General features: G+C 71.8%; 211 protein-coding genes, 9 tRNA genes and 2 pseudogenes (2 of these 222 running past the window's edge). 138 read left to right on the top strand and 84 right to left on the bottom strand.

The window, feature by feature from the left end; all coding sequences use genetic code 11:
* Both ACGFRG_RS21270 and ACGFRG_RS21265 read left to right on the top strand, forming a co-directional pair.
* On the top strand, window positions 1-929 hold the end of the coding sequence (locus ACGFRG_RS21270; protein WP_393265984.1) for a DNA polymerase III subunit alpha. The gene continues 2,575 nt to the left of window position 1, outside the view; 929 of the gene's 3,504 nt are visible here — the last part of the coding sequence; its start codon lies beyond the left edge, outside the window; the stop codon is at window positions 927-929.
* Between the two features lie 137 nt (window positions 930-1,066).
* The gene (locus ACGFRG_RS21265; protein ID WP_361421378.1) at window positions 1,067-2,095 is read left to right on the top strand and encodes a hypothetical protein; all 1,029 of its coding nucleotides are present in this window, start codon (window positions 1,067-1,069) and stop codon (window positions 2,093-2,095) included.
* A gap of 32 nt (window positions 2,096-2,127) precedes the next feature.
* On the opposite strand, the gene ACGFRG_RS21260 is transcribed toward ACGFRG_RS21265, so the two are convergent.
* Window positions 2,128-2,865 (bottom strand): SDR family oxidoreductase, encoded by a 738-nt coding sequence (locus ACGFRG_RS21260; protein ID WP_393265981.1) that lies wholly within the window; start codon window positions 2,863-2,865, stop codon window positions 2,128-2,130.
* Window positions 2,866-2,952: 87 nt separating this feature from the next.
* On the opposite strand from ACGFRG_RS21260, the gene ACGFRG_RS21255 reads away from it, so the two are divergent.
* Together ACGFRG_RS21255 and ACGFRG_RS21250 are read left to right on the top strand one after the other, a co-directional pair.
* Window positions 2,953-3,627 carry a TetR/AcrR family transcriptional regulator gene (locus ACGFRG_RS21255; protein ID WP_393265978.1) on the top strand — a complete coding sequence of 225 codons (675 nt, stop codon included), beginning with the start codon at window positions 2,953-2,955 and terminating at the stop codon, window positions 3,625-3,627.
* Window positions 3,628-3,923: 296 nt separating this feature from the next.
* Window positions 3,924-4,802: an alpha/beta fold hydrolase gene (locus ACGFRG_RS21250; protein WP_361421369.1), complete on the top strand. Its 879-nt coding sequence runs from the start codon at window positions 3,924-3,926 to the stop codon at window positions 4,800-4,802.
* Between the two features lie 94 nt (window positions 4,803-4,896).
* On the opposite strand, the gene ACGFRG_RS21245 is transcribed toward ACGFRG_RS21250, so the two are convergent.
* The gene (locus ACGFRG_RS21245; protein ID WP_393265974.1) at window positions 4,897-5,958 is read right to left on the bottom strand and encodes a lytic polysaccharide monooxygenase; all 1,062 of its coding nucleotides are present in this window, start codon (window positions 5,956-5,958) and stop codon (window positions 4,897-4,899) included.
* A 190-nt stretch (window positions 5,959-6,148) separates the two neighbouring features.
* On the opposite strand from ACGFRG_RS21245, the gene ACGFRG_RS21240 reads away from it, so the two are divergent.
* A complete protein-coding gene (locus ACGFRG_RS21240; RefSeq protein ID WP_393265972.1) occupies window positions 6,149-6,673 on the top strand; it encodes a GNAT family N-acetyltransferase in 525 nt (174 codons plus the stop codon).
* Here ACGFRG_RS21240 and ACGFRG_RS21235 read toward each other — a convergent pair.
* Window positions 6,607-6,969 carry a winged helix-turn-helix transcriptional regulator gene (locus ACGFRG_RS21235; RefSeq protein ID WP_393265969.1) on the bottom strand — a complete coding sequence of 121 codons (363 nt, stop codon included), beginning with the start codon at window positions 6,967-6,969 and terminating at the stop codon, window positions 6,607-6,609. The two genes, ACGFRG_RS21240 and ACGFRG_RS21235, sit on opposite strands and share 67 nt — an antisense overlap.
* A 158-nt stretch (window positions 6,970-7,127) precedes the next feature.
* On the opposite strand from ACGFRG_RS21235, the gene ACGFRG_RS21230 reads away from it, so the two are divergent.
* Window positions 7,128-7,706 (top strand): carboxymuconolactone decarboxylase family protein, encoded by a 579-nt coding sequence (locus tag ACGFRG_RS21230; protein ID WP_393265967.1) that lies wholly within the window; start codon window positions 7,128-7,130, stop codon window positions 7,704-7,706.
* Between the two features lie 29 nt (window positions 7,707-7,735).
* Entirely contained in the window at window positions 7,736-8,440 is a 705-nt protein-coding gene (locus ACGFRG_RS21225; RefSeq protein WP_393265964.1) for a class I SAM-dependent methyltransferase, read from the top strand.
* 99 nt (window positions 8,441-8,539) lie between these two features.
* Here ACGFRG_RS21225 and ACGFRG_RS21220 read toward each other — a convergent pair whose 3' ends face one another.
* Together ACGFRG_RS21220 and ACGFRG_RS21215 are read right to left on the bottom strand one after the other, a co-directional pair.
* Entirely contained in the window at window positions 8,540-9,040 is a 501-nt protein-coding gene (locus tag ACGFRG_RS21220) for a DUF402 domain-containing protein (RefSeq protein ID WP_393265961.1), read from the bottom strand.
* Window positions 9,021-9,959 carry a GNAT family N-acetyltransferase gene (locus ACGFRG_RS21215; protein WP_393265958.1) on the bottom strand — a complete coding sequence of 313 codons (939 nt, stop codon included), beginning with the start codon at window positions 9,957-9,959 and terminating at the stop codon, window positions 9,021-9,023. Before ACGFRG_RS21215 ends, ACGFRG_RS21220 begins: the two co-directional genes overlap by 20 nt.
* Window positions 9,960-10,036: 77 nt before the next feature.
* Here ACGFRG_RS21215 and ACGFRG_RS21210 point away from each other — a divergent pair, with 77 nt between their 5' ends.
* Entirely contained in the window at window positions 10,037-10,411 is a 375-nt protein-coding gene (locus ACGFRG_RS21210; protein WP_361421345.1) for a GntR family transcriptional regulator, read from the top strand.
* Window positions 10,412-10,734: 323 nt separating this feature from the next.
* On the opposite strand, the gene ACGFRG_RS21205 is transcribed toward ACGFRG_RS21210, so the two are convergent.
* Complete coding sequence (locus ACGFRG_RS21205; RefSeq protein ID WP_188275177.1) at window positions 10,735-11,838, bottom strand: DUF5925 domain-containing protein; 1,104 nt, start codon at window positions 11,836-11,838, stop codon at window positions 10,735-10,737.
* A 153-nt stretch (window positions 11,839-11,991) separates the two neighbouring features.
* Between ACGFRG_RS21205 and ACGFRG_RS21200 the strand changes: the two genes are divergently transcribed.
* On the top strand, window positions 11,992-13,395 hold the full coding sequence (locus ACGFRG_RS21200; protein WP_393265953.1) for a xylan 1,4-beta-xylosidase: 1,404 nt from the start codon (window positions 11,992-11,994) through the stop codon (window positions 13,393-13,395).
* A gap of 1 nt (window position 13,396) precedes the next feature.
* On the opposite strand, the pseudogene ACGFRG_RS21195 reads toward ACGFRG_RS21200, so the two are convergent.
* From ACGFRG_RS21195 to ACGFRG_RS21175, 5 genes and pseudogenes are all read right to left on the bottom strand, one after another.
* A pseudogene (locus ACGFRG_RS21195) lies at window positions 13,397-14,629 on the bottom strand (lipopolysaccharide biosynthesis protein); the annotation flags it as partial.
* Between the two features lie 105 nt (window positions 14,630-14,734).
* Window positions 14,735-15,526 (bottom strand): polysaccharide deacetylase family protein, encoded by a 792-nt coding sequence (locus ACGFRG_RS21190; RefSeq protein WP_393265950.1) that lies wholly within the window; start codon window positions 15,524-15,526, stop codon window positions 14,735-14,737.
* Complete coding sequence (locus tag ACGFRG_RS21185) at window positions 15,523-16,656, bottom strand: glycosyltransferase family 2 protein (protein WP_393265948.1); 1,134 nt, start codon at window positions 16,654-16,656, stop codon at window positions 15,523-15,525. Before ACGFRG_RS21185 ends, ACGFRG_RS21190 begins: the two co-directional genes overlap by 4 nt.
* A complete protein-coding gene (locus ACGFRG_RS21180; RefSeq protein ID WP_361421579.1) occupies window positions 16,653-17,432 on the bottom strand; it encodes a glycosyltransferase family 2 protein in 780 nt (259 codons plus the stop codon). Before ACGFRG_RS21180 ends, ACGFRG_RS21185 begins: the two co-directional genes overlap by 4 nt.
* A 437-nt stretch (window positions 17,433-17,869) precedes the next feature.
* Entirely contained in the window at window positions 17,870-18,298 is a 429-nt protein-coding gene (locus ACGFRG_RS21175) for a hypothetical protein (RefSeq protein WP_393265945.1), read from the bottom strand.
* 259 nt (window positions 18,299-18,557) lie between these two features.
* On the opposite strand from ACGFRG_RS21175, the gene ACGFRG_RS21170 reads away from it, so the two are divergent.
* Entirely contained in the window at window positions 18,558-19,367 is an 810-nt protein-coding gene (locus ACGFRG_RS21170; RefSeq protein WP_361421326.1) for an SGNH/GDSL hydrolase family protein, read from the top strand.
* A 114-nt stretch (window positions 19,368-19,481) separates the two neighbouring features.
* Here the strand turns inward: ACGFRG_RS21170 and ACGFRG_RS21165 are convergent, their stop codons facing one another.
* Complete coding sequence (locus ACGFRG_RS21165) at window positions 19,482-21,155, bottom strand: protein kinase (RefSeq protein ID WP_393265942.1); 1,674 nt, start codon at window positions 21,153-21,155, stop codon at window positions 19,482-19,484.
* A 377-nt stretch (window positions 21,156-21,532) separates the two neighbouring features.
* On the opposite strand from ACGFRG_RS21165, the gene ACGFRG_RS21160 reads away from it, so the two are divergent.
* Window positions 21,533-21,796 (top strand): hypothetical protein, encoded by a 264-nt coding sequence (locus tag ACGFRG_RS21160; protein ID WP_361421320.1) that lies wholly within the window; start codon window positions 21,533-21,535, stop codon window positions 21,794-21,796.
* Between the two features lie 158 nt (window positions 21,797-21,954).
* Here the strand turns inward: ACGFRG_RS21160 and ACGFRG_RS21155 are convergent.
* The 3 genes and pseudogenes from ACGFRG_RS21155 to hmgA form a co-directional block, all read right to left on the bottom strand.
* Window positions 21,955-23,119, bottom strand: a pseudogene (locus tag ACGFRG_RS21155) (type ISP restriction/modification enzyme).
* A gap of 87 nt (window positions 23,120-23,206) precedes the next feature.
* A complete protein-coding gene (locus ACGFRG_RS21150; RefSeq protein ID WP_393265939.1) occupies window positions 23,207-23,959 on the bottom strand; it encodes a GntR family transcriptional regulator in 753 nt (250 codons plus the stop codon).
* 116 nt (window positions 23,960-24,075) lie between these two features.
* Entirely contained in the window at window positions 24,076-25,395 is a 1,320-nt protein-coding gene (gene hmgA, locus ACGFRG_RS21145) for a homogentisate 1,2-dioxygenase (protein WP_361421311.1), read from the bottom strand.
* Between the two features lie 98 nt (window positions 25,396-25,493).
* On the opposite strand from hmgA, the gene ACGFRG_RS21140 reads away from it, so the two are divergent.
* The 6 genes from ACGFRG_RS21140 to ACGFRG_RS21115 all read left to right on the top strand — a co-directional run bounded on the left by ACGFRG_RS21140 (window position 25,494) and on the right by ACGFRG_RS21115 (window position 32,815).
* On the top strand, window positions 25,494-26,108 hold the full coding sequence (locus ACGFRG_RS21140) for a TetR/AcrR family transcriptional regulator (protein ID WP_361421576.1): 615 nt from the start codon (window positions 25,494-25,496) through the stop codon (window positions 26,106-26,108).
* A 210-nt stretch (window positions 26,109-26,318) separates the two neighbouring features.
* Window positions 26,319-28,544: a molybdopterin oxidoreductase family protein gene (locus ACGFRG_RS21135; RefSeq protein ID WP_393265935.1), complete on the top strand. Its 2,226-nt coding sequence runs from the start codon at window positions 26,319-26,321 to the stop codon at window positions 28,542-28,544.
* Between the two features lie 176 nt (window positions 28,545-28,720).
* Window positions 28,721-29,338, top strand: a complete 618-nt coding sequence (locus ACGFRG_RS21130; protein WP_393265932.1) for a hypothetical protein — start codon at window positions 28,721-28,723, stop codon at window positions 29,336-29,338.
* A gap of 16 nt (window positions 29,339-29,354) precedes the next feature.
* Entirely contained in the window at window positions 29,355-30,125 is a 771-nt protein-coding gene (locus ACGFRG_RS21125; RefSeq protein ID WP_393265929.1) for a class F sortase, read from the top strand.
* A 127-nt stretch (window positions 30,126-30,252) separates the two neighbouring features.
* Window positions 30,253-31,665 carry an aldehyde dehydrogenase family protein gene (locus tag ACGFRG_RS21120; protein WP_393265926.1) on the top strand — a complete coding sequence of 471 codons (1,413 nt, stop codon included), beginning with the start codon at window positions 30,253-30,255 and terminating at the stop codon, window positions 31,663-31,665.
* A 67-nt stretch (window positions 31,666-31,732) separates the two neighbouring features.
* On the top strand, window positions 31,733-32,815 hold the full coding sequence (locus ACGFRG_RS21115; protein WP_361421573.1) for a zinc-binding dehydrogenase: 1,083 nt from the start codon (window positions 31,733-31,735) through the stop codon (window positions 32,813-32,815).
* Here the strand turns inward: ACGFRG_RS21115 and ACGFRG_RS21110 are convergent.
* From ACGFRG_RS21110 to ACGFRG_RS21100, 3 genes are all read right to left on the bottom strand, one after another.
* Window positions 32,812-33,762: a DMT family transporter gene (locus ACGFRG_RS21110; protein WP_361421296.1), complete on the bottom strand. Its 951-nt coding sequence runs from the start codon at window positions 33,760-33,762 to the stop codon at window positions 32,812-32,814. The two genes, ACGFRG_RS21115 and ACGFRG_RS21110, sit on opposite strands and share 4 nt — an antisense overlap.
* A gap of 130 nt (window positions 33,763-33,892) precedes the next feature.
* On the bottom strand, window positions 33,893-34,618 hold the full coding sequence (locus ACGFRG_RS21105) for a winged helix-turn-helix domain-containing protein (protein ID WP_361421293.1): 726 nt from the start codon (window positions 34,616-34,618) through the stop codon (window positions 33,893-33,895).
* A gap of 18 nt (window positions 34,619-34,636) precedes the next feature.
* On the bottom strand, window positions 34,637-35,323 hold the full coding sequence (locus tag ACGFRG_RS21100; RefSeq protein ID WP_393265922.1) for a TetR/AcrR family transcriptional regulator: 687 nt from the start codon (window positions 35,321-35,323) through the stop codon (window positions 34,637-34,639).
* An 88-nt stretch (window positions 35,324-35,411) separates the two neighbouring features.
* On the opposite strand from ACGFRG_RS21100, the gene ACGFRG_RS21095 reads away from it, so the two are divergent.
* From ACGFRG_RS21095 to ACGFRG_RS21085, 3 genes are all read left to right on the top strand, one after another.
* Complete coding sequence (locus ACGFRG_RS21095) at window positions 35,412-36,563, top strand: acyl-CoA dehydrogenase family protein (RefSeq protein ID WP_393265919.1); 1,152 nt, start codon at window positions 35,412-35,414, stop codon at window positions 36,561-36,563.
* Window positions 36,564-36,662: 99 nt separating this feature from the next.
* A complete protein-coding gene (locus ACGFRG_RS21090) occupies window positions 36,663-36,950 on the top strand; it encodes a YiaA/YiaB family inner membrane protein (protein ID WP_361421284.1) in 288 nt (95 codons plus the stop codon).
* A gap of 99 nt (window positions 36,951-37,049) precedes the next feature.
* Window positions 37,050-37,685: a TetR/AcrR family transcriptional regulator gene (locus ACGFRG_RS21085; RefSeq protein WP_361421281.1), complete on the top strand. Its 636-nt coding sequence runs from the start codon at window positions 37,050-37,052 to the stop codon at window positions 37,683-37,685.
* A gap of 27 nt (window positions 37,686-37,712) precedes the next feature.
* Here the strand turns inward: ACGFRG_RS21085 and ACGFRG_RS21080 are convergent, their stop codons facing one another.
* Window positions 37,713-38,174, bottom strand: a complete 462-nt coding sequence (locus ACGFRG_RS21080) for a MaoC family dehydratase (RefSeq protein ID WP_361421278.1) — start codon at window positions 38,172-38,174, stop codon at window positions 37,713-37,715.
* 128 nt (window positions 38,175-38,302) lie between these two features.
* Here ACGFRG_RS21080 and soxR point away from each other — a divergent pair, with 128 nt between their 5' ends.
* A complete protein-coding gene (gene soxR, locus ACGFRG_RS21075; RefSeq protein ID WP_361421275.1) occupies window positions 38,303-38,803 on the top strand; it encodes a redox-sensitive transcriptional activator SoxR in 501 nt (166 codons plus the stop codon).
* A 51-nt stretch (window positions 38,804-38,854) separates the two neighbouring features.
* On the opposite strand, the gene ACGFRG_RS21070 is transcribed toward soxR, so the two are convergent.
* Window positions 38,855-39,466, bottom strand: a complete 612-nt coding sequence (locus ACGFRG_RS21070; RefSeq protein ID WP_393265915.1) for a hypothetical protein — start codon at window positions 39,464-39,466, stop codon at window positions 38,855-38,857.
* 270 nt (window positions 39,467-39,736) lie between these two features.
* On the opposite strand from ACGFRG_RS21070, the gene ACGFRG_RS21065 reads away from it, so the two are divergent.
* Window positions 39,737-42,514: a penicillin acylase family protein gene (locus ACGFRG_RS21065; RefSeq protein WP_361421269.1), complete on the top strand. Its 2,778-nt coding sequence runs from the start codon at window positions 39,737-39,739 to the stop codon at window positions 42,512-42,514.
* Between the two features lie 52 nt (window positions 42,515-42,566).
* Here ACGFRG_RS21065 and ACGFRG_RS21060 read toward each other — a convergent pair whose 3' ends face one another.
* The 3 genes from ACGFRG_RS21060 to ACGFRG_RS21050 all read right to left on the bottom strand — a co-directional run bounded on the left by ACGFRG_RS21060 (window position 42,567) and on the right by ACGFRG_RS21050 (window position 46,668).
* Window positions 42,567-43,889 carry a serine-threonine protein kinase gene (locus ACGFRG_RS21060; RefSeq protein ID WP_393265911.1) on the bottom strand — a complete coding sequence of 441 codons (1,323 nt, stop codon included), beginning with the start codon at window positions 43,887-43,889 and terminating at the stop codon, window positions 42,567-42,569.
* 117 nt (window positions 43,890-44,006) lie between these two features.
* A complete protein-coding gene (locus tag ACGFRG_RS21055; RefSeq protein ID WP_393265908.1) occupies window positions 44,007-45,329 on the bottom strand; it encodes an erythromycin esterase family protein in 1,323 nt (440 codons plus the stop codon).
* A gap of 85 nt (window positions 45,330-45,414) precedes the next feature.
* Entirely contained in the window at window positions 45,415-46,668 is a 1,254-nt protein-coding gene (locus tag ACGFRG_RS21050) for an exo-beta-N-acetylmuramidase NamZ domain-containing protein (RefSeq protein WP_393265905.1), read from the bottom strand.
* 164 nt (window positions 46,669-46,832) lie between these two features.
* Between ACGFRG_RS21050 and ACGFRG_RS21045 the strand changes: the two genes are divergently transcribed.
* Genes ACGFRG_RS21045 through ACGFRG_RS21035 form a run of 3 tightly spaced genes read left to right on the top strand, consistent with a single transcriptional unit; the run spans window position 46,833 to window position 49,896 of the window.
* Complete coding sequence (locus ACGFRG_RS21045) at window positions 46,833-47,597, top strand: SDR family oxidoreductase (protein ID WP_393265903.1); 765 nt, start codon at window positions 46,833-46,835, stop codon at window positions 47,595-47,597.
* On the top strand, window positions 47,594-49,246 hold the full coding sequence (locus tag ACGFRG_RS21040; RefSeq protein WP_393265900.1) for a class I adenylate-forming enzyme family protein: 1,653 nt from the start codon (window positions 47,594-47,596) through the stop codon (window positions 49,244-49,246). The genes ACGFRG_RS21045 and ACGFRG_RS21040 overlap by 4 nt, the downstream gene beginning before the upstream one ends.
* A gap of 56 nt (window positions 49,247-49,302) precedes the next feature.
* Window positions 49,303-49,896: a TetR/AcrR family transcriptional regulator gene (locus ACGFRG_RS21035; protein ID WP_393265897.1), complete on the top strand. Its 594-nt coding sequence runs from the start codon at window positions 49,303-49,305 to the stop codon at window positions 49,894-49,896.
* 6 nt (window positions 49,897-49,902) lie between these two features.
* On the opposite strand, the gene ACGFRG_RS21030 is transcribed toward ACGFRG_RS21035, so the two are convergent.
* The 3 genes from ACGFRG_RS21030 to ACGFRG_RS21020 form a co-directional block, all read right to left on the bottom strand.
* A complete protein-coding gene (locus ACGFRG_RS21030) occupies window positions 49,903-51,117 on the bottom strand; it encodes an acyl-CoA dehydrogenase family protein (protein WP_361421248.1) in 1,215 nt (404 codons plus the stop codon).
* Between the two features lie 9 nt (window positions 51,118-51,126).
* Entirely contained in the window at window positions 51,127-52,152 is a 1,026-nt protein-coding gene (locus ACGFRG_RS21025; protein ID WP_361421245.1) for a phosphotransferase family protein, read from the bottom strand.
* Window positions 52,153-52,264: 112 nt separating this feature from the next.
* On the bottom strand, window positions 52,265-52,561 hold the full coding sequence (locus ACGFRG_RS21020; protein ID WP_361421242.1) for a hypothetical protein: 297 nt from the start codon (window positions 52,559-52,561) through the stop codon (window positions 52,265-52,267).
* Between the two features lie 94 nt (window positions 52,562-52,655).
* Between ACGFRG_RS21020 and ACGFRG_RS21015 the strand changes: the two genes are divergently transcribed.
* Window positions 52,656-53,588 (top strand): NADP-dependent oxidoreductase, encoded by a 933-nt coding sequence (locus tag ACGFRG_RS21015; RefSeq protein ID WP_361421239.1) that lies wholly within the window; start codon window positions 52,656-52,658, stop codon window positions 53,586-53,588.
* Window positions 53,589-53,615: 27 nt separating this feature from the next.
* Here the strand turns inward: ACGFRG_RS21015 and ACGFRG_RS21010 are convergent, their stop codons facing one another.
* From ACGFRG_RS21010 to ACGFRG_RS20995, 4 genes are read right to left on the bottom strand one after another with little or no spacing between them, the layout of a single operon-like run.
* Window positions 53,616-53,933 carry a DUF202 domain-containing protein gene (locus ACGFRG_RS21010; RefSeq protein ID WP_361421236.1) on the bottom strand — a complete coding sequence of 106 codons (318 nt, stop codon included), beginning with the start codon at window positions 53,931-53,933 and terminating at the stop codon, window positions 53,616-53,618.
* Window positions 53,930-54,322, bottom strand: coding sequence for a DUF202 domain-containing protein (locus ACGFRG_RS21005; RefSeq protein WP_361421230.1), 393 nt, complete (start codon window positions 54,320-54,322; stop codon window positions 53,930-53,932). The genes ACGFRG_RS21010 and ACGFRG_RS21005 overlap by 4 nt, the downstream gene beginning before the upstream one ends.
* A 23-nt stretch (window positions 54,323-54,345) precedes the next feature.
* Complete coding sequence (locus tag ACGFRG_RS21000; protein WP_361421227.1) at window positions 54,346-54,882, bottom strand: NUDIX domain-containing protein; 537 nt, start codon at window positions 54,880-54,882, stop codon at window positions 54,346-54,348.
* Between the two features lie 31 nt (window positions 54,883-54,913).
* The gene (locus ACGFRG_RS20995) at window positions 54,914-55,807 is read right to left on the bottom strand and encodes a DMT family transporter (RefSeq protein ID WP_393265890.1); all 894 of its coding nucleotides are present in this window, start codon (window positions 55,805-55,807) and stop codon (window positions 54,914-54,916) included.
* A gap of 335 nt (window positions 55,808-56,142) precedes the next feature.
* Between ACGFRG_RS20995 and ACGFRG_RS20990 the strand changes: the two genes are divergently transcribed.
* From ACGFRG_RS20990 to ACGFRG_RS20980, 3 genes are all read left to right on the top strand, one after another.
* Window positions 56,143-57,114, top strand: a complete 972-nt coding sequence (locus tag ACGFRG_RS20990; protein ID WP_393265887.1) for a hypothetical protein — start codon at window positions 56,143-56,145, stop codon at window positions 57,112-57,114.
* A gap of 100 nt (window positions 57,115-57,214) precedes the next feature.
* Window positions 57,215-57,949 (top strand): molybdopterin-dependent oxidoreductase, encoded by a 735-nt coding sequence (locus ACGFRG_RS20985; RefSeq protein WP_393265884.1) that lies wholly within the window; start codon window positions 57,215-57,217, stop codon window positions 57,947-57,949.
* On the top strand, window positions 57,891-58,574 hold the full coding sequence (locus ACGFRG_RS20980; RefSeq protein WP_361421219.1) for a cytochrome b/b6 domain-containing protein: 684 nt from the start codon (window positions 57,891-57,893) through the stop codon (window positions 58,572-58,574). Before ACGFRG_RS20985 ends, ACGFRG_RS20980 begins: the two co-directional genes overlap by 59 nt.
* Here ACGFRG_RS20980 and ACGFRG_RS20975 read toward each other — a convergent pair.
* Both ACGFRG_RS20975 and ACGFRG_RS20970 read right to left on the bottom strand, forming a co-directional pair.
* Window positions 58,571-60,007, bottom strand: coding sequence for a gluconate:H+ symporter (locus tag ACGFRG_RS20975; protein ID WP_393265881.1), 1,437 nt, complete (start codon window positions 60,005-60,007; stop codon window positions 58,571-58,573). The genes ACGFRG_RS20980 and ACGFRG_RS20975 overlap by 4 nt on opposite strands.
* A gap of 37 nt (window positions 60,008-60,044) precedes the next feature.
* Complete coding sequence (locus ACGFRG_RS20970) at window positions 60,045-60,554, bottom strand: gluconokinase (protein ID WP_361421213.1); 510 nt, start codon at window positions 60,552-60,554, stop codon at window positions 60,045-60,047.
* 161 nt (window positions 60,555-60,715) lie between these two features.
* Between ACGFRG_RS20970 and ACGFRG_RS20965 the strand changes: the two genes are divergently transcribed.
* From ACGFRG_RS20965 to ACGFRG_RS20950, 4 genes are all read left to right on the top strand, one after another.
* The gene (locus ACGFRG_RS20965; RefSeq protein WP_361421210.1) at window positions 60,716-61,417 is read left to right on the top strand and encodes a FadR/GntR family transcriptional regulator; all 702 of its coding nucleotides are present in this window, start codon (window positions 60,716-60,718) and stop codon (window positions 61,415-61,417) included.
* Between the two features lie 201 nt (window positions 61,418-61,618).
* Window positions 61,619-63,073, top strand: a complete 1,455-nt coding sequence (locus ACGFRG_RS20960; RefSeq protein ID WP_361421207.1) for an amino acid permease — start codon at window positions 61,619-61,621, stop codon at window positions 63,071-63,073.
* Window positions 63,074-63,209: 136 nt separating this feature from the next.
* Window positions 63,210-64,295: an S-(hydroxymethyl)mycothiol dehydrogenase gene (locus ACGFRG_RS20955; protein WP_361421204.1), complete on the top strand. Its 1,086-nt coding sequence runs from the start codon at window positions 63,210-63,212 to the stop codon at window positions 64,293-64,295.
* Window positions 64,295-64,924 carry an MBL fold metallo-hydrolase gene (locus tag ACGFRG_RS20950; RefSeq protein ID WP_361421201.1) on the top strand — a complete coding sequence of 210 codons (630 nt, stop codon included), beginning with the start codon at window positions 64,295-64,297 and terminating at the stop codon, window positions 64,922-64,924. Before ACGFRG_RS20955 ends, ACGFRG_RS20950 begins: the two co-directional genes overlap by 1 nt.
* Here the strand turns inward: ACGFRG_RS20950 and ACGFRG_RS20945 are convergent.
* The 5 genes from ACGFRG_RS20945 to ACGFRG_RS20925 form a co-directional block, all read right to left on the bottom strand.
* The gene (locus tag ACGFRG_RS20945) at window positions 64,908-65,777 is read right to left on the bottom strand and encodes an amidohydrolase family protein (protein ID WP_393265875.1); all 870 of its coding nucleotides are present in this window, start codon (window positions 65,775-65,777) and stop codon (window positions 64,908-64,910) included. The genes ACGFRG_RS20950 and ACGFRG_RS20945 overlap by 17 nt on opposite strands.
* Window positions 65,774-66,721, bottom strand: coding sequence for an aldo/keto reductase (locus ACGFRG_RS20940; protein WP_393265872.1), 948 nt, complete (start codon window positions 66,719-66,721; stop codon window positions 65,774-65,776). Before ACGFRG_RS20940 ends, ACGFRG_RS20945 begins: the two co-directional genes overlap by 4 nt.
* Window positions 66,722-66,791: 70 nt before the next feature.
* A complete protein-coding gene (locus ACGFRG_RS20935) occupies window positions 66,792-67,778 on the bottom strand; it encodes a pseudouridine synthase (protein ID WP_393265870.1) in 987 nt (328 codons plus the stop codon).
* A gap of 67 nt (window positions 67,779-67,845) precedes the next feature.
* On the bottom strand, window positions 67,846-71,583 hold the full coding sequence (locus tag ACGFRG_RS20930; protein WP_393265867.1) for a metallophosphoesterase: 3,738 nt from the start codon (window positions 71,581-71,583) through the stop codon (window positions 67,846-67,848).
* 172 nt (window positions 71,584-71,755) lie between these two features.
* Window positions 71,756-71,843, bottom strand: a tRNA-Leu gene (locus tag ACGFRG_RS20925).
* A gap of 185 nt (window positions 71,844-72,028) precedes the next feature.
* Here ACGFRG_RS20925 and ACGFRG_RS20920 point away from each other — a divergent pair.
* From ACGFRG_RS20920 to ACGFRG_RS20910, 3 genes are all read left to right on the top strand, one after another.
* Window positions 72,029-73,354 carry a M20/M25/M40 family metallo-hydrolase gene (locus ACGFRG_RS20920; protein ID WP_393265865.1) on the top strand — a complete coding sequence of 442 codons (1,326 nt, stop codon included), beginning with the start codon at window positions 72,029-72,031 and terminating at the stop codon, window positions 73,352-73,354.
* 202 nt (window positions 73,355-73,556) lie between these two features.
* Window positions 73,557-73,790 (top strand): chaplin ChpH, encoded by a 234-nt coding sequence (gene chpH, locus ACGFRG_RS20915; RefSeq protein ID WP_361421177.1) that lies wholly within the window; start codon window positions 73,557-73,559, stop codon window positions 73,788-73,790.
* A gap of 138 nt (window positions 73,791-73,928) precedes the next feature.
* Window positions 73,929-74,747 (top strand): chaplin, encoded by an 819-nt coding sequence (locus tag ACGFRG_RS20910; protein WP_361421174.1) that lies wholly within the window; start codon window positions 73,929-73,931, stop codon window positions 74,745-74,747.
* Window positions 74,748-74,915: 168 nt separating this feature from the next.
* Here ACGFRG_RS20910 and ACGFRG_RS20905 read toward each other — a convergent pair whose 3' ends face one another.
* Window positions 74,916-75,104 carry a DUF5703 family protein gene (locus tag ACGFRG_RS20905; protein WP_361421171.1) on the bottom strand — a complete coding sequence of 63 codons (189 nt, stop codon included), beginning with the start codon at window positions 75,102-75,104 and terminating at the stop codon, window positions 74,916-74,918.
* Between the two features lie 47 nt (window positions 75,105-75,151).
* On the opposite strand from ACGFRG_RS20905, the gene ACGFRG_RS20900 reads away from it, so the two are divergent.
* A complete protein-coding gene (locus ACGFRG_RS20900) occupies window positions 75,152-75,823 on the top strand; it encodes a hypothetical protein (RefSeq protein WP_361421168.1) in 672 nt (223 codons plus the stop codon).
* 71 nt (window positions 75,824-75,894) lie between these two features.
* On the opposite strand, the gene ACGFRG_RS20895 is transcribed toward ACGFRG_RS20900, so the two are convergent.
* Both ACGFRG_RS20895 and ACGFRG_RS20890 read right to left on the bottom strand, forming a co-directional pair.
* Entirely contained in the window at window positions 75,895-78,198 is a 2,304-nt protein-coding gene (locus tag ACGFRG_RS20895; protein WP_393265861.1) for a helix-hairpin-helix domain-containing protein, read from the bottom strand.
* Window positions 78,195-79,178, bottom strand: coding sequence for an aldo/keto reductase (locus ACGFRG_RS20890; RefSeq protein ID WP_361421162.1), 984 nt, complete (start codon window positions 79,176-79,178; stop codon window positions 78,195-78,197). Before ACGFRG_RS20890 ends, ACGFRG_RS20895 begins: the two co-directional genes overlap by 4 nt.
* Before the next feature lie 184 nt (window positions 79,179-79,362).
* Between ACGFRG_RS20890 and ACGFRG_RS20885 the strand changes: the two genes are divergently transcribed.
* Together ACGFRG_RS20885 and ACGFRG_RS20880 are read left to right on the top strand one after the other, a co-directional pair.
* Window positions 79,363-80,418 carry an LLM class F420-dependent oxidoreductase gene (locus ACGFRG_RS20885; RefSeq protein WP_361421159.1) on the top strand — a complete coding sequence of 352 codons (1,056 nt, stop codon included), beginning with the start codon at window positions 79,363-79,365 and terminating at the stop codon, window positions 80,416-80,418.
* A gap of 237 nt (window positions 80,419-80,655) precedes the next feature.
* Window positions 80,656-81,444, top strand: coding sequence for a ferritin-like domain-containing protein (locus ACGFRG_RS20880; RefSeq protein ID WP_393265858.1), 789 nt, complete (start codon window positions 80,656-80,658; stop codon window positions 81,442-81,444).
* Between the two features lie 23 nt (window positions 81,445-81,467).
* Here ACGFRG_RS20880 and ACGFRG_RS20875 read toward each other — a convergent pair whose 3' ends face one another.
* The gene (locus tag ACGFRG_RS20875) at window positions 81,468-82,484 is read right to left on the bottom strand and encodes a magnesium and cobalt transport protein CorA (RefSeq protein WP_361421153.1); all 1,017 of its coding nucleotides are present in this window, start codon (window positions 82,482-82,484) and stop codon (window positions 81,468-81,470) included.
* A 59-nt stretch (window positions 82,485-82,543) separates the two neighbouring features.
* Here ACGFRG_RS20875 and ACGFRG_RS20870 point away from each other — a divergent pair, with 59 nt between their 5' ends.
* The 4 genes from ACGFRG_RS20870 (at window position 82,544) to mshC (ending at window position 86,119) form a co-directional block, all read left to right on the top strand.
* Window positions 82,544-83,230: a histidine phosphatase family protein gene (locus tag ACGFRG_RS20870; protein ID WP_393265855.1), complete on the top strand. Its 687-nt coding sequence runs from the start codon at window positions 82,544-82,546 to the stop codon at window positions 83,228-83,230.
* Window positions 83,231-83,322: 92 nt separating this feature from the next.
* Entirely contained in the window at window positions 83,323-83,913 is a 591-nt protein-coding gene (locus ACGFRG_RS20865; RefSeq protein ID WP_188271673.1) for a DUF3090 domain-containing protein, read from the top strand.
* On the top strand, window positions 83,877-84,713 hold the full coding sequence (locus tag ACGFRG_RS20860) for an SCO1664 family protein (RefSeq protein ID WP_393265852.1): 837 nt from the start codon (window positions 83,877-83,879) through the stop codon (window positions 84,711-84,713). Before ACGFRG_RS20865 ends, ACGFRG_RS20860 begins: the two co-directional genes overlap by 37 nt.
* A gap of 176 nt (window positions 84,714-84,889) precedes the next feature.
* Window positions 84,890-86,119, top strand: coding sequence for a cysteine--1-D-myo-inosityl 2-amino-2-deoxy-alpha-D-glucopyranoside ligase (mshC, locus tag ACGFRG_RS20855; protein ID WP_361421143.1), 1,230 nt, complete (start codon window positions 84,890-84,892; stop codon window positions 86,117-86,119).
* 128 nt (window positions 86,120-86,247) lie between these two features.
* Here the strand turns inward: mshC and ACGFRG_RS20850 are convergent, their stop codons facing one another.
* The 3 genes from ACGFRG_RS20850 to ACGFRG_RS20840 form a co-directional block, all read right to left on the bottom strand.
* Window positions 86,248-86,781 (bottom strand): hypothetical protein, encoded by a 534-nt coding sequence (locus ACGFRG_RS20850; protein WP_393265849.1) that lies wholly within the window; start codon window positions 86,779-86,781, stop codon window positions 86,248-86,250.
* A gap of 101 nt (window positions 86,782-86,882) precedes the next feature.
* On the bottom strand, window positions 86,883-88,646 hold the full coding sequence (locus ACGFRG_RS20845; RefSeq protein WP_361421137.1) for a S8 family peptidase: 1,764 nt from the start codon (window positions 88,644-88,646) through the stop codon (window positions 86,883-86,885).
* A gap of 190 nt (window positions 88,647-88,836) precedes the next feature.
* Window positions 88,837-89,847: a PAC2 family protein gene (locus ACGFRG_RS20840; RefSeq protein ID WP_393265847.1), complete on the bottom strand. Its 1,011-nt coding sequence runs from the start codon at window positions 89,845-89,847 to the stop codon at window positions 88,837-88,839.
* 348 nt (window positions 89,848-90,195) lie between these two features.
* Between ACGFRG_RS20840 and ACGFRG_RS20835 the strand changes: the two genes are divergently transcribed.
* Genes ACGFRG_RS20835 through ACGFRG_RS20815 form a run of 5 tightly spaced genes read left to right on the top strand, consistent with a single transcriptional unit; the run spans window position 90,196 to window position 95,905 of the window.
* Window positions 90,196-91,521, top strand: coding sequence for an enolase C-terminal domain-like protein (locus ACGFRG_RS20835; protein ID WP_361421131.1), 1,326 nt, complete (start codon window positions 90,196-90,198; stop codon window positions 91,519-91,521).
* A complete protein-coding gene (locus ACGFRG_RS20830; RefSeq protein ID WP_393265844.1) occupies window positions 91,518-92,318 on the top strand; it encodes an SDR family NAD(P)-dependent oxidoreductase in 801 nt (266 codons plus the stop codon). The genes ACGFRG_RS20835 and ACGFRG_RS20830 overlap by 4 nt, the downstream gene beginning before the upstream one ends.
* Window positions 92,319-92,349: 31 nt before the next feature.
* On the top strand, window positions 92,350-93,384 hold the full coding sequence (locus ACGFRG_RS20825) for a sugar ABC transporter substrate-binding protein (RefSeq protein WP_393265841.1): 1,035 nt from the start codon (window positions 92,350-92,352) through the stop codon (window positions 93,382-93,384).
* A 2-nt stretch (window positions 93,385-93,386) separates the two neighbouring features.
* The gene (locus ACGFRG_RS20820; protein ID WP_393265839.1) at window positions 93,387-94,883 is read left to right on the top strand and encodes a sugar ABC transporter ATP-binding protein; all 1,497 of its coding nucleotides are present in this window, start codon (window positions 93,387-93,389) and stop codon (window positions 94,881-94,883) included.
* Window positions 94,880-95,905 carry an ABC transporter permease gene (locus tag ACGFRG_RS20815; RefSeq protein WP_393265836.1) on the top strand — a complete coding sequence of 342 codons (1,026 nt, stop codon included), beginning with the start codon at window positions 94,880-94,882 and terminating at the stop codon, window positions 95,903-95,905. The genes ACGFRG_RS20820 and ACGFRG_RS20815 overlap by 4 nt, the downstream gene beginning before the upstream one ends.
* A 15-nt stretch (window positions 95,906-95,920) precedes the next feature.
* Here ACGFRG_RS20815 and ACGFRG_RS20810 read toward each other — a convergent pair whose 3' ends face one another.
* From ACGFRG_RS20810 to ACGFRG_RS20790, 5 genes are all read right to left on the bottom strand, one after another.
* On the bottom strand, window positions 95,921-96,592 hold the full coding sequence (locus ACGFRG_RS20810; protein ID WP_393265834.1) for a FadR/GntR family transcriptional regulator: 672 nt from the start codon (window positions 96,590-96,592) through the stop codon (window positions 95,921-95,923).
* A gap of 174 nt (window positions 96,593-96,766) precedes the next feature.
* A complete protein-coding gene (locus ACGFRG_RS20805) occupies window positions 96,767-98,377 on the bottom strand; it encodes an FAD-dependent oxidoreductase (protein WP_393265832.1) in 1,611 nt (536 codons plus the stop codon).
* A 5-nt stretch (window positions 98,378-98,382) separates the two neighbouring features.
* A complete protein-coding gene (gene glpK / locus ACGFRG_RS20800) occupies window positions 98,383-99,930 on the bottom strand; it encodes a glycerol kinase GlpK (protein ID WP_361421110.1) in 1,548 nt (515 codons plus the stop codon).
* A gap of 48 nt (window positions 99,931-99,978) precedes the next feature.
* A complete protein-coding gene (locus ACGFRG_RS20795; RefSeq protein WP_393265829.1) occupies window positions 99,979-100,770 on the bottom strand; it encodes an MIP/aquaporin family protein in 792 nt (263 codons plus the stop codon).
* Between the two features lie 313 nt (window positions 100,771-101,083).
* On the bottom strand, window positions 101,084-101,848 hold the full coding sequence (locus ACGFRG_RS20790; protein ID WP_361421104.1) for an IclR family transcriptional regulator: 765 nt from the start codon (window positions 101,846-101,848) through the stop codon (window positions 101,084-101,086).
* A 256-nt stretch (window positions 101,849-102,104) separates the two neighbouring features.
* Here ACGFRG_RS20790 and metH point away from each other — a divergent pair, with 256 nt between their 5' ends.
* From metH to ACGFRG_RS20770, 4 genes are all read left to right on the top strand, one after another.
* Entirely contained in the window at window positions 102,105-105,635 is a 3,531-nt protein-coding gene (gene metH / locus ACGFRG_RS20785; protein ID WP_393265825.1) for a methionine synthase, read from the top strand.
* 196 nt (window positions 105,636-105,831) lie between these two features.
* Window positions 105,832-106,533, top strand: a complete 702-nt coding sequence (locus ACGFRG_RS20780) for an HAD family phosphatase (RefSeq protein WP_361421098.1) — start codon at window positions 105,832-105,834, stop codon at window positions 106,531-106,533.
* Between the two features lie 501 nt (window positions 106,534-107,034).
* The gene (locus ACGFRG_RS20775; RefSeq protein WP_361421095.1) at window positions 107,035-108,636 is read left to right on the top strand and encodes an ABC transporter substrate-binding protein; all 1,602 of its coding nucleotides are present in this window, start codon (window positions 107,035-107,037) and stop codon (window positions 108,634-108,636) included.
* A gap of 113 nt (window positions 108,637-108,749) precedes the next feature.
* A complete protein-coding gene (locus tag ACGFRG_RS20770) occupies window positions 108,750-110,336 on the top strand; it encodes an ABC transporter substrate-binding protein (RefSeq protein WP_393265822.1) in 1,587 nt (528 codons plus the stop codon).
* An 81-nt stretch (window positions 110,337-110,417) separates the two neighbouring features.
* Here ACGFRG_RS20770 and ACGFRG_RS20765 read toward each other — a convergent pair whose 3' ends face one another.
* Window positions 110,418-111,089, bottom strand: coding sequence for a response regulator transcription factor (locus ACGFRG_RS20765; protein ID WP_053723497.1), 672 nt, complete (start codon window positions 111,087-111,089; stop codon window positions 110,418-110,420).
* 223 nt (window positions 111,090-111,312) lie between these two features.
* Window positions 111,313-112,170: a PD-(D/E)XK nuclease family protein gene (locus tag ACGFRG_RS20760; protein ID WP_361421089.1), complete on the bottom strand. Its 858-nt coding sequence runs from the start codon at window positions 112,168-112,170 to the stop codon at window positions 111,313-111,315.
* A 102-nt stretch (window positions 112,171-112,272) separates the two neighbouring features.
* Between ACGFRG_RS20760 and ACGFRG_RS20755 the strand changes: the two genes are divergently transcribed.
* The 3 genes from ACGFRG_RS20755 to ACGFRG_RS20745 all read left to right on the top strand — a co-directional run bounded on the left by ACGFRG_RS20755 (window position 112,273) and on the right by ACGFRG_RS20745 (window position 115,286).
* Window positions 112,273-113,523: a site-2 protease family protein gene (locus ACGFRG_RS20755; protein WP_361421567.1), complete on the top strand. Its 1,251-nt coding sequence runs from the start codon at window positions 112,273-112,275 to the stop codon at window positions 113,521-113,523.
* Window positions 113,524-113,600: 77 nt separating this feature from the next.
* A complete protein-coding gene (locus ACGFRG_RS20750) occupies window positions 113,601-114,488 on the top strand; it encodes a tRNA (adenine-N1)-methyltransferase (RefSeq protein WP_067156039.1) in 888 nt (295 codons plus the stop codon).
* A 222-nt stretch (window positions 114,489-114,710) separates the two neighbouring features.
* Entirely contained in the window at window positions 114,711-115,286 is a 576-nt protein-coding gene (locus ACGFRG_RS20745) for a hypothetical protein (protein ID WP_361421086.1), read from the top strand.
* A gap of 59 nt (window positions 115,287-115,345) precedes the next feature.
* Here ACGFRG_RS20745 and ACGFRG_RS20740 read toward each other — a convergent pair whose 3' ends face one another.
* Window positions 115,346-115,624, bottom strand: coding sequence for a ferredoxin (locus ACGFRG_RS20740; protein ID WP_361421083.1), 279 nt, complete (start codon window positions 115,622-115,624; stop codon window positions 115,346-115,348).
* A gap of 275 nt (window positions 115,625-115,899) precedes the next feature.
* Here ACGFRG_RS20740 and arc point away from each other — a divergent pair, with 275 nt between their 5' ends.
* The 6 genes from arc to prcA all read left to right on the top strand — a co-directional run bounded on the left by arc (window position 115,900) and on the right by prcA (window position 121,670).
* A complete protein-coding gene (gene arc, locus ACGFRG_RS20735) occupies window positions 115,900-117,666 on the top strand; it encodes a proteasome ATPase (RefSeq protein WP_361421080.1) in 1,767 nt (588 codons plus the stop codon).
* 245 nt (window positions 117,667-117,911) lie between these two features.
* A complete protein-coding gene (dop, locus tag ACGFRG_RS20730; RefSeq protein WP_393265815.1) occupies window positions 117,912-119,423 on the top strand; it encodes a depupylase/deamidase Dop in 1,512 nt (503 codons plus the stop codon).
* A 131-nt stretch (window positions 119,424-119,554) separates the two neighbouring features.
* Complete coding sequence (locus tag ACGFRG_RS20725; protein ID WP_030608326.1) at window positions 119,555-119,773, top strand: ubiquitin-like protein Pup; 219 nt, start codon at window positions 119,555-119,557, stop codon at window positions 119,771-119,773.
* 23 nt (window positions 119,774-119,796) lie between these two features.
* Window positions 119,797-120,054 (top strand): endonuclease domain-containing protein, encoded by a 258-nt coding sequence (locus ACGFRG_RS20720; RefSeq protein WP_393265811.1) that lies wholly within the window; start codon window positions 119,797-119,799, stop codon window positions 120,052-120,054.
* Entirely contained in the window at window positions 120,006-120,851 is an 846-nt protein-coding gene (prcB, locus tag ACGFRG_RS20715; protein WP_361421073.1) for a proteasome subunit beta, read from the top strand. The genes ACGFRG_RS20720 and prcB overlap by 49 nt, the downstream gene beginning before the upstream one ends.
* 63 nt (window positions 120,852-120,914) lie before the next feature.
* Window positions 120,915-121,670, top strand: a complete 756-nt coding sequence (gene prcA / locus ACGFRG_RS20710; RefSeq protein ID WP_361421070.1) for a proteasome subunit alpha — start codon at window positions 120,915-120,917, stop codon at window positions 121,668-121,670.
* A gap of 102 nt (window positions 121,671-121,772) precedes the next feature.
* Here prcA and ACGFRG_RS20705 read toward each other — a convergent pair whose 3' ends face one another.
* Window positions 121,773-122,783, bottom strand: a complete 1,011-nt coding sequence (locus tag ACGFRG_RS20705; RefSeq protein WP_393265807.1) for a LacI family DNA-binding transcriptional regulator — start codon at window positions 122,781-122,783, stop codon at window positions 121,773-121,775.
* Window positions 122,784-122,939: 156 nt separating this feature from the next.
* Between ACGFRG_RS20705 and ACGFRG_RS20700 the strand changes: the two genes are divergently transcribed.
* The 15 genes from ACGFRG_RS20700 (at window position 122,940) to ACGFRG_RS20630 (ending at window position 137,997) form a co-directional block, all read left to right on the top strand.
* Entirely contained in the window at window positions 122,940-124,184 is a 1,245-nt protein-coding gene (locus ACGFRG_RS20700; RefSeq protein ID WP_393265805.1) for an MFS transporter, read from the top strand.
* A 24-nt stretch (window positions 124,185-124,208) separates the two neighbouring features.
* The gene (gene pafA / locus ACGFRG_RS20695) at window positions 124,209-125,570 is read left to right on the top strand and encodes a Pup--protein ligase (protein ID WP_361421061.1); all 1,362 of its coding nucleotides are present in this window, start codon (window positions 124,209-124,211) and stop codon (window positions 125,568-125,570) included.
* A gap of 113 nt (window positions 125,571-125,683) precedes the next feature.
* On the top strand, window positions 125,684-126,634 hold the full coding sequence (locus ACGFRG_RS20690; RefSeq protein WP_361421058.1) for an FKBP-type peptidyl-prolyl cis-trans isomerase: 951 nt from the start codon (window positions 125,684-125,686) through the stop codon (window positions 126,632-126,634).
* An 80-nt stretch (window positions 126,635-126,714) separates the two neighbouring features.
* Complete coding sequence (locus tag ACGFRG_RS20685; protein WP_361421055.1) at window positions 126,715-127,086, top strand: FKBP-type peptidyl-prolyl cis-trans isomerase; 372 nt, start codon at window positions 126,715-126,717, stop codon at window positions 127,084-127,086.
* A 137-nt stretch (window positions 127,087-127,223) separates the two neighbouring features.
* The gene (locus ACGFRG_RS20680; protein ID WP_361421053.1) at window positions 127,224-128,174 is read left to right on the top strand and encodes a WYL domain-containing protein; all 951 of its coding nucleotides are present in this window, start codon (window positions 127,224-127,226) and stop codon (window positions 128,172-128,174) included.
* A gap of 13 nt (window positions 128,175-128,187) precedes the next feature.
* The gene (locus tag ACGFRG_RS20675) at window positions 128,188-129,174 is read left to right on the top strand and encodes a WYL domain-containing protein (RefSeq protein ID WP_361421050.1); all 987 of its coding nucleotides are present in this window, start codon (window positions 128,188-128,190) and stop codon (window positions 129,172-129,174) included.
* A 14-nt stretch (window positions 129,175-129,188) separates the two neighbouring features.
* Window positions 129,189-129,452 carry a hypothetical protein gene (locus ACGFRG_RS20670; RefSeq protein WP_393265800.1) on the top strand — a complete coding sequence of 88 codons (264 nt, stop codon included), beginning with the start codon at window positions 129,189-129,191 and terminating at the stop codon, window positions 129,450-129,452.
* A gap of 11 nt (window positions 129,453-129,463) precedes the next feature.
* A complete protein-coding gene (locus ACGFRG_RS20665) occupies window positions 129,464-129,661 on the top strand; it encodes a hypothetical protein (RefSeq protein WP_361421044.1) in 198 nt (65 codons plus the stop codon).
* A gap of 210 nt (window positions 129,662-129,871) precedes the next feature.
* A complete protein-coding gene (gene tatA / locus ACGFRG_RS20660; protein ID WP_361421041.1) occupies window positions 129,872-130,150 on the top strand; it encodes a Sec-independent protein translocase subunit TatA in 279 nt (92 codons plus the stop codon).
* A 64-nt stretch (window positions 130,151-130,214) separates the two neighbouring features.
* Window positions 130,215-131,171 (top strand): twin-arginine translocase subunit TatC, encoded by a 957-nt coding sequence (tatC, locus tag ACGFRG_RS20655; RefSeq protein ID WP_361421038.1) that lies wholly within the window; start codon window positions 130,215-130,217, stop codon window positions 131,169-131,171.
* A 61-nt stretch (window positions 131,172-131,232) separates the two neighbouring features.
* Complete coding sequence (locus tag ACGFRG_RS20650) at window positions 131,233-132,156, top strand: diacylglycerol kinase (RefSeq protein WP_361421035.1); 924 nt, start codon at window positions 131,233-131,235, stop codon at window positions 132,154-132,156.
* 45 nt (window positions 132,157-132,201) lie between these two features.
* Window positions 132,202-135,036, top strand: coding sequence for a DEAD/DEAH box helicase (locus ACGFRG_RS20645; RefSeq protein WP_361421032.1), 2,835 nt, complete (start codon window positions 132,202-132,204; stop codon window positions 135,034-135,036).
* A 181-nt stretch (window positions 135,037-135,217) separates the two neighbouring features.
* Complete coding sequence (locus ACGFRG_RS20640; protein WP_361421029.1) at window positions 135,218-135,877, top strand: PadR family transcriptional regulator; 660 nt, start codon at window positions 135,218-135,220, stop codon at window positions 135,875-135,877.
* Window positions 135,878-136,111: 234 nt separating this feature from the next.
* The gene (locus ACGFRG_RS20635; RefSeq protein ID WP_393265794.1) at window positions 136,112-137,170 is read left to right on the top strand and encodes an ATP-binding cassette domain-containing protein; all 1,059 of its coding nucleotides are present in this window, start codon (window positions 136,112-136,114) and stop codon (window positions 137,168-137,170) included.
* Window positions 137,171-137,250: 80 nt separating this feature from the next.
* The gene (locus tag ACGFRG_RS20630; protein WP_393266096.1) at window positions 137,251-137,997 is read left to right on the top strand and encodes an ABC transporter permease; all 747 of its coding nucleotides are present in this window, start codon (window positions 137,251-137,253) and stop codon (window positions 137,995-137,997) included.
* A 74-nt stretch (window positions 137,998-138,071) separates the two neighbouring features.
* On the opposite strand, the gene ACGFRG_RS20625 is transcribed toward ACGFRG_RS20630, so the two are convergent.
* Window positions 138,072-138,917, bottom strand: a complete 846-nt coding sequence (locus tag ACGFRG_RS20625) for a siderophore-interacting protein (RefSeq protein WP_393265791.1) — start codon at window positions 138,915-138,917, stop codon at window positions 138,072-138,074.
* 81 nt (window positions 138,918-138,998) lie between these two features.
* Window positions 138,999-139,907 carry a 5'-3' exonuclease H3TH domain-containing protein gene (locus tag ACGFRG_RS20620; RefSeq protein ID WP_393266093.1) on the bottom strand — a complete coding sequence of 303 codons (909 nt, stop codon included), beginning with the start codon at window positions 139,905-139,907 and terminating at the stop codon, window positions 138,999-139,001.
* A 196-nt stretch (window positions 139,908-140,103) separates the two neighbouring features.
* Here ACGFRG_RS20620 and ACGFRG_RS20615 point away from each other — a divergent pair, with 196 nt between their 5' ends.
* From ACGFRG_RS20615 to ACGFRG_RS20600, 4 genes are all read left to right on the top strand, one after another.
* A complete protein-coding gene (locus ACGFRG_RS20615; protein ID WP_361421019.1) occupies window positions 140,104-141,204 on the top strand; it encodes a betaine/proline/choline family ABC transporter ATP-binding protein in 1,101 nt (366 codons plus the stop codon).
* Entirely contained in the window at window positions 141,197-142,993 is a 1,797-nt protein-coding gene (locus tag ACGFRG_RS20610) for an ABC transporter permease/substrate binding protein (protein WP_393265787.1), read from the top strand. The genes ACGFRG_RS20615 and ACGFRG_RS20610 overlap by 8 nt, the downstream gene beginning before the upstream one ends.
* A gap of 251 nt (window positions 142,994-143,244) precedes the next feature.
* A complete protein-coding gene (locus ACGFRG_RS20605; RefSeq protein WP_188271628.1) occupies window positions 143,245-143,796 on the top strand; it encodes a helix-turn-helix domain-containing protein in 552 nt (183 codons plus the stop codon).
* Window positions 143,796-144,539, top strand: coding sequence for a helical backbone metal receptor (locus ACGFRG_RS20600; protein ID WP_393265784.1), 744 nt, complete (start codon window positions 143,796-143,798; stop codon window positions 144,537-144,539). The genes ACGFRG_RS20605 and ACGFRG_RS20600 overlap by 1 nt, the downstream gene beginning before the upstream one ends.
* Here the strand turns inward: ACGFRG_RS20600 and ACGFRG_RS20595 are convergent.
* Window positions 144,508-145,605 carry a TDT family transporter gene (locus ACGFRG_RS20595; protein WP_361421007.1) on the bottom strand — a complete coding sequence of 366 codons (1,098 nt, stop codon included), beginning with the start codon at window positions 145,603-145,605 and terminating at the stop codon, window positions 144,508-144,510. The genes ACGFRG_RS20600 and ACGFRG_RS20595 overlap by 32 nt on opposite strands.
* Before the next feature lie 70 nt (window positions 145,606-145,675).
* Between ACGFRG_RS20595 and ACGFRG_RS20590 the strand changes: the two genes are divergently transcribed.
* Entirely contained in the window at window positions 145,676-146,608 is a 933-nt protein-coding gene (locus ACGFRG_RS20590; protein WP_393265780.1) for a LysR family transcriptional regulator, read from the top strand.
* A gap of 111 nt (window positions 146,609-146,719) precedes the next feature.
* Here ACGFRG_RS20590 and ACGFRG_RS20585 read toward each other — a convergent pair whose 3' ends face one another.
* The 3 genes from ACGFRG_RS20585 to ACGFRG_RS20575 form a co-directional block, all read right to left on the bottom strand.
* Window positions 146,720-147,424: a gamma-glutamyl-gamma-aminobutyrate hydrolase family protein gene (locus tag ACGFRG_RS20585; RefSeq protein WP_361421001.1), complete on the bottom strand. Its 705-nt coding sequence runs from the start codon at window positions 147,422-147,424 to the stop codon at window positions 146,720-146,722.
* A 43-nt stretch (window positions 147,425-147,467) separates the two neighbouring features.
* The gene (eat, locus tag ACGFRG_RS20580) at window positions 147,468-148,922 is read right to left on the bottom strand and encodes an ethanolamine permease (RefSeq protein WP_393265776.1); all 1,455 of its coding nucleotides are present in this window, start codon (window positions 148,920-148,922) and stop codon (window positions 147,468-147,470) included.
* A gap of 109 nt (window positions 148,923-149,031) precedes the next feature.
* Window positions 149,032-149,757 (bottom strand): FadR/GntR family transcriptional regulator, encoded by a 726-nt coding sequence (locus tag ACGFRG_RS20575; protein ID WP_393265774.1) that lies wholly within the window; start codon window positions 149,755-149,757, stop codon window positions 149,032-149,034.
* 78 nt (window positions 149,758-149,835) lie between these two features.
* On the opposite strand from ACGFRG_RS20575, the gene ACGFRG_RS20570 reads away from it, so the two are divergent.
* The 5 genes from ACGFRG_RS20570 to ACGFRG_RS20550 all read left to right on the top strand — a co-directional run bounded on the left by ACGFRG_RS20570 (window position 149,836) and on the right by ACGFRG_RS20550 (window position 155,740).
* Complete coding sequence (locus ACGFRG_RS20570; RefSeq protein ID WP_393265771.1) at window positions 149,836-151,200, top strand: glutamine synthetase family protein; 1,365 nt, start codon at window positions 149,836-149,838, stop codon at window positions 151,198-151,200.
* A 20-nt stretch (window positions 151,201-151,220) separates the two neighbouring features.
* Window positions 151,221-152,600 carry an aldehyde dehydrogenase family protein gene (locus ACGFRG_RS20565; RefSeq protein WP_393266089.1) on the top strand — a complete coding sequence of 460 codons (1,380 nt, stop codon included), beginning with the start codon at window positions 151,221-151,223 and terminating at the stop codon, window positions 152,598-152,600.
* Window positions 152,597-153,379, top strand: coding sequence for a 3-oxoacyl-ACP reductase (locus tag ACGFRG_RS20560; RefSeq protein WP_361420986.1), 783 nt, complete (start codon window positions 152,597-152,599; stop codon window positions 153,377-153,379). Before ACGFRG_RS20565 ends, ACGFRG_RS20560 begins: the two co-directional genes overlap by 4 nt.
* Window positions 153,380-153,480: 101 nt before the next feature.
* Window positions 153,481-154,755 carry a haloacid dehalogenase-like hydrolase gene (locus ACGFRG_RS20555; protein WP_393265768.1) on the top strand — a complete coding sequence of 425 codons (1,275 nt, stop codon included), beginning with the start codon at window positions 153,481-153,483 and terminating at the stop codon, window positions 154,753-154,755.
* A gap of 22 nt (window positions 154,756-154,777) precedes the next feature.
* A complete protein-coding gene (locus ACGFRG_RS20550) occupies window positions 154,778-155,740 on the top strand; it encodes a DUF2510 domain-containing protein (RefSeq protein WP_393265765.1) in 963 nt (320 codons plus the stop codon).
* 29 nt (window positions 155,741-155,769) lie between these two features.
* Here ACGFRG_RS20550 and ACGFRG_RS20545 read toward each other — a convergent pair whose 3' ends face one another.
* Complete coding sequence (locus tag ACGFRG_RS20545; protein WP_393265763.1) at window positions 155,770-156,972, bottom strand: amino acid deaminase/aldolase; 1,203 nt, start codon at window positions 156,970-156,972, stop codon at window positions 155,770-155,772.
* Between the two features lie 193 nt (window positions 156,973-157,165).
* Between ACGFRG_RS20545 and ACGFRG_RS20540 the strand changes: the two genes are divergently transcribed.
* Window positions 157,166-158,410: a hypothetical protein gene (locus ACGFRG_RS20540; protein ID WP_393265760.1), complete on the top strand. Its 1,245-nt coding sequence runs from the start codon at window positions 157,166-157,168 to the stop codon at window positions 158,408-158,410.
* Window positions 158,410-159,594 carry a type VII secretion-associated serine protease mycosin gene (mycP, locus tag ACGFRG_RS20535; RefSeq protein ID WP_393265757.1) on the top strand — a complete coding sequence of 395 codons (1,185 nt, stop codon included), beginning with the start codon at window positions 158,410-158,412 and terminating at the stop codon, window positions 159,592-159,594. Before ACGFRG_RS20540 ends, mycP begins: the two co-directional genes overlap by 1 nt.
* On the opposite strand, the gene ACGFRG_RS20530 is transcribed toward mycP, so the two are convergent.
* Complete coding sequence (locus ACGFRG_RS20530; RefSeq protein WP_393265754.1) at window positions 159,578-160,327, bottom strand: serine hydrolase; 750 nt, start codon at window positions 160,325-160,327, stop codon at window positions 159,578-159,580. The two genes, mycP and ACGFRG_RS20530, sit on opposite strands and share 17 nt — an antisense overlap.
* A gap of 61 nt (window positions 160,328-160,388) precedes the next feature.
* On the opposite strand from ACGFRG_RS20530, the gene ACGFRG_RS20525 reads away from it, so the two are divergent.
* Entirely contained in the window at window positions 160,389-161,126 is a 738-nt protein-coding gene (locus ACGFRG_RS20525) for an SseB family protein (protein WP_361420965.1), read from the top strand.
* A 73-nt stretch (window positions 161,127-161,199) separates the two neighbouring features.
* On the opposite strand, the gene ACGFRG_RS20520 is transcribed toward ACGFRG_RS20525, so the two are convergent.
* The gene (locus ACGFRG_RS20520; RefSeq protein ID WP_361420962.1) at window positions 161,200-161,565 is read right to left on the bottom strand and encodes a DUF1844 domain-containing protein; all 366 of its coding nucleotides are present in this window, start codon (window positions 161,563-161,565) and stop codon (window positions 161,200-161,202) included.
* A 339-nt stretch (window positions 161,566-161,904) separates the two neighbouring features.
* Between ACGFRG_RS20520 and infC the strand changes: the two genes are divergently transcribed.
* From infC to ACGFRG_RS20470, 10 genes are all read left to right on the top strand, one after another.
* Window positions 161,905-162,582, top strand: a complete 678-nt coding sequence (gene infC, locus ACGFRG_RS20515) for a translation initiation factor IF-3 (protein WP_361420959.1) — start codon at window positions 161,905-161,907, stop codon at window positions 162,580-162,582.
* 100 nt (window positions 162,583-162,682) lie between these two features.
* On the top strand, window positions 162,683-162,877 hold the full coding sequence (gene rpmI / locus ACGFRG_RS20510; protein ID WP_030754426.1) for a 50S ribosomal protein L35: 195 nt from the start codon (window positions 162,683-162,685) through the stop codon (window positions 162,875-162,877).
* A 105-nt stretch (window positions 162,878-162,982) separates the two neighbouring features.
* The gene (gene rplT / locus ACGFRG_RS20505; protein WP_003970214.1) at window positions 162,983-163,366 is read left to right on the top strand and encodes a 50S ribosomal protein L20; all 384 of its coding nucleotides are present in this window, start codon (window positions 162,983-162,985) and stop codon (window positions 163,364-163,366) included.
* Between the two features lie 303 nt (window positions 163,367-163,669).
* Window positions 163,670-164,506: an RNA methyltransferase gene (locus ACGFRG_RS20500; RefSeq protein WP_361420956.1), complete on the top strand. Its 837-nt coding sequence runs from the start codon at window positions 163,670-163,672 to the stop codon at window positions 164,504-164,506.
* Window positions 164,507-164,588: 82 nt separating this feature from the next.
* A complete protein-coding gene (locus ACGFRG_RS20495; protein ID WP_361420953.1) occupies window positions 164,589-165,713 on the top strand; it encodes an ATP-binding protein in 1,125 nt (374 codons plus the stop codon).
* Between the two features lie 161 nt (window positions 165,714-165,874).
* Window positions 165,875-166,996 carry a phenylalanine--tRNA ligase subunit alpha gene (pheS, locus tag ACGFRG_RS20490; RefSeq protein WP_361420950.1) on the top strand — a complete coding sequence of 374 codons (1,122 nt, stop codon included), beginning with the start codon at window positions 165,875-165,877 and terminating at the stop codon, window positions 166,994-166,996.
* Window positions 166,996-169,524 carry a phenylalanine--tRNA ligase subunit beta gene (pheT, locus tag ACGFRG_RS20485; RefSeq protein ID WP_393265746.1) on the top strand — a complete coding sequence of 843 codons (2,529 nt, stop codon included), beginning with the start codon at window positions 166,996-166,998 and terminating at the stop codon, window positions 169,522-169,524. Before pheS ends, pheT begins: the two co-directional genes overlap by 1 nt.
* A gap of 243 nt (window positions 169,525-169,767) precedes the next feature.
* Entirely contained in the window at window positions 169,768-170,838 is a 1,071-nt protein-coding gene (locus ACGFRG_RS20480; protein ID WP_393265743.1) for a PP2C family protein-serine/threonine phosphatase, read from the top strand.
* 255 nt (window positions 170,839-171,093) lie between these two features.
* Window positions 171,094-172,434, top strand: a complete 1,341-nt coding sequence (locus ACGFRG_RS20475; protein WP_361420941.1) for a transcriptional regulator — start codon at window positions 171,094-171,096, stop codon at window positions 172,432-172,434.
* A gap of 51 nt (window positions 172,435-172,485) precedes the next feature.
* A complete protein-coding gene (locus ACGFRG_RS20470; protein WP_361420938.1) occupies window positions 172,486-173,022 on the top strand; it encodes an NUDIX hydrolase in 537 nt (178 codons plus the stop codon).
* 16 nt (window positions 173,023-173,038) lie between these two features.
* Here ACGFRG_RS20470 and ACGFRG_RS20465 read toward each other — a convergent pair whose 3' ends face one another.
* Window positions 173,039-173,296, bottom strand: a complete 258-nt coding sequence (locus ACGFRG_RS20465; RefSeq protein WP_188271603.1) for a hypothetical protein — start codon at window positions 173,294-173,296, stop codon at window positions 173,039-173,041.
* A 189-nt stretch (window positions 173,297-173,485) separates the two neighbouring features.
* Window positions 173,486-174,346, bottom strand: coding sequence for a 3-hydroxybutyryl-CoA dehydrogenase (locus ACGFRG_RS20460; RefSeq protein ID WP_361420934.1), 861 nt, complete (start codon window positions 174,344-174,346; stop codon window positions 173,486-173,488).
* Between the two features lie 176 nt (window positions 174,347-174,522).
* Here ACGFRG_RS20460 and ACGFRG_RS20455 point away from each other — a divergent pair, with 176 nt between their 5' ends.
* Window positions 174,523-175,794 (top strand): glycoside hydrolase family 10 protein, encoded by a 1,272-nt coding sequence (locus ACGFRG_RS20455; RefSeq protein WP_393265738.1) that lies wholly within the window; start codon window positions 174,523-174,525, stop codon window positions 175,792-175,794.
* Between the two features lie 35 nt (window positions 175,795-175,829).
* Here the strand turns inward: ACGFRG_RS20455 and ACGFRG_RS20450 are convergent, their stop codons facing one another.
* Together ACGFRG_RS20450 and ACGFRG_RS20445 are read right to left on the bottom strand one after the other, a co-directional pair.
* On the bottom strand, window positions 175,830-176,024 hold the full coding sequence (locus ACGFRG_RS20450; protein ID WP_361420931.1) for a DUF1918 domain-containing protein: 195 nt from the start codon (window positions 176,022-176,024) through the stop codon (window positions 175,830-175,832).
* Between the two features lie 95 nt (window positions 176,025-176,119).
* Window positions 176,120-177,097: a DMT family transporter gene (locus ACGFRG_RS20445; protein WP_361420928.1), complete on the bottom strand. Its 978-nt coding sequence runs from the start codon at window positions 177,095-177,097 to the stop codon at window positions 176,120-176,122.
* On the opposite strand from ACGFRG_RS20445, the gene ACGFRG_RS20440 reads away from it, so the two are divergent.
* Both ACGFRG_RS20440 and ACGFRG_RS20435 read left to right on the top strand, forming a co-directional pair.
* Window positions 177,096-178,544: a PLP-dependent aminotransferase family protein gene (locus ACGFRG_RS20440; protein ID WP_393265734.1), complete on the top strand. Its 1,449-nt coding sequence runs from the start codon at window positions 177,096-177,098 to the stop codon at window positions 178,542-178,544. The genes ACGFRG_RS20445 and ACGFRG_RS20440 overlap by 2 nt on opposite strands.
* 33 nt (window positions 178,545-178,577) lie before the next feature.
* Window positions 178,578-179,153, top strand: coding sequence for a histidine phosphatase family protein (locus ACGFRG_RS20435; RefSeq protein WP_361420922.1), 576 nt, complete (start codon window positions 178,578-178,580; stop codon window positions 179,151-179,153).
* A gap of 94 nt (window positions 179,154-179,247) precedes the next feature.
* Here ACGFRG_RS20435 and ACGFRG_RS20430 read toward each other — a convergent pair whose 3' ends face one another.
* The gene (locus ACGFRG_RS20430; protein ID WP_393265731.1) at window positions 179,248-179,805 is read right to left on the bottom strand and encodes a sugar O-acetyltransferase; all 558 of its coding nucleotides are present in this window, start codon (window positions 179,803-179,805) and stop codon (window positions 179,248-179,250) included.
* A gap of 209 nt (window positions 179,806-180,014) precedes the next feature.
* Here ACGFRG_RS20430 and ACGFRG_RS20425 point away from each other — a divergent pair, with 209 nt between their 5' ends.
* The 4 genes from ACGFRG_RS20425 to ACGFRG_RS20410 are packed head-to-tail and all read left to right on the top strand — an operon-like array spanning window position 180,015 to window position 184,191.
* On the top strand, window positions 180,015-180,989 hold the full coding sequence (locus ACGFRG_RS20425; protein WP_361420916.1) for an alpha/beta hydrolase: 975 nt from the start codon (window positions 180,015-180,017) through the stop codon (window positions 180,987-180,989).
* Window positions 180,982-182,142, top strand: a complete 1,161-nt coding sequence (locus ACGFRG_RS20420) for an acyltransferase (protein ID WP_361420913.1) — start codon at window positions 180,982-180,984, stop codon at window positions 182,140-182,142. The genes ACGFRG_RS20425 and ACGFRG_RS20420 overlap by 8 nt, the downstream gene beginning before the upstream one ends.
* A 10-nt stretch (window positions 182,143-182,152) precedes the next feature.
* A complete protein-coding gene (locus ACGFRG_RS20415) occupies window positions 182,153-183,532 on the top strand; it encodes a sensor histidine kinase (protein WP_393265726.1) in 1,380 nt (459 codons plus the stop codon).
* The gene (locus ACGFRG_RS20410) at window positions 183,529-184,191 is read left to right on the top strand and encodes a response regulator transcription factor (protein WP_361420907.1); all 663 of its coding nucleotides are present in this window, start codon (window positions 183,529-183,531) and stop codon (window positions 184,189-184,191) included. The genes ACGFRG_RS20415 and ACGFRG_RS20410 overlap by 4 nt, the downstream gene beginning before the upstream one ends.
* Before the next feature lie 19 nt (window positions 184,192-184,210).
* On the opposite strand, the gene ACGFRG_RS20405 is transcribed toward ACGFRG_RS20410, so the two are convergent.
* Window positions 184,211-184,993: a LysR family substrate-binding domain-containing protein gene (locus tag ACGFRG_RS20405; RefSeq protein WP_393265723.1), complete on the bottom strand. Its 783-nt coding sequence runs from the start codon at window positions 184,991-184,993 to the stop codon at window positions 184,211-184,213.
* 58 nt (window positions 184,994-185,051) lie between these two features.
* On the opposite strand from ACGFRG_RS20405, the gene ACGFRG_RS20400 reads away from it, so the two are divergent.
* The 6 genes from ACGFRG_RS20400 (at window position 185,052) to ACGFRG_RS20375 (ending at window position 190,492) form a co-directional block, all read left to right on the top strand.
* Window positions 185,052-185,444: a DUF5997 family protein gene (locus ACGFRG_RS20400; RefSeq protein ID WP_361420901.1), complete on the top strand. Its 393-nt coding sequence runs from the start codon at window positions 185,052-185,054 to the stop codon at window positions 185,442-185,444.
* Between the two features lie 134 nt (window positions 185,445-185,578).
* Window positions 185,579-186,610, top strand: a complete 1,032-nt coding sequence (gene argC / locus ACGFRG_RS20395; RefSeq protein WP_361430315.1) for an N-acetyl-gamma-glutamyl-phosphate reductase — start codon at window positions 185,579-185,581, stop codon at window positions 186,608-186,610.
* Between the two features lie 88 nt (window positions 186,611-186,698).
* Window positions 186,699-187,859, top strand: coding sequence for a bifunctional glutamate N-acetyltransferase/amino-acid acetyltransferase ArgJ (gene argJ / locus ACGFRG_RS20390; RefSeq protein WP_393265719.1), 1,161 nt, complete (start codon window positions 186,699-186,701; stop codon window positions 187,857-187,859).
* Window positions 187,856-188,755 (top strand): acetylglutamate kinase, encoded by a 900-nt coding sequence (argB, locus tag ACGFRG_RS20385; RefSeq protein ID WP_361430312.1) that lies wholly within the window; start codon window positions 187,856-187,858, stop codon window positions 188,753-188,755. Before argJ ends, argB begins: the two co-directional genes overlap by 4 nt.
* Entirely contained in the window at window positions 188,752-189,945 is a 1,194-nt protein-coding gene (locus tag ACGFRG_RS20380) for an acetylornithine transaminase (RefSeq protein ID WP_361430311.1), read from the top strand. The genes argB and ACGFRG_RS20380 overlap by 4 nt, the downstream gene beginning before the upstream one ends.
* 7 nt (window positions 189,946-189,952) lie before the next feature.
* Complete coding sequence (locus tag ACGFRG_RS20375) at window positions 189,953-190,492, top strand: arginine repressor (RefSeq protein ID WP_188271588.1); 540 nt, start codon at window positions 189,953-189,955, stop codon at window positions 190,490-190,492.
* A gap of 64 nt (window positions 190,493-190,556) precedes the next feature.
* On the opposite strand, the gene ACGFRG_RS20370 is transcribed toward ACGFRG_RS20375, so the two are convergent.
* Entirely contained in the window at window positions 190,557-191,270 is a 714-nt protein-coding gene (locus ACGFRG_RS20370; RefSeq protein ID WP_361430321.1) for a L,D-transpeptidase family protein, read from the bottom strand.
* 184 nt (window positions 191,271-191,454) lie between these two features.
* Here ACGFRG_RS20370 and ACGFRG_RS20365 point away from each other — a divergent pair, with 184 nt between their 5' ends.
* The 3 genes from ACGFRG_RS20365 (at window position 191,455) to lepB (ending at window position 195,254) form a co-directional block, all read left to right on the top strand.
* Complete coding sequence (locus ACGFRG_RS20365; RefSeq protein WP_361430310.1) at window positions 191,455-192,648, top strand: argininosuccinate synthase; 1,194 nt, start codon at window positions 191,455-191,457, stop codon at window positions 192,646-192,648.
* A 115-nt stretch (window positions 192,649-192,763) separates the two neighbouring features.
* A complete protein-coding gene (gene argH, locus ACGFRG_RS20360) occupies window positions 192,764-194,191 on the top strand; it encodes an argininosuccinate lyase (RefSeq protein ID WP_361430309.1) in 1,428 nt (475 codons plus the stop codon).
* A 130-nt stretch (window positions 194,192-194,321) separates the two neighbouring features.
* Window positions 194,322-195,254, top strand: coding sequence for a signal peptidase I (gene lepB / locus ACGFRG_RS20355; RefSeq protein ID WP_393265714.1), 933 nt, complete (start codon window positions 194,322-194,324; stop codon window positions 195,252-195,254).
* 77 nt (window positions 195,255-195,331) lie between these two features.
* Here lepB and ACGFRG_RS20350 read toward each other — a convergent pair whose 3' ends face one another.
* The gene (locus ACGFRG_RS20350) at window positions 195,332-195,838 is read right to left on the bottom strand and encodes a DinB family protein (protein WP_361430307.1); all 507 of its coding nucleotides are present in this window, start codon (window positions 195,836-195,838) and stop codon (window positions 195,332-195,334) included.
* Between the two features lie 115 nt (window positions 195,839-195,953).
* Here ACGFRG_RS20350 and ACGFRG_RS20345 point away from each other — a divergent pair, with 115 nt between their 5' ends.
* Both ACGFRG_RS20345 and ACGFRG_RS20340 read left to right on the top strand, forming a co-directional pair.
* A complete protein-coding gene (locus ACGFRG_RS20345; RefSeq protein ID WP_361430306.1) occupies window positions 195,954-196,505 on the top strand; it encodes a helix-turn-helix domain-containing protein in 552 nt (183 codons plus the stop codon).
* Entirely contained in the window at window positions 196,502-198,046 is a 1,545-nt protein-coding gene (locus ACGFRG_RS20340; RefSeq protein ID WP_361430304.1) for an MFS transporter, read from the top strand. Before ACGFRG_RS20345 ends, ACGFRG_RS20340 begins: the two co-directional genes overlap by 4 nt.
* A gap of 239 nt (window positions 198,047-198,285) precedes the next feature.
* Here ACGFRG_RS20340 and ACGFRG_RS20335 read toward each other — a convergent pair whose 3' ends face one another.
* A complete protein-coding gene (locus tag ACGFRG_RS20335; RefSeq protein ID WP_361430303.1) occupies window positions 198,286-198,957 on the bottom strand; it encodes a lysophospholipid acyltransferase family protein in 672 nt (223 codons plus the stop codon).
* A 240-nt stretch (window positions 198,958-199,197) separates the two neighbouring features.
* Here ACGFRG_RS20335 and ACGFRG_RS20330 point away from each other — a divergent pair, with 240 nt between their 5' ends.
* The 3 genes from ACGFRG_RS20330 to ACGFRG_RS20320 all read left to right on the top strand — a co-directional run bounded on the left by ACGFRG_RS20330 (window position 199,198) and on the right by ACGFRG_RS20320 (window position 201,501).
* Window positions 199,198-200,364: a glycerophosphodiester phosphodiesterase gene (locus ACGFRG_RS20330; protein ID WP_393265709.1), complete on the top strand. Its 1,167-nt coding sequence runs from the start codon at window positions 199,198-199,200 to the stop codon at window positions 200,362-200,364.
* A gap of 103 nt (window positions 200,365-200,467) precedes the next feature.
* Window positions 200,468-200,962, top strand: a complete 495-nt coding sequence (locus ACGFRG_RS20325) for a sigma-70 family RNA polymerase sigma factor (RefSeq protein ID WP_361430300.1) — start codon at window positions 200,468-200,470, stop codon at window positions 200,960-200,962.
* Window positions 200,963-200,997: 35 nt separating this feature from the next.
* Entirely contained in the window at window positions 200,998-201,501 is a 504-nt protein-coding gene (locus ACGFRG_RS20320; RefSeq protein WP_361430298.1) for a GNAT family N-acetyltransferase, read from the top strand.
* A gap of 9 nt (window positions 201,502-201,510) precedes the next feature.
* Here ACGFRG_RS20320 and ACGFRG_RS20315 read toward each other — a convergent pair whose 3' ends face one another.
* Both ACGFRG_RS20315 and ACGFRG_RS20310 read right to left on the bottom strand, forming a co-directional pair.
* Entirely contained in the window at window positions 201,511-201,972 is a 462-nt protein-coding gene (locus ACGFRG_RS20315) for a hypothetical protein (RefSeq protein WP_361430296.1), read from the bottom strand.
* 2 nt (window positions 201,973-201,974) lie between these two features.
* Window positions 201,975-202,334: a hypothetical protein gene (locus tag ACGFRG_RS20310; RefSeq protein WP_188271577.1), complete on the bottom strand. Its 360-nt coding sequence runs from the start codon at window positions 202,332-202,334 to the stop codon at window positions 201,975-201,977.
* Between the two features lie 559 nt (window positions 202,335-202,893).
* Here ACGFRG_RS20310 and ACGFRG_RS20305 point away from each other — a divergent pair.
* The 8 genes from ACGFRG_RS20305 to ACGFRG_RS20270 all read left to right on the top strand — a co-directional run bounded on the left by ACGFRG_RS20305 (window position 202,894) and on the right by ACGFRG_RS20270 (window position 213,880).
* Entirely contained in the window at window positions 202,894-204,003 is a 1,110-nt protein-coding gene (locus tag ACGFRG_RS20305) for an ATP-binding cassette domain-containing protein (protein WP_361430294.1), read from the top strand.
* Window positions 204,000-204,668, top strand: coding sequence for a methionine ABC transporter permease (locus ACGFRG_RS20300; RefSeq protein ID WP_188271575.1), 669 nt, complete (start codon window positions 204,000-204,002; stop codon window positions 204,666-204,668). Before ACGFRG_RS20305 ends, ACGFRG_RS20300 begins: the two co-directional genes overlap by 4 nt.
* Window positions 204,669-204,736: 68 nt before the next feature.
* The gene (locus tag ACGFRG_RS20295; protein ID WP_361430293.1) at window positions 204,737-205,600 is read left to right on the top strand and encodes a MetQ/NlpA family ABC transporter substrate-binding protein; all 864 of its coding nucleotides are present in this window, start codon (window positions 204,737-204,739) and stop codon (window positions 205,598-205,600) included.
* Between the two features lie 172 nt (window positions 205,601-205,772).
* Window positions 205,773-206,417: a GNAT family N-acetyltransferase gene (locus ACGFRG_RS20290; protein WP_361430291.1), complete on the top strand. Its 645-nt coding sequence runs from the start codon at window positions 205,773-205,775 to the stop codon at window positions 206,415-206,417.
* A 103-nt stretch (window positions 206,418-206,520) separates the two neighbouring features.
* Window positions 206,521-207,735, top strand: coding sequence for a precorrin-6y C5,15-methyltransferase (decarboxylating) subunit CbiE (cbiE, locus tag ACGFRG_RS20285; RefSeq protein ID WP_361430320.1), 1,215 nt, complete (start codon window positions 206,521-206,523; stop codon window positions 207,733-207,735).
* A gap of 337 nt (window positions 207,736-208,072) precedes the next feature.
* Window positions 208,073-211,612, top strand: a complete 3,540-nt coding sequence (gene cobT, locus ACGFRG_RS20280) for a nicotinate-nucleotide--dimethylbenzimidazole phosphoribosyltransferase (protein WP_393265703.1) — start codon at window positions 208,073-208,075, stop codon at window positions 211,610-211,612.
* A 144-nt stretch (window positions 211,613-211,756) separates the two neighbouring features.
* Window positions 211,757-212,977 carry a uroporphyrinogen-III C-methyltransferase gene (gene cobA / locus ACGFRG_RS20275; protein ID WP_393265701.1) on the top strand — a complete coding sequence of 407 codons (1,221 nt, stop codon included), beginning with the start codon at window positions 211,757-211,759 and terminating at the stop codon, window positions 212,975-212,977.
* 87 nt (window positions 212,978-213,064) lie between these two features.
* Entirely contained in the window at window positions 213,065-213,880 is an 816-nt protein-coding gene (locus tag ACGFRG_RS20270; RefSeq protein ID WP_361430286.1) for an RNA methyltransferase, read from the top strand.
* 4 nt (window positions 213,881-213,884) lie between these two features.
* Here the strand turns inward: ACGFRG_RS20270 and ACGFRG_RS20265 are convergent, their stop codons facing one another.
* The gene (locus ACGFRG_RS20265; protein ID WP_361430319.1) at window positions 213,885-215,096 is read right to left on the bottom strand and encodes a serine/threonine-protein kinase; all 1,212 of its coding nucleotides are present in this window, start codon (window positions 215,094-215,096) and stop codon (window positions 213,885-213,887) included.
* 201 nt (window positions 215,097-215,297) lie between these two features.
* Between ACGFRG_RS20265 and ACGFRG_RS20260 the strand changes: the two genes are divergently transcribed.
* Window positions 215,298-215,564, top strand: a complete 267-nt coding sequence (locus ACGFRG_RS20260; protein WP_361430284.1) for a hypothetical protein — start codon at window positions 215,298-215,300, stop codon at window positions 215,562-215,564.
* 398 nt (window positions 215,565-215,962) lie between these two features.
* Window positions 215,963-216,172, top strand: a complete 210-nt coding sequence (locus ACGFRG_RS20255) for a hypothetical protein (protein WP_361430283.1) — start codon at window positions 215,963-215,965, stop codon at window positions 216,170-216,172.
* Window positions 216,173-216,403: 231 nt separating this feature from the next.
* On the opposite strand, the gene ACGFRG_RS20250 is transcribed toward ACGFRG_RS20255, so the two are convergent.
* From ACGFRG_RS20250 to ACGFRG_RS20225, 6 genes are all read right to left on the bottom strand, one after another.
* Window positions 216,404-216,478 (bottom strand) — tRNA-Val (locus ACGFRG_RS20250).
* 48 nt (window positions 216,479-216,526) lie between these two features.
* Window positions 216,527-216,598 (bottom strand) — tRNA-Val (locus ACGFRG_RS20245).
* Between the two features lie 48 nt (window positions 216,599-216,646).
* Window positions 216,647-216,718 (bottom strand) — tRNA-Val (locus ACGFRG_RS20240).
* 48 nt (window positions 216,719-216,766) lie between these two features.
* A tRNA-Val gene (locus ACGFRG_RS20235) sits at window positions 216,767-216,838 on the bottom strand.
* A 1-nt stretch (window position 216,839) separates the two neighbouring features.
* Window positions 216,840-216,913, bottom strand: a tRNA-Cys gene (locus ACGFRG_RS20230).
* A 39-nt stretch (window positions 216,914-216,952) separates the two neighbouring features.
* Window positions 216,953-217,025 (bottom strand) — tRNA-Gly (locus ACGFRG_RS20225).
* 234 nt (window positions 217,026-217,259) lie between these two features.
* Here ACGFRG_RS20225 and ACGFRG_RS20220 point away from each other — a divergent pair.
* The 3 genes from ACGFRG_RS20220 (at window position 217,260) to ACGFRG_RS20210 (ending at window position 220,061) form a co-directional block, all read left to right on the top strand.
* Window positions 217,260-218,321: a chorismate-binding protein gene (locus tag ACGFRG_RS20220; protein WP_393265696.1), complete on the top strand. Its 1,062-nt coding sequence runs from the start codon at window positions 217,260-217,262 to the stop codon at window positions 218,319-218,321.
* Window positions 218,322-219,143, top strand: a complete 822-nt coding sequence (locus ACGFRG_RS20215; RefSeq protein WP_361430280.1) for an aminodeoxychorismate lyase — start codon at window positions 218,322-218,324, stop codon at window positions 219,141-219,143. It begins immediately after the preceding gene.
* Between the two features lie 81 nt (window positions 219,144-219,224).
* Window positions 219,225-220,061, top strand: a complete 837-nt coding sequence (locus tag ACGFRG_RS20210; protein ID WP_393265693.1) for a GNAT family N-acetyltransferase — start codon at window positions 219,225-219,227, stop codon at window positions 220,059-220,061.
* A 31-nt stretch (window positions 220,062-220,092) separates the two neighbouring features.
* Here ACGFRG_RS20210 and ACGFRG_RS20205 read toward each other — a convergent pair whose 3' ends face one another.
* Window positions 220,093-220,611: a DsbA family protein gene (locus tag ACGFRG_RS20205; protein WP_393265691.1), complete on the bottom strand. Its 519-nt coding sequence runs from the start codon at window positions 220,609-220,611 to the stop codon at window positions 220,093-220,095.
* Between the two features lie 155 nt (window positions 220,612-220,766).
* Here ACGFRG_RS20205 and ACGFRG_RS20200 point away from each other — a divergent pair, with 155 nt between their 5' ends.
* Window positions 220,767-221,213, top strand: a complete 447-nt coding sequence (locus ACGFRG_RS20200) for a hypothetical protein (RefSeq protein WP_361430274.1) — start codon at window positions 220,767-220,769, stop codon at window positions 221,211-221,213.
* A gap of 394 nt (window positions 221,214-221,607) precedes the next feature.
* Window positions 221,608-221,787, top strand: a complete 180-nt coding sequence (locus ACGFRG_RS20195) for a hypothetical protein (protein ID WP_361430272.1) — start codon at window positions 221,608-221,610, stop codon at window positions 221,785-221,787.
* A gap of 56 nt (window positions 221,788-221,843) precedes the next feature.
* Here the strand turns inward: ACGFRG_RS20195 and ACGFRG_RS20190 are convergent, their stop codons facing one another.
* On the bottom strand, window positions 221,844-222,401 hold the full coding sequence (locus ACGFRG_RS20190; RefSeq protein ID WP_393265687.1) for a CGNR zinc finger domain-containing protein: 558 nt from the start codon (window positions 222,399-222,401) through the stop codon (window positions 221,844-221,846).
* Window positions 222,402-222,612: 211 nt separating this feature from the next.
* The gene (locus ACGFRG_RS20185) at window positions 222,613-223,026 is read right to left on the bottom strand and encodes an SsgA family sporulation/cell division regulator (RefSeq protein ID WP_003987206.1); all 414 of its coding nucleotides are present in this window, start codon (window positions 223,024-223,026) and stop codon (window positions 222,613-222,615) included.
* Window positions 223,027-223,384: 358 nt separating this feature from the next.
* Between ACGFRG_RS20185 and ACGFRG_RS20180 the strand changes: the two genes are divergently transcribed.
* The 3 genes from ACGFRG_RS20180 to ACGFRG_RS20170 all read left to right on the top strand — a co-directional run bounded on the left by ACGFRG_RS20180 (window position 223,385) and on the right by ACGFRG_RS20170 (window position 224,134).
* Window positions 223,385-223,456, top strand: a tRNA-Val gene (locus ACGFRG_RS20180).
* A gap of 120 nt (window positions 223,457-223,576) precedes the next feature.
* A complete protein-coding gene (locus ACGFRG_RS20175; protein WP_393265685.1) occupies window positions 223,577-224,023 on the top strand; it encodes an SRPBCC family protein in 447 nt (148 codons plus the stop codon).
* 39 nt (window positions 224,024-224,062) lie between these two features.
* Window positions 224,063-224,134: transfer RNA gene (locus ACGFRG_RS20170), tRNA-Val, on the top strand.
* A gap of 75 nt (window positions 224,135-224,209) precedes the next feature.
* On the opposite strand, the gene ACGFRG_RS20165 is transcribed toward ACGFRG_RS20170, so the two are convergent.
* A protein-coding gene (locus ACGFRG_RS20165; protein ID WP_361430269.1) for a 3'-5' exonuclease crosses the window boundary here: on the bottom strand, window positions 224,210-224,457 show its 3' end. The gene runs 478 nt beyond the window's last position; 248 of the gene's 726 nt are visible here — the last part of the coding sequence; its start codon lies off the right edge, out of view; it ends in the stop codon at window positions 224,210-224,212.

Raw genomic sequence — 224,457 nt, 5'->3', positions numbered from 1 at the left:
AGGGAATCAGCGAGGCCGAGGCGGCCCGCGTCCAACAGGGGCAGCCTTACGCCTCGTTGCTCGACTTCTGGCAGCGGGCCAGGCCGAGCCGTCCCGTCGCCGAACGGCTCGCCCAGGTCGGTGCCCTCGACGCGTTCGGCGCCAACCGGCGCGACCTGCTGCTGCACCTGGCCGAACTCCACCGCGCCCAGCGGGCGGTCGGGTCCGGCGGCGGCCAGCTCCCGCTGGCCGACGGGCGGCGGACGGCCCGCGCCGGGCTGCCCGACCTCGACGACGCGGAACGGCTCAGCGCCGAGCTCGGCGTCCTCGGCATGGACACCTCCCGCCATCTGATGGTGGATCACGAGACGTTCCTGAAGGAGCTCGGCGTGGTCTCGGCCAAGCGGCTGCGGGACGCCAGGCACGGTGAGACCGTCCTGGTCGCGGGCGCCAAGGCGGCCACCCAGACCCCGCCGGTCCGGTCCGGCCAGCGGGTCATCTTCACCACGCTCGACGACGGCACCGGCCTGGTCGACCTCGCCTTCTTCGGCGACAGCCACGCCGCCTGTGCTCACACTGTCTTCCATTCCTGGCTCCTGCTGGTACGAGGGGTGGTGCAGCGGCGCGGCCCGCGCAGCCTCAGCGTGGTGGGCGCCGCGGCCTGGAACCTGGCCGAACTGGTCGAACTGCGCCGCGAGGGCGGCCTGGACGCGGTCTCCGCCCGTTTGTCGACCCCGTCCGAGGCGTCGTCCAAGGCGTCGTCCGACGAGGGGAGTGGCGACCGGGAGGACAACAAGGAAGGGGGCCGGACCGATCGGGGCGACGACGGTCGTCGTATCGAGTTGTCCACGGGGTACCGACTGAACCCTTGGGCCGACCTCCAGCCCGCCGGCGAACGATCCGCCACCGGAAGGAAGTTGTGGCATCAGAGCCCGGGGAGCGCGGGATGATCCTCTGCGTGCGATTCCATATGCCTCCTGGTGATAGTGGGTCCACTGGGCGGACCGACGGCGCTGACGGGACCGCGACTGCCGGGGCTGGCAGGGCTGGCGGGGCTGTCAGGCGTACGGGGCCCCGCGCCGCCGCCATGCGTGCGGGCGGCACCGGGGTCGAGGCCGTGCTTCCCGCGCTGTTCGGGCTGCTCGGCGGCCTCACTCCCGCCGTTCAGGCCCTCCCGCCGGACTCCGCGCTCGTCGATGTGCGGGGCGCCGAGCGGTACTTCGGGTGGAACGCGGCCCAGCTCGCCTCCGTCCTGCGGGTCAGGGCGCTCGCGCACTGCGGAGTGGGCTGCACCATCGGCGCCGGACCCAACCCCATGCTGGCCAGGATGGCCGCCCGGGCCGCCCGGCCGGGCACGACCCTGGTGCTGTCCCCGGACGAGGTGACGGAGTTCCTCGCGGAGAAGCCCGTCGTCGCGCTGGACGGGGTCGGCCCCGCGACCGCCCGTACCCTCTGCTCGTACGGGCTCGACTCGGTCGGCAAGGTCGCCGCCGCGCCGCTCGCCACCCTGCAGCGGATCGTCGGCGCGCGCGCCGGGCGCGAGCTCCACGAGCGAGCCCTGGGCATCGACCGTACGACCGTCGTGCCCAGCACCGCCGCGCACCCCTGGCTGTCACCGGGAGGCGCCCCCGCCCTCGGTGCCGAACGCTCCTTCCCCCGCGACGAGGTGGACCCCGAGCGCCGACGCCGTGCGCTGCTCTCCCTCGCCGAGGAACTGGGCGTCCGGATGCGGCGGGACGGGCAGGTGTGCCGCTCCCTGACCCTGACCGTGAGGTACGCCGACCGGTCCACCACCACGCGCGGCCGCACCCTGCGCGAACCCACGGCCCACTCGCCCGTGCTCACCGCGCTGGCGTACGCGATCCACGACTCGCTCGGCCTCCAGCGCGCCCGCGTCCGGGGCATCTCCCTGCGGGCCGAGGGGCTGATGCCCGCCCGACGAGCCTCGCGGCAGCTGACGTTCGACCCGACGGACGACCGTGTACGCCGTATCGAGGCAGTGGCCGACCGGGCCCGAGCCAAGTTCGGTCAGAACGCGGTCGTCCCCGGGGCGTTGGCCGAGCCGAGCGCGACTGTGGTGGCCGGTGGTGCCGGCACCCTGGCTGACGCCGCCTGATCCGCGCTCGGCCTCACCCGCCCCCTCGCGTACTACGCGCCGGACGAGAGCCGCGCGCCGCCGTCCACGGTGAGGACCACACCCGTGGTGAAGCTGTTGCCTATGAGGAACGCGATGGCGTCCGCGATGTCCTCGGGGGCGCCGCAGCGGCCGGCCGGGGTGGACTTGGCGTACGAGGCGAAGGTTTCGGCCTTGGCGTCCGCGTCCATCCAGTCCCACCACGGCGTGTCCACGATGCCGGGCGAGACCGCGTTGACCCGGACCGGGCCCAGCTCGACCGCGAGGACGGGAACCATCGCCGCCACCGAGGCGTTGACCGCGGCGAGGCCCGCCGTGCCGGGCATCGCGGCGCCCGCCGACGCGGCGGTCAGGAAGGTGAGGGACCCGCCGGGGGAGAGGACCTCAAGGGCGGCCCGGGCCGTGAGGGTGTGCGCTATCAGCTTTCCCTCGGACGCCAGGCGCAAGGCCTCCGTCGTCACCGACCGGAACGGTCCCGCCGCGGTCGACCCCGTGGCGGCCACGACCACATGGTCGGCCCGGCCCAGGTCGGTGAAGAACCGCAGGGTGGCCGCCTCGTCCCGGGCGTCCACGACCTCGCCCGTCGCCGTGCCCACCGCGCCCTCCACGGCGCTCAGCTCGGCCAGCGCGGCCTGCAGCCGCTCGGGGGAGCGGCCGGTGACGACCACGTCCCGGCCCTCGATGAGCTGGCGCCGGGCGGTGGCCAGGCCGATGCCGGACGTGCCGCCGATGACCACAACTCGCTCGTTCATGACGTGCCTTCCATGCTTCGAATGATTTCCGGTGCTCCGTGTCTCGTAAAGAGTATTCCGATGCACGGTGTCTTGTAAAGTGGTCCCATGGAGAATCGGGAAAATTCCTCGAAGAAGGCGGGTGAGGGGTCGGCGCCCCGCGGGCGGCCCCGCAGTGAGACCGCCCGGCGTGCCGTGCTGGACGCCGCGTTGGAGCTGTGTCAGCGCGACGGCTACCAGGAGCTGACGATGAAGGGGATCGCCGACGTCGCCGGCGTCGGGCGTCAGACCGTCTACCGCTGGTGGCCGACCAAGCAGGACGTTCTGATGGAAGTTCTGGTCGAGCTCCCGCACCGCGCCCCGGACCGGCTGTTCCCCGACACCGGCAGCGTCCGCCACGACGTCGAGGAACTGCTCCGCTACACCTTCCAGTTGACCCAGGGCGTCACGGGCCGGGCCCTTGTCGGGCTGATGGCGGACGCGCAGGGCGACGCCGAGCTCTCCCGGCGGTTGCAGGAGTCGGTGATCGGCCCGCGCCGGGAGGTGCTGCGCCGGATCCTCGAACGCGGGGTGCGGCGCGGCGAATTGAGCGAGACCGGCGGCGCCTCGCTGGACCTCGCGGTCGACTTCGCGTTCGGGGTGATGTGGTACCGGCTGCTCAGTCGCCATGCTCCGGTCGACGACGCGCTCGCGGCCGAGCTCGGCATGGCGGTGTGCAAGCTGCTCTCGGCCGATGAGGGTGACCGGGGTCGCCGGGAGGTCGCATCGGCTGATCACGGCTGATCGCTGCTGAGTGCGGGCGGCTACGGGCGGCTGTGGGCGGCCAGGGGGGGCGTCGCGAGGTGCGGTGAAGTGTGCGCGGCAGGTGGTCGTGGTGGTCGCGGTGGTTGCCGTGGTGACCAGCGGTCGCCGCTTTGCCGCGCGTAGTGGTCGTGGGTGCCGACACGTCAGTTTTTTACTGACGCGTAACTTCACTCTCAGGCTACTGGTGCGTAATTTGGCGGGCGAACAGCACTTGTGGTCCGGATCACAGGATGCGTGTCATCGCAACTCCCCTTGAGCCGCAAGGAGATCGCCCGATGCTGCCCTGGAAGCCCCGCCATCCCTGGAAACGTGTGCTCAGACCACTGGCCGCGGTGGTGCTCGCCGCCGCGGTCACCACCCTTCCCGCCACCGCCGCGCACGCTCAGTCCGCGCCCACCAGCGGCTGGAACGACTACGCGTGCAAGCCCTCCGCCGCCCACCCCCGCCCCGTCGTCCTGGTGCACGGAACCTTCGGGAACTCCGTCGACAACTGGCTGGCCCTCGCCCCGTACCTGGTCCAGCGCGGGTACTGCGTCTTCTCGCTCGACTACGGACAACTCCCGGGCGTGCCGCTCTTCAACGGGCTCGGCCCGATCGAGAAGTCGGCCGGACAGCTCGACGGTTTCGTAGACAATGTGCTCGCCGCGACCGGCGCCCCCAAGGCCGATCTGGTGGGTCACTCCCAGGGCGGCATGATGCCGCGCTGGTACCTGAAGTTCCTCGGCGGCGCCGCCAAGGTGAACACCCTGGTCGGCATCGCGCCCGACAACCACGGCACCACCCTGCTCGGCCTCACGGCGCTGCTGCCCTACTTCCCCGGCGCCGGCGACCTGCTCAAGGCCACCACCCCCGGCCTCGCCGACCAGATCGCCGGATCGCCCTTCCTGGCCAAGCTCAACGAGGGCGGCGACACCGTCCCCGGGGTGCACTACACCGTCATCTCCAGCCAGTACGACGAGGTCGTCACCCCGTACCGCTCGCAGTTCCTCGACGGGCCGGACGTCAACAACGTCCTCATCCAGGACAAGTGCGTCCTCGATCTCTCCGAGCACGTGGCGATGGGTCTGGCCGACCGCATCACCTACCACGAAGTGGTGAACGCGCTCGATCCCGCGCACGCGACACCCACGACCTGCGCGTCCGTCATCGGCTGAGTTCCCTCTGAACACAACGCGGCCCTCTCACTTCTACGAAGTTAGGAGAGAGGGCCGCGTTGTTGTCGCTGGACCAGCCGCTGGGCCGCCGGGATCAGCCGCTGTGGCGGCTGCCCGTGGCGGCCTTCCGGCGAACAGTGGCGAAGAGGACCACAGCACCGGCGGTCAGGGCGCCCGCGCCGCCGATCGCGAGATACGTGGTGGAGCCGCCCCCGCCCGTCTCGGCAAGGTTCTCGGTCCTGCCCGAGTCCGCCCCGGCGGGAGCGGCGGCCGCGCCGTCCGGCTGCGGTTGGTTGCCGGAGCGGGACGTGCCGCCGGACTTCTCGACGACCGGTCGAGCCGGTGCGCCGGCGCTCGTCCGTGCGTCATCGTCCCCGTGGCCGTGGTGCTCCACGGTCGACTTGGCGGCGCCGTCCTCGACCTGCCGCTCGGTCGGCGCGGAGGCCGTCGGGGCCGGCGCGGATCCGGCACCGGCGCCGCTGTCCTTGCCGAACACCACGTCCGAGCAGGTGTAGAAGGCCTCGGGACTGTCCGAGCGCTGCCAGATCGAGTAGACGAGATGGCGGCCGGACTTGGCGGGGAGGGTGCCGTCGAAGACGTAATCGCCGTTCCGCATCGCCGGGTTCATCGCCTTGGCGAAGGGCGTGGGCTCCAGGTCCGACCACTTCAGCGGCTTGGTGGGGTCGTAGCCGTCCTTGGTGATGTACAGCTCGAACGTGCCCTTGTGGGGTGCCGTGCCCTTGTAGTGGAACGTGTGGCGGCCGGCGGTCAGCTTGGTGGACGGCCAGTCCGCGCGCGCCAGGTCCAGACCCTTGTACTTGTCGTTGCCCGCGCTGCAGAGCTTGCCGTCGGGGATGATCTGCTTCGACTTGCCCGCCGCGTCGGCGATGTTGACCGCGTTCCAGTCGTAGAGGGCCTGGGTGCCGCCGGCGGCGACGGCCGCCTTGCACGCGGCCGAACGCGGGCTCTCCGGCCCCTCGGCGTAGCAGGCGGAGACCCGGCTGACCGGGTCCGTCATCGAGCCGTGGGCGGCCGCCGAACCGGCCGCGAGCCCGGTCAGCGCGAGCGGCGCCACGGCGAGGGCGGCGACGGTGGCGGCCTTGCGACGACGGGGTGCCCCCTGCTCGAACGCGGTGGAGAGCTTGGGGAAGGTCATCGACGTTCTCCTTCGGTGCTGCACGGGGGTGGCGTCATGGGGTCGTGCCACGGGGTGGGCGTGCAGCACGCTAGCCGTCAAAAAACGTGAAATCGCCTGTGGGGGAGGGGTGATGGCGATCTTTATGGCGCTGTTAAGGGGCCGCTGAGAGGCGATTAAGAACGGGCCGCGCCAGCCGTACGGTGGGGGCATGATCCTCATGAACAACGGCATCCATGACGATGCGTTCGATGACATCAGGCCCGCCCTGGCCGCCGACGTCGCGCGCGTGAAGGCCGTCACCGACGCGGCCTACCACCACTACATCGAGCGCATCGGGCTGGTGCCCGCGCCCATGGAGGCCGACCACGCGGCGAATGTGGCGGCGGGGCTGGTGTTCGTGACGGGGGAGCCGGTCGTCGGTGTCCTGGTGCTGGTCCCGGAGGCGGACCATCTCTTCCTGGATTCCATCGCCGTGCACCCGGACGCCAGGGGTTCGGGCCTCGGCAAGAGGCTCCTCCACTTCGTGGAGGAGCACGCCCGCCGACTGGGGCTCGCCGAGGTGCGGCTCTACACCAACGCCAAGATGTGGGAGAACCGGCGGATGTATCCCCGGTACGGATACGAGGTGGTGGAGCGGCGGGTGGACGGGCCCTACGACCGGTTCCACTACCGCAAGGTGCTCTCCCCGCCGTCGAGGCCGTCGAGTTCGGCGGCCCAGCTCTCGGACCACTGACTCAGCCCGGCGAGCGCGGCGCAGGCCTGGCGGCCGAGCGGCGCGAGCCGGTAGTCGGTGCCCGGGGCCTGTTCGACGAGACGGGCCTCCCGCAGCTCGGCGAGCCGCTGGTGCAGCACGCTGGAGGACATCCCGTCGCACCGCTGCTGGAGCGGCCGGAAGCCCAGGGGGCCCGCTTCCTGCAGCTCCCACAGGATGCGCAGGATCCACCGGCGGCCGAAGAGGTCGAGCGCGGCCATCAGCGGCCGCCCGGTGGTCGAGCCGCGCACCTCGCGCCCCGGCATGGGTGTGGTCATGGCTGCCTCCCCGGCATCGGCTGTTCGTCGCTGACTGCTCACCGCTCACCGCCCGCCTCTCTGGCGCTTCGGATTCAGAGACGGTACCGTGAATGTCCCAGCGCTTCTGAATTAGAAGCATCGGATGCCACTGCTGTGCCAGCCCGCCTGGAGGAGCAATGACCGCCCGCATCGTGCCACTTGAACCACCGTACGAGCCCGGGACCGCCGCTCTGCTGCACCGGATGATGCCGGACTCCGAGCCGATCGGTCTCTTCCGCGCCCTCGTACGCAATGTCCCGCTCGCCGAAGCCATGCAGGAGTGGGGCTCGTACATGCTGGGGCGCGGTCTGAGCGTCGGGCGGCGCGAGCGGGAGATCGTGATCCTGCGGACCTGCGCGCGGCGCGGCTGCGCCTACGAATGGGGCGTCCATGTCGCGCACTTCGCGGACCGCGTCGGGCTCGACGAAGGGCAGGTGGCTTCCCTCGCCGGGGGCGGGGCGGGCGACGTCTGCTGGACCGGTGAACGCGACCGGCTGCTCATCGAGCTCGTCGACTCGCTGTGCGACACCGCCGACGTCGACGATGTGCTGTGGGCGCGGCTGACCGGGCACTTCGGTGATGAACAGCTCCTCGACCTGCTGGTGCTCTGCGGTTGGTACCACGCGGTGAGCTTTGTGGCGCGGGCCGGCCGACTGGCACCGGAGCCGGGCGCTCCGGGCTTGGCGGACCACGCGTCCGGTGGCTTGCGGGGGTGACTGTCAGTGGTGGGTGTCACGATCGGTGCATGAACATCGACCGCATCGACGCGACCCTTGCCAGCGACGCCGACGCCGACGACATCAAAGACGCCGACGGCGCCAACGCCAATGACGCCGACGGCGCCAACGACGCCCGTGATCCCATCGATTGGGACGAAGCTGCGGACACCTTCGACGAGGAGCCCGACCACGGGCTGCGCGACCCGGCCGTGCGCGCGGCCTGGGCCGAGCGGCTGGCCGCGTGGCTGCCGGAAAGCCCCGGGGACCTGCTCGATCTCGGGTGCGGTACGGGAAGCCTCGCCCTGCTCGCGGCCGGGCGCGGGCACCGGGTGACCGCCGTCGACCTCTCGCCCAGGATGGTCGAGCGCGCCCGCGCCAAGCTCGCCGGGACCGGCGCCGAGGTGCTGACCGGCGACGCGGTCCGGCCGCCGGTGGACGGGCGGAGCTTCGACGTGGTGCTGGCCCGGCATGTGGTGTGGGCGCTGCCCGACCCGGCCGGGGCGCTGCGGCACTGGTGGTCCATGCTGCGGCCCGGCGGGCGGTTGATCCTGGTCGAGGGGGTCTGGGGATCCGTCGGCATACCCGCCGATCGGCTCACCGAAGCGCTCGCAACGCTGGGTGGACAGGTGCGGTACGAGCGGCTGTCCGGGGACGCCCGGCTGTGGGGGCGCGAGGTGGTCGACGAGCGGTACGTGGTGGTGGCCGTCGCGGGCGAGGCGAGAGCCAGCTGACCCGGAGAGGCAAGAGCCAGCTGACCGGGAAAGGCAAGGGCCAGCTGGCTGGAGAGGCAGGGGGCGGCTGGCCGGGAGCAGTCGGCCGACCGGCGACGGTCAGTCGAGCAATGCCGTGAACTTGCCCAGCCTGGCGAGGAGTTCGAGCTCGTCAAGGGCTTCCTCGGCACGGGACGCCGCGTCCGGGTCGCGGGCGGTCAGGCCGCTCGCGAGGAACTCGTCCTCGTCCAGGCGGAGCACGGTGGCGCCGTCGGCGGAGACCCAGAGGTCCAGGTCCAGGTCCTCGGAGACCACTTCGCCGTCGCGGACCACGGCGGGGCGGGCGATGTCGCAGTACCAGCCCTTGAGCGACGCGTCGGCGGCCCGTACCTCCTTCACCGCGTACCACCGGTCCCGCCAGTAGTGCTCGGTAAAGACGTCGCCCGGCTCGAACCGGACGAAGCCGAAGTCGCGGACGCCGTCTCCTGCCCAAGCGGCGTGCACGGTGAGCCGGGTGCCGTCGTCGGACACCGCCGACGCCGGGTAACTGATCTTCGTACGGCCGGATTTGACCAGTGTGACCGAGAGGAGGGTGCCGGGGTCAAGCGAGTTCGTGGACATGCTGTATCTCCGTGGCGCAGATTTCGTAGCCGAACCATTGGTTGATCGCCAGCATCGGGGCGTTCTCCGCGTCATTGGCGGTGAAGGCGTCGGTGTAGCCGGCGGTGCGGGCGCGGTGCAGGGATTCGTTCTTGGCGAGCTTCGCCAGGCCCCGGCCGCGGAACTCCCGCAGGGTGCCCGTCATGGCGGACAAGTAGCGGGTGTCGCCGTCGGTGTGGGCGGCGGTGAAGGCGGCGACCCTGCCGTCGACCTCCACGACCATGGTGAGGTCGCGGTCCAGGCAGGGGTGGTGCCAGGTGTGGCTGAGCCAGTCGTCGTAGTCCGTCAGGTCGACGTCGACGTCGCCCGGTTCATCGGCGGTGACCTCGGCGTCGGCGGCGAAGACGGGGCGGGGATCGTCGGTGTAGTGGGCGGCGGTGCGCAGTTCGACGCCCGGGGGCAGGTCCTCGGGTGAAAGGCGAGGAGGGAGGGCGCCGCCTGCGAGGTCGACGCGTTGCCAGTGGGCCGCCCGCGAGGGGTGGTAGCCACGGTGTTCGGCGAAGGCGCGGGTGGCCGGTGTGTCGTCCACGGTGCAGTGCACCGAGGTGGCGCCCGCGGTCGCCAGGTGTTCCTCGGCGCTGCGGGCGAGCAGGGTGCCGGCGCCACGGCCCCGGTGGTCGGGGTGGACCTGGAGCGAGAGGAACGCCTGTCCAGGGAGCGGGCTGTCGTAGACGATGCCCATGCGGGCCGTGCCGATGACGGTGGCGTTCTCCTCGGCGACCAGGAGGAGGTAGTGCTGAGCCGGGTTGGCCCGGGCCACGTTGAACGTGACGGCTTGCGGGGTCGTCACCAGATGCGGGGCCACCGCACGGCGTATCCGGACCACGGATTCGGCGTCGAGGGGGTCCTCGGCCCGGAGAGCTCGGACGATGACGGTCATGTGGTCGCACGCTACGCGCGCGGCGAGGTGGGTGCCTCCCATTTTCGCCGGACGCGGGGGAGGGGGAGAATCGGGCTGTGACCCTGAAGATCGTCATTGACCAGGAAGCCGCGAGCGCGCCGTACGAGCAGCTGCGGGCCCAGATCGCCGAGCAGGCTCGGGCGGGGGTGCTGCCCGTGGGATACAAGCTGCCCACGGTGCGCGGTCTCGCCGAGGACCTCGGACTCGCCGCCAACACCGTGGCCAAGGCCTACCGCGCGCTGGAGGCGGACGGGGTGATCGAGACGCGCGGCCGCAACGGAACCTTCGTCGCGGCGGCGGGTGACGCCGCGGAACGCCGTGCCGCGTCAGCCGCTCAGGCTTACACGGAGGAGGTGCGACGGCTGGGACTGAGCCGCGACGCGGCGCTGGCGGCGGTGGAGGACGCGGTGCGGGCGGCGTACGACGACTGAGTCGCCCTCGCCCGGGCGGGGACACGGGGGTGTTCGGCCCCAACTCCGCACGCTTCGGGCCTCGCCGACGGGGCGGCGACATGGGAGTGTTCGATCCCAACCCCGCGCGCCTCGGGCGTCGCGCCCACGCCCCTGCCCTCCTGGCCGGGCCCCGCAGTCTCAGCCCCGCGCGCCTCGGGCGTCGCCGACGTCCCTGCCTTCCTGGCCGGGCTCCGCAGTCTCAGCCCCGCGCGCCTCGGGCCTCGCCCCTCACCCCGGCGACCCGTGCCCGCCTCCCCGACGCGACACCCCGATCCGTCCGCCCCCACCCCGTGCCTCGCGCCCTACAGATACAGCCCCGCGTCCACGTCCTCCCGCGGGTCCGGGACGCTGGGGGGTGTGGATCCTCGGCGCAGGGCGAAGAGTTCGGCCAGGGTCGCCCCCTCGCGGCCGACGCCCTCCTCCGTGCCCAGCCATGTCACGGCCTCGCGGCGGGTCATGGGGCCCACCGAGATACGGGCCAGACAGCGGCCGGGGCGGACGACGGCCGGGTGGAGGCGTTCGAGGTCTTCGTTGGTGGTGACGCCGACCAGGACGTTGCGGCCCTGGCCGAGCAGGCCGTCCGTCAGGTTGAGCAGACGCGAAAGGGCCTGGCCCGCCGTGTGCTTGGCCTCGCCCCGGATCAGCTCGTCGCAGTCCTCCAGCAACAGCAGCCGCCAGCGGCCCTTCGCGGTGCCGTCGTCCTCGCCGATCGCGATGTCCATCAGATAGCCGACGTCGTTGAACAGGCGCTCCGGGTCCAGGACGCAGTCCACCTGGCACCAGTCGCGCCAGGAGCGGGCCAGGGTGCGCAGAGCCGAGGTCTTGCCGGTGCCGGGCGGGCCGTGGAGCAGGAGCAGGCGGCCCGCGATGTCGTCGGGGGTCACCTTCATCAGGCGGTCCATCGCCTCGGCGACCGGTGCCGTGTAGTTGGGCCGCACCTCGTCCCAGGTACCGGCGGCGATCTGACGGGTGGTGCGGTGCGGGCCCCGGCGCGGGGAGACGTACCAGAAGCCCATCGTGACGTTCTCCGGCACCGGTGCCGGTTCGTCCTCCGCGCCTTCCGTTGCCTGTTTCAGGACGCGTTCGGCAAGGTCTTCGCTGGTCGCGGTCACCGTGACGTCCGCGCCCCGGTTCCAGCGCGAGACCAGCAGCGTCCAGCCGTCGCCCTCGGCGAGGGTGGCGCTGCGGTCGTCGTCCCGGGCCGCGCGCAGCACCTTGGCGCCCGGGGGCAGCAGGCTGACACCCTTTTTGACCCGGTCTATGGAGGAGCTGTGCGAGAACGGCTGCTCGCCCGTGGCGAACCGGCCGAGGAACAGCGCGTCGACGACATCGGACGGGGAATCGCTGTCGTCCACATTCAGCCGGATCGGCAGCGTGGCTTCAGGGTTCGCGGACATGGCGCCCATGATCCGGCAACATTCCCCTCCGCGCACGGTGTTTTGTCCCGTTGGACCCGCGTCGCCGACGGAACCGGGAACCGGGGCGGGGCGTGGGACGTTCCATCAGTGTTCGGTTGAAAAAGACGCGAAAGGCAACTCTCGTAGATAGGCTGGATCGTGATGCGTCGTCATGTGGGGGCTTCCATCGTGCTGCTCGGCCTGGTCGCGGCCGTGCTCACGCTGGCCCTCGCCATGAGCGGCGGCACGACCGGCTCGTCCGACGGCAACCCCGCCAACGGCAAAAGCACTGACGGCAAAAGCACTGAGGGCAAGGACGGCGCCGCCTCCGGCGGGCCCACCGGTCCCGCCCGTGGCGACCCCGAGCTCGGCTGGGGCTTCACGCACACGCAGTACAGCGCGGACAGCGGATCGCCCGACGCCGTGGCACGCGCCCGCAAGCTCCTCGCCGGGCAGCCCATGCCACAGGACCAGGCCATCATGGGCTGGGGCGCGGGCAACCCGGAGCCGTCGCCGGGCACGTACGACTTCGCGGATCTCGACCGGCGCATCGCCTTCATCCGGTCGACCGGCTCCACACCCGTGATCACGCTCTGCTGCGCGCCGGACTGGATGAAGGGCGGCAAGCCGGGCGAGACGAACACCGACTGGAGCCTCAAGTCCTTCGAGTCCGCGCCCCTCGCGACCCACTACCAGGACTTCGCCGACCTCTCCGCGACCGTCGCCAAGCGTTATCCGGATGTACGGCACTTCGTGGTGTGGAACGAGTTCAAGGGGTTCTTCGACGACAGCAGCCAGCGCTGGAACTACGAGGGATACACCCGGCTCTACAACCTCGTCTACGACGAGGTGAAGAAGGTCAACAAGGACAACCGGGTCGGCGGGCCCTATCTGGTGATGGACAGCTACGGGCCGAAGGACACCCAGTTCGGCTCCGAGCTCAAGGGCTCCTGGGGCTCGGTCGACCAGCGGGTGCTCGACGCCTTCCGGTACTGGAACGCGCACAAGAAGGGCGCCGACTTCGTGGCGGTCGACGGCGCCGGGTTCACCCGCGACAACCAGATGCCGCCCGATCCCTTCACCTCGCTCGACAAGTTCACCGATGTCGGCCGCTGGCTGCGCAAGGAGTCGGGCGGGCTGCCGCTGTGGTGGTCGGAGTACTACGTGGAGCCCGAGAACTCCGGGTGGAGCGAGGGCCGCCGGGTCGCCGCGCAGGCCGCCGTGATGATCGCCATGGTCCGGGGCGGGGCGACCACGGGGTTCTACTGGAGCCCACAGCAGACCACGGCCCAGTGCCCGGGCTGCCTGTGGGACGCCACCCAATTCCCCGACGGGGGCACCCCGTTGCCGATGTACGGGCTGGTCTCCCGGTTCGCCAGGGAGTTCCCGCCCGGCACCCGGTACGCGCCCGTCGGCTCGGCCGCCGAAGACATACCCGACGTACGGGTGCTGGCGAGCGACAGGACCGTCCTCGTCGTCAACACGCTGGACCACGCCGTCCAGGCCCGGGTCGACGGCCGGTCGTTCCCGCTGACCGCCTACGAGGTGCGCTGGCTCAACCGCTGACCGGCTCAACCGCTGCCGGCTCCGCGTCCGGCGCCGAGCCGCGCAGCACCCCGTACAGCTTCGGTGCCGCGATGGTCGCTATCACGGCGAGGCTCGACGCCTCGGCGATGCCGACGCCTGTGAGGCCCATCGGCGGGAGCAGGGCGAGGGTCGAGCCGAGCACCAGGACGCACAACGCGCCCTGGAGGTAGGCGAGTCCGGCGGTACGGCTCTGCGCACGCAGGACCGCGAAGTACAGCTCGATCACCACCCGCAGCAGTGCTCCGGTCACCAGCAGGCGCAGCAGCGGCGTGGCGTAGTCCGCATAGCCCCGGCCGAAGACGCGCAGTACCAGCGGCGCGAGGACGAAGAGCGTGGCGCAGATCGGGACCACGATCTTCGTCATCCGGATCAGCGCGGCGCGCGCGTTGCGGCCGAGGCGGCTCGGGTCGTGGGCGCCCTCGACGGTCAGGGAGGCGCCCATGTTGATGGCGAGGACTTCGACCGTGCCGCCGATGGTGGCGGTGATGTAGAAGTACGCGTTGTCCGACGAGCTCACCTGGGAGGCGACGATCACCGGTACGAGATAGACCACGGCCAGCGCGAAGAGCGAGCCCGTGTAGTCGCCGGCCAGGAACCGGCCCAGCTCACGGTAGCCGGGCGGGCGTGCCGGCCCCGTGGTCAGCTCGACATGGCGCGGGACGAGGCGTCGGAAGACCAGCCATCCCAGCGGCAGTACGGAGACGGCGATGGCCGCGACCCAGGAGACGAAGACGCCCGTGGTGGGCAGAGAGGCGGCGACGGCGACCAGGAGCAGGAGCTTGACCGTGGAGAAGACGGTGTTGCCGATCGGGACCCAGAACGCACGGCGCAGCCCGGTCAGCACCCCGTCCTGAAGGGTGAGGATCGCCCAGGCGACGACGGAGGCGAGGAAGCCGAGGCCGTGCAGCGGTCCGTGCAGGAAGCGGTAGGAGGGGCCCCAGACGTTCAGAGTGAGGAGGAAGACCACGGCGGCGAGAGCGACGACGACCGCGCTGGCCGCGTAGGTACGGAAGACGAGTCGGCCGGTTCCGGCGCCGGAGACGGGGATGAAGCGGGCCAGCGCGCCGGTCAGGGTGAGCGCGGTGATCCCGGCGAGGAACTTCATCGCCGCGATGGCCGCCGAGCCCTGCCCGACCGCGTCCTCCGAGTAGTACCGCGCGGCCACCAACCAGTAGCCGAGGCCGAGGACCGCGCTGATACCGGTGTTGACCATCAGTGCGTAGGCGTTGCGGAAGAGCGGCGTGCCGTCACGTTTCTCCCGGGCGAGCGCTCTGCGCCGACGCGCCGTGGCCGTCTCGGTCACCGTCACCGTCACCGCTCACCTTCCGGCCAGAGCGCGCCCGGCCCGGCGTCCCCCGCGGACCAGGGCGTATCCCTTGGTGAGCGCGCGGTCCCGGGCGAAGGTGCGGGCGATGGCACGGCCCTCGACGACGCGGGCGAACTCGTCGATGCCGGTAGTGCGCCGGACGGTCACCCGCTCCAGGGCGTACGGGCCCTGCCGACGGCGGGCGAGCGCGTTGCCGACCGCCAGTGCCTGGGTGAAGCCGGCCGCCCGGACGGTGCGGCGCACCCGGCGGGTGGAGTAGCCGTACGGGTAGGCGAAGGAGAGCGGGCGGGTGCCCAGCTCCTCGGCGACGATCTCCTTGCAGCGCAGGGTCTCGAACCAGAGCTGTTCGTCGGGGAGCTGGTCCAGCTGGGGATGGGTGTGGCTGTGGCCACCGATCTCCGTGCCGGCGGCGGCCAGTTCCCGTACCTGGTCCCAGTCGAGCATGGTGTCGAGAGCGCCGCTCTCCTCGTGGGCGCCGCGCAGCCAGCCGGTCGAGACGAAGACAGTGGAGGCGAAGCCGTGCTTGGTGAGGACGGGGAGCGCGTGGCGGTGCACGCCCTCGTATCCGTCGTCGAAGGTGATCAGGACCGGTCGCGGCGGAAGCGCTCCCGCCGTGCGCCACGCGTGGGCCAGTTGGGCGGTGGTCAGGGGGGTGAAGCCCCGGTCGGCGAGCAGGGCCATCTGATCGGCGAAGGCGTCCGGCGAGACGGAGAGGCCGTAGGCGGCCCTGGCCGGGCGGTGGCCCATCGCGTGATACATGAGCACCGGCACGGGCGCGCTCATGCGGCCTCCCCCTCCTGCGCACCCGAAGGCGCCCCACCCGGCTGCTGCCCGCGCGAAAGTTCCCCGCCCGACCGTTCTCCACCCGACCGTTCTCCGCCCGACGCATCCCAGCCCGGCCGTTCCTCGCTACCTGCGATCGGAGCCACCTCGAAGACGACCCCGCCCCGGCGTGCCCGGAGCGTGCCGAGCAGGTACCCTCCGGTCGCCGCCGCCACACCCGTCACGATCGCGGCCGCGCGCCCCGCGCCGCCCGGCCGGCCGAGCACCGCGTCCCGTACTCCTCGTACGACACCGGCCGGAAGCACCCGGGTCGTATAGCGGCGTTCCGATTCAAGTCCCTTGGTGGCGCCCACACTTCGGGCCACCAGGGCCTTGGAAAGGCCCTCGGCGTACGTCCGGGTGCGGAAGTAGGCGAAGTGTTCGCGGACGGACGGGACGCGGTGGTGGATCACCGCGCGGTCGTCGATCAACAGCACCGCGTCGGGCAGCGCGCGGGTGAGCCGGATGCAGAGTTCGGTCTCCTCGCCGCCCAGCGGCCGCTTGTCGCCGTCGCGGCCGATGCCGCAGGCGAATCCGCCGACCGCGTCGAAGGCGGTGCGGCGGAAGGAGGCGTTGCCGCCCAGGACGTTGCGGACCCGCACCCGGCCGGGCGGCAGGCCCCGGTACGTACAGCCGACCACCCAGTCGAACTCCTCGGGGAACCACGCGGGTCGGCGGCCCGAGGACCAGGCGGGCACGGTGCGCCCGCCGACCGCCATGACCCGGGGGTCGGCGTAGCCCTCGGCGAAGTGCCGCAGCCAGTCGCGCTCGGCCACGGCGTCGTCGTCGAGGAACGCCACGAACTCGCCCCGGGCGGCGGCGATCCCGGTGTTGCGTCCGGCCGAGAGGCCACGGGGGCCCGCGTTGGCGAGCACCCGCACCTCCCCGTCGGCCGCGTACCGCTCGTACTCCGCTCCGAGCCGTTCGAGCAGTGCCCGGTTGTGGTCCACGACCAGCAGCGTCTCCAGAGCCGGATGTGACTGATGGCGCACGGAGGAGACCGCCGCGAGGATGTCCTCCCAGCGGTCCTCGGTGTACACGCAGACCACCACGGAGAACGCGCGGGTCCGACGGTCGGCCGAGACGGTCAAGACAGTTCTCCCCGGCGGGCGTTGAGGCCGATCATCTGCGGACGGCGGTGCGCCCGGGGCACGGACTTCTCCTGGAGGATCACCTTGAGCACCCGGATGCCGTCGCGCACCGCGCTCAGGTTGGAGACGCCGTGGATCCGGTTGTACTCGTGGCTGGGAACCTCCTGGACCCGCAGCCCGGCCTTGACGATCCTGATGTTGATCAGGGTCTCTATCTCGAAGCCGCTGCAGTCCAGGACGATCTTGTCGAGGCAGTGCGCCCAGAAGGCGTTGTAGCCGTAGCAGAGGTCGGTGTATCTGGCGCCGAACTTGCGGTTGACGATGGAGCACAGGGCCCGGTTGCCGAGCTTGCGGATCGGCGTCATGTCGTCGGTGCCGCCGCCGTTGGCGAAGCGGGAGCCCTTGGCGAAGTCGGCGCCGCCGACCAGCGCGGAGACATAGCTGACGATCTCCTCGCCGTCGGCCGAGCCGTCCGCGTCGACCATCACGATGATGTCCCCGGTGCAGGCGGCGAATCCGCTGATGAGGGCGTCTCCCTTGCCCTTGCCGACCTGCTTGACGACCTTGACCCCGGGCCACAGTTCGCGGGCCACCCGTACCGTGTCGTCCGTGGAATTCCCGTCGACCAGGACGACTTCGTGGATCCAGTCCGGAAGTGTCTTGAAGACGTACGGGAGGTTTTCCGCCTCGTTCATGGCGGGGATCACGACGCTCACCGGCGGCGCGATCGCGAGATTCGGCGAGACCGCGCGGTAACGCGCGGAATCGGCCGGTATTCGAGTGGCTTCGCCGTCGGCGGCCGGGCCGTCCGACGGGCTGTTCGCGGCACCGTCCGGTGGCACGATGAAGAGATCTTGCTCCCGGCTCGCCGGGCGCACAGAAGAGCTCACGAGTCTCTGTCCCTCTCGTCCGGTGGACCGCCCGCCCCCGGGCAGTCCGGATGAGTATCCGGTTACGAAAGGGGGGTTCCCACCCCGGTCATGACGGTCTGGCACTCCGTGCTGAGGTGAGCTGGCTTTGCTGGCCGCGCGGCCCGTGACCGGTCGAGAACGCACGAAGACCGAGCACGGTACCCCCCTAGCGCGTCCCGCCCCGGCCGCCCCTCGCGGCGCTTGAGCCCTCCCCTAGAGCCGCTTTGCATGATGAGCCGATGCGGGTGGATGTAAGACGGTATTGATGATTGGGGCCATATGGCAAGGCCTGGAACGTGGCCTCACGTTTTTGGGTTTTTGACCATTCTCGACCGGTCGGTTGCGGAGCGATTTACTCCCGTTCCCGCAAGGAAAAGAAGAAAGCTGATCACCGCGACCATAATGATCTCGCTGCGCACGGACCGGACTTCGATGATCGCCATTGTTTCGGCGATCACCAGATTGATGAGTACCGCGCCTGAGAAAGACGCCACCGCGCGCGTGAGCGGTTCCAGTCGGCGCAACGCGAAAGCCAATGCCTCGGCGGGCGCGGCGATCAGGAAGAAAAGCGCGAGCGGCGCGCGCAGGGGGGAGTCGAGCGGGATGTAGGCGAGGGCGGCGCCGACCGCCGAGACGGCGAGCGCGGCGCCGCTCAGCGCGGCCGCGAGGTCGTCGCGGGCCGATGCTCCGTCATGCCGTGGGTCCGACGGGGCCGTAGGCGTCCTGGCCACTTCGTTCCTCTGTGTTCCTCCGCGCCGCTTCGCCGTTCCGCGTGCGGCGGGGCTCCAATGTGGCGCAGCCCGTGAGAGCCGTCAAGGCAAGAGTCGTGCAGTGAAGTTTCCTGCGGTGAAGGTCAATTGATGGGAACTCAGGGTCAGGGTTTCCCCCGATGTAGTGGATTTCTGAAAGTTCTTGGCATGTCCACTTCCGGTGATCCCTACTCGCTGGTACCACATCTGTGGCGGATATCCCGCACTAGGAGGCCCCCACATGAAGCTCTCCCGTATGACGGCCTATGTGTCGTCGATCTTCCTGGCCGCCGCTTTCGCCCTTACCGGGGCAGGCGTGGCCAACGCCGCGACCCAGGCCACAGGCACCGACTATGTGGCGCTCGGCGACTCCTACTCCTCGGGAGTGGGAACCGGTGTGTACGACAGCTCCAGTGGTTCCTGCAAGCGCTCGCCCAAGGCATACCCGTCCCTGTGGGCGGCGTCCCACGCCCCCGCCTCGTTCGCCTTCACCGCCTGTTCGGGCGCCACGACCGACGACGTGAAGGCCAGTCAGCTCGGCCCGCTCAGCGACGCCACCGACCTCGTCTCGATCACCATCGGCGGCAATGACGCCGGGTTCTCCGACGTCATGACCACCTGCGTGCTGAACTCGCAGTCCACCTGCATCAACCGCATCAACCAGGCGCGCGACTACGCCGACAACGTACTGCCCGGAAAGCTCGACTCCGTCTACGACTCGATCAGAGCCAAGGCCCCCAACGCGCACGTCGTCGTCATCGGCTACCCGCACTTCTACAAGATCGGCGGCGGCTGCTTCTTCGGTCTGAGCGACACCTCGCGCGCCGCGATCAACAGTGCGGCGGACGAGCTCAACACGGTCACCGCCAAGCGCGCGGCCGACCACGGCTTCACCTTCGCCTCGGTCGTCCCGGCCTTCACCGGCCATGAGATCTGCTCCGGCAGCCCTTGGCTGAACAGCGTGGTCTGGACCAACATCGGCGAGTCCTACCACCCGACCGCCGCCGGGCAGTCGGGCGGCTATCTGCCCACCTTCGCGTCCGTGGCCTGATCCGCACGAGCGCATCCGAGTACTGGCGCATCTGAGTACCACCGCACACCTCAGTACCACCGCACCTCAGTACGAGCACATCTCAGTGCGAGCACATCTCAGTGCGAGCACATCTCAGCCGGCGGGTGAAGCGGAGCCGCCGCCCGCCGGCGCCGTGTACGAGGAGGAGGCCCCGCCCGTCGGGGTCTTCTCCGTACACGTGACGGTGTACGAAACGGAGTCGGAGCTCGCCGTGACCGGGGAGCGGACCTCCAGCTGCACCGCGTTGTGCAGGGTCTTCCCCGCCTGGTATCCCGACTCGATGTGCGACACCTGCTTGGTCCTCGCGTCGCCCGACCCGAAACTCAGCGTCTTCCAGCCCGGGTCCGACGACTCACCGGTCGCCGTCACCCAGCGGTACTGGACGTCCACCGGCGTACGCCCCACGGTGAACACCGCCAGCACGGCCGGAGCCGCCCCGTCCGGCGGCGGGCAGCTGCCCTCGTAACTCCCGCGTACGGACCGGAGGGACACCTTCACGGACTGCGCGGGCGGTGCCGACGTGGTGGGGCTGTGGCTGGCGGGAATGGTGGTGTCGGTGGTGGCCGTGGTGGCGCCCGCGCCGCCGTGGCTCGCCGTGGTCCCGTCGCTGCGGCTCGCGGTGATCGTGACCTGGCCGGTGCCGGGGGGTGTGTTCGAGCCCGAACCGCTCGACCCGTCGCTGCGCGCCAGCGCCCACGCGAGCCCGCCGAGTGCCAGCAGCAGGACCACCACACCCGCCAACAGCACGACTCCCGGGCGCCGTTGACGCTCCGGCGGCTGCTGGGTGGTGGTCGAGGCGTCCGAGCCGTACGGGCCCGACGGCGCCGGGATCGGCAGGGGCGGCGTCCGGGCGGCACCCGGATCCCCGGCCGTGATCGTCGTGCTGCTGTACGGGCCCACGGGCATCGGGGGAGTCCCGTACGCGGAGCCGACGGAGCCGCCCGCGCCCACCACGCGCAGCTGATGCTCGGCCTGCTCGGCGGAGATCCGATCCGCCGGGTCCTTGCGCAGCAGCCCCTCGATCACCGGGGCCAGCGGGCCCGCGCGGCGCGGCGGCGGCATCTCCTCGTCGACCACCGCCCGCAGCGTGGAGAGCGGGGTGTCGTGCCGGAACGGCGAATTCCCCTCGACCGCCGCGTACAACAGGACGCCGAGCGACCACAGGTCCGACGCGGGTCCCGGGGTGCGCCCCAAGGCCCGCTCCGGCGCGAGGAATTCGGGCGAGCCGACGACCTCGCCGGTCATGGTGAGCGTGGACGTCCCCGCCACCGTCGCGATCCCGAAGTCGGTGAGCACCACCCGGCCGTCGTTGGCCAGCAGCACATTGGCGGGCTTCACGTCACGGTGCAGCACTCCCGCCTCGTGCGCGGCGCGCAGGGCGGCGATGACCTCGGCGCCGATGTGTCCGGCCCGCTGCGGCGGCATCGGCCCTTCCGCTTCCAGTACGTCCGAGAGCGCGAGCCCGCGTACCAGCTCCATCACGATCCACGGGCGGCCGTCCTCGGTCGCCACGTCGTAGACCGTCACCACGTTGCGGTGCGAGATGCGGGCCGCCGCCCAGGCCTCGCGCTCCAGACGGCTGTACAGCCGGTGCTCGTCCGTGGAATCGAGCCCGACCGGCGCGCGCACCTCCTTCACCGCTACCTCGCGCCCCAGAATCTCGTCGCGCGCCCGCCACACCTCGCCCATGCCACCACGGCCGAGCGGGGACAGCAGTCGGTAGCGACCCGCGACAACGCGCTGCTCACTGCCCGGCACTTCGCTCACTGGCGAGCCTCCTCCATGACGGTGAGACCACAACGGCGAATCCATTCCAAATTAGCTCAGGTGACCGCCTCCGCAGCCCCCTTCGTGGCGACCTGCGGCGCCGCGCGATCACTCACGGTGAGCATGTGACGGCCCGTGAGATCCGGACGCGGGATCACCGAGCCCGACCCGGCCGCCAGTTGCGGCGGCGCGGGCGCGCTCATCTGCCTCTTGTCCAACTCGCCCTGGAACCATGCGTATTCGGAGAGTAGCCATCGGGGAATCGTCAACGTTCCCCGGGAGAGGTGAATCCCGCAACCGGGATACACGAGTGTGATGCGAGGGCGATAGGGTTACCCTGCCCGGGGCCGGGTGCCCTCGTATGGGTGGGGAGTGACATGGAACAGATAACAATGCGCAGCAGGGCGAGAGTCCCTGCCATCACCTGCGGGAGCAGTGCGACCAGCTCGCGGCTCGACCGCCACCTCTCGGTGCTGGGCGGTCCTGCCGTCCCGCAGCGCGAGGCGGCCGAGGCCACGTTGCTGATGCGCGAACTGACCTCGCGTGATCTTGCGCACAGCCGGAGGAGCAAGAGCGCCCGCGTCTCGCTCTTCGCCCCGCTGCGGCGCCTGCGCCGCTCGCTCTTCGGCAGCCGCGGCTGAATCCCACGACAGCTCACGACCAGTGACTTCCTGAAACGCGCGCAGGCGTTCACGCCGTCCCGGCGCAAGCGCTGCTGTCAGCTCTTCTGTCACCCCAGGGCTCACAGCAGCGCTTCGGTGTGCCCGCCCGCAGCCGCACCCACCTGCCGTGGTGACGTTCAGAGCAGCGCGAACTGACCGCCGGGGCCTTCCTCGGGGTGGTCGAGTACGGATGCGGGGCGGCGGGCCGAGGCCGGGACCGGCAGGACGCGTGCGTCGACCAGGTCCGCGGGCGTGAATCGGTCGCCGTCCCCCGACACCTCCCCGGCTGTGGGGAGTTCGCTCAGCAGGGCCAGCGCGGTGATCAGCTCCAGGAGCTCGGAGGTCCACTCCTGCGGCCAGGACGCGGGCCGGATCGCCTCCAGAGTGCCCGGCTCGCCCGCCTCCGTACGCCGCTCGAACCACAGCTCCAGTACGCGTACGCCGCTCACCCGGTACTCCCAGGCGCCGGGCGGTACCGGCGAGATGCGGCCCTCGCCGAGATGCAGGGCCTCGTCGTTGGGGTCGTAGCGCAGCTCGTCCGGGCGGGCCGGGATCGCGGCCCGGACATACGGCCTGCGTCCGCCGGGGTTTCTCGCCGCCGCGTGTGCCGCGCAGCATCAGGGCGATGGCGCGGTGGCCCGACTCGACGCCGGCGGCCCAGCGCCGGGGGTCGGCGGTGAGGGGCAGCGCGCATCCGGCGGGTGTGGCGCGGGCGGTGGCGACGGTCCAGGCGAGCAGGTCCTCGGGACCGACATCGTGGCCGTACGCCTTGCCGAGGAAGGTGAGCAGGCCGGGGGCGATGTTGGGTTCGGCCGCGCCGGGACGGCGGTAGAGGGGGCGGATGCGGCCGGGTCGGCCGGCGGGGGAGCGGCCGTCGGGGAGCAGGGCCGAGACGGTGAGGGCCTGGCCTGCCGTGCGCGCGGCCCCGGCCGGTTGGGGTACGTGTCCCTGCTCGACCGCGAACAGCTGGCGTTCGTCGGCGACGCGCCACAGCTCGGGGCGGGCGGCGTCGAGGAGGCGATGGTCCGGTATCAGCCACTGGTGGTCGAAGGGGCCGTGGGTGATGCGGCGGGGTGTGGGGCAGGGGCCCGTCTCGCGGCTCAGGGGGCCGGTGTTGGCGGGGGCGCCGGGCAGGGCGGGGGTGGTGGTGCGGAGTGTGCGGGTGCGGGTGGCGTGGAAGAGCCGGTCGCGCTCGTCGCCCTCGGCTCGTACGAGGGCGTCCCAACGGGCCCTGAGCGCACGGTCGTCCGGTCCGACCACCCACGCCCGCCCGGTCCGCAGCGGCGCCACGGACCAGGGCATCAGATCATCGAGCAGATGCAAGTCGTCACTCACGGGGGGCCATGGTAGGCGGTCCTGTGGAAGTCCGATGCGGTTCCGCGCGCCCCCTCACCGCGCCTCCACCGTCACCGAGAACGAGAACCGGTCGCCCCGGTAGCGGATTTGGGCCACGTCGACCACCCGGCCCGTCGCGTCGTACGTCACCCCTGTGTAGTGGAGGATCGGGGACAGGAGGGGGACCTGGAGGAGTTCCGCCGTCGTCGGGTCCGCCAGGCGGGCTTCCACGGTGTCCGTGATGCGGCTGATGCGGACGCCCACCGCGTCCCGCAGCACCTTGGTCATGGGCCAGCGTTCGAGGTCACAGAGCTCGATGGACGCCGCGAGTTCCGGACGGACCGCGTTCTCCGCCCAGTTGGTGGGCTCCCCGGTCTTGCCGTCGCGGCGCAGGCGGCGATAGGTGACGACCGAGGCGCAGTCGGGGAAGTACTCCGCGAGTTCCCCCGGCACCGGCCCGGGGCCGTGCCCCAGGATCGTCGTCGGCTCGCCCGACTGCTGGGCCACGATCGCGTCGATCGAGCCGAGCAGCCGGACGGGCGCCCCGCGCCGGGCGGCCGGCTCGATGAACGTGCCGCGCCGCCGGTGCCGGGTGATCAGCCCCTCCTCCTCCAGCTCCTTGAGCGCCTGCCGCATGGTCAGCACGCTCACCCCGTAGTGCGCGGCCAGCTGCTCCTCGGTGGGCAGCCGCAGCGAGGCGTCCGGGGTGCGGCCGAGTATCGAGGCGCGCAGGGACTGCGAGACCTGGTACCAGAGCGGCAGCTTGCGGTTCAGGACCAGCGAGTCGGGAGCGAAGGATGAGGTCACAGTGGCTCCCTATCAGGCGAACGGCAGAAGCGGAAGACGCTGCTCAGGGGGCGGAAGCCCCGGGCCGGGTGCGCGCAGGCGGCGGCTCGGGGGCCAAGAGCCCGGGGCCGTGGTGCTCAGGGGCGGAAGTGGCGCTCCATGCCCCGCCACACCTCGTCATACCCCCGCTGGAGATGATCCGCCGACGCCGCCTGCTCCGTCGCCGTCACCGGCCAGCGCGTCTCGAACATGAAGGCGAGACCGTCGTCGATCTTCTGCGGCTTCAGCTCGGCGGCGCTGGCCTTGTCGAACGTCTCACGGTCGGGGCCGTGCGCCGACATCATGTTGTGGAGCGAGCCGCCGCCCGGCACGAATCCCTCCGCCTTCGCGTCGTACGCGCCCTCGATCAGGCCCATGTACTCGCTCATCACATTGCGGTGGAAGTACGGCGGCCGGAACGTGTCCTCGCCCACCAGCCAGCGCGGTGCGAACACCACGAAGTCCACGCCCGCCAGGCCCGGCGTGTCCGACGGGGAGGTGAGCACCGTGAAGATCGACGGGTCCGGGTGATCGTAGGAGATGCTGCCGATGACGTTGAACCGGTGCAGGTCGTAGACGTACGGGACGTGGTTGCCGTGCCACGCGACGACGTCCAGCGGGGAGTGGTCGTACGTCGCCGACCAGAGGTTGCCGCAGAACTTGTTGACCACCTCCACCGGACCCTCGCTCTCCTCGTACGCCGCCACCGGCGCCCGGAAGTCGCGCGCGTTGGCGAGGCCGTTGGCGCCGATCGGGCCGAGGTCGGGGAGCTGGAAGGGCTGGCCGTAGTTCTCGCAGACGTAACCACGCGCCGTCTCGTCCAGGAGCTCGACACGGAAGCGCACGCCGCGCGGGATCAGCGCGACCTCGCCGGGGCGGGCGGCGAGCAGGCCCAGCTCGGTGCGGAGCAGCAGCCCGCCGCGCTCGGGGACGATCAGGAGCTCGCCGTCCGCGTCGCTGAACACCCGCTCCATGGGCGCGTTGGCGTGGTAGAGGTGCACCGCCATGCCCGTGCGCTGGGTGGCGTCGCCGTTGCCGCCGAGCGTCCACAGGCCCGCCAGCCAGTCCGTCCCGGCCACCGGCTCCGGCAGCGGGTTCCAGCGCAGCCGGTTGGGGTCGGGGACCGTCTCCGTGAAGGGCGCGCTGCGCAGGTTGCCGTTGTCGGTCCGTACGAACGCGGGGTGCGCCGCCGACGGTGTGATCCGGTAGAGCCAGGAGCGGCGGTTGTGCGCCCTCGGCTCGGTGAAGGCCGAACCGCTCAGCTGTTCCGCGTAGAGGCCGAGCGGGGCGCGCTGCGGCGAGTTCCGGCCGTCGGGCAGAGCGCCGGGAACCGCCTCCGAGCTGTGCTCGTTGCCGAACCCGGAGGAGTACGCGAGCGCCTCCGCCGTCTTCCTGGCCTGCTCGCTGCTGGTCGTCATCGTCCGCTCCCGCCGCCGAAGGAATCCTGGAATCCTATGGGCCACCGTAGGATTCCGATTCGACCACGTCAACGGCAAAATCGGCCGGGCGCGGCATGATGGGCCCCGTGCCCCATGCGAACCTCCGCCGCGCACCGGTGCAGCAGCGCAGTGCCCAGCGCCTCAGCCGCATCCTCGACGCCTGCGCCGAGCTCCTGGACGAGACCGGCTACGACGAGCTGTCCACCCGGGCCGTGGCCCAGCGGGCCGGGGTGCCCATCGGGTCGGTGTACCGGTTCTTCAGCAACAAGCGCGCGATGGCGGAGGCCCTGGCCGCGCGCAACCTGGACCGGTTCGCCGAGATCGTCGGCGCCCGGCTGGGCACGATCGAGGCCGAGGACTGGCGCGGCGCGATCGACGCGGTGCTGGACGAGTACCTGGTCCTGAAGAAGACCGTGCCCGGCTTCAACCTCGTCGACTTCGGCGGGCCGCAGCCGGTCGCCGACCCGGCCTCCGACGCCAACCACCTGCTCGCCGACCGCCTCGCCGAACTGCTTCCGGCCCAGTTCGGCCGCGCCCCCGACGCCGAGCTCCGCCGGACCATCCTGGTCGCCGTGGAAGCCGCCGACGCCCTGCTGAGGCTCGCCTTCCGTACGGATCCGGAAGGCGATCCGGGGATCGTGGCGGAGACCCGGGAGCTGCTGCACGCGTATCTGGCGCGGACGCTGGGCTGAGCGGCACGCCTCCCGTCCCCGGCCCCGTCCTTGGCTCCACTCCTGGCCCCACCCCACCCCTGGCCCCACCCCACCCCTGGCCCCGCTCCACCCTGGCCCCGCGCCGTCCTGCCCCGCGCCCGCATCGGCCGCGCACTTCTCTGGCCTCCATGCCTACCGGTCGGTATGCTCGGGACCGCCCGTGCGCCACCGCCGCCCTGGGGAGGACGAATGTCCCGCACAGCCCTCCGCATCTGCCCGCTCTGCGAAGCCACCTGCGGGCTGACCCTGACCGTCGAGGGGACGCGGGTCACCGGCGCCCGCGGCGACCGGGACGATGTGTTCAGCCAAGGCTTCATCTGCCCCAAGGGCGCCTCCTTCGGCGAGGTCGACGGCGACCCCGACCGGCTCACCGCACCCCTGGTCCGCCGTAACGGCGTGCTGGAGCAGGCGAGTTGGGACGAGGCGTTCGACCTGGTCGCCGCCCGGCTGCGGCCGCTGATCGAGGAGTACGGGGCGAACGCGGTCGGGGTCGTGCTCGGCAACCCCAATGTCCACACCATGGCCGGGGCCCTGTATCCGCCCGTACTGCTCGGCGGGCTGCGGACCAGGAACCTGTTCACCGCGAGCACGCTCGACCAGATGCCCAAGCACGTCTCCAGCGGGCTGCTCTTCGGCGACCCGTTCGCGATCCCGGTGCCGGATCTGGACCGTACGGACCATCTGCTGCTGCTCGGCGCCAACCCGCTGGAGTCCAACGGGAGTCTGTGCACGGCGCCCGACTTCCCGGGCCGGCTCAAGGCGCTGCGCGGGCGCGGCGGCACCCTCACCGTGGTCGACCCGCGCCGCACCCGCACCGCCAAGCTGGCCGACCGGCACGTGGCCCCGCGCCCGGGCACGGACGCGCTGCTGCTCGCCGCGCTCGCGCACGTACTCTTCGAGGAGAAGCTGACCTCGCTCGGGGAGCTCGCGGAGCACGTCGAGGGGCTGGCCGAAGTCCAGGACGCGGTACGGGAGTTCACGCCCGAGGCGGCCGGGGCGGCCTGTGGGCTCGACCCGGACGAGATCCGCGTCCTGGCCCGGGAGCTCGCGGCCGCGCCCACCGCCGCCGTCTACGGCCGTATCGGCAGCTGCACCGTGGAGCACGGCACCCTCGCCAGCTGGCTCGTCGACGTGCTCAACATCCTCACCGGCAACCTCGACCGGCCCGGCGGCGCGCTCTTCCCGCTCTCCGCCACCGACAAGTCGCCCCGCCCGGCAGGCCCCGGCAAGGGGTTCGCCATCGGCCGCTGGCACAGCCGGGTCGGCGGACACGCGGAGGCCAAGTCCGAGCTGCCCATCGCCGCCCTGGCCGAGGAGATCGAGACACCGGGGGACGGGCAGATCCGCGCGCTGATCGTCAGCGCCGCCAACCCCGTGCTCTCGGCCCCCGACGGCGACCGGCTCGACCGGGCGCTGGCCGGGCTCGACTTCATGGTCAGCGTCGACCCGTATCTCAACGAGACCTCGCGCCACGCCGATGTGGTGCTGCCCCCGCCGCCGCCCTCGCAGAGCGCCCACTTCGACTTCGCCTTCAACACCTTCGCCGTGCGCAACCAGGTCCGCTACACCCGGGCCGCCGTCCCGCTCGCCGAGGGCAGGCTCGACGAGTGCGAGATCCACGCCCGGCTGGTGCTCGCCGCGACCGGGATGCACGGCGCCCCGGCGGACGCCGTCGACGCGCTGGTCGTCGAGCGCACGCTCGGCAAGGCCGTCGCCGATCCGCACTCGGCGGTGCACGGACAGGACCCCGAGGAGCTCGCCGCGCGGCTCACCGGCGAGAGCGGTCCCGAGCGGCGGCTGGACATGATGCTGCGGCTCGGGCCGTACGGGGACGGCTTCGGCGCCGACCCGGACGGGCTCACCCTGGAGCGCGTACTGGCCAGTCCGCACGGCATCGACCTGGGGCCGCTGCGGCCGCGCCTGGCGCAGGTGGTCAGGACCCGCAGCGGGCGCGTCGAGCTGCTGCCGGGCCCGATCGCCGACGACCTGCCCCGGCTGCGCGCGGCACTCGGCGAGCGCCCGGCCGGTCTCGTCCTGGTGGGCCGGCGCCATCTGCGCTCCAACAACAGCTGGCTGCACAACATCCCGTCCCTGAACGGCGGTTCCAACCGCTGCACCCTCCATGTGCACCCCGAGGACGCGGCGCGGCTCGGACTCGCCGACGGCGACCCCGTACGCGTCAAGGCCGACGGGGGTGAGGTGGCGGCTCCCGTGGAGATCACCGACGCCGTCCGCGCGGGTGTGGTCAGCCTGCCGCACGGCTGGGGCCACAACCGTCCCGGCACCCGCCTCGGGGTTGCGGCCGTTCGGCCCGGCGTCAACGTCAACCAGCTGCTCGACGGCTCCCGGCTCGACCCGCTGTCGGGGACGGCGGTGCTCAACGGCTTCCCGGTCGAGCTGATCGCACTTCGCTGACCCGGGCTCAGCTGACCTGGGCTCAGTTGACCCGGGGTCAACTGAGCCACGTGTTGCGCCGGACGGGCGAAATCCGGCCGTCCCTTCGGCGCTGCGCCGCCGTTTCCCCGTACAGGTGTGACAGAGAGTCAGAGGAAAGGTCGATTTATATGACAATCTGACACAAAGGAACGCGCATGCCTGACTCACCACCCACCGCCCTGCGCCGCCCGGTCGTCACCGCCGGCGCGGCCGCGGCTCTCGCGGGAGCCTTCCTGGCCGGAGCCCCGGCCGCCCACGCCGCGCCCGGCGACAACGGCGATGTGAAGATCCACAACGTCGGCACCCCGTTCACCGACCAGCGCGACGAACCCAAGGTGTGCAGCTTCTACCTCGACGCCTTCAACTTCGACGTCGCGCAGGGCATCACCTGGTCCATCCAGACCCAGCCGCTCAGGGCGGGCGGCGCCACGCTCAAGGGCTCCATCACGCTCGCCACCGGTGTCGGCCACACCGTGCCGCTGACGCTGCCGGACGGGCAGTACAAGCTGACCTGGAACATCACCGGCGGCAAGGGCGCGGGCAAGCACAAGGTCTTCAAGGTCGACTGCGCCCCGGTCGGCAGTTCCTCCGGCGGCGCCGTCGGCGGCCCCAACGGCGGGGTGCCCGCGGGCGGCGGCGGCCTCGCCGGGACCGGCGGCGGCCTCACCGACGGCATCCCGCCCGTGGGTGGTCTCGCGGCTCTCGGCCTGGTCGGAGCCTCCGGGGTGTTCTTCCTGCGCCGGCTGCGCCGTCGCCCCCATGGCGCCGCGTAGCGGTTCCCCCAGGCCCTTGCACCGTACGCGCGGCTACCGGCTGGCGCGGACGGCGGCGCTCGCCGTGACCCTGGTCGTCGGCGGCGTCTGGTGGTCCCAGGACGACGGGTCGGTCGCACCGGTCGCGATGGGTGCCACGGGGACCGGGGGCGCGGTGGCGTCCTCGGCCCCCACGGGGGCCGACGGGGACAAGCAGGCGCCGGGGGCGGCCGGGCGCGGTGCCAACCCGCCCGGCCACGGCGGCCGTTCGGCCCAGGGGGGCCGGGGGCGGTCCACCGGACCGGCGCCCTCCGCGCGGCCGCCCGCGCCGCTGCCGCCGTCCAGGGCGGTCGCTCTCGCCATCCCGTATCTGAGCCTGAAGGCGCCGGTCGTCGGCCTCGGGCTCGACCCCTCGCATCATCTCGCCACGCCGCCGGTCGACGACCCGAAGCCGGTCGGCTGGTACGCCGGCGGTCCCACACCGGGCGAGAACGGCACCGCCGTCGCCGTCGGCCACCGCGACACCCGGACCGGGCCCGCCGTCTTCGCGGGTCTGTACGCGTTGAAGCCCGGCCGGCTCGTGGAGGCGCGGCGCGCGGACGGCAAGGTCGCGGTGTACACGGTGGACGCGGTCAAGAAGTACGACAAGGCGCACTTCCCCGACGAGGAGGTGTACGGCCGACGGAACCGGCCGGAGCTGCGGCTGATCACCTGCGGCGGCAAGTTCGACCGCAAGGCGGGCTACGAGAGCAACATCGTCGTCTTCGCCCACCTCACCGCCGTCACCGGTCCGGGAGCCGGTCCGTGACCGCGAGCCCATAGGTGAGGATCCACAGGGCAGGCCCTAACCTCCTCCTGACGCCGGGGGCCCCTGGTGCCGGAAAACTACCGGCGCTAGTTTGGGTCCCCGGAAGCCGAGGCTCAGGAGGAGTGCGATGGACGCCCACGGGGTGTACGAGGCCCAGGACGGCATGTACATAGGCGGTCGCTGGCGGCCCGCCGCCAGTGGCGACACGATCGAGGTCGTGAACCCGGCCGACGAGCGGGTCATCGCGCACATCCCGGCCGGCACCGCCGAGGACGTGGACGCGGCGGTGCGCGCGGCCCGCGCGGCGCTGCCGGGCTGGGCCGCGACCGCGCCCGCCGAGCGCGCCGCGCACATCGCGGCGCTGCGCGACCGGCTGGCCGCCCGCAAGGACGAGATCGCCCGGACGGTGACCGCCGAGCTCGGGGCGCCCGAGCAGTTCGCGCAGCAGGTGCACGTGGGTCTGCCGATCGCCGTCGCCGGTTCGTATGCCGAACTCGCCTCCTCGTACGCCTTCGAGGAGCGGATCGGGAACTCCACGGTCTTCCACGAGCCGGTCGGTGTGGTCGGCGCGATCACGCCCTGGAACTACCCGCTGCACCAGATCGTTGCCAAGGTGGCACCCGCTCTCGCGGCGGGCTGCACGGTCGTCCTCAAGCCCGCCGAGGACACCCCGCTGACCGCGCAGCTCTTCGCCGAGGCGGTGCACGACGCCGGTGTGCCCGCCGGTGTGTTCAACCTGGTCACCGGCCTCGGCCCGGTCGCGGGCCAGGCGCTCGCCGCGCACGAGGGAGTCGACCTGGTCTCCTTCACCGGCTCGACGGCCGTGGGCCGGCAGATCGGCGCCACGGCGGGCGGGGCCGTCAAGCGGGTCGCCCTGGAGCTGGGCGGCAAGTCCGCCAACGTCATCCTGCCCGGCGCCGACCTGGCCAAGGCGGTCAACGTCGGCATCGCCAATGTGATGGGCAACTCGGGCCAGACGTGCAGCGCCTGGACCCGGATGCTGGTCCACGCCGACCGCTACGAGGAGGCGGTCGAGCTCGCGAAGGCCGCCGTCGCCAAGTACCCGGCGGGCGACCGGGTGGGCCCGCTGGTCAGCGCCAGGCAGCAGGCACGCGTGCGCGGTTACATCGAGAAGGGAGTGGCGGAGGGTGCCCGCCTCGTCGCGGGCGGCCCCGAGGCGCCGCTGGAGCAGGGCTACTACGTGGCGCCCACCGTCTTCGCGGACGTCACCCCCGAGATGACCATCGCCCAGGAGGAGATCTTCGGCCCGGTCGTCTCGCTCATCGCGTACGCGGACGAACAGGACGCGCTGCGGATCGCCAACGGCACGGTGTACGGGCTGGCGGGCGCGGTCTGGGCCGGGGACGACGCCGAGGCGGTGGCGTTCGCGCGGCGCATGGAGACCGGGCAGGTCGACATCAACGGCGGCCGGTTCAACCCCCTTGCCCCGTTCGGCGGTTACAAGCAGTCGGGCGTGGGCCGCGAGCTCGGCCCGCACGGTCTCACCGAGTACCTCCAGACCAAGTCCCTGCAGTTCTGATCTCCCGCAGTTCCGACTCCGTCCCGTTCTGACGTTCCCGTTCCGTCACTCCCAGCCCAGGAGCATCATCGTGGTCCGCGCCGCAGTCCTTCCCGCCATCGGGTCCCCGCTGGAGGTCACCGAGATAGAGCTCCCCGAGCCCGGCCCCGGTCAGGTGCGGGTCCGTATCGCCGCCGCCGGGGTCTGCCACTCGGACCTCTCGCTCTCCAACGGCACCATGCGGGTCCCGGTCCCGGCCGTCCTCGGCCACGAGGGGGCGGGCACGGTCGTCGCCGTCGGCGAGGGCGTCACCTCGGTGGCGCCCGGCGACGGCGTCGTCCTCAACTGGGCGCCCTCGTGCGGCGGTTGCCACCCCTGCTCGCTCGGCGAGGTCTGGCTCTGCCTCAACGCGCTGAGCGGCGCGACCTCGGTGTACGCGCGCACCGCCGACGGGCGCGAGCTGCACCCCGGTCTGAACGTCGCCGCGTTCGCCGAGGAGACGGTCGTCGCCGAGAACTGTCTGCTGCCGCTGCCCGAGGGCATCCCGCTGGCCGAGGCCGCGCTCCTTGGCTGCGCGGTCCTCACCGGTTACGGGGCCGTCCACCACTCGGCGAAGGTCCGCGAGGGCGAGACGGTCGCGGTGTTCGGCGTCGGCGGTGTCGGTCTGGCCACCCTCCAGGCGGCCCGGATCGCGGGCGCCGCGCGGATCGTGGCGGTCGACGTCTCCCCGGCCAAGGAGGAGCTGGCCCGCCGGGCGGGCGCCACCGATTTCGTGATCGCCTCGGAGACGACGGCCAAGGACATCCGCAAGCTGACCGGCGGCCACGGGGTGGACGTGGCCGTCGAGTGCGTCGGGCGCGCGGTCACCATCCGTACCGCCTGGGAGTCGACCCGGCGCGGCGGCCGCACCACGGTCGTCGGCATCGGCGGCAAGGACCAGCAGGTCTCGTTCAACGCCCTGGAGATCTTCCACTGGGGCCGTACGCTCTCCGGCTGTGTCTACGGCAACAGCGACCCCGCCCGCGACCTCCCGGTCCTGGCCGAGCACATCCGGGCCGGGCGCCTCGATCTGAGCGCGCTGGTCTCGGAGCGGATCGGCCTCGACGGGATCCCGGCGGCGTTCGACACCATGGTGGCGGGCAAGGGGGGCCGGGCGCTGGTGGTGTTCTAACCGGCGGGCTCGGGTTCCGCGGTCAGCTCGACGCTGCCGTCCCCCGGTTCCGTACGGCGCCGGGGGCGGGAGCGGGAGACCGCCACGCCCGCCAGGCACAGGGCGCCGCCGACCAGGGTGAGCCAGCCGGGTACCTCGTCCAGGATCAGCCAGGACATCAGCACGACGAGCGCGGGCACCACATAGGTGGTCGCGCCCATCCGGCCCGCCGTCGTACGGGCCAGGGCGTACGCCCAGGTCGTGAAGGCCAGCGCGGTCGGGAACACCCCCAGGTACACCACGTTCAGCGTGGCCTTGAGCGGCGCGTCCGCCGCGTCGGACACCAGCTGCCCACTGAACGGCAGGCAGGCCACCGCTCCCACCAGGCAGCCGAAGAAGGTGACCTGGAGCGCGCTGCCGTGGCGCAGCGCGGGCTTCTGCGCCACCACGCCGCCCGCGTACGTCACGGCCGCCAGCAGGCACAGCGCCACGCCCAGCACGGACGCGCCGCCGTCGCCGGACATCGAAAGGCCGACGGCCACCGCCCCCGTGAACGAGACGCCCATGCCCGCCACCAGTCGGGGCGGCAGCCGCTCGCCGAGGAACCGGGCGCCGAGCAGCGCGATGAGGATCGGCCCGATGTTGACGACCATGGCGGCCGTGCCCGCGTCGACCTCCTGCTCGCCCCAGTTGAGGACGACCATGTACAGGCCGAACCAGAGCAGCCCCGACAGGGCGATGCCCCGCCAGGCCGCTCGCGGCGGCAGCCCTTCGCGGCGGAGGACGAGGACCGCGCCGAGCACCGCCGTACCGGCGAGCAGCCGACCGAGCGCGAGGGCGCCGGGGGAGTAGGCGGCACCGGCGCTGCGGATCGACACGAACGCCGAGGCCCACAGGACGACGGAGAGCCCGACGGCGCCGAGGGCGAGCCGCTGCGAACCGGGGCCGGGGTGCGAGGAGTTGGTCATGAGCTGAAGGTAAGCGCGAAACGGTTCGGCGTTCACCGAAATATCGGCGGGCGGGGGCCGGAGCGGGTCCCGCCGTCCGGCGCGCCTGCCCGCCCTCGCCGACACGTCACCGCGTCACCGCGTCACCGCGTCACCGCAGGCTCGCCTTCTCGATTCCCAGCGATTCGCGCAGCGCCTCCACGCCCTTCGGCGTCACCCGTACCGCCCGCTCGGATCCGATCCGTACGCACCACTCCTCGTCCAGCGCGTGGGAGCACAGCGCGGCTCCCGCGAGGCCTGCCAGATGGGGGCGGCGCTCGGTCCAGTCCAGGCAGGAGCGCACCAGCGGCCGCCTGCCCCGGGGTTCGAGCGGGATCCCGGACTCCCGGTACCAGGCGATCCCCTGGGCGGTCAGCGCGAATCCGGCGTCCTGGCCGAGCAGCCCCCGTGCGGTCATCGCGTCCGTGATCGCGATGCCGAGCCGGCCGGCGAGATGGTCGTAGCAGGTCCGCCCGCGCGCCATCGCGCTGCTCGCGGACGCGGCCCGCAGGGTGCGGGGCCTGGCGGGCGCGGTGTGCGCCGCCAGCTCCTCCACGAGGTGGGCGACCTCGGCGTCGGCGAGGCGCAGATACCGGTGCCGCCCCTGCCGCTCCTCGGCGAGCAGTCCGCCCGCGACGAGCTTGCCCAGGTGCTCACTGGCCGTCGACGGCGCGACCCCCGCGGACCGCGCGAGCTCCCCGGCCGTCCAGGCCCGCCCGTCGAGCAGCGCCAGGCAGAAGGCGGCCCGGGTCTCGTCGGCGAGCAGCGAGGCGAACGCGGCGAGCCCGGAACCCGACGCGCTCGCACGCGATATGCCGGAACCCGATGTGGTGGTCATGCCTCCAGCATGCCGCGATCACCGTTCGGCCGGTACCGAACCGTGGGCGGCGCCGTGGCGTGCGTCGGCGGGCAGCGCGTCGTACTGCGCCGAAAGCCCGTCGAGCAGCGCCCGCAGCCCCGTCTCGAAGGCGCCCTCGTCGATCTTCTCCTGGCGTTCGGCGAGCAGGTGCGCCTGGCCGAGATGGGGGTAGTCGGCCGGGTCGTACGCGCTCTCGTCGTCGACGAAGCCGCCCGCGAACGAGCCGAGGGCCGAGCCCATGACGAAGTACCGCATCAGCGCCCCGATGTGCGTGGCCTGCGCGGGCGGCCAGCCCGCCGCGACCATCGCGCCGAAGACGGCGTCGGCCAGGCGCAGTCCGGCCGGGCGGCGGCCGGGGCCGTGGGCCAGGACCGGGACGATGTTGGGGTGGCGGGTGAGGACCGCGCGGTAGGCGACGGCCCAGTCGTGCAGCGCGGTGCGCCAGTCGCGGGGGTCGGCCGGCTCGAACATCGACAGGTCGACCTGGGCGGAGGTGGCGTCGGCCACCGCCTCCAGGATCTCGTCCTTGGTCCGGAAGTGGTTGTACAGGGACGGCCCGCTCACCCCCAGCTCGGCGGCCAGGCGCCGGGTCGAGACGGCCGCGAGCCCTTCGGCGTCCACCAGCGCGCTCGCCGCCGTCACGATGCGGTCGGTGCTCAGGAGGGGCTTGCGCGGTCGGGCCATGCGGCACATAGTAGGCCCGCGCACATAAAACTAGCAGTGGTAATTAAAACCGCGATCGCCATGTGATCCGACGGAGCCTGGAGTCCGCGTGAACCTGGAGCTGAGTGAGGAGCAGGCCGCCGTGCGGCGGCTCGCGAAGGACTTCGTGGCCCGCGAGGTCGCCCCGAACGCCGTCGCGTGGGACCGCGCCGAGAGCGTCGACCGGTCGATCGTGAAGAAGCTGGGCGCGCTCGGCTTCCTCGGGCTCACCATCCCCGAGGAGTACGGCGGCTCCGGCGGCGACCACCTCGCGTACTGCCTGGTCACCGAGGAGCTGGGGCGCGGCGACTCCTCGGTGCGCGGCATCGTCTCGGTCTCGCTCGGCCTGGTCGCCAAGACCCTCGCGCACTGGGGGAGCGAGGAGCAGAAGCGGGCGTGGCTGCCCCGGCTCACCTCCGGCGAGGCGCTGGGATGCTTCGGGCTCACCGAGCCCGGGACCGGCTCGGACGCCGGGAACCTCGCGACCCGGGCCGTCCGCGACGGCGGCGACTACGTGCTCAACGGCTCCAAGATGTTCATCACCAACGGCACCTGGGCGGATCTGGTGCTCCTGTTCGCCCGCACCAACGACACCCCGGGCCACCGTGGCGTCTCCGCGTTCCTGGTGCCCACGGACACCCCCGGCCTCACCCGTCGCCCCATTCACGGCAAGCTCGGACTGCGCGGGCAGGCGACCGCCGAACTGGTCCTGGCGGATGTGCGCGTACCGGCGGACGCCATGCTCGGCCCGGAGGGCAAGGGCTTCTCGATCGCGATGTCCGCGCTGGCCAAGGGCCGGATGTCGGTCGCGGCCGGCTGCGTCGGCATCGCGCAGGCCGCGCTGGACGCGGCCGTCGGGTACGCCGGGCAGCGCGAGCAGTTCGGCCGCTCCATCGCCCACTACCAGCTGGTGCAGGAGCTGATCAGCGACATCTCGGTGGACGTGGACGCGGCGCGCCTGCTGACCTGGCGGGTGGCCGATCTGATCGACCGGGGCCGGGAGTTCGCCACCGCCGCCTCCAAGGCGAAGCTCTTCGCCTCCGAGGCAGCCGTGCGCGCGGCGAACAACGCCCTTCAGGTGTACGGGGGTTACGGCTACATCGACGAGTACCCGGTCGGCAAACTGCTGCGCGACGCGCGCGTGATGACGCTGTACGAGGGCACCAGCCAGATCCAGAAGCTGATCATCGGCCGCGCGGAGACGGGCGTCTCGGCCTTCTGAGTACGCCGGGGACCTGCCGAGGACCTGCCGGGAACCTGAGTACGTACTGAGTACGCGAGCGGATGTGGCCCGCACCACGTCCGCCGCATGCTGTCCGGCATGAGTGAGACACCGGTCAAGCAGCAGAACACGGCCGCGTACTACGGACAGGCCGTCGCGTCCTTCGCCGTCGCCCTCGGCGCCACGGCCATCGGCATCACCCGCCTGCACGCCGACGCCTGGGTCCGCGCGTTCCTCGGCATCGCCGTCCTCTACCTCGTCACCTCCGCCTTCACCCTCGCCAAGGTGGTCCGCGACCGCCAGGAGGCCGGGCAGATCGTCAGCCGGGTCGACCAGGCCCGCCTGGAGAAGCTGCTCGCCGAGCACGACCCGTTCCAGAAGCTCTAGCCCACCTGCGAGCCCGGCCACCCACCAGCCCCGGCCACGCCCTCTAAGCGCTTGCTCAGCTTCGGGGTATGGTGTTCGTCCTACGGGAAGGGGCAAGCGATGGGTACGGCTGAGCAGACGGTCGACGGCGATGAGAAGCCGTGGGGCGAGGTCACGCCCGAAGCCGCCCGGAGGCTGCTCGTCGCCGCCGTGGAGGCCTTCGCCGAGCGGGGCTACCACGCGACGACGACCCGTGACATCGCGGGCCGCGCCGGGATGAGCCCCGCCGCGCTCTACATCCACTACAAGACCAAGGAAGAGCTGCTCCACCGGATCAGCCGGATCGGCCACGACAAGGCCCTGGAGATTCTGGAGACGGCGGCGGGCGCCGACGGCACCGCCGCCGAACGCCTCACCGACGCCGTGCGCTCCTTCGTACGGTGGCACGCCGGGCACCACATGACCGCGCGCGTGGTCCAGTACGAACTCGACGCGCTCGGCGAGGCGCACCGCGCCGAGATCGTGGAGCTGCGCCGCCGCAGCGACGCCGCCGTGCGGCGCATCCTCAACGAGGGCGTGGCGGCGGGCGAGTTCGACGTGCCGGACGTACCGGGCACCACGCTCGCCGTGCTCTCGCTCTGCATCGACGTGGCGCGCTGGTTCAACGCCCAGGGGCGCCGCACGCCGGACGAGGTCGGCGCGCTCTACGCCGACCTCGTACTGCGGATGGTCGGGGCCCGGACCCCGGCGAAGTAGCGCGACTGGGAAGCGAAGCGGCGCGGCTCAAAAGAAGTAGCGCGACACCGACTCGGCGACGCACACCGGCTTGTCGCCGCCCTCGCGCTCGACCGTCACCTTCGCCGTCACCTGCACACCGCCGCCGACCTCCTCGACCTCGGTCAGTACGGCGGTGGCGCGCAGCCGTGAGCCGACCGGCACGGGCGCCGGGAAGCGGACCTTGTTGGTGCCGTAGTTGATGCCCATCCGCATGCCCTCGACGCGCAGGATCTGCGGGACGAACGTCGGCAGCAGGGACAGTGTCAGATAGCCGTGCGCGATGGTCGTCCCGAACGGCCCGCTCGCGGCGCGCTCCGGGTCGACGTGGATCCACTGGTGGTCCCCGGTGGCGTCGGCGAACAGATCGATGCGCTTCTGCTCGATCTCCAGCCAGTCGCTGTGCCCGAGCGGCTCGCCCACCCCGGCCCTCAGCTCCTCGGCGGATGTGAAGATCCTCGGCTCTGCCATGCCCGGTTCCTGCCTCTCTCGCATGCTCCCGCTGCTCTGCGGCTCATGGTTTCCAAGCGCTTGCTCAGCATGCTGGGGGCGGTGCCCGCTGTCAACGGTGAGCGGCCCCGAGCAGTAGGGTTCGAGGGGTGCCGCAGATTCCAGAGAAGGTCCATGAACTCACGGTCGGGCAGCTGTCCGCGCGCAGCGGGGCGGCCGTGTCCGCGCTGCACTTCTACGAGTCCAAGGGCCTCATCAGCAGTCGCCGGACCTCGGGCAACCAGCGCCGCTACAGCCGTGACGTGCTGCGTCGCGTCGCGTTCGTACGGGCCGCCCAGCGGGTCGGCATACCGCTCGCCACGATCCGGGACGCGCTCGCCGAGCTGCCCGAGGAGCGCACGCCCACCCGGGAGGACTGGGCCCGGCTGTCCGAGACGTGGCGGTCCGAACTGGACGAGCGGATACGGCAGTTGGACCGGCTGCGGAACCATCTGACGGACTGCATCGGGTGCGGGTGTCTGTCGCTTGAGACGTGCGTGCTGTCCAACCCGGACGACATCTCGGGCGACATCCTCACGGGGTCGCGGCTGCTGCCGGAGCGCAAGAAGAAGCGGGGGGCCGCGAGCGCCGCGCACTGCGCGGATTGCTGACGCGGGCTGCCGGACGTCGCGGGGGCGACTTTCTTGTCGCCCCCGCTCGTCTTATGCCGCTGATGCCAGTGCTGCGTGCCGTAGGGACTTGGAGCGGGCCAGGGCCTCCGTGGTCAGTACCGGCTGCGGGACCAGGATTCCGCAGGCGGTGCAGACCGGGCCGCACCAGGGGTCGTGGGCCAGATCCTGTCGCCAGACGAGCCGCTGCCCGTCGCACACCGGGCAGTCCGTGCCCGGCACGGTCCGCAGGGCCGCGATGAGCCGCCCGAGCACCTCGGCCAGGGGGCGCGCCGGGTGCACCGACGGGTCCTCGCACCAGGCCACCCCGAACCCGCCCCAGGTGCGCCGGTGCCAGTCGTCGAAGGAGCCGGGGATCCGCAGGCCGGCGTGCTTCTCGCGCTTCCTGCGGGCCGCGAACTCCGCTTCGTAGGCGAGCCAGACGGCCCGTGCCGCCTCCAGCTCGTCGAGCGCGGCCACCAGCCGCGCCGGATCGGGTGCCCGGTCCTCGGGCCCGATACCGTGCCTCGCGCACAGATGGTCCCAGGTCGCCCGGTGCCCATAAGGGGCGAACCGCTCAAGGCACTTGCGCAGTGAATACCGGCGCAACGCGAGATCGTTCCCCGGATCGCGTACCTGTCTCGCCAGACTGCGGAAACCGGCCATGGCCCTGCCACCTCCGTCGCTCGTACTTCGGTGAATGCTTCGGCGTCGAGGAATGGACGTACGACTACCCGATCCGGCTCCATCGAAAATCCGATGGCGGCCATCAGATGGCGCTTTCCCGGCCGTGCCGCGCGCCCCCCGCCGCACTCCGGGCGCACGGGCGCAGCGGACCGACTCTGTGATGATTCGGGAAAGGTGACGCATGCTCATCTTCCCTCGTCGGGTACCCCTCAGTAACCTCCGCCGCATCGGTCCTCACTAGGAGCACGCATGCGACGACCCACCGCACGGCTCAGAACCGCCACCGCCGCCACTGTGATCGCCCTGTCCGCCGCCCTGCTGGCCCCCGTGGGCCAGGCGGGCGCGGCGGAGGTCCCCCATGACGACTACTGCCTCGGCCGGTGCGGCGACATCCTCCCGCCCGGCGAGAACGGCAACGCCACCCTCGTCGACATCCTCGGCAACAAGGCGTTCGGCACCCATCCCGCGCACAGCGACGACCAGCTCGGCAAGTACGACGCGCTGGTGGCCGGCCAGTCCTCGCTCACCGACGACAAACTCAACTCGTTCTTCAACGACGCCTCCTTCGGGGTCCCCAGCGGCCAGGTCGCCTCCACCAGCTCGCCGCGCCCCGACGTCACCATCACCCGCGACAAGGCCACCGGCGTCCCCCACATCAAGGGCACCACCCGGTACGGAACGGAGTACGGCGCCGGTTACGCGGCGGGCCAGGACCGGCTCTGGCTGATGGATCTGTTCCGGCACATCGGGCGCGGCGAGCTCACCTCGTTCGCGGGCGGCGCGCTCGCCAACCAGGGCCTGGAGCAGGAGTTCTGGCCGCAGGCCCCGTACACCGAGGCCGACCTCCAGGCGCAGGTCGACCGCATCCGCACCACCAACGGCGCACGCGGCGAGCAGGCCATGGCGGACGCCCAGGCGTACGTCGACGGCATCAACGCCTATGCCAAGCAGTCCAAGGACGGCCGCTACTTCCCCGGTGAGTACGTCCTCACCGGCAAGGTCGACGCCATCACCAACATCGGCGAGATCCAGCCCTTCAAGCTCACCGACCTGATCGCGCTCGCCTCCGTCGTCGGCGGTCTGTTCGGCGGTGGCGGGGGCGGCGAGGTGCAGGCCGCGCTCTCGCTCCAGGCCGCACAGCAGAAGTACGGCGTCGCCGAGGGCACCAAGGTGTGGGAGTCGTTCCGCGAGCGCGACGACCCCGAGGCCGCGCTCACCGTGCACGACGGCACGAGCTTCCCGTACGCCACCAAGCCCGCGAACGCGCAGGGCACCGCGATGCCGGACCCCGGCACGGTCGTCCCCGAACAGCTCGTCTACGACCGCACGGGCTCGGCGCTCACCAAGGCCAGGGCCGACGTGAAGGTGCCCGACCGGCTGAAGTCCCTCAAGGGGATCTTCAACAACGGCGCGCTGCCCGGCTTCGACATCGGCAAGCCGCGCGGCATGTCCAACGCCCTGCTCGTCTCGGGCAGCCGCACGGCCAGCGGCAACCCGGTGGCGGTCTTCGGCCCGCAGACCGGCTACTTCGCGCCGCAGCTGCTGATGCTCCAGGAGATCCAGGGCCCGGGCATCAGCGCCCGGGGCGCCTCCTTCGCCGGGGTCGGGATGTACGTCCAGCTCGGCCGGGGCCAGGACTACGCGTGGTCCGCCACCTCCGCCGGACAGGACATCACGGACACCTACGCCGTCGAGCTCTGCCAGGACGCGGCCCACTACCTCTACCGGGGCGTGTGCACCCCGATGGAGAAACTGGAGAAGACCAACGCCTGGAAGCCGACGACCGCCGACAACACGGCGGCGGGCTCCTACCGGATGCAGGTCTGGCGGACGAACTACGGCATCGTCACCGCCCGCGCCACGGTCGGCGGCAAGCAGATCGCGTACACCTCACTGCGCTCGACCTACCGCCACGAGGCCGACTCGATCATCGGCTTCCAGATGTTCAACGACCCGACGTTCGTCAAGGACGCGGCCACCTTCCAGCAGGCCGCGCAGCACGTCGACTACGCCTTCAACTGGTTCTACGCGGACTCCCGCACGGCCGCGTACTACAACAGCGGCAAGAACCCGGTCCGCAACCCGGACGTCGACCCGGCGCTTCCGGTCCGCGCCGACCGCGCCTACGAGTGGCAGGGCTTCGACCCGGCGTACAACACCGCCGACTACACACCGCCCGCCCAGCACCCGCAGTCGATCGGGCAGGACTACTACATCTCCTGGAACAACAAGCAGGCCAAGGGGTACACGGCAGCCGGGTTCGGCAACGGCTCGGTGCACCGGGCCAACCTTCTCGACGACCGGGTGAAGGCGCTGGTCGCGCAGGGCGGGGTGACGCGTTCCGCGCTCACCCGGGCCATGGCGCAGGCCGCCGTCACCGATCTGCGAGGGGAGGACGTGCTGCCCGAGCTGCTTCAGGTGATCCGGAGTGCGCCGGTCACCGATCCGCAACTGGCCACCGCCGTACAGCAGTTGGAGTCCTGGAAGGCCGACGGTGCCCAGCGGCGGGAGACCGCGCAGGGGTCGCACACCTACACCCATCCCGAGGCCGTGCGGCTGATGGACGCCTGGTGGCCGCTGCTGGTGGAGGCCGAGTTCAAGCCGGGGCTCGGGGACGGGCTGTACTCGGCGCTCACCTCGAACCTGTCCACCGACGAGGCGCCCTCGGCCGGGCACGGGCCCACCGGTTCGCATGCCGGGTCCTCGTTCCAGTACGGGTGGTGGAGTTACGCGGACAAGGATCTGCGGACGGTCCTCGGCAAGCCCGTGCAGGGGCCGCTGGGGCGGGCGTACTGCGGCGACGGGAAGCTGTCCGCGTGCCGTGACGCGCTGCTGGCCTCGCTGGGGCAGGCCGCGGGGAAGAGCGCCGCGCAGGTGTATCCCGGGGACGCGTCGTGCTCCGCCGGGGACCAGTGGTGTGCCGACTCGATCGTGCAGCGGCCGCTTGGCGGGATCAGCCAGAACGCGATCAACTGGCAGAACCGGCCTACGTATCAGCAGGTCGTGGAGTTCGCGTCGCATCGCTAGCGCGCGGCTGGAGAGCCCCGTGCCCCTGAAGAATCAGGGGCGCGGGGTGCTCTCACACGCAGCCGATATGGCCCGCAGCCAGTATCACCCTCGCCAGTTCCGGGTGACAGATGTCGCTGTGGGCGCCCGACGGGGGGCCGCCCGCGCGGACCACCGCTTCCGCGTTCACGCTCACGCAGCCCGAGTCCGGGATGCCGTCGCGCAGTACTTCCGCCAGGGTCAGTTCGGCGCAGGGGGACACCGACTGGATGCCGTCGTGGCCGATCGCCCACCAGCGGCGGTCGAGTTCAAGTAGGCCCTGGTAGTCGCAGGCGAGCTTGGACGCCAGGGGGTAGAGCACCCCCAGCGCGGTGTCGAAGCGTGAGTAGCAGGAGACCACCGGGCCGTCGACCCGCCGCTGGAGCGCCGCGAGCGCGCCCGCGCCGCCGAGTCCGTCCGGCAGCTGCTCGGCGAACGCGTAGTGCGAGAAGGCCCCTTCGAGCAGGGTCACCGACTTGACGTTCCGGGCGCCGTCCGGAAGGCCCTTCAGGGCGAACGCGACCAGCCGGCCGCCCTGGCTGTGCCCGACCAGATGGATCCGCATCGACGGTCTGGTCCGGGCGAGTTCCCCGAGCAGCGGGCCGAGCCCCAGTTGGCCGACCTTGCCGGAGCGGCGCTTCATCTCGTAGTACGTCGTCTGCCGCAGGACCTCCTTGGCGCCGTCCCAGAGGTGCTTGAGGGAGTCACCGATCGAGAACGCCGGTCCGGCCGGGCCGGGTTCGACCGCCATGCCGGTGTCGGACAGGGCGAGGGTGAACTCCCGGTACAGGCCGAGCGTGTCCTGGGTGAGGAGGGCCGCGGCGCCGTCCGGGCCGTCGTCGAGGGTGTCGGCGGCGAAGCTCGCCGACCCGTCGCCGTGTGCCACGAGCTGCCGGGTCAGCTCACCGAAGTGGCGCAACGCGTCCTCGGAGTCCGGCTGTTGGGCGAGGAGTGCCGCCAGCTGGTCGACGCTCTCGTCGTGGCCCGGGAACGTCCGCTTCAGGGCCTGAACCGTCGCCGGGTCCAGGCCCGGGCCCTGGCCCGGGTCGGCGGCCACGGCGTGCGGGAAGTTCGGTATCTGCTCGTCCGTGAACCGGATCGACGGCCAGACGATGCCCGCGTACCCGAGCCGCACCTGCGCGGCCGGCGCCCCCGATGCCGCGAGCAGCCCCGGGAACGGCTGGAAGAAGTGGGCGTACAGGGCCGTCGCCACCGACGGGGTGTTGTTCCAGCCGTGCGAGAACATCACCAGGTCCGTGACGTCCAGGCTGGTGAGGGCGGCGCGCTCGGCGGGATCGGCGTCGCCGTCCGCGTCGAAGGTGATCTCGCGGTACGGCTCGATTCCGATGTCCACCATGGCGGGGGCCTCCGGTCCGTTCGGACGGCAATGAGACACGCTGGCCTCATATCGTCCCGCCGGACCGGAGGGGTGACCAGAGCTCGGACAGAACAGGAACGGGGAGATCCGGGGAGGTCAGAGCCGCCGCGCGGCCGTCACCCGGTGCAGGTGCACCAGTACGTCGAACGAGGCGCCGAGACGCACCTGATCGATGGGCTCCGGCCAGGAGTTGCCGATGAACCGCGTCGGGCGGAACGCGTCCAGCCACTTCTTCGCGGCGGCCGGAACCGTACGCATGTCGAGGTAGTAGTCGCGCGGCGACACCCGTTCCAGGACCTCCTCGTTGCTGCCCGGCGCCATCGGTCCCACCGTGAACCGGCGGATCGGCTCCGCCGGGTCGTTCAGGTCCATGGCGTTGAACGAGCCCTGGCCGAAGGTGAATCCGATGGCCGTGTACGCCGTGCCGACCAGCTCGCGGAGGTAGCCGCCCTGGGTCCTGGGGTACTCGGCGGTGAGCGTCGGCGCGTACCCGACGTGGCCGTTGTGCGCCGAGAGCAGCATCTTGGCGCCGGTGTGACGCTGCCACCACACCGTGTTCCGCGCCATCGTCTCGTCGCGGTAGCGCCGCGACTCGCGCAGCTGGGCGTCGTCGAAGAAGTCGTACGACCACATGGCGCCGGTCTGCGCGATGGTCCGCGCGTACTGGAGAACCCACTCGTGCTCCGCGCGGTCGGGGCCGGGCCGCTCTGCGGCGAGCAGGTCATACGCCCTGCGGACGTCGTCGGCCTGCCGCCGGCGCTCGGCCGGCGGCTGCTTCAACCGGGCCGACATGGTCGCGCCGACGCCTGCCGTGGGCCGGGACTCCCGGTACAGGGCGGTGACGCGGGGGAGCAGCGCGGGGTAGTGGCGGGCCGTGTACGCGGTCACCTTGTCGAACAGGTCCGTGCCCGCGTATCCCATGTCGTCGCCCATGAACTGGAGTTGGCGGGCGTGATGGAGGTTGTACTGCCGCATCCAGCGGATCAGGTCCAGATACTCCCTGGTCGCCCAGATCTCGTACGAGCCCTGGAACTCCTCGCGCACGATCCGCTCGGGGTCGCCCTTGCCGTACCGCACGTAGTCGTTGACGCGCATCCCCGACGACCAGGAGGTCTCCAGGGCGAAGGTGGTGAAGCCCTTGTGCTCGACGAGGTACTGGAAGACGCGGTGCTTGGCCGCGAAGAACTCGTGCGAGTTGTGCGTCGCCTCGCCCAGGCCCACGATGTCCGCCGAGCCGGTCATCCGGCCGAGCGGGGCCAGATCGGTGAACGGCTTCGCCGAGCTCGCCAACTGCCGTTCAAGGGTGGGGGATTGCGCCCGAGCTGTCGGGATCGCGGCGGTGAGGACGCCCAGGGTCAGGCCGAGCAGCAGGAGCAGGGACTGCCGTGAACGGTGGTGGGTGTCGCTGAACAGATGCATGGGACAAGCGTGTCGAACGGGCGGGGGCCGGGCCCATCCCGCCAGCCACCTTCCGGCGCGGGGGTTTACCCCCCGTTCGTTCACTTCACCGGTAGAGCAGGTACTTCTCGCGTGTCGCGCGGAACGCCCGCAGCCCGTCCTGCCAGGCGCCCACCACCTCGTCGGGGTCCGCGCCCGCGTCAATCAGGGTGCGGACCGTCGCCGAGCCGGTGAGCTTGTCGATCCAGTGGTCGGACCGCCAGGCGAAGGCGCTCCACACCCGTTTCGCGGTCACGAGCAGCGCCACGCCGGTGCGCACCGGGTCGTACGACTCGCGGTCGTGCACGTGGAGTTGGACGCCGCCGACCGTCTTGCCCTGGAACTTGGAGAAGGTCGGCGTGAAGTACGCCTCGCGGCAGCGGACGCCGGGCAGGTCCAGGGCGTTCACGGCGGCGGCCCACCGGCCGTCGACGCCCTCGGCGCCGAGGAGTTCGAAGGGCCGGGTGGTGCCGCGCCCCTCGGAGAGGTTGGTCCCCTCGAACAGGCAGGTGCCCGCGTACACCAGGGCGGTGTCGGGGGTCGGCATGTTCGGGCTCGGCGGGACCCAGGGCAGTGCGGTGGCGTCGTGGAAGTCGCCGCGCCGCCAGCCGGTCATGGCCGAGGTCGTCAACTCCACCCGGCCGCGCAGGAATTCGGCGTTGAAGAGCCGGGCCAGCTCGGCCACCGTCATGCCGTGCGCCTGCGCGATCGGCTCGCGTCCCACGAACGTGGCGAACGCCTTGTCGAGGACGGGCCCGGACGCCGTCCGCCCGGTCACCGGATTCGGCCGGTCGAGCACGAGGAACCGCTTCCGGGCGAGGGCGGCGGCCCGCATGCAGTCGTAGAGCGTCCAGATGTACGTGTAGAAGCGCGCGCCCACGTCCTGGATGTCGAAGACGACCGTGTCGACCCCGGAGGCGGTGAAGATGTCGGCGAGCGTCTGGCCGCTCACGCCGTACGTGTCGTACACCGGGAGCCCGGTCGCCGGGTCCGTGGAGCGGCCCTCGGAGCCGCCCGCCTGGGCCGTGCCCCGGAAGCCGTGCTCGGGCCCGAACACCGCGACGAGCCGCACGCGCGCGTCGGCGTGCATGACGTCCACGATGTGGCGCACGTCCCGGGTCACGCCGGTCGGGTTGGTGACCACGCCGACCCGTTGGCCCGCCAGCGCCCGGTAGTCGTCGGCGGCGAGCCGGTCGAAGCCGGTGCGGACCGGTCGGTGCCCGTGGCGCGCGGACGTCGCGGACGCGGGCGACGCCGAGGCGGCGCCCACCATCGCCATCGTCCCCGTTCCGGCCAGCAGACCCCGTCTGGACAGGCTCATCGGCGTACCTCCCGGACCGCTGCGGGTGTCATGGCCACGCACGCTAGCGCGCGCGAGGGGCGCGGGGAACGAGCCGCACGGGACGGTTGCGCACGGCCCCTTCCATCCGTACATACCGACTGGTTAGTCTGCTCGCAGTCGGCATGCGGAGAGGTGGATTCTCGATGGGTACGGTCAAGGGCGCGGCAGTGGTGGTCACCGGGGCGGGCGGCGGTATCGGCGCGGCCCTCGCCCGTAGATTCGCGGCGGAGGGCGCCCGCGTCGTCGTGAACGACCTCGACGCGGCCAAGGCGCGCGCGACGGCCGAGGAGATCGGCGCCATCGCCGTCCCGGGCGACGCGTCCGGCGTCGTCCCCGCGGCCCGCGAGGCGCTGGGCGGCGCCATCGACATCTACTGCGCCAACGCGGGCCTCGCCTCGGCCGGTTCGGAGGCCGCGTCCGAGCAGGTGTGGGCGGCGGCCTGGGACGTCAATGTGATGGCGCACGTCCGCGCGGCCCACGAGCTGCTGCCCGAGTGGCTGGAGCGCGGCAGCGGGCGGTTCGTCTCGACCGTGTCGGCGGCCGGGCTGCTGACCATGATCGGCGCGGCCCCGTACAGCGTCACCAAGCACGGCGCGCTGGCCTTCGCCGAGTGGCTGTCGCTCACCTACCGCCACCGGGGCGTCCAGGTCCACGCGATCTGCCCGCAGGGGGTGCGCACGGACATGCTGGACGCGACCGGCTCGGCCGGGGACCTGGTCCTGGTCCCGACCGCGATCGAGCCGCCTGCCGTGGCCGACGCGCTGTTCGACGCGATGGCCAAGGAGCGCTTCCTGGTGCTGCCGCACCCGGAGGTCGCCGAGTACTACACGGCCCGCGCGTCCGCCCCGGACCGCTGGCTGACCTCGATGAACCACCTTCAGCAGAAGTGGGAGGCAGTCGGCGAATGACCTCCATATACGCGGCGAAGCCGTGGCTCGGGCAGCTGAGCGAGGCCCAGCGGGCTCCCGTCGACCCGCCCGCGAGCGTGGTGCACGCCTTCCGCTCCGCCGTGCTGCGCGCCCCCGACCGCACCGCGCTCGCCTACTTCGACGGGCGGCTCAGCTACCGCGAGACGGACGCGCTCTCCGACTCGGTGGCGGGCCATCTGGCCGCCCGGGGGCTGCGGCGCGGCGACCGGGTCGCGATCATGCTCCAGAACACCCCGCACTTCGTGATCGCGCTGCTCGGCGCGTGGAAGGCGGGCGCGACCGTCGTCCCGCTCAACCCGATGTACAAGTCGGCCGAGGTCGGGCACGTCCTGAAGGACGCCGAGGTCACCGCGCTGATCTGCGCCGACCGGGCGTGGCAGGCGTATCTGCGGGACACCGCCGCCGACTCGCCCGTCGCGATCGCGCTCACCGCCTGCGAGCTGGACCTGCAGAGCCGCGACGACGCGCGCGTGCTCGCGTTCGAGCGGCTGCCGGTGCCCGACGACACCGAGGACCTGCTGGCCGTCGCCCGCCAGGGCCTGGCCGCTCCCGAGGGCCGCGAATCCGCCCCGGACGACACGGCGTTGATCAGCTACACCTCCGGGACCAGCGGCACCCCCAAGGGCGCCATGAACACCCACCGGGGGATCACCTACAACGCCGAGCGCCAGCGCACCGGCCTCCCCGTGCCCGAGGGCGCGGGCTACTTCGCGCTGGCCCCGCTCTTCCACATCACCGGCATGGTCTGCCAGTTGGCCGCGTGCGTGGCCAACGCGGGCACGCTGGTCCTCGCCTACCGCTTCCACCCCGGCGTCGTCCTGGACGCCTTCACCGAGCACCGCCCCGCGTACACCGTCGGGCCGTCCACCGCGTTCATGGCGCTTGCGGGCACCCCCGGTGTCAGCCGCGACCACTTCGACTCCTTCCGGGTGATCTCCTCGGGCGGCGCACCGGTGCCGCCCGCGCTCGTCGAGCGGTTCCGCACGGCGTTCGGCCCGTACATCCGCAACGGCTACGGACTCACCGAGTGCACCGCCCCCTGCGCCGCCGTGCCGCCCGAGCGGGAGGCCCCGGTCGACCCGGTCTCGGGCACCCTGTCGGTCGGCCTGCCGGGGCCCGAGACGGTCGTACGGATCGTCGACGAGGAGGGCGAGGAGGTGGACTTCGGCGAGCAGGGCGAGATCCTGGTGCGCGGTCCGCAGGTCGTGCCCGGCTACTGGCGCCGCCCGGAGGCCACCGCCGAGACCTTCCCGGACGGCGAACTGCGCACCGGCGACATCGGGTTCATGGACCGCGACGGCTGGCTCTATGTGGTCGACCGCAAGAAGGACATGATCAACGCGTCGGGCTTCAAGGTCTGGCCGCGCGAGGTGGAGGACGTCCTCTACACCCACCCGGCGGTGCGCGAGGCGGCCGTCGTCGGCGTCCCGGACGCCTACCGGGGCGAGAACGTCAAGGCGTACGTGAGTCTGCGCCCGGGCCTCGAAGCCGCGCCCGAGGAGCTCTCCGCGTACTGCGAGGAGCGTCTTGCGGCGTACAAATATCCCAGGGTGGTCGAGATCCTGCCGGAGCTGCCCAAGACGGCGAGTGGGAAGATCCTGAGACGGGAACTGCGTTCCCGCCACTAGAGCGGGGAAAACGGCGCGAAAAGAGCGTCGGCAACGACAAGAGAGGTGGCGACGGCATGGCCAGGACGACGGACGGGAGCGGCATCCCCGTCCCCCAGAGGCTGCTGGCCGCCGCCACCCGCCTCTTCGCCGAGAACGGCTACGACCGGACCTCGGTCCAGGAGATCGTCGAGGCGGCGGGCGTCACCAAGGGCGCGCTCTACCACTACTTCGGCTCCAAGGAGGACCTGCTCCAGGAGGTGTACGCGCGCGTGCTGCGCCTCCAGCAGGAGCGTCTTGACGCCTTCGCGGACGCGGATGCGCCCGTCGAGCGGCGGCTGCGCGACGCGGCCGCCGACGTCGTCGTCACCACCATCGAGAACCTGGACGACGCGGCCATCTTCTTCCGCTCGATGCACCATCTGAGCCCCGAGAAGAACAAGCAGGTACGGGTCGAACGGCGGCGCTACCACGAGCGGTTCCGGGCCTTGATCGAGGAGGGCCAGACCGCGGGCGTGTTCTCCACGGCCACCCCGGCGGACCTGGTGGTGGACTACCACTTCGGCTCGGTCCACCACCTGTCCACCTGGTACCGGCCGGACGGCCCGCTCACCCCGCAGCAGGTCGCCGACCACCTCGCCGACCTGCTGCTCAGAGCGCTGCGCCCCTGATCGCGGTCACAGGTACTTCTTCAGCTCCCGCCGCGCCAGCGAGCGCTGGTGCACCTCGTCCGGGCCGTCCGCGATGCGCAGGGTGCGGGCGGCCGCCCACAGCTCGGCCAGCGGGAAGTCCTGGCCGACACCGCCGGCGCCGTGCAGCTGTACGGCCTTGTCGATGATGTCGACGACCGTACGAGGCGTCGCGATCTTGATGGCCTGGATCTCGGTGTGGGCGCCGCGGTTGCCGACGGTGTCCATCAGCCACGCCGTCTTCAGCACCAGCAGGCGCAGCTGCTCGACGGCCACGCGCGCGTCCGCGATCCACTCTTGGACCACGCCCTGCTGGGCGATCGCCTTGCCGAACGCGGTCCGCCCAACCGCCCGTCGGCACATCAGCTCGATGGCCCGCTCGGCCATGCCGATCAGCCGCATGCAGTGGTGGATCCGGCCGGGCCCGAGCCGCGCCTGGGCGATGGCGAAGCCGCCGCCCTCCTCGCCGATCAGGTTGGCGGCGGGCACGCGCGCGCCGTGGAAGACGACCTCGGCGTGGCCGCCGTGCGCGTGGTCCTCGTAGCCGTACACCTGCATGGCGCGCCGGACCTCGACGCCGTCGGTGTCGCGCGGCACCAGGACCATCGACTGCTGGCGGCGCACGTCCGCGTTGTCCGGGTCGGTCTTGCCCATCACGATGAAGACCTTGCAGTCGGGGTTCATCGCGCCGGAGATGTACCACTTGCGCCCGGTGAGGACGTACTCGTCGCCCTCGCGCCGGATGCGGGTCTCGATGTTCGTGGCGTCCGAGGAGGCGACCTCCGGCTCGGTCATCGCGAACGCCGAGCGGATCTCCCCGGCCAGCAGCGGCTCCAGCCACTGCTTCTTCTGCTCGTCGGTGCCGAACTGGGCCAGCACCTCCATGTTGCCGGTGTCCGGCGCCGCGCAGTTGAGGGCGGTGGGCGCCAGGTGCGGCGAGCGGCCGGTGATCTCGGCGAGCGGCGCGTACTGGAGGTTGGTGAGCCCGGCGCCGAACTCGGCGTCCGGCAGGAACAGGTTCCACAGCCCCTGGCTGCGGGCCTCGGCCTTCAGCTCCTCCACCACCGCGGGCGTGTCCCACGGCGACTTCAGCAGCGCGCGCTGCTCGTGCGCGGTCGTCTCGGCCGGGTAGACGTACTGCTCCATGAAGGTGAGGAGCCTGGCGCGGAGTTCTTCGGTACGCGCGTCGAATGCGAAGTCCATGGCGGGGGTTCAGCCTTCCTGCGACTGGAGGGTGGTGAGGCCGTGGTCGATGAAGACGGGCACGAGGTCGCCGATGCGGTCGAAGCCCGCGCCGACGGTCTGGCCCAGCGTGTAGCGGTAGTGGATGCCCTCCAGGATCACGGCGAGCTTGAACCAGGCGAAGGCCGTGTACCAGGAGATGGCCGAGGTGTCCCGCCCGGACCGGGCCGCGTACCGCTCGATCAGCTCGGCGGGGGTGGGGTGTCCGGCGGCCCCGGCCGTGGTGGAGACCGGCGAGTCCTGCACCCTCAGCTCGGCGCTGTACATCACCAGGAGCCCGAGGTCGGTGAGCGGGTCGCCGAGCGTCGACATCTCCCAGTCGAGCACCGCCTTGATCTCGTCGTCGTCCCCGACCAGGACGTTGTCGAGCCGGTAGTCGCCGTGGATCACGGTCGGCGCGGGGGAGTCGGGCAGCGCCCGGCCGAGCGCCGCGTGCAGCTCGTCGATGCCGGGCAGGTCACGGTTGCGCGAGGCGTCGAGCTGCTTGCCCCAGCGGCGCAACTGCCGGTCCAGGAAGCCCTCCGGGCGCCCGAAGTCGCCGAGCCCGACGGCCTCCGGGTCGACGGCGTGCAGCTCGACCAGCGTGTCCACGAGGCCCAGGATCGCGGCCCGGGTCCGCTCCGGGCCCAGCGGAGCCAGCTGCTCCGCCGTCCGGTACGGGGTCCCGGCCACGTACTCCATGACGTAGAACGGCGATCCGAGCACCGACTCGTCCTCGCACAGCAGCAGCGGCTCCGGGACCGGTACGGCCGTCGGGTGCAGCGCGCTGATCACCCGGTGCTCGCGCTTCATGTCGTGCGCGGTGGCCAGCACATGGCCGAGCGGCGGCCGCCGGACCACCCACTGGCCGGTCCCGTCCGTCACGATGTACGTGAGGTTCGACCGGCCTCCCTCGACCAGACGGGCACTGAGCGGTCCGTTCACGAGGCCGGGCCGCACACGGTCGAGATGGGCGCGCAGCCGCTCCGGGTCGAGGCCTGGCGGGACTGAGCTCATGGCGGGGTACCTCCGGGAAACGACGATGGTCGGTAGGGTGTCACAGACACGCTACCGACCAGTCGGTATGTCGTCCAGATCCTGTCGGAGATACGTCGCGGAGCGGAGCGGGCTAATGGTCGTCCCAGTGACCGTCGTGCGCCGCGTGCCGATGCCCGTCATGGACGTAGTCCATATGGTCCCCGTGCGCCACGGACTGATGACCGCAACCGACGCCGTGCTCGTGCGCGTGCCCGTCGTGCGCGACATGCCCCGCGGGCTCGCACTCGTCCCAGTGCCCCGAGTGCTCCCGGTGCATGTGCCCGTCGTGCGCGTAGTCCGTGTGGTCGCCGTGCGGCACCGCGCGGTGCCCGCAGGTGGGCCCGTGCACATGCTCGTGCGTGGGGTGCTCCTCATGACCGACGGTCATGGCGCTCACCTCCCGGTACGACGTCACTTCCACCGTAATCCGCCGCACACGGCTCCGCTTGCGCAGACGCGCCGCAGGTCAGAGGCTCTTTGCCATGAAGGCGATCAGCTACAGCCGGTACGGCGGTGCCGAGGTCCTGGAATACGGCGACCGGCCGGACCCGAAGGTCGGACCCGACTCGGTCCTGGTCAAGGTGCGGGCCGCCGCCGTGAACCCGGTCGACTGGAAGGTCCGCCAGGGGTACATGGACCCGGTGCTCGAAGCGGTCTTCCCGGTCGTTCCGGGCTGGGACGTGTCCGGGGTCGTGGTCCAGCCGGGCGTGTCCGTGCCGGAGTTCGCGGTCGGGGACGAGGTGATGGGGTACGCGCGCGAGGACTTCCTGTCCCGGGGCACCTTCGCGGAGTACGTCGCCGCACCCGTGCGCACCCTCGCCCGCAAGCCGCGCAACCTGAGCTTCGAGGAGGCGGCGGGGCTGCCGCTGTGCGGGCTCACCGCGTACCAGACGCTGGTGCGGGCCCTTCAGGTGCGCGCGGGCGACACGGTCCTGGTGCACGCGGCGGCCGGCGGCGTCGGCTCGCTGGCGGTGCAGCTCGCCAAGCATCTGGGCGCCCGCGTCATCGGCACCGCCAGCGAGCGCAACCACGACTTCCTGCGGGAGCTGGGCGCGGAGCCCGTGGAGTACGGGGACGGGCTCGTCGACCGGGTCCGCGCGCTGGCGCCCGACGGTGTCACGGCCGCGTTCGACACGGTGGGCGGCGACGCGCTCAGGGCCTCGGCGGAGCTCCTGGCCCCCGAGGGCCGACTGGCGTCCATCGCGTCGGGCGAGGTCATCGGGCTCGGCGGGCACTACCTGTTCGTCCGCCCGGACGCGGCGGACCTGCGCGAACTGGCCGACCTGGCGGAGCAGGGCGTCCTCTCGGTGCACGTCGACGCCACGTTCCCGCTGGAACGGGCCGCAGACGCACACCGGCTGAGCGAGGAGGGCCGCACCCGGGGCAAGATCGTGGTGACGGTGGACTGGGAGTAGCCGCTCACACCAGTGGGGAGCAGCCGCTCAGACCAGTATCGCCACCGCGAACCCCGCCAGCGCCGTCACGCACGCCATCGCCGTGACCGCCTCGCGCGCCCGCAGCGCCCGCGGACGCGCCACACCGGACAGGGACTGGATACGGCCGTGGGCCACCACCAGGAAGCCCACCCAGACCAGGACGCTCAGGGCCACCGCGATCAGGCTGACCGCGCTGAGCCCGCCGCGCAGGGCCTGCCGGGCCGCGAGCACCGCCGCGACCGTGCAGGACAGGGTGGTGCGCCGCCAGGCGAGGCGGGTCCGCTCGGGCTGGAGCCCGGGGTCGCGGGCGGGCGCCCCGGTCACCCGGCCCAGCCGAAGACCACGGCCACCACCATGACCACGGCGACCACCGCGACCGCGACGCTCAGCACCGTCGGGAACCGCGACACCGGCAGATCCTCGCCGCGCCGCATCGCCCGCTCGCAGCGCACCCAGTGGTTCACGGCCCGCAGCGCGCACAGCACCCCGGAGCCGAGCAGCGCGAGCGCGAGCCCGACCCGGACGCCCCAGCGCAGGTCGGGCAGGAACTGGTCGACCGCGAAGCCGCCGCCGACCAGGGCGAGCGAGGTGCGGATCCAGGCCAGGAAGGTGCGCTCGTTGGCGAGCGAGAACCGGTAGTCCGGCGTCTCGCCCTCCTCGCCGATGCGCTGCGGCGCGAACCACAGCCGCAGGGTCTGCGCAATGCTGATCACATTTGCACACTACCCGCAGCGGATCACCCAGCCCGGTGCGCGCGCAGCCGCCGGTACGCGTCCAGCCCGTCCGGCACCCACTCCCAGCTCTCCAGCCGCCGCTCCAGCTCGGCCTCGGGCAGGAAGTCGTGCCAGGCGACCTCCTCGGCCTGCGGATCCACCGGCAGCGTGCAGCGCACCTCGTACACGGCCGACCACCAGGTCTGCCGCCCGTCGGCCCCGCCCTCGTACAGGAATCTGAACAGCGGTACGGGCCGGGGCAGTCCGCTCACCCCCAGCTCCTCCTCGGCCTCGCGCAGCGCCGCGTCGTCGTACGTCTCGCCCGCGCCGACCACGCCGCCCACGAACATGTCGTACAGCGACGGGAAGACCAGCTTCGTCGGGGTGCGGCGGTGCACGAAGATCCGGTCCTCGGCGTCCCGGGCGAGGATGAAGACGCACCGGTGGCGCAGGCCCCGGGCGTACGCCTCGCCGCGCGGCGCCCGGCCCACGACCTGGTCGTGCTCGTCGACGATGTCGAGGATCTCTTCGGCGGGGTCCGGGGGAGTCTGGCTCGTCATGACCCCCATCCAAGCACCGCCGCGTCGCGCGTCAGTGGGACTGGAGGTCCTTCGTACGCTCCTCGGGCGCCGTCCCGGACGGCATCGCCGGGTGCATGCCGAGCAGCACGATGCCGCCCACGATGGCCGCCAGACCGATCGCCTCCCAGGTCAGCGCGGCCACGTCGGTACGCACGCGGTCGCCCAGGAAGCCGACGCCGCAGGCGATCCCGGCGAGCGGCTGGGCGGCCGTCAGGGCGGGCAGCGACATCCGCAGCGGGGCGGTCTCGAAGGCGCTCTGCACCAGGATCAGCCCGCTCACCCCCAGCGCCACCACGGCGTACGGCTGCCAGCCGGTGAGCGCTTGCGACCAGCCGCCGGCCGACAGGCGCTCGCCGGTGACCCGGGTGAGCGCGTCCTGGAGGCCGTAGAGCATCCCGGCCGCCAGGGCGAGCAGGGTGGGCCCGGCGCTGAGGCGGGAGCGCTGCGCGGCCACCGTGAGGAGCATCGCGATGCCGACGACGAGGCCGATGATCAGCCAGTGCCGCAGCGGTCCGGCCACCTCGTTCCCGCCCTGCGGCTGCCCGGCCACCATGAACGCGGTCACCCCGCCCGCCAGCAGGGTGAGCCCCGCCCAGCCCTGGCGGCCCAGGGACTGCTTGGTCTGCCAGCGCGAGAGCGCCATCGCGAAGAAGAGGTTGGTGGCGAGCAGCGGCTCCACCTGGGAGACCTCGCCGTGGCCCAGGGCCAGCGCCCCCAGCACCATGCCCGCGACCATCAGCCCTATCCCGGCCAGCCAGCGCGGCACCCGGATGAGGTCGAGCAGCAGGCGCGGCGAGAGGAAGTCGCTCAGCGGGGCGTGCTGGGCGGCGTTTTGCTGGAGGACAAACCCGAAGCCCAGACAGCAGGCCGCGCCCACGGCGAGAGCGAGGACCAGAACCGACACGTCGTACACCTCAAGTACGGCCGGGGGGTGCGAACTTGCTTGACCATAGCGCTCCGGGGCGGCAGGCGCCTCCCGAGTACCCACCCGGGCTGCGCGCCGCACCACTTTCGGCCCTGTCCCGGTCGTCGGGCCGGCCCTGGCCGGTCCCGGTGCAGGTCAGCGCCAACTTCCGCCCCGGTAGAGCTAGTTGAAGCAACAAGGAGCCCGGCCCGACCTTGACGCGGAGCGTTGGGTACCGCTTTGCTGTGCGCGATCACCCTGTGACTCGTCCCGGCAGCCCCATACACCACATGCACCCCACCCGCATTTCATACGACTCCACGGGAAGTACGCGGATGTCCCCGCCCCCGCTCGGCCGCCCCCTGGGGGTTCCCTCCGGACGCAGTTCCTGGGGGCGGGGCGGCAGATCCTTGGACCCGGCGCTCGACGACGCCGAACTCGTCACCGTACGCGCCCAGTTGGCGCAAGGGCGGTGGACCAGGGTCCGCGCGCTGCTCGCCGCCACCGGCGACGACTGGGACCGGCGCGGCCACCGCCTCACCGTCCTGGGCGAGCCGGACACCTCCGCGGGCTGGGCCCACGAATGGCTGCTCAGCGAGCCCGACAGCGCGGACGCGGCCGCCCTGTACGCCTGCGCCCTGGTCCCGCGCGCCCTGCGCGGCAAGGCGAGTCAGGACCGCGCCCGCGACGCCTGTCTGGAGGCGGCCCGGCTCGCCCCCGCCGACCCCACCCCGTGGCTGGCCCTGCTCGCCCTCTCCTGCCGCCTGGGCTCGGACAACGAGACCGAGCAGATCTTCGCCGAGGTGTGCGCGCGGCACCCGGACCACCACCACGCCCACCACCTCATGGCAGCCCGGCTCGCCGAGCGCCGCCCCGGCGACGGCGCCGACCCGGCGCACGAGGTGTACGCCTTCGCGGCCGCCTCGGTCGCCCGCGCCCCCGCCGACTCCCCGCTCGCGCTGCTCCCGCTGGTCGCCCACGCCGAGCGCTACCGCGTCCTCGCCGGCCGGGGCGCGGCGCCCGAGGACCCGGCCGACTCCGGGCACTGGACCGGCCGACGCGCCCGGCAGGTGATCAGGTCGGCGTTCGACTGGTGGCTGGAGTGGGAGCGCGAGGACCATCCCCGGGCCGGGGTCGATCTCAACTTCCTCGCCCACGCCAAGCACTGCGAGGGCCGGTCCGCCGAGGCCGCCGCCCTCTTCCAGCGCATCGGCCGGCACGTCACGCCCGCGCCCTGGTCGTACCCGGACCGCGACCCCTACCGCGCCTTCCAGGCCGCCCGCAGCGCGGCGCTCGGCACCGGCTGAGCCCGTACCGCACCGCAGCCGGACGTCCTGGATCTGACGGAATCATGACGGCGGGCCGCGGCCCCTGGTGTCCCGGGGCCGCGGGTGCTCGAATCGGGGTGTGAAACCGGAACCACCTGAACCACCCGCCGACGAGAGCGCGCCGGTAGGGCGCCGGATCGTGCTCGGCATGCTCGGCCTCGGCGTCGCCGGGGTCGCCGCCGCCCCGGTCCTGCAGCGCGGCCTCGAAGCGTTCCTGGGCGCCGCGGCCGGGAAGGACCCCACCGGCCTGACCGGGCTGCTGCCCAACGGCGGCGGCTTCCGCTACTACTCGGTCGCCGACTCCGTACCGCACAAGAGCGCCGCCGACTACCGGCTGAGCGTCGACGGTCTGGTCGAGCGCCCGGGCACGTACACGCTCGACGCCCTGCGCGCGCTGCCGCAGACGCGCCTGGTGCGGGACGTGCAGTGCGTGACGGGGTGGCGGGTGCCCGGCACACCGTTCGCGGGGGTGCGGCTGTCCCGGCTCCTCGACGCCGCAGGGGTGCGCCCAGGAGCCGGAGCGGTCCGCTTCACCTGCTTCGACGGCACGTACACCGAGAGTCTTACGCTCGAACAGGCCCGGCGCGACGACGTCCTGGTCGCCCTGAGCATGCAGGACAAACCGGTCTCCCACGCGCACGGCGGCCCGGTCCGCCTCTATGTGGCGCCCATGTATTTCTACAAGTCGGCGAAATGGCTCTCCGGGATCACCGTGACGGGCAAGGTTCAGCGGGGATTCTGGGAGGAGCGGGGCTATGACACGGACGCCTGGGTCGGCCGGTCCAACGGACGCGAGGACCACCCCACGAGCTGAACCGGCGCCGCGCGTACGGAGGTTCGGCCGCGCCGAGCGCTGGGTGCACCGGTCCAACTACCTGGTGATGGGGGTGTGCGTCGCGTCGGCGGCGGTGCTGTATCTGCCGCAGCTCGCCGAGGCGGTGGGGCGGCGCGAGCTGGTGGTGCGGGTGCACGAGATCTCCGGGGTGCTGCTGCCGGTCCCGGTGCTGCTCGGTCTCGCCTCCCGCGCGTTCCGGGCCGATCTGCGCCGGCTCAACCGGTTCGGGCCGCACGACCGCGCCTGGCTGCGCTCGGCGCTCACCCGGGACGAGCGCCCGCGGACGGCGGGCAAGTTCAACGCCGGGCAGAAGGTCTACGCGGGCTGGATCACCGGGGCCACCCTGGTCATGCTCGGCACCGGCCTGTTCATGTGGTTCACGCATCTGGCGCCGCTGCCCGTACGGGTGGGCTCCACCTTCGTCCACGACTGGCTGGCGCTGGCCGTCGGCATCGTGCTCATCGGCCATGTGACCATGGCGCTCCTCGACCCGGAGGCACGCCGTGGCATGCGCACCGGGTCGGTGGAGCGCCCCTGGGCCCGGCGGGAGCACCGCCTGTGGCTGGAGGAGCTGGAGCGGGAGGAGCCCGAGGTCCGTCGCTAGATCACCAGCGACAGCAGCAGGACGAAGCCCAGCGCCACCACCGAGATGATCGTCTCCATCACCGACCAGGTCTTGAGCGTCTGGCCGACGTCCATCCCGAAGTACTCCTTCACCAGCCAGAACCCGGCGTCGTTGACATGGCTGAAGAAGAGCGAGCCCGCGCCGACCGCGAGGACCAGCAGGGCCGTGTGCGCGGTCGACATGTCGGCCGCGAGCGGCGCCACCAGACCGGCCGCCGAGATGGTGGCCACGGTCGCCGAGCCGGTCGCGAGCCGGATCGCGACCGCGATCAGCCAGGCGAGCAGCAGCGCCGGGATCGACCAGTTCTTGGAGAGGTCGAGGATCATCTGGCCCACGCCGACGTCGATGAGGGTCTGCTTGAAGCCGCCGCCCGCGCCGACGATCATCAGGATGCCCGCGATCGGGGCGAGCGACTTCTCGACGGTCGAGGAGATCCGCTCCTTGGAGAACCCGGCGGCCCGGCCCAGCGTGAAGATGGCGACGAGCACGGCCGCGAGCAGCGCGATCAGCGGCGAGCCGATCACATCGGTGACCCGCTGGACGTGGTTCTTCGGGTCGTCGACCACGATGTCGACCAGCGCCTTCGCCAGCATCAGCACGACCGGCAGGAGCACGGTCGACACGGTCGCGGCGAAGCTCGGGCGGGTTTCCAGGTCCTCGGAGGGGCGCGACGCGGGGGTCCGGGGGGAACCCCCGGTTGAGAACAGCATCCGGTCCGGCGCCGGGATGTCCACCCAGCGGGCCGCGTACTTGGAGAACACCGGCCCGGCGATGATCACGGTCGGGATCGCGACCAGCACGCCGAGGGCGAGCGTGACGCCCAGGTTGGCGCCGACCGCGTCGATGGCGACCAGCGGCCCGGGGTGCGGCGGGATCAGCCCGTGCATCACCGAGAGTCCGGCAAGGGCCGGGATGCCGATCCGCATCAGCGAGTAGTTGCCGCGCTTGGCGACGAGCAGCACCACCGGGATCAGCAGCACGATGCCGACCTCGAAGAACAGCGGCAGCCCGATGAGCGAGGCGATGACGACCATCGCCCACGGCATCGCGCGCCCGCCGGACTTCCCGGCCTTCGCCAGGATCGTGTCGACGATCTGGTCGGCGCCGCCTGAGTCGGCGAGCAGCTTGCCGAGGATGGCGCCCAGGGCGATGAGGACGCCCACTCCGGCGACGGTGTTGCCCAGGCCCGTGGTGAAGCTGGTGATCGCCTTGTCCAGGGGCGCGCCCGCGAAGGCGCCGAGCGCCAGCGAGCCGAGGGTCAGGGCGAGGAACGCGTGGAGCTTGTACCGGGTGATGAGCAGGACGATGACGGCGATGCCGGCGAGTACGGCGATCCCCAGCCGGGCGTTGCCCGCCGAGGTGATCGGAGCGGTCGCGCCCGCTGCCAGGATCTCGACGCTGAGACTGGTCACGGTGGTGTTCCTTAGCTGGCGAGTGGTGGCTGTCGGGTCAGCCGGCGATCCGGCGCAGCGCGGCGACGGCCCGGTCGGTGATCTCTTCGGGGGTGCCGGACACATCGACGGCGACGCCCGCCTCGTCCGCGGCGAGCTGCTGGAGCGCGGCGAACTGCGAGTCGAGCAGCGCGGCCGGCATGAAGTGCCCCTTGCGCTCGCGCATCCGGCGCTCGATGAGCTCGCGCTCACCGGTCAGATGCAGGAAGACGAGCCCGGGGGCGGCCGCCCGCAGCCGGTCGCGGTAGACGCGCTTGAGCGCGGAGCTGCTGACCACTCCGCCCAGGCCCGCCCGGCCGTGCGCCCACTGCCCGATCGCGTCGAGCCAGGGCCACCGGTCGGCGTCGTCCAGCGGGGTGCCGGCCGACATCTTGGCGACGTTGGCCGCCGGGTGGAAGTCGTCGCCCTCGGCGTACGGAACGCCCAGGGCCCGGGCGACGAGGGGGCCGATCGTGGTCTTGCCGGTGCCGGCGACGCCCATCACCACGACGACGTGGGGGGTGCTCATAGGTGGTGCCTCGCTGTCTTCGTCGACATCGATGTGTCGCGCTACTGAAACCCAAAAGGTGCGACGTATTCAAGACCCTGTGATGAATAAGTAATACTTTTCAAGAGGCGCCCCCGCGCGCTCGTCCCGGCCCGCGTCCACCGCCCCGTACGCTTACGCCCATGACCACACAGGCCCAGGGACTGCACGCACAGGTGCTCGACACCCTCGGCCGCGCGATCACCGCAGGCGAGTACCCGCCCGGCAGCGTGCTGCGCGGCGACGAGCTCGCCCAGCGCTTCGACGTCTCGCGCACCGTGATCCGCGAGGCGATCCGGGTCCTGGAATCCATGCAGCTGGTCGAGTCCCGGCGCCGGGTCGGCGTGACGGTACGGGCGAGCGAGCAGTGGAACGTGTACGACCCGCAGGTCATCCGGTGGCGCTTGGCCGGGGCCGACCGGCCGCGCCAGCTGCGCTCGCTGACCGTGCTCAGATCGGCCGTGGAACCGGTCGCCGCCGGACTCGCCGCCCACCACGCGACCCCCGAGCAGTGCGCCGCCCTCACCGAGCAGGCCCTGGGAATGGTCGCCACCTCGCGGGGCAGACAGCTGGAGGGATATCTGGTGCACGACGTCGCGTTCCACCGGATCGTCCTGAACGCCTCCGGCAACGAGATGTTCGCCCGGCTCGGCGACGTGGTCGCCGAGGTCCTGACCGGCCGCACCCACCATCACGTGATGTTCGAGGACCCCGACCCGGCGGCCGTCACCCTGCATGTCCGGGTGGCCGAGGCGGTCCGGGAACGGGACGCGGAACGGGCCGAAAGCCTCACCCGCGAGATCGCTGTCGGGGCACTGAGAGAACTGGACGTACTCGCCCCGTAAAGCTCAGATTTACCTCAGATTCATCACAGTTCTGCCCGTACGTGACATTGGCCACTGCCAAAATGCCCATCGAGCCGCGAGCATGTCCGGAATCAGCCACGCCGCGGTGACCCTCGATCGAGCTCACCGGAACGGGACGCATCACCGGCACCGCCCGGTATCGCACGACCGCATGACCCCTCACGAAGGCGATACAGCTACATGAGTGACCGCACCGCCATGCCTGCGGCCGAGACGACGGCGGCGACGCCGACGCAGGGCACCCCCCACATCGATGCCGGTGACGCCGGTTACAGCAAGGACCTCAAGTCCCGCCACATCAACATGATCGCCATCGGCGGCGCGATAGGCACCGGCCTGTTCCTCGGCGCCGGCGGCCGCATGGCGGGCGCGGGCCCGTCGCTCGCGATCGCGTACGCGGTCTGCGGCGTCTTCGCCTTCTTCGTGGTCCGGGCGCTCGGCGAGCTCGTGCTCTACCGCCCCTCCTCCGGCGCGTTCGTCTCCTACGCCCGTGAGTTCATGGGCGAGAAGGGCGCGTACTCGGCCGGCTGGCTGTACTTCCTGAACTGGTCGACCACCGCCGTCGCCGACATCACGGCCGCCGCGACCTACGCCCACTTCTGGGCCATGTTCAGCGACATCCCGCAGTGGGTCCTCGCCCTGATCGCGCTCGCGGTGGTGCTCACCGCCAACCTGATCTCGGTGAAGTACTTCGGCGAGATGGAGTTCTGGTTCGCGATCATCAAGGTCGCGGCCCTGGTCGCCTTCATGCTGGTCGGCATCTACCTCGTCGTCACCCAGCACAGCGTCGACGGCAACACCCCGGGCCTGGCCAACATCACCGACCACGGCGGCATCTTCCCGATGGGCATGCTGCCGATGCTCCTGGTCATCCAGGGCGTCGTCTTCGCGTACGCCTCGGTCGAGCTCTGCGGTGTCGCCGCGGGCGAGACCGAGAACCCGCAGAAGATCCTGCCCAAGGCCATCAACTCGATCATGTGGCGCGTCGGCATCTTCTACGTCGGCTCGGTCGTCCTGCTCGCGCTGCTGCTCCCGTACACCCAGTACTCCGGCGACGAGAGCCCTTTCGTCACCGTCTTCGAGAAGCTCGGCGTGCCGGGCGCGGCCGGTGTGATGAACCTGGTCGTGCTGACCGCCGCGCTCTCCAGCCTGAACTCGGGCCTGTACTCCACCGGCCGCATCCTGCGCTCGATGGCGATGTCGGGCTCCGCGCCCAAGTTCACCGGCCTGATGAACAAGGGCCAGGTGCCCTACGGCGGCATCCTGCTCACCGCCGGCTTCGGCGTCCTGGGCGTCGGGCTGAACTACGTCGTGCCCGGCAAGGCCTTCGAGATCGTGCTGAACTTCGCCTCCATCGGCATCCTCGGCACCTGGGCGATGATCATGATCTGCTCGCTGCTGTTCTGGCGCCGCGCCCAGGAGGGCAAGCTCACCCGTCCGTCCTACCGGCTGCCCTGGGCCCCCTACACCCAGATCGTGACGCTGTTCTTCCTCGCCTCGGTCGTCTTCCTCATGTGGTACGGCGGCGGCGTCGGCCGCACCACCACCTACTGCCTGCCCGTGATCGCGGCCATGCTGGTCGGTGGCTGGTTCCTGGTCCGCAAGCGGGTCACGGAGCTCGCGGCCAAGAAGTAACGGCGGCGGCACACGGTTCACCAGGGCGGCACCCCGGCGCGGGGTGCCGCCCTTCGCCATGAGCCGGGTAACGTGCCAAGGCCGGGCCCGTACACATTTCCGTACGTACGGGCGGTGCGAGAAAGGAAGTTCACGCATGCCGCAGCAGGTCCGAGGGGTCATCGCGCCGGGGAAGAACCAGCCCGTGCGGGTGGAGACGATCGTGGTGCCGGACCCGGGGCCCGGCGAGGCCGTGGTGAGGATCCAGGCCTGCGGGGTCTGCCACACCGATCTGCACTACAAGCAGGGCGGGATCAACGACGACTTCCCCTTCCTGCTCGGCCATGAGGCGGCCGGTGTGGTGGAGTCGGTCGGCGCGGGCGTCACGGACGTCGCCCCCGGCGACTTCGTGATCCTCAACTGGCGCGCGGTGTGCGGCCAGTGCCGGTCCTGTCTGCGCGGCCGCCCCCAGTACTGCTTCGACACCCACAACGCGAAGCAGAAGATGACGCTCACCGACGGCACCGAGCTCTCGCCCGCGCTCGGCATCGGGGCGTTCGCCGAGAAGACCCTGGTCGCGGCCGGGCAGTGCACCAAGGTCGACCCGTCGGTCTCGCCCGCCGTCGCCGGACTGCTCGGCTGCGGTGTGATGGCGGGCATCGGCGCCGCGATCAACACCGGCAACGTGGGTCGCGGGGACTCGGTCGCCGTCATCGGCTGCGGCGGCGTCGGCGACGCGGCGATCGTGGGCGCGCGGCTCGCGGGCGCGGCCCGGATCATCGCCGTCGACATCGACGACCGCAAGCTGGCCACCGCCAAGGCCATGGGCGCCACCCACACGGTCAACTCCCGCACGGACGACGCCGTCGAGGCGATCCGCTCCCTCACCGGCGGCTTCGGCGCCGACGTCGTCATCGAGGCGGTCGGCCGCCCCGAGACCTACCGGCAGGCGTTCTACGCCCGCGACCTGGCCGGGACCGTCGTCCTCGTCGGGGTGCCGACGCCGGACATGAAGCTGGAGCTGCCGCTGATCGACGTCTTCGGGCGCGGCGGCGCGCTGAAGTCGTCCTGGTACGGCGACTGCCTGCCCTCGCGCGACTTCCCGATGCTGATCGATCTGCACCGGCAGGGCCGCATCGACCTGGCCGCCTTCGTCACCGAGACGATCGCTCTCGACGACGTGGAGAAGGCCTTCGAGCGCATGCACGAGGGCGACGTCCTGCGCTCGGTGGTGGAGTTCTGATGACCGCCCGTATCGAGCAGCTGGTCACCTCGGGCACGTTCGCGCTGGACGGCGGGGTCTGGGACGTCGACAACAACGTCTGGATCGTCGGCGACGACGAGGAGGCCGTGGTCGTCGACGCGGCCCACGACGCGCAGGCGATCCTGGCCGCCCTCGGCGGCCGCACCCTGCGGGCGATCCTGTGCACCCACGCCCACAACGACCACATCGACGCGGCCCCCGCGCTCGCCGAGGCCACCGGCGCACCGGTGCTGCTGCACCCGGACGACCTTCCGCTGTGGAAGCTCACCCACCGGGACCGGGCCCCGGACGGCGAACTGACCGACGGGCAGCACCTGTCGATCGCCGGTACCCGCCTCGACGTGCTGCACACCCCGGGCCACGCCCCGGGCGCGGTGTGTCTGCACGCGCCCGACCTGGGCACGGTCTTCACCGGCGACACGCTCTTCGCCGGCGGCCCGGGCGCGACCGGCCGCTCCTTCTCCCACTTCCCGACCATCGTCGACTCGATCCGCGACCGGCTCCTGACGCTGCCGCCGGAGACGGTCGTACGGACGGGCCACGGCGACTCGACCACCATCGGCGCCGAGGCACCCCACCTGGACGAGTGGATCAGGCGCGGCCACTGAGCCGGTAGACCCGATCGGCCGTACCGCCGAGGACCTGGGCCCGCTCGTGCGGGCTCAGGTCCCCGATCAACTCCCTCGCGGTGTCCAGGACCTGGCCGTACGAGGAGGCCAGCAGGCACACCGGCCAGTCGGAGCCGTACATCAGCCGCGCGGGGCCGAAGGCCTCCAGGGCCGTGTCCGCGTACGGCCGCAGATCGTCGACGTGCCACCGCGCCCAGTCGGCCTCGGTGACCAGGCCCGACAGCTTGCAGACGGTGTTGGGGAGCGCGGCGAGCGCGCGGACGGCCGACGCCCAGGGCTCTGTGGCGCCGGAGGCGATCGGGGGTTTGCCCAGGTGGTCGAGGACGAAGGTCAGCCGCGGGTGCCGCTCGGCGGCCCGTACGCAGGCCGGGAGCTGATGGGGGAGCACCACCAGGTCGTACGCGAGCCCGGCCGCCGCGACCGCCGCCAGCCCCGCGCCCACGTCCGGCCGCAGCAGCCACCCGGGGTCGCGCTCGCCCTGCACCTGGTGCCGGATCGCCACCAGCCTGGTGCCGCCGGGGAGTTCGCCGAGCCGGGCCAGCTCGTCGGCCACCCCGGGCGCGGTGAGATCGGTCCAGCCGACGACCCCGCGCACCAGCTCGCTGCCCGCCGCGAGCGCCAGGAGCTCGGGGGTCTCCTCGGCCACGGTCACGGTCTGGACGAGCACGGTGGCGGACACACCGGCGGCGGCGGTCCCGGCCCGCAGCTCGTCGAGGAGGAAGTCCCGGCGCAGGGGCGCGAGGTCAGGAGTGCTGATCCAGTCCTGGTCGCGGACGGCGAGGTCCCAGAGGTGGTGGTGCGCGTCGACCACCCGGCCCGGCTCCCCGGTCATCCGCCCAGCTCCTCCCAGAGCGCGTCCGGCACCGGGCGCGCGAACAGCGCGGCGGCGTCCCGCACTTCGGCCGCCGACCGGGCCCCCACCAGGACGCTCGCCACCGCCGGGTGGCGCAGCGGGAAGGCGAGGGCGGCGGCCCGCAGCGGTACGCCGTGCCGCTCGCACACCGCCTTCAGCCGCAGCGCCCGGTCCAGCAGGCCGGGCGGCGCGGCCGTGTAGTCGAAGGTGGCACCCGGCCGGGGGTCGGCGAGCAGCCCCGAGTTGAAGACCCCGCCGACCACCACGCTCTTGCCGCGCGCGGCAGCCTCGGGCAGCAGTTCCTCGGCCGCCCGCCGGTCGAGCAGCGAGTACCGCCCGGCGCACAGCACCGCGTCCACATCCGTGTCCCGGACGAACCGGGCGAGCATGGCGGCCTGGTTCATCCCGGCGCCTATGGCCCGGACGACCCCTTGCGCGCGCAGCCGTTCCAGCGCCGGATACGCCTCGCGCAGTGCCTGTTCGCCGTGGTCGTCCGGGTCGTGCAGATACACGACGTCGACCCGGTCGAGCCCGAGCCGCCAGAGGCTGTCCTCGATGCTCCGCAGCACCCCGTCCGCGCTGAAGTCCCAGCGGCGGCGGTGGGTGGCGGGGACGGCGAACCCCTCCGCGAGATCGTCGCCGTACGGCTGAGGGGCCGGTTCCAGGACGCGGCCGACCTTGGTGGACACGCTGTACGCGTCCCGGGGGCGGCCGCGCAGGGCCTCGCCGAGTCGGCGCTCGGAGAGGCCGAGGCCGTAGTGCGGGGCGGTGTCGAAGTAGCGCACCCCCACGTCCCAGGCGGCGTCGACCGCGCCCCGGGCATCGGCGTCGGACACCTCGCCCAGGAGGTTTCCCAGCCCGGCCGTCCCCAAGGCCAGCACGCTGACAAGGCAGCCACTGCCACCGAGCTTCGTGACCCGCATGTCTGCATATTTATCAGACCTCTGCGGCCTTCAGGCACCCCTGGGACGGCGAATTCGGGGTGCGGGGCGTTCATTGACCCGATGTATCCCGCCGCGGTGTATCTCGTGCAACGCGCTCGTCGACGGGAGCGGGCCAGCTCTCCAGGCTCAGCCCGCTCTCGAACCTCCGCACCCGCCCGTCGACCGGATCGGTGAACTCCAGGACCTTGGCGAGCAGTTGCAGCGGATGTGTGAAGTCGTCCGGAGCGGGTTCCTCGGCCACCACCGGGTACACCGGGTCGTTGAGGATCGGCAGCCCCAATGCGTTCATATGGACCCGCAGCTGATGGGTGCGCCCGGTGGCGGGCAGCAGGCGGTAGCGGCCGAGGGCGCCCCGGCGCCCGGCCGGCTCGATCCGGCTCTCGGCGTTGGGCTCGCCCGGCTCCTCGTGCGCGGCGATCACCCCGCGCTCCTTGACGATCCGGCTGCGCACGGTCACCGGCAGCGCCACCTTCTCGTCGTACGGGGCCACCGCCTCGTACTCCTTGCGCACCAGGCGCGACGCGAACAGGTTCTGGTACGCGCCCCGGTCCTCGGGACGCACGACGAACAGCGCGAGCCCGGCGGTCAGCCGGTCCAGGCGGTGCGCGGGCTGGAGCGCGGGGAGACCGAGGTCGCGCCGCAGCCGGGCGAGGGCGGTCTCGGTGATGTGCCGTCCCCGGGGCGTGGTGGCCAGGAAGTGCGGTTTGTCGGCGATCACGATCCGCTCGTCGCGATGGACGATCCCGATGGGGAACGGCACCGGCACCTCGGGCGCGAAGTCCCGGTGGAACCAGACGTCCATCCCCGGCCGGTACGGCAGCTCGGCGTCCACCGGCCGCTCGGCGGTCACGAACCGGCCCTCGCGCAGCATCCGCGCCACGCCCTCGGCCCCGATCGCGCCCTGGAACCGCTCGACCAGATGCTCCCCGACCGTGCCCCACACCCCGTCCGGATCGGCGGGCAGCCGCACCCGGACCGGGTCGATGCCGTCGCGCTGGGGGAGCGGGGCGGCGGGCGTCCTGGATCTGCGTGTCACCGGGCAACGGTAGCGGCCACCACGCCACGGCCCGGCCGGACCCGCGTCGGGCCGCGTCAGGTCCGTGTCAGGCGAACTCGGTGCCGAGCCGTGGCTCGCGCCGCGACCGCCAGGTCGGGGACAGGGCCTCGACCGAGAAGTGGTCGAGGGAGACCCCGGTGAGGTCGGTCAGCCGCTCCCGTAGCTGCTTCCAGCGCTCCCGGCTCACCGTCACCCGGTCCTCGTCCAGCACCTGGTCGCAGAAGAGATCGAGCCAGTCGGTGAGTTCACGGGTGACCCGGGGCACGTCGGCGCCGGGCGTGCGCTGCGCGACGCCCGTCAGATGGGTCTCTATCGCCGTGATCACCGGATGCCTGCGGTTGAGCAGTCTGCGCGGGCGTTCGGCCGGGGCCGTCTGGGAGCGCCGCCGGGTCACGCCGTCCGCGCGGCCGACGGTCCCGTACCGCTTCGGCAGTGGCACATACAGCGAGTCGCCGAACACCTCGCTCTCCGCCAGCGCGTGATCGGCCCGCAACAGCTGCCACACATGCCCCTCGCGCACCTCCGGCAGCACGCGCTGGAAGTCCTCGGTGAGCTCGGTGGCCTGGTCGACGACGCGCAGCGACTTCTCGTGCGGCCAGGCGTCCTGGATGAGCCCGAGCTCGCGCTTGTCGGCGGCGACGATCCACTGGGTGAGGCCGTTGGCGCGCGAGAACGCCGGGAAGACGGCGTGCCGGGTCAGCCCGTCGAGAGTGGCGACCGAGCACGTCTGCGGGTCGATGTCGGCGAGGCAGACATACGCCGTCTTGCCGGCCGCCGAGCGCACCCGGGTCAGGCAGTGCTCCAGATACGTATGGGTGGCGGCCTCGGTGAGCTCCTGCGACTTGTGGAACTTGCCCCATTGGTTGCGGTCCTGGAGCACATCCGTGAGCGCCAGATAGCCGGCCCTGCGCCGCGCCGAATCGTTGAGGCAGGTCACCTGCGCGGCCCGCACCAGCTCCGGGAGGAGCGCGGCGACTTCGCGGAAGACCAGCCGTTCGACCTCGTCGTGCAGCTCCTCGTGGGTGTCCAGCTCGTTGCGCGAGGCGGTCACCGGGGCGCTGTCGCGCCGGAAGTCCACGGTGAGATGGCAGCCGGAGAGATTGGCGTCCCGGCTTTCGGTGTACGCGTACGCCCCCTCCTCCTTGGGGCGCAGCCCGCGCTGCTCGGTGATACGGATCCCGTCGACGCAGAACGTCACCGAGGTGTGGCCCATGTTGCTGTACGTGGGCGTCTTGTCCTTGTAATTCCCCTTGCGCTGGCTCGGCTTGGGGTCGTGCAGCACCTGGAGCTTGAAGTCGGCCGCGTACGGGCCGAACTGCGCGGAGCCGTAGCGGTCGCGGGTCCGCCAGCCGTTCAGATCCTCCTGGAACCGCGCCAGCGGCGAGAAGTCGCGCAGCGACGTCGGCAGCCGCAGATCCGGTACGACGTGCAGGCACGGCGGCAGATAGGCGAAGAAGTCGACCATGGCGTCCCGGAAGTCGGCCGTGCTCAGCGTGTCCGAGAGCTGGATGCGGATCTCGGTGCCCGGCTCGCAGGTGGTGTGGTCGGTGTAGAACGGCCGGTCGGGGCTGGAGAACTGGACCAGGATGCCATCGACGGGACGGCCGTCCGGGACCCGGGTGCGCACCTCGACCGAGGCCGCGGCGCTGAAGACCGAGGCGAAGCCGATGCCGAAGCGGCCGAAGAGCGCCGGGCCGTCCTCGGCCGCCTCCTCCTGCTCGGCCTCCCGCCACCCGGAGCGCCCGAGGACCGACAGCTGCGTCACCACCTGCTGGTAGGTCATGCCGACGCCGTTGTCCCGGATCACCACATGGTGGGCGTCCTGGAGCTCCACCTCGACACGCGGCACATAGTCCTGCTCGCCGCCCTTGACGCGCATCTCGGTGGCGTCCACCGCGTTCTGGATCAGCTCCCGCAGCCAGACGTGCGGCCGGTCGCCGTAGAGCGCCGAGCCCATCAGGAGCCGGGTGATCGGCCGTGCGTCCACCCGCAGCTCATGGCTCTGCAGGCTGCGCTCGGTCCAGTTGGGGGTGCGCAGCTCGAACCGTACCGGCGGCCGGATCAGCTGCCACTTGCGCCAGGCGTCCTCCAGCTCCGTGAAGTACAGATGCATGGTGTGCAGCGCCTCGGCGGCCAGGTGGAACGCCTGGCGCCCGCGCGTCGCCAGGTCGAAGACCAGACAGCTGTCGGAGGCGTCCCGCTCGTGCACGCCCAGCACATGGCGGCGGAACTCGCCGGTGCGGACCGCGTCGGCGTCCATCAGGCCGGGGTTGTCGAGGAGCTGCGCGAGATGGGCGAGCCCCCACAGGAAGGCGAACGAGGCGGCCGTCGGATGGCGGCGGAAGTCACCGGCGCGCTTGATCCGCGCCGGTTCGCTCAGGCTCAGGTGCTTGAGCAGCCGGCGCAGCTCGCCCGCGTCCTCGGCGGACACGTCCTTGGCGGCCACGGCGAGCCGGTCGAGCACCCCGGCCGTCGCGGCCGCGCCCGCCGCCTCGGCTCCCGGCACCACGCTCCGGGCGCTGTGCCGTGCGATGGCGGCCTCGGCCAGGACGTACGCGAACGCCACCTGCTCGGCGCTGCCGTACGCGGTCAGCGGCGAGCGCGCGTTGACCAGCTCCACGACCTGCTGGAAGACCCCGAGGGTGTGCTCCAGCTCCCGGTCCTCGTTGAGCAGTTCGGGCACCAGGGCGCGCAGCCGGTCGATCTCGGGCTGGAGCGCGGCGAACGAGGCACTGCCGGAGCCGGAGCCGGAGCCGGAGCCGGATGGCAGGGCGGCGGCGCTGCTGCGCCGAAGCGGCTGCAACCCCTCCAACGGCGCCCCTCTGCCCTCCTCATAGACATCCAGATGCTCCCGAAACTGCCCACTGTGCACGTTCTCGTACTTGAAGTACCGCACCCGGCAGGCGTTCTCGGCGAACAGGATCTCGCCGGTGGCGTATCCCCGTACGAACTCGGCCGAGTTGTCCCCGTGCGGGCGGCCGAAGAACAGCATTGAGGGCACGCGCAGCAGCTTGGAGTGCGGGGTGGTGAGCAGCCCCAGCTCGCGCGGGCTGTGCAGATGCCCGAAGAGACCGATCTGGTAGCGCAGCCCGAGACCTCGGACGGCCGGGGCGCTGATGTCCTGCTCCAGCCAGTCGAAGGGGTGGTGCTGGGCGAAGAGCGCGAAGTCGACGGTGTCGTCAGGGGCGGGCGTCTGCGCGATGGAGAGCAGCAGCCGCCCCCGGTCGTCGCCGGTCCCCGCCTCCTGGCCGTGGTAGAAGCCGGCCCAGGCCGAGTTGATCCCGAGGATCCGCAGCCGCTTGCCGCCCACCTCGACGTCGTACGTCCACTGATACGCGTCGTCCGTACCGGCGGGCGCCCACTTCGCCACGCACTCCTGGTAGTTGCGGAACGGGTCGGCGAAGTTGGCCCGCTGCCGGTCCTGGGCGAGGAAGGTGTCCACGGCGGCCGCGTCCGTGAGCCCGGTGATCAGATGCGGCGCCTTCATCCGCGCCTCGGCCCGGTCCATGTCGTGATTGCCGGGCACGAACAGCATCGGGGTGTCGTCGCCGACGATGTCCCGCAGCGGCGCGAGCAGCAGCTCGGAGGCGGACGCGTACTCGGCCCGGCCCCCGGAGAAGGCGATGTCCCCGGTGAACAGCACGAAGTCGGGCACTCCGGACGCCTCGGCGACGTCCCGCAGATGCGCGAGCAGCAGGGCGACGTACTGCGTCTGCTCCTGCGAGGGCTTCCCCGGCCAGTGCAGATCGGAAAGCTGCCACCACCGAATCCCGTTACGCCCCACACGTACCCCACTCCAACAGACCGACGGGCACGGTGCCCTGCCGGGCAATGAGGCAATGCAGCGTAGCGGCGGGGCAGGGGCGTGGGGGGCGGGTTGGCGGAAACGGGGGTGGGCGTCCCCGGCCGACCGGTCGACAAAACAGAAGAACCCCAGCTCAGCTGGGGTTCCTCAGTGGTGTCCGAGGGGGGACTTGAACCCCCACGCCCGATAAAGGGCACTAGCACCTCAAGCTAGCGCGTCTGCCATTCCGCCACCCGGACAAGGTGTCTGTCTCGCGGGCCGTGCCCGTTCCGACGTGGAAAACAATAGCAAACATCTGGGGGTGCTCGATCACCCCCCTGGCCTGCGTGAACGTCGTATGTCGACCGGGAGCCGCCCTTGGGTCGGGCGGGGGCGCGAGGGAGGATGAGGGGGACAGCACAAGCGGCAGCGGGAGGAAGCTAGCGTGAGCGAGTCGACGGCGACGCGGGGTCCGAGCGGCGAGGACGAGGTCGTCGACCTCTGTCGCGAGCTGATCCGGATCGACACCAGTAATTACGGGGACCACTCCGGGCCGGGCGAGCGCGCGGCCGCCGAGTACGTGGCCGAGAAGCTGGCCGAGGTGGGCCTGGAACCGAAGATCTTCGAGTCCCACACGGGACGTGCCTCCACCGTGGCCCGGATCCAGGGCGAGGACCCGTCGCGGCCCGCGCTCCTCATCCACGGCCACACCGACGTCGTCCCGGCCAACGCCGGCGACTGGACGCACCACCCGTTCTCGGGCGAGATCGCGGACGACTGCGTCTGGGGGCGGGGCGCGGTCGACATGAAGGACATGGACGCCATGACCCTCGCCGTCGTACGGGACCGGCTGAGGAGTGGGCGCAAGCCGCCCCGCGACATCGTCCTCGCCTTCCTCGCGGACGAGGAGGCGGGTGGTACGTACGGGGCGCGCTTCCTCGTCGACAAGCATCCCGAGCTTTTCGAGGGGGTCACGGAAGCGATCAGCGAGGTCGGCGGTTTCTCCTTCACCGTCAACGAGCAGCTGCGGCTCTACCTCGTCGAGACGGCCCAGAAGGGCATGCACTGGATGAAGCTGACCGTGGACGGCAGCGCCGGGCACGGCTCGATGATCCACAAGGACAACGCCATCACCGAGCTGTCCGAGGCCGTGGGGCGGCTGGGGCGGCACAAGTTCCCGGTGCGGGTGACCAAGACCCTGCGGCACTTCCTGGACGAGCTCGGCGACGCGCTCGGGACCGAGCTCGACCCCGAGAACATGGACGAGACGCTGGCCAAGCTCGGCGGCATCGCCAAGCTCATCGGCGCCTCGCTCCAGAACACCGCCAACCCGACCCAGCTCGGCGCTGGCTACAAGGTCAACGTGATCCCGGGGCAGGCGACCGCGCACGTCGACGGACGCTTCCTGCCGGGGTACGAGGAGGAGTTCCTCGCCGATCTGGACCGGATCCTCGGGCCCCGGGTGAAGCGCGAGGACGTGCATGCCGACAAGGCGCTGGAGACCACCTTCGACGGGGCGCTGGTCGACGCCATGCAGACCGCCCTGGTCGCCGAGGACCCGATCGCGCGCGCCGTGCCGTACATGCTCTCGGCGGGCACCGACGCCAAGTCCTTCGCCGACCTCGGCATCCGCTGCTTCGGCTTCGCGCCGCTGAAGCTGCCGCCGGAGCTGGACTTCGCCGGGATGTTCCACGGCGTCGACGAGCGGGTGCCGCTGGACGGTCTGAAGTTCGGCGTGCGTGTCCTCGACCGGTTCATCGACGCGTCCTGACCAGCGGGTGCCGTGTCCGCGCGGCACCCGTACGCCCGCTTACGCGGGTTTTGGCGAAACGAAACGCCAATAATCGGCCGTCCGTGCGTAATTGACTGAAAAGAGTGAATGCGTTCATAAGCTCGTAGCCCCATAACTTTCGCCTCGTTACAGGGTGTGCGGTCCGCGGCTGGGATCGCACATTGCCAACAAGGAGGAAGTAATGATCAAGAAGGTCGTCGCTGCTGCGGCTGCCACTGGTGGTCTGGTTCTCGCGGGTGCGGGCCTGGCCGTCGCCGACGCGGGTGCCCAGGGTGCCGCGGTGAACTCCCCCGGTGTCGTGTCGGGCAACGTCATCCAGGTTCCGGTCCACGTGCCGGTGAACGTCTGCGGCAACACGATCTCCGTGGTCGGGCTGCTGAACCCCGCCTTCGGCAACACCTGCGTCAACAAGTGACGTTGTGCCCGAACCCGTGAGGGTTTGAGGCGGGCGGCCCCGGAGCGCGCGCCATGCGCTCCGGGGCCGCCCGGCATCCACTCCCGGGCGCAACGGTGCACGGGAGCATCCGTAAGGTAGAAGGCAGGGATTCGACCTATGCGACAGGTCACCAGAAAAGGCCTGATCACCATGGCGGCCGCCACCGGCGTCATCGCCATGACCGGCGGCTACGCGCACGCCGACTCGGCGGCCAACGGCTCGGCGTCCGGCTCCCCGGGCGTGCTGTCGGGGAACACCATCCAGGCGCCGGTGCACGTGCCGGTCAACGCCTGCGGCAACACCGTCAACGTCATCGGGGTGCTCAACCCGGCCGTGGGCAACAGGTGTGTGAACAGCGGCGGTTCGCACCACGGCAGCGGCGGCGCCACCGCCCACGGTCACGCCAGCGACTCGCCGGGTGTCGGCTCCGGCAACACCGTCCAGGCGCCGATCGACGTGCCGGTCAACGCCTGCGGCAACAGCGCGACCGTCATCGGGGGCCTCAACCCCGTGTTCGGCAACGACTGCGCCAACGTGTCCGACACCGGCCACCACCAGCCCCCGCACCACCCGGGCCACCCGGGACAGCCGGGTCACCCCGGCCACCCCGGACAGCCGGGCCACCCCGGCAAGCCCGGTGAGCCGTGCGGGCCGGAGCACCCGGGCACCCCGCACCAGCCGGGCAAGCCCGGTGGCGTGGTCAGCCCGATCCACGGGACCAAGCCGGGCCAGCACCCGCACGCGCCGGGCACTCCGGGCAAGCCCGGCACCCCGGGCACGACCGCCCCTGCCACGCACACCACGACGCCCGCCACGGGCTCGGCCGCCGCGCTGGCGCACACCGGGTCGGACGCGGTCGGCGTGGCGCTGCCGGCCGGTGCGGGCCTGGTGATCGCCGGCACCGCCCTGTACCGCCGCGCCCGCGCCGGGGCGTAACCGTACGGGCACGGCGCGTTCTCGGACGGTACGGGTACCGGTCGTTCTCGTACCGCCCGGACACAGCCGGAAACAGTCGGTCAGCAGGACGCTCGCAGAACGGATCGGGCCCCGCTTTCGCGGGGCCCGATCCGTTTCCGTGACACGATCTTCGTCACACGAGTCCTGTCACCACGTGGCGCGCAGCTGGCGGATGATCCGCCTGCGCAGCCGCACCCGGCGGCTGCCGTCACGCAGCAGACTCAGTCGCTCCAACTCCCAGTGTCCGTACTCGGCGTGGTCGGTCAGCAGGCGTGTAGCTTCCTTGCGGGAGACCCCGCGAGGCACGTACACGTCGACAAATTCGTATTCCGGCATCGCATCTATTGTGCGGGCAGAGGCCCGGTACGGATAGCGTCTGCACTATGTCTGATGCTGCGCAGCCCTCCGCTGCCGAGGTACGTGCCGCCGCCGACGCGGTGAAAGCCGCGCTGGACCGCCACCTGGAGGCGGTGGAACGCCGCACCGGGGACGACGATCCGGCCGTGTACGACGCGTTCAACGCCCTGGCCGCCGCTGCCGAGGCGTACGACGAGCGGCTCTACGACCGGTACGACGAGGTCACCCCCTTCGAGATCCCGGGCGCCGACGACTCCCTGCCGCCCTACACGGGCCCGGAGGAGCCGAACGCGCTGAGCGTGCTGATCCGCCGCGACTACGCCGTGGTGGAGCCACAGCGCCTGCTCGCCCAGGCCCAGCGCATCGCGGACCTCGATCCGGAGGCCGACGGCGTCGAGGGCGCGGCCGGCGGCCCCACGGCGGCCCTGGTCGGCACGAGCGTGCACGCGGCGCTCGGGGTGCTCTTCGGGGAGTACGAACCGGATGAAATCGCCTCCCGGCACAAGGAGTTCGGCCTGGAGGAGGGCGACTCCACGCTGTGGGTGTCGGCGGCCGACGAGCTGCCGGAGGCGGGGGAGTGGCTGAGCACCCCGTTCGACCACGCGGACCCGCAGCGGGTGGTGTGCCGGTTCGATGTGAGCGCGGTCTTCGACGAGGAGGAGCTGGAGGACGAGGACGACCTCGCCGGGCCCTCCTGATCCGGTTCGACCCGAGAGCGGCGGCGGGCCGCCCCGGCCTTCGTGGCCGGGGCGGCCCGCCGTTCGTTCGACTACTCCGACTCCGGCGTCCGCAGCAGGCCCTTCAGGAGGGGCGTCAGACGGGTCGTACGCGCCGGGGCGACCCCCTCGGCGACCGCGCGCGGCAGCGCCTGGTCCACCCCGTGGACCACGGACAGATGGCGCTCGGCCCGGCCGAACGCCGTGTAGACCCAGGCTCGGTCGAGCCCCTGCGCCGCGTCCCCGGGCAGCACGACCACGGCCGCCGGCCAGCGTGTCCCGGCCGCCTGGTGGGCGGTCACGGCCCAGCCGTGCCGCAGCGAGGCGCCGACCCGCTCCTTCGGTACGACGACCTCCTCGCCGCCGCAGTCCAGGTGCAGCCCGTCCGGGCCCGCCGACACCACGACGCCCACAGCGGTACGCCCGGGAGCCTCCGCGTACGCCACCCGGTCGCCCGCGTCGAAGCCCGCGAACCGGCCGGGGCCGGGGTTGAGCCGCTGCTTCAGGGCGGTGTTCAGCGCGCGCGTGCCCGCCGAGCCACCGTGGCCGACGGTGATCACCTGGGTCTGCTCGGTCGGCACGCCGATCGCGCGCGGCACCGAGTCCGCGACGAGCTGCACACAGCGGTGCACCGCCTCGCCCGCGTCCCGCACCACAACGATCACGACCTCCTTGCCCGGCGCGTCCACCTGGCCCAGCTCACCGGCCCCGATCCCGGAGACCAGCTCGCCGATCGGCCCGGGGTCGGGCGTCCGCGACGCGACATGCGGGAAGGCCCGCGCTGCCAGCACATCGGCGAACACCTGCCCGGCGCCCGCCGAGCCCAGCACCTGCGGGTCACCGCCGAGCACCAGACGGCAGCCGTCCGGCAGGGACTCGACGAGCATCGCGGCGCTCTCCACGTCCAGCTGCGGGGCGTCCTGCACGACCAGGACGTCCAGGGCGAGCGCCCCGTCCTCGTCCCGGCCCGGACCCTCGGCCCCGAGCAGCGCGGCCACGGTGAACGCGCGCTCGGGCCCCACCGCCTCGGCCAGCCTGCGCCGCCCGTCCCGGCTGTGCGCGGCGGCGGCCGCCCGCAGGCCCAGCGCCTGCGCGGCGCCGACCACGGCCGCCGACTCGGCGCGGGCGGCCTCGCCGCCGGAGTGGGTGACCAGGCCGCTGCCCGCCACGGCCCGGATCAGCTCGGCGGCGGACGGCGAGGGGGCCGAGGCCGCCGCGTCCGCCCAGTCGGAACCGTCGTCCTTCACCGGGGCGTTGGCCAGCCGGGCCAGGCCGTCGGCCAGGCTCTCCTCCGCGAGCGCGTACCGGTCGAGGCCGAGCAGCACCTCGACGGGGGCGCTCGGCGGCGCGTCCTCGTCGTCCGGCTCCTCGTCCGGGACGCTCTCCTCGCCGTCCAGCGCGGCCACCCCGTCCTGGAAGACCAGCACCACGCCTTCGGTGATCGCGTGCTGTACGGCCTCGTCCGGCTCGGGCACGGAACGCTCGGCCAGCGCCGCCTTCACCGCCTCGATGGTGAGCGCGGTGTGGCCCCGGGCGGAGGCTCGCTCCAGGACCCAGCCGACCAGCGCGGCCGCCCGGCGCGGGTCGTCCGGCCCGCATCCGGCGCCGAGCAGCGCCCGCGCGAAGCCGTCGGCCTGCTCGGGCCGCACCCCGGGCACGCCGAGCAGCTGCCAGGGGTCGGCCCGCAGCGCGTCGGCCGCCTGCTCGCCCAGGGCGTCCGTGACCTGCGGAGCGAGTGAGTCCGGCGCGCCGCCTTCGGTCAGCACGGCCCGGACCGCCGCCAGTGCCTCCGGTCCGGCCGCCGCGCGCGCGGGCTGCGGCACCTGGGTGCGTACGGGCGCGGCCGCCGTCGTCGGAGCGGGGCGGCGGGGGGCGGGGGCGGCGGCGAAGAAGGCCGAGCCCGACTTCTCGCCGCTCTCCACCGCCCGTACGGCCGCGAGCAGGTCGGCGGCCTGGCCGCTGAGCTTGGTCCCGGCCTCGACGGGTCCTTCCTTCTCGGCCTTGCGCTGCTCGATCCGCGCCCGCAGCTCGCGCTGGGCCGCCAACTCGGCCGCTGCCTCGGACAGTTCGGGGCCGCCGTCCTCGGTCCTGGTGGCGCCCTCGGCCGCCGGGCCGCCCGCGCCTTCGTGTGCGGCGCCCTCCTCGACCGGGCCGTCGTCCGGCTGTGCCGGGTCCTCGCCCTCGGCGGCCGGAGCCGAATCCTCCGCGACCTCCCCAGCGCCTTGGGGGGTGTCGGCGGACGCGTCGGCCCCGTCAGCCTTGACGGCTTCCTCGGCCACCTCGGCCACACCGTTCTCGGCGCCGAGGGCGCCATCGGCCGGGGTTCCGGGGGCGGTCCCCGGGGGAAGCGCGGTCACAAGGTGCTCCAGTCCTGGTCGGGATAGCGGTGCACGGGCGCCGACACATCGTCGAGCGCCCGGCAGATCTCGTCTGGAAGACTAAGCGTCTCCACTGACAATGCCGCCGCGAGCTGCCGCGCGTTGCGCGCGCCGACGATCGGCGCGGTCACCCCGGGCCGGTCCCGGACCCAGGCCAGGGCGACCTGGAGCGGCGTCGCCGCGAGGCCGTCCGCGGCTATCGTCACCGCGTCGACGATCCGGCTCGCCGCCTCGTCCAGATACGGCGCGACGAACGGCGCCATGGTCTCGGAGGCCCCGCGCGAGTCGGCCGGCGTGCCGTTGCGGTACTTGCCCGTCAGCACCCCGCGCCCCAGCGGTGAGGACGGCAGCAGCCCGATCCCGAGGTCGAGCGCGGCCGGCAGCACCTCCCGCTCCACACCCCGCTGGAGCAGCGAGTACTCCATCTGCGTACTGGCCAGCCGGGTCCGTACGCCCGGCCCGGCCAGCTGCCAGGTGGCGGCCTTCGCGAGCTGCCAGCCGCAGAAGTTGGACACGCCCGCGTACCGCACGCGGCCGCTGCTCACCGCGATGTCCAGCGCCTGGAGCGTCTCGTCGAGCGGGGTCGCCGTATCGAAGGCGTGCACCTGCCAGATGTCCACATAGTCCGTGCCGAGACGTTCCAGCGACTCGTCGAGCGCGGCGAGCAGATGGCCGCGCGAGCCGTCGAAGCGGCGGTCCGGGTCGGGCACGCTGCCCGCCTTGGTGGCGATCACCAGGTCCCGGCGCGGGACCAGCCGCTCCACCAGCTGCCCGAGCAGATATTCGGCGTCCCCGCCCCCGTACACGTCCGCCGTGTCGACCAGCGTGCCGCCGGCCTCCCAGAACGCCTTCAACAGATCGGCGGCGTCGTGCTCGTCGGTGTCCCGGCCCCAGGTGAGGGTGCCGAGCCCGATCCGGGATACGCGCAGGCCCGTACGGCCCAGGTGCCTCTGCTCCATGGGCGCTGAGAGTACTGGCCCCGGCGCCGACCGGTGAGAGCCTGTGGACAACCGGGGATCACGCGGCGGGACGGGCCCCGCACCGAAGGAGGGCGGACCCGGGCCCCGTGCGGCCTGCCGCAACGTCCGCCCGCGCGCTAGAGTCCCCGGCACAGGGACGTTACTGATCAGTAAGGGGACCGCCATGCGGCTCGGGATCAACCTCGGCTACTGGGGCGCCGGAATGGACGGCGACAACCTCGCCGTCGCCCAGGAGGCCGACCGGCTCGGCTACGACGTCTGCTGGGCCGCCGAGGCCTACGGCTCGGACGCGCCGACCGTACTGGCCTGGGTGGCCGCCAGGACCGAGCGCATCGACGTGGGTTCGGCGATCCTCCAGATCCCGGCCCGCCAGCCCGCGATGACGGCGATGACCGCCGCCACCCTGGACTCGCTCTCGGGCGGGCGCTTCCGTCTGGGCCTGGGCGTCTCGGGCCCGCAGGTCTCGGAGGGCTGGTACGGCGTCAAGTTCGACAAGCCGCTGGCCCGCACCCGTGAGTACGTCGAGATCGTCCGCCGCGCGATGACCCGCGAGCGGCTGTCGTTCGAGGGCGAGCACTGGACGCTTCCGCTGCCCGGCGGCCCCGGCAAGGCCCTCAAGCTCACCGTCCACCCCGAGCGCGAGCACATCCCGCTCTACATCGCCGCGATCGGCCCCAAGAACCTGGAGCAGACCGGCGAGATCGCCGACGGCGCACTGCTGATCTTCCCGTCCGCCGACCACCTGGAGGACACCGCGATCCGCCACATCCGGGCGGGCCGCGAGAAGGCGGGCAAGACCCTGGAGGGCTTCGACGTCTGCCCGACGCTGCCGCTCGCCCTCGGCGCGGACAGCGAGGTCGGCGCGCTGGCCGACATGTTCCGCCCGTACACCGCGCTCTACGTCGGCGGCATGGGCAGCCGCAAGCAGAACTTCTACAACCAGCTCGCCCAGCGCATGGGGTACGAGAAGGAAGCCGCCGAGATCCAGGACAAGTACCTGTCCGGCGACAAGGCGGGCGCGGCCGCCGCCATCCCGCAGCAGCTGATCGACTCCACCACGCTGCTCGGCTCGGTGGAGCGCATCGCCGACCGGATGCGGGCCTACGCCGCCGCCGGGGTCACCACCCTCACCCTCGCCCCGGCGGGCTTCACGCTCGACGAGCGGATCGCGGCCCTGCGCGCGGGCACCGAGGCCCTGGAGCACGCCGGGCTGGCGTAGTCCAGGCGTAGTCGTACGAACGAAGCCTGCGGCCGTGGTGGGGGCTCGGGGGGTCTTCCCCGCCACGGCCGTCATCCCGAACAACGCGCTGTGCGCCGGTGGGGTTACGGGCGGACACACGCCGGTGCGTTCCTTCGTTCGGCCCAGTCGGCACACACCCCTGTTGCCCCGTTCTGTCCCCCGTATTTGACTTGCTCTTTGCAGATGTCTGTGCGGGAGTCATGCGGAGGTACGGCGATGCTTTCGGCCAAGAGCCTGTTCCAGGAGATCCTCGACAACGACGAGTCGTTCCGGCTCTTCTGCTCGATCGCGGCCAGCGGCGAGAGCCAGGGCGGCTGGGAGAACGGCCGTATCTCCGCGCTCGTCCCGCCGGAGCAGCGCGACCTCGCCCCCAAGATCGCCCGGCACGGCGCCGACGAGGACAAGCACGGGCGGATCTTCAACGCGCTCCTGAAGAAGCGCGGTCTGACCCCGGTCCCGGTCCCGGCGGAGACCGACTACACGATGCTCCTGGAGCGCAACGGCATCGGCCTCGCCCATGAGCTGCTGCGCGGCGACAAGCCGCTCACCGAGCAGGACATCGCCACCTACCTCGCGCACAGCCGGGTCACCGAGCAGCGGGCCGCCGACCAGATGGTGATGCTGGTGCGGCACTTCGGGGACCACCCGGAAGTGGGCAGGGCGATCCGGATGATCAGCGCCGACGAGGACAACCACCTCGCGTACTGCCACGAGGAGCTGCTGCGGCTCGCGTACGCCGGACACGGCCGCACCATCCAGCGCGCGCTGCGCGAGTGCGCGCTGGCCGAGATCCGGGTCTACCGGGACGTCAGTCTGGCCGTGATGGACTACATGGGCCGCATCCTGCGCTGGCCCGGGGCCAAGTCCGCGGCGCTGAGCGCCGGGATCCACGGCGTGTACGCCTACGAACGGGCGGCCGGCTGGCGGCGCATGGTCAGCCTGACGATGCCCGAGCGGCGCGACGCGCTCGGCGGACCGGCCACGCGCGCGCCAGAGTTCGCGTAACGCGCCCTCGCCGACCGGAGAGTTCAGAGCCAGCCGCGGCGCTTGAAGGTGCGGTGGAGCACGACCTCAAGGGCCGCCATCAGGGCCAGCACCGCCGGATACGCCCAGACGAACTTGAGCTCCGGCATGTGGTCGAAGTTCATGCCGTAGATGCCCGCGACCATCGTCGGGACGGCCGCCATCGCCGCCCAGGCGGAGATCTTGCGCATGTCGTCGTTCTGCCGCACGCCCATCTGCGCGAGATGGGCGGAGAGGATGTCCGAGACCAGCCGGTCCAGGCCCTCGACGCCTTCGTTGGCCCGGATCAGATGGTCGCTGACATCACGGAAGAACGGCTGCGCCTTGTCGTGCACGAACGGCACCCCCGCGCCCGCCAGCCGCTGCATCGGCTCCGCGAGCGGGACGCTGGCCCGGCGGAATTCGAGGACCTGCCGCTTGAAGGTGTAGATGCGCGAGGCGACCGTGCTCCCGTCGTGGTGCGCGCCGCCCTTCGCGTCACTGCCGGCGGGTGCGAAGACCTGCGTCTCCAGCTCCTCCAGGTCCGTCTGGAGCTCGGCCGCGACCTCCGTGTAGTGGTCGACGACGGCGTCGCTCACCGCGTACAGGACGGTCGTGGGACCGTGCCGCAGCAGCGCCGGCTCCGCCTCCAGGCGCTTGCGTACCGCGTGCAGCGGCGAGCCCTCGCCGTGCCGGACGGTCACCACGAACGAGTCGCCGATGAAGAGCATCAGCTCCCCGGTGGTCACGGTGTCGCTGTGCGGCTCGTACGAGACGGGCTTCAGGACCACGAACAGCGAGTCGTCGTACACCTCAAGCTTGGGCCGCTGATGGGCGAGCAGCGCGTCCTCCACGGCCAGCGCGTGCAGCCCGAACTCGCTGCTGACCAGGTCGAACTCGTCCTCGGTCGGCTCGTACATGCCCAGCCACACGAACGCGTCCCCGGCCGCCCTGGCCTCTTCCAGCGCGTCCGAGTAGTCGGGCGGGCCCTCGGTGCGGCGGCCGTCCCGGTAGATGGCGCAGTCGACGATCACGGCGCGCATTCTTCCGCGAAGCGGCACCGCCCGCACCCCCGCCGTCCGCTCGGCCTACCCTGGCGGACATGGCCACGCTGATCCTCGTACGTCATGGACGCTCCACCGCCAACACCTCGGGCCTGCTGGCCGGGCGCACCCCAGGGGTTCATCTGGACGAGCGCGGCGCCGCGCAGGCCGCCGCCCTGCCGGACCGGCTCGCCGCGCTGCCGCTCGCCGCGGTCGTCTCCAGCCCCCTGGAGCGCTGCCGGGAGACCCTGGGGCCGCTCCTCGACGCGCGGCCCTCGCTCGCGTTCCACACCGACGAGCGGATCAGCGAGTGCGACTACGGCGACTGGTCGGGCCGCAAGCTCGCCGAGCTCACCGACGACCCGCTGATGGAAGTGGTCCAGCAGCACCCGTCGGCCGCCGCGTTCCCCGGCGGCGAGTCGATGCGCGCGATGCAGACACGCGCCGTGGAGGCGGTACGCGAGTGGAACGCGCGCGTGGAGGCGGACCACGGGCCGGACGCCGTGTTCGTGATGTGCTCGCACGGCGACATCATCAAGTCGATCGTCGCCGACGCCCTCGGTATGCATCTCGACCTCTTTCAGCGGATCTCGGTTGAACCGTGTTCCCTCACCGCCATCCGTTACACCCGGCTGCGCCCGTTCCTGGTGCGCCTGGGCGAGACCGGAGATCTCGGTGCGCTCGCCCCGAAGGAGTCCGCTCCGACGAGCGACGCCGAGGTCGGGGGTGGCGCGGGAGCACCGTGATCGTCGGGCGCAGTAGGGTGGACGGGCCGAAAACCCGCGCTCCGTCCGGTGGCCCGGCACCGATCGCACCATCGACCTAGGGAGACCAGGACGTGCCCCGTCAGGTGTTCTTCTACGACCCGCCGGACCGTTTCGTGGCCGGCACGGTCGGGCTGCCCGGACGCCGGACGTTCTTCCTCCAGGCGTCCGCGGGCAGCCGTACCACCAGCGTCGCCCTGGAGAAGACCCAGGTGGCGGCTCTCGCCGAGCGGATCGACGAACTGCTGGACGAGGTCGTGCGCCGCACCGGCGGCAACGCGCCGGTCCCGGCCGTCGCCCCCGCCGACGTCACCGACACCGCCCCCCTCGACTCGCCGGTCGAGGAGGAGTTCCGGGTCGGCACCATGGCGCTGGCCTGGGACGGCGAGGAGCAGCGCATGGTGATCGAGGCGCAGGCCCTGGTCGAGCTCGACGCCGACTCCGAGGAGGACCTCGCGGAGGCCGAGGAGCGGCTGCTCCAGGACGACGAGAACGGTCCGCCGATGCTGCGGGTGCGCCTGACCGGCGCCCAGGCCCGCGCGTTCGCCAAGCGCGCCCTCGACGTGGTCAACGCGGGCCGCCCGCCGTGCCCGCTGTGCAGCCTGCCGCTCGACCCGGAAGGACACGTATGCCCGCGCCAGAACGGATACCGACGGGGAGCCTGACGGCGGTGGACCTGCTCGCCAAGGGCGAGCTCACCGTCCGCGGCCGGATCCGCGAGGCGTCCAACGCGGTGCTCTACTGCTCGGTCTCGTACGAGGGTCACAGCGCCCACTGCGTCTACAAGCCGGTCGCCGGCGAGCGGCCGCTGTGGGACTTCCCCGACGGCACGCTCGCCCAGCGCGAGGTCGCCGCCTACGAGGTCTGCGCGGCGCTCGGCTGGGATCTGGTGCCGCCGACCGTGCTGCGCGACGGGCCGTACGGCGAGGGCATGGTCCAGCTGTGGATCGAGGCCGCGCCGGACGGGGGCGAGGACGGCGAGGGCGGGCTCCTCGCGCTCGTCGACGGCGAGGAGCCGGGCGAGGGCTGGAAGGCGGTCGGGCTCGCGGACGTCGGCGAGGGCCGCACCGCGCTGCTCGTGCACGCCGACGACGAGCGGCTGCGGCGCCTCGCGGTGCTCGACGCCGTGATCAACAACGGCGACCGCAAGGGCGGCCATCTGCTGCCCACCGGTGACGGGCACCTGTACGGCATCGACCACGGGGTCACCTTCAACGTCCAGGACAAGCTGCGGACCCTGCTGTGGGGCTGGGCGGGCGAGCCGCTGCCGCGGGAGTCGGTCGAGGCGCTGACCGGCCTGGCCGCGGCGCTGGCCCCCGGCGAGCCGCTGGCCGCCCGCCTCGCCGAGCTGATCACGGCGGACGAGGTGGCCGCGCTGCGCGAGCGGGTGGCGTCGCTGCTCGCGGACGGAGTGCACCGCAGCCCGTCGGGGGAGTGGCCCCCGATTCCCTGGCCGCCGGTGTAGCGGCCCGTTTCCCGGCCGCCGCTCCCGTGGCAGTCGGTCTCCCGGCCCTGGCGCGCGCCTGTCCGCCCGATATGTGCCAGCCCTGCATGAAACCGGATCGCGCGCAAGAGAGGTCATTCGGCCAAGTGCGCGGATCCGGTTCGAATATGGAGCATGCGTCCGGTTACGCTCAAGACATGCATGCCTGGCCCGCTTCTGAGGTCCCCGCCCTGCCCGGCAAGGGCCGCGACCTCCGGATCCACGACACCGCGACCGGCGGTCTGGTCACCCTCGACCCCGGTCCCGTCGCCCGTATCTACGTCTGCGGCATCACTCCGTACGACGCGACCCACCTGGGTCACGCGGCGACCTACAACGCGTTCGACCTCGTTCAGCGCGTGTGGCTCGACACCAAGCGGCAGGTTCACTACGTCCAGAACGTGACGGACGTGGACGATCCGCTCCTGGAGCGGGCCATCCGCGACGGGCACGACTGGACCGAGCTCGCCGAGCGCGAGACCGCTCTCTTCCGCGAGGACATGACCGCGCTGCGGATGCTTCCCCCGAAGCACTACATCGGCGCGGTCGAGGCGATACCCGGGATCGTCCCGCTCGTCGAACGCCTGCGGGACGCGGGCGCCGCGTACGAGCTCGACGGGGACATCTACTTCTCCGTGGAGAGCGACGCCCACTTCGGCCAGGTCTCCAACCTGGACGCCGAGGCCATGCGGCGGCTGTCCGCCGAGCGAGGCGGCGACCCCGAGCGCCCCGGCAAGAAGAACCCGCTGGACCCGATGCTCTGGATGGCCGCCCGCGAGGGCGAGCCGAGCTGGGACGGCGCGAGCCTGGGCCCCGGCAGGCCCGGCTGGCACATCGAGTGCGTCGCCATCGCCCTTGACCACCTCGGCATGGGCTTCGACGTGCAGGGCGGCGGCTCCGACCTCGCCTTCCCGCACCACGAGATGGGCGCCTCGCACGCCCAGGTGCTCACCGGCGAGTTCCCGATGGCCAAGGCGTACGTCCACGCCGGCATGGTCGCGCTCGACGGCGAGAAGATGTCGAAGTCCAAGGGCAACCTGGTCTTCGTCTCGACACTGCGCCGCGAGGGCGTGGACCCGGCCGCGATCCGGCTCGCGCTGCTCTCGCACCACTACCGGGCCGACTGGGAGTGGACCGACCAGGTCCTCCAGGACGCCGTCGAGCGGCTCGCCCGCTGGCGCGCGGCCGTCTCCCGCCCCGACGGCCCGTCCGCCGAGGCTTTGGTCGAGGAGGTCCGCGAGGCCCTGGCGAACGACCTGGACGCCCCGACGGCGCTCCTGGCCGTGGACCGCTGGGCCGACCGCCAGCACAGCGAGGGCGGTACGGACGAGGGCGCGCCCGGCGTGGTCTCGCGCGCCGTCGACGCGCTGCTCGGCGTGGCCCTGTAACCCGCAACCGTCACCGCATAAACGCTTCACCGCGCAACGCCTCACTGCGCAAACGCTTCATCGCTCGACGCACGGCCGGGCGCCGGGTGGGCCACTGCTCACCCGGCGCCCTGTGCGTGCAGGGGTCCCTACTGCCGGTTCACCACGACGGCCTGGATCGCGCCCGTCTTGGTGTCGTAGAACCCGATGACCTGCTGGCCGAACGCGAACGCCTCCTGGACCGCGTCATGCGTGACCTGGTTCGGGTTCACCAGCGGGTGCCAGTTGCCCGCGACGAAGAGATACAGGATCGACGGCTGGCCGGGCAGCGGGGTCACCACGTCCCAGAACTTGGTGGCGATGCCGCTGGTCACCGAGGCCGCCTCGACCGCGCTCGGCAGCACGAGCGGCTGCTGGGTCTGCTGACCCTGCTGCATGCCGCCCATCTGCTGGAGCAGCTGCTGGAACGGCGGCTGCTGGCCGAGCTGCTGGAGCTGCTGCTGGATCTGCGGCGGCGAGGTGTTCGGACCCTGCTGCTGCCCCTGCGGATACCCCTGCTGCTGGCCGTACGGGTAGCCCTGCTGCGGGATGCCCTGCTGGCCCTGCGAGTAGCCCTGCTGGGTCTGTGGGAAGCCCTGTTGCTGACCGTACTGCTGCTGACTCATCTGCGGGGTGGTGCTCATGGTGGTGTCACCTTCCCTGTGTCGATGCGTGGGTCGGTCATGGGTGGATGGATCGTCGGGTTGGTTGGTTGATTGGCTGGTCGGCCGATGTGCCGCGACGCTCAGCCCGCGACGACCAGGCCGACGACTTCGTCGTCCGAGAACCAGACGCGTACGTCGGGACGGCCCTGCGCGAAGGCGGCGTGCACCGCCTGCCGCAGCTCGGGCGCCGGGTCGTTGAGGTTGCGCCACGCCCCGGCGACGAACAGCCGGAGCCTCGGGGGCAGTTCATGGGGGTACGGGATCAGCTCGTCCCAGTACCGTTCGGCCTGGCCGGTGCCGACCGTGGACGGCATCAGCCGGGTCACGGCCGCCTTGATGTCGGGGCGGCTGCCGATGCGCTGGGAGGCGGGCCGGCCGGGCGCGTCCTGTTGCGGCGAGCCGGTCGAGCGCAGCACCTCACGGGCGCGCTCCGGTGTCATCGGCGCCTGCTGGGCCGCCTTCAGCATGCCCTGCAGGCAGGCGAGGGCGCCGACCACGATCGGGGCCGCCGAGGACGTACCGGAGAAGGTGTCCGTGTACCAGGCGATCTCCTCGGCGCCGCCCTGGAGTTCACCGGCCCGGTCCCAGAACCCGCCGGTCGTGGTGGTCTCCCGGCCCCAGCCCTGGGCGTCGATCCGCGCCCCGTAGTTGGAGAACGCGAGCCGTGAGCGGTCCGGGCCGTGGTCGCGGCCGTGGGTGCCCGGCGGCGGTGCGCCCGCGCCGACCAGGACCGCGCCGGAGGACCGGTTGGACGGGTTGAACGGGTTGCGCCAGGTCGCCGGGAACCGCTCCGGCCGCCGCTCGTACAGCGCGTCGTCGAGGCTCTCCGCGCCGTTGCCCGCGGCCGCCACCACCAGGACGCCCCTGGCGGTCGCCCAGCGGATCGCGGCGAAGTCGTCCGGCCACCACTCGATCGCGATGTACCCGGCCTGGTCGTCGCGCTGCTCATAGGCGAACCGGGGCCCCGGGCGGTGCAGTTCGATCAGCACGAGGTCGCCGGGGGAGAGCCGTTCGGCGGCCGCGTGGATCGCCGCGGCCGTACCGATGGACCGGAACGACGCGGCCGCGGTGACGGACTGGGGCGCGATTCCGGTGATGCCCTTGTCGTCCCGGTCGCCGCCGATGACGCCGAGGACCGCCGTGCCGTGGTTGCGCCACGCCAGGTCCTGCACCGGGGTGCCGACGACGATCCCGGCCAGCTTCTCCGCGAGGTCCTCGTGCCCCAGCTGCCAGGCGCCCTCGACGTCGACGACGGTGACGCCCTCGCCGGAACCGCCCGGCCGCTGCCAGGCCCAGTACGCGTCGACGCCCTCGGGCGCGGCCCGCAGATAGCCCTGGCGGCCGGTGAAGTCGGGGGTGGCGGGCGTGCCTTCCTTCAGCCGCGCGGCCGTCGCCCCGTCCTGACCGGGATACGAGGCCGGGACGGCCCCCGGCTTCACATACGCGGTCTCGATCTCCGGCAGGGCGGCCAGCCGGGCGGCGAACTCCTCGGCCCGGTCGGCTCCGCCGCGTACACGGTAGAACAGCGACAGGTCGGGGAGGGTGCCCTGATCGACGCCCGGCCGGCCGGGCCGCTCCGCCGCGTGCAGCCGCTCCTCGCGAAGCCGCTCCTCACGGCCGAACAGCGGCTCCATGGCGAGCTGTTCGTCGCCGAGGAAGAGGGTGAGCGCCGTGGTGTCCGCTCCGGAGGCCGAGCCGATGCCCTGGGCGTCGACGCGGAGCCTGGCCTCGGCCCGCGCGACGACGATCAGTTCCGGCTCGGCGCCTTGATAGGTGAATCCAGCTCCATCGGGTCCGGGGCCCGCAGTGCCGGGGCCCTGGCCCGGGAGTGCCTGATCGGTCATCGCCGCTGCAGCTCCCTCCGGTGCCGTGTCGCTCCCTACCCGGCACACCCTGCTACCGCGACGCCGACTCGTAAACCCCGTCCGGCGAACTGTGTTTGAAATAAAGGGGGGTTGGGCAACCGGTGCAAATCCGGCTGGAAACGCCGGGTCCCCCCGTACCCCTAGGGGTACGGGGGGACCCGGCGCAGCCTCAGTCGTCCGACGACTCCACCCCGTCGCCCGGATCCTCCGGATCTTCCCGAGGGGGCCTGGGCGGCCGAGTCCGCCCACTGCCCGTATCGCGCAGATACGACGTGGACTCACCCCCGTCCGTGGCGTGGCCACCGGCCACAGACCCGGGTCCGGGCCCAGGCCCCGGACCACCGTCCCGCCGCCGCAGATACCGCTCGAACTCCCGGGCGATCGCCTCCCCCGACGCCTCCGGCAGATCCGCCGTGTCCCGAGCCTCCTCCAGCGTCTGGACGTACTCGGCCACTTCACTGTCCTCCGCGGCCAGTTGGTCCACCCCGAGCTGCCACGCGCGCGCGTCCTCGGCCAGTTCGCCCAGCGGGATGCGCAGGTCGATCAGGTCCTCAAGGCGGTTGAGGAGGGCCAGCGTGGCCTTGGGGTTCGGCGGCTGCGACACATAGTGCGGCACGGCGGCCCAGAGGCTGACGGCCGGCACGCCCGCGTGGGTGCAGGCCTCCTGGAGGACGCCGACGATGCCGGTGGGCCCCTCGTACCGCGTCTCCTCCAGGTCCATCGTGCGCGCCAGGTCCGGGTCCGAGGTGACACCGCTGACCGGCACCGGCCGGGTGTGCGGGGTGTCGCCGAGCAGCGCGCCCAGGATCACCACCATCTCCACGCCCAGCTCGTGCGCGAAGCCCAGGATCTCGTTGCAGAACGAGCGCCAGCGCATCGACGGTTCGATCCCGCGCACCAGCACCAGGTCGCGCGGCTTTTCGCCGCCGACGCGCACGACGGAGAGCCGGGTGGTGGGCCAGGTGATCCGCCGGACCCCGGCCTCCAGGAACACGGTGGGCCGGTTGACCTGGAAGTCGTAGTAGTCCTCGGCGTCGAGCGCGGCGAAGACCTCGCCCTTCCACTCGCGCTCCAGGTGGGCGACCGCTGAGGAGGCGGAGTCGCCCGCGTCGTTCCAGCCCTCGAACGCGGCGATCATGACCGGGTCGACCAGCTCGGGAACTCCCTCCAGCTCGATCACCCAGTGCCTCCCTCCGAAGTTCTCTTGCGTACGCCCCAACCTTACGGCTTCAGCCATACCCCGACGCAGCCCCCGTGCACGGCCCTCTCCCCGCCGGAGTGATCCCCGCATGAACGGGCAGCAGCCGGGGAAACGCGCTCCCTGGCGGCAGATTCATCCGAGCTGTTCCGTGAATCCGGCGAGGAATGTTCCGTCCCGACCCTGGACTCCGGCGGTTCCCCGCCGCTATACATCGGAATACATCGGATGACCGCGAGAGGTCGGATGTCCGAGCACACGTTCGTCGCAAGAGTTCTTCAGCGGGACTCCAGCGGGACCTGAAGCAGGACTCAGCCACAGGGGGCGCGCATGAGGCCGAGTGTCACCGGGTTCGACGTATACGACATCCGCTTCCCCACCTCCGAACAGCTGGACGGCTCGGACGCGATGAACCCGGACCCGGACTACTCGGCCGCCTATCTGGTGCTGCGCACCGACGGCCCCGCGCGGACCGAGGGGCACGGCTTCGTCTTCACCATCGGCCGCGGCAACGATGTCACCGCCGCCGCCGTGGAGGCGCTGCGGCCGTACGTGGTGGGCCGCCCGGCGCCGCGCACCGCCGCCGATCTCGCCGCCCTCCACCACGACCTCACCCATGACTCGCAACTGCGCTGGCTCGGCCCCGACAAGGGCGTCACGCACATGGCGGCCGGAGCCGTCGTCAACGCCGCCTGGGACCTGGCCGCGACCGCCGCCGGAGTGCCCGTCTGGGAATTCCTGGCCGCGATGACCCCCGAGGAGCTGGTCTCGCTCGTCGACTTCCGCTATCTCACCGACGTCCTGACCAGGAGCGACGCCCTCGCCATCCTGCGTGCCGCGGAACCCGGGCGGGCCGCGCGGGCCCGGCTGCTGCGCGCCGAGGGCTATCCCGCGTACACCACCTCGCCGGGCTGGCTCGGCTACGACGACGCCAAGCTGGTCCGGCTCGCCAAACAGGCCGTCGCGGACGGCTTCGGGCAGATCAAACTCAAGGTCGGGGCCGATCTCGACGACGACGTACGCAGACTGCGCCTGGCCCGCGCGGCCGTCGGGCCGGGCGTGCGCATCGCCGTCGACGCCAACCAGCGCTGGGACGTGCCGGACGCGCTGCGCTGGATGGCCGCGCTCGCCCCGTACGCGCCGCACTGGATCGAGGAGCCGACCAGCCCGGACGACATCCTGGGGCACGCGGCGGTGCGGGCCGGGCAGCCGGTGAAGGTCGCCACCGGTGAACACGTCGCCAACCGGGTGGTGTTCAAGCAGCTGCTCCAGGCGGGCGCGGTCGACTTCGTGCAGATCGACGCGGCCCGGGTGGCCGGGGTCAACGAGAACCTGGCGATCCTTCTCCTCGCCGCCAAGTACGGCGTCCCCGTCTGCCCGCACGCGGGCGGGGTCGGGCTGTGCGAACTCGTCCAGCACCTGGCGATGTTCGACTACGTGGCCGTTTCCGGCAGCCGCGAGGACCGGGTCATCGAGTACGTCGACCACCTCCACGAGCACTTCTGCGACCCGGCCGTCATCGAGGGCGGCCGCTACCTGGCGCCCCGCGCCCCCGGTTTCTCGGCCCGGATGCGCCCCGAGTCCCTGGCCGCCTACCGCTATCCGGACGGGCCCGAGTGGCGGGCCCGCCGCACCGACCGGGAGGTCGTGTCATGACGCGCGCGTTCACCCCCGCCGAGGCCGCACCCCAGGACTTCGCGGGGATGGCCGCACTGGTCACCGGCGGCGCCTCCGGCATCGGTGCCGCCACCGCCGGGCTGCTTCTCGCCCGGGGCGCGCGCGTGGCCGTGCTCGACCGCGATGTCACGGGCGCCCCGCACGGCGCCCTCGCCCTGGCGGCGGACGTCACCGACGACGCGGGCGTACGGGACGCGGTGGCCCGGGCCGTACGGGAGTTGGGCGCGCTGCACACGCTCGTCTCCAACGCCGGGATCGGCGCCATCGGCACCGTCGAGGACAACGACGACGCCGAATGGCACCGGGTGCTCGACGTCAACGTCCTCGGGATGGTCCGCGCCGCCCGCCACGCGCTGCCGCACCTGCGCCGAGCGGCCGCCGAGCGGCCAGGCCGCGCCTCGATCACCCACACCTGCTCGATCGCCGCCACGGCCGGGCTGCCCCAACGCGCCCTGTACAGCGCCACCAAGGGCGCGGTGCTCGCCCTCACCCTCGCCATGGCCGCCGACCACGTACCCGACGGGGTGCGCGTGAACTGCGTGAACCCCGGTACGGCGGACACCCCGTGGATCGGCCGGCTGCTCGCCCGGGCGGACGACCCCGAGGCCGAGCGGGCCGCTCTTGAGGCCCGCCAGCCGATGGGCCGCCTGGTCGCAGCCAGCGAGGTGGCCGCCGCGATCGCGTATCTGGCGAGCCCGTCCGCCGCCGCCGTCACCGGCACCGCCCTGGCCGTCGACGGCGGCATGCAGGGCCTGCGCCTTCGCCCCATCACCTGAGCCCGAGCCGCCAGCCACGAAGGACGAAACCATGAGAGTGCGTACGACAACCGCCGCCGTCTGCACCGCGCTTGTGGCGGTCGCGGCACTGACGGGCTGCAACCGCGAGTCCGGTGGCGGCGGGAGCGCCAAGGTGGGCATCGACCTGCCGCGCAGCGACAGCGACTTCTGGAACTCCTACCAGCAGTACCTCTCCAAGGGCACCAAGGCCGCCGGGATCTCGGCCCTGCCGATGACCAACTCCCAGAACGACATCGGCAAGCTCGTCGCCGACGTCACCGCCTTCATGGACCAGGGCGCCAAGGCCGTGGTGATGGCCCCGCAGGACACCGGCGCCGTCGCCTCGACCCTGGACACCCTCCACCAGCGGAAGATCCCCGTGATCAGCGTCGACACCCGCCCCGACAAGGGCGACGTCTACATGGTCGTACGGGCCGACAACAAGGCGTACGGCGAGAAGGCGTGCGCGTTCCTCGGCGAGCGGCTGAAGGGGACCGGGGAGGTCGCCGAGTTCCAGGGCGACCTGTCCTCCATCAACGGCCGCGACCGCTCGGAGGCGTTCAAGGCGTGCATGGCGAAGAAGTACCCCGGCATCACGGTCCATGAGCTGGCCACCGACTGGAAGGGCGACGTGGCCTCCGCCAAGCTCCAGTCGACCCTCGCCGCCCACCCGGGCCTCAACGGCATCTATATGCAGGCGGGCGGTGTCTTCCTGCAGCCCACCCTCGCCCTCCTGGAGCAGAAGCACCTGCTCAAACCGCCGGGCACGCCCGGCCACATCACGATCGTCTCCAACGACGGCATCCCCGAGGAGCTGGACGCCATCAAGGCCGGGAAGATCGACGCCACCGTCTCCCAGCCCGCCGACCTGTACGCCAAGTACGCGCTGTACTACGCCAGGGCGGCTCTGGACGGGAAGACCTTCACGGCGGGGCCGACCGACCACGGCTCCACCATCGTCAAGATCCCCAACGGCTACGAGGACCAGCTCCCGGCGCCGCTGGTCACCAAGGCCAATGTGGACGACCCGGCGCTCTGGGCCAACCAGCTGACCAAGAAGAGCTGACGATGACAGCCGAACCCGCCGTCCACGCCGAGGGCGTCGTCAAGCGCTTCGGACCGACCCTGGCGCTCGACGGGGTCTCGCTGACCGTACGGGCCGGCGAGTCCCACGCCCTGGTGGGCCGCAACGGCGCCGGCAAGTCCACGCTGGTCGGGGTGGTCAGCGGACTGCACCGCCCGGACGCCGGCACGATCGCCTTCGGCGGCGCCCCCGCACCCGCCTTCGGCGACCGGGCGGCCTGGCAGTCCAAGGTGGCGTGCGTCTACCAGAAGTCCATGGTGGTCCCCGACCTCACCGTCGCCGAGAACCTGTTCCTGAACCGCTTCGAGGGGCGGCGGATCCGCTGGGGACGGCTGCGCGGGCGCGCGGCGGACCTGCTCGCGGAGTACGGAGTGCGGGTCGACCCGGACGTACGCGCGCGTGACCTGAGCGTGGAGCAGCGCCAGTTCGTGGAGATCGCCCGGGCGCTGTCGTTCGGCGCCCGGCTGATCGTCCTGGACGAGCCGACCGCCCAGCTGGACGCGCGCGGCATCCAGCGCCTGTTCACCAAGGTGCGCGAACTCCAGTCCCAGGGCGTGGCGTTCCTGTTCATCTCGCACCACCTCCAGGAGGTGTACGAGCTGTGCACGGCCGTCACCGTCTACCGCGACGCCCGCCATGTGCTGACCGCGCCGGTCGCCGAGCTGGCCAAGGACGACCTGGTGGCGGCGATGACGGGCGAGTCGGCCGCCGCCCCGTCCTGGCGGGCCCACGCCCGTACCGCGATCGGGGGCGAGCCGGTCCTGCGGGCCGAAGGGCTCGCCCTGGACGGGGAGTTCGAGCCGCTGGACCTCGATGTACGCCCGGGCGAGGTCCTCGGCGTGGCGGGGGCCGCCGCCAGCGGGAACACCGCCCTCGGCGAGACGCTGGCCGGGATGCGCCGGGCGACGGCGGGCCGGGTGTCCGTGCGCGGCCGGACGGTGCGACCCGGCAGCGTGCCGCACGCGCTGGCGGCCGGTATCGGCTACATCCCCGAGGACCGCCACCGCCAGGGCCTGGTGCCCGGGCGCTCGGTCGCCGAGAACGCCACGCTCACCGTCACCGACCAGCTCGGGCCGTGGGGGACCGTGCTCCCGTCCCGTACCAGGGAGTTCGCGATGTCGATGATCGCCTCGCTCGACATCAGGACGCAGGGGCCCAGGCAGGCGGTCTCGGGTCTGTCGGGCGGCAACCAGCAGAAAGTCGTGGTGGCCCGGGCGCTGGCCCGTGAACCCGTCGTCCTGGTCGCCGTGCGCCCCACGGCCGGGGTCGACGTCAAGTCCAAGGACGCGCTGCTCGCGGTGGTACGGCGGGTCGCCGACGAGGGGAGAGCGGCCGTGATCGTCTCCGACGAACTGGACGACCTGCGGGTGTGCGACCGGGTGCTCGCGCTCTTCCACGGGCGGGTCGTCGCCGCGTACGACAGCGGGTGGAGCGACCGGGAACTGGTCGCCGCCATGGAAGGTGTGGGGGAGCGGCCATGACCGACACGGTGACCACGGCTGCGGCCGACCTCACGGGCCCCGGCCCGCTGCGGCGCCTCGCGCACATCCGCTGGAGCGACTTCTCGCTGGTCCCGGTGATCCTGGTGCTGATGGTGATCGGCTTCATCGTCTCGCCGGTCTTCCTGACCTCGGACAACCTCATCAGCGTCATCCAGCAGTCCTCGGAGCTGAGCCTGCTGGTGCTCGGCGAGGCCCTGATCCTGATCTGCGGCCGGATGGACCTGTCCCTGGAGTCGACGATCGGGATCGCGCCGGTGATCGCGATGTGGCTGGTCCTGCCGTCCGAGGGCGGCCGGTTCGCGGGGCTCGGGCTGCTGCCCACGTGGACGGCGATCCCGCTGTGCCTGCTGGTGGGGCTGCTGATCGGTACGGTCAACGGCTTCCTGATGCTGAAGCTGAACGTCAACGGGTTCATCGCCACGCTCGGCATGCTCACCATGCTGCGCGGGCTCCACGTCGGCATCACCGAGGGCAAGTCGATCACCGATGTGCCCCGGTCGTTCCGCTATCTGGGCATGACGGACTGGCTGGGCGCACCGGCCGCCGTGTGGATCTGTCTGACCCTGTTCGCCGTCGGCGGGGCGGCGCTCGCCTGGCTGCGGCACGGGCGCGCGCTGTACGCGATCGGGGGCAACCCGGAGGCGGCGCGGGCGGCCGGGATCCGGGTGGACCGGATCACCTGGGTGGTGCTCGCGCTCGGCGGTCTGCTCGCCGCGTTCGCCGGGATCCTCTACACCGGCCACTACGGCTCGGTCGCCGCGACCCAGGGCAACGGGTGGATCTTCCAGGTGTTCGCGGCGGCGGTGATCGGGGGGATCAGCCTGAAGGGCGGCCGGGGCACGCTGTTCGGCGCGCTCACCGGCGTACTGACGCTGCAACTGGTCGTCAACGTCATGACCCTGGGCGGGGTCCCGACGCTGTGGAACCAGTTCCTCAATGGGGCGATCATCATCGTCGCGCTGGTGATCTCGCGCTTCGCGAGCGGGGAGAAGCAGGACTGAGCCCCGCCGGCCCGCTCAGAGCGTGGACCTCAGCCACTGTTCCACGCTCGCGATGTGCACCGTCGCCCACGACCTCGCCGCCTCCGCGTCGCGGTCGCGCAGGGCGGCGAGGATGGCGCGGTGTTCGTGGAGGGTGCGGGAGACCGCGTCCTGCTGGGTGAGGCCGCGCCAGACGCGGGCCCGGGTGGTGGGTCCCGAGAGGCCGTCCAGGAGCGAGCAGAGCACCGAGTTCCCGGCGCTCTGCACGATCGTGCGATGGAACTCCAGGTCGCAGGCGACCAGCTCCTCCACCGACGGGTCCGGGCCCAGCGCGTCCAACTGGGCCGTCAGCGCGTCCAGTTCCGCGTCCTCGATCCGCACCGCCGCCATCGCCGTCGCCGCCGGTTCCAGGATCCGCCGTACCGCCAGGAACTCAAGCACCGTGTCGTCCCGGTGGAAGTCGACGACGAAGCTCAGCGCCTCCAGCAGCAACTGGGGGTCCAGGCTGGTCACATACGTACCGTCGCCCTGGCGCACATCCAGGATGCGGATCAGGGACAGCGCGCGGACCGCCTCGCGCAGCGAGTTCCTGGACAGACCGAGTTCGGCGGCGAGTTCGCTCTCCTTGGGCAGCCGGTCGCCGGGGCGCAGCGCACCGGAGACGATCATTTCCTTGATCTTCTCGATGGCCTCGTCGGTGACTGCCATGGGGCGACCTCCATACCGGGCGGACATCACCGGGTATTCATCCGATGAATCGGCCCCCATTATGCGTCCGCGCGTCCCGCATACGCCCCTGAACTGTGCGGGCGCATGCGAAAGGGGCGGCTCCCCCCGTGGGAACCGCCCCTTCCGGCGCTGACTGGCCCGACTAACTATACGTCAGTGCTTCTTGCCGAGCAGGTCGTCGACCTTGCCGCGGATCTCGTCCGTGGCCAGGCCGCGGATCGTGAGCGTGGTGCGGCGGCGCAGCACGTCGTCGGCCGTCTCGGCCCACTCGTGGTCGCGCGCGTAGACGACCTGCGCCCAGATCTCCGGCGCGTCCGGGTGGATGCGCTCGGCGAGCGCCGCGTCCTCGTTGGCCAGGCGCGCGATGTCGAAGGACAGCGAGCCGTAGTGGGTGGCGAGGTGCCGGGCGGTGTCGGCGGCCATGCGCGGGCCGGGCGCCGGGCCGTCCACCATCAGGCGGTGGGCGACGGCGCGCGGGTTGGCTATACCGGGCAGCGGCAGCTTGCCGGGGAGCGAGGAGATCGGCTCGAAGTCGTCACCGAGCGGACGGCCCGGCAGCTGCTCCAGCTTCTGCATCACCGTACGGCCGATGTGGCGGAAGGTCGTCCACTTGCCGCCGGCCACCGACAGCATGCCGCCGCGGCCCTCGGTGACGACCGTCTCGCGCTTGGCCTTCGAGGTGTCGCCGGGACCGCCCGGGAGCACCCGCAGACCGGCGAAGGAGTACGTGATCAGATCGCGGGAGAGCTGCTGGTCGCGGATGGAGAACGCGGCCTCGTCCAGGATCTGGGCGGTGTCCTTCTCGGTGACCGCGACGTCCGCCGGGTCGCCCTCGAACTCCTCGTCCGTGGTGCCGAGCAGGAGCATGTCCTCCCACGGCAGGGCGAAGGTGATGCGGTACTTGTCGATCGGGGTCGCCAGCGCCGCCTTCCAGGGGGAGGTGCGCTTGAGGACCAGGTGCGCGCCCTTGGACAGCCGGATCGAGGGGGCCGCGTCCGGGTCCTCCATCTTGCGCAGGTGGTCGACCCAGGGGCCGGTCGCGTTGAGCACCAGACGGGCGTTGACGCCGAACTCGTCGCCGGAGAGGCGGTCCTTGAGGTCCGCGCCCGTCACCCGGCCCTTGGTGAAGCGCAGACCGCTCACCTCGGCGTGGTTGAGGACGACGGCACCGGCCTCGACGGCGGCGCGCACCGTCATCAGGGCCATCCGCGCGTCGTTCATCTGGTCGTCGCCGTACACGGCCACGGCTTTCAGGTTGTCCGTGCGCAGCTCCGGCACGTCCTGCGCGGCCTTGGACGGCGAGAGCAGGTGGCCGACGCCGTCGCCGAACGCGGACAGCGCCGAGTAGGCGAAGACGCCCGCGCCCAGCTTGGCCGCGCCGTGCGGGCCGCCCTTGTAGACGGGCAGGTAGAAGGTGAGCGGGTTGGCGAGGTGCGGGGCCACCTGACGGGACACCGCACGCCGCTCGAAGTGGTTCTCCGCGACCAGCTTCACCGCGCCGGTCTGCAGGTAGCGCAGACCGCCGTGGAGGAGCTTGGAGGAAGCGGAGGAGGTGGCGCCGGCGAAGTCGCCGGCGTCCACCAGGGCCACCCGCAGCCCGGACTGCGCGGCGTGCCAGGCGGTGGAGATGCCCAGGATGCCGCCGCCGATCACCAGGAGGTCGTACGTCGCCTTGGAAAGCTGCTCCCGAGTTTCGGCGCGGCTCGGGGTCGAGCCGGAGGCCGGGTGCGTCCCAAGGGCAGGGACGCTCTGCAGGGTGGTCATTTCGATTACTCCTCGTCCTCGATCCAGCCCATGGTCCGCTCGACGGCCTTGAGCCAGTTCTTGTACTCGCTGTCACGCTGGTCGGCGTCCATGCGAGGGGTCCATTCGGCCGCCCGGCGCCAGTTGGCGCGCAGCGCGTCCGTGTCCGGCCAGAAGCCGACGGCCAGACCGGCGGCGTAGGCGGCGCCGAGGCAGGTGGTCTCGGCGACCATCGGACGCACGACCGGCGCGTCCAGGAAGTCCGAGAGGGTCTGCATCAGCAGGTTGTTGGAGGTCATGCCGCCGTCGACCTTGAGCGCGGTCAGCTCGACACCGGAGTCCTTCGTCATGGCGTCGGTGATCTCGCGGGTCTGCCAGGCGGTGGCCTCAAGCACGGCGCGCGCGATGTGCGCCTTGGTGACGTACCGGGTGAGGCCGGCGATCACACCACGGGCGTCGGAGCGCCAGTACGGGGCGAACAGACCGGAGAAGGCCGGCACGAAGTACGCGCCGCCGTTGTCCTCGACCGAGAGCGCCAGCGTCTCGATCTCGGCGGCGGTCTTGATCATGCCCATCTGGTCGCGCATCCACTGCACCAGCGAGCCGGTGACGGCGATGGAGCCCTCAAGGGCGTAGACCGGCTTCTGGTCGCCGATCTGGTAGCCGACGGTGGTCAGCAGGCCGTTGTAGGAGTTGACGGGCTTGTCACCGGTGTTCATCAGCATGAAGGTGCCGGTGCCGTAGGTGGACTTGGCCTCGCCCTCCGAGAAGCAGGTCTGGCCGAACAGGGCCGCCTGCTGGTCGCCGAGCGCGGAGGCGACCGGGATGCCGTCCAGGACGCCGCCCTTGGCGTGGCCGTAGACCTCGGCGGAGGAGCGGATCTCGGGCAGCACGGCCGCCGGGATCTCCATGGAGGCGAGGATCTTCTCGTCCCACGCCATCTCGTGCAGGTTCATCAGGAGCGTGCGCGAGGCGTTGGTGACGTCGGTCACGTGGACACCGCCGTCGACACCGCCCGTCAGGTTCCAGATGACCCAGGAGTCCATGGTGCCGAAGAGGATGTCGCCGCGCTCGGCGCGCTCGCGCAGGCCCTCGACGTTGTCGAGCAGCCAGCGGACCTTGGGGCCGGCGAAGTACGACGCGAGCGGGAGGCCCGTCTCGCGGCGGAAGCGGTCCTGGCCGACGTTGCGGCCGAGCTCCTTGCAGAGCGCGTCGGTGCGGGTGTCCTGCCAGACGAGGGCGTTGTGGACGGGCTCACCGGTGTTCTTGTCCCACAGCAGCGTGGTCTCGCGCTGGTTGGTGATGCCGATCGCCTTGACGTCGGCGGCCGTGATGCCCGCCTTGTCGACGGCGCCCGCCACCACTTCCTGGACGTTGGTCCAGATCTCGGCGGCGTCGTGCTCGACCCAGCCCGGCTTCGGGAAGATCTGCTCGTGCTCCTTCTGGTCGACCGAGACGATCCGGCCGTCCTTGTCGAAGACGATGCATCGAGAAGAGGTGGTGCCCTGGTCGATGGCCGCGATGAAGGGGCCGTGGCCGTGCGAAGCGGCCTGGGTGGAGTGGGTGTCGCTCACGGAAATCTCCTGGAGTCTGAAGGTCTCTACGGCTCTGAGCTGTACGGATCAGGCGAACGCGAGGTTGTACAGGCCACCGGCGAGGGCGGCGCCGGCCAGCGGGCCGACGACCGGCACCCAGGCGTAGCCCCAGTCCGAACCGCCCTTGTTGGGCAGCGGCAGCAGGGAGTGCACGATGCGCGGACCGAGGTCGCGGAACGGGTTGATGGCGTAGCCGGTGGGGCCGCCCAGCGAGAGGCCGATGCCGACGACGACCAGCGAGGTGATCAGGACGCCGATGACGCCGAGGCCCTTGCCGTCGCCGTTGAGGCCCTGGGTCAGGATGGCCAGGACCAGCACGGCCGTGCCGATGATCTCGGTGGTGAGGTTCTGTATCGCGTTGCGGATCTCGGGGCCGGTCGAGAAGATCCCGAGCACCGGGCCCGCCTGGGACGCGCCGTTGTGCGGGCCTTCGATCGCCGTGTCGGCGGTGTCGCCGACGATCTCCGGGTCGGTCAGGTGCGCCTGGAACTGGCCGTAGTAGGTCAGCCAGACCAGGGTGGCGCCGATCATCGCGCCGAGCAGCTGTCCCGCGAGGTAGGTGGGCACGTCGCTCCACTCGGTGCCGCCCTCGATGGCGAGGCCGAGCGTCACCGCCGGGTTGAGGTGCGCACCCGAGAGCGGGGCGGAGATGTAGGCGCCCGTGAGCACCGCGAAGCCCCACCCGAAGGTGATGGCGAGCCAGCCCGCGTTGCGTGCCTTGGAGCTCTTCAGCGTGACGGCGGCGCACACGCCACCGCCGAGCAGGATGAGTACGGCGGTACCGATGGTCTCGCCGATGAAGATGTCGGAGCTGGACACCCGCGACTCCTTTGTCCTTCGTCCAGGGGAAGCCGAACCCCGGAAACTCCGGTGGTCCGCGCCCTCACGTCGAGGGCTTGGCGGCCCTTGGCGTTGTCACACTCTAACTCGTATTGCCGTTAGGTGTTCGACAATGCCGACCGATGAACGGCAGTGTTGCGCTGGCGTTAACTCGACGTCAAGGGTTCTGTGGCGGGTATCCCGATCGTTACCACCCGGTATGTTCCGGCCACGTTGATCGTTATGTTTCAGCCATTCGGCGAAGCGGCTGGTCAGGCGCGCCGGGCGGGTTCCCGCGGGGTGCGCGGGCGCCTCAGAAGCGCCCGGCGCCCAGGTCGCGCGAGACCGAGCGGGCGCAGTCGCGCACCGCCGCCACCAGGTCCGAGCGGACCTCGCCCGCCTTGCAGACCCGCTCCACGGCCCCGGTGACGCCGACCGCGCCCACCGGCATCCGCCGCCGGTCGAAGATGGGGGCCGCGACCGAGGCCACGCCGTCCCAGGTCTCCTCCATGTCGTCGGCCCAGCCGCGCGCGCGGATCAGGTCGAGCAGCTCCTCGAAGTCCCCGGGCGCGGTCACGGTGCGGGGCGTGAACGCGGTGCGCTCGCTCTCCACGGCTTCCGTGTGCGCGACCGGGTCGTACGCGGAGAGGACCTTGCCGAGCGCGGTGGAGTGCAGCGGCTGCATGGCCCCGACCTCAAGCACCTGCCGGCTGTCGTCGGGCCGGAAGACGTGGTGCATGATCAGCACGCCCTGCTGGTGCAGGACGCCCACGTACACGCTCTCGCCGCTGGAGCGCGCCAGGTCGTCGGTCCACACCAGGGCGCGCGCCCGCAGCTCGTGGACGTCCAGATAGCTGTTGCCCAGGCGCAGCAGCTCGGCGCCGAGCTGATAGCGGCCGGACGCCGGGTCCTGCTCGACGAACCCCTCCGCCTGGAGGGTCCGCAGGATGCCGTGCGCGGTGCCCTTCGCCAGGCCGAGCGCGGAGGCCACCTCGGACAGGCCGAGCCGCCGCTCGCCGCCCGCGAGCAGCCGCAGCATGGCGGCCGCCCGTTCGAGCGACTGGATGTTCCGCGCCATCGCGCTTCCTCCCCTTCGGAACGTGGAGTTCGACAATGCTGAACAGTATCGGCCGTTGTCGACCCTCTGTCACCGTGAGCGGCAATAGCAGGGCGGTTCCGGCCAGCCACTGGCCGAGGAGCGCGCGGCGGCGACGCGCAGTCCGGCCCGTGGGACACCTGTGCCCTCCCGGACCCCGCCCGGTTACGCTGGCCCGGTGCGGCCTCCCTTCGGATGCCGCAAAGCCGACAGCCGTCGCACTCCAGGGAGCACATCCATGGCCTCGTTGCCGACCCCTTCCGCTGACAGCCGGACCCGCGCCGACGCGCTCCGCGAAGCGCTCGCCACCCGCGTGGTGGTGGCCGACGGAGCGATGGGCACCATGCTCCAGGCCCAGGACCCCACCCTGGAGGACTTCCAGGACCTTGAGGGCTGCAACGAGATCCTGAACGTCACCCGCCCCGACATCGTGCGGTCGGTGCACCAGGAGTACTTCGCGGTCGGCGTCGACTGCGTCGAGACCAACACCTTCGGCGCGAACTTCTCGGCGCTGGGTGAGTACGACATCCCCGAGCGCGTGTACGAGCTGTCCGAGGCGGGCGCCCGGATCGCCCGCGAGGTCGCCGACGAGTTCACCGCCGCCACCGGGCAGCAGCGCTGGGTGCTGGGCTCGATGGGCCCCGGCACCAAGCTGCCGACCCTCGGCCACGCCCCGTACACCACGCTGCGCGACGCCTACCAGCAGAACGCCGAGGGCATGCTCGCCGGCGGCGCCGACGCGCTCCTGGTGGAGACCACCCAGGACCTGCTCCAGACGAAGTCCGCCATCCTCGGTGCCCAGCGCGCCATGGACGTGGCCGGCTACCGCGTCCCGCTGATCTGCTCGGTCACCGTCGAGACCACCGGCACCATGCTGCTCGGCTCCGAGATCGGCGCGGCGCTGACCGCGCTCGAACCGCTGGGCATCGACATGATCGGCCTCAACTGCGCCACGGGACCGGCCGAGATGAGCGAGCACCTGCGCTACCTCGCCCGCAACTCCCGGGTGCCGCTGTCCTGCATGCCCAACGCCGGTCTGCCCGTGCTCGGCAAGGACGGCGCGCACTACCCGCTGTCCGCGCCGGAACTCGCCGACGCCCAGGAGACCTTCGTCCGCGAGTACGGCCTCTCGCTGGTCGGCGGCTGCTGCGGTACGACGCCGGAGCATCTGCGCCAGGTCGTCGAGCGGGTCCGGGGCGTGGCCCCGACCGCGCGCGACCCGCGCCCCGAGCCGGGCGCCGCCTCCCTCTACCAGACGGTCCCGTTCCGCCAGGACACCTCGTACATGGCGATCGGCGAGCGCACCAACGCCAACGGATCGAAGAAGTTCCGCGAGGCCATGCTGGAGGGCCGCTGGGACGACTGTGTGGAGATGGCCCGCGACCAGATCCGCGAGGGCGCCCACATGCTCGACCTCTGCGTCGACTACGTGGGCCGCGACGGCGTCGCCGACATGGAGGAGCTGGCCGGCCGCTTCGCCACCGCCTCCACCCTGCCGATCGTGCTGGACTCCACCGAGGTGAACGTCCTGCAGGCCGGTCTGGAGAAGCTGGGCGGGCGCGCGGTCATCAACTCCGTCAACTACGAGGACGGCGACGGCCCCGAGTCGCGGTTCGCCAAGGTCACCGCCCTCGCCGTCGAGCACGGCGCGGCGCTGATCGCGCTGACCATCGACGAGGAGGGCCAGGCCCGTACCGTCGAGAACAAGGTCGCCATCGCCGAGCGGCTGATCGCCGACCTCACCGGCAACTGGGGCGTGCACGAGTCGGACATCCTCATCGACTGCCTCACCTTCACCATCTGCACCGGCCAGGAGGAGTCGCGCGGCGACGGCATCGCCACCATCGAGGCGATCCGCGAGCTCAAGCGCCGCCACCCGGACGTCCAGACCACGCTCGGCCTGTCCAACATCTCCTTCGGCCTCAACCCGGCCGCCCGTGTCGTCCTCAACTCGGTGTTCCTGGACGAGTGCGTCAAGGCCGGGCTCGACTCGGCGATCGTGCACGCCTCCAAGATCCTGCCGATCGCGCGCCTGGACGAGGAGCAGGTCAAGGTCGCGCTCGACCTCGTCTACGACAGGCGACGCCCCCAGCAGGGGGACGAACCCGCCTACGACCCGCTCCAGCGGCTCATGGAGCTCTTCGAGGGCGTCAGCACCAAGTCGATGAAGGCGGGCAAGGCCGAGGAACTGCTCGCGCTGCCGCTGGACGAGCGTCTGCAGCGCCGGATCATCGACGGCGAGAAGAACGGCCTGGAGGCCGACCTCGACGAGGCGCTTGAGACCCGCCCCGCGCTGGACATCGTCAACGACACCCTCCTGGAGGGCATGAAGGTCGTCGGCGAGCTCTTCGGCTCCGGCCAGATGCAGCTGCCGTTCGTGCTCCAGTCCGCCGAGGTCATGAAGACGGCCGTGGCGCACCTGGAGCCGCACATGGAGAAGTCCGACGCGGAGGGCAAGGGCACCATCGTGCTCGCCACCGTGCGCGGCGACGTCCACGACATCGGCAAGAACCTCGTCGACATCATCCTCTCCAACAACGGCTACAACGTCGTCAACCTGGGCATCAAGCAGCCCGTCTCCGCGATCCTGGATGCCGCCGAGGAGCACCGGGCCGATGTGATCGGCATGTCCGGTCTCCTGGTGAAGTCGACCGTGATCATGAAGGAGAACCTGGAGGAGCTGAACCAGCGCAAGCTGGCCGCCCAGTACCCGGTGATCCTCGGCGGCGCCGCCCTCACGCGCGCGTACGTCGAGCAGGACCTGCACGAGATCTACGAGGGCGAAGTCCGCTACGCCCGCGACGCGTTCGAGGGCCTGCGCCTGATGGACGCCCTCGTCGCGGTCAAGCGCGGCGTCCCCGGCGCGACCCTGCCCGAGCTCAAGCAGCGCCGCGTCGCCAAGCGCTCGGTGGCCCTGCCCGAGGCCGACGAGCCCGAGGGCGCGGTCCGCTCCGACGTCGCCGTCGACAACCGCATCCCCGAGCCGCCGTTCTGGGGCACCCGGGTGATCAAGGGCATCGGCCTCAAGGAGTACGCCTCCTGGCTCGACGAGGACGCGCTGTTCAAGGGCCAGTGGGGCCTCAAGCAGAACCGCGCGGGCGACGGGCCCGGCTACCAGGAGCTGGTCGAGACCGAGGGCCGCCCGCGGCTGCGCGGCTGGCTGGAGCAGCTGCACACCAGGAACCTGCTGGAGGCGGCCGTCGTGCACGGCTACTTCCCGTGCGTCTCCAAGGGCGACGACCTGATCATCCTCAACGAGGACGGCTCCGAGCGCACCCGCTTCACCTTCCCGCGCCAGCGCCGCGGCCGGCGCCTGTGCCTGGCGGACTTCTTCCGCCCGGAGGAGTCCGGCGAGAGGGACGTGGTCGGGCTCCAGGTGGTCACGGTGGGCTCGAAGATCGGCGAGGCCACGGCCGAGCTGTTCGAGGCCAACTCCTACCGCGACTACCTCGAACTGCACGGCCTGTCCGTGCAGTTGGCCGAAGCCCTCGCCGAGTACTGGCACGCGCGCGTACGGAGTGAGCTCGGCTTCGCGGGCGAGGACCCGGCCGAGGTCGAGGACATGTTCGCGCTGAAGTACCGGGGCGCGCGCTTCTCGCTCGGCTACGGCGCCTGCCCGAACCTGGAGGACCGGGCGAAGATCGCCGAACTCCTCCAGCCGGAGCGCATCGGCGTCCACCTCTCCGAGGAGTTCCAGCTCCACCCCGAGCAGTCCACGGACGCCATCGTCATCCACCACCCGGAGGCGAAGTACTTCAACGCGAGGTGAGCGTTCCGCTCGAAGTGCGCGGTCTTCAGCCGCGGATCGTGCTGGGTCGCTCGCGCGGTTCCCCGCGCCCCTGTCGGGGCGTGACCATCACCACGAGCGTTTCCCGTTGCGCGGACGTACACTGGTCGGTCCAGTGCAGGCCGGTTCCCCCCACCCTGGGAACCGGCCTTCTCGTCCCTCCAGGAGGTGTGCCCGGATGACCACCACGGTTCCCGCGCCCGGTTCGCGTACGACCGAGAGCTCCGCTCTTGAGGCCGTCTTCCTCGACATGGACGGCACCCTGGTGGACACCGAGGGCTTCTGGTGGGACGCGGAGGTGGAGGTCTTCGCGGCCCTCGGCCATCCGCTCCAGCAGAGCTGGCGCGACATCGTGGTGGGCGGGCCGATGAGCCGCAGCGCCGGGTTCCTCATCGAGGCGACCGGCGCGGACATCACGGTCCCCGAGCTCAGCGTGCTGCTCAACGACCGGTTCGAGGCCCGCATCAGCCGCGGGGTGCCGCTGATGCCGGGCGCCGCCCGGCTCCTCGGTGAGCTCGCCGAGCACTCCGTGCCGACCGCGCTCGTCTCGGCCTCGCACCGGCGGATCATCGACCGGATCGTCCACTCGCTGGGCCCCGGCAACTTCGCGCTCACCGTCGCCGGTGACGAGGTCGTGCGCACCAAGCCGCACCCCGAGCCGTATCTGTTCGCCGCCGCGGGCCTCGGCGCCGACCCGACGAGATGCGCGGTCGTCGAGGACACCGCGACCGGTGTGGCGGCCGCCGAGGCGGCCGGCTGCCGGGTGGTGGCGGTGCCTTCCGTGGCGGCCATCGAGCCCGCCTCGGGCCGGGTCGTCGTCGAATCCCTGGAACAGGTCGATCTCGCTTTTCTGCGCACACTGATCACCAGGATGAACTGATCCGGACACACAGCGTGCCCCTTGAATCGAACCGAAACTCATCGCATCCGCCCGTGCCTTTTCCGTGACCTGTCACATGCATGGCGGCGATGGAATTCACGAAGGGTACGCGCCTGTCAAGCAGGTGACGTTCATCACCTGATCCGTCGTCAGTGACCCCCCGCAAGGGTGCTTCCGGGCCTGCCGGAGGCGCCCTTGTGTCCCATTTGGTGATCTCCTGTACGAAAGATTCCCCGGCTTCGATATCAGCAGCCGCTTTTTTTGGCCACTGCGTGGCGAGTGAATGGAGCAGGCCCAGTACGGCATTTCCCGGCCCGCCCATTAATCTCGTCGCGAGAACTTCGCCGCACCCTCAACTGCCCCGGCACCCATCAGCCGCCGGGCGCGCAGGTCCGATCGTACGTACCGGCCCGATCGCCCCCGCCCCGACCGGGCGGCCGCGGCGGAGTCTTCCGTACACCGCTGTACCCCAGTGCCGGACACATAGGGAGAACGTCCAGGATGAACCGCAAGACTTTGGTGCTGCCGGCCGTAGTGGGCCTGCTCGCCCCCGTACTCGCCGCTTGTGGCGGGGCAGGCAGTGGGGGTGACGGCGGCAAGACCATCGTCGTGGGCACCACGGACCAATTCGTGATCACCAAGGACGCGCCCGCTCCCTTCGACCCCGCCTACGCGTACGACACCGGCGCCTGGAACGTGCTGCGCCAGACCGTGCAGATGCTGGTCCACGTGCCGCGCGGCGGCGGCGAGCCGGTCCCGGACGCCGCCCAGAGCTGCGCGTTCACCGACAAGGAGAACGAGAGCTACCGCTGCAAGCTGCGCGACGGCCTCAAGTTCGCCGACGGCTCCAAGGTGACCGCCGCCGACGTCCACTACTCCATCCAGCGCGTCCTGAACATCAAGGACGGCAACGGCCCCGTCGCGCTCCTGGAAAACATCGACACGATGGAGACCAAGGGCGAAGACGAGATCGTCTTCCATCTGAAGACCCCGGACGCCACCTTCCCGTACAAGCTGGCCACGCCCGCCGCGGCCATCGTCCAGAAGGACAAGTACGCGGCGAAGAAGCTCCGCGACGGCTTCGAGGTGGACGGCTCCGGCCCGTACACCCTCAAGGCCGAGTACAAGGGCGACCAGGTCGTCAAGGCCGTCTTCACCAAGAACCCCAACTACAAGGGGGACTTGAAGGTCAGCAACAGCAAGGTCGAGCTGCGCTCGTTCCCGGACGCTGACGCGATGGGCGCCGAGCTCGAAGCCGGCAAGATCGACATGATGACCCGCTCCATGTCGCCGGAGCAGATCCAGAAGTACTCGGTCACCCCGCCCAAGAACGTCAACCTGGTCGAGATGCCGGGCCTGGAAATCCGCTACCTGGGCTTCAACACCAACGACCCCTCGGTGAAGAACAAGGCCGTCCGCCAGGCGATGGCCGCCGTCGTCGACCGCGGCGCGCTGGCCTCCAAGGTGTACGGGGCGACCGCCGAGCCGCTGTACTCGCTGATCCCGACCTCGATCGCCGGGCACACCAACTCGTTCTTCAACAAGTACGGCGAGCCCAGCAAGCAGAAGGCCGCGGGCATCCTGAAGAACGCCGGCGTCTCCACCCCGGTCAAGCTGACGCTCAACTACACGAGCGACCACTACGGCCCGGGTACCGCCAAGGAGTTCTCGATCCTGCGGGACCAGCTGAACGCCACCGGCCTGTTCGCGACCACCCTCAAGGCGACCGACTGGCCCAAGTACCGCCCGGCCCAGAAGGCCGGCGACTACGCCGTCTACGGCCTCGGCTGGTTCCCCGACTTCCCGGACCCGGACAACTACGTCGCGCCCTTCCTCGGCCGCGACAACTTCCTCAACTCGCCGTACGCCAACGTCGACGTGCGCAACAACCTGATCCCCGAATCCCGCGTCGCGGCCGACCGCAACCAGGCCGCCAAGCCGTTCGAGAAGATCCAGGACATCGTCGCCAACGACGTCCCGGTGCTGCCGCTGTGGCAGGGCAAGCAGTACGTCGCCGCCCGCAGCGACATCACCGGCACCGAGTGGGCGGTCAACTCCTCGTCCGACCTCCAGCTCTGGGAGCTCGGCCGCGGCGTGAAGTAACCGCAGGACCCGGCCGCGACATTCACGTGCCGGCAAGCGATATCAGTGGGCCCGGGGGCCCGGGGGACCGCCCCCGGGCCCCTGGCCGGACCATGACTGTGAGGCACTTGCACGTGAAGATACGCAACCGATGGCTGACGGCCCCCCTGGCGGCGGGGCTGGCGGCCGGTCTCCTCAGCGGCTGCGGCTCGGACGACGGGTCCTCGTCCGGGAGCGGCCAGTCGGTGGTCATGGGAATGTCGGACGACATCCTGGCCACCGACCCGGCCTCCGGCTACGACCCGGGCTCCTGGCTGCTGTTCAACAACGTCTTCCAGTCGCTGCTCAGCTTCCCGAAGGGAAGCTCCACGCCGCAGCCCGAGGCAGCCGACCGGTGCTCGTTCGACAAGGGCGGCTCCCAGGTCTTCCGCTGCACCCTGCGCGACGGCCTGAAGTTCTCCAACGGCCACGCGCTGACCTCCGAGGACGTCAAGTTCTCGTTCGAGCGGGTGCTGCGCATCAACGACGCCAACGGTCCCGCGCCGCTGCTCTCCACCCTCGGCAAGATCGACACCCCGGACCCGCAGACCGTGGTCTTCCACCTCAAGGTCCCGGACGCCACCTTCCCCAGCAAGATCGCCTCCGGTGCCGGCTCGATCGTCGACCACGCCACCTACCCGGCGGACAGGCTGCGCACCGACGGCAAGGCGATCGGCTCGGGCGTCTACAAGCTCGACGCCTTCGGCGACAACCAGGCCGCGTTCTCGGTCAACTCCGGCTACAAGGGCACCGCCAAGGTCAAGAACTCCGGCATGACGCTGAAGCTCTTCCACGGCAAGCAGAAGGAGCTCGCGGCCGCCCTCAAGAAGGGCGACATCGACCTCGCCTACCGCGGTCTCACCGCCAAGGACATCGCCGATCTGCAGGCGTCCAGCGTGACCGACAAGAAGGGCGTCAAGGTCGTCGAGGGCACCAGCGCCGAGGTCCAGCACCTGGTCTTCAACATGAACGACCCGGTCGCCTCGAAGCCCGCCGTGCGCAAGGCGATGGCCTACCTCGTCGACCGCGAGGCCCTGGTGCGGGACGTCTACAAGGAGACGGCGACGCCGCTCTACTCGATCATCCCGTCCGGCATCACCGGCCACAGCACGTCCCTGTTCGACATGTACGGCGGCAGCCCCCAGCCCGCCAAGGCCAAGCAGGTCCTGCACAAGGCGGGCATCACCGGCAAGGTGAAGCTCACCCTGTGGTCGACGCCCATTCGCTACGGGCCGGGCACCGACGACGAGATGAAGGCCATCGCCAAGCAGCTCAACGACAGCGGCCTGTTCGAGGCAGACGTGAAGTCCGTCGAGTTCAAGCAGTACGAGAGGGACGTCGAGGCGGGCAAGTACGGCGTGTACGTGAAGGGCTGGATCCCCGACTACCCGGATCCGGACAACTTCACCTCGCCGTTCTTCGGCAAGGACAACGTCCTGTCCAACCACTACACGAACAAGACGATCACCGACGAGATCATCCCGTCGACGTCCGCCACCGAGGACCGCGCGGCCACCGTGGCCGACTTCAACCGCCTCCAGGACACGGTCGCCGCGGACCTGCCGATCCTGCCGCTGTGGCAGGGCAAGCAGTACGCGGTCGCCCACGAGGGCGTGGTGGGCCTGGAGTGGACGCTCGACCCGTCGACGGTGTTCCGGTTCTGGGAGATCAGCAAGGGATAGGCGAAAGGGCGCCGGACGGGCGCGGCTCCACCCGTCCGGCGCCCCGAAGCCCGCGGCGGCGCCGCGCGGGGAAGGCCCCGGCTACTGCGCTCCGGGCCGCACGAGCCCGCTCTCGTACGCGTACACCGCCGCCTGCACCCGGTCGCGCAGACCCAGCTTCGTCAGCACATGCCCGACGTGCGTCTTGACCGTCGTCTCGCTGACGAACAGATCCGCCGCGATCTCCGCGTTCGAGAGCCCCCGGGCGACCAGCTTCAGCACCTCGACCTCGCGGTCGGTGAGTGTGTGCAGCGTGTCCGGGACCGGCTCCTCGCCGGACGGCAGATGGTCCGCGTACTTGTCGAGCAGGCGCCGGGTGATCGACGGGGCCAGCATCGCCTCGCCCGCCGCGACCACCCGGATCGCCTGCACCAGCTCGTTGGCCGGCGCGTCCTTCAGCAGAAAGCCGCTCGCGCCCGCCTTCAGCGCCTCCACCACGTACTCGTCGAGGTCGAACGTGGTCAGGACCAGCACCTTCGCCGGGCCGTCCTTGCCCGGGCCGCTGATCTGCCGGGTCGCCTCGACCCCGTCCATCCGGGGCATCCGGATGTCCATCAGCACCACATCGGGCTGCAGCGCCCGCACCTGGTCGAGGGCCTGCAGACCGTCACCGGCCTCGCCCACCACCGCGATGTCCTGCTCGGCCTCCAGGATCATCCGGAAGCCGGTGCGCAGCAGCGGCTGGTCGTCGACCAGTAGGACGCGGATCGCCACGGGTACTCCTCATCAGGATTGCTGGACCGGGTCCATTCTGCCCTGCTCATCCTGCGCCACCCCGGCAGGGAGCAAAGGAAGCGGCGGTGCTCACCCGGGGGCAACCCCCGGACCCCCGGCCGGGCCGTCGCACTTCAGCCTGCAGAATCCCCGGCCGGGACCAAAGGAAGCGACTGTGCTCACCCGGGGGCAACCCCCGGACCCCCGGCCGGGCTGCCGCACTTCAGCCTGCAGAATCCCCGGCCGGGACCAAAGGAAGCGGATAGACCGGGGGAGTCCCGCCGAATTCCGGACAGACCGCCTGGTGGTCGCACCAGCCGCACAGCTTCGTCGGGCGTGGCCGCCAGTCGCCCGTCTCGGTCGCCAGCCGGATGGCCTCCCACAGCGCGTGCAGTTTGCGCTCCACCTGGTGCAGATCCGCCTCGACCGGGTCATACGTCACCACGTCGCCGCTGCCCAGATAGACCAGCTGGAGGCGGCGCGGCAGCACGTTCTTCAGCCGCCACACCACAAGCGCGTAGAACTTCATCTGGAACAGCGCGCCCTCCGCGTACTCCGGACGCGGGGCCTTGCCCGTCTTGTAGTCGACGATCCGGACCTCGCCGGTCGGCGCCACGTCCACCCGGTCGATCACCCCGCGCAGCCGCAGCCCCGACGACAGCTCCGTCTCGACGAAGAACTCCCGCTCCACCGGCTCCAGGCGCGTCGGGTCCTCCAGCGAGAACCACCGCTCCACCAGCCGCTCGGCCTCCGCCAGCCACTTCGACAGACGCTCCCCGTCCGGGTCCTCGGCGAACAGCTCGGTCAGCTCCGGCTTGGACTCCAGGAGCCGGTCCCACTGGCCGGGAATCATCGCCTTCGCGCGCGGAGCCGTCCGCTCCGCCGCCGGATCGTCGAACAGGCGCTCAAGCACCGCGTGCACCAGGGTGCCGCGCGTCGCCGCCTCGCTCGGCTTCTCCGGGAGCTTGTCGATCACCCGGAACCGGTACAGCAAGGGGCACTGCATGAAGTCGTTCGCCCGTGACGGCGACAACGACACGGGCCGGCGGTCCGCCGCGGCCCCCTCGGTGCTCGTAGTCATGACACAGACCCTACGGCCCGCCACTGACAGCGAGCGGAATACCATCGACGACGGACCCCCTCACACTGCATGATCGTGACAGAGCACCGACGAAGGGACACCGTGGACGAGAGCGGCGAGCGCAAGAGGCCGCAGTCCGGCGCTCAGGACGGCAGTCCCGGCTCCGCGCCCGACGGCGGCAAGCCGCCCCGGCGCCCCGAACCGGGCGGCGGGATCCTCATGGGGCGCCCGTTCGGCGTGCCGGTCTACGTGGCGCCCAGCTGGTTCCTGGTCGCCGCCCTCATCACCTGGGTCTTCGGCGGCCAGCTGGACCGCGTGCTGCCCGAACTCGGCGCCGCGCGCTACCTCGTGTCGCTCTTCTTCGCGGTCGCCTTCTACGCCTCCGTACTCGTCCACGAGCTCGCCCACACGGTCGCCGCGCTGCGCTTCAGACTGCCGGTGCGCCGCATCCAGCTCCAGTTCTTCGGCGGCGTCTCCGAGATCGAGAAGGAGACCGAGACCCCGGGCCGCGAGTTCGTGCTCGCCTTCGTCGGCCCGCTGCTCTCGCTGGTCCTCGCCGGGCTGTTCTACCTGGGGATGCTCGCCGTCGAGCCCGGCACCGTCCCCGGTGTGCTGCTGGCCGGACTGATGATCTCCAACCTGATCGTCGCGGGCTTCAACCTGCTGCCCGGGCTGCCGCTGGACGGCGGCCGGATGCTCCGCGCCGTGGTGTGGAAGATCACCGGCAAGCCGATGAGCGGCACCGTCGCCGCCGCCTGGGTCGGCCGCGCGCTCGCCGTCACCGTGCTCATCGGCCTCCCGCTGCTCACCCAGACCGGCGTCCTCGGCAACGCGCCCGAGGAGGTCGATGGCATGGACACCGTCACCGACGCGCTGCTCGCCGCCATCCTCGCCGCGATCATCTGGACCGGCGCGGGCAACAGCCTGCGCATGGCCCGGCTGCGCGAACACCTGCCGGAGCTGCGCGCCCGCAACCTCACCCGCCGGGCCGTCCCCGTCGAGTCCAGCACCCCGCTCTCCGAGGCGCTGCGCCGCGCCAACGAAGCCGGGGCGCGCGCCCTGGTCGTCGTCGACGGCCACGGCGACCCCACCGGTCTGGTCCGCGAGGCCGCCATCGTGGGCGTGCCCGAGCACCGCCGTCCCTGGGTCGCCGTCAGCGGCCTCGCCCAGGACCTCACCGAGGGCATGCGGGTGCCCGCGGAGCTGGCCGGCGAGCCGCTGCTCGACAAGCTGCGCGCCACCCCGGCCACCGAGTACCTGGTGGTCGAGGAGACCGGCGAGATCTACGGCGTGCTGTCCGCCGCCGACGTCGAGAAGGCGTTCGTCGCGGCCATGGCACGGCCCACCGCGTAGGACCCGCGCCGGCGCGGCCGTGCCCGACGGGTACGGCCGTGGCGCACCCCGCCCAACAGGGCCGGTACTCTGGTCGTATGTCCGAACCGACCGGTGCCGCCCGCCGTCGCGGGCCCTTCAAGGTCGGGGACCAGGTCCAGCTCACCGACCCCAAGGGACGCCACTACACGTTCACGCTCGAAGCCGGGAAGAACTTTCACACCCACAAGGGTTCCTTCCCGCACGACGAGCTGATCGGCGCTCCCGAGGGCAGTGTTGTCCGTACCACCGGGAACGTCGCGTACCTCGCGCTGCGCCCGCTGCTCCCCGACTACGTCCTGTCCATGCCCCGCGGCGCCGCCGTGGTCTACCCCAAGGACGCGGGGCAGATCCTGGCCTTCGCCGACATCTTCGCCGGCGCGCGCGTCGTCGAGGCGGGCGTGGGCTCCGGCTCGCTCAGCGCCTTCCTGCTGCGCGCCATCGGCGACCACGGCATGCTCCACTCCTACGAGCGCCGCGCGGACTTCGCCGAGATCGCCCAGCAGAACGTGGAGCGCTACTTCGGCGAGCCGCACCCCGCCTGGCAGCTCACCGTCGGCGACCTCCAGGACAACCTGTCGGACACCGACGTCGACCGTGTGATCCTGGACATGCTCGCCCCCTGGGAGTGCCTGGACGCCGTCTCCAAGGCGCTGGTGCCCGGCGGCATCCTCTGCTGCTACGTGGCCACCACCACCCAGCTCTCGCGCACCGTCGAGGCGATCCGCGAGATCGGCTGCTTCGCCGAGCCGCAGCCGTGGGAGTCGATGATCCGCAACTGGCACGTCGAGGGCCTTGCCGTGCGCCCCGACCACCGGATGATCGGCCACACCGGCTTCCTCGTCACCGCCCGCCGCCTCGCGGACGGCGTCGAGCCCCCGCTGCGCCGCCGCCGCCCGGCCAAGGGCGCTTACGGCGACGACTACGAGGGCCCCAACAAGGACTGACGAGCCCGTCAGCTCAACGCACCGGCGCCGCCGCCGAGTTCCCGCCCACAGCGGGGAACTCGGCGGCGGCGCTTTTCCGTTGGAGGCACCGGAGGGCGTACGGGCACGGCGGCGCCGCGGCCGCGCACAACCTCCGGACCCCGCTGTTCCGCCCGGCTGTGACGTGTGGCACGATGCTGGCCACCCCCACACCCGCGCCGCCCTTCACAGGAGACCTCCCGCGTGCAGACTGCCGCCGTCCCCGAGCTCGCGCACACCCACGCCCGCCCGGTGCACTGGCTGGCCACGGCCGCCGCGATGGCCGGGGTCGTGGCGCTGGCCGGCTGGCTGCAGCCCGACGCCGCCAAGGCGTCCCAGACACCGGCCGCCGGAGCCGTCGCCGAGGCCGCGCCCGCTCCGGACGCCTCGGCGGTCGTCTTCCCGCTCCAGTGCGGCCCGGTGGGCACCAAGATCGCCGCGCAGGCCACCGGGGACCTCGACGGCGACGGCGTCGCGGAGACCGTGGCCGTCGTCCACTGCGACGCGGGCTCGGGCACCCCGCCCAGCGGGGTCTACGTACTGACGCGGCCCGCCGTGAAAGGCGCCCCGCCGCGCCTGGTGGCGACCCTGACCGACCCGCGGGAGAAGCTCACCGTCTCCGGTCTCGCCATCCATGAGGGAGCCGTCACGGCCACCCTGTACGGCTACTCGTCACCGAGCGTGCCGCGCTGCTGCCCCGACCAGGAGCAGCGGGCCAAGTGGCGCTGGCGGGGCGGGAAGTTCGTCCGCACCGTCCAGTCCCAGGCCCTGGGTGCCTGACTCGTCACCCACTGTCCCGGTTCGGTCGCATACGGTCCCGGTGTGCGCGGGCGGCCGTCTCAGTCGGCGTCCGGGCCGTACACCTCGACCCTGTCCGAAACCCGTCGTACGTGAATGCAGTCGCCCGGGCACTCCTTCGCCGAGTCCACGACGTCCTGGAACAGCGGCAGCGGCACCGGCGTCACCGCCCCCGGCTGCTGCAACAGCTCGTCCTCGGGGCTCTTCACATAGGCCAGCCCGTCGATGTCCAGCTCGAAGACCTCGGGCGCGTACTGGACACAGATGCCGTCGCCGGTGCAGAGCTCCTGGTCGATCCAGACCTCAAGAGCGTCGTTCATGTCGCCTGCCGTTCCTGCGCGGTGCTGTGTGTGCTCGGGTGCCCCACCCGACGGACCGCCGAGCAATCGGCACCAGTCCTGACGGGTGTTGACCGACTCGACGATACAACCGCCCGCTTTCCGATGTTGATGGGTGGGTATTCCCCTGGCGTGAGGGAGAGCGCAAGGGTGAAGATCGGACACACCCCGCAGTCTTTGTGATCTAGGGGTTTCAATCACCACCCGCCCAGGTAGGGTCAGGAAGCGTCCAGCTCCCCTTGGAGGAGGTGAGGACCGTGGCAGCCCACGACGACGACATCAACCGCGGCATCCGGCCGGGGCGGGGGTCTGAGGACCCAGCCGGCCAGGTTGCCTATCTAGAGCAGGAAATCGCCGTCCTGCGACGCAAGCTCGCCGACTCTCCGCGTCATACGAGGATTCTCGAAGAGCGGATCGTCGAGCTGCAGACCAACCTGGCGGGCGTGTCCGCGCAGAACGAGCGGCTCGCCAACACCCTCCGCGAGGCCCGGGACCAGATCGTGGCCCTCAAGGAGGAGGTCGACCGGCTCGCACAGCCGCCGGCCGGCTTCGGTGTCTTCCTGCAGTCCAACGAGGACGGCACCGCCGACATCTTCACCGGGGGCCGCAAGCTCCGGGTGAACGTCAGCCCCAGCGTCGAGCTCGACGAGCTCCGGCGCGGCCAGGAAGTCATGCTCAACGAAGCGCTCAACGTGGTCGAGGCCATGGAGTTCGAGCGCGCCGGGGACATCGTCACCCTCAAGGAGATCCTTGAGGACGGCGAGCGCGCCCTGGTGATCGGGCACACCGACGAGGAACGGGTGGTGAGGCTCGCCGAGCCGCTCCTGGACATCACCATCCGCCCCGGCGACGCCCTCCTGCTCGAACCCCGCTCCGGCTACGTCTACGAAGTGGTCCCCAAGAGCGAGGTCGAGGAACTGGTCCTCGAAGAGGTCCCCGACGTCGACTACGACAAGATCGGCGGCCTCGGCGGCCAGATCGAGATGATCCGCGACGCGGTCGAGCTCCCGTACCTCTACCCCGACCTCTTCAAGGAACACGAACTGCGGCCGCCCAAGGGCATCCTGCTCTACGGCCCGCCCGGCTGCGGCAAGACGCTGATCGCGAAGGCCGTCGCCAACTCGCTCGCCAAGAAGGTCGCCGAGGTGACCGGCCAGCCCGCGGGGAAGAGCTACTTCCTCAACATCAAGGGCCCCGAGCTCCTCAACAAGTACGTCGGCGAGACCGAGCGGCACATCCGCCTGGTCTTCCAGCGTGCCCGGGAGAAGGCGAGCGAGGGCACCCCCGTCATCGTCTTCTTCGACGAGATGGAATCGCTCTTCCGCACCCGCGGATCCGGCGTCAGCTCGGACGTGGAGAACACCATCGTCCCCCAGCTGCTCGCCGAGATCGACGGTGTGGAGGGCCTGGAGAACGTCATCGTGATCGGCGCCTCCAACCGCGAGGACATGATCGACCCGGCCATCCTGCGCCCCGGCCGCCTCGATGTGAAGATCAAGATCGAGCGCCCGGACGCGGAGGCGGCGAGGGACATCTTCGCCAAGTACCTCACCGCCTCGCTGCCGCTGCACGCGGACGACCTGTCCGAGCACAGCGGCTCCAAGGACGCCGCGGCCCACGCGATGATCCAGTCCGTCGTCGAGCAGATGTACGCGGAGACGGAAGAGAACCGCTTCCTGGAAGTCACGTACGCCAACGGCGACAAGGAAGTCCTGTACTTCAAGGACTTCAACTCCGGCGCCATGATCCAGAACATCGTGGACCGGGCCAAGAAGATGGCCATCAAGGCCTTCCTCGACCAGAACCAGAAGGGCATCCGCGTCTCCCATCTCCTCCAGGCCTGCGTGGACGAGTTCAAGGAGAACGAGGACCTGCCCAACACCACCAACCCCGACGACTGGGCCCGTATCTCCGGAAAGAAGGGCGAACGGATCGTGTTCATCCGCACCCTTGTCACCGGAAAGCAGGGCGCGGACACCGGACGCTCCATCGACACGGTGGCCAACACCGGTCAGTACCTGTAGAACACAGGGCGGCTGCGGGTGCCCGACCGGGCATCCGCAGCCGACTGCTTTTCCGGCCGAAATCAGGCCACGGACCGACCAAGAGCAATGACGGAATTGATCTCCCCACCAGCGCAAAGGCGTTCTAGGCTCTTCCGTACCGCCGAGTCGCGCAGTGCGGGGACGGGCACCGCACACGCACCGGAGAAACAGCGGTACTTGAGCGCCGCTCCCGGAGGGGAGCGCCGCCGGGCAAGGAGGGCCGCATGACCGTACGGCGAGTAATGGGCATCGAGACGGAGTACGGCATCTCCGTCCCCGGCCACCCCAATGCCAATGCCATGCTCACCTCGTCCCAGATCGTCAACGCCTACGCGGCGGCGATGCACCGGGCGCGCCGCGCCCGCTGGGACTTCGAAGAGGAGAACCCGCTGCGGGACGCCCGCGGCTTCGACCTCGCCCGCGAGGCCGCCGACTCCAGCCAGCTCACCGACGAGGACATCGGCCTCGCCAACGTCATCCTCACCAACGGGGCACGGCTCTACGTCGACCACGCCCACCCCGAGTACAGCTCGCCCGAGGTCACCAACCCGCGCGACGCGGTGCTGTGGGACAAGGCGGGCGAGCGCATCATGGCCGAGGCGGCCGAACGCGCCGCCCAACTGCCCGGCGCCCAGCCGATCCACCTCTACAAGAACAACACCGACAACAAGGGCGCCTCCTACGGCACGCACGAGAACTACCTGATGAAGCGGGAGACCCCGTTCTCGGACATCGTGCGCCACCTCACCCCGTTCTTCGTCTCCCGCCAGGTCATCACCGGCGCCGGACGCGTCGGCATCGGGCAGGACGGACACGAGCACGGCTTCCAGATCAGCCAGCGCGCCGACTACTTCGAGGTCGAGGTGGGCCTGGAGACCACCCTGAAGCGGCCCATCATCAACACCCGCGACGAGCCGCACGCCGACGCCGAGAAGTACCGCCGTCTGCACGTGATCATCGGCGACGCGAACCTCTCGGAGATCTCCACGTACCTCAAGCTGGGCACGACCGCGCTGGTCCTGTCCATGATCGAGGACGGGTTCATCAACGTCGACCTCGCCGTCGACCAGCCCGTACGCACGCTGCACCAGGTCTCCCACGACCCCGATCTCGGCCACCTCGTCACCCTGCGCAGCGGCCGCACCCTCACCGCCGTACAACTCCAGATGGAGTACTTCGAGCTCGCGCGCAAATACGTCGAGGAGCGGTTCGGGGCCGACGCCGACGACCAGACCAAGGACGTCCTGGTCCGCTGGGAGGACGTCCTCGGCCGCCTGGAGACCGATCCGATGAGCCTGGCCGGTGAGCTCGACTGGATCGCCAAGCGGGAGCTGATGGAGGGCTACCGGCGCCGTGACGGCCTCGGCTGGGACGCGGCACGCCTGCACCTGGTCGACCTCCAGTACGCCGACGTACGGGCCGAGAAGGGCCTCTACAACCGGCTGGCGGCGCGCGGCAAGATGAAGCGCCTGCTCGACGAGCCGGCGGTCCTCCAGGCCGGTACGAAGCCCCCGGAGGACACCAGGGCGTACTTCCGCGGCCGCTGCCTGGAGCAGTACGCGGACGACGTGGCCGCCGCCTCCTGGGACTCGGTGATCTTCGACCTGCCGGGCCGCGACTCGCTCCAGCGCGTCCCAACCCTGGAACCGCTTCGCGGAACGCGTAATCACGTGAAGGAGCTGCTCGACCGGTGCCGGACGGCCGAGGATCTGGTCCGGGTGCTGTCGGGCGGCTGACCGGCGGCTGAAATCTCGGCGGTGTGGGAAACACAGAGGTAGGCCCCGCACGTTCCACCAAGTGCGGGGCCGATGTCAGACCCTGCTTGTAGGGTCTGATCAAGGACATCGAACCGAGCGGGGTGAGGTAGATGGCGACCAAGGACACCGGCGGCGGACAGCAGAAGGCCACGCGCTCGACCGAGGAGGTCGAGGAGCAGGCCCAGGACGCACAGGCTTCGGAAGACCTCAAGGAACGGCACGAGAAGCTGTCCGACGACGTCGACTCGGTGCTGGACGAGATCGACGATGTGCTCGAAGAGAACGCCGAGGACTTCGTGAGGTCCTTTGTTCAGAAGGGTGGACAGTAGTCCACGGATGTGAACGGCGGGGGGTGTGCGTGAGGGAGCGACGGTTCCCCGCGGCGGTGCGGCACCGGGTGTGCCCAACCTGCCTTCGTGCCCTCGCCGTTCATGTGGATCACCGTCGCCGGACGGGTAAGGTCCCTGGCGTACGGTGCTTCAACTGCAATTCGGCCATCGGCAAGTTGGGAGACGATCCCGACACAGTTCGTCGGGCTGCCGCCTACCTGGAGGGAAACTCGTGGAAGCCAACACTCGTGGCACAGGGCGTCTACCAGCTGCCTTCCTGACGCCGGGCTCGTCCTCGTTCATGGACTTCCTGTCCGAGCACTCGCCGGAGATGCTGCCCGGCAAGCGGACCCTGCCACCGGTGCAGGGGCACGTGGAGGCGCCGCACGGCACCACCATCGTCGCCGCCACGTTCCCCGGCGGCGTCGTGCTCGCCGGTGACCGCCGGGCGACGATGGGCAACATGATCGCCCAGCGCGACATCGAGAAGGTCTTCCCGGCCGACGAGTACTCGGCGGTCGGCATCGCCGGCACCGCCGGTCTCGCCGTGGAGATGGTCAAGCTCTTCCAGCTGGAGCTGGAGCACTTCGAGAAGGTCGAGGGCGCCACCCTCTCCCTGGAGGGCAAGGCCAACCGGCTCTCCACCATGATCCGCAGCAACCTCGGCATGGCCATGCAGGGCCTGGCCGTGGTCCCGCTCTTCGCGGGGTACGACGTGGACCGCGAGAAGGGCCGGATCTTCTCGTACGACGTCACCGGCGGCCGTTCCGAGGAGCACGGCTTCGCCGCCACCGGCTCCGGGTCGATCTTCGCCCGGGGCTCGATGAAGAAGCTCTACCGCGACGACCTGACCGAGCAGCAGACCACCACCCTGGTGGTCCAGGCGCTCTATGACGCGGCGGACGACGACTCGGCGACCGGTGGTCCCGATGTCGCCCGCCGGATCTATCCGATCGTCACCGTCATCAGCGACGAGGGCTTCCGAAGGCTGACCGACGGGGAGTCCTCCGAGATCGCCCGCTCGATCCTGGAGCGTCGTCTGGAGCAGCCCGACGGCCCGCGCGCCGCGCTGCTCTGAGGCCCCGGAGACCGAGGCCCCGAGATGACGACCCCGCCACTGACAGAAAGGTACGGATAGCCGGTGTCGACGCCGTTCTATGTCTCACCCCAGCAGGCCATGGCCGACCGTGCCGAGTACGCCCGCAAGGGCATCGCGCGCGGCCGCAGCCTGGTCGTGCTGCAGTACGCCGACGGCATTGTCTTCGTCGGTGAGAACCCGTCCCGCGCGCTGCACAAGTTCAGCGAGATCTACGACCGGATCGGCTTCGCGGCCGCCGGCAAGTACAACGAGTACGAGAACCTGCGGATCGGCGGTGTGCGCTACGCGGACCTGCGGGGATACACCTACGACCGTGACGATGTGACGGCCCGTGGCCTGGCCAACGTCTACGCCCAGACGCTGGGCACGATCTTCTCCAGCGTCGGTGAGAAGCCGTACGAGGTGGAGCTGGTCGTCGCCGAGGTCGGGGGCACGCCGGAGGAGGACCAGATCTACCGGCTGCCGCACGACGGCTCCATCGTGGACGAGCACGGCTCGGTCGCGGTGGGCGGCAACGCCGAGCAGATCAGCACGTTCCTGGATCAGCGTCACCACGACGGGATGTCGTTGGCGGAGGCGTTGAAGCTGGCCGTGCAGGCGCTGTCGAACCAGACCAACGGCGCCGAGCGGGAGATCCCGGCGGAGCGCCTTGAGGTCGCGGTCCTCGACCGTACGCGGCCGCAGCAGCGCAAGTTCAAGCGGATCGTGGGCCGTCAGCTGTCCCGGCTGCTGCAGACCGAGGAGGCGAGCGCCGAGCCGACCGAGGTGCCCTCGGACAACGAGGAGAACGACGAGTAGCCGAGCCGTCCGGTTCTCGAACAGGCGCTCTCCGGCGCGCTGTTGACGTAGGGGCCCGTGCCCCCGCCGCTTGTTCGCGGCGGGGGCACGGGCCTTTCGTGTTCAGGGCGCGGGTGCGGGCGGGGCCGTGGAGCCGCGTACGACGAGGGCGACGGGCAGGTCGCCCCGCTCCGGCTCACGGCCCTCCAGGACGGCCAGCAGTGCGGCCATGCCCCGCTCCCCGACCTGTTCGGCGGGGAGCTGGACGGTGGTGAGCTCGGGTTCGAGCGCGGTGGCGAGGGCGAGGTCGTCGAAACCGGCCACCGAGATGTCGTCGGGGATGCGCAGCCCGAGCCGACGCGCGGCCTTGCAGGCTCCGGCGGCCAGGATGTCGTCGTCGCAGATGAGCGCGGTGGGGCGGGGGCCGGGCGCGGTGAGGGCCCCTTCGGCGGCCCGGCGGGCGGCGTCGACGGCGAGCGCGGAGGGCACCGTGCGGACCTCGGCGTCGGGGGAGTGGCGCAGGGCGTCGGCGAGGGCCCGGGCGCGTACGGCGAAGGTCCAGGAGTCGACGGCCGAGGCGAGGTGGACGAAGCGGCGGTGGCCGAGGCCCAGCAGATGGTCCGTCACCTGCCGTATGCCGTCGGCGATGTCGAGGTTGACGCGGGCGGCGGGCCCGGGTTCGGCCGGGTCGCTGTCGAGCATGACCAGGGGCAGTCCGGTGCCCTGGAGGGCGGCGAGCGCGTCGGCCGCCATGGAGGAGGCGATGACGCCGTCGAGGGCGGCCCGGGCGGAGTCGAAGGGTTCGCGGGCGCGGCCGACTCCGTCGGGCGAGGGGTAGAGGACGACGCCGAAGTCGTGTTCGGCGGCGACGCGGGCGGCGCCGGAGTAGACGCGGGCGAAGAACTCGTTGGTGAGGGCGGGCACCACCAGGAGCGCGGTCCTGGTGCGGCCCAGCCGCAGGCTGCGGGCGGCGAGATTGGGCCGGTAGCCGAGTTCGCGGGCGGCCTCGCGGACCAGATCGGCGGTGCGTTCGGAGACGCGGCCGCGCCACTTGTCGCCCAGGACCAGGGAGACGGTGGCCTGCGAGACCCCTGCCGCGCGGGCGACGTCCCGGCTGGTCGGCTGGGTTCTCACGGGTGCCTCCGGGGGCTGTCGCGGGGTGGTCGGACGGACCGGACCCGATTGTTCCGGGCCGGCCCCCGGCACGTTCCGGGGTGGACCCCGGGGATGTCGACATGGTACGTATGACCTCGGACGTTATACGTACAACTAATCAACCGAAGGGCGATCATGGCGGCGGGATATCTGGAGATCCTCCGGACGCGGCACGCCGCCCGGCTGCTCGTGGGGACGCTGACGGGGCGGCTGCCCAACGCCACGGCGGCCATCGCGGTCGTCCTGTTCGTGCGCGCGCAGGGCGGCAGCTACTCGCTCGCGGGCGCCCTGACGGCGGTGTACGGGCTCGCGACGGCGGCCGGGCAGCCGCTGCTCGGGCGGGCCGTCGACCTGTACGGGCAGCCCAGGGTGATGCTTCCGGCGTCGCTGGCGAGCGCGCTCGGCATGGCCGGGCTCGCGCTCGTCGGCATCGAGCCGGTGGCGCCGGCCTACGCCGCGGTGCTCGTCGCGGGCCTGTGCACCCCGCCCCTGGAGGGCGGCCTGCGGGCGCTGTGGCCGAGCGTCCTCACCCGCGAGGAGCAGGTCCACACCGCGTACGCGATGGACGCGATAGCCCAGGAGGCGATGTTCACGGTCGGCCCGCTGCTCGTCACCCTCGGCATCGCCCTGTGGTCGCCCGCGACCGCCCTGCTGGTGATCAACGCGCTCGGCGTGCTCGGCGCGCTCTCGGTGGTCGCCTCGGAGCCGTCCCGCGCCTGGCGCTCGGCGCCGCGCGAGGCGCACTGGCTGGGCGCGCTGCGCTCCAAGGGGCTGCTCGCGCTGCTCGGGTCGTTCTTCTTCGTCGGCCTCGCGCTCGGCGCGATCATCGTGGCCGCGTCCGCCTACGCCGACGACCACGGCCGGGACGCGATCTACGGCTGGCTGATGGCGGCCAACGGTCTGGGCGCGCTGCTCGGCGGTCTGGTGTACGGGGCGCGCCAGTGGTCGGGAACTCCCGAAAAACGGCTGAAATCGCTCGTGGCGCTGCTCGCCGTGGGCTATCTGCCGCTGATGCTGGTGCCGGGCGTCCCGGCGATGGCGGCGCTCGCCACGCTCTCCGGTGTCTTCCTCGCGCCGTGCATCGCCTGCGCGTTCATCGTGGTGGACCGGCACGCTCCGCGCGGCACCGTGACCGAGGCGTTCTCCTGGCTGGTCACCGCCTTCGGCGTCGGCACCGCGCTCGGCACGGCGGTGGCCGGGCCCGCCGTCGAACTCGGCGGCACCGCCGCGAGCTTCGCCGTCGCGGGCGCGGGCGGGGCGGCCGCGCTGCTGGTGCTGCTCGCCACCCAGCGGGTCCTCGCAGCTGACGGGCGTACACAAAGCGTCGTGGGCGTTGCCGAAAATGATCCAACCCGTGCTGTCGAACCCGGTTTCAGCTGAGGGCATCGGGCGTAATGTTCAGTCATGGACCGCCGCATTTTCGGGCTGGAGAACGAGTACGGCGTCACGTGCACGTTCAGGGGACAGCGCCGACTGTCTCCTGACGAAGTGGCGCGCTACCTCTTCCGCCGTGTTGTGTCATGGGGCCGCAGCAGCAACGTCTTCCTGCGGAACGGCGCCCGCCTCTACCTCGACGTGGGTTCGCATCCGGAATACGCAACACCCGAGTGCGACAACGTGACCGAACTGGTCACCCACGACAAGGCGGGCGAGCGCATTCTCGAAGGCCTGCTCGTCGACGCCGAGCGCCGCCTGCACGAGGAGGGAATCGCGGGCGACGTCTATCTCTTCAAGAACAACACCGATTCGGCGGGAAACTCCTACGGTTGCCATGAGAACTATCTCGTGGCACGTCACGGTGAGTTCTCCCGGCTCGCGGACATTCTCATCCCGTTCCTGGTCACCCGTCAGCTGCTGTGCGGCGCGGGCAAAGTCCTGCAGACTCCGCGCGGCGCGGTCTACTGCGTCAGCCAGCGCGCCGAGCACATCTGGGAGGGCGTCAGCTCCGCGACGACCCGCTCCCGCCCGATCATCAACACCCGGGACGAGCCGCACGCGGACGCCGAGCGCTACCGGCGCCTGCATGTGATCGTCGGCGACTCCAACATGTCCGAGACGACCATGCTGCTCAAGGTCGGCGCCACCGATCTGGTGCTCCGCATGATCGAGGCGGGCACGGTGATGCGCGATCTGACCCTGGAGAACCCGATCCGGGCCATTCGCGAGGTCTCGCACGACATCACCGGCCAGCGCAAGGTGCGCCTGGCCAGCGGACGCGAGGCCTCCGCCCTTGAGGTGCAGCGCGAGTACTACGAGAAGGCCGTGGACTTCGTGGAGCGCCGCGGCATCCGCACCGGCACCGTCGAGCAGGTCCTGGAGCTGTGGGGCCGCACGCTCGACGCGATCGAGGCCGAGGACCTCGACCGGATCGGCACCGAGATCGACTGGGTGATGAAGTACAAGCTCATCGAGCGGTACCGGGCGAAGAACAACATGACCATGTCGCATCCGCGGGTCGCCCAGATAGACCTCGCGTACCACGACATCCACCGCCGGCGCGGGCTGTACTACCTCCTGGAGAGGAAGGGCCAGGCCGCCCGGATCTGCAACGACCTGAAGATCTTCGAGGGCAAGTCGGTGCCCCCGCAGACGACTCGGGCCCGGCTGCGCGGCGACTTCATCCGCCGGGCGCAGGAACAGCGCCGGGACTTCACGGTCGACTGGGTGCATCTGAAGCTCAACGACCAGGCGCAGCGCACTGTCCTGTGCAAGGACCCGTTCCGTTCCGTCGACGACCGGGTGGAGAAGCTGATCGCCGGTATGTGACCGGAGACGACCGGGCAACGCGAACACGGGCCCCGTACGTTCCTCGTACGGGGCCCGTCGCACGCTTTAGAGTGGCGGGCAAACTACCGTGCCGTCTGAGATCTGAGGAACACGTGCGCCGACTTGCCGGCCTGCTCGCCGTCCCCCTGCTGTTGCTTGCGACAGCCGCGTGTGGAAGCGACAACAAGGGCTCCGACTCCACCTCCGACTCCGCTTCGATGAAGGACGGGCTGCCCGCCATCACCGCGGGCGCCAAGTTCGGGGAGAAGCCGACCCTCTCCAAGGGCGAGGGCACCCCGCCCAAGTCCCTCAAGGTGAATGTCATCAGCGAGGGCAAGGGCGCGCCGCTCAAGAAGAACGACGCCGTCTCCGTGAATTACCTGGGCCAGGCCTGGGATTCGGACAAGCCGTTCGACAACAGCTTCGACCGGAAGGAGCCGTTCACCCTCACCCTCGGAGCCGGCCAGGTCATCAAGGGCTGGGACCAGGGCCTGGAGGGCCAGAAGGTCGGCAGCCGTGTGGAGCTCGGCATTCCGCCGGAGCTCGGCTACGGCGCGCAGGGACAGGGAGACATCAAGCCCAACGCGACGCTGGTCTTCGTCGTCGACATCGTGAAGTCGACCACGATCCCCACCGCCGCCAAGGGCAAGGAGGTCGCGCAGGACGACACGAGCCTGCCGAAGGTGGGCACCAACACCGACGGCAAGGCGCCCTCGCTGACCATCCCCAAGGGCGACCCGTCGAAGAAGCTCGTCTCCAACTACGTCCTTGAGGGCGACGGGGACGTGGTGAAGGACACGGACAGCCTGGTGCTCGCGTACGAGGGCTTCCTGTGGAAGGACAGCAAGAAGTTCGACAGCACCTACGACCAGGGCAAGACCCAGACCTTCGCGCTGCCGAACCTCACCCTCAAGGGCCTCAAGGCCGGTCTGGTCGGCAAGAAGGTCGGCAGCCGGATCATGCTGGTGATCCCGCCGGACCAGGGCCTGGGCGACAAGGAGCAGTCGGGCATCCCGGCCAACTCGACCATGGTCTTCTCGATCGACATCCTGGCGAAGACCTGATCGAGGCCCTGGCCACGACCTGACAGTGAAGATGCAAGACTGTCCCGGTTGCCCTGTACGTAGTCAAGAGGAGCAGTTCAGTGAGCATCGACAAGCCCGAGATCGATTTCCCCGAGGGCGAGCCGCCGGCGGACCTGGAGATCAAGGAGATCTGGGAGGGTGACGGCGCCGAGGCCAAGGCCGGGGACTATGTGAAGGTCCACTACGTGGGTGTGGCCTTCTCCACCGGCGAGGAGTTCGACGCCTCCTGGAACCGCGGCACCCCGCTGCAGTTCCAGCTCGGTGCCGGCCAGGTCATCCAGGGCTGGGACAAGGGCATCCAGGGCATGAAGGTCGGCGGTCGCCGCCGCCTGACGATTCCCGCCCACCTGGCGTACGGGGACCGTGGCGCCGGCAGCGCGATCGCGCCGGGCGAGACGCTTATCTTCGTCTGCGACCTGGTCGCTGTCTGATCACACCCGATCACACCGAGGGCCCATGCCGCCTGGCATGGGCCCTCGGCTTTTGCCACGACACCCCGGGGCGGTACGGTCAACGGTCGGGAGCAGCGGTGCCGCTCCGCGGAGACGAGAAGAGGCGAAGGGCGTCGATGGCGATTGCCAAGGCCGAGCGGCTGATGAACCTGGCGCTGTGTCTGCTGGGGACGCGCCGTCCGCTCAGCAAGCGCGAACTGCGCGGTTCCATCGAGGCCTATCTGGAAGCCGGGTCCGACGACTCCTTCAACCGGATGTTCGAGCGCGACAAGGACGATCTGCGCGAACTCGGCCTGGTCATCGAGACCGTGGAGAACCTGGACGGCGAGACCGGCTATCTGGCCCGCCGCGACTCCAACCGGCTGCCGCCCGTCCAGCTCGACGCCGAGGAGGCCGCGGCCCTGGGTCTCGCCGCCCGGGTCTGGCAGCAGGCCCGGCTCGCGGGCGCGGCCAGCGGCGCCCTGCAGAAGCTGCGCGCCGCCGGGATGCCGGAGGCCGACAATCCGTATGAGCACAGCGCGATCGAGCCACGCATCCCGGTCCACGAGGCCGCTTTCGAGCCATTGATGCTGGCCTGCCGCGACCGCCGCCCGGTCATCTTCGACTACCGCAAGGCCACCGCCGTACGCCCCGAGGCGCGCCATGTCGAGCCGTGGACCCTGGAGTGCTGGCGGGGCCACTGGTATCTGGCGGGCTGGGACCGCGACCGGGGCGCCGAGCGGGTCTTCCGGCTCTCGCGGATCACCGGCAAGGTGCGCTCGCGGGCCGGGGCCTTCACCGCGCCGGTGCCGGACGTGGTGACCGTGCGCGAGACCGTGGAGAGCTGGGCGGGGGAGACCGCCACCCGCTCGGCGCGGATCAGGCTGCGCGCCGGGGCCGGCTACCCGCTGCGCTCGCGGGCCACCGCCACGCGGGAACTCGGCGACGGCTGGGACGAGTTGGAGATTCCGTACGGGCACGGGCTCGACGCCTGGCTCGTGGAGTTCGGCCCCGATGTGGTCGTGCTGGAGCCCGCAGATCTGCGGGCCGACGTGGTCGAGCGGCTGCGCGCCGTGGCCAAGGGCTGAGGGGGATCCGGACATGGCTGCCAATGCCATCGACCAGACGCGCCGCATGCTGTCGCTCGTCACCTATCTGCGCGAGCGGCCCGGGGCGCACGTCGCCGACGTCGCCCGCGCCTTCGGGATCACCGAGGACGAGCTGATCTCGGACCTCGACGTCCTGCCCATGTGCGGCACCAGTTTCCGCGGCGGGGACCTGCTCGACATCGACACCGACGGCGACCGCATCTGGTGGCGCAATCCCGGCGCTCTGGGCGCGGAGGCGGCCGAGCCGCTGCGGATCGCCGCCGACGAGGCGACCGCGCTCCTGGTCGCCGCCCGCGCGGTCGCGACGCTGCCGGGGCTGCGCGAGGGCGACCGGCAGGCGCTGCTGCGCGCCACCGCCAAGCTGGAGGCGGCGGCCGGGGAGGCGGCGGGCGCGAGCTCCCGGCTCTCGGTGACCTTCGAGTCGGAGGGCGGGGTCTTCGCGGACGTCGACCGGGCGATCTCGGAGCGGCGCCGGCTGTGGCTGCGCTACTACTCGCCCGCGCGCGACGAGCTCACCGAGCGCGAGGTGGACCCGATCCGGCTCTTCGCCGTCGGCCACACCTATATGGAGGCGTGGTGCCGGACCTCGGAGGCGCGGCGCACCTTCCGCCTGGACCGGGTGGCCGAAATCCGACTGCTCGACGAGCCGGCCGCGCCGCCGGAGCTGGAGCTGCGGGATCTCTCGGAGGGGCTGGTGCAGCCGTCGGCCGAGGACCCCGAGGTGATCGTCGAGGTGGGTCCCGGCGGGCGCTGGGTCGCCGAGTACTACCCGCACGACAGCGCCGAGGAGCTGGGCGACGGGGGGCTGCGGATCACGCTGCGCACCCCGGACCCGGCGTCGCTGCGCCGGCTCGCGCTGCGGCTCGGCCCGGACGGCCGGATCGTGGCGCCGGACGAGCTGGCGCACAGTGCGCGAAGCGCGGCCCGGGCGGCGCTCGCGGCGTACGAAGGACCGAGCGCGCACGACGGACTGAGCTGAGGAGAGGAGCGATTATGTCGGTAATGCCCGGTATTTCCCGTCAGGTGTCGGCGGTCCAGTCGGTGCTCTTCAAGGCCGCCTGTCCGAACTGCCGCGCCCGCTTCGAGCTGGCCGCGGGCGCCCTGCGCCTCGCGATCGGCGCCAGCCGCCGCACCACCTTCTACTCCTTCACCTGCCCCGAGTGCGGCTCGGCGGTGCGCAAACCGGCCGGTGAGCGCATCGTCGAACTCCTCACCGGCGGCGGGGTGCGCACCCTCCGCCTCCACTCCACCGTCTAGGGTCTGTGTTCATGTTCTGGCCGATGACCGCCATCGCCCTCGGGTTCGCCGGGATCGCCGTGCTGGGCGTCCTCGCGATCAAAGTCTTCGTCGAGGCGCAGCGGCTCGGCCGCCAAGTGGCCGACACCACACGGAAGATCAACAGCGCCGCCGAGGACCTGGAACGCGCCGCAGTTGAACTCTCGGCGACCGGAGAGACCTTGCGCTGACGGCGCGTACTCCTGTCTGTCCGTGCGGTTGGGTACGCTTCAATGCGCGGGCCACGGAGCGAGGCAGTGGGCCGTGTACGGGAGTACGCACGGGGATTGCCCAGCGTTAACCCCTGCGCGTTACGATCGCTGCACGCAACCGGTCGGACACCAGTCCGGCCGTCACACGCAGCCCCACCCCATGTCGCCTCGGTGAGAAGGTAAAAGGTTATGTTCGGAAGGCTCGGAGCCCCCGAGATCATTCTCATCCTCGTGGTCGTCGTCCTGCTGTTCGGCGCGAAGAAGCTTCCGGACATGGCTCGGTCGCTCGGCAAGTCCGCCCGCATCCTCAAGAGCGAGGCCAAGGCGATGAAGGCGGAAGGCCAGCAGACCGCCCCCGCCGACCCGCCGCACCCGGGCGAGCAGCCGGTCCAGCGCACCATCCAGTCGGCCCCCGGCGACGTCAGCAGCTCGCGTCCCGTCACCGAGCCGACCGACTCCACCCGCTGACACCTGGGCCCAAGCAGGCGCTCTTCACCGAGGGACGACCTGCCGCACGAGATGAGGACGTGGGTTGCTGAAGTCTGCCCGCAAACAGCAGAGGGACCCGGAGGGGCGGATGCCCCTCTCGGACCACCTCCGTGAGCTGCGCAACCGGCTCGCGAAGGCGGTCCTCGCGATCCTTGTCTGCGCCGTGGTGGCGGCGTTCTACTACAAGGACATCGTCGACCTGATCATCAAGCCGGTCAGGGAGTCGGTCGGCTGCAAGGAAGCCTTCGACGCGCTGGCGAAGAAGGACAGCAAGGACCACTGCGGCAACGTCACGATGTCCGGCCTCATGTCGCCGTTCACCCTGATGATCAAGACGTCGCTGGTGGCGGGTGTCGTCGCGGCCAGCCCGATCTGGCTCTACCAGCTCTGGGCGTTCGTCGCCCCGGGCCTGCACCGGAACGAGAAGAAGTACTCGCTCGGCTTCGTCGCGGCGGGCTTCCCGCTCTTCGTCGCCGGTGGCTGGTTCTCGTACCACGTACTGCCCGCCGCGGCGAAGGTCCTCCTGGAGTTCACCCCCGACGGCGCGCTGAACCTGCTCCCGCTGAACGAGCTCATCGACCTCGTCCTGCGGATGATCGTCGTCTTCGGCCTCTCCTTCGAGCTGCCGCTCTTCCTGATCATGCTCAACTTCGGCGGAGTGCTCAGCGGCCGCCGGATGCTGGGCTGGTGGCGCGGCATGATCATGGGCGTCACGATCTTCGCGGCGTTCGCGACCCCGACCGTCGACCCGGTGTCGATGCTGTCGCTCGCGGCCCCGATCGTGCTGCTCTACTTCGTGGCCGTCGGCATCGCGATCCTCAACGACAAGCGACGCCAGGAGCGCCGGGACTCGGGTCCCGCCGACGACGAGGCCTCCGAGCTGGACCTCACGCCCGAGGACGTCGGCGAGATCGAGCCGGTGACCACCCCGGCGCTGCCCGAGCAGGCCGACGGCGGCCGCTCCAACAACAGGGTCAACGGGTACGACGACATCACCTGATCTTGCCCAGGACGGCGTCTTGTAGGGTCCTTCCGTCCGACTCTGTCCGGGGGGACCCTCAGTGACCAGCGAGATCACTCTGTTCGTCAATCCCACCGCGGGACGCGGCCGGGGCGCGCACGCCGCGCAGCCGGCCGCTTCCGCGTTGCGGGCCGCGGGATTCTCCGTGCGCACGGTGCTCGGCGAGGACGCGCACGACGCGCTGCGCCGGGCCCGCGAGGCCGTCGCGGGCGGCACCGGAGCCCTCATAGCCGTCGGTGGCGACGGCATGGTCAACCTCGCCCTGCAAGCCGTCGCGGGCACCCGCACCCCGCTCGGCGTGGTCGCCGTGGGCACCGGCAACGACTTCGCCCGCGCGCTCGGGCTGCCCGTGCGCGACCCGGCGGCGGCGGGCCGGCTCGCCGCCGAAGCGCTCAAGGGCGCCGAGATCCGTGACATCGACCTCGGGCGGGCCGGGGACTCCTGGTTCGGGACCGTCCTCGCCTCCGGCTTCGACTCCCGGGTCAACGACCGGGGCAACCGGATGCGCTGGCCCACCGGCCGCTTCAAGTACGACCTGGCGATGGTCGCCGAACTCGCGGCCTTCCGCCCCATCCCGTACCGCGTCACGCTCGACGGCGGCGAGGTCCGCGAGATCGAGGCGACCCTCGTCGCGGTCGGCAACGGATCGTCGTACGGCGGCGGCATGCGCATCTGCGCGGACGCGGTCATGGACGACGGGCTCTTCGACATCACCGTCGTCGGGGACTGCTCGCGCGCCACCCTGGTCAAGGTCTTCCCCAAGGTCTACAAGGGCACGCACCTGAGCCACCCCAAGGTCACCACCTACCGTGCCGCCGCGATCACGCTGGACGCCCCGCGGGTCACCGGATACGCGGACGGGGAGCCGCTGGGGCCGCTGCCGCTGGCCGCCGAGTGTGTGCGCGGTGCGGTGCGGGTACTGGCTCCCCTAACGCAGCCGCAGGCCGGGACGGGTCCCGGATAAAGATCGAGACCTCTGTCAGAGGGGGCGGGTAGGCTCGAAGACAAGATGACAGAGGACCTCTCACCAGCCGAAGCGTACGCAGCTGCCCGGCTCCGCGCCGCCGAGCAGGCCACCGCGCTCGCACCCTTCCGCGACCTGTACGACTTCGATCTGGACCCCTTCCAGATCGAGGCCTGCCGGGCACTCGAAACAGGAAAGGGTGTGCTCGTAGCCGCCCCGACCGGCTCCGGCAAGACCATCGTCGGCGAGTTCGCCGTGCACCTGGCCCTCCAGCAGGGCCGCAAGTGCTTCTACACCACGCCCATCAAGGCGCTCTCCAACCAGAAGTACGCGGACCTGGTCAAGCGCTACGGCGCGGACAAGGTCGGCCTGCTCACCGGCGACAACAGCGTCAACTCGGAAGCGCCGGTGGTCGTGATGACCACCGAAGTCCTGCGCAACATGCTCTACGCGGGCTCCCAGTCGCTGCTCGGCCTCGGCTATGTGGTCATGGACGAGGTGCACTACCTCTCCGACCGCTTCCGGGGCGCCGTCTGGGAAGAGGTGATCATCCACCTGCCCGAGTCGGTGACCCTGGTCTCGCTGTCGGCGACCGTCTCCAACGCCGAGGAGTTCGGCGACTGGCTGGACACCGTCCGGGGCGACACCGAAGTGATCGTCGCCGAGGAGCGCCCCGTTCCGCTGTGGCAGCACGTGCTGGCCGGGCGCCGGATGTACGACCTCTTCGAGGAGTCCACCGACCACGGCGGCCGCGGCGGCGCCCGGCGCGAGGTCAACCCGGACCTGCTGCGCATGGCCCGGATGGAGAACCAGAAGACGTACAACCCGCGCGACCGCAGGCGCGGCAAGATGGTCCGCGAGGCCGACCGCGAGCGCGAGCGGCGCCAGCGCTCCCGGATCTGGACGCCGGGCCGCCCCGAGGTCATCGAACGGCTGGACGCCGAGGGCCTGTTGCCCGCGATCACCTTCATCTTCAGCCGGGCGGGGTGCGAGGCCGCCGTCCAGCAGTGCATGTACGCGGGGCTGCGGCTCAACGACGAGGAGGCGCGCCACAAGGTGCGCGAGCTCGTCGAGGAGCGCACCGCCTCCATCCCGGGCGAGGACCTGAACGTCCTCGGGTACTACGAGTGGCTGGAGGGCCTGGAGCGCGGCATCGCGGCCCACCACGCGGGCATGCTGCCGACCTTCAAGGAGGTCGTGGAGGAGCTGTTCGTCCGCGGTCTGGTCAAGGCCGTCTTCGCCACCGAGACGCTGGCGCTGGGCATCAACATGCCCGCCAGGACCGTGATCCTGGAAAAGCTCGTCAAGTGGAACGGCGAACAGCACGCCGACATCACCCCCGGCGAGTACACCCAGCTCACCGGCCGCGCCGGGCGGCGCGGCATCGACGTCGAGGGCCACGCCGTGGTGCTGTGGCAGCGCGGCATGGACCCGGGCGCGCTCGCGGGCCTGGCCGGCACCCGGACGTATCCGCTGCGCTCCAGCTTCAAGCCGTCGTACAACATGGCGGTGAACCTGGTCGAGCAGTTCGGCCGGCATCGCTCGCGCGAGCTCCTGGAGACCTCCTTCGCGCAGTTCCAGGCGGACAAGTCCGTCGTCGGCATCTCCCGCCAGGTGCAGCGCAACGAGGAGGGCCTGGAGGGCTACCAGGAGGGCATGAGCTGCCACTTGGGGAACTTCGAGGAGTACGCGCGGCTGCGCCGCGACCTCAAGGACCGCGAGACGGAGCTCGCCAAGCAGGGCGCCAGCCAGCGCCGGGCCGCCGCGGCCGCCTCCCTGGAGAAGCTGAAGCCCGGCGACGTGATCCATGTGCCGACCGGCAAGTTCGCCGGGCTCGCCCTGGTGCTCGACCCGGGCATCCCGGCCGGGCGCTCCAACGGCCACCGCGGCTTCGACCAGCACGACGGGCCGCGCCCGCTGGTGCTGACCTCCGAGCGGCAGGTCAAGCGGCTCGCCGCGATCGACTTCCCGGTGCCGGTCGAGGCGGTCGAGCGGATGCGCATCCCGAAGTCGTTCAACGCGCGCTCCCCGCAGTCCCGTCGCGACCTCGCCTCCGCGCTGCGCACCAAGGCGGGCCACATCGTGCCCGAGCGCCATCGCCGGGGCCGCGCCGAGGCCGCCGACGACCGCGAGATCGCACGGCTGCGCGCCGAGCTGCGCGCACACCCGTGCCACGGCTGCGACGAGCGCGAGGACCACGCGCGCTGGGCCGAGCGCTACTACCGGCTCAAGCGCGACACCCAGCAGCTGGAGCGGCGCATCGAGGGGCGGACGAACACCATCGCCCGCACCTTCGACCGGATCGTGGCGCTGCTGACCGAGCTGGACTATCTGCGCGACGACGAGGTCACCGAGCACGGCCGCCGCCTCGCCCGGCTCTACGGCGAACTGGACCTGCTGGCCAGCGAATGCCTGCGCGCGGGCGTCTGGGAGGGCCTGAGCCCGGCCGAACTGGCCGCGTGCGTCTCGGCGTTGGTGTTCGAGGCCCGCCAGGCCGATGACGCGGTGGCGCCCAAGCTGCCCTCGGGCGCGGCCAAGGCGGCGCTGGGCGAGATGGTCCGCATCTGGGGCCGCCTCGACGCGCTGGAGGAGGACCACAAGATCAACCAGGCGGAGGGTGTCGGCCAGCGCGAGCCCGACCTCGGCTTCGCCTGGGCGGCCTTCCAGTGGGCCTCGGGCCAGGGCCTGGACGAGGTGCTGCGCGAGGCGGAGATGCCCGCGGGCGACTTCGTGCGCTGGTGCAAGCAGGTCATCGACGTACTGGGCCAGATCGCGGCGGCGGCCCCGGGCACCTCGGCGGGCAGCACGGTCGCCAAGAACGCCCGCCGGGCGGTCGACGCGCTGCTCAGGGGAGTGGTGGCGTACAGCTCGGTGGGCTGACGCAGGCTGTTGCGCACAACGGGTGGCCCCCGCCGGATACGTCCGGCGGGGGCCACCCGTTTGTGCTGCCCGCAGGGCATCCCGAGGCGTCTCCCCGACTCACCCAATGACACGACATATCGCGGTTGACGGGCACTCCATCTCGCGATATGTTCGTTGACGAGTATTCGGAGACGAGGTGATGGTCGTGGCGGCGCGAAGGCGCAAGCTCGGCAATCCGCTGGCACTGGCCGTGATGGTGCTGCTCTCGGAGCGCGCGGCGATGCATCCGTACGAGATCGCCCAGACTCTGCGCCGGCGCGGCAAGGAGTACAGCATCAAGATCAATTACGGATCGCTGTACACCGTCGTCCAGAACCTCGAAAAGCACGGCTTCGTCGAGGTCGCCGAGGTGCAGCGGCAGGGCAACCGGCCGGAGCGCACGCTGTACGCGCTCACCGAGGCCGGGCGCGAGGAGATGGCCGACTGGATGGCCGACATCATCTCCGTGCCGGTGCACGAGTTCCCGATCTTCGAGACGGCGCTCTCCCTCATGGGGGTGCTGCCGCCCGACGAGGTCATGGAACTGCTCGATCAGCGTCTGAGCACACTGGAGGTGCGGGTCGCGGCGAGCCGGGCGGTCCTGGCGAAGCTGAAGGAGACGCTGCCCCGGATCTTCCTGGTGGAGACCGAGTACCAGCTCCATATGACCGAGGCCGAGGTGGAGTGGGTCCGCGGGTTCCGCAAGGAGATCGCGGACGGCACCCTCAGCGGCGTCGCGGCCTGGCGCCAGTGGCACGAGACCGGCGAAGTCCCCGCCGAATGGCGGGAATTGGAGGATGAGGACCACTCCCGCGAGTAGGCGGCGCGGGAGGAGACAGGAAACCCGCGCCATGGATCGGCGCGGGAGAGGACAGAAGAGAAAACCCCGGCGAACGCTGTTGCAGCAGCACTCACCGGGGTTCGAACCCCGGACCGGGCCCACTGCGTGGCAGGCCAGGCGATCGAGGTGCGGCACACCAAGGATAGCCCGGCGCTCTCACGTGGATCGGTCCGTCGTACCCGACCCCACGCTCACCACAGGAGAGCCCCAGTCATGAACGCAACTGCGCCTGCGGTCCAGGCGCGCACCAGCACGCGTACGCCCGCGGTCGAGGCGCGCGACCTCGTCAAGACGTATCCCGGCGATGTCACCGCCCTCAGCGGCATGGACATCACCGTCGAGGCGGGCACGGTCTTCGGGCTGCTCGGGCCGAACGGCGCCGGCAAGTCCACCACCGTCAAGATCCTCACCACCCTCGCCCGCCCCGACAGCGGCACGGCCACCGTCGCGGGACACGACGTGCTGCGCCACGCCGACCGGGTGCGGCGCGCGATCGGGGTCGTCGCCCAGCGGTCCGGGGCCGACCCGGTCGCCACCGGACGCGAGAACCTGCGGCTCCAGGGCCGGTTGTACGGTCTCAGGGGCGCGGCCCTGACCCGGCGGGTCGACGAACTGCTCGATCGGTTCGATCTGGCCGACGCCGCCCAGCGCGTCGTGAAGGGCTACTCGGGCGGGATGCAGCGCCGCCTGGACGTGGCGCTGGGGCTCGTCCACCGGCCCGAGGTCCTGTTCCTGGACGAGCCGACGACCGGGCTCGACCCCGAGGCCCGTACCGCCATGTGGGAGGAGATCGCCCGGCTGGCCGGGGACGAGGGGCTGACCATCCTGCTCACCACCCACTACCTCGAAGAGGCCGACCGGCTCGCCGAGCGCATCGCCATCGTCGACCGGGGCCGGGTCGTGGTGGAGGGCACGCCCGACGACCTCAAAGGCGAACTGCGCGGGGACGCCGTGCACTTGGAGCTGCGCGAGGCGGTCGGCGGCGGGGCGGCTTCGCCGCTGCGCCACGCGCTCGGCGGGCTCCCGGGCGTACACGAGATCCTGATCGACGGACGCCGGGTCAGCGCCCGGGCCGACGACGGCGCCGCCGCCGTGCCCGCGCTGCTCGCCGCGCTGGAACGGGCCGGGGCGGCCGTCGCGTCCGCCACCGTCGCCCGGCCCTCCCTCGACGACGTCTATCTGCGCCACGCCGGACGCCGTTTCTCCGAAGCCGAGGCCGCCGCCGACGCGCCCTCCTCCGCCGCCCTCGTCACCGCCGGAGATGCCCGATGAGTACCTTGACCGTTTCCTCGGCCACCGCCCCCGCGCGGACCTCCGCAGGCCCCGCGCGGACCCTCGCCCAGACCTGGTTCATGACGCAGCGTCAGCTCATGGCGATCGTGCGGCAGCCCGCGTATCTCCTGATCACGCTGATCCAGCCGGTGATCTGGCTCTTCCTGTTCGGGAACCTGTTCAAGAAGATCGTCGAACTCGGGGGCTTCGGCACCACGTCCTATCTGGACTACCTCGTCCCCGGCATCGTGGTGATGAGCGCGCTGGGCTCCAGCATGTGGGCGGGCATGGGCACACTGGAGGAGATCGAACGCGGCACGCTCAACCGGTTCCTGACCACACCGGTCAGCCGCAGCGCGCTGATGAACGCGAACGTCGCCCAGAACGGCATCAGCATCGCCGTGCAGTCCGTCATCATCCTGGTGCTCGGGAAGATCGGCGGGGCGCACTATCCCGGCGGGTTCCTGGGGATGTTCGTCCTGACCGTCGGGGCGATCCTCGTCGGCACGGTGTTCGGCGCCTTCTCCAACGCGCTGGGGATGCTGGTGCGTCAGCGGGAGTCGATCATCGGGATCAACACGTTCCTGCTGCTGCCGCTGACGTTCTTGTCCTCGGCGTTCATGGCGCCGGCGCAGATGCCGTCGTGGATGCGGCACGTGGCCGACTTCAATCCGCTCAACTGGGGTATCGCGATCGGCCGTTCGGCCTCGTCGGCGGAGCCGGACTGGGGGCTCGTCCTCGGGCGGGGCGGGGCGCTGCTCGCGCTGGCGGTGGTGGCCGTGTGGCTGTCCACCAGGACGTTCCGGTCGTACCAGAAGTCCGTCTGAGGGCGGGGCTTTCGGCGGCGGACTGTACGTGGCCGGGAGGGGTGCGGGGGCTTGGCCACCGCACCCCGTGCCCGTCAGGCCGCCGCCTGCTCCTGCTCCCGTTCCACCTGCTCGTTCCACTCGCGCTTGACCGCGCGCCAGGCGTCGTCGTCCTGGCCCAGGCGCCAGTAGCCCGAGATGGACAGGCGCTCGCGCGGGATCTGGCGGTCCAGGCGCAGATGGCGGCGCAGGTCCTTGACGAAGCCCGCCTCGCCGTGGACGAACGCGTGCACGTCGCCCTCGGGGAACTCCAACTCCTTGACCGCCGCTATCAGTTGGCCGCCCACCGCGGCCTCGCCGCGGTGCAGCCAGGTGACCGCCACCCCTTCCGGCGTCCGCAGCTCCTGCTCCTCCCGCGGGCCCGCGACCTCCACGAAGGCGTGGACCACGGCTCCGGCCGGAATCCGCTCAAGGGCGGCGGCGATCGCCGGGAGGGCGCTCTCGTCGCCCACCAGGAGATGCCAGTCGGCCGCCGGGTCCGGGGCGTAGCCACCGCCCGGGCCGATGAACCGGATCACGTCGCCGACCTCGGCGCGGGCGGCCCACGGACCGGCCAGGCCCTCGTCGCCGTGGACCACGAAGTCGACGGTGAGCTCGTCGCGCTCGGCGTCCCACGCCCGCACCGTGTACGTGCGCTGGCTGGGCCACTGCTCGCGCGGGAACTCGGCGCGGATCCGCTCCATGTCGAACGGCTCGGGGTAGGTCACACCCTCTGCCGGGAAGAGCAGCTTGACGTAGTGGTCGGTGAGGTCGCCCACGGTGAAACCGCCGGCGCCGGCGCCCCCGAGAACGATGCGGATCATGTGCTCGCTGATCCACTCCGTGCGCACCACGCGTGCCTCATGGGCCCGTGGTGCCTGGCGGGCCGCTCGTTCTGCCACAGTGCTCTCCCCTGTTTCAGCCTGCTGTTCTTATCTTCTTAGGTTTGCCTAAGTTAGCACCTCGCTCAAGCGATATACGTGTCACGGCCGCAGGGTGGTGAGCAGACGGGTCAGCGAGCTGCCCAGGCCCCACCGCTCGGCCAGCTGCTCCAGCGTCTGAGGGTGCAGCGCCTCGTCCGGCAGGGCCGGATCGAAGGCGGGCAGCGGCACGTCCAGGGCCACCCGGACCACCTTCGGCGCCACGTCCAGATAGCCGGCGGCCTCGATGACGCCCTTGCGCTTGGCGGGCGTCAGCTTGGAGGTGCGGTCCCCGGCGGCCCGGCGCACGCCCGCCAGGTCGCCGTACTCCGAGATCAGCTGCGCCGCCGTCTTCTCGCCGATGCCCTTGACGCCCGGCAGGCCGTCGCTGGCGTCGCCGCGCAGGGCCGCGAAGTCCGCGTACTGATCGGCCCGGACTCCGTACTTCGTGCGGATGAGGTCGTCGTCGATCACATCGCAGTCGCCGACGCCCTTGCGGGGGTAGAGGACGCGCACGCCGCGCTTGTCGTCGACCAGCTGAAACAGGTCGCGATCGCCCGTGACGATGTCGACCGGGCCCGGGGCCGCCGCCGACAGGGTGCCGATCACGTCGTCCGCCTCGTACCCCGCGACGCCGACCCGGGCGATGCCCAGCGCGTCCAGGACCGCCTCGATCACCGGGACCTGCGGGGCGAGCGTGTCCGGGACCTCCTCCTCGTCCGGGACGCCCTCGGCCGTCTCGGTGGCCACCCGGTGCGCCTTGTACGAAGGGATCAGCTCGACCCGCCAGTGCGGGCGCCAGTCCGCGTCCATGCAGGCCACCAGGTCGTCCGGGTGGTGGTCCTGGACCAGCCGGGTGATGAAGTCGAGCAGGCCGCGCACGGCGTTGACCGGGGTGCCGTCCGGGGCCCGGACGGTGTCGGGGACCCCGAAATAGGCCCGGAAGTACAGGGAAGCGGTGTCGAGGAGCATCAGGCGTCGCGTCACACCCCGATGATGCCGCACGCCACTGACAGTCACCGCTCGCGGCAGTGAACTGGCTCACTCCTGTGTTTGCCTCCGATAAGCCGGGGCAGGCGCGGCGCTGGAGTGGCCCTCGGTATCAGTTTCAACTAATGCATGAGGAAGCGGACCGATTCCGTACCGCTCCACGGCCCGCGAGCGGGGGATGCGGGCCGTTTTCCGTTCTACCCGTGAGGTGTATGTGTCCAGGCTGCAAGCCGAGCAGCTCTACAAAGTGTTCGGCAGACGACCCGACGAGGCTGTGCGCAAGCTCGCGAGCGGCGCCGACCGCGACGAGCTGCGCGCGGCCGGGACGACGGCGGCGGTGATCGACGCCTCCTTCACGGTGGAGCCCGGCCAGATCTTCGTGGTCATGGGACTCTCGGGATCCGGGAAGTCCACCCTCCTGCGGATGCTCAACGCGCTCATCGAGCCCACCTCGGGCCGTGTCCTCTTCGACGGCCAGGACCTGACCGGCCTGTCCGCGAGCGAGCTGCGCACCGTCCGCTCCACCAAGATCAGCATGGTCTTCCAGCACTTCGCGCTCTTCCCGCACCGCAGTGTCCTGGAGAACGCCGCGTACGGCCTGGAGGTCCAGGGCGTGCCGCGCGCCGAGCGCGAGAAGCGCGCCGCCGAGGCCCTGGAGCTCACCGGGCTCGGCGGCTGGGGCGACTCCTGGCCCGACGAGCTCTCCGGCGGTATGCAGCAGCGCGTGGGCCTGGCCCGCGCGCTCGCCACCGACGCCGATCTGCTCCTGATGGACGAGTCGTTCAGCGCGCTCGACCCGCTGATCCGCCGCGACATGCAGGACCAGCTGCTCGAACTGCAGAAGCGGCTCAAGAAGACCATCGTCTTCATCACCCATGACCTCAACGAGGCCATGCGGCTCGGCGACAACATCGCCGTGATGCGCGACGGGCGGATCGTCCAGCTCGGCACCGCCGAGGACATCCTGCTGACCCCGGCCAACGACTACGTGGCGTCGTTCATCCAGGACGTCGACCGCTCCCGGGTACTCACCGCCGTATCGGTGATGACCGAGCCGGAGCGCGCGGACGCCGGGGAGTGCGACTGCGAGAGCGTCACCCTGGACACCTCGGTGGCCGACCTGTGCGCCGTCGCGGCCCGGGTGCCGCACCCCGTCGCCGTCAAGGGCGCCGACGGGGCGCTGCTCGGCGTCGTACCGCAGGAGCGCCTGATCGCGTTCCTGGGCGACGACGAGCGCGGGCCCATGGCCTGCTCGGCGCAGGAGGTGGCCCGTGCCTAGGCTTCCCCTCGGCCAGTGGGTCGACAGCGCCGTCACGTTCCTGCAGAACCATCTCTCCTGGCTGTTCGACGCCGTCACCAAGGTTGTCAACGGCATGTACGACGGCATCGACGCCGTCCTGTCCGCACCGCAGCCGCTGCTCTTCGCGGGCATCCTCGCCGTCGTCGCCTGGTGGCTGCGCGGTCTGGTCGCCGGTGTGCTCGCCTTCGGCGGGTTCGCCCTCATCGACTCGATCGAGCTGTGGGACGAGGCCATGTCGACGCTGTCGCTGGTGCTCGTGGCGACCGTGGTGACACTGGCCCTCGCCATCCCGCTGGGCATCTGGTCGTCCCGGTCCAAGACCGTGAGCGCGATCAGCCGGCCGGTGCTCGACTTCATGCAGACCATGCCGGCGATGGTCTATCTGATCCCCGGCATCATCTTCTTCGGCGTCGGCGTGGTCCCCGGCATCATCGCCACCATCGTCTTCTCGCTGCCCCCGGGCGTACGGATGACCGAGCTCGGCATCCGCCAGGTCGACCCCGAACTGGTCGAGGCGGCCGAGGCGTTCGGCAGCACCCCGCGCAACACCCTGCTCCGGGTGCAGCTCCCGCTGGCGCTGCCCACCATCATGGCGGGCGTCAACCAGGTGATCATGCTGGGCCTTTCCATGGTCGTCATCGCGGGCATGGTCGGCGGCGGCGGGCTCGGCGGCGCGGTCTACCGCGCCATCGGCAACGTCGACATCGGCCTCGGCTTCGAGGCGGGCGTCTCCATCGTCGTCCTCGCCATGTACCTCGACCGGATGACCGGCGCGCTGGGCCGCGCGGTCTCGCCGGTGGGCCGCCGCGCGCTGGCCAAGGCCAGGACCTCGGGCGCGCAGCTGTGGAACCACCGTCCGCGGCCCGCCGTCGCGGTCGTCGGCGTGGTCGTGCTCGCCCTGGTCGCGGGCGGCATGGGCATGTTCGGCTCGTCCTCCACGGCCACCGCCTCCGGCGCCGAGAACGTCGGCAAGGGCAAGAAGGTCTCCATGGGCTACATCCCGTGGGACGAGGGCATCGCCTCCACCTTCCTCTGGAAGGAGTTGCTGGAGCGGCGCGGCTACAAGGTCGATGCCTTGCAGTACGAGGCGGGCGCGCTGTACACCGGTATGGCGGGCGGCCAGATCGACTTCGAGACCGACTCCTGGCTTCCGGTCACCCATGCCACGTACTGGCAGAAGTACCACGACAAGCTGGAGGACCTGGGCTCCTGGTACGGCCCGACCTCGCTGGAGCTGTCCGTGCCCTCGTACATGAAGGGCATCGACTCGCTCGACGACCTCAAGGGCAAGTCCGGCCAGTTCAAGGGGCGGATCATCGGCATCGAGCCGAGCGCCGGAATGATGGGGCTGCTCAAGGACAAGGTCCTCAAGGAGTACGGCCTGGACGGCGAGTACAAGGTCGTCGACGGCTCCACGCCGTCGATGCTGGCCGAGCTCAAGCGCGCGTACGCCAAGAAGGAGCCGGTCGTCGTCACGCTCTGGTCGCCGCACTGGGCGTACAGCACGTACGACCTCAAGAAGCTCAAGGACCCGAAGGGCAGCTGGGGCAAGGGCGACGGGGTGCACACCCTGGCCCGCAAGGGCTTCGGGGACGACAACCCGAAGGTCGGCGCCTGGCTGAAGAACTTCAAGATGACCGAGAAGCAGCTCACCGGCCTTGAGGCGAAGATCCAGTCGACCGGCAAGGGCAAGGAGCAGGAGGCGGTCCGCGCCTGGCTCAAGGAGAACCCGGGCCTGGCCGACAAGTGGACGCCGGTGAACGGCTAGCCGGCGGCCACGCGCGCGTGGACATCGGTCACGCACGCGCTGACACGCGAAAGGGCGAATGGTTTCAGCCGTCCTCGCCCGTCACGGGGCCCCGCCGTAACAACGGCGGGGCCCCGCTGTCGCAAGGTATGCACGGACTTACCCGAGGGCACTCTTCTTCCACACGATGGTGCCCCCGGGGGCCGAAGCTGCGTAGTGTGCAGGCAGCGCGGCGGCCGAGTGAGCCATGGTGACGGGGAGGAGCCGGAGAGATGGACGACAAGGAAACTCTTCGGGTGGGCGTGGCCGTGCGGCGGCTGCGCCGCAGGCTGGGACTCACCCTCGCCGCGGTCGCGGAGCGCAGCGGCCTCTCGGTGCCGTTCCTGAGCCAGATCGAGAACGAGCGCGCCCGGCCCAGTGCCCGCTCCCTCGCGCGCGTGGCGGACGCGCTCGGCACCACCGTCCCCGAGCTGTACGACGCGGCGGACACCGCCCGTACCGTGGAGGTCGCGCGCGCGGACGGGGACGGCGAGGGCGGGGTGCGCCAGCTGCTGCGCGGGCACCACCAGCTGCACGCGATGGAGTTCACCGGCGAGCACGACACCGCCCGCGAGTTCCAGCACCGCAACGACGAGTTGATGTACGTGGCCGACGGCGCCGCCGAGGTGGAGGCCGAGGGCCGGGCCTACCGCCTTGAGCGCGGCGACACGCTCTGCCTGTCCGGCGGGGTCCGCCACCGCTGGCGAGCGGCGGTGCCCGGCACCCGGATCCTGCTGGTCGCGGTGGCCGACCACATCGAGGCCATCGAGGAGACCCGCCACTGATGGTGCGCCCCGCGGCCGGTCCCCGGGTGGTCTCGCTGGTGCCCTCGCTCACCGAGGCGGTGGCGGTCACCGCCCCGGGGACGGTGGTCGGCGCGACCGACTGGTGTACGCATCCGCCCGGGCTCGACGCCGTACGGATCGGCGGCACCAAGAACCCCGACGTCCCCGCGATCGTCGCGCTCCGCCCCGACCTGGTGATCGCCAACGAGGAGGAGAACCGCGCCCAGGACCTCGCGGCCCTGCGGGCGGCGGGCCTGGAGGTCCTGGTCACCGAAGTGCGCGACCTGGAGCAGGCGTTCACCGAGCTGGCCCGGGTCCTGGTCGAGGGCTGCGGTCTGGCACGCCCGCGCTGGCTCGACGAGGCCCGCCGGGCCTGGGACGCGCTTGCGGACCCCGGCGAGCCGCCGAGAGCAGCCGTCGTGCCGATCTGGCGGCGGCCCTGGATGGTGCTCGGCCGCGACACCTTCGCGGGGGACCTGCTGGCCCGACTCGGCGTCCGCAATGTGTACGCGGACCACGCCGAGCGCTATCCGCGCATCCCGCTCGACGAACTGAACGCCGCCGGGGCCGACTTGGTGGTCCTGCCCGACGAGCCGTACCGCTTCACACCGGACGACGGCCCCGAGGCGTTCTGGGCCCTGCCCGCGGCGCTCGTCGACGGCCGCCTGCTCACCTGGTACGGCCCCTCGCTCGCCGAGGCCCCGGCCGCGCTCAGCGGGGCGCTGCGAGCAGCCTGCCGCTGACCAGGCCGCGGACGGTGTGGAAGCCCGCCACCAGCCACGCCGCCGCCAGCAGTGCGTACAGGGCGACGGTGAGCCAGTCGAAGGCGGCCAGGCCGGTGTGGCGGGACAGGCCCTCGGCGCCGGTGACACAGGTGCCGACCGGGAAGGTGAAGGCCCACCAGGTCATCGCGAAGGGCATTCCGGAGCGGGCCGCGCGGATCACCATGGCGACCGCGAGCGCCAGCCACATCAGGGCGAAGCCGATCACCGGCACGCCGTAGACGACGGCGAACACGCTCAGGCCGTTCGCGTACAGGGTGTCGATCGCGCCCGGGGCCACATCGGCCAGCTTGTTGACGGCGGTGGTGGACTGGCCGAGCGGGCCGAGGACCAGGAACAGGGCGGGGGTGAGGGCGAGGGGCAGCGGGCCCTCGTGGACCAGCCGGGAGAAGACCAGCGGCAGCATCACCATGGTGGCGAGCAGGCTCATGCCGAACATCGCGTACGAGGCGAGCAGCATCGCCTCCCGGGGCTGGCCGGCCGACAGGTGCGGGACCAGGAGCGCGCCGAGGGTCGCCGAGACCATGGGGGCGACCACGGGGAGCAGCCACACCGGCGAGGCGCTGCCGAAGGCGACCTTGTGGCGCACGACCATCAGGTACGGGATGCCCACCGCGACCAGGAGCCCGGTCAGGGTGCCTATGCCGTACAGGATCCAGGCGAGCGTGACGGCCGCGTCCTCGCCGATGACGTCCTTGCCGACGGTCAGGGTGCCGATGCCGACGGCCAGGAACGCCATCGACATACAGCCGTAGAACGGGGCCACGCCCGGATCCATGAGGTGGGCGCGGGCCTGGTCGCGGTGGTGGACCCAGTGGGCGGCGCGGGCGACGGCCAGCACCACCAGCATGGTCAGCGACAGGGCCCAGATCACGGTCAGCCCGGGGAGGTGGAACGGGAGCCCGGCGCCCGCGTTGGCGATGATCGCCGTGCCCATGACGGCGGCGTACCAGTTGGGACCGAGGTGGCGCAGCGCGGACAGCGGGGTCGCCGCTGCCTGTGTGCGCGAGTGGATGAGGGTGACCATGTGTCCACCTTCGCCCTGCTTGCGGGGCCCCGCCAGAGAGGATCTTTCTATGAGGCCATAAGCTGGGTTTATGAGTATGCCGAGCGCCGAGGAGTCCGGTCCCGTGTTCCGGCGGGTGCCCGATCTGGGCGCCCTGGAGCTGCTGCTCGCGGTCGCCCGGCACGGCAGCCTCGGCCGGGCCGCGCGCGACCTCGGCATCACCCAGCCCGCCGCGAGCAGCCGGATCCGCGCGATGGAGCGCCGGCTCGGAGTGGCCCTGGTGGACCGCTCGCCGCGCGGGTCGAGGCTGACCGCCGAGGGCGTGCTGGTGACGGACTGGGCGCGGCGGGTGGTGGAGGCGGCCGAGGCGTTCGACGCGGGCGCCCAGGCGCTGCGCGGGCGCCGCGACTCCCGGCTGCGGGTCGCGGCGAGCATGACCATCGCCGAGTATCTGCTGCCCGGCTGGCTGATCGCGCTGCGCGCCGAGCGGCCCGGCACGGCGGTCTCGCTGCACGCCGGGAACTCGGCGCTGGTGGCCGAGCGGCTGCTGGCGGGCGAGGCGGACCTGGGGTTCGTGGAGGGCCTTTCGGTGCCGACCGGGCTCGACGCGGCGGTGATCGGCCATGACCGCCTGGTCGTGGTCGCGGCGCCCTCCCACCCGTGGGCCCGCCGCCGCACCCCGCTCACCGCGGCCGAACTGGCCGCCACCCCGCTGATCCTGCGCGAGGAGGGCTCCGGCACCCGTCAGGTCCTGGACGCGGCCCTCGCGGCGGCCGGCGGGGTGGCGCCGCCGCTGCTCGAACTCGCCTCCACCACGGCCGTGAAGGCGGCGGTGCTGAGCGGCGCGGGCCCGTCGGTGCTCAGCGAACTCGCCCTCGGCGAGGAGCTGGCGAGCCGGCGCCTGGCCCGGATCCCGCTGGAGGACGTACGGCTGCGCCGCGATCTGCGCGCGGTCTGGCGCACCGGCCACCGCCCCACGGGCCCGGCCCGCGACCTGCTGTCGCTGACCCGGGCCGCCCACTGAGGCGATCCGCCACACGGCGACCCGGCCGCCCGCCGAGGCGATCCGTCACCCGGTGACCCGGCCGCCCACCGAGGCCATCCGTCAGACGGCGACCCGGCCGCCCACTGAGGCTCACACCACGAGGCCGCCCGCTCTCGTCCGCGCCGCCGTCACCAGCGCCTCCATCACCTTGGTGTCCTCGCCCAGCTCCGGATGCCACTGCACCCCGAGCACCCAGGCCGCGCCCGGGAGTTCGACCGCCTCCGCGGTGCCGTCCCCGGCCCGCGCCGACACCACCAGGCCGTCCGCGAGGCGGTCCACCGCCTGGTGGTGGTAGGTCGGCACCGACGTCTCGCCCGGCTCGATCCCTGCGTACCGCGTGCCGGGCACGGGGCGCACGCTGTGGCGGCCGATGACGCCCGTCCCGCCGGTGTGGCCGTCCATGTGCTGGACGAGCGTGCCGCCGAGGGCGACGTTCAGGAGCTGCATCCCCCGGCAGATGCCGAGCAGCGGCGTCCCGGACGTCAACGCGGCCTCGATCAGGGCGAGTTCCCACGCGTCCCGCTCCGGCGCGGGCGGCCCGGTCCGGGCGTCGCGGTCGGCCCCGTACCGTACGGGCTCCACGTCCGGGCCGCCCGCGATCACCACGCCGTCGAGGCGGTCCACCACCTGTGCGGCCGTGTCCGGGTCGTCCGGCGGCAGCATGGCCGTGAGCCCGCCCGCCGCCCGCACCAGGCGCGGGTAGTACGCGGGCAGCAGGGCGGCGGGCCACTCCCACACGCCCCAGCGCACCGAGCTCTCCAGATAGGTGCTGACCCCGATCAGTGGCCGTCCCACCGCGTTCTCCCTCGCCTTGTGCCGTTCCTGCGCCGATGGACCCTCACTCGCGCTCCAGCTCGGCCTCCGCCGCCGCCAGCGCCGCGAACTTCTCCTCGGGTGCCCTGGCCACCAGGTGCTTACGGCTGTAGAGGCCGAAGTAGGCGACGGCGACCGCGTACACCCCGAGGGCGATCAGCGCCGCCGTCACGTCCACCAGGAACGTGGCGACAAGCGCCGCGCACGCGAGGACGAGCGCGACCGACGAGGTCAGCGCTCCTCCCGGCGTACGGTACGGGCGCTCCAGATGCGGTTCACGGCGGCGCAGCACGATGTGCGACAGGGACATGAGTGCGTACGAGACGGTGGCGCCGAAGACCGCGGCGTTCAGCATCCGCGCCCCGTCGCCGGTCGCCGCCGCCAGCGAGAAGGCGATCGCGCCGGGCACCAGCAGACCCAGGTACGGCGCCTTGCGGCGGCTGGTCAGCGACAGGAAGCGGGGCAGATAGCCCGCCCGGGAGAGCGCGAAGAGCTGGCGCGAGCCCGCGTAGATCAGCGAGAAGAACGACGCCACCAGGCCCGCGAGCCCGGCGTAGTTGACGATCCGGCTCAGCGCCGTGGCCCTGCCGTGCGGTTGCAGCGCCTCGACCAGCGGGTTGCCCGCGTCCTGGATCGCGGCCGAGCCGCGCGCGCCCGCCGAGGCGAAGAAGGTGAGCAGGGCGAGCACCACCAGGATGCCCATGGACCAGCGGATCGCCTTCGGGAGCGTACGGGCCGGGTCGCGGGTCTCCTCGGCCGCCAGCGGTACGCCCTCGACGCCGAGGAAGAACCACATGCCGAACGGGAACGCCGCCCAGATCCCCATCACGCCCATGGGGAGCCACGAGCTCGCGCCGACCGCGTCCTTGTGCACCGCGATGTCGTCGAGCCGGGACGCGTCGAAGTCCGTGAACGCGCCGACGGCGAAGACCAGCAGGGCGGCGACCGCCACCCCGGTCACCACGAAGCTGAAGCGCAGCGCCTCGCCGACGCCCCACAGATGGATGCCGATGAAGATCGCGAAGCAGGCGAGGTAGACCGGCCAGCCGGAGGTGAGGCCGAACAGGCCGAGCGATTCGACGTAGTCGCCGATGAAGATGGAGATCGCGGCCGGGGCCAGGACGTACTCGATGAGGATGGCCGTACCGGTGAGGAAGCCGCCCCAGGGGCCGAGCGCGCGCCGGGCGAAGCCGTAGCCGCCGCCCGCCGTGGGCAGTACGGAGGAGAGTTCGGCGAGCGAGAAGACCATGCAGACGTACATCAGGCCCATCAGGGCCATGGCGATCGCCAGGCCGCCGAAACCGCCCTGGGCCAGGCCGAAGTTCCAGCCGGAGTAGTCGCCGGAGACGACGTACGCCACGCCGAGGCCGGTCAGCAGCAGCCAGCCGGCGCTGCCCCGGCGAAGCGTCCTGCGCTCCAGATAGTCGTCGGCCGGTTCGGCGGCGCGGGGTTGGGCGGATTCGGTGGACTCCACGGTCATGACGCGGCTCCCGACGGGGACGGGGTCAATGGACTGGAGCCATACCTTTGCGGGGAAGAGAACCGGAAATCAAGCCCCTTGCGTTACGTCGGGGTAAACGGAGGCGGTCCTACGTAAGAAACCCCCGCAGCAGCGCGGCCGTCCCCGCGCAGTGCTCGCGCATCATCTCCCGCGCCCCGTCCGCGTCCCCGTCGAGCACCGCCTCGACCAGTGCGGTGTGCTGGCGCTGGGAGTGCTCCAGGTTGCGTACAAGCAGCGGGATGCAGTCGAGGAGGTCGTTCACGGTGGCGCGCACGGCGGCGTAGCGCGCGGTGAGCGTGGGCGAGCCGGACAGCTCGGCGAGGGTCAGATGGAGCAGGGTGTCCAGGCGGCGGTAGTCGGTGAGCGGCGCGTCATGGGTGCGGGCCAGCGCGTCCCGCAGCCGGTCGGCCTGCTCGTCGGTGAGTCCGTGTACGGCGCAGAGCCCGGCCGCGCCCACCTCCAGGACCTCGCGGAAGCGCAGCACGTCCTCCACGTCGACCTCCGCGATCCGGCGCCGCAGCTCGTCCTCGCCGGTCGATGAGGTGCGCGCCAGCACGAACGTTCCGCCGTACCGGCCGCGCCGCGCCTCCACCAGGCCCTGGTCGGTGAGGACCTTCAGGACCTCGCGCAGCGTGACCCGGCTGATGCCCAGGCGCTCGGCCAACTCCCGCTCCGACGGCAGCCGTTCACCAGCCGGCACCAGACCGAGCCGGACGACCTGGAGGATCTGCTCCAGCGCCTCCTCGAAGCCGTTGCCGGCCCGCACGGTCCGCAGCACCGGGGCGAGCCGGTCCTCGAAATCCGGCTGCGACATCTGGCCGCACCCCCTTCCCAAGCAATGGTTCTCGGCAATACCTTATGGGTTCTCGGCTGACCGAAGGAGGCATTTCCCGTGGCAGACCGCACACCCCCGCTCGACATCGACGCGCTGCGCGCGCTCGTCGAGAGCGGCGAGATCGACACTGTGGTCCTGGCCTTCCCCGATATGCAAGGGCGGCTCCAGGGCAAGCGGTTCGCCGCACGTTTCTTCCTCGACGAGGTAGTCGCCCATGGCACCGAGGGCTGCAACTACCTCCTCGCCGTCGACACCGAGATGAACACGGTCGGCGGCTATGAGATGTCCTCCTGGGAGCGCGGCTACGGCGACTTCGCCATGCTCCCCGACCTCACCACCCTGCGCCGCGTCCCGTGGAACGAGGGCACGGCCATGCTCGTCGCGGACCTCGGCTGGGAGGACGGCGCGCCCGTCGTCGCCGCCCCGCGCCAGATCCTGCGCCGCCAGCTCGACCGGCTCGCCGAGCTCGGCCTCACCGCACAGGTCGGCACCGAGCTGGAGTTCATCGTCTTCCGGGACACCTATGAGCAGGCCTGGAACGCGGACTACCGGGGGCTGACCCCGGCCAACCAGTACAACATCGACTACTCGGTGCTCGGCACCGGCCGGATCGAGCCGCTGCTGCGCCGCATCCGCAACGAGATGGCGGGCGCGGGCCTGACCGTCGAGTCCGCCAAGGGCGAGTGCAACCCGGGCCAGCACGAGATCGTCTTCCGCTACGACGAGGCCCTGGTCACCTGCGACCAGCACGCCATCTACAAGACCGGCGCCAAGGAGATCGCCTCCCAGGAGGGCGTCTCGCTCACCTTCATGGCGAAGTACAACGAGCGCGAGGGCAACTCCTGTCACATCCACCTCTCGCTCGCCGACGAGGAGGGCCGCAACGTCATGCCGGGCGACGGCCCGGGTGGCATGTCCGCGCTGATGCGCCACTTCCTGGCCGGGCAGCTGGCCGCGCTGCGGGACTTCTCGCTGCTGTACGCGCCGAACATCAACTCGTACAAGCGCTTCCAGCCGGGCTCGTTCGCGCCCACCGCCGTCGCCTGGGGTCACGACAACCGCACCTGTGCGCTGCGGGTGGTCGGCCACGGCCGCTCGCTGCGGTTCGAGAACCGGCTGCCCGGCGGTGACGTCAACCCCCATCTGGCGGTCGCCGGACTGGTCGCGGCGGGTCTGTACGGCGTCGAGCAGCAGCTCGAACTGCCCGACGCCTGCGCCGGCAACGCCTACACCTCGGAGTACGAGCACGTCCCGACCACCCTGCGCGAGGCCGCCGAGCTGTGGGAGAACAGCCCCATCGCCAAGGCCGCCTTCGGGGACGAGGTGGTCGCGCACTACCGCAACATGGCGCGCGTCGAGCTGGACGCCTACGACGCCGCGGTGACCGACTGGGAGCTCCGCCGCTCCTTCGAACGCCTGTGAGGCCCTTCTTGACGCACGAGATGGACGACACGCACGAGCACCAGGTGCTCAATCCGGCGACGGAGGAGGTCATCGCGACCGTCCCGGCCGCCAGTGCAGCGGACGTGGACGCGGCGGTCGTACGGGCCGCGCGGGCGCAGCAGAAGTGGGCGGCGCTGGCCCCGGCCGACCGCGCCCGCCTGCTGCGCCGCTTCGCCGTCGCCGTCGACGAACACCTCGAAGAGCTGGCCCAGCTGGAGGTCAAGGAGGCCGGGCACACGGTCGGCAACGCCCGCTGGGAGGCCGGCAACGTCCGTGATCTGCTCGACTACGCGGCCGGGGGAGTGGAACGCCTGACGGGACGCCAGATCCCGGTTCCGGGCGGCCTCGACATCACGATCCTGGAACCGCTGGGAGTCGTCGGCGTCATCGCGCCCTGGAACTTCCCGATGCCGATCGCCGCCTGGGGCACCGCCCCGGCGCTCGCGGCCGGGAACGCGGTGATCCTCAAGCCCGCCGAGACCACCCCGCTCACCGCCCTGCGCCTCGCCGGGCTCGCGGTGGCGGCGGGCCTGCCCGAGGACCTGTTCCAGGTGCTCCCGGGCGCGGGCGCCGTCGCGGGCGCGGCCCTCGTCGAGCACCCCGGCGTCGCCAAGATCGTCTTCACCGGCTCCACCCGGGTCGGCAAGCAGATCATGGCCACGTGCGCGGAGCGGGTGAAGCGCCTCACCCTCGAACTCGGCGGCAAGAGCGCCAACATCGTCTTCGCGGACGCCGACATCGAGGCGGCCGCCGCGGCCGCGCCCATGTCGTTCCTCGACAACAGCGGCCAGGACTGCTGCGCCCGCACCCGCATCCTGGTCCAGCGCTCCGTCTACGACCGCTTCCTCGAACTGCTCGCCCCCGGCATCGAGTCCGTCGTGGTCGGTGACCCGGCCGACGAGAAGACCCAGATGGGCCCGCTGATCTCCAGGGTCCAGCTGGAGCGCGTACGCGCCTACGTCGACGGCGACATGCAGGGCATCCGGGGCAGCGCGCCCGACGGCCCCGGCTTCTGGTTCCCGCCGACCGTCCTGACGGGGGTCGCGCCGCACGCGCCGGTGGCGGCCGAGGAGGTCTTCGGACCGGTCGCCGTGGTGCTGCCGTTCGAGGACGAGGCGGACGCCGTACGCCTGGCCAACGCCACCGAGTACGGCCTGTCCGGCTCGATCTGGACCCGTGACGTCGGGCGCGCCCTGCGGGTGTCCGGCGCCGTCGCGGCCGGCAACCTCTCCGTCAACTCGCACTCCAGCGTGCGCTACTGGACCCCCTTCGGCGGCTACAAGCAGTCGGGCCTGGGCCGTGAGCTCGGCCCCGACGCGCTGGCCGCCTTCACCGAAACCAAGAACGTCTTCATCAGCACGGAAGGCCCCGCACTGTGACCCAGGAAAGCATCTGCCGCCGGCTCGTCGGCCGCACCGCCGTCATCACCGGAGCCGGCAGCGGCATCGGCCTCGCCACCGCCCGCCGCCTCGCCTCCGAGGGCGCGCATGTGGTGTGCGGCGACATCGACGAGGCCGCCGCCAAGAAGGCCGCGGACGAGGTCGGCGGCCTGGCCGTACGCGTCGACGTCACCGACGCCGAGCAGGTCGACGCCCTCTTCAAGACCGCGTACGACACCTACGGCAGCGTCGACATCGCCTTCAACAACGCGGGCATCTCCCCGCCCGACGACGACTCCATCCTGGAGACCGGTCTGGAGGCCTGGAAGCGCGTCCAGGACGTCAACCTCACCTCGGTCTACCTGTGCTGCAAGGCGGCCATCCCGTACATGCGCGAGCAGCGCCGCGGCTCGATCATCAACACCGCGTCCTTCGTGGCCCGGATGGGCGCCGCGACCTCGCAGATCTCGTACACCGCGTCCAAGGGCGGCGTGCTCGCGATGTCCCGCGAGCTGGGCGTGCAGTTCGCCCGCGAGGGCATCCGGGTCAACGCGCTGTGCCCGGGGCCGGTCAACACCCCGCTGCTCCAGGAGCTGTTCGCGAAGGACCCCGAGCGGGCCGCGCGCCGCCTGGTGCACATCCCGCTCGGCCGCTTCGCGCAGGCCGAGGAGATCGCCGCCGCCGTCGCCTTCCTCGCCAGCGACGACTCGTCGTTCGTCAACGCGACCGACTTCCTGGTGGACGGCGGCATCTCGGGCGCGTATGTGACCCCGCTCTAGTCGTTCACCTCTGCTCCACCCGTCGGACAGCCGGGCGTCGTGCGACGCCCGGCTGTCCGCTCTAGCGTTCCCCCGATCTTCCGTTGGTGACAGGAGTGTTCATGCGCAATGCACGTCGTTGGCAGGCCGCGGCCGCCGCTGTGGCGATCGCGGGGAGTGCCTTCGCCGCCGCCCCCACCGCCCAGGCGCACACGGGCAAGTGCCCCACGCTGACCGTGACGCAGGGCTGGTACGGGCAGAACAAGGCCCGGCTCCAGGAGCTCATCGACAGCTACGGCAAGTGCGGCAAGGGCGTGGGCCCGGCCAAGGGGCACAAGCCGGTCGCGGTCTTCGACTGGGACAACACGGTCGTCAAGAACGACGTCGGCGACGCCACGATGTACTGGATGCTGCGCCACTCCAAGATCCGCCGCCCGCTGCACGGCGACTGGCACACCACCAGCCGCTACCTCACCGACCAGGCGGCCGCCGCGCTCGCCGCCGCCTGCACGGCCGACGGCGCCACCCTGCCCACGGCCACCGACACCCGCTGCGCCGACGAGATACGCACGGTCTACGGGGAGGGCACGACCACCAAGGGCGCCACCGCCTTCACCGGCTTCGACCACCGCCGGATCGAGCCGCAGTACGCCTGGCTCGCCCAGCTGATGAACGGCTGGCGCACCGCCGACATCAAGGCGTTCGCGCGCGCCGCCCGCACCGAGAACCTGGCCGCTCCGATCGGCACCGAGCAGCAGGTCGGCACCGCCAAGGTGACCGGCTGGGTGCGCTACTACGACCAGCAGCGCGATCTCATCCGTACGCTCCAGAAGGCCGGGTTCGACGTCTGGATCACCTCGGCGTCGCCCGAGACGGTCGTGGACGAGTGGGCGGGCGGGGTGGGCGTCGCGAAGGACCACGCCATCGGCATCCGCAGCGTCACCGCGCACGGCCGGATCACCCCGCACCTCAAGGGCTGCGGCACGGTCGCCGACGGCGAGGACGGGATGATCACGTACATCGACGGCAAGCGGTGCTGGATCAACCAGGAGATCTTCGGGGTGCGCGGCGCGGCCGCCGAGCGGGTCCAGCCCGCCGCGCGGCGGCAGGTGTTCGCGGCGGGCGACTCCGACACCGATGTGTCGTTCCTGCGGGACGCCACCGGGCTGCGGCTCGTCCTGAACCGCAACAAGAACGAGCTGATGTGCCGCGCGTACGACAACAACGACGGCCGCTGGATCGTCAACCCGATGTTCATCCAGCCCAAGGGCCGCAAGAGCGCCGACTACCCGTGCTCCACCACCGCGTACACGGACCACGACGGCACCGCGGCCCCCGTCCGCCGGGGCGACGGCACGGTCGTCTCCGACCAGCGGGACACGGTGTACGGGGGCTGAACCGCCCCCATAGGGTGGCCGGATGAGCATGACGACGCCGCCCGGCTGGTACCCGGATCCGGGCAGTCCCGCCATCGAGCGCTGGTGGGACGGGACCGCCTGGACCGGGTACACCAGAGCCGCCGGGCAGCCGGCGGTTCCCGTGGTGCCGCCCCCGCCGCCCGCCGCGGCGACCGTGCCGCTGCCGTCCGCGGGGGAGCGGCCGCAGGGGCGGGGTCGGGGCCCGGTCGCCGCCGTCGTGGGGGCCGCGGTGGTGCTGGTCGCGGCGATCGTCGCCGGGGTGGCCCTGCTCGGTGAGGACGACAGCGGCCCGGCGGCCGTCGCGGCACCGGACCAGCCGACTCAGTCAGCGACTTCGCACACGCGGAGCGCGGCCCCGTCCCCGAGCGCGACGGCCACGGACGACCGGAGCGTCCTGGTCGACCAGCTCAACGGCATCACCCTGCCGGTCCTGCCCGGCTGGGAGAAGCCCGACCACGAATCCACGATGGCGCGCTTCCCCACGATGTGGACCAAGGACACCTTCGACTGCCCCGGAGACAAGGGCGCGTACTGCCACCACGCCGTCGTCACCAGCCGCACCGCCGCCGCCACCGACCTCACGACCGCCGAGGCCATCGCGAAGCACGACATCGCGGACGCGGCCGCCGACGCGTACGACAAGGACGTCCTCGGCAACCGCCACTACGGAGGGATCGCCTCGCACCGCGAGGTGCGCTCCGCCTCCGTGGTGGTCGCGGGGCGCACCGGCTATCTGGTCCGGTGGAGCGTCAGGACCGGTGCCGGGCCCGGGGGTTACGTGGAGTCGCTGGCGTTCCCGTCCAGCGTCGGCAGCGAGTCGATGATCATCGTCCGGTTCGCCTTCGACGCGGGGGCGGGCGCCGTGCCGCTCACCGGGATGGACCGGATCACCGAGGGCATCCGGGTCATCGGCGGAGCGCAGAACGGCGGAGTCGGCAGCAGCCTGGCGCCCCCGACGCCGTGACGGCCGCCTCCGGTGCCGGAGAAAGGCCGTCAGAGGAAGGTGCGGCCCTCGCCCCGGTAGGTGGGCACGGTCGCGGTGACGCGGTCGCCCTCCACCAGGTGCAACTCGTCGAACCGCTCGCACAGTTCACCCGCCTTGGCGTGCCGGAACCACACCTTGTCGCCGATCAGCAGATCGTCGGCGGCCGAGCCCAGCAGCGGGGTCTGCACCTCACCGGCGCCCTCCTGCGGGTCGTAGCGCAGCCCTTCGGGAAGGTAGGGAACCGGCAGCCGGTCCACGCCCGCGGCGCCCGAGGCGGGGTAGCCGCCGCCGAGCACGGTCACCACCCCGACGCCCGGGCGGCGCACCACCGGCTGGGCGAAGAGCGCGGCGGGGCGCCCGGTGAACGACGTGTAGTTGTCGAACAGGCGCGGCACATAGAGACCGGACCCGGCGGCGATCTCGGTGACGGCGTCCTCGGCGGCGGTGTGCTGGACGCTCCCGGTGCCGCCTCCGTTGACGAACTCCAGATCCGGTACGACGGCCCGCACGGCCCGCACCACCTCGGCCCGGCGCGCCGCCAGCTCCTTGCGTGCGGCGCTCTGCATCAGCCGGATCGCCCGGGAGCGCACCGGCCGCCCCGCGATGGCGTCGCCCACCCCGGCCACATGGCCCTCGTACGCCATCAGTCCGACCAGCCGGAAGCCGGGACGGCGGTCGACGGCGCGGGCCAGCTCCGCGAGTTGGGCGGGCTCGCGCAGCGGCGAGCGGCGGGCGCCGACGCGGACGCGCCCGCCGAACAGCCGCAGCGAGGTGTCCAGCTCGACGCAGACGCGGACCACGAGGTCGTGCCGCTCGCGGGCCCGGTCGATGAGGTCGAGCTGGGCCGGGTCGTCGACCATGACGGTGACGGCGGCCGCGAGCTTGGGGTCCCCGGTCAGCTCGGTGAACCGCTCCCGGTCGGCGGACGGATACGCGAGGAGCACGTCCTCGAACCCGGCCCGGGCCAGCCAGATCGACTCGGCGAGGGTGAACGACATGATCCCGGCGAACCCGTCGCGCGCCAGCACCCGTTCGAGCAGGGCCCGGCAGCGTACGGACTTGCTGGCGACCCGGATCGGCTTTCCGCCGGAGCGCCGGACGAGGTCGTCGGCGTTGGCGTCGAACGCTTCCAGGTCCACGAGCGCGAGCGGGGCGTCGAGAGCTTCGGTGGCCCGGTCGTAGCGGGCCCGGTCGGCTGCGCGGGGAGTCATGGGCAGAGCCTGCCAGAACGGCCTACCCGGGGGTAGGGGGACGATCGGGGCAGATCCCCCGTCCGCTCGGGCCTGCTCCGGTCCGGCGCCCTGCCCGGCGCACCCAGCCCGTAAAGTAACGCCCACGCGGCAACGAACGGCCCGGCCGGCCAAGCCGATCCGCAGCGCAGGCACGAGGGTACGAGGGGGGCCATTGACCACGGACGCACAACGGCCCCCGGCGATGCCCGCCTCGGACGAGGGCTCGGGCGCGCCGGCCCGTTCCGGTGGCGGGACGCCCCCTGCGGAGCGGCCGCTTCCGACGTCCGCGCCCGCGTCCCCGACGCCCGGCGCGCGGCCCGCGTCCGCCTCCACGTCTCCGGGTGCCCGGCCCGCGTCCGCCGCCACGCCTCCCGCCGAGCGTCCCCGTTCCGCCATCGATCTGCTGGACGCCGCCCTCGCGGCACCGCCCGCGTCGCGCCCGGCCGTACCGCCGAAGCCGTCGGCTGTGCCGGTGACTCCGGTGACACCGGTGGCCGGTCCGGCCGCGCCCGCCGCGCCTCCGGTGCATGTGCCGGGGCCGCGTCCCATGACGGCGCCCGCCCAGTCGCCCGCCGCCCCCGCGACGCCAGCGCCCATACCCGCGATCCCGCCCTTGATACCCGTGGGCGGGGACCAGAGCGCACCCGGCGTCGAGCCCGCGCGCCCTCGCCGTACCGGGCGGGTCGTCGCGGCCGCCGTCTGCCTCGTACTGGGGGTCGGGCTGCTGGGCGGGGCCGCGGCCGGGAGCTGGATCGGCAGCGGATCCGGTGACGGGGACTCCCGTACCGGATACACCGCCGCCCGCGAGATATGGCACAACGTGCCCGTGGACACGCTCTTCCCGCCGACCATCAGCGGGAACGGGGCCGGGCCCGGCGGCGCCGACCGGGTCTGGACCCGGCTGGGGGTCGCCCCCGACGGCGGCTGCGCGGGCGCGCTGGACCCGCTGCTGCTCAAGGCGCTCCAACCGGTCGGCTGCGTACGGCTGTTGCGAGCCACGTACACCGACGCCACGTCGAGTGCCGTCACCACCGTCGGGCTGGTGTTCACCGAGGCCGACGCCGCCGCGATGGGCGCGCTGCGCACCCGGTTCGGCGACGAGTCGCTGGGCGACCGCAGCGACCTGATGCCGCGCCCGTACCCCGTCAAGGGCACGCCCGCCGCCGGGTTCGGCGACAGGCAGCGGGCGAGCTGGACCGTGCGCGTCCTCACCGACGCCCCCGTCGTCGTCTACTCCGTCACCGGCTTCGCCGACGCCCGTACCGTCACCGACCCGCAGCCCGCCGACCGCGCAGTGGCCGACGGCGCCGCCGACGCCCCCGTCGAGGCCGGGCTCACCCAGGACGCCAAGGGCATCGCCGACCGGGTGGAGCGCGCCCTGCGCAAGACCGCCGCCACCGGAACGAAGAAGCAGTGATGACCACGCCCCGCCGCGCCCGCGCCGCCGTTCTCGGCTGCGCCGCCACCCTCGCGCTGCTGCTCCCCGCCGCCCCCGCGCAGGCGGACACCATCCGGGACCGGCAGTGGGAGCTGGCCGCGATGCACACGCAGGAGGCCTGGCGTACGACCAGGGGCAAGGGCATCACCGTCGCCGTCCTGGACACCGGAGTCGACGCCACCCACCCCGACCTCGCCGGATCGGTCCTGCCCGGCAACGACCTCATCGGCTTCGGAGCCGGGCGGGGCAGCCGTGACTGGGCCCGGCACGGCACCGCCATGGCCGGGATCATCGCGGGCCACGGACACGGCCCCGGCCACCAGGACGGCGTGCTCGGCATCGCCCCCGAGGCCAGGATCCTGCCGGTCCGGGTGATCCTCGAATCGTCCGACCCGGCCCGCAAGAAGGCCCGCGAGAGCCGTGGCACCGCCCTCGCCGACGGCATCCGCTGGGCCACCGACCACGGCGCGGACGTCATCAACCTCTCCCTCGGCGACGACAGCGCCTCCGCGCACCCCGAACCGTCCGAGGACGCCGCGATCCAGTACGCGCTGGCCCGGGGCGCCGTCGTCGTCGCCTCCGCGGGCAACGGCGGCGAGCAGGGCGACCATGTGTCCTACCCCGCCGCCTATCCGGGCGTCATCGCGGTCGCGGCCGTCGACCGCTACGGCACGCACGCCGCGTTCTCCACCCGCCGCTGGTACGCCACCGTCTCCGCGCCCGGCGTCGACGTGGTGATAGCGGACCCGGACCGCAAGTACTACGAGGGCTGGGGCACCAGCGCCGCCTCCGCCTTCGTCTCCGGCGCCGTCGCCCTGATCCGCTCGGCCCACCCCGCCCTCTCCCCGGCGCAGATCAAGACCCTCCTCGCGGACACCGCCCGCAACGCGCCGCAGGGCGGCCACGACGACTCCCGGGGGTACGGCACCGTCGACCCGGCGGCCGCCCTCGCCGCGGGCGCCCGCCTCAAGCCCGAGGTACGGACGAACACGTCGACGGAGCGCGCCTCCCGCAGCACCTACTTCGGCCCGGGCCCCGACAAGCCGAAAGCGCCCGACCACCGGGGCGACTGGCTGGCCGCGCTCGCGGCGGGCGCGGGCGCCGTCCTGCTCGCCGCCTCGGTCACCCTGTGGCGCCGCAGCCGGATCACGGTGTCGAGGTAGCGCCGGGCGCGGCCCGCAGCGCCGCGCCCACCGCCCGTACCGCCGCCCGCGCCGCGTCCTCCACCGCCGCCACCCCCGCCTCCTTGGTCGCGTGCCCGTCGGACAGGACCGCCACCAGACAGACGCGGCCGTCCGGCGCCGTCACCCGGCCGATGCTGTTGACGACCCACAGCCCCGTCGCGGTCCGGGGCAGCCACCCGTTCTTCAGGGCCCACGCGGTGCCCGCCGCCGAGACACCCCAGTCCTGCCCGGCGACCGTACGGCTCATCACGGTCGCAAGGTGCCCCCGCGAGCGCGCGTCCAGCGCCGACTCAGCCCCGAACACCGCCTTCAGCAGCGCCAGCCGGTCCCGGACCGTGGTCCGGGTCAGCCCCCACGCCGCCGCCCCGGACGTCTCGGCGAGGCCCAGCCGCCGGTTCGCCGCGTCCAGACCGGGCGCGCCGCCGATCAGCCGCCACAGTGCGGTCGCCGCGTCGTTGTCGCTCCGCTCGATCATGGCGGCCGCCGACTCCCACTCGCTCGCGGTCGGCTCCCGGCAGGTGTCCTGGGCCCGCAGCAGCAGGGCCGCGAGGATGTCGACCTTGACGACGCTGGCCGTGTCGTACGTACGCCCCTCGTCCCCGCACACCCCGCCCGCGCCGCTCGCGAGGTCGTACACCCCGGCCGACAGCGAACCCCCGGCCCGCTCCGCGACCGGGGACACCGCCGTCGACACCACCGCGTCCTGATCCATCCGGCGAGGTTACGGGCCGGGCCCGGCGGGAGCGGGCGCGCGCCCCGGTTAGGCTCGTGCCGTGGAGCTCAAGAACATCCCGGACCCCGGTTTCTCCGACGACGACGGCACCGCCGACCCCGAACTCACGGCGGCGCTGACCGCCTGGGCCGGGGCGAAGGGCGACGCCGCCGCCGAGTCGCGCGTGCTCGCCGCGCTGAAGGGCGCCCGGCTCCTGGTGCCCATCGTCGCCGTCCTCGGCGAGGTGGAGGAGGACGAGAACGGGCTGCGGCGCGAGAAGACCAGCGACATGGCGGTGCCCACGCTCCAGGCGGGCGACCGCAAGGCGCTGCCCGCCTTCACCTCGACCGCCTCGCTCGCGCTCTGGGACCCGGCGGCCCGGCCCGTCGCCGTACCGCTGCACCAGGCCCTCCAGGCCGCCGCGCACGAGCGGGCCGACACGGTCGTCCTCGACCTCGCGGGCCCCGTCGCGTACGAGCTGAAGGGCTCGGCACTGCTCGCGCTGGCCGAGGGGCGCACCAGCACCGACCCGCTCGACGACCCGGCGGTGACCGAGGCCGTGCGCAAGGCCGTCGCCGCCGAGCCCGCCGTGCTGCGCGCCCACCTCGGCCCGGGCAGCGCCGACGGCACCCTCGCACTCGTGCTCGCCGAGGGCGCGGTGCCGGCCGAGGCCGCGCGCCGGGTCGTCGACCTGCTCGCCGCCGACGAGGTGCTGCGCGCCCGGCTGGTACGGGGTCTCGACCTGGCCCTGCTCCCGGCCCAGGCCCCGCCCCCGAACGAGCCGCTGTTCACGCGCTGACGGCGGCAGGGAAACGCGAAGCGCCCCCGGACCGGAATTCCGGGGGCGCTTCGCGTCGTAAGAAGAGGTCGGACTAGCCGTACACCGGACCCGTGTACTTCTCGCCCGGGCCCTGGCCCGGCTCGTCCGGGACGAGCGAGGCCTCGCGGAAGGCGAGCTGGAGCGACTTCAGGCCGTCGCGCAGCGGGGCGGCGTGGAAGGAGCTGACCTCGGTGGTGCTGGCGTCCAGCAGACCGGCGAGCGCGTGCACGAGCTTGCGGGCCTCGTCCAGGTCCTTGTGCTCGTCGCCCTCCTCCGTGAGACCGAGCTTCACGGCGGCGGCGCTCATCAGGTTCACGGCGACCGTCACGATCACCTCGACGGCCGGGACCTCCGCGATGTCGCGGGTCATGGTGTCGAAGTCGGTGGTCTCGGGGGACTGGGGGGAGGTCTCACTCATGCCCCACACGATAGGCGCTGCGGCCGTGTGCGCACGATTGGCCCCCGTGCCCGGGTCCTGCTAACCTTGTGTAACGACCGGCCAGGTACTCCCATGTGCCCGGCCCACAAGTGGAGGCTCCGATCTCCCACCCGACTGCCTTTACGGGCGGCGGGTCACCCGGTCAGACGGTAGCCATCGTTCCGTACGGACGATGGAGCCGTCCGATGTGCGCCCCGCGGTTGACCGCGGCGGTGCTCCGGTTGTCTTGGAGCCCCGCCTGTGTCCCGTCCGGGGCATTTTTCATGTGCCGCGATGGTTGGTCCCGAGTGAAAGTACGCGTTTGTCTGCCAGACAGGCGTGTGGTGCTACCGAGGAGGATCCATCAGCGCCGAGCCCCGCATCAACGACCGGATTCGCGTTCCCGAAGTGCGACTTGTCGGTCCCAGCGGCGAGCAGGTCGGGATTGTTCCGCTTGCCAAGGCCCTGGAGCTAGCACAGGAGTACGACCTGGACCTGGTCGAGGTCGCGGCGAACGCCCGTCCGCCCGTGTGCAAGCTCATGGACTACGGGAAGTTCAAGTACGAGTCGGCCATGAAGGCCCGTGAGGCGCGCAAGAACCAGGCGCACACGGTCATCAAGGAGATGAAGCTCCGGCCGAAGATCGACCCGCACGACTATGACACCAAGAAGGGTCACGTCGTCCGGTTCCTCAAGCAGGGCGACAAGGTCAAGATCACGATCATGTTCCGTGGTCGCGAGCAGTCCCGGCCGGAACTCGGCTACCGACTGCTGCAGCGTCTCGCGGAGGATGTCCAGGACCTCGGGTTCGTCGAGTCGAACCCGAAGCAGGACGGCCGAAACATGATCATGGTCCTCGGTCCGCACAAGAAGAAGACCGAGGCTATGGCCGAAGCCCGCGAGGCGCAGGCCGCCCGCAAGGCGGAGCGCCAGGGTCTGCCCGCTGACGCCGAGGTCGAAGGCTCCGCCGAGGAGCCCGTCGTCGAAGCGTCGGCCGAGGAACCCGCCGAGGCCTGATTCCCGGGCAGCCAGCCCAGGACAACCGATACATATGACGCTCCCGCGCGCCGGTCCCCGGACCGGCTGGGAGCGCCACTGACGAGGAGATAACGGCGCTATGCCGAAGAACAAGTCGCACAGCGGTGCCAGCAAGCGCTTCAAGATCACCGGCTCCGGCAAGGTGCTCCGTGAGCGTGCCGGCAAGCGCCACCTGCTCGAGCACAAGTCGTCCAAGCTGACGCGTCGCCTCACCGGCAACGCCGAGATGGCCCCGGGCGACGCCAAGAAGATCAAGAAGCTTCTCGGCAAGTGACGTTCCTCCGCCTCCGGTGACCGGGGGCGGAACGTCGAGACCGGGACCTATTCGAATTCGGGCCGTGTGATCACCCACCACGGCCCCGCTACAAGGAGTTAACAAGTGGCACGCGTCAAGCGGGCAGTCAACGCCCACAAGAAGCGCCGGGCGATCCTGGAAGCGGCCTCCGGCTACCGCGGTCAGCGCTCGCGCCTGTACCGCAAGGCCAAGGAGCAGGTCACCCACTCGCTGGTCTACAACTACAACGACCGCAAGAAGCGCAAGGGCGACTTCCGTCAGCTGTGGATCCAGCGCATCAACGCCGCTGCCCGCCAGAACGGCATGACGTACAACCGCCTCATCCAGGGTCTGAAGGCCGCCAACATCGAGGTGGACCGCAAGATCCTGGCCGAGCTCGCGGTCAACGACGCCAACGCGTTCGCCGCGCTCGTCGAGGTCGCCCAGAAGGCGCTCCCGAGCGACGTCAACGCCCCGAAGGCCGCGTAAGCGCCTGACGGCTTGTTGAGCCGGACCCGGACCCGCAGGCCCTTTGGCCTGCGGGTCCGTGCGTTCCGGGCTCCACCCCGGGCTCGCTCGTCTGCGGACCGTGGTGGGTTGCCCGCGCAGTTCCCCGCGCCCGTGAGACGCGCCCCTTCGGGGCGCCCCAGGGGATTGCCGCGCAGCGGCATTCAAGGGGCGCGGGGCTGTGACATCGTGCGGCTCCGCCGCGTGGGCGCGACCAGCCACACGCAGCCCGCAGACGAACACCGGGCCCAAGAAGAGGCCCCCTCGTAGAGAGACCGCGCGTACATGCCCACCCCCGAGCTGATCTCCCCGCGTTCCCCGCGCGTCGCCGCCGCCAAGCGGCTCGCGCGGCGCAATTTCCGGGGCAAGGAGCGGCGGTTCATCGCCGAGGGGCCGCAGGCCGTCCGGGAGGCCGTCGAGCACCGGTCCGGCGGTGAGGCGACGCTGACCGAGCTGTTCACCACCGTCGAGGCCGCCGAGCGGTACGCGGACATCGTGGCCGCCGCCCGCGACGCCGGGGCCCGGGTCCACTACGCGGACGACGAGGTGCTGGCCGAGGTCTCCCAGACCGTCACCCCGCAGGGCCTGGTCGGCGTCTGCCGCTTCCTGGACTCGCCGTTCGAGGACATCCTCAAGGCCCGGCCGAAGCTGGTCGCCGTCCTCGCGCACGTGCGCGACCCCGGCAACGCCGGCACCGTACTGCGCTGCGCGGACGCCGCCGGCGCCGACGCGGTCGTCCTCACCGACGCCTCCGTCGACCTGTACAACCCCAAGTCGGTGCGCGCCTCGGTCGGTTCGCTCTTCCATCTGCCGGTCGCCGTGGGCGTCCCGGTGGAGCAGGCCGTACGGGGGCTGCGGGACGCGGGCGTGCGCATCCTCGCCGCCGACGGAGCGGGCGAGGACGACCTCGACGACGAGCTGGACGCGGGCACCATGGGCGGCCCCACCGCCTGGATCTTCGGCAACGAGGCCTGGGGGCTGCCCGAGGAGACCCGGGCGCTCGCGGACGCCGTGGTGCGGGTGCCGATCCACGGGAAGGCCGAGAGCCTCAACCTGGCGACGGCCGCCGCGGTGTGCCTGTACGCCTCGGCGCGGGCCCAGCGCACCCGTACTCCTCGCTGAGGGGGTCCGCACCGTCACCTGTAGCTAGTAGTGTGACGGGCTCGGGGGCCCACTGTGTGCTTCGGAGAGGTGGGATACGGGGATGGCTGTCGGCGTGAGGACCATCGGCGAGAATGCCCTGGTGTGCCCTTCCGGTAGCCCGGACGCCCTGGGGATAGACCCCGAAGACCTGCCCGACGGACTCGTCGTCGCCGACGAGACGGGCCGCGTCATCTGCTTCAACGCGGCCGCCGCCAGGATCACCGCGGTCCCCAAGCACGACGCGCTCGGCGTACCGCTGGAGCGCGCGCTCCCGCTCGAAGACCTCAAGGGCCGACGCTGGTGGCAGCTGACCGACCCGTACGGCGGTCTCGCCATCCGCTTCGGCCAGCCCGAGCGGAACCTGCTGCTGCCCGGCGGGCGCGAGGTGCTGGTCTCCGCGCGCTACGTGCGCGAGCACCCCACCGGACCGGTGCGGCGCGTGGTGGTCAGCCTGCGCTCCACCGAGGCGCGCCGGCGCACCGAGCGCAGCCACGCGGAGCTCATCGCCACCGTCGCCCATGAGCTGCGCTCGCCGCTGACCTCGGTGAAGGGGTTCACGGCGACGCTGCTCGCCAAGTGGGAGCGGTTCACGGACGACCAGAAGCGGCTGATGCTGGAGACCGTCGACGCCGACGCCAACCGGGTCACCCGGCTGATCGCCGAACTCCTCGACATCTCCCGGATCGACTCCGGCCGCCTTGAGGTGCGCCGCCAGCCCGTGGACGTCGCCGCCGCCGTCGGCCGGCACATCCAGGCCCATGTCGCCTCCGGACAGGCACCCGACCGCTTCCTGGTCCGCATCCAGCGCCCGCTGCCCGATCTGTGGGCGGATCCGGACAAGATCGACCAGGTACTGGGCAACCTGCTGGAAAACGCGGTGCGCCACGGCGAGGGAACCGTCACCATCGAGGTGGCACCCGCACCGGTGCGCATCGAGGAGCACGACGAGAAGGGAACGGCCGTCACCGTGAGCGACGAAGGCCCCGGCATCCCCGAGGAGTCGATGGGCCGTGTCTTCACCCGCTTCTGGCGCGGGAGCAAACGCGGCGGCACGGGCCTGGGCCTCTACATCGTCAAGGGCATCGTCGAGGCGCACGGCGGGACGATCGCGGTCGGCCGCGGCTGCGGCGGCGGCGCCGAGTTCCGATTTATCCTGCCCGTCGGCGCCCCGGCCTACCTCCAGTAGCGGCCACCGGGCAGCCCACGGGCGCATCCGTCTTCCCGCACCCCGTTAGACTCGACCTTTGGCGCGTTCGTGTCCGTGCCGCCGCGCGGCCCCATCGCGCGGCCGAGTCGCTGTCGCGGTGGCGGGACCCCCAGCCAAGCCAATCGGAAGTACGGGAAGAGATGTCGGCACCCAATAAGTCGTACGACCCTGTTGAGGTCGAGGCGCTGAAACCGGAAGAGATCGAGCGCATGCGGGACGAGGCGCTCGCCGCCTTCGCCGCGGCCGGTGACCTCGAAGCGCTCGCACACGCGAAGACCGCGCACGCCGGTGGCACCTCGCCCCTGTCGCTCGCCAACCGCGAGATCGGCGCCCTGCCGCCGCAGGCCAAGGCCGCGGCCGGCAAGCTCGTGGGCATGGCCCGCGGCGCCGTGAACAAGGGCCTGGCCGCCCGCCAGGCCGAGCTGGAGGCCGAGCGCGACGCGCGCGTCCTGGTCGAGGAGGCGGTGGACGTCACGCTGCCGTACGACCGCGTACCGGCCGGCGCCCGCCACCCGCTCACCACGCTCTCCGAGCGCATCGAGGACATCTTCGTGGCCATGGGCTACGAGGTGGCCGAGGGCCCGCAGGTCGAGGCCGAGTGGTTCAACTTCGACGCGCTCAACATCGGCCCGGACCACCCGGCCCGCGGTGAGCAGGACACCTTCTTCGTGGAGGGCTCGGACGGCTCGGCCGACTCCGGTGTCGTGCTGCGCACGCACACCTCGCCCGTGCAGATCCGCTCGCTCATCGACCGCGAGCCGCCGGTCTACGTGATCTGCCCCGGCCGGGTCTACCGCACGGACGAGCTGGACGCCACGCACACCCCCGTCTTCAACCAGGTCGAGCTGCTCGCCGTCGACGAGGGCCTGACCATGGCGGACCTCAAGGGCACCCTGGACCACATGGTCCAGTCGCTCTTCGGGCAGGACATGGTGACCCGGCTGCGGCCGAACTTCTTCCCGTTCACCGAGCCGTCCGCCGAGATGGACATGGTGTGCTACGTCTGCCGCGGCGAGTCGGTGGGCAACCCCGACCGCCCCTGCCGCACCTGCTCCAGCGAGGGCTGGATCGAGCTCGGCGGCTGCGGCATGGTCAACCCGAAGGTGCTCGTCGCCTGCGGTGTCGACCCCGAGAAGTACAGCGGATTCGCCTTCGGCTTCGGCATCGAACGCCTGCTGATGTTCCGCCACAACGTCGAAGACATGCGAGACATGGTCGAGGGTGACGTCCGGTTCACCCGGCCGTTCGGGATGGAGATCTGATGCGGGTCCCGCTTTCTTGGCTGCGGGAGTACGTCGACCTGCCGGCGACGGAGACCGGCCGGGACGTCCAGGCCAAGCTCGTGTCCGCCGGCCTTGAGGTCGAGACCGTCGAGCAGCTCGGCGCCGGGCTCAAGGGCCCCCTGGTCGTCGGCCAGGTGCTGACCATCGAGGAGCTGGAGGGCTTCAAGAAGCCCATCCGCTTCTGCACCGTCGACGTCGGCACGGCCAACGGCACCGGCGAGCCGCAGGAGATCGTCTGCGGCGCGCGCAACTTCCAGGTCGGCGACAAGGTCGTCGTGGTGCTCCCCGGCGCCGTGCTGCCCGGTGACTTCGCGATCGCCGCGCGCCAGACGTACGGCAAGACCTCGCACGGCATGATCTGCTCCGGCGACGAGCTGGGCATGGGCGACGACGGCAGCGGCGGCATCATCGTCCTGCCGCCCGAGCACGAGGTCGGCACCGACGCCATCGCGCTCCTTGAGCTCGTCGACGAGGTCCTGGACATCGCGGTGACCGCCAACCGCGGCGACTGCCTGTCGCTGCGCGGCGTGGCCCGCGAGACCGCCATCGCCTACGGCCTGCCGCTGCGCGACCCGGCGCTGCTCGACGTGCCCGCGCCCAACTCGTACGGCTACCAGGTGAAGATCGCCGACCCGATCGGCTGCGACCGCTTCACCGCGCGCACCGTCGTCGGCCTCGACCCCGAGGCCCGCTCGCCGATCTGGCTCCAGCGCCGGCTGCAGAAGGCCGGCATGCGGCCGATCTCGCTCGCCGTCGACGTCACCAACTACGTGATGATCGAGCTCGGCCAGCCGCTGCACGCCTACGACCGCAGCCTGGTCGACGGCCCCATCGGCGTGCGCCGCGCCGAGCCCGGCGAGGTGATCACCACCCTCGACGGCGTCAAGCGCAAGCTGGACGCCGCCGACCTCGTCATCACCGACAACCGGGGCCCGATCGGCCTCGCCGGTGTGATGGGCGGCGCCAACACGGAAATCGCCGACTCGGTCACCGACCCCGAGACCGGACAGGTCAGGGGCACCACCGAGGTGGTCATCGAGGCCGCGCACTTCGACGCGGTCGCCATCGCCCGCACCGCGCGCCGCCACAAGCTGACCTCCGAGGCGTCCAAGCGCTTCGAGCGCGGCGTCGACCCGCAGGCGGCCTCCGCGGCCGCCCAGCGGACCGTCGACCTGCTGGTGCTGCTCGCGGGCGGCACCGCCGAGGCCGGGGTCACCGAGGTCATCGCGCCCTCCGCGCCGCGCACCGTCTCCATCCCGGCCGACCACCCGGACAAGGTGGCGGGCGTCGACTACGGCCGCGAGACCGTGGTGCGCCGCCTCCAGGAGATCGGCTGCGACGTCTACGGGCAGGACGAGCTCGTCGTCACCGTGCCGTCCTGGCGCCCCGACCTCACCGAGCCGAACGACCTCGCCGAGGAGGTCATCCGGCTGGAGGGGTACGAGAACCTGCCCTCCACCCTGCCGAAGCCGCCCGCCGGGCGCGGGCTCACCGAGCGCCAGCGGCTGCACCGCCGGGCCGGCCGCGCGCTGGCCGGGGCGGGCTACGTCGAGGCGCTGGCCTACCCGTTCGTCTCCGAGCAGGTCTTCGACCAGCTGGGTCTGGACAAGGACGACCCGGCCCGCCGCGTCGTGAAGCTGGCCAACCCGCTCAACGACGAGGAGCCGGCGCTGCGCACCACGCTGCTGCCGGGCCTGCTCGCCACGCTGCGCCGCAACGACGGCCGGGGCAGCCACGACCTGGCGCTCTTCGAGACCGGTCTGGTCTTCCTGCCGGGCGAGCGGCAGGGCGCCGCCGTCCGGCTGCCCGTCGACCGCCGCCCCACCGACGAGGAGATCGCGGCGCTCGACGCGGTGCTGCCCGCGCAGCCCCGGCACGCCGCCGTCGTCCTCGCCGGTGCGCGCGAGCAGGCCGGCTGGTGGGGCAAGGGCCGCCCGGCGGACTGGGCCGACGCGGTCGAGGCCGCCCGGACCCTGGCCCGCGAGGCCGGCGCCGAACTCATCGTCCAGAACGGCCAGTACGGCCCCTGGCACCCGGGCCGCTGCGCCGAGCTCGCCGTCGTCATCGACAGCGAGATCGTCGTCATCGGTCACGCGGGCGAGCTGCACCCGCGCGTGGTCAAGGCGCTGAGCCTGCCGGAGCGCACCTGCGCGATGGAGCTCGACCTGGACGCGCTGGGCAAGGCGGGGGAGGGCGCCCTGGCGGCGCCGCGCATCTCCACCTTCCCGGTGGCCACCCAGGACGTGGCGCTGGTGGTCGACACGGAGGTCCCGGCCGCCGTCGTCGAGTACTTCCTGCGCGGCGGCGCGGGTGAACTCCTTGAGTCCATCCGGCTGTTCGACGTCTACACCGGCGAGCAGGTCGGCGAGGGCAAGAAGTCGCTCGCGTACGCGCTGCGCTTCCGCGCCGCCGACCGCACGCTGACCGTCGAGGAGGCCTCGGCCGCCCGCGACGCGGCGGTGGCCCTCGCGGCCGAGCACACCGGCGCGGTGCTGCGCGGGGCGTGATCCCCAGGGCAGGACGATCGAAGGGCGCATCCGGTTCTCCGGATGCGCCCTTCGCGCTGTCGTCCCGCCCTGTCCGCCCCAGGGGACGAACGGCCTCTTCGGCCAACCGGAACCTTCTCACTCGTTCGGGTGAGAACCGGGGCCGATATGCGCAAAAAGAGGCGGACCGTCGAAAGAATCAACCCGGCCTTGACGGCCAGGCGGAGGGCCATGGGGAGCAGAGGCCTAGGGGGGCCGACGGCAATGATGCGTACCGGGAGTTGGGCGGTGGCCTGGGCCAGAGCCCTGGCCACGGGCCGCGGGCTCGCCCTGACACTGCCGGTCCTGTGGCTGGTCCTGGTCGTCGTCTGGGAGCTCACCTGCCCGCTGGCCACCGACGACTCGATGAGCCTGCGGATCGCCACCTGCGCCGCCTTCCTGATCGCCCTCGTCTTCCTGCTGCACGCGGTACGCGCCGGTGCGGCACGGGAGTTGAGCCTGGTCCAGGAGGTCGCGGACGCCGCCCAGCGGGTACTGCTGCGCCCGCCGCCGCCCCGTATCGACGGGCTGACCGTGGCCGCCGCACAGCTCTGCGCCGGCCGCGCGGGCGCGAGTGTCGGCGGCGACCTCTACGAGGCGATGGCCACCCAGTACGGGGTGCGGGTCGTCATAGGCGATGTGCGCGGCCACGGTCTGGGCGCGCTCGGCGCGGTCGCCGCCGTCCTCGGCAGCTTCCGCGAGGCCGTCCACGACGAGCCCGACCTCGGCGGGGTGCTGCGCCGCCTGGAGCGCGCGCTCCAGCGCCATCTGCGCGAGCGGGCCCGCGCCGAGCACCCCGCGAGCCGCGCCGACGCGCCCGACAGCCCGCTCGCCGAGGAGTTCGTGACCGTACTGCTCCTGGAGATCCGGCCCGACGGTCTGGTGCTCGCGCTCAACTGCGGCCATCCCTGGCCCCATCGGCTGTGCGGCGGCGCCGAACCGCTGCCGCTCGGCGATCCGCTGCCGCCGCTCGGTCTGTTCCCGCTCCCGGCCGAGCTGCCCGCGCGGCGGTGCACCCGGCTGCTGCCCGGCGAGGCGCTGTGTCTGCACACCGACGGCGCCGAGGACGCCAGGGACCGCTCCGGGCGGTTCTTCCGGCTGCAGGAAGTACTCGCCCGGGCGGCCCTGGACACCCCGCTGTCCCCCGCGGCGGTGATCCACTGCGTACAGCGGGAGCTGTTGCGGCACACCGGCGGACAGCTCGCCGACGATGTGGCGCTGATGGTGCTGCGCAACGACCGGGTGCGCGTGCCCGCACAGCCCGGAGCCGTGGCGGCCGCGCGGGCACGGCGCTGAGGCGGAGATGAGGCGCCGTCGGCCCTGCCGCGGAGTGACGGGCAGTTCGGCAGGACCGGCGGCGCCGGGAGCGGGCCGCCGCACTGTACGAGGGGGAGCCGGCGGCCCGACACGCCTCTGTGGAGAGGCAGTTCAGTCAACCGGCAGCCCGCTCGCGGCGGCAGAGTGCGCGGCGCATAAATGCGAGCACTCCCTTCACACCCCGTGTGAACGCGCCTCCTCTACGCTGGGCGCACCGAGCCAACGGAGGGCACGATGCAGCCCAATACCCTGCTCGACGCGCTGGTCGACGAGGCCGGCATCTCCAACGCCGGTCTTGCCGCCCATGTGAACCAGGCAGGCCGCGCCCGAGGGCTCGCGCTGAAGTACGAACACACCGCGGTGGCCCGGTGGTTGAAGGGGCAGCGGCCGCGCGGCCAGGTGCCCGATCTGATCTGCGAGGTGCTCGCGGCCCGGCTGCACCGGCCGGTCACCCTCGACGACATCGGGCTCGGGGTGCCGGGCGAGCCGGTCGCGCCGGTGGGCTCGCCGCTCGCCGGGTTCGTGGAGCGCGCCACCGCCCTGTGGCGCTCCGACGAGCAGCAGCGCCCGCACATACTGGGCGCGCCGGCCGTCACGGGCACCCCGGCCGTGATGCCGGTGTGGGAGTGGGAGAACCCGCCGGAGGACACCGATGTGTCCCGGCACGGCCAGACCGCGGTCGGCGACTCCGACATCGAGATGCTGCGGGCGGCCCGCGCGCACTACGAGCTGATGTACCGCAAGGCCGGAGGCATCGCCACCCGCTCGCGCATCGTCGGCTTCCTCAACTCCGAGACGGCGCCGCTGCTGCGCGGCTGCTACACCGACGCGACCGGCCGCCAGCTGCACCGGGCGACCGGGGGGCTGGTCGCGATCGCCGGGATCTGCGCGTACGACTCCAACGCCCAGGGCCTGGCCCAGCGCTACTTCCACCAGGCGCTGCGGCTGGCGAAGGCCAGTGGGGACCGGGGGCTCGGCGCCTATGTCATCGCCCTGCTCGTCAACCAGTCGCTGTTCATGCGGGACTACCGCCAGGCGGTCGCCTTCGCGGAGGCGGCGCTGCGGGCGGCGGGCCATCAGCTCACCCCGGCGCTCGCCGCCGATCTGCACGCGATGCAGGCCAAGGCGTACGCGCACCTCGGCGACGGGCGCAGCGCGCTCTCCTCGATCAGGGGCGCCGAGCGCGCGGCCGAGCGCATCCGGCCGAAGAACGAGCCCGCCGAGACCGGCTACGTCCAGCCGGGCCTGGTCAACGTCCAGGTGGCGGAGGCCCTGCTGCGGCTCGGCGATCTGCCGGCCGCGCGCGAGCAGGCCGGCCTCGCGGCGCACGCCCCCTCGCACGACCGGGGCAGGGTGCACCGTCTGGCGATGCTCGCGCAGATCGAGCTCAGGCAGGGCGAGGCGGACCGGGCCGTCGCGACGGCGGTCGAAATGGCCGAGCGGGCCCGGGGGATGGAGTCGCAGCGGTTGCGCGACCGGCTGCGCGTCGTACGCGAGCATCTGGTCGAGAGCGGTTGCGCCGGCGCCGATGAAGCCGCCGAGCTGATCGACGGGGCACTGCGCGTTCCCCTGTGAGCGCGCGCCTGCTGCGATATTGCCATCCTCTTGTCGGAAGGTGGCAAAAACGTGCAGTGGACGAACCTGAGTGAACAAACTGTGTATGAGAACCGCTGGTTCCGGGTCAATCTCGCCGACGTCGCCCTTCCGGACGGGCGGCACCTCGACCACTTCCTGATCCGGCTGCGCCCGGTCGCCGTGGCGACCGCGGTCAACGAGGCCAACGAGGTCCTGCTGCTCTGGCGGCACCGGTTCATCACCGACAGCTGGGGCTGGGAGCTGGCCGCCGGCGTCGTCGAGGACGGGGAGGACATCGAGACCGCGGCCGCCCGCGAGATGGAGGAGGAGACCGGGTGGCGGCCGGGCCCCCTGCGCCATCTCCTCACCGTCGAGCCCGCCAACGGGCTCATCGACGCCCGCCACCATCTGTACTGGTCGGAGTCGGCCGAGTACATCGGCTATCCGGAGGACGACTTCGAGTCGTCACGGCGCGAGTGGATACCGCTCAAGCTCGTGCCGGACATGATCGCCCGCGGTGAGGTCCCGGCCGCCAACATGGCGGCCGGACTCCTGCTGCTCCACCACATGCGGCTCGGCGACGGCTAGTCGCCGCGCAGCGCGGTCACCGCCCCAGCGCCTGCCACACCGCCACGGTCAGGGCGCCGAGGGCGGTGAGCGCCGTGATCGCGGGCAGCGGCCACCTCGTGTGCTCCAGGGACGCCACCCGTACGCCCAGTTCGGTCAGTTCACGGTCGCTCTGGTCGTTCCGGTGGGTGAGCAGGGTCAGCTGCCCGTCTATACGGGCCAGACCCACTTCCAGGGAGCGGCGTAACTCGGACAGTTCGTCGACGGCCATCGGACGGCCGGGGTCGCTCGGCACGGCGAGGCTCCTTCGTCGTTGTGGGAGGGTGCCATTGACTTTTCGTCACGGAGTCAACTCGCCCTGTTCCAGGGGCGGGAGAGTGTGCGACCCGCATATGCGGGCTCGCCGCGCACACCCGGTGTGAACGCGACGGGCCCGGCCCTCACACAGAGGAACCGGGCCCGGCAACAGAGGTTACGGACGTACTCAGGCGTAGGAGTAGAAACCGGACCCCGTCTTGCGGCCCAGGCGCCCCGCGTCCACCATGCGCTGCAACAGCGGAGGCGCCGCGTACAGCGGCTCCTTGAACTCGTCGTACATCGAGTCCGCCACCGAGGCGACGGTGTCCAGACCGATCAGATCGGACAGCTTGAGCGGGCCCATCGGGTGGGCGCAGCCCAGCTCCATGCCGTTGTCGATGTCCTCACGGCTGGCGATGCCCGACTCGAACATCCGGATCGCGGAGAGCAGATACGGGATGAGGAGCGCGTTGACCACGAAGCCCGAGCGGTCCTGGGCGCGGATCGCGTGCTTGCCGAGGATCTTCTCCACCACGGCCTGGGCCCGGCTGATGGTGCCCTCGGAGGTGGTGAGCGCGGGGATCAGCTCGACGAGCTTCTGCACCGGCGCCGGGTTGAAGAAGTGGATGCCGATGACCTGGTCGGGCCGCGAGGTGGCGACCGCCAGCTTCACCAGCGGGATGGAGGAGGTGTTGGAGGCGAGGATCGCGTCCGGGCGGGTCACCACCTGGTCGAGGACCTGGAAGATCTCGGTCTTGATCTGCTCGTTCTCGACGACGGCCTCGATGACGAGGTCGCGGTCGGCGAACTCGCCCAGGTCCGTGGTGAAGCTGAGCCGGGCCAGCGCCTCGTCCCGCTCCGCCTCGGTGATCTTGCCGCGCTCGGCGGCCTTCGAAAGGGAGTTGTGCAGCCGGGTACGGCCGATCTCCAGGGCCTCGCCGGTGGTCTCGGCGACCTTCACGTCCAGCCCGCTGCGGGCGCAGACCTCCGCGATGCCGGCCCCCATCTGGCCGCAGCCCACCACTCCGACGCGTTCGATGTCGGTCACATCGTGCCTTTCGCTTCTACAAATCGCTCTACGAAACTTCTCCCGGCGGGTCCCCCGTGTGATTCCGGCGCCCGTCCCAGCGCACGACGTTACTCCGCGCCTGCGTATGGATCACGGGGCGGGGCGGGCATGCTGTGCGCAACACCGGACATTCGTTGCGGCGAGGAGGGCGTGAAGTGGGACGGATCACTCGGCGGGGACTGCTGGCGGGCACCCTGGTGGCCGGGACGGCGGGGGCGGTGAACGGCCTGGTCACGGTGGGTGCGGCCGAGGCACGGGCGCCCCAGGCGGCCCCCGCTTCGGCCCGGCCGTGGAAGGCGCCGCGGGCGCGTGAGCTCCGGGGTGTGTGGCTGGCCACGGTGTCCAACCTCGACTGGCCCTCCAGACCCGGGCTCTCCGCGGTCGAGCAGCGCGGCGAGCTCCTGGCCCACCTCGACCGGGCGGTGGCGGACCGGCTCAATGTGGTGGTCCTCCAGGTCCGCCCGACCGCCGACGCCCTGTGGCCGTCCCCGTACGAGCCCTGGGCCCAGTACCTCACCGGCACCCAGGGCCAGGACCCCGGCTGGGACCCGCTGGGCACCGCCGTCCGTGAGGCGCACCGGCGCGGCCTGGAGCTGCACGCCTGGTTCAACCCGTACCGCGTGGCCAACCACACCGACCCGTCCCGCCTCGTCCCGACCCACCCCGCGCGGGTGCACCCCGACTGGGTCGTGGCGTACGGCGGACGGCTCTACTACAACCCCGGGCTGCCCGAGGTGCGCCGCTTCGTGCAGGACGCGATGCTGGACGCGGTCTCCAAGTACGCGGTGGACGCGGTGCACTGGGACGACTACTTCTATCCGTACCCGGTGGCGGGCCAGCGCTTCGCGGACGACGACGCGTACGCCCGCTACGGCGCGGGCTTCCCGGACCGCGACGCCTGGCGGCGCGACAACATCGACAAGCTGGTACGGGAGACGGCCGCGCGGATCAAGGCGGTCAACAAGCGGGTGCGGTTCGGGATCAGCCCGTTCGCGGTGTGGCGCAACGCGGCGACCGACCCGCTGGGCTCGCCCACCACGGCGGGTGTGCAGACCTATGACGACCTGCACGCCGACACCAGGAAGTGGGTCCGCGAGCACTGGATCGACTACATCTGCCCGCAGGTGTACTGGAACATCGGCTTTCCCGCCGCCGACTACGCCAAGCTGGTCGCCTGGTGGGACGCGGTCGCCCGGGGCAGCGGCACCGATCTCGTCATCGGCGAGGCCCTGTACAAGGCGGGCGATCCGGCGCAGCCCGCGGCCTGGCAGGACCCGGCCGAGCTGTCCCGGCACCTCACGCTCGCGCGCAAGTACCCCTCGGTGCGAGGACACTGCTTCTTCTCGGCGAAGGACGTGGCCCAGGACCGGATCGGCGCGATGGCGCGCGTGGTCGCGGACCACTACCCGGGCAGGGTGCGCCCCTGACACCCCCACCGGGCTCCACTGGGTTGTGGAGGCCGCTAGTCCTCGGCCGTCAGATGGCGTACGACGGTGTCGGGGCCCGGGGACATCAGCGTCTCGTGCCCGTCCTCGAAGCGCACCCGGTAGGGCGGTGTCCCCTCGGGGCCCAGTACCTCGATCACTTCCGCGCTCCGGTCGTGCTGTCCGACGGTCCTGCCGTGGACCAGCAGCCGGTCGCCCACACTCGCTCGCATGCACTCATTCTAAGGGCGCGGGCCCGAGTCGAGCCTGTTGCGCAGAGCCATCCGGGGGCCGTCCGAGGCCCCGGATGGCTGGTTTCAGGCGGGTCTCACGCGGCCGCGCGCTGGGTGACCGCGATGCAGAGCAGGACCCCGGCGGCGGCCAGCGGGGCGGCGGGGGAGAGGTGCTCGCCGAGCAGCAGGACCGCCCAGAGGAGGGTAAGGAGCGGCTGCGCCAGCTGGAGCTGGCTGGCCCGGGGGACACCGATGGCGGCCATGCCCCGGTACCAGACGTACAGCCCGAAGAACTGCGACCCGGCCGCCACCCACAGGACCCCGGCCACGCCGTGCGCGGTGAGGTGGACGGGTTCGGCGGCGAGCGCGAAGGCCGCGCCCACGGCGGCGAGCGGCAGGGTGAGGATCAGCGCCCAGCCGATCACCTGCCACCCCGGCATCAGCCGGGCCAGCCGGCCGCCCTCGGTGTATCCGGCCGCGCAGATCAGCAGCGCGCCGAAGAGGTAGAGATCGCCGGTGGACAGGGCGCCGCCGCTCTGCCCGACGGTGAAGGCGACCACGACCCCGGCACCGGCGAGCGCCGCCGCCCAGAACGCGCGGGACGGGCGCCGCTTCGTCCGCACGGCGGAGAGCGCGGCCGTGGTCAGTGGCAGCAGGCCCACCACGACGGCCGCGTGCGAGGTGGTCGAGGTCCGGAGGGCGAGCGTGGTCAGCAGCGGGAAGCCGACCACCACCCCGGCGGCGACCACGGCGAGTCCGGCCCAGTGCCTGCGCTCCGGCAGGGACACCCGCCCCACCAGCAAGAACGTGCCCGCGAGCAGTCCGGCGAGCAGACAGCGGACGGTCACGAGCGACCACGGCCCGAAGCTCTCCAATCCCCAGGCGGTGGCGGGGAAGGTCAGCGAGAAGGCGATGACACCGAGCCCGGCCAGCAGCGAGCCGTTACGGGAAGTGGCCGCGACGGCAGTGGCGACCGGGGTGTCGGACGCGGCCGGGGTGGCCGGGCCTTCGGTCCGGTCGGGGGTGGCGACTGCTATCGAACTCTGGGCGGTAGCGCTATCCTGTGCTGTCATGCATGAGCGTAGCAGTGTGGCCGAACTGGCGAAATCCCTGAAGGATGAGCTCGACCGATACTCGGTAGGGGGAAAGCTGCCGTCGAGTCGGGCGCTCGTCGAGCGGTACCGGGTCTCCCCGGTGACCGTCTCGCGCGCGCTGGCGCAGCTCGCCGCCGAGGGACTGGTCGTCACCCGGCCCGGCGCCGGTGTCTTCCGCGCCGAGCCCCGCGCGCATACGGCCCGCTCCGGCGACACCTCCTGGCAGGAGGTCGCGCTCAGCGCGGAGGGCGCCACCGAGCTGGTGCCGCGCGCGGTCGACGCCTCCGGTGTCCTGGTGACGCTCGCCGCCCCCTCCACCGGGGTGATCGAGTTCAACGGCGGCTACCTCGCCCCCGGCCTCCAGCCCGAGCGCGCCATGGCCGCCGCACTGGCCAGGGCCGGACGCCGTCCGGGCGCGTGGGGGCGGCCGCCGGTCGACGGCCTCACCGAGCTGCGCGCCTGGTTCGCCCGCGAGATCGGCGGCACGGTCACCGCGGCCGAGGTGCTGATCTGCGCCGGTGGCCAGTCCGCGCTCACCACCGCGCTGCGCGCGCTCGCGCCGCCGGGCGCGCCCGTACTGGTGGAGTCGCCCACCTACCCCGGCATGCTGGCGGTGGCCCGCGCCTCGGGGCTGCGGCCGGTGCCGGTGCCGGCCGACACCGACGGGGTGCGGCCCGAACTGCTCGCGGCGGCGTTCAAGGCCACCGGGGCCCGCGTCCTGGTCTGCCAGCCGCTCTTCCAGAACCCGACGGGTGCGGTGCTCTCCCCGGCCCGGCGGGCCGAAGTGCTCGGCATCGCCCGGGAGTTCGGGGCGTTCGTGGTCGAGGACGACTTCGCGCGCAGGCTCGTCCACGCGGACGCCGGGCCGCTGCCCGCGCCGCTGGCCGCCGACGACCCGGACGGCGTGGTCGTCCATGTCTGCTCGCTCACCAAGGCGACCTCGCCGAGCCTGCGCGTCGGCGCGCTCGCCGCGCGCGGCCCGGTCCTGGAACGCCTGCGGGCGATCCAGGTCGTCGACAGCTTCTTCGTGCCGCGCCCGCTCCAGGAGGCGGCCCTGGAACTGGTCGGCTCCCCGGCCTGGCCCCGCCATCTGCGGTCCGTCGCGGCCGAGCTGGCGGCCCGCCGCCAGACCATGGCGGCGGCACTGGCCGAGCACCTGCCCGAGGTGGACCTGCCGCACCTCCCGTTCGGCGGCTACCACGTCTGGCTGCGCCTGCCCGACGGCACCCCCGAGTCCGCCCTCACCGCCGCGGCCCTGCGCGCGGGCGTGGCCGTGGCCCCCGGCCGCCCCTACTTCAGCGCCGAACCCCCCGCCGCCCACCTGCGCCTGAGCTTCGCGGGAGTGGCGGGCAGGTCGGAGATCACCGAAGGGGTACGAAGGCTGCGCACGGCGTACCGGGAGACGGGCGCGGCCGCGACCTCTTGACCCGTGGGCAGGTCTGGTCGCACGATCTCGGCCATGACTGTCCGGCTCACGCTGGTCACGGCCGCACGCAGCTCGGCGTTGCTGGCCGAGCGCTTCGACGACGACCGCCCGCTCGACGGGCCCGGCTGGGACGAGGTGCGCCTCGCCGCGCCCGCCCTGGTGCCGCTCGGCGCGGCCGAGCTGCGCTACTGCTCGCCGACCGCGCGCAGCCGGGCCACCGGCGAGGCGCTGGGGTACGCCCCGATGGCCCAGCCCGCGCTGCGCGACTGCGACATGGGCCGCTGGCGCGGCTACACGCTCGCCGAGGTCGCGGCCCACGACCCGGCCGCCGTCGACGCCTGGCTCGCCGACCCGCGCTCGGCCCCGCACGGCGGCGAGCCGCTGTTCGGCTTCATCGCGCGGATAGGGAGCTGGCTGGACACCCGGCCCGCCGAGGACGGCGCGATGGTGGCGGTCGCCGAACCGGCGGTCGTACGGGCCGCGCTGGTGTACGCCCTGAAGGCGCCGCCGTCGGCGTACTGGAACGTCGAGGTCCGCCCCTTGTCGACGGTCACCCTGACAGGCGGCGCCCACCGCTGGCACCTGAGCCTGCCGAGCCTGGCGGGGTAGTGGAAGCCGCTACGGTCCCGGTCACCTACAGGGGCGCGGGGAACTGCGCGACCAGCCAAGCACGGTCCGCGGACGAACACGCACAGTAGAGCGCTCAGCTCAACTCCCGCACCAGCCGCGCGGGGTTCCCCACAGCCAGCACCCCGCCCGGTAGATCCCGGGTCACCACAGCCCCCGCCCCCACCACCGTGTCGGCCCCGATCGTCACCCCGGGACACACGATCACCCCGCCACCCAGCCACACGTTGTCCCCGATCGTGACCGGCAGGGCCTTCTCCCACCCCTCCCGCCGCCGCGCCGCGTCCAACTCATGGGTGGGCGTGAGGAGCTGCACGTTCGGTCCGATCTGCACATCCGCGCCGACCGTGATCCGCCCCGTGTCGAGGAACACCGCGCCGAAGTTCACGAACGTCCCCGCGCCGATGCTGATGTTGTACCCGAAGTCGCAGTGGAACGGCGGCCGGACGCGTACGGACTCGTCCACCTCGCCCAGCAGCTCGGCGAGCAGCTTGTAGCGCTCGCCGGGCGCGGCCGTCGCGGCCGCGTTGTACGCGGCGCACAGCCGGACCCGCCGCTCGGTGTCCCGCGCCAGCTCGGGGTCGTCGGGCAGATACCACTCACCGGCCAGCATGCGCCGCTTGTTCTCGCCCACGGGCGTTCCTCCCTCGTCCCACGGTCCAGGTCCGTGGACGCAGCATGTCACCACCCCGGAGCGGCAGTTGGGCCCACCCGGTACTACCCGTAGTACCTGAGAGCTACCCGGCGGATGCCCTCTGAGGCGGGACGCGCACGACGGCACGCGATCCCTAGCTTCGGTACCGGAAAACACACAGGACACCCGGTACGGAAGGACCAGCCACCATGGCGTTCCGCCTCAGCGGCAGCAGCCGCCCGACCCGCACCCTGCTGGCCGCGCTCGTCGTCGCGTCGGTCGCGGTGCCGCTGTCGGGCGTGGCCCGCCCCGCCGCCGTACCGGCCCCGGCCCCGGTCGCCGCCGCCCGCGCCCCGCTGACGGCCGCGACCCCCGCCGCGCTCGACGCGCGGTACGCCGTCAACCGCGCGGGCATCGAGGCGGCCGAGAAGGCGGCGGACGGCCACGGCGACCGCAGGCGCGCCGCCGCGCTGCGCGCCATGGACGCCCCGGACCGGCACTTCCTCGCCTTCGACGGCCGCAACGGCGGCCGTACCGCCGAGGTGTTCGGCGACCTCGCGCACGCCGACCGCGTCGCGGTGCTGGTGCCGGGCTCGGACACCAGCCTCGACACGTACGGGCGGCTGCGCGCGGGTGCCGAGGCGCTTGAGCGGCAGATGGGCGAGCGGGCCGCCGTCGTGGCCTGGCTGGGCTATGCGACCCCGGCCACGTTCAGCCCCGAGGCGGCGACATCCGGCCGCGCCGAGAGCGCTGCCCCTCAACTCGACACATTCATAGGGCAGTTGAACGCCGTGAAACCCTCCGCCCGGATCTCCCTGCTGTGCCACTCGTACGGCTCGGTCGTCTGCGCCCGGGCCGCCCCGGGGCTGCCGGTCGCCGCCCTCGTCCTCTACGGCAGCCCGGGCACCGGCGTCCCCGACGTCGGGCATCTGCACACGCGAGCCGCCGTCTGGGCGGGCCGGGGGAGCGGCGACTGGATCGCCGACGTACCCCATCTGCGGCTCCCGCTCCTTTTCACCACCGTCGGGTTCGGCGCCGACCCGCTGTCGAAGGGGTTCGGGGCCCATGTCTTCGACGCGGGCTCCGGCGGCCACAGCGACTACCTGAGACCCGGCTCCGTGTCCCTGCGCAACATCGCCCGGATCGCCTCCGGACTCCAGCCCACCGAGGAGCGTCATGCGTGAGTTCGTCCGGCGGATCGACGCCGCCACCCCGCCCGACCGGGACCGCGCCGTCGACGCCCTGCGCGCGCTCGCCATCCTCGGTGTGGTCCTCGGCCACTGGCTGGTGACCGCGCTGGTCGCCGACAGCGGCACGGTCCGCGCCGCGAGCCCGCTCCAGCATCTGCCACGGTTCATCCCGGTCTCCTGGGTGTTCCAGACCCTGGCCGTGTTCTTCCTGGTCGGCGGGCAGATGGGCGCGCAAGGTTACGCCTGTGCCCGGGCCCGGGGCGTGACATATCAGCGGTGGCTGGGCGCCCGGCTCGCCCGGTTCTTCCGCCCGGTCGCGGCCGTCCTCGCGGTGTGGTCGGTGGCCGTCGGCGCGCTGCTCGTCGGCGGTGTCGGCTTCGACACCGTGCACACCCTGGTCAAGCTGGTGCTCTCGCCGCTCTGGTTCCTGCTGGTCTTCACCGCCCTGACGGCGGCGACCCCGCTGGTCGCCAAGGTGCATCCGCTGTGGCCGCTGGCGGTCGTCCTCTACGTCGACCTCTACCGCTTCGGCTACGGCGGCGCCGCCTGGACCGGCTGGATCAACGTGGCGGCCGGGTGGCTGGTCCCGTACTGCCTGGGCGCCGCCTGGGCGCGGGGCGGACTGACGGGCCGGGCGACCGGCTGGGTGCTGCTCGTCGGGGGCGCGGCCACCACCGCGCTGCTCGTCCTGTTCGCGGGCTACCCGGCGTCGATGGTGGGCGTCCCGGGCGCCCCGGTCTCCAACCTCAACCCGCCGACGCTCGCCGCCGTCACCTTCGGGCTCGCCCAGTGCGGCCTCGCGCTCCTGGTGCGCGGCCCGCTGCGCGGGCTGCTGCGCCGCCCCGCGCTCTGGGCGGCGGTGGCGCTGGTCAACCTCAACGCCATGACGATCTTCCTCTGGCACCAGACCGCGATGATCGCGGTCACCGCGACCGCCCTGTTCGCGGGCGGTGTGCTGCCCGGTCTGCACACCGTGCCCGACGGCACCGGCTGGGTGCTGGCCCGGCTCGCCTGGCTGCCGGTGTTCGCGGTGGCGCTCACGGTGTGCTGGGCGGCGTTCCGTACGTACGAGCAGGGCAGGCGTGGCCGCAGCGTCGTCGTGCGCGAAGGCCACCCCGCGCGGATCAAGGCGGTGCACAGTGCCTAGGGTTGATCTTGTGGACCTTACGGGGAGGACGGCGGGGCGGCGGATCGCGGCGGCGCTGCGCGGTGTGCCGACGGCCCTGCGCGAGGATCTGTGGCAGGTGAGGTCCGAGCCGGTGCCACGGGTGGGGGAGCCGGGATACCCGGTCTGGCGGCCGGTGTCGCTGATGGTCCTCGTCGTCTTCGCGGCCACGGCGATGGTCGTCGACGTCCACCAGTACCACGTCGGCTACAACCTCGGCACGGGCCTCGCCGTCCTGCTGGCGGGCGTCCAGGCGGTGTCGGTCGTCGTCGCGCTCTACCGTCCGGTGGCGGCCTGGTGGGCGGTGACCGCGGTCATGTTCTTCGCGGCGCGGGCGGCGGACGGGCGGATCATCATGCCCACGCCGGTACCCGGGGGCCCGTGGGACCCCGCCGGGCACACCCGTCCGCCGGTGCCCGTCGGCTCCCTCGGCCCGTTCACCGGCCCCGGCCCCGACTACCCGTGGACGTCGGCCGGTATCGCCATGCAGGCCATGGTGCTCTTCCTGCTCGCCCTGCGGCTGCGGCCCCGGGCCGCCGTGTCGGCGCTGCTGATCAGCTCGGCCACCGGGCTCGTCGCCCTCGCGTTCACCGCGCAGTACAACATCGACTTCGGGTTCGCCGTGGCCGTCCTCGCCACCGCGACCCTGCTCGGCGCGGCCCTGCGCGGCCGCCGGGTGGCCCGCAAGGAGCTCGTCGTACAGGAGGAGGTGACCGCCGAGGAACGGGCCCGGCGGACCCTCCTTGAGGAGCGCAACCGGATCGCCCGCGAGCTCCACGACGTCGTCGCCCACCACATGTCGGTCATCTCCATCCAGGCCCAGGTCGCCCCGCACCTCGTCGAGAACCCCTCCGACGAGCTGAAGGAGAACCTGGCCGGCATCCGTCAGAACGCGGTCGACGCGCTGACCGAACTGCGCCGCGTGCTCGGCGTCCTCCGCTCCGAGGACCCCGGCGCCGAGGGCGCGCCCCACGCGCCGCAGCCCTCCCTCGACCGGCTCGACGAGCTGGTGGACAATGTCCGGGGCGCCGGGCTCACCGTCACCGTCGACCGCACCGGCACGCCCCGGCCGCTCTCGCCCGGCGTCGAGCTGTCGGCGTTCCGTATCGTGCAGGAGGCGCTGAGCAACGCGATGCGGCACGCGCCCGGCTCGACCGTGCGGGTCGAACTGGCCCACCAGAGCGCCGAGTTGGTGGTACGGGTCGCCAACACCGCACCGGACCGGCCGGTCGCGCCCTCGCCGGGCGCCGGGCACGGGCTGCTCGGCATGCGCGAACGCACTGCCATGCTGGGGGGCGAAATGGCCGCCGGCGCCACCCCCGACGGCGGTTACGAAGTCACCGCCGCGCTTCCCCTGAAGGGCCACGCATGACCATCCGCGTCCTGATCGCCGACGACCAGATGATGGTCCGTCAGGGCTTTACGGTACTGCTCAACGCCGAGCCCGGCATCGAGGTCGTCGGCCAGGCCGTCGACGGCCTCGACGCGGTGGCCAAGGTCGCCGAACTCGCCCCGGACGTCGTCCTGATGGACATCCGCATGCCCGGCCTCGGCGGCATCGAGGCGACCCGCCGCGTCACCCCCGACTCCTCGGTCAAGGTGCTCATCCTGACCACGTTCGACCTGGACGAGTACGTGTACGACGCGCTGCGCGCGGGTGCTTCCGGATTCCTCCTCAAGGACGCCTCGGCCGCCGAACTCGCCCATGCGGTACGGGTGGTGGCCGCGGGCGACGCGCTGCTCGCCCCGAACATCACCAAGCGCCTGATAGCCGAGTTCTCCCGGACGGCGTCGGGCCCCCGGGCCCCGCTCAAGGACCGCGTCGCCACCCTGACCGAACGCGAGACGGAAGTCCTGTCCCTGATCGCCCAGGGCCTGTCCAACGCGGAGATCGCGGCGCGGCTGCTGGTGGCGGAGCAGACGGTGAAGACGCACGTGAGCCGGATGCTGGTGAAACTGAACCTGCGGGACCGCACACAGGCGGCGGTGTTCGCGTACGAGACGGGGCTGGTGCGGCCGACGGGGTACTGAGGCGGCTACGGGGGAGGGGTCACGGGCGGCGGCGGGGCTTGTTGCCGGGCTTCGCGCCCTTATTGCCGCTGCCCTTGCTGCCGCCGCTCTTGGCGCCGCCGCGCGGGCTCTTCCCGACCGGCTTGCCACCCGACTTCCCGGGCGCGGGCTTGCGCTTCGCCGGGGCCTTGGCCTTGGACTGCGGGGCGGGCTTGCGCCCCCGGGAGCTGTTGACGGTCCGCCCCCGGACGATCCCGATGAAGTCCTCCACCAGGTCGGTGGTCCTGTCCTCGGGCCACGACAGGGCGACGCGCGACTGGGGGGTGCCCGTGAGCGTCCGGTAGGTGAGGTCCTTGCGGTGGTGCAGCCGGGCCAGCGACTGCGGCACGACGAGGAGCCCGATGCCCGCCGCCACCAGCTCCACGGCGTCCGCCGTGGTGGCCGGGCGCTCGAACGCGGGCTGCCCCGGCGGACGCTCCCAGCCGAGGGTGTCGTCGAGCGGATGCAGCACGATCTCGTCGGCCAGCTCCTCGGCCGGGACCTCCTCCACGGCGGCCATGGCGTGATCCTTGGGGATCACCACGACGGTCGTCTCGGTGTAGAGCGGGATCGCGCTCAGATCCGTACGGTCGACCGGCAGCCGTACGAAACCGGCGTCGGCGCCACCGCCGCGCAGCAGCTCGAACGCGTCGGCCGCGGGCACGGCCACCAAGGTCAGCGGGATGTCGGGCAGCCGCTCGTTCCAGATGCGCACCCACTTCGTCGGCGTCACGCCAGGGACGTATGCGAGCCGGAAAGCGGGGGGAACCTCGGAGCCTGTCACTACGCCAGGTTACCGGTCGTGGTCGGCGGTATCGCACACGCTCGCTACCCTTGACACCATGACGTCGCACAAGACCACCCAGACGATGAAGCCCGCCACCGCGGCGAAGAAGCTGGGTGTGTACCTAGAGGCCACCCCCACGGAGTTCCAGGAGGGTGTCGTCTCGCGCACCGAGCTGAGCGCGCTGCAGGCCGACCCGCCCCAGTGGCTCCAGGAGCTGCGCCGCACCGGCCCGCACCCCCGCCCGGTGGTCGCGGAGAAGCTCGGCGTCTCCATCGCGGGCCTGGCCCGCGGCGGCGTCACCGAGCCCCTGACCACGGACCAGATCGAGGCCCTGAAGCAGGAGAACCCCGACTGGCTCCAGAAGGAGCGCGCCACCCAGTCGGAGGTGCGCGCGGAGACGGTCCGCATCAAGAAGAAGAACGCGGAGCGCGCCGCCAAGAACAACTGAGCGGCCCCGTAGAAGTCCGATACGGCCCCGCGCCCCTTCATGGGGCGCGGGGCCGTGTCATGTCGCGGCTCCGCCAGCCCTTTGCATAAAACTGCATAACCCCGTATAGTCATGCCATCGACGAGGAGGCTTCGATGGCGGTACGAGCGGCAGTGGCCGGGGCGAGCGGGTACGCGGGTGGGGAGCTGTTGCGGCTGCTCGTCGCGCACCCCGGCGTCGAGATCGGCGCCCTGACCGGGCACTCCAACGCCGGGCAGCGGCTCGGTGCGCTGCAGCCGCATCTGCTGCCGCTCGCCGGGCGCGTTCTGGAGCCGACCGACCCCGACCTGCTCGCGCGCGGCCACGACGTCGTCTTCCTGGCCCTGCCCCACGGGCAGTCCGCGGCCGTCGCCGAGCGGCTCGGCGACGATGTGCTCGTCATCGACATGGGCGCCGACTTCCGGCTCAAGGACGCGGGGGAGTGGGAGAGGTTCTACGGGTCCGCGCACGCGGGGACCTGGCCGTACGGGCTGCCCGAGCTGCCCGGCGGGCGGGCCGCTCTCGCGGGGGCCCGGCGCATCGCGGTGCCCGGCTGCTACCCCACCGCCGCCTCGCTCGCCCTGTTCCCCGCGTACGAGAGCGGCCTCGCCGAACCCGAGGCCGTGATCGTCGCCGCCTCCGGCACCTCCGGCGCGGGCAAGGCGCCCAAGGCGCATCTGCTCGGCAGCGAGGTGATGGGGTCGATGTCCCCGTACGGCGTCGGCGGCGGACACCGCCACACGCCCGAGATGATCCAGAACCTGAGCGCCGCCGCCGGCGAGCGCGTCACCGTCTCGTTCACGCCGACCCTCGCCCCCATGCCCCGCGGCATCCTCGCCACCTGCTCCGCGAAGGCGAAGCCGGGCGTCACCGGGGAGGCCGTACGGGCGGCGTACCAGAAGGCGTACGCGGACGAGCCGTTCGTCCATCTGCTCCCCGAGGGGCAGTGGCCCGCCACCGCCTCCGTGTACGGCTCCAACGCCGCACTGATCCAGGTCGCGTACGACGAGAGCGCGCACCGGATCGTCGTGGTGAGCGCCATCGACAACCTCACCAAGGGCACCGCGGGCGCCGCGGTGCAGAGCATGAACATCGCCCTGGGGCTCGACGAGACCATGGGCCTGACCACGATCGGAGTTGCGCCGTGAGCGACGTACGCGCGGCCACCGGTCCGCAGCCGACGACGAGAGCCGCACTGGCGCGCCGCGCGGGCGGAGAAGCGAACGAGGAGACACAGTGAGCGTGACGGCAGCCAAGGGGTTCACGGCGGCGGGCATCGCCGCCGGGATCAAGGAGAACGGCAACCCGGACCTGGCCCTCGTGGTCAACACCGGGCCGCGCCGAGCCGCCGCGGGCGTCTTCACCTCCAACCGCGTCAAGGCCGCCCCCGTCCTGTGGTCCGAGCAGGTCCTCAAGGGCGGCGAGGTGTCCGCCGTCGTCCTCAACTCCGGTGGCGCCAACGCCTGTACGGGCCCCAAGGGCTTCCAGGACACCCACGCCACCGCCGAGAAGGCCGCGGAGGTCCTGGACGGGCACAGCGCGGGCGAGGTCGCCGTCGCGTCGACCGGTCTCATCGGCGTGCTGCTGCCGATGGACAAGCTCCTGCCCGGCATCGAGAAGGCCGCGGCCGAACTCTCCCCCCACGGCGGCGAGAAGGCCGCCATCGCCATCAAGACCACCGACACCGTGCACAAGACGTCCGTCGTCGCCCACGCGGACGGCTGGACCGTCGGCGGCATGGCCAAGGGCGCGGGCATGCTCGCGCCCGGCCTCGCCACCATGCTCGTCGTCCTCACCACCGACGCCGACCTGGACGCGCCGGTCCTGGACCGCGCCCTGCGCGACGCCACCCGGACCACCTTCGACCGGGTCGACTCCGACGGCTGCATGTCCACCAACGACACCGTGCTGCTGCTCGCCTCGGGCGCCGCGCAGGTCGCCCCGGAATACGGGGAGTTCGCCGAAGCCGTACGCACCGTCTGCGACGACCTCGCCCGGCAGCTCATCGGCGACGCCGAGGGCGCCAGCAAGGACATCCGGATCGAGGTCGTCAACGCGGCGAGCGAACAGGACGCGGTCGAGGTCGGGCGCTCCATCGCCCGCAACAACCTCCTCAAGTGCGCCCTGCACGGCGAGGACCCCAACTGGGGCCGCGTCCTGTCCGCCATCGGCACCACCAGGGCCGCCTTCGACCCGGACAAGCTGAACGTCGCCATCAACGGCGTCTGGGTCTGCCGGAACGGCTCGGTCGGCGACGACCGCGACCTCGTCGACATGCGCTACCGGGAGGTCACGATCACCGCCGACCTCGCCGCCGGATCCACCGACCCCGTCGTCATCTGGTCCAACGACCTGACCGCCGACTACGTCCACGAGAACAGCGCGTACAGCTCATGAGCACACGCAAGCACACCGCGCTCCCGAAGGCGCAGATCCTCATCGAGGCGCTGCCGTGGCTGACCCGGCACCACGGCAAGACCGTCGTCATCAAGTTCGGCGGCAATGCCATGGTCGACGAGGACCTGAAGGCGGCCTTCGCCCAGGACGTCGTCTTCCTGCGGCACGCCGGCCTCAAGCCCGTCGTGGTGCACGGCGGCGGCCCCCAGATCAGCGCCCAGCTCGACCGGCACGGCCTGGTCAGCGAGTTCAAGGCCGGGCTGCGGGTGACCACCCCGGAGGCCATGGACGTCGTACGGATGGTGCTCGCCGGGCAGGTCCAGCGCGAGCTCGTCGGACTGCTCAACCAGCACGGTCCGCTCGCCGTCGGCATGACCGGCGAGGACGCCCACACCATCACCGCGACCCGGCACCGGCCCGAGATAGACGGCGAGCTCGTCGACATCGGCCGGGTCGGGCAGATCACCGCGATCGACACCGGAGCCATCGAGGCGCTGCTCGCGGACGGCCGGATCCCGGTCGTCTCCTCGATCGCCCGCTCCCAGGACGACGGACATGTCTACAACGTCAATGCTGATACGGCGGCTGCGGCTCTTGCGGCTGCGCTGGGCGCCGAGACCCTGATGGTCCTGACCGACGTCGAGGGGCTGTACGAGGACTGGCCGCACAGCGACGAGGTCATCAGCAAGCTCACCGCGAGCCAGCTGGAGCGGCTGCTGCCCGACCTCTCCAGCGGGATGGTGCCCAAGATGGAGGGCTGTCTGTTCGCCGTGCGCAACGGCGTCACCACCGCGCGCGTGATCGACGGCCGGGTCCAGCACTCCATCCTGCTGGAGATCTTCACGAACGACGGCATCGGCACGATGGTCGTGCCGGACGGACAGGGGGAGTCATGAGCGGCCTGGCACAGCGCTGGCAGCAGGTGATGGCGGACAACTACGGCACGCCGAAGCTCGCGCTCGTACGCGGCGAGGGCGCCACCGTCTGGGACGCGGACGGCACCGCGTACACCGACTTCGTCGGCGGCATCGCGGTGAACGCGCTCGGCCACGCCCACCCGGCCGTCGTCGAGGCCGTGTCGCGGCAGATCGCCTCGCTCGGCCATGTCTCCAACCTCTTCATCTCCGAGCCGCCGGTGGCGCTCGCCGAGCGGCTGATCCAGCTCTTCGGGCGGCCGGGCCGGGTCTACTTCTGCAACTCGGGCGCCGAGGCCGTCGAGGGCGCCTTCAAGATCGGGCGGCTGACCGGGCGTACCCACATGGTCGCCACCCACGGCGGCTTCCACGGCCGGACCATGGGCGCGCTCGCGCTGACCGGCCAGCCGAAGAAGCAGGAGCCGTTCCGGCCACTGCCCGGTGACGTCACGCATGTGCCGTACGGGGACGCCGAGGCGCTGCGGGCCGCGGTGACCGAGGAGACCGCGCTGGTGATCATCGAGCCCGTCCAGGGCGAGAACGGCGTCGTGGTGCCCCCCGAGGGCTATCTGCGGGCCGCCCGGGAGATCACCGCGGCGACCGGCACGCTGCTCGTCCTCGACGAGGTGCAGACCGGCATCGGGCGGACCGGCGCGTGGTTCGAGTACCAGCGCCACGAGGGCGTCGAGCCCGATCTCGTCACCCTGGCCAAGGGCCTCGGCGGCGGGCTGCCCATCGGCGCGACCGTCGCCTTCGGCCGGGCCGCCGACCTGCTCAAGCCCGGCCAGCACGGCACGACCTTCGGCGGGAACCCGGTGGCGTGCGCGGCCGGACTCGCCGTTCTGGACACGCTGGCGGCCGACGGATTCCTCGACGGCGTCCGCCGCACCGGCGAGCGGCTGAGCGGCGGAATCGAGGCGCTGGCGCACCCGTTGGTCTCCCATGTCCGTGGTGCGGGCCTGCTGCTGGGTATCGTGCTCACCGAGCCCGTGGCTGCCCAGGTGCAGCAGGCGGCTCAGGATGCCGGCTTCCTGGTCAACGCGCCCGCCCCCGATGTCGTACGGCTCATGCCGCCGCTGATCATCGGTGACGCGGAGGTGGACGCGTTCCTCCGGGCGCTGCCCGGTGTCCTCGACGCGGTGACCAACGGGGACGGACGATCCGGAGAATGAGACGACGATGACCGACGAGGCGCAGGACTTCGAGCCGGGCGGCCCCGCCGTACCGCAGACCCGCACCGCCCGCCACCGCCGGATCGTGGACATCCTCAACCGGCAGCCGGTGCGGTCCCAGAGCCAGCTCGCCAAGCTGCTCGCGGACGACGGGCTGAGCGTCACCCAGGCGACGCTCTCCCGCGACCTCGACGAGCTGGGCGCGGTGAAGATCCGCAACACCGGCGGCGAGCTGATCTACGCGGTGCCCAGCGAGGGCGGCTTCCGCACCCCCAAGGCGCCGCTCGGCGAGTCGGCCAAGGAGGAGCGGATGCGCCGGCTCTCCGCGGAGCTGCTGATCTCCGCGGAGGCCTCGGCCAACCTGGTGGTCCTGCGCACGCCCCCGGGCGCCGCCCAGTTCCTCGCCTCGGCCATCGACCAGGCCGAGCTGCACGACATCCTGGGCACGATCGCGGGCGACGACACGTTGATGCTGATCAGCCGCGACCCGAGCGGCGGCCAGGCCCTGGCGGACCACCTGCTGCGGCTGGCGCAGAACGACCGGTAGGGCGGCGAGCGAAGGGGCGGGCGACCGGAATTCCGGTCGCCCGCCCCTTCGCCGTTCCGTACCGCTAGTAACGGGTGATCGACGTCGGCCCGGACATCGTGCCGATCGCGATGTGGGGATGCTTGGCCGGGTCGGCCCAGGCCAGGATGCGGTCCATCGCGTACGCCGGTACCGAGACGCAACCGGCCGTCGAGCCGCGACCGTTGACGTGCAAGAAGATGCCGGCGCCGCGCCCCCGCACCGGCTGGTCGTAGTTGAAGCCGATCACCAGCGCGTGCGCGTACTGGGTCCCGAACGCGGTGATCCGCTCCGACTCGCTCGCGCGGCAGTCCCCGGGCAGCCCCTCCACCCAGCGGTTGTACGCCTTGGAGGCGTTGTCCTCGCACCACCAGGACCTGCCCGTGGCGCGGCGGTAGTCGTAGCGGGTGCCAAAGGGTGCGGCCTCGGTGCCGAACGCGTACGGCAGGTCGTACAGACCGGTCGGGGTCGTGTTGGTGCCCTGCTTGCGGGAACCGCCCTCGACCAGCCCGTTCCCGCCGAACCGCGCCTCGGTCCAGCCGGACAGCGCCCACATCGGGCCGCGCTTGGTCCACCAGCTCAGCCGGCCCGTGGTGGAGCCCGGGGACGGCGCCTCGGCGGTGATCAGCTGGGTGCCACCGCCGGTGTCCGCCATCAGGTGGGGCAGGTGGGTGGCCGGGAACGGGCGGGCGGAGTCCGCGGTGGCGGCCGGGGTCGCGAGCGCGAGCAGGGCAGCGCTCAGCGCGAGAGCGGTACGCATCATGCCGCAGACCGTACGCGGCCCGCCCGCTGACGTCCTCTCAGGGGGCCGAAACGTTACCCCGCACGCGTGGCCGAACGGTCCCCGGAGGTCTTCCGGAACCACTCCTTCCCCCCACATTGACAAAACATACGGTCGACTGCATAGTTATACCCATCACCGAATGCACCGTAAGGAGAAACCCGTGACCGAGCGCGTCGTACTCGCCTACTCGGGCGGTCTGGACACCTCCGTCGCCATCGGCTGGATCGCCGAGGAGACGGGCGCCGAGGTCATCGCCGTTGCCGTGGACGTCGGCCAGGGCGGCGAGGACCTGGACGTCATCCGCAAGCGCGCGCTCGCCTGCGGTGCCGTCGAGGCCGAGGTCGCGGACGCGAAGGACGAGTTCGCCGACGAGTACTGCCTCCCGGCGATCAAGGCCAACGCCCTCTACATGGACCGCTACCCGCTGGTCTCCGCCCTGTCGCGGCCGACCATCGTCAAGCACCTGGTGGCCGCCGCCAAGAAGCACGGCGCCACCACGGTCGCCCACGGCTGCACCGGCAAGGGCAACGACCAGGTGCGCTTCGAGGCCGGTATCGCGGCCCTCGGGCCGGACCTGAAGTGCATCGCCCCCGTCCGTGACTACGCGATGACCCGGGACAAGGCGATCGCCTTCTGCGAGGCCAAAAACCTCCCCATCGCCACCACCAAGAAGTCGCCGTACTCGATCGACCAGAACGTCTTCGGGCGGGCCGTCGAGACCGGCTTCCTGGAGGACATCTGGAACGCGCCGATCGAGGACATCTACGAGTACACCTCGAACCCGGCCGAGCAGCGCGAGGCCGACGAGGTCGTCGTCTCCTTCAAGGAGGGCGTCCCGGTCGCCATCGACGGCAAGCCCGTCACGGTGCTCCAGGCGATCCAGCAGCTCAACGAGCGGGCCGGCGCCCAGGGCATCGGCCGGATCGACATGGTCGAGGACCGGCTCGTCGGCATCAAGTCCCGTGAGGTGTACGAGGCGCCGGGCGCGATCGCGCTGATCACCGCCCACCAGGAGCTGGAGAACGTCACCGTCGAGCGCGAACTGGCCCGCTACAAGCGGCAGGTCGAGCAGCGCTGGGGCGAGATGGTCTACGACGGCCTGTGGTTCTCCCCGCTCAAGCGGGCCCTGGACGGCTTCATCAACGAGGCCAACCAGCACGTCACCGGTGACATCCGGATGACCCTGCACGGCGGCCGCGCCGTCGTCACCGGCCGCAGGTCCGAGCAGTCGCTGTACGACTTCAACCTCGCCACCTACGACTCGGGCGACACCTTCGACCAGTCCAAGGCGCAGGGCTTCATCGAGATCTTCGGCCTCTCGTCCAAGATCGCGGCCAAGCGCGACCTGGCGTAACGACGACTCGTTGTACGTGCCGCCTCCCCGTTCCTCCGCGGCGGGGTGGGGGTACCCCCTGGTCCTCAAGACCTTGGGGGAGGTGGCATACCCACTCTTGTGAGGAGCAGCAGCTGTGAGCAGCAACAACGGTGACGTCCGGCTCTGGGGCGGCCGGTTCGCCGACGGACCCGCCGAGGCGCTGGCGAAGCTGTCCGCGTCGGTCCACTTCGACTGGCGGCTGGCGCCGTACGACATCGCCGGATCGCGCGCCCACGCGCGCGTGCTCCACAAGGCGGGCCTGCTCACGGCCGACGAGCTCCAGCGGATGATCGCGGGCCTCGACCTGCTCGAAGGCGATGTCGCCGACGGCTCCTTCGTCGGCACCATCGCCGACGAGGACGTGCACACCGCCCTGGAGCGCGGTCTGCTCGAACGCCTCGGCCCCGACCTCGGCGGCAAGCTGCGGGCCGGCCGGTCCCGCAACGACCAGGTGGCCACGCTCTTCCGGATGTATCTGCGCGACCACGCCCGGATCATCGGCGGTCTGATCGCCGAGCTCCAGGACGCGCTCGTGGCTCTCGCCAAGGCGCACGCGGACGTCGCCATGCCCGGCCGCACCCATCTCCAGCACGCCCAGCCGGTGCTCTTCGCCCACCATGTGCTCGCCCATGTGCAGTCGCTGTCCCGGGACGCCGAGCGGCTGCGGCAGTGGGACGAGCGTACGGCCGTCTCGCCGTACGGCTCGGGCGCGCTCGCGGGCAGCAGCCTCGGCCTCGACCCGGAGGCCGTCGCCGCCGACCTCGGCTTCGAGCACGGCAGCGCGGCCAACTCCATCGACGGCACGGCCTCGCGCGACTTCGTCGCCGAGTTCGCGTTCATCACCGCGATGATCGGCGTCAACCTCTCGCGGATCGCGGAGGAGATCATCATCTGGAACACGAAGGAGTTCTCCTTCGTGACCCTGCACGACGCCTTCTCCACCGGCTCGTCGATCATGCCGCAGAAGAAGAACCCGGACATCGCGGAGCTGGCGCGCGGCAAGTCGGGCCGTCTGATCGGCAATCTGACGGGCCTGATGGCGACGCTGAAGGCGCTGCCGCTCGCGTACAACCGCGACCTCCAGGAGGACAAGGAGCCGGTCTTCGACTCCTGCGACCAGTTGGAGGTGCTGCTGCCCGCCTTCACCGGCATGATGGCGACCCTCACCGTCAACCGGGAGCGCATGGAGGAGCTGGCCCCGGCGGGCTTCTCGCTCGCCACCGACATCGCGGAGTGGCTGGTCAAGCAGGGTGTGCCGTTCCGGGTCGCGCACGAGGTCGCGGGGGAGTGCGTCAAGGTGTGCGAGGCGCAGGGCATCGAGCTGGACGAGCTGACGGACGAGCAGTTCGCCGAGATCTCGGAGCATCTGACGCCGGACGTCCGGAGTGTCCTGAACGTCCCCGGCGCCCTCGCGTCCCGCAACGGGCGCGGCGGCACGGCCCCGTCGGCCGTCGTCGCGCAACTCATCGAGGTCGAGGCCGACTTGGCCGTCCAGCACGCCTGGGCCATGGCCAAGCGCTGATCCGGCCCCGGTCCGTCCCGTACGGGGTGTGCGAGCCGCGTGTGCCCCGTACGGATGGTGTGCGCCGCCATGTCGATCAGCGGTGCCCGTTTCGTGCGACCATGGTCCCTTCGGCGGTGAGGGAGTGGACGTGGGGGACGTGGCGGTCGGCGCGCAAGAAGGACACGGCGAGGCCGAGCGGCCCCGCCAGGGACCCGAAGGGCTCGACCGGCCCCAGGGTTTCGAGGGGCCCGAGGGCCTTCAGGAACCCAAGGAGCCGACGGGACCCGAGGGATCCCCGGCACCCGCGGCATTCGACGAGGTCAAGGCCAAGAAGCAGCGTTCCTTCTGGAAGGAACTGCCGCTGCTCATCGGTATCGCGCTGGTCCTCGCGCTGCTCATCAAGACGTTTCTGGTGCAGGCGTTCTCGATCCCGTCCGACTCGATGCAGAACACGCTCCAGCGCGGCGACCGGGTGCTGGTCGACAAGCTGACGCCGTGGTTCGGCTCCGAGCCCGAGCGCGGCGAGGTCGTCGTCTTCCACGACCCGGGCAACTGGCTCCAGGGCGAGCCGACCCCGCAGCCCAACGCGGTGCAGAAGGCGCTCAGCTTCGTCGGTCTCATGCCCTCTGCCGAGGAGAAGGACCTGATCAAGCGGGTCGTCGCGGTCGGCGGCGACACGGTGGAGTGCAAGGGCGCGGGCCCCCTGAAGGTCAACGGCAAGGCGCTCGACGAGCCGTACGTCTTCGCCGGGAACACCGCGTGCAGCACGGACCAGCCCGGCCAGTTCAAGATCACCGTGCCCAAGGGCCGCATCTGGGTCATGGGCGACCACCGGCAGAACTCGGCGGACTCCCGCTACCACCAGGACCAGCCGGACGGCGGTTCCGTGCCGGTCGACAAGGTGGTGGGACGCGCGCTGGTGATCGCCTGGCCGCTCGACCGGCTGAACACGCTGAGCGTGCCGGGCACCTTCGGCCAGCCGGGCATCGGCCACGCCGAGGCCGCCGCGCCCGCCGCGCTCGGCCTGCTGGGCGCGCTGCCGATCGTGCTGGTGCGCAGGCGCCGTCGACTCGCGCGCTGAGTCGACGAGTTTCTGTACGAAAGGGGCCCTTCGGGGCCCCTTTTCGCATGCGGTACGGGCAGATCCACCGGACGGGCCTACGCCCCCACCACCCCGTCGATCCCCTCCCGCAGGAAGTCGGCGTGGCCGTTGTGGCGGGCGTACTCCAGGGTCACGTGCACCATGACGAGTCGGAGCGAGACATCCGCGTCCCAGCGGGCCGCGTGGACCACCGTGTCCAGTGAGTCGGCCTCGCGCTCGATCCGGCGCGCGTGCTCGACCTCGGCCTGCCACTTCGCGAAGGCGTCCGCGCGGGTGGCCCCGCTCGCGTCGTACGCCACCTGGTAGTCGTCCACGTCCGAGTAGACCAGCGTGATGTCCTCGCCGGCCACGACCCTGCGGAACCAGGTGCGCTCCACCTCCGCCATGTGCCGCACCAGGCCGAGCAGCGAGAGCGTCGACGGGGGCATCGACCGGCTGCGCAGCTCCTCGTCGGTCAGGCCCTCGCACTTCATGGCGAGCGTGGCGCGGTGGTAGTCGAGGAACGCCCGCAGCGTCTCGCGCTCGGTGCCGGTCAGGGGCCCCGGGGTGCGACTGTCGGTCATTGCTGGTTCCTCTCGTGGGTCCACGTTGGGCCGGACCAGACTAGTGAGCCGTTACTGATGAGTCGACAGGTATTCGAATGAGACGGTGACGTCTCATTCGGTCTATGGTTGTCTCATGACCGTGGACCGCGAGCAGGTGCTGCGTACGGCAGCCGCCCTGCTCTCCCGTAAATCGACCGCCACGATGGACGAGGTGGCCCGGGCCGCCGGCATCGGGCGGGCCACCCTGCACCGCCACTTCGCCGGGCGCGACGCGCTGGTCAGGGCGCTGGAGAACCGTGGCATCGAGCAGTTCGAGGCAGCCCTGGACGCCGCCCGGCTCGACGAGGGGCCCGCCGCCGACGGGCTGCGGCGCCTGGTCGCCGAGGTGGAGCCCGGGGCCGGGCTGCTCGCCTTCCTGGTCACCGAGAACCAGCTCTTCGAGGGCGACACCATGAACGAGGGGTGGGCCCGCCTCGACGCGCGCGTCTCGGCGCTCTTCCGGCGCGGCCAGGAGCAGGGCGAGTTCCGTATCGACCTCACCCCGGCCTGGCTCACCGAGGCCCTGTACGGGCTGATCGGCACCGGAGCCTGGGCCGTCCAGGACGGCCGGGTCGCCGCCAAGGACTTCCAGTACATGATCGTCGAGTTGCTGCTCGGCGGAGCGCGACGGAGCGTGGAGAAATGACCAGCACCGACCGGCGGGCCGAGTCCGCTCACGACACCCGACATCCCGGCCGCTGGCTCGCGCTGGCCGTGCTCGTGCTCGCGGTGCTCCTGGTCGCGGTCGACGCGACCGTCCTCGGCCTCGCCACCCCGTTCCTCAGCGAGGACCTGAAGCCGTCCGGCCCGCAGCTCCTGTGGATCGGCGACGTCTACTCGTTCGTCATCGCGGGTCTGCTCGTCTCCATGGGCAGCCTCGGCGACCGGATCGGGCGCAAGCGGCTGCTGCTCTGCGGCGCCGTGGCGTTCGGCGCGGTCTCGGTGCTCAACGCGTACGCCTCCAGCCCGGAGATGATGATCGCGGCACGGGCGCTGCTCGGCGTCGCGGGCGCGACCCTGATGCCGTCCACCCTGGCGCTGATCCGCAACATCTTCCACGACCCGCGCGAGCGCAGCCTCGCCGTCGGCATCTGGGGCGCGGCCGCCTCGGCCGGCGCGGCGGTCGGGCCCGTGGTCGGCGGCTTCCTCCTGGAGAACTTCTGGTGGGGCTCGGTCTTCCTGATCAACCTGCCGGTGATGGCGGTGCTCGTTCTGGTCGGCGTCAAGCTGCTCCCCGAGTCGCGCGACCCGAACCCCGGCCCGTGGGACCTGGTCAGCGTCCTGCTCTCGCTGGTGGGCATGGTCTCGATCGTGTACGCGGTGAAGGAGGCGGCGGTCAACGGAGTGCGCTGGGACATCCTCGGGGTGGCGGCCGTCGGCGTGCTGGCCCTCGCCTGGTTCGTACGCCGTCAGCTCACCCTGGAGTCGCCGCTGCTCGACATGCGGCTCTTCCACCACCGGGGCTTCTCCGGGGCGGTCCTGGCCGACCTGCTGACCATCCTCGGCCTGTCGGGCCTGGTCTTCTTCCTCTCCCAGTTCCTCCAACTGGTCCAGGTGCGCTCGCCGCTGGAGGCCGGGCTCATCGAACTGCCCGCCGCCGTGGGCGCGGTGGGCGCGGGCCTCGCCGCCGGGTACGTGGCGCGTCGGGCCTCGGTGCGCAGCGCGGTCGCGGGCGGCCTCGTGGCGGTCGGCGCGGCGCTCGCGGCCTGTATGGCGATATCGGCCGACACCGGTGTCGTGGCCCTGGGGCTCGCGCTGTTCGTCGGCGGCCTGGGCGCGGGTCTGGCCTTCACGGTCACCGCCGACGTGATCCTCTCCAGCGTGCCGAAGGAGCAGGCGGGCGCGGCCTCGGCGGTCTCCGAGACGGCGTACGAGCTGGGCGCGGCGCTCGGCATCGCGCTCCTGGGCTCCGTGGTGACGGGGATCTACCGGGGCTTCACGGTCCCGGAGGCGCTTCCGGCAGGTGTCTCCGAGGCGTCCCACGACTCCCTGGGCGGCGCGGTGGAGGCGGCCGCGAAGCTCCCGCCGGAGCAGGCGACCCCGCTGCTGTCCGCCGCCCGGGACGCCTTCACGGACGGCTTCCAGACGGCGGCGGCGGTCGGCAGCGCGGTGCTGTTCGCCACGGCGGTGGTGGCGTGGTTCCTGCTGCGGGGCCAGCGCCTGGAGGAGGGCCTGGAGCACCCCTAGCCCCTTTCCCGGGTGCGCGGAGTGGGCGCTTGGCCACATGCTTTTAGGGGCGCGGGGAACTGCGCGCTCAGCCCGAGACGGCCCGCAGCCGAAGGACTACATGAGTCCCGGCTGCGGGCCGTCTGTGGCTGGTCACTCCCCCAAGTTCTCGACTCCGCTCGAACAGGGGGGACCCCCATCGCGGCGGAGCCGCAAACCGACACAGCCCCGCGCCCCCAAAGACCGGCGGCTACGCCGCCTTACGCCGCCTTCGCCTTCGTGGCGTACATGTCCACGTACTCCTGCCCGGACAGCCGCATGACCTCCGCCATCACCGAGTCGGTGACGGCCCGCAGCACATACCGGTCGCGGTCCATGCCCTCGTACCGCGAGAACTCCATCGGCTCGCCGAAGCGGACCGTCACCCTGCCGGGCCGCGGCACTCCCGCACCGCTCGGCTGGATCTTGTCCGTGCCGATCATCGCGAACGGCACCACCGGGGCGCCGGTCATCAGGGTCAGCCGGGCGATGCCGGTACGGCCCCGGTAGAGGCGGCCGTCGGGGGAGCGGGTGCCCTCGGGGTAGATGCTGAAGACCTTGCCGTCCTCCAGGATCTGACGGCCCGTCATGAGTGCCGCGACCCCGCCGGCGCCGCCGTCGCGGTTCACCGGGATCATGCCGACGCCGGTGAAGAACCACGCCATCAGCCGGCCCTTGAAGCCCTTGCCCGTGACGTACTCGTCCTTGCCGATGAAGAACACCTGACGGTCCAGGCAGATCGGCAGGATCATCGAGTCGATGAAGGTGAGATGGTTGCCCGCGAGGATGACCGGACCCGTCCCGGGGATCTTCTCGGCACCCTCCACCTTCGGGCGGAACATCAGGCGCATGATCGGTCCGAGCACTGCCTTGATGAGCGCGAGTCGGGACAACGCTTCCTCCGGGGTCGTGGGCTGACGGGTCCGAGCGGAACGGGGTCCGCCGCAGGTGAGGACGATACTCGCGGGTCAGCGCTGATCGCACATCGGGTTCATGGAGTGGATACGCGATGTTGACGTGTGTTTCCGCCACGTTCCACCGCCCGTGGCCCTGCGGGCTCCCCTCCTTAAGGCGCGGCCGCCTAGGCTCCGACGGACTGGTGATCACCTGGACACCTATGCGAGGGAGCGTTCATGACACAGGGTGAGCGGATGAGCCCCGGGCGGCGCACGCTGCTCGGCGCGGCGGTTCTGGGCACGGCCGCGGCCGGGTTGCCGGCCGCCGCGGCGAGCGCGCGGCCCCGGGAGGGCCAGGGCGCGACGAGCCGTCACGGCTCCTACCGTGACCTGCCGGTCCCGTACGTCATCGGGCACCGGGGCACCGCCGGCTACCGTCCCGAGCACACGCTCGGCTCGTATCAGCACGCCCTCGACCTCGGCGCGCACGTCATCGAGCAGGACCTCGTGCCCACCAAGGACGGGCATCTGGTGTGCCGTCACGAGAACGACATCTCGGGCACCACCGATGTCGCCGCCCACCCCGAGTTCGCGTCCCGCAAGGCCACCAAGACGATCGACGGCACGGCCGTCACCGGCTGGTTCACCGAGGACTTCACGCTCGCCGAGCTCAAGACCCTGCGGGCCAAGGAGCGGCTGCCCGCCAACCGCCAGCGCAACACGATGTACGACGGCCGCTGGGACGTGCCCACCTTCGAGGAGGTGCTGCGCTGGGCCGAGCGCGAGGGGCGACGCCTGGGCCGCCGGATCTGGCTGCACTCCGAGACCAAGCACCCCACCTACTTCCGCTCGATCGGCCTGCCCCTGGAGGACCGGGTCGCCCGGCTGCTGCGCCGCTACGGGCGCGACCGCCGCGACTCCCCGCAGTTCCTGGAGTCGTTCGAGCCCAGCAGCATCCAGCGGCTGGCGAAGCTGGTCGACACCCCGTCGGTGGTGCTGCTCTCCGGCACCGGCACCCGCCCCTGGGACTTCGTGGCGAGCGGCGACCCGCGCACGGTCGACGACCTGGTCAAGCCCGAGGGCCTGAAGTGGATCGCCTCGTACGCGCAGGGCATCGGCCCCACGCTCGACCTGATCATCCCCAAGGATTCGGCGGGCAGGCTGACCAGGCCGACCACGCTGGTGCGGGACGCCCATGCGCACGGGCTCGTCCTGCACCCGTACACGATGCGCAACGAGAACACCTTCCTGCCCGCCGACTTCCGGCGCGGCACGGACCCCAACGCGTACGGCGACGCCTTCGGGGCCTTCAAGACGTACTACGCCACCGGTATCGACGCGGTCTTCTCCGACAACGCGGACACCGCGCTGCTGGCCGCCGCCGACTTCCGCGCCTCTCGGTAGCCCCTCCGTATCCACCCGCCCCGCCCGTATACGGAACTTCACGTACGGGTGAGATGCGGCCGCCGTCGAAACCGTCCCGGACGGCGGCCGCGTCCCGCCCGGCATGGACCTCGTCAAAGTGCTGAGCCCGCTGCTGGCCGCCGAGGCCGCCGCGGAGGCGCCGGGCGCCGGTGTCGACCCCGCCGACCTCGAACAGGACGTCTGGGTACGTCTGCTGGAGCGCCATCCGGCTGATCCCGTCCCCTGGGTGCGCTGGGCCGTTCGGGCGGAAGTGCGCCGGGCCCGGCGCCGCGCCCGACACGAACAGCCGTTCGTCGCCGAGCCCGCCGCCGACCCCGAAACAGGCCCGGAACGCCGGGTTCTCAGCGAGGAGCTGAGCCGTGCGCTGCGTACGGCCGTGGCCAGAACCCCGGGCAACTGCCCCCGGCTGCTGACCGCACTTCTTTCGCCCAGCGACCTCACATACCGCGAAATCGCAGGGGAGTTGGATATCTCACAGGGGAGTCTAGGGCCGATGCGTTCCCGTTGCCTGGGATGCCTGCGCAGAATGCTGGCGGCGGAGGTTGCGGCTCCTGAACTGCGGGGAAAGGAGCGTTAGACAACCGGCGGACAGGTAGCGGAAGGCATGCACCCATGGGCATGAGCGTGACCATCTCTGCGGCGCGTGAAGGCGACTGCGAGCAGATCCTCAAGCTTCAGTACCTCTGCTACCAGAGCGAGGCGGAGCTGTACGGCGACTACTCGATCGAGCCGCTCACCCAGACCCTCGACGGCCTGCGGGCCGAGCTCGGCAGAGGCTACGCGCTGGTGGCGCGGCTCGGCGACGAGGTGGTCGCCTCGGTGCGCGGCGGCGTGGACGCGACGGGCACCGGCCGGATCGCGAAGCTGATGGTGCACCCCCGGATGCAGGGCCACGGTCTGGGCAGCCGACTGCTCGCCGCCATAGAGGAGCACTTCGCGGGCGAGCTCGCCGCCAAGCGCTTCCAGCTCCTGACCGGCCACCGCAGCGAGTCGAACCTGCGGCTCTACCGCAGGCACGGCTACGCGCCCGTCTCCACCGAGCCGCTGACCGCGAAGCTCTCGCTGGTCACGCTGGAGAAGGAGGCGGCGGCCGGGGAGTTCATGGCCAGCGCCTAGGGTCTGCGCTCAGGCGCTCGCGTCCCCGGGCTCGGGCGCCCGCGTGCCGTTGCGGCGCAGCCACAGCATGCCGAGGACCGGCAGGATGACCGGGATGAAGAGATAGCCCACGCCGTAGTCCGACCAGACCGTGGCATCCGGGAAGGCGGACTTGTCCGCCAGCGTCCAGGTGCCCACGGTCAGGACGAACACCAGCTCGGCGGCGCAGCACACCAGCGCCGCCCGCCGGAACGCCTCGCCGCCGCGCACCAGTGAGTACGTGATGAACGCGTAGACCACGGCGGCCACGGCGGAGAGCACATAGGCCAGCGGCGCCTTGCCGAAGTCCTGGATCATCTGGACGATCGAGCGGGAGGCGGCGGCGACGGTGAACACCCCGTAGAACCAGACCAGTACCCGGCCGGGGCCGCTGCCCAGCTTCTTCGGCGCGGATTCGTCCCGCCCGGTGGACTCGGTGGTGGACTCGGCCACGGTCACCCTCCCCAGATGTCGTAGAGACGCACTTCGAGAACCGCGAGCACCACCGCGCCGGCCGAGACCGTCACCGAGCCCCACTTGGTCCGCTCGCTCAGCGAGAGCATGCCGGCCGCCGGGACCGCCGCGAACGAGCCGACCAGATAGGCGACGAAGATCGCCACGCCCTGGTCGGGCCGCTCGCCCCGGCCGAGCTGCACCAGGCCGATCACCAGCTGGGCGAGGGCCAGCACGGTGACGACGGCCATACCGATGAAGTGCCAGTCCTTGGTGGGCTGGTCCCGGTAGGCGGCGAAGCCGCACCAGGCGGCGAGGGCGAGCGCGGCGGCGGCGACCGCGACCGTCAGGGCGTCAAGCATGAGAACGAGCGTATTACGGGCCGAAGCGCCCGATGCGCGCGCCCCGGGCGGGACCGGGGGCGCGATCGGGCCGTGCGATCCGGCCGCCGTGGCCTTGACCACAGGGCGCCGCCGCCCGCGAGCGCGCCGCGGCATGCGCCGCGAAGCCGCCGCCGGTCGTATCGGCCCAGGCCAGGCGGGGGAGAGGGGCGTTCGGCGGGCGTTTTCGCCGGTCGGGAACCGCCCGCCGGGCGTCCGTATGGCGGGCGAATGCTGTCCGCTATCCGGACAGCCTTGATCCGCTGTTCGCTCCTTCTGCTTTACTTCATGCATGACCACGACGAGCAGCCGCACCCTTGCGACCGAGGCGATGAACACGCCCGGTGCTCGTTGTATGTGTCGAATGTGCGCCTTCTGAGGGCCCCCGCCTGAGCCTCGCGCCCCGAAGCGAGACCCATGAGCCATGCCCGCGCACGCCATGCCTCCCGGTTACCACCGATGTGGCTGTGACGCGTCCCGAACACGAATGCACCGTGCCCGGCGGACACCGCGCCGCGCACTCGACAGTGACGGAAATCCTGTGATCACCACTACGGGCCTCACCAAGGTCTACCAGTCGCGCGGCCGTGAGGTCACCGCCCTGGACGGCGTCGATCTCCACGTCCGCGAGGGCGAGGTCTTCGGCGTCATCGGCCAGAGCGGCGCCGGCAAGTCCTCCCTCATCCGCTGCGTCAACCTCCTGGAGCGGCCGACCTCCGGCACCGTGACCGTCGACGGCGTCGACCTCACCGCGCTCGCCGGACGCGGCCGCCGGGCCGGGAAGGAACTGCGCCAGGCCCGCAGCCGTATCGGCATGGTCTTCCAGCACTTCAACCTGCTCTCCGCGCGCAACGTCCAGGACAACATCGAGCTGCCGCTCGAAATCCTCGGCATCTCCGGCAAGGAGCGCTCGCGCAAGGCCCTGGAACTGCTCGATCTGGTGGGCCTCGCCGACAAGGCGAAGGCGTACCCCGCGCAGCTCTCCGGCGGCCAGAAGCAGCGCGTCGGCATCGCCCGGGCGCTGGCCGGCGACCCCAAGGTGCTGCTCTCCGACGAGGCGACCAGCGCGCTCGACCCGGAGACCACCCGCTCCATCCTCCAGCTGCTGCGCGACCTCAACCAGCAGCTGGGGCTGACCGTGCTGCTCATCACGCACGAGATGGACGTCGTCAAGACGGTCTGCGACTCGGCCGCGCTGATGAAGCGGGGACGGATCGTCGAGACCGGCACCGTCGGCGAACTGCTCGCCACCCCCGGCTCCGAGCTCGCCGCCGAGCTGTTCCCCGTCACGGGAGCGGCCACCGGCCCCGAGCGGACCGTGGTCGACGTCACCTTCCACGGCGAGACGGCCACCCAGCCGGTCATCTCGCAGCTGTCCCGTACGTACAACGTCGACATCTCGATCCTCGGCGCCGCGATGGACACCGTCGGCGGGCGCCAGATCGGCCGGATGCGCATCGAGCTGCCCGGACGGTACGAGGAGAACGTCGTCCCGGTCGGGTTCCTGCGCGAGCAGGGGCTCCAGGTCGACGTGGTCGAAGCCGACGACGCGGTCGAGGCCGAAGTCGCAGCCGAGGCCGAAGAAGCGCTCGAAGCAGACATCCCGGCGCAGGCGCAGGCCGCCGCTCCGGTCAAGGAAGGTGCCAAGTGAGCTGGTCCGAGATGCAGCCACTGCTGTCCCAGGGAACCGTCGACACCCTGTACATGGTGCTGTGGTCCACCCTCGTCACCGTCGCGGGCGGACTGCCCCTCGGTGTGCTGCTCGTCCTCACCGACAAGGGCGGACTGCTGCAGAACCGGCCGGTGAACAAGGTCATCGGCGTGATCGTGAACATCGGCCGCTCGCTGCCGTTCATCATCCTGCTGATCGCGCTCATCCCCTTCACCACCTGGGTGGTCGGCACCTTCATCGGCCCGACCGCGATGATCGTGCCGCTCGCCGTCGGCGCCATCCCGTTCTTCGCGCGGCTCGTCGAGACCGCGATCCGCGAGGTCGACCACGGGCTCGTCGAAGCCGTCCAGTCGATGGGCGGCGGCGTGCCGACCATCGTCGGCAAGGTGCTGCTCCCGCAGGCGCTGCCGTCGCTGATCGCGGGGCTCACCACCACCGTGATCACGCTGGTCAGCTACTCGGCGATGGCCGGCGCGGTCGGCGGCGAAGGCCTCGGCTCCAAGGCCATCACCTATGGCTTCCAGCGCTTCGAGACCCAGTTCATGCTCATCACCGTCGTCCTGCTGATCGCCATCGTCACGGTGATCCAGCTGATCGGCGACGGTGCGGTACGCCTGCTGGCCCGCCGGGGCCGTACCTCCTGAACTTCCCTCACAACGGCCCGCACTCCTTGTCCGGGCGACACCCGCACCACCAGAAAGAGGCACTTTTCGTGCGTAAGAACATCAAGCTCACCGCGGCTGCCGCCGCCACCGCCGCGCTCGCTCTCGGCCTCACCGCCTGCGGCACGTCCTCCGACCCCAAGTCGTCGTCCGCCAAGGGCGCCTCGGCCGACCCGAACCAGACGCTGGTCGTCGCCGCGTCCCCGACGCCGCACGCCGACATCCTCAACTTCGTGAAGAAGAACCTGGCCGAGAAGGCCGGGCTCAAGCTGGAGGTGAAGGAGTTCACGGACTACGTCCTGCCGAACACCGCCACCCAGCAGGGCCAGGTCGACGCCAACTTCTTCCAGCACAAGCCCTACCTCGACGACTTCAACAAGAAGAACGGCACCACCATCGTGCCGGTCGTCAACGTCGAGCTGGAGCCGCTGGGCCTCTACTCCAAGAAGGTGAAGTCCGCCAAGGACCTCACCTCCGGCAAGACGGTCGCGGTCCCCAACGACACCACCAACGAGGGCCGTGCGCTCCAGCTGCTCGCCTCGCAGGGCCTGATCACGCTCAAGGACGGCGTCGGCAACTCCGCCAAGCTCTCCGACGTCAAGGACAGCAAGGGCCTGAAGTTCAAGGAGATCGAGGCCGCCACGCTGCCCCGCGCCCTGAACGACGTCGACGCCGCGGTCATCAACGGCAACTACGCCATCGAGGCCAAGCTCAGCCCGGCCAAGGACGCCCTCGTCCTGGAGAAGGCGGACGGCAACCCGTACGCCAACTTCCTCGCCGTAAAGAAGGGCAACGAGGCCGACCCGCGGATCCAGAAGCTCGCCAAGCTGCTGAACTCCGACGAGGTCAAGAAGTTCATCCAGGACAAGTACCAGGGCTCGGTCATCCCGGCCTTCGGCGCCGTCAAGTCCTGACGCCCCCCTGGCAGTTCCCGTGCCGCGTCCGGGCCCCGCACACCACCAGGTGCGCGGGGCCCCGGCGTTGGCGTCCCGGCACAGGCGTCCCCCGGCCATGCGCGTCCTCGGCCCGATGCTGCATGCTGTGCCTTTACGGCCTGACGACCGTCCCCCCGGCATGGAGCGGAACATGACTAGCCCGACCCCGGTCTTCCCGGACATCTCCATCAGCACCGACCGCCTGGTGCTGCGCCCACTGGACGAGGACGACATCCCCGACCTGGCCGCGATGATGAACGACGACCTCGTCGCCGCCTGGACCACGGTGCCCCAGCCCTACACGGAGGCGGCCGCCCGCACCTGGGTCACCGAGTACGCCCCGGCCCAGCTCGCCGCCGGACGCGGCATCGACTTCGCCGTGACCGAATTCCTCACCCAGCGCCTGGTCGGCATCGTCCAGCTCGACGAGACCGACTGGCGGGTGCGCTCGGCGCAGATCTCGTACGTCATCGCCCCCTGGGCCCGTGGCGAGGGCTACGCCTGCGAGGCCGCGCTCGCCACCGCCCAATGGCTCTTCCGCGACCAGGGGTTCGAGCGCATGGAGCTGCGCACCGCCGCGGACAACACCGCCTCCCAGCAGGTCGCGCAGAAGATCGGCTGCATCAGCGAGGGCGTGCTGCGCAACGCCTGCATAGCGCGGACCCAGACCGCGGACGGCGGCTGGGCGGACATCCGTACCGACATGATCGTGTGGAGCCTGCTCCCGGAGGACCTGGAAGGCGTCGCCGACCAGTTCGCCGACGCGGGATACGCCTCGTTCGCCGACTGGAACTGACCCGGCCGCCGGAGCGCCCGGCCCCGCCACAGCAGGTACTCTCACCGTGGCCCGGCCCATCGAGGCCGCCCCGACCTGCGACGACTCCTGGAGACTGACGACGATGGCCGACCGCGTCACGGTGATCGGCTGGGACGGCTCGCCGCTCACCGCGGCGGCCGGGGCCGCGCTGTCCGCCGCCACCCTGGTGGCCGGTGCCGCCCACCACCTGGCGCTGCCCGAAGTGCCCGCGCGCGCCGAACGGATCCGCCTGGGCAGCGTCGACCTCGCCGCCCGCCGCATCGCCGGCCACCGCGGCAGCGCCGTCGTCCTGGCCGACGGCGACCCCGGGTTCTTCGGTGTCGTGCGCACCCTGCGCGCCCCCGAGCACGGCCTGGAGGTCGAGGTGGTGCCGGCGGTCTCGGCCGTGGCCGCCGCCTTCGCCCGGGCCGGGATGCCGTGGGACGACGCCCAGGTCGTGGTCGCCCACCGCCGTACGCTGCGCCGCGCGGTCAACGTATGCCGGGCGCACCCCAAGGTCGCCGTCCTCACCTCGCCGGGCGCGGGGCCCGCCGAGCTCGCGCTGCTCCTCGACGGCGTCCACCGCACCTTCGTCATCTGCGAGGAGCTGGGCAGCGAGCGCGAACAGGTCACCGTGCTCACCTCCGACAAGGTCGCCGACCACGCCTGGCGCGACCCCAATCTGGTCATCGTGCTCGGCGGCAGCGGCCACGCGGTGCCGGGCCCCGGCTGGATCGCCGGCCGCGACCCGGCCCACCCGCGCTCCGTACGCGGCTGGGCGCTGCCCGCCCAGGAGTACGGCGAGCTCGGCGCGGGCGAGTCGGCCGATCTGCGCGCCGCCCAGCTGGCCCGGCTCGGCCCACGCACCGGCGACCTGGTCTGGGACATCGGCTGCGGCAGCGGCGCGCTCGCCGCCGAGGCCGCCCGGTTCGGCGCGGCCGTCATCGCGGTCGACGCCGACCCGGCCGCCTGCGCCCGCACCGAGACCCTGGCGCGGCGCTTCGGCGTCCAGCTGCATGTGGTCGCGGGCCGCGCCCCGCACGTACTGGAGTCGCTGCCCGAGCCCGACGTCGTACGGATCGGCGGCGGGGGAGCGGCGGTCGTCTCCGCCTGCGCCGACCGGCGGCCCGAGCGGATCGTGGCGCACGCCGCCACCCGCGACGAGGCCGAGGCGATCGGAGCGGCCCTCGCCGAGGGCGGTTACGAGGTGGAGTGCGCGCTCCTGCAGTCCGTGGAACTGGACACGAGCATCTGGTCGGAGCGCGAACGCTCGGTCGCTTTCCTGCTGTCGGGACGGCGTGGAGAAAGGTCCCCGTGATCTCTTCGGCGTGTCGTCCGGGGTAGGCTGGCCGACTGTTGTACCGCACCGGGCCGTTAGGCGCTACGTTCGTCAATGTCCGGAATGGGGAACCCGTTTGGGGCTCTGTCCGCGGTACGTCGGATCCCGGGGAAGCGCAACGTGGCGCACCCCACACGTTCCGTGGCCGAGACAGGGCGCCAGGTCGGCGATCTCCCGCGAGAATGCTGTGTGTTCGCGTGCCGTTCGCACCGCGCGGTGTGCCCGCTCGTTCTTTGTCGACGGGTGCGGACGCGCCGTGCGCGGGCGGTTCCCGGGCGCAGGCCGAGAAAGCACTACAGATGGGCGAGGGGTACGCATGACTGACACCGGCCAGGTCCCGGGCGAGGGACTGCCTCACAGGGACGCGGGCATGGTGGAGCAGCCGGGCGTCCCCGCACCCGGCGCGTACACCTTCCTCGACCCCGCCGACGGTTCGGCGATCGGCGCGGACGACGACGACCTGCTGCTGATGCCGGGCGCCCAGGGCGCCTGGATCGACCCGCAGGCCGCCCCGGCCCCGCTGGCCGCGGCCGTACCGGCGCCCGCGCCCGTGCCCGCGCAGCCCGCCGAGCCGGGCGCGCACGAGGCCGGGGGCCGCGACTCGGGCTCGGTGGATCTGGGCGGCGTACGGCTGCCGCCCGCCGCCGCGAGTGCCGCGCCCGCGCGCCGCCCGCTGCACATGGGCCCGCCGGTGCCGGACGCCACCGGCGGTGTCGTACGGTCCCTGGCCGACCGGGGTCCCGCCGCGGGCGCCCCGGTGAACCCGGCGCCGGCCCGCACGCCGGGCCCGGCGACCACCGGTCCCGAGTACCTGGACGTGCCGCAGGAGGCGGGCGCGTCCGTGCCGCCGCTGGGCGAGCTCGGCCCGCAGGGTGCGACGCCGTGGGAGTCCGTGCCGCCGCAGGAGCCGGTGCGGGAGCAGGTGGCGGCCCAGCCGTTCCCGCCGCAGCACGAGGCCCGGCAGGCGCAGGCCCAGCAGGCACCGCAGGCGCAGGCCCAGCAGCCCGAGCCGCAGCCGGTTGAGGTGCCGCAGCAGGAAGCGCCGTCCCAGGTGTCCCAGCCGCAGCCCGTGCCCCAGCAGGCCCCGAACGCCCCGGTCACCCCTGCAGAAACGGTCGTCCCGGAGGAGCTCGCGGTGGCCGCGGTGCCCGCGCACGCCGCCCCCGCCCCGATCGCCGCCTCCGTGGAACAGCCCTCGCCCGTCGCGCCCGTGCAGCCCGTCGCCCCGGTCGCGCCCCTGCCGTCCGTACCGGCGCCCGCCATCGGTCAGTTCGTGCCCGTCGAGGGTTCGGTCCCGACCGGGCCGCACCTCGCGCCCTCGCCGGTGGAGCCGGTCGCCGGGCCGGTGACCGCCGAGCCCGCGCCGGTGCAGGTGGCCCCGTCGGCTTCCGCACCCGTGGCCGAGCCCGTCGTGGCCGCCGCGTCGGCGGAGCTGCCCGCCGAGGCCGCGCCCGAGCCGGTGGCCGAGGCGGTCGCCGAGCCCGTGCCGCCGGTCGCCGAGGCTCCGGCCGCAGAGGCCCCCGTCGCCGGGGAACCGGCGGCAGTCGAGCCCGTACGTGTCGAGGCCGCCGCCGTCGAGGCCGCTCCCGTCGAGCCCGTCGCCGCGATCGCCGTCGAGCCGGTGGCCGAGGCGGTCGTCGCCCCGGCCGTGGTGCCCGACGCCGCCGAGCCGGTCGCCGAGGCCGCCCCCGCGCAGCCGATCGTGGTGGAGCCCGTGGCCGCCGAGCCGGTCGAGACAGCCGCGCCCGAGGCCGCCGTCGCCGAAGCGGCGGACGCCGCCGTGGCCGAGCCCGTCGTGACCGTCGCCGAGGCCGACGAGCAGGCCGAGCCCGTCGCCGCGACCCCCGTCGTCCCCGTACCCCGGTCGGAGTCCGTGCCGGAGCAGCGGCCCGAGGCGGCCCCGGCCGTCCCGGAGGCCGTGCCCGCTGCCGTACTGGTGACGGACGAGCCCGAGCCCCTGGTGGCCGAGGCCGTGGAACAGGCCGCCCCCGCCCCCGTGTTCATCGACGACGAGGACGAGGACGCCGCCGAGGAGATCACGATCGCCCCGGCCGTCGACGCCTCCGAGCAGCCCGAGCCCCAGCAGGCCGCGCAGGCCGACGGTGACGCGGAGGCCGACGCGGGCGCTCCCGCCCCCGGTTACGCCGACGCCGAGCGCGAGGCCGTGCTGCGCGTGATGCGCGAGCGGCGCGACATCCGCAACGGATTCCGCAGCGACCCCATCCCGCACGAGGTGCTGCTGCGTGTCCTGGAGGCGGCCCACACCGCCCCCAGCGTCGGCCACTCGCAGCCCTGGGACTTCGTGGTCATCCGCTCGGCGGAGACCCGTCGCGCCATGCACGAGCTCGCCCAGCGCCAGCGCGACGCGTACGCGAAGTCGCTGCCCAAGGGCCGGGCCAAGCAGTTCAAGGAACTGAAGATCGAGGCCATCCTCGACACCCCGGTGAACATCGTGGTCACCGCCGACCCCACCCGAGGCGGCCGCCACACCCTGGGCCGCTACACCCAGCCGCAGATGGCCCCGTACTCCTCGGCGCTCGCCGTCGAGAACCTGTGGCTCGCCGCCCGCGCCGAGGGCCTGGGCGTCGGCTGGGTCTCGTTCTTCGACGAGCGCGAGATGGTCCGCGCGCTCGGCCTGCCCGAGCACCTGGAGGTCGTCGCCTACCTCTGTGTGGGGTACGTGGACGAGTTCCCGGAGGAGCCCGAGCTGATGCAGGCGGGCTGGTCCAAGCGCCGCCCGCTGTCGTGGGTGGTCCACGAGGAGACGTACGGCCGTCGCGCGCTGCCCGGCGAGGACCCGCACGACCTGCTCCAGGAGACCGTCGCGGGCATCCGTCCGCTGGACGCCAAGGCGCTCGGCGAGGCGTGGGAGCGGCAGAAGCGGATGACCAAGCCGGCCGGTGCGCTCGGCATGCTGGAGATCATCTCCGCACAGCTCAGCGGCCTGTCCCGCAAGTGCCCGCCGCCGATCCCGGAGCCCGCGGCCGTCGCGATCTTCGCGGGTGACCACGGTGTGCACGCCCAGGGCGTCACCCCCTGGCCGCAGGAGGTCACCGGCCAGATGGTCGCCAACTTCCTGGGCGGCGGCGCGGTCTGCAACGCGTTCGCCAACCAGGTCGGCGCCGAGGTCTGCGTGATCGACGTGGGCGTGGCCAGCGAACTCCCGGCCACCCCGGGGCTGCTGCCCCGCAAGGTGCGCCCCGGCACCGGCGACATGACGACCGGGCCCGCCATGACCCGCGAGGAGGTCGTCGCGGCCGTCGAGGTCGGCATCGAGACCGCCCGCGACCTGGTGGCGGCGGGCAACAAGGCGCTCCTCACGGGCGAGATGGGCATCGCCAACACCACGGTGTCGGCCGCCCTGATCTCCCTGTACACGGGCGTCGACCCGGCCGAGGTCACCGGCCGCGGCACCGGCATCAACGACGAGACGCACGCCCGCAAGGTCGACGTGGTGCGCCGCGCCCTGGAACTGCACAGCCCGGACCCGGCCGACCCGATCGGCGTCCTCGCCGGGGTCGGCGGCCTGGAGCACGCGGCCATGGTCGGCTTCATCCTCGGCGGCGCCTCGCTGCGTACGCCGGTGATCCTGGACGGTGTGAGCGCGGGCGCGGCGGCCCTGGTCGCACGGGCCATCGCCCCCGAGGCGCTGGCCGCGTGCATCGCGGGCCACCGCAGCGCCGAGCCCGGCCACGCGGCGGCCCTGAACAAGCTGGGCCTGCGCCCGCTGGTCGACCTGGACCTGCGCCTCGGCGAGGGCACGGGCGCCCTGCTCGCCCTGCCGCTGGTCCAGAGCGCGGCCCGTGCGATGCACGAGGTCGCGACCTTCGACTCGGCCGGAGTTACCGAGAAGTAGCCACTGTCGTACCCGGTGTGCCCGCCCGTTCCGCAGTGCGGAACCGGCGGGCACACCGGGCGACGGTCCGCAGACAATGGGGTCCGGGGCGACGCCCCTGTCCTCCGCCGACGCCCGCCGACGCCGCACCAGGAGCCACCCGCCATGGCAGAACACCCCGCGTACCCCGTAGGACTCCGCCTCACCGGCCGCCGGGTCGTCGTCATCGGCGGCGGCCAGGTCGCCCAGCGCCGCCTCCCGGCCCTGATCGCGGCCGGCGCCGACATCGTCCTGGTCTCCCCGGCCGCCACCCCCTCCGTGGAGGCGATGGCGGACACCGGCGAGATCGCCTGGCACCGCCGCGCGTACGAGGACGGCGACCTCGGCGACGCCTGGTACGCCCTGATCGCGAGCAGCGACACGGCCGCCAACGAGCGGGCCTCCGCCGAGGCCGAGCGCCACCGCGTCTGGTGCGTACGCTCCGACGACGCCTCCCGGGCCACCGCCTGGACCCCGGCCACCGGCCGCAGCGAGGGCGTCACGGTCGCCGTGCTCACCGGCGGCGCCCCCGACCCGCGCCGCACCGCCGCCGTCCGCGACGCGGTGGTCGAGGGGCTGCGCGACGGCACCCTGGTCGCCCCGCACCACCGCACCCGGACGCCCGGCGTGGCCCTCGTCGGCGGCGGCCCCGGCGACCCGGACCTGATCACGGTGCGCGGCCGCCGGCTGCTCGCCGAGGCCGACGTCGTCATCGCGGACCGGCTCGGCCCCCGCGACCTGCTCGACGAACTCCCGCCGCACGTCGAGGTGATCGACGCCGCGAAGATCCCGTACGGCCGGTTCATGGCCCAGGAGGCCATCAACAACGCGCTGATCGAGCACGCCAAGGCGGGCAAGGCGGTCGTGCGGCTCAAGGGCGGCGACCCGTACGTCTTCGGGCGCGGCATGGAGGAGCTGCACGCGCTGGCCGAGGCGGGCATCGCGTGCACGGTCGTCCCCGGCATCTCCAGCTCCATCTCGGTGCCGGGCGCGGCCGGGATCCCGGTCACGCACCGGGGCGTGGCGCATGAGTTCACCGTGGTCAGCGGCCATGTGGCGCCCGACGACGAGCGGTCCCTGGTGGACTGGCCGGCGCTGGCGAAGCTGCGCGGCACCCTGGTGATCCTGATGGGCGTCGACAAGATCGGCGCGATCGCGCGGACCCTGATCGAGCACGGCAAGAACCCCGAGACCCCCGTGGCTCTGGTCCAGGAGGGCACCACGGCCGCCCAGCGCCGGGTGGACGCGACGCTGGCGACGGTGGGGGAGACTGTGGTGACCGAGGACGTGCGTCCGCCGGCCGTCATCGTCATCGGCGACGTCGTGACCGTCGGCCCCGCCAGCTAGGCTCGGTCGCCCGAACCGGATTACCGGCGGTAACGGATCTCGGTCCCAGCCGTTGGCACCACACCCAGGACAAGGCAGTATCACCCTGTGGCTGATCTCATCACCATCGACGACCCCGACGACCCGCGCCTGCGCGACTACACGGGCCTGACCGACGTCGAGCTGCGGCGCAGGCGCGAGCCCGCCGAGGGCCTGTTCATCGCCGAGGGCGAGAAGGTCATCCGACGGGCCAAGGACGCCGGTTACGAGATGCGGTCCATGCTGCTCTCCGCCAAGTGGGTCGACGTCATGCGCGACGTGATCGACGAACTCCCTGCGCCGGTCTACGCGGTGAGCCCCGACCTCGCCGAGCGCGTCACCGGCTACCACGTGCACCGCGGCGCCCTCGCCTCGATGCAGCGCAAGCCGCTGCCGACGGCCGAGGAGATCCTGGCGACCAGCCGCCGGGTAGCGGTGATGGAAGCCGTGAACGACCACACAAATATCGGGGCGATCTTCCGCAGCGCCGCGGCCCTCGGCATGGACGCCGTGCTGCTCTCACCGGACTGCGCCGACCCGCTCTACCGCCGCTCGGTGAAGGTCTCCATGGGCGCGGTCTTCTCGGTCCCGTACGCGCGCCTGGAGTCCTGGCCCAAGAGCCTGGCGACGGTACGCGAGGCGGGCTTCCGGCTGCTCGCCCTCACCCCGGACGAGAAGGCCTCGGACATCGGCGAGACCGCGCCCCACCGGCTGGACAGGGTGGCCCTGATGCTCGGCGCCGAGGGCGACGGGCTCTCCCGGCAGGCGCTGGTCGCCGCCGACGAATGGGTCCGCATCCCGATGGCCCACGGCGTCGACTCCCTGAACGTGGGCGCGGCGGCGGCGGTCGCCTTCTACGCGGTGGCGACGGGCCGCCCGGAGTAGCCCGCTACAGCTGCTGCGCCGCCGCGATCCCCAGCGCCACGATCAACGTGACCACGAAGAACACGATGAGGCGCTGGCGCAGCAGCCTGGGGTTGGCGGGACGCAGTCGGCCCGTGCCCGTGCGGGCGCCCGGACGGGTGCCGGGGCGGCCGTTGGTCCCGTTGGTACGGCTGACCGGTCGCGTGCCGTTGCGGGGCGCGGCCGGACGCGAGCCGCCGGTGCGCGGCCCGCTGGGGCGCGGCGTCCCGGTCCGCTGCCCCGCGCCGGTGCCCCGGCCCGTGTCGGTGTAGCGCTGGGTGCGCTCGTCGTGCTCGTACCGCTCGGGGAGCCGCCCGGTGGGGCGCTCCGCCTCGGAGCGGTCGCGCTGCGCGGGCGGCCGGGCATCCAGGCCGCCCTGCGCCTCCCGCGCCGCGATCTCCTTGAGCCGCATGGACAGTTGGAGGGTGCTCGGACGCTCCTCCGGGTCCTTCGCGAGACAGGCCCGCACCAGCGGGGCCAGCGCGTCCGGCACCCCGTGCAGCTGCGGCTCCTCGTGGACCACGCGGTAGAGCATGACCTCCGAACTGCCGTGCCCGAAGGGCGAGTCGCCCATCGCCGCGTACGCCAGCGTCGCGCCCAGCGAGAAGACGTCGGTGGCGGGCGTGACCGCCGCGCCGCGCACCTGCTCGGGCGCCAGGAACCCCGGCGAGCCCACGGCCGTGCCCACATGGGTCAGCGTGGAGGCGCCGGTGGCCCAGGCGATGCCGAAGTCGATGATCCTGGGGCCCTTGGGGGAGAGCAGGATGTTGGACGGCTTGAGGTCGCGGTGCACCACCCCGGCCTCGTGCACCGCCACCAGGCCCTCGGAGAGCGCGGCGCCGATCGCGGCCGCCTCGGCCGCCGCCAGCGGGCCCTCCTCGGCGACCTTGTCGTGCAGCGAGGGCCCCGGCACGTACTGGGTCGCGAACCAGGGGCGGTCCGCCTCCAGATCGGCCGCGACAAGGCGGGCCGTGCAGCCGCCCCGGATGCGCCGCGCCGCCGAGACCTCGCGGGCGAAGCGCGAGCGGAACTCCTGGTCCTCGGCGAGGTCCGGGCGGATCACCTTCAGCGCGACGCGCTGGCCGCGCCGGTCGGAGCCGAGGTAGACGACACCCATGCCACCCGCGCCGAGGCGCCGGTGGAGCCGGAACGAGCCGACGACACGCGGGTCCTCGCGCCGGAGCCGCATCATCGCCATGTTCATCCCCGCTGCCCGGTCCTGTTGACGTGGCACAGCTTACGTACCCCCGGGCCGGTGTGCTCATAGGCCGCGCCCTCGTGGACCGATCGATTGTCAGTGCCCGGTGGGAAACTTGAAGAGTGGTCAGCGAGCCCCGGCGCGGCGCCCGCTGACCCTGGCGAGATCTCAACGGTCTGTCGCAGAAGGGGGATTGATTCGGTGAAGGGTGACCGAGTGGAGATAGTCGTGGACGCGGGTGACACGACTCGTACGTACGAAGTGGTGGCAAGCCGGGCGGGCCGCAGGGTGGAAACGGCGGTCCGCAGAGGGGTGGTGGAAGTGAGCGAAGTCACCCGCAGCGGCACGGTCGTGCGCACCGCGCGCTTCATGGCGACCAGGGTGCTGGCCCTGGTCGAACAGCCCGTCCCGAGGCAGGACGCCTCGGAGGCGGAGCCCCGCTCAGCACGCGAGGAGCCCAAGTCCTAGGGCCTGTCCGGTGGATCTTGCCTGGGCCGCGGGGTCGTGGCACGCACATCTGCGGCGTTGTCGTCGGTTGCCATGGCTCCGCCATGCCGCCCTCCTCCGCCTTGCAGCTGCACGCACCACGACCCCGCTCACCAGCACCGAAACGGCAACCCGCACCGAAAGCGGCCAGATCCACCGGACAGGCCCTAGTCCCGGCCCCGAGGCCGGTCCTAGGGCCGTCTCCACCCAGGGGAGTACGCGATCGGGGGCCCACTCATCCCCTGGGAGGCCCGGCAATCGGTACGAGGGCATGACGCCCGGCGCCCGCCGCTTCCCTAATGTTGAGGTCAAGCGGCGGGCGCAGCACTCGTCCCCCGAGGTCAGACGCCCGCCGCTGTCGATGCGACAGGAGAGGGACCATGGCGGACACGGCAACGCGGACGGTGCTCCGCGCGCAGGGACGCAAGGCGTATGCCGCAGCGTTCGGCGCCCGCCGGTCCGGTCCGCGCCACCCCTTGGTGGCGACGGCCATGGCCCTTCCCCTGGCGGCCCTGCTCACAGTCGTCTTCGGCGGCTGGGACGCGGTGGTCGCACAGGCGTCGTCCGTGGGCGTGATGCTGGGGCGCTGAGCGGCGCCCCGGACCCGGTAGAGCGGACCGGGTCGGGGACATCCGGCCATTTCAGCCCCGTGGGGACGGGGGTGCGGCGGACGGCAGAAAAGGCGTTGCCCGGTCGGCTGGGGAGCCGACCGGGCAACGCCTTTTGTACGCGCGGACGATGAGCGCGGGAGCACCCGTGAAACATGAGCCGCCGTGATGACGACGGAGCCCCCGGCCTTCGAGAAGGCCGGGGGCTCCGGGTGGTGCGCGATACTGGGATTGAACCAGTGACCTCTTCCGTGTCAGGGAAGCGCTCTCCCGCTGAGCTAATCGCGCGGGATCGGTCAGAACCATACAGGATGGCCACAACCGGGTCGTACTGCGTGCGCGATACTGGGATTGAACCAGTGACCTCTTCCGTGTCAGGGAAGCGCTCTCCCGCTGAGCTAATCGCGCGGGACGTCCTGAACCATACAGGACGGGGTGTTACTCGGTGTTACTGCGTGCGCGATACTGGGATTGAACCAGTGACCTCTTCCGTGTCAGGGAAGCGCTCTCCCGCTGAGCTAATCGCGCGGGACGTCCTGAACCATACAGGACGGGGTGTTACTCGGTGTTACTGCGTGCGCGATACTGGGATTGAACCAGTGACCTCTTCCGTGTCAGGGAAGCGCTCTCCCGCTGAGCTAATCGCGCTTGGAGGTGGAGACGGGATTTGAACCCGTGTAGACGGCTTTGCAGGCCGTTGCCTCGCCTCTCGGCCACTCCACCAGGAGTGAAGATGGGGGTTCGGGAAGATCCCCCACATCGAGCGGACGACGAGATTCGAACTCGCGACCCTCACCTTGGCAAGGTGATGCTCTACCAACTGAGCCACGTCCGCTTGTCGTTTCCGTTTCGCTTGCGCGTCCCGGCGACGTGTTGAACTCTAGCGGATTCCCGGGCCAGTACAAAAACGCGTTTGTGCAGCGTGCTGCGGTGTGCCCGGTCCGCCGCCCCCGTCACGGCCGGTCCGGCGCCCGCGTCGTCCCTGGTCCGCGCCCGGTAGGACCCGCTCCGCGCGCGGTACGCGCCCGGCCCGGGGCGGCGCCTGCCCGGCGCCCCTAGACTCACAACCGTGCACGACCTCGCTCCTCTGGCCCGTTTCGGCGGGCTCCTCGCCACCGATCTCCGCGATGTCACCAGCGACCCGGAGGCCCTGGACTCCGCGGGCTTCTGGGCCGTCGCCGCCGACTTCGAGGGGCGCCTCGTCTGCGCCCGCTTCGGGGACGTACGGCCCGATCCGGTACCGGCCCCCGTCCCGGGCGCCTGGCGCGGGCCCGCCGCCGACGACTGGACGTCGTCGCTCGACCGCGCCGCGTACACCGCGGGCGTGCGCAGGATCCGCGAGCACATCGCGGCCGGCGAGGTCTACCAGGCGAACCTCTGCCGCGTCCTGACCGCCGCGCTGCCCGACCCGGCCGCCGCCGACGTCGACGCGCTCACCGCACTGCTCGCCCGGGGCAACCCCGCCCCCTTCGCCGGAACGATTCGGCTGCCCGCGCACGGCGTGGAGATCGCCACCGCCTCGCCCGAGCTCTTCCTGCGGCGTACGGGCCGGACCGTGGAGTCCGGACCCATCAAGGGGACCGGGCGCACCGAGGCCGACCTCCTGGCGAAGGACTACGCCGAGAACGTGATGATCGTGGACCTGGTCCGCAACGACCTCGGCCAGGTCTGCGCCACCGGCTCGGTCACCGTCCCCGCCCTCTGCGCCGTCGAGCCCCACCCGGGCCTGGTCCACCTCGTCTCGACCGTACGGGGAGAGCTGCGCGCGGACGCGGGCTGGCGCGAGCTCCTCGCGGCGGCCTTCCCGCCCGGGTCTGTGACCGGGGCGCCCAAGTCCAGCGCGCTGCGGATCATCGAGGCGCTGGAGACGGCGCCGCGCGGCCCCTACTGCGGCGGCATCGGCTGGGTGGACGCCGACCGGCGCACCGGCGAGCTCGCCGTCGGTATACGCACCTTCTGGATCGACCGCGCCGACGGCGTCCTGCGGTTCGGCACCGGAGCGGGCATCACCTGGGGCTCCGACCCCGAGGGGGAGTGGGCCGAGACCGAGCTGAAGGCGGCCCGGCTGCTCGCGGTAGCGTCGGGCTCGTATGCGTCCGGCGCGTACACGCAGAGTGGGAGGACCGCGTAAATGCAGATCTGGGTGAACGGCGGGCTGCGGGACGCCGACGCCGCACAGGTGTCCGTGCTCGACCACGGGATGACCGTGGGCGACGGCATCTTCGAGACGGTGAAGGCGGAGCAGGGGCGGACGTTCGCGCTCACCCGCCACCTCGCCCGGATGACCCGCTCGGCCCGTGGCCTCGGGCTGCCCGACCCCGACCTCGACGAGGTCCGTCGCGCCTGCGCCGCCGTCCTCGACGCCAACCCGGTCGCGCTCGGCCGGCTGCGGATCACCTACACCGGCGGCCTCTCCCCGCTCGGCTCCGAGCGCGGCGACACCGGCCCGACGCTGGTCGTGGCCGTCGGCGAGACCGCGCGCCGCCCCGACACCACCGCCGTCATCACCGTCCCCTGGACGCGCAACGAGCGCAGCGCCGTCGCCGGGCTCAAGACCACCTCGTACGCCGAGAACGTCGTCGCCCTGGCCAGGGCCCATGAGCGCGGCGCCAGCGAGGCGCTGTTCGGCAACACGGTGGGCGCGCTGTGCGAGGGCACCGGCTCCAATGTCTTCGTCGTGCTCGACGGCGAGCTGCACACCCCGCCGCTCGCCTCCGGCTGCCTCGCCGGGATCACCCGCGAGCTGGTCGTGGAGTGGACCGGGGCCCACGAGAGCGAGCTGCCTCTGGACGTCCTCGACCGGGCCGACGAGGTCTTCCTGACCTCCACGCTCCGGGACGTCCAGGCCGTGCACCGCGTCGACGGCCGGGAGCTGACCGGCACCCCGGGACCGGTCACCGCCAAGGCCATGCGGGTCTTCGACGAGCGGGCGGCGTCCGACCTGGACCCGTAGACCGGGCACGCGGGGGCCCGGCACGGCGAGTACCGGTCAAACCCGGTGACGCGCGGCGGCCCGGCAGGTACAACGGCCTTGATGACCACGACCATTCGGCCGACCGGGCCGCTCCAGCAGGGCGCCGACGGCGCCACTTCCCGTACGTACGACGTCTGCGTCAACAGCCGCCGCGTCGGCACCATCACGGTCGCCACCCACGCGGGGTTCGGCGCCGCCGTGGGAGTGATCAGCGGGCTGTCGATCGACGAGAGGGACCGGGGGCGCGGCCGGGGCACCGTCGCCGCGCTCGCCGCCGAGGAGGTGCTGCGGGGCTGGGGCTGCGCCCAGGTGTACGCGTCGGTGCCCGCCGACGCCACGGCGGCCCTGCGCCTGTCCACGGCCCTCGGCTACACCGAACGCAGCCGCAACATGGCCAAGCGCCTCCTCGCCGAGCCGCCCGCGCTGCCCGCCGGGGTGAGCGCCCGCCCGATGACCGAGGCCGAGTACGCGCTCTGGCACCGCCACGAGCAGGAGAACTACGCCCGCAGCTGGATCGCCAAGGGCATGTCGCCCGAGCAGGCCCGCGCCAAGGCCGAGGCAGACCACCGCGCCAACCTGCCCGACGGCCTCGCGACCCCTGGCACCCACCTCCAGGTGCTGGTCGACGCCGAGGCCGTGGTGGGACACGTCTGGGTCGCCCGCAAGGAGCTGGACACCGGCCCCGGGGCCTACGTCTACGACGTGGCGGTGGCCGGGGAACACCGGGGCCGGGGCCACGGCCGCGCCCTGATGCTCCTCGCCGAACGCCTGGCCACGGCCGACGGCCTGCCGGTCCTCGCCCTCCACGTCTTCGCCGACAACATCCCGGCGCTACGGCTGTACGAGTCCCTGGGCTACGAGCCGACGCAGTACAACAAGGGGAAGCAACTGCTCTGAGGGGTTTGCGGGAGTTCGCTCCCGCGCAGCGCTACGCGCCCAGCAGCCGGTCCGCGATCTCGGTGATGCGGGCGCGCAGACCTTCCTGGCTCTTGCCGCCGTCGAGCCGCTCGCCGTCGATGACGTACGTGGGCGTGCCGGTCACGCCGATCGCCTTGCCCTCGGCCTGGTCGGCGTCGACGATCAGCAGATGCCGCCCGTCGATCAGGGCGGTGTCGAACTCCTCGGCGTCCAGGCCGAGTTCGCGCGCGACGTCGAGCAGCACGGGCTCGCCCCTGCCGCCCAGCTCCTCGGTGCGGGCGAGCACCGCTTCCACGTACGGCCAGCCCCGGCCCTGCTCGAACGCCTCCTCGGCGGCCTGCGCGGCGGCGTACGCGTGCTTGTGCTTCTCCAGCGGGAAGTGCCGCAGCCGGATGTCGAGCCGGTCGCCGTAGCGCTCGCGCAGCGCGCGGACGTCGTCCAGGGCGGCGTGGCAGTCGGGGCACTGGAGCTCGCACCAGACGTCGAGGACGACGGGCGCGGGGGTGGTCTCGGGGGTGGTCTCGCTCATGGGGCCAGTCTCCCAGCCCCCTCCCGTGCGCCCCAACCGGGACCTGGGGAGGATGCGCCCCGGAGATCTCCCTGATGTCCCGAAGGATCGTGGCCGCGATGGCCCGGTCCGGTGCAGGATGGAAGGGCCACAACCCCCATGTCTGGAGGAACCGGATGCTTGCCGAGACCGTCTGCTCCGCCGCGTCCGCGGCCGGACTGGGCATCGCCGTCGTGACGGCGTACCGCAAGCGCTTCCTGTCGGCCACGCGGATCGCCGCCTACTCGCTGGTCCCCGTGGCCCTGGTCATGACCGGGATCGTGGGCTGGGTGTCCGGCATCGTCTTCAAGCCGACCGTCTGGGCGGGCTTCGGCCTGCTCGGTATCGCCTGGCTGCTCTTCTCGGCCACCCGGTTCGTGGAGCGCCGCTCGGGCGGAGGCGACAAGGAGCGCGAGGTGACCGGAGCGCGCGGCGCCGACGCCATCGCCCCCGCCGCCTCCGCGCCCTCCCTCGGCGCTGGCCGCCGCTCCGCCGCGCGGCCCCAGCCGAAGGCGAAGGGCAAGTCGGGCGGCGGGGAGGACTTCAGCGACATCGAGGCCATCTTGAAGAAGCACGGCATCTGAGAGATGCGGAACCCGGTGCGGAGCCTGATACGGAACCCCATGCGGAGCGCCGCGCGGAATCTGAAAGAGCGTCGGAATCTGACACTCCGTAACTTGCCGTAACCAGCCTCCGGTCCCGCTCGTCCGGGAAATTCCGGCGGCCGTGAATTCCTGTATGCGGAATTCGAGTCGGAGTGAATTCCGGACACCGTCGGGAGCGCTCTCAGGGCCGATTCCGGGTCCGTTCCCGGAACCCGTTTTCCTTTTCGTTCCGCGCCGCGGGCGGCCGGGCGCACGGGGCGCGCGCCGGGGCGCGGGACCGGCGCGCCCGGGCCGACAAGATCGAAACAACTCCCGCCCGGCGTGGGCGTGTTGGCGCCCGGACGTGCCACGACTGGTCCATCATCACCCCGAGATGCTGGACACTTCCCCGGGGCAGGTCCCCGCGCCGCCCGAAGAGCCGGACGCCGAGCTCCCCGCCGACGAACGGCTCGGCTGCCTCTTCGCCCTCTCCCAGCCACCCCTGATGATCTTCCTCGGGGTGATCGGCTGCCTGCTGCTCATGGCGGCGCTGCACGACCTGTACCTGCTGTGACCGCCGCCGGTGACCGCCCGGCCGCGACCCGCCACCGGCGCGCGCCGGTGGCCGGATCAGCCCGCGGCCTCCTTGCGCCGGGCCCGGTACGCGGCCACGTGCAGCCGGTTGCCGCAGGTGCGGCTGTCGCAGTAGCGGCGCGAGCGGTTGCGGGACAGGTCCACGAAGGCCCGGCCGCAGTCCGGCGCCTCGCACCGGCGCAGCCGCTCCTGCTCGCCCGCCACCACGATGAACGCCAGCGCCATGCCCCCGTCGGCGGCCAGGTGGTCCGCGATCGAGGCGCCGGGCGCGAAGTAGTGCACATGCCAGTCGTAGCCGTCGTGGTCGGTGAGCTGGGGCGTGGTGCCCGCCTCCGCCACGATCTCGTTGACCAGCATGGCCGCCGCGTGGGCGTCGGGTGCCTCGAAAACCCCTGCGAAACGGCTGCGTACGGTCTGTACGCCGGCGAGATCGCGCACGGTGAGCGTCCCCACCCCGCTGACGTCGTGGTCCCGTACGAAGCCGTACAGCGCCTCCACGTCGGCGAGGCGGTCGAGCTCCTCGCCCTCCGGTGCGGTGTTCACCAGATCGACCACGATGTCGAGGGCGATCCGGGTGTCGTGAGGGATCAGCACGATTCGCTCCCTGGCCTGCTGCGGGGGGCCGGTGCCCGCCGATGCTGGCCGACTCTAGCGGCTCGCGCGCGCGGCGCACCGGCGCCCGTCCCGCGCGGGTGTTCGCGGGACGGGCGCCGGTGGGGTGCCTATGAGGTGGGCGTGCCTATGCGGCTGTCCGCACGGTGCCGTCTCCCCGAGTCGGACGGCGCCGTACGGCTCTCGGTCTGGCTCAGTTCTCCGCCAGGATGTGCGAGAGCTCCGTGTCGAGATCGAAGTGACGGTGCTCGGTGCCCGGTGGCACCGCGGCGTCGGTCCGCTTGAGGAACGACTCCAGAGCCCGCGCCGGGGCTTCGAGCAGGGCCTCTCCTTCCGGGGAGCTGAGGGCGATGCAGACGACGCCCTGGCCGTGACTGCGCGACGGCCAGACTCTGACGTCTCCGGTACCGGTGGGCCGGTGCAGGCCCTCGGCGAGAAGGTCGCGGGCGAACACCCACTCGACGGTCTCCTCGGCTCCGGTGTGGAAGGTGGCGTGCACGGCGTAGGGATCGGCCGTGTCATACCGCAGGCCCGCGGGTACAGGCAGTGAGGACTCGCTCGACACAACGAGGCGCAGGTGCAGCTCGCAGCTGACCGTGGTGTTCATAAGCGCCAGGGCCTTTCGCTCAGTGTGCGCTCGGGGATTCGCACGTCGGCGAAATCGACATGCCACCTACGGTGCCGTTGTAAACCCCTCTGGCCGTTTTGCGGCGCTTCAGGTAGCTCGTACGGCCGAGTATTACTTTCGGTTATGCGGCCATTCTGGTGAGCGCACGAGGTCCGGTGGGTCGCACGCGTGAATACGGGGAGTGACGGGCGGGTCGCGGCGGTGGAGACGGCGCTCGACGCGGTCCGCCTCCGGACGGTCGGGCCCGTCGTGCCGTGGCGGATCGACGGGTGGCCCGGCGGGCCGGTCGGCGTGGTCAAACGCCCCGCTGACATGCGGTAATGTTTGCGGTGCGCCCGGGCGATTAGCTCAGTGGGAGAGCGCTTCGTTCACACCGAAGAGGTCACTGGTTCGAACCCAGTATCGCCCACCCCGGACCGAAGGCCCGGAGATCGAAACCGATCTCCGGGCCTTCGGCGTTCCCCGATCGTGAGTCCGGATCACGCCGCGAGCCCGGTCCTTCTCCCGTTCCCCGGCGCAGACTTGGGCCATGGACTGGAGCCACTACCGCTTCCGCACCGTCTGGCAGCTGCCCGCCGACCCCGCCGCCGTGTTCGCCGTCCTGGAGCGCGCCGAGGACTACCCGCGCTGGTGGCCGCAGATCCGCGAGGTCACCGCCGTCGCCGACCGCACCGGCACCGCCCGCTTCCGCTCCTTCCTGCCGTACGAACTGGTCGTCACCGCGAGCGAGCGGCGCCGCGACCCGACGGCCGGGGTCCTGGAGGTGGAGATGAGCGGCGACCTCGACGGCTGGGCCCGCTGGACGATCGGCCCGTACGGCGACGGCACCCGCGCCCTGTACGAGCAGGAGGTCGAGGTGCGCAAGCCGCTGATGCGGCGCCTGGCGTTGCCCGGGCGGCCCGTCTTCCGCGCCAACCACGCGGTGATGATGCGGTCCGGGCGGCGCGGCCTGGCGGCTGTCCTGAACGGAGTTTGAACCAGGGGCGCCCGGGCCTGTATGGTTCAACCCGTTCCCGGGCGATTAGCTCAGTGGGAGAGCGCTTCGTTCACACCGAAGAGGTCACTGGTTCGAACCCAGTATCGCCCACCGGGAAAAGGCCGGTCCGTCGTCGACGGATCGGCCTTTCCGCTTGTCCGGCCCCGTCTCGTCGCGTCGGCGGACTCAGGCCGCCGCCGACATCTCCGGCCGCAGCGGCCACGCCGGGTCGACCGGCTCCGGGGTGCCGTTGCGGGTGAACCACGCCTGCAGGCCCCGCGCCTGGGCCGCGTGCCAGCCCGTCTGCAACGTATGGAGCTCGGTCGGTGTCAGCCGCTCCAGGCGGGCCGCGAACCGCCGCCCCACCGCCCGTACGACCTCCAGCGCGGCCAGCGCGTCCGCCGCCGCGTCGTGCGCGCCCTCCAGGACCACCT

This window comes from Streptomyces sp. NPDC048696 (assembly GCF_043198895.1).
GTDB lineage: Bacteria > Actinomycetota > Actinomycetes > Streptomycetales > Streptomycetaceae > Streptomyces.
This window is presented reverse-complemented; position numbering and strand designations above follow the sequence as displayed.

Excerpts from the sequence above, each read along its gene's own strand:
- ACGFRG_RS21265 (WP_361421378.1), top strand. The coding sequence starts at position 1,067 with ATGCGTGCGGGCGGCACCGGGGTCGAGGCCGTGCTTCCCGCGCTGTTC.
- ACGFRG_RS21260 (WP_393265981.1), bottom strand. The coding sequence starts at position 2,865 with ATGAACGAGCGAGTTGTGGTCATCGGCGGCACGTCCGGCATCGGCCTG.
- ACGFRG_RS21255 (WP_393265978.1), top strand. The coding sequence starts at position 2,953 with ATGGAGAATCGGGAAAATTCCTCGAAGAAGGCGGGTGAGGGGTCGGCG.
- ACGFRG_RS21250 (WP_361421369.1), top strand. The coding sequence starts at position 3,924 with ATGCTGCCCTGGAAGCCCCGCCATCCCTGGAAACGTGTGCTCAGACCA.
- ACGFRG_RS21245 (WP_393265974.1), bottom strand. The coding sequence starts at position 5,958 with ATGACCTTCCCCAAGCTCTCCACCGCGTTCGAGCAGGGGGCACCCCGT.
- ACGFRG_RS21240 (WP_393265972.1), top strand. The coding sequence starts at position 6,149 with ATGATCCTCATGAACAACGGCATCCATGACGATGCGTTCGATGACATC.
- ACGFRG_RS21235 (WP_393265969.1), bottom strand. The coding sequence starts at position 6,969 with ATGACCACACCCATGCCGGGGCGCGAGGTGCGCGGCTCGACCACCGGG.
- ACGFRG_RS21230 (WP_393265967.1), top strand. The coding sequence starts at position 7,128 with ATGACCGCCCGCATCGTGCCACTTGAACCACCGTACGAGCCCGGGACC.
- ACGFRG_RS21225 (WP_393265964.1), top strand. The coding sequence starts at position 7,736 with ATGAACATCGACCGCATCGACGCGACCCTTGCCAGCGACGCCGACGCC.
- ACGFRG_RS21220 (WP_393265961.1), bottom strand. The coding sequence starts at position 9,040 with ATGTCCACGAACTCGCTTGACCCCGGCACCCTCCTCTCGGTCACACTG.
- ACGFRG_RS21215 (WP_393265958.1), bottom strand. The coding sequence starts at position 9,959 with ATGACCGTCATCGTCCGAGCTCTCCGGGCCGAGGACCCCCTCGACGCC.
- ACGFRG_RS21205 (WP_188275177.1), bottom strand. The coding sequence starts at position 11,838 with ATGGGCGCCATGTCCGCGAACCCTGAAGCCACGCTGCCGATCCGGCTG.
- ACGFRG_RS21200 (WP_393265953.1), top strand. The coding sequence starts at position 11,992 with ATGCGTCGTCATGTGGGGGCTTCCATCGTGCTGCTCGGCCTGGTCGCG.
- ACGFRG_RS21190 (WP_393265950.1), bottom strand. The coding sequence starts at position 15,526 with ATGAGCGCGCCCGTGCCGGTGCTCATGTATCACGCGATGGGCCACCGC.
- ACGFRG_RS21170 (WP_361421326.1), top strand. The coding sequence starts at position 18,558 with ATGAAGCTCTCCCGTATGACGGCCTATGTGTCGTCGATCTTCCTGGCC.
- ACGFRG_RS21160 (WP_361421320.1), top strand. The coding sequence starts at position 21,533 with ATGGAACAGATAACAATGCGCAGCAGGGCGAGAGTCCCTGCCATCACC.
- hmgA (WP_361421311.1), bottom strand. The coding sequence starts at position 25,395 with ATGACGACCAGCAGCGAGCAGGCCAGGAAGACGGCGGAGGCGCTCGCG.
- ACGFRG_RS21140 (WP_361421576.1), top strand. The coding sequence starts at position 25,494 with ATGGGCCCCGTGCCCCATGCGAACCTCCGCCGCGCACCGGTGCAGCAG.
- ACGFRG_RS21135 (WP_393265935.1), top strand. The coding sequence starts at position 26,319 with ATGTCCCGCACAGCCCTCCGCATCTGCCCGCTCTGCGAAGCCACCTGC.
- ACGFRG_RS21130 (WP_393265932.1), top strand. The coding sequence starts at position 28,721 with ATGCCTGACTCACCACCCACCGCCCTGCGCCGCCCGGTCGTCACCGCC.
- ACGFRG_RS21120 (WP_393265926.1), top strand. The coding sequence starts at position 30,253 with ATGGACGCCCACGGGGTGTACGAGGCCCAGGACGGCATGTACATAGGC.
- ACGFRG_RS21110 (WP_361421296.1), bottom strand. The coding sequence starts at position 33,762 with ATGACCAACTCCTCGCACCCCGGCCCCGGTTCGCAGCGGCTCGCCCTC.
- ACGFRG_RS21105 (WP_361421293.1), bottom strand. The coding sequence starts at position 34,618 with ATGACCACCACATCGGGTTCCGGCATATCGCGTGCGAGCGCGTCGGGT.
- ACGFRG_RS21100 (WP_393265922.1), bottom strand. The coding sequence starts at position 35,323 with ATGGCCCGACCGCGCAAGCCCCTCCTGAGCACCGACCGCATCGTGACG.
- ACGFRG_RS21090 (WP_361421284.1), top strand. The coding sequence starts at position 36,663 with ATGAGTGAGACACCGGTCAAGCAGCAGAACACGGCCGCGTACTACGGA.
- ACGFRG_RS21085 (WP_361421281.1), top strand. The coding sequence starts at position 37,050 with ATGGGTACGGCTGAGCAGACGGTCGACGGCGATGAGAAGCCGTGGGGC.
- ACGFRG_RS21080 (WP_361421278.1), bottom strand. The coding sequence starts at position 38,174 with ATGGCAGAGCCGAGGATCTTCACATCCGCCGAGGAGCTGAGGGCCGGG.
- ACGFRG_RS21070 (WP_393265915.1), bottom strand. The coding sequence starts at position 39,466 with ATGGCCGGTTTCCGCAGTCTGGCGAGACAGGTACGCGATCCGGGGAAC.
- ACGFRG_RS21065 (WP_361421269.1), top strand. The coding sequence starts at position 39,737 with ATGCGACGACCCACCGCACGGCTCAGAACCGCCACCGCCGCCACTGTG.
- ACGFRG_RS21060 (WP_393265911.1), bottom strand. The coding sequence starts at position 43,889 with ATGGTGGACATCGGAATCGAGCCGTACCGCGAGATCACCTTCGACGCG.
- ACGFRG_RS21055 (WP_393265908.1), bottom strand. The coding sequence starts at position 45,329 with ATGCATCTGTTCAGCGACACCCACCACCGTTCACGGCAGTCCCTGCTC.
- ACGFRG_RS21050 (WP_393265905.1), bottom strand. The coding sequence starts at position 46,668 with ATGAGCCTGTCCAGACGGGGTCTGCTGGCCGGAACGGGGACGATGGCG.
- ACGFRG_RS21045 (WP_393265903.1), top strand. The coding sequence starts at position 46,833 with ATGGGTACGGTCAAGGGCGCGGCAGTGGTGGTCACCGGGGCGGGCGGC.
- ACGFRG_RS21040 (WP_393265900.1), top strand. The coding sequence starts at position 47,594 with ATGACCTCCATATACGCGGCGAAGCCGTGGCTCGGGCAGCTGAGCGAG.
- ACGFRG_RS21035 (WP_393265897.1), top strand. The coding sequence starts at position 49,303 with ATGGCCAGGACGACGGACGGGAGCGGCATCCCCGTCCCCCAGAGGCTG.
- ACGFRG_RS21030 (WP_361421248.1), bottom strand. The coding sequence starts at position 51,117 with ATGGACTTCGCATTCGACGCGCGTACCGAAGAACTCCGCGCCAGGCTC.
- ACGFRG_RS21025 (WP_361421245.1), bottom strand. The coding sequence starts at position 52,152 with ATGAGCTCAGTCCCGCCAGGCCTCGACCCGGAGCGGCTGCGCGCCCAT.
- ACGFRG_RS21020 (WP_361421242.1), bottom strand. The coding sequence starts at position 52,561 with ATGACCGTCGGTCATGAGGAGCACCCCACGCACGAGCATGTGCACGGG.
- ACGFRG_RS21015 (WP_361421239.1), top strand. The coding sequence starts at position 52,656 with ATGAAGGCGATCAGCTACAGCCGGTACGGCGGTGCCGAGGTCCTGGAA.
- ACGFRG_RS21000 (WP_361421227.1), bottom strand. The coding sequence starts at position 54,882 with ATGACGAGCCAGACTCCCCCGGACCCCGCCGAAGAGATCCTCGACATC.
- ACGFRG_RS20990 (WP_393265887.1), top strand. The coding sequence starts at position 56,143 with ATGTCCCCGCCCCCGCTCGGCCGCCCCCTGGGGGTTCCCTCCGGACGC.
- ACGFRG_RS20980 (WP_361421219.1), top strand. The coding sequence starts at position 57,891 with ATGACACGGACGCCTGGGTCGGCCGGTCCAACGGACGCGAGGACCACC.
- ACGFRG_RS20970 (WP_361421213.1), bottom strand. The coding sequence starts at position 60,554 with ATGAGCACCCCCCACGTCGTCGTGGTGATGGGCGTCGCCGGCACCGGC.
- ACGFRG_RS20965 (WP_361421210.1), top strand. The coding sequence starts at position 60,716 with ATGACCACACAGGCCCAGGGACTGCACGCACAGGTGCTCGACACCCTC.
- ACGFRG_RS20960 (WP_361421207.1), top strand. The coding sequence starts at position 61,619 with ATGAGTGACCGCACCGCCATGCCTGCGGCCGAGACGACGGCGGCGACG.
- ACGFRG_RS20955 (WP_361421204.1), top strand. The coding sequence starts at position 63,210 with ATGCCGCAGCAGGTCCGAGGGGTCATCGCGCCGGGGAAGAACCAGCCC.
- ACGFRG_RS20950 (WP_361421201.1), top strand. The coding sequence starts at position 64,295 with ATGACCGCCCGTATCGAGCAGCTGGTCACCTCGGGCACGTTCGCGCTG.
- ACGFRG_RS20945 (WP_393265875.1), bottom strand. The coding sequence starts at position 65,777 with ATGACCGGGGAGCCGGGCCGGGTGGTCGACGCGCACCACCACCTCTGG.
- ACGFRG_RS20940 (WP_393265872.1), bottom strand. The coding sequence starts at position 66,721 with ATGCGGGTCACGAAGCTCGGTGGCAGTGGCTGCCTTGTCAGCGTGCTG.
- chpH (WP_361421177.1), top strand. The coding sequence starts at position 73,557 with ATGATCAAGAAGGTCGTCGCTGCTGCGGCTGCCACTGGTGGTCTGGTT.
- ACGFRG_RS20910 (WP_361421174.1), top strand. The coding sequence starts at position 73,929 with ATGCGACAGGTCACCAGAAAAGGCCTGATCACCATGGCGGCCGCCACC.
- ACGFRG_RS20905 (WP_361421171.1), bottom strand. The coding sequence starts at position 75,104 with ATGCCGGAATACGAATTTGTCGACGTGTACGTGCCTCGCGGGGTCTCC.
- ACGFRG_RS20900 (WP_361421168.1), top strand. The coding sequence starts at position 75,152 with ATGTCTGATGCTGCGCAGCCCTCCGCTGCCGAGGTACGTGCCGCCGCC.
- ACGFRG_RS20890 (WP_361421162.1), bottom strand. The coding sequence starts at position 79,178 with ATGGAGCAGAGGCACCTGGGCCGTACGGGCCTGCGCGTATCCCGGATC.
- ACGFRG_RS20885 (WP_361421159.1), top strand. The coding sequence starts at position 79,363 with ATGCGGCTCGGGATCAACCTCGGCTACTGGGGCGCCGGAATGGACGGC.
- ACGFRG_RS20880 (WP_393265858.1), top strand. The coding sequence starts at position 80,656 with ATGCTTTCGGCCAAGAGCCTGTTCCAGGAGATCCTCGACAACGACGAG.
- ACGFRG_RS20875 (WP_361421153.1), bottom strand. The coding sequence starts at position 82,484 with ATGCGCGCCGTGATCGTCGACTGCGCCATCTACCGGGACGGCCGCCGC.
- ACGFRG_RS20870 (WP_393265855.1), top strand. The coding sequence starts at position 82,544 with ATGGCCACGCTGATCCTCGTACGTCATGGACGCTCCACCGCCAACACC.
- ACGFRG_RS20860 (WP_393265852.1), top strand. The coding sequence starts at position 83,877 with ATGCCCGCGCCAGAACGGATACCGACGGGGAGCCTGACGGCGGTGGAC.
- mshC (WP_361421143.1), top strand. The coding sequence starts at position 84,890 with ATGCATGCCTGGCCCGCTTCTGAGGTCCCCGCCCTGCCCGGCAAGGGC.
- ACGFRG_RS20850 (WP_393265849.1), bottom strand. The coding sequence starts at position 86,781 with ATGAGCACCACCCCGCAGATGAGTCAGCAGCAGTACGGTCAGCAACAG.
- ACGFRG_RS20845 (WP_361421137.1), bottom strand. The coding sequence starts at position 88,646 with ATGACCGATCAGGCACTCCCGGGCCAGGGCCCCGGCACTGCGGGCCCC.
- ACGFRG_RS20835 (WP_361421131.1), top strand. The coding sequence starts at position 90,196 with ATGAGGCCGAGTGTCACCGGGTTCGACGTATACGACATCCGCTTCCCC.
- ACGFRG_RS20830 (WP_393265844.1), top strand. The coding sequence starts at position 91,518 with ATGACGCGCGCGTTCACCCCCGCCGAGGCCGCACCCCAGGACTTCGCG.
- ACGFRG_RS20825 (WP_393265841.1), top strand. The coding sequence starts at position 92,350 with ATGAGAGTGCGTACGACAACCGCCGCCGTCTGCACCGCGCTTGTGGCG.
- ACGFRG_RS20820 (WP_393265839.1), top strand. The coding sequence starts at position 93,387 with ATGACAGCCGAACCCGCCGTCCACGCCGAGGGCGTCGTCAAGCGCTTC.
- ACGFRG_RS20815 (WP_393265836.1), top strand. The coding sequence starts at position 94,880 with ATGACCGACACGGTGACCACGGCTGCGGCCGACCTCACGGGCCCCGGC.
- ACGFRG_RS20810 (WP_393265834.1), bottom strand. The coding sequence starts at position 96,592 with ATGGCAGTCACCGACGAGGCCATCGAGAAGATCAAGGAAATGATCGTC.
- ACGFRG_RS20805 (WP_393265832.1), bottom strand. The coding sequence starts at position 98,377 with ATGACCACCCTGCAGAGCGTCCCTGCCCTTGGGACGCACCCGGCCTCC.
- ACGFRG_RS20790 (WP_361421104.1), bottom strand. The coding sequence starts at position 101,848 with ATGGCGCGGAACATCCAGTCGCTCGAACGGGCGGCCGCCATGCTGCGG.
- metH (WP_393265825.1), top strand. The coding sequence starts at position 102,105 with ATGGCCTCGTTGCCGACCCCTTCCGCTGACAGCCGGACCCGCGCCGAC.
- ACGFRG_RS20780 (WP_361421098.1), top strand. The coding sequence starts at position 105,832 with ATGACCACCACGGTTCCCGCGCCCGGTTCGCGTACGACCGAGAGCTCC.
- ACGFRG_RS20775 (WP_361421095.1), top strand. The coding sequence starts at position 107,035 with ATGAACCGCAAGACTTTGGTGCTGCCGGCCGTAGTGGGCCTGCTCGCC.
- ACGFRG_RS20760 (WP_361421089.1), bottom strand. The coding sequence starts at position 112,170 with ATGACTACGAGCACCGAGGGGGCCGCGGCGGACCGCCGGCCCGTGTCG.
- ACGFRG_RS20750 (WP_067156039.1), top strand. The coding sequence starts at position 113,601 with ATGTCCGAACCGACCGGTGCCGCCCGCCGTCGCGGGCCCTTCAAGGTC.
- ACGFRG_RS20740 (WP_361421083.1), bottom strand. The coding sequence starts at position 115,624 with ATGAACGACGCTCTTGAGGTCTGGATCGACCAGGAGCTCTGCACCGGC.
- dop (WP_393265815.1), top strand. The coding sequence starts at position 117,912 with ATGACCGTACGGCGAGTAATGGGCATCGAGACGGAGTACGGCATCTCC.
- ACGFRG_RS20725 (WP_030608326.1), top strand. The coding sequence starts at position 119,555 with ATGGCGACCAAGGACACCGGCGGCGGACAGCAGAAGGCCACGCGCTCG.
- ACGFRG_RS20700 (WP_393265805.1), top strand. The coding sequence starts at position 122,940 with ATGGCGGCGGGATATCTGGAGATCCTCCGGACGCGGCACGCCGCCCGG.
- pafA (WP_361421061.1), top strand. The coding sequence starts at position 124,209 with ATGGACCGCCGCATTTTCGGGCTGGAGAACGAGTACGGCGTCACGTGC.
- ACGFRG_RS20680 (WP_361421053.1), top strand. The coding sequence starts at position 127,224 with ATGGCGATTGCCAAGGCCGAGCGGCTGATGAACCTGGCGCTGTGTCTG.
- ACGFRG_RS20675 (WP_361421050.1), top strand. The coding sequence starts at position 128,188 with ATGGCTGCCAATGCCATCGACCAGACGCGCCGCATGCTGTCGCTCGTC.
- ACGFRG_RS20670 (WP_393265800.1), top strand. The coding sequence starts at position 129,189 with ATGTCGGTAATGCCCGGTATTTCCCGTCAGGTGTCGGCGGTCCAGTCG.
- ACGFRG_RS20665 (WP_361421044.1), top strand. The coding sequence starts at position 129,464 with ATGTTCTGGCCGATGACCGCCATCGCCCTCGGGTTCGCCGGGATCGCC.
- tatA (WP_361421041.1), top strand. The coding sequence starts at position 129,872 with ATGTTCGGAAGGCTCGGAGCCCCCGAGATCATTCTCATCCTCGTGGTC.
- ACGFRG_RS20645 (WP_361421032.1), top strand. The coding sequence starts at position 132,202 with ATGACAGAGGACCTCTCACCAGCCGAAGCGTACGCAGCTGCCCGGCTC.
- ACGFRG_RS20640 (WP_361421029.1), top strand. The coding sequence starts at position 135,218 with ATGGTCGTGGCGGCGCGAAGGCGCAAGCTCGGCAATCCGCTGGCACTG.
- ACGFRG_RS20635 (WP_393265794.1), top strand. The coding sequence starts at position 136,112 with ATGAACGCAACTGCGCCTGCGGTCCAGGCGCGCACCAGCACGCGTACG.
- ACGFRG_RS20630 (WP_393266096.1), top strand. The coding sequence starts at position 137,251 with ATGACGCAGCGTCAGCTCATGGCGATCGTGCGGCAGCCCGCGTATCTC.
- ACGFRG_RS20620 (WP_393266093.1), bottom strand. The coding sequence starts at position 139,907 with ATGCTCCTCGACACCGCTTCCCTGTACTTCCGGGCCTATTTCGGGGTC.
- ACGFRG_RS20615 (WP_361421019.1), top strand. The coding sequence starts at position 140,104 with ATGCGGGCCGTTTTCCGTTCTACCCGTGAGGTGTATGTGTCCAGGCTG.
- ACGFRG_RS20605 (WP_188271628.1), top strand. The coding sequence starts at position 143,245 with ATGGACGACAAGGAAACTCTTCGGGTGGGCGTGGCCGTGCGGCGGCTG.
- ACGFRG_RS20600 (WP_393265784.1), top strand. The coding sequence starts at position 143,796 with ATGGTGCGCCCCGCGGCCGGTCCCCGGGTGGTCTCGCTGGTGCCCTCG.
- ACGFRG_RS20595 (WP_361421007.1), bottom strand. The coding sequence starts at position 145,605 with ATGGTCACCCTCATCCACTCGCGCACACAGGCAGCGGCGACCCCGCTG.
- ACGFRG_RS20590 (WP_393265780.1), top strand. The coding sequence starts at position 145,676 with ATGAGTATGCCGAGCGCCGAGGAGTCCGGTCCCGTGTTCCGGCGGGTG.
- eat (WP_393265776.1), bottom strand. The coding sequence starts at position 148,922 with ATGACCGTGGAGTCCACCGAATCCGCCCAACCCCGCGCCGCCGAACCG.
- ACGFRG_RS20575 (WP_393265774.1), bottom strand. The coding sequence starts at position 149,757 with ATGTCGCAGCCGGATTTCGAGGACCGGCTCGCCCCGGTGCTGCGGACC.
- ACGFRG_RS20565 (WP_393266089.1), top strand. The coding sequence starts at position 151,221 with ATGGACGACACGCACGAGCACCAGGTGCTCAATCCGGCGACGGAGGAG.
- ACGFRG_RS20555 (WP_393265768.1), top strand. The coding sequence starts at position 153,481 with ATGCGCAATGCACGTCGTTGGCAGGCCGCGGCCGCCGCTGTGGCGATC.
- ACGFRG_RS20550 (WP_393265765.1), top strand. The coding sequence starts at position 154,778 with ATGAGCATGACGACGCCGCCCGGCTGGTACCCGGATCCGGGCAGTCCC.
- ACGFRG_RS20545 (WP_393265763.1), bottom strand. The coding sequence starts at position 156,972 with ATGACTCCCCGCGCAGCCGACCGGGCCCGCTACGACCGGGCCACCGAA.
- mycP (WP_393265757.1), top strand. The coding sequence starts at position 158,410 with ATGACCACGCCCCGCCGCGCCCGCGCCGCCGTTCTCGGCTGCGCCGCC.
- ACGFRG_RS20530 (WP_393265754.1), bottom strand. The coding sequence starts at position 160,327 with ATGGATCAGGACGCGGTGGTGTCGACGGCGGTGTCCCCGGTCGCGGAG.
- ACGFRG_RS20520 (WP_361420962.1), bottom strand. The coding sequence starts at position 161,565 with ATGAGTGAGACCTCCCCCCAGTCCCCCGAGACCACCGACTTCGACACC.
- rpmI (WP_030754426.1), top strand. The coding sequence starts at position 162,683 with ATGCCGAAGAACAAGTCGCACAGCGGTGCCAGCAAGCGCTTCAAGATC.
- ACGFRG_RS20500 (WP_361420956.1), top strand. The coding sequence starts at position 163,670 with ATGCCCACCCCCGAGCTGATCTCCCCGCGTTCCCCGCGCGTCGCCGCC.
- ACGFRG_RS20495 (WP_361420953.1), top strand. The coding sequence starts at position 164,589 with ATGGCTGTCGGCGTGAGGACCATCGGCGAGAATGCCCTGGTGTGCCCT.
- pheS (WP_361420950.1), top strand. The coding sequence starts at position 165,875 with ATGTCGGCACCCAATAAGTCGTACGACCCTGTTGAGGTCGAGGCGCTG.
- pheT (WP_393265746.1), top strand. The coding sequence starts at position 166,996 with ATGCGGGTCCCGCTTTCTTGGCTGCGGGAGTACGTCGACCTGCCGGCG.
- ACGFRG_RS20480 (WP_393265743.1), top strand. The coding sequence starts at position 169,768 with ATGATGCGTACCGGGAGTTGGGCGGTGGCCTGGGCCAGAGCCCTGGCC.
- ACGFRG_RS20475 (WP_361420941.1), top strand. The coding sequence starts at position 171,094 with ATGCAGCCCAATACCCTGCTCGACGCGCTGGTCGACGAGGCCGGCATC.
- ACGFRG_RS20450 (WP_361420931.1), bottom strand. The coding sequence starts at position 176,024 with ATGCGAGCGAGTGTGGGCGACCGGCTGCTGGTCCACGGCAGGACCGTC.
- ACGFRG_RS20440 (WP_393265734.1), top strand. The coding sequence starts at position 177,096 with ATGCATGAGCGTAGCAGTGTGGCCGAACTGGCGAAATCCCTGAAGGAT.
- ACGFRG_RS20445 (WP_361420928.1), bottom strand. The coding sequence starts at position 177,097 with ATGACAGCACAGGATAGCGCTACCGCCCAGAGTTCGATAGCAGTCGCC.
- ACGFRG_RS20435 (WP_361420922.1), top strand. The coding sequence starts at position 178,578 with ATGACTGTCCGGCTCACGCTGGTCACGGCCGCACGCAGCTCGGCGTTG.
- ACGFRG_RS20425 (WP_361420916.1), top strand. The coding sequence starts at position 180,015 with ATGGCGTTCCGCCTCAGCGGCAGCAGCCGCCCGACCCGCACCCTGCTG.
- ACGFRG_RS20420 (WP_361420913.1), top strand. The coding sequence starts at position 180,982 with ATGCGTGAGTTCGTCCGGCGGATCGACGCCGCCACCCCGCCCGACCGG.
- ACGFRG_RS20410 (WP_361420907.1), top strand. The coding sequence starts at position 183,529 with ATGACCATCCGCGTCCTGATCGCCGACGACCAGATGATGGTCCGTCAG.
- ACGFRG_RS20400 (WP_361420901.1), top strand. The coding sequence starts at position 185,052 with ATGACGTCGCACAAGACCACCCAGACGATGAAGCCCGCCACCGCGGCG.
- argC (WP_361430315.1), top strand. The coding sequence starts at position 185,579 with ATGGCGGTACGAGCGGCAGTGGCCGGGGCGAGCGGGTACGCGGGTGGG.
- argB (WP_361430312.1), top strand. The coding sequence starts at position 187,856 with ATGAGCACACGCAAGCACACCGCGCTCCCGAAGGCGCAGATCCTCATC.
- ACGFRG_RS20380 (WP_361430311.1), top strand. The coding sequence starts at position 188,752 with ATGAGCGGCCTGGCACAGCGCTGGCAGCAGGTGATGGCGGACAACTAC.
- ACGFRG_RS20375 (WP_188271588.1), top strand. The coding sequence starts at position 189,953 with ATGACCGACGAGGCGCAGGACTTCGAGCCGGGCGGCCCCGCCGTACCG.
- ACGFRG_RS20370 (WP_361430321.1), bottom strand. The coding sequence starts at position 191,270 with ATGCGTACCGCTCTCGCGCTGAGCGCTGCCCTGCTCGCGCTCGCGACC.
- ACGFRG_RS20350 (WP_361430307.1), bottom strand. The coding sequence starts at position 195,838 with ATGACCGACAGTCGCACCCCGGGGCCCCTGACCGGCACCGAGCGCGAG.
- ACGFRG_RS20345 (WP_361430306.1), top strand. The coding sequence starts at position 195,954 with ATGACCGTGGACCGCGAGCAGGTGCTGCGTACGGCAGCCGCCCTGCTC.
- ACGFRG_RS20340 (WP_361430304.1), top strand. The coding sequence starts at position 196,502 with ATGACCAGCACCGACCGGCGGGCCGAGTCCGCTCACGACACCCGACAT.
- ACGFRG_RS20330 (WP_393265709.1), top strand. The coding sequence starts at position 199,198 with ATGACACAGGGTGAGCGGATGAGCCCCGGGCGGCGCACGCTGCTCGGC.
- ACGFRG_RS20325 (WP_361430300.1), top strand. The coding sequence starts at position 200,468 with ATGGACCTCGTCAAAGTGCTGAGCCCGCTGCTGGCCGCCGAGGCCGCC.
- ACGFRG_RS20320 (WP_361430298.1), top strand. The coding sequence starts at position 200,998 with ATGGGCATGAGCGTGACCATCTCTGCGGCGCGTGAAGGCGACTGCGAG.
- ACGFRG_RS20310 (WP_188271577.1), bottom strand. The coding sequence starts at position 202,334 with ATGCTTGACGCCCTGACGGTCGCGGTCGCCGCCGCCGCGCTCGCCCTC.
- ACGFRG_RS20290 (WP_361430291.1), top strand. The coding sequence starts at position 205,773 with ATGACTAGCCCGACCCCGGTCTTCCCGGACATCTCCATCAGCACCGAC.
- cbiE (WP_361430320.1), top strand. The coding sequence starts at position 206,521 with ATGGCCGACCGCGTCACGGTGATCGGCTGGGACGGCTCGCCGCTCACC.
- cobT (WP_393265703.1), top strand. The coding sequence starts at position 208,073 with ATGACTGACACCGGCCAGGTCCCGGGCGAGGGACTGCCTCACAGGGAC.
- cobA (WP_393265701.1), top strand. The coding sequence starts at position 211,757 with ATGGCAGAACACCCCGCGTACCCCGTAGGACTCCGCCTCACCGGCCGC.
- ACGFRG_RS20265 (WP_361430319.1), bottom strand. The coding sequence starts at position 215,096 with ATGGCGATGATGCGGCTCCGGCGCGAGGACCCGCGTGTCGTCGGCTCG.
- ACGFRG_RS20255 (WP_361430283.1), top strand. The coding sequence starts at position 215,963 with ATGGCGGACACGGCAACGCGGACGGTGCTCCGCGCGCAGGGACGCAAG.
- ACGFRG_RS20215 (WP_361430280.1), top strand. The coding sequence starts at position 218,322 with ATGCAGATCTGGGTGAACGGCGGGCTGCGGGACGCCGACGCCGCACAG.
- ACGFRG_RS20210 (WP_393265693.1), top strand. The coding sequence starts at position 219,225 with ATGACCACGACCATTCGGCCGACCGGGCCGCTCCAGCAGGGCGCCGAC.
- ACGFRG_RS20205 (WP_393265691.1), bottom strand. The coding sequence starts at position 220,611 with ATGAGCGAGACCACCCCCGAGACCACCCCCGCGCCCGTCGTCCTCGAC.
- ACGFRG_RS20200 (WP_361430274.1), top strand. The coding sequence starts at position 220,767 with ATGCTTGCCGAGACCGTCTGCTCCGCCGCGTCCGCGGCCGGACTGGGC.
- ACGFRG_RS20195 (WP_361430272.1), top strand. The coding sequence starts at position 221,608 with ATGCTGGACACTTCCCCGGGGCAGGTCCCCGCGCCGCCCGAAGAGCCG.
- ACGFRG_RS20185 (WP_003987206.1), bottom strand. The coding sequence starts at position 223,026 with ATGAACACCACGGTCAGCTGCGAGCTGCACCTGCGCCTCGTTGTGTCG.
- ACGFRG_RS20175 (WP_393265685.1), top strand. The coding sequence starts at position 223,577 with ATGGACTGGAGCCACTACCGCTTCCGCACCGTCTGGCAGCTGCCCGCC.